Raw genomic sequence first — 230,686 nt, 5'->3', positions numbered from 1 at the left:
AAGCAGCTCTGTAGAACCCACTAACGGCCAAAAGTTATTGCTGAGATCAGGAATTTACTAAAAAAGCAATAAAATTCATAAAAGATAAGAACATCACAGGTGATAGACTTGTGGTGTTTTTTTCACATATCTTTATATTTTGAGATGATCAAAAACTTTTCGGTCGTACGAAAGTTTAAAATTTTAATTTCTTTTATTCCTTAATGTATACATCAGCTTTGGATTGTACACCCCAAATTCCTATTGAAGATGGCGCCGTTCCTAATTCACTTTCCCTTCTTGTTTGTAATGTAAATGTATAAATACCCGGTGCAAGGTTAGGAATAGAATACGTTACCGGAAAGTTATATCTTACAGCTTCAGATCCTACACTTTGAGTTGCCGCCCAAGATGTCATCATCACTGATGTGTAAACAAGATTTGAAGTTCCACTCTGTACAATCTGAAAACGAAAAGAACCAGTTGCTGAACCTTGAGGTGACGAATCGCCCCAGCCTGTAAAACTTAATATAACTCTTGATTGTAATACCCCAGCAGGAACAGTTACCGCTACGCTGCAATTGTTAATAGTAGTATAGGAGGTTCCAGCAGGCACAGCCTGAAAAGTATTGATAAATCCATTCAAATCTGTATTGGTAAGAATCCAGCTCTCATTAGAAGTAGTCCCTACAAGATCCAGATCCCAGCCATTCACACCATTAGCTGTGATTGAAACAAAATATCCGGCCTTCAATACATAAGTATTCGAGGCTACTTTAGTTCCACCAAACCTGATCGCTTGTCCCGAAGCTGCGGTTAAGGTTAACGTGTTGGAAGCAGAATTATTTTTAATATAGTATTTTCTTCCCCTGAAATCACTGGTACTGTTGTCCGTTGAAGATTTTGCAGGAAAATTTAAAACTGAATTGGAAGCTCCCGTAAAAGAAATGTGATAATCTGTCCCGGTAACCGTATCCGTTCCCGTAATTTCACGAAAATTACCCTCAATAGAGCCATTAACATCTAATGTACTGGAAGGTAGACTTGTACGTATCCCTACTTGTCCTTTTAATAAAGAAGTAAAAATAAGTAATCCGTAGAAATATTTTTTTTCATATTCTTATCGTGTTGATTATTATATTACAAATTTACAATAAAATGTTTATAAAAAATAATAAAATTATTATTTTTTATTTATTTCATTATATTATTCACATCACCTTTCCTTACTATGTTTCCATTCTTTCAGTTTCCGTTTCAGTTTCATTTTCTTTTTAAGAGCTCACCATAACATTTATAAAACCTCACCCAACTATCAAGTATACTGGCTCCTATACCTAATTCTTTGGATAAAGATCTTATTGAACGATTTTCTTTGATTTTTTCTACACAGTTTTTTTTAAAACTTAAACTGTATTTTGATTTTCCCATAAAAATACCCCTAAAAAGGGTCTAACTTTTTGGGGGCAGTCTAATTTGTGAGGGTTTATTTTTACCTACCACACGATGCAATCGTGCGGGAGCAGGGACCTTACGCAGCGTGGTTTATCTTATCTTTTTACAGAATCATACTGTTGTTGGGTTATTATTTTTTTTTCTAGCATTTTCTTTAACCAGTCTTCTGTTTCTTTTTTTGAGGATTTGTCTAATGAAGATATATTAATACTGGAGTAATTAGCATCTTTAAAAGGTATATCATATTTTTCGCATAGAGCGGTAAAATAATAAAAATAACCTAAGTCATTATTATACTTCTCAGCCATTATCTTGGAATAATACATTAATGTATCTGTTCTATCTTCTTTATTTGAGTCCATTAAAAAATAATATAATTCATCATAAGCTAATGTATCTCCTTTTGTCTTTACAAGTTTAGTAATACTATCATAATTTGATATATTACTCATTGTAATAATATCACTCTTATTTATAGGCTTATCAAGTGTTTTCTTTTCTTGACAAGAACTTAATAAAATCGTAAATATTAAAATAACTATTACTTTCATAAAAAATTAATTAAATATTCTATCCCATAAACTTCGCTGGTCTTTCCCTTCAGGTTTTGTGTTACCTGGTTGTTGGCCTGTTTGTTGGCCATTCTGAAAATTATTCCAATTTCCAAATTGACCTGTCTGCCTTCCATGCCCACTTTTTGGGGTGTTTGGAAGATAATCCCCATTGCGATCAGTACTATAAGTCGATTGAGGTCCCACTTCAGTTCCTTTATTTGAAAAACCGTCTCTTTCATCAGGAGCTATAATAGTAACTCCTTCCATTTCTTTGGATCCAGAAATTTTTTCTACCACAGATTCTTTAACATTCCCAGCTTTATCAATCGTTGTTCTACCTGTTCTACAAGAGTGTAATACAACTGTAAAGCCTTCCTTACTTTCAGAATTTTTCCATAGATCACTACTCTGATTAAGCACATTGTTAAGTTTAGCTTCTGTATCAATCGTTCCCAACCCTGCTTGTTTTTCTTTTGAAGTTACATTATCATTGTAAATTGCGGAAGGATTTCCGTGTGCAAAAACATGAATTGTTTTTGTATTAGGATTGTCTGCGTACTGTCCATTATTAGCCGTTCTAATAATTGACTGATTGGCTTTCGTATCTTTCATTAAAACAGCTTCAAGCCCTTCCAGCTCTCTTGCATCTATAACTCTGTTTTCAGAAAAATTATAGTGTGATTGGTAAGCGTATTTTTCACTTAACGGATCTATATTAAAGAATCTTCCCAAGTCAGGCATGTAATTTCTCCATTTAAATGAGTAAAAACCGGTCTCTTGTAACTCTTGTCCTTGGTACTTATACTGATAAACTAGAGTTAACTATTTTATTTTGGGTATGTATGAAACTTATATTCCGAATTCTTTTTATTTGTTCCTTTATATTTTGTCTGGCTGACTGGAATTTCCTTTGCATCAACTCCATACCAAATTTCCATAAAAGTCACTAAATCAAAAGTATTTACCCGAACGGGAATAAATTTATCGTTTAGTTTATCTAAACTAATTACATTAACAACTCTATCCCAATTAAATTCATCTCCTTTTTCATATTTAAAAAATTCGGATTTCATCAAATCTTTTTTGCTGATCTGAACCTGATTAGATAATTGTTTCATTTGCTCCTTATCAAAATATTTAGACCCCATCACAAAAACTAATATAATGTTTTTTGAATAATTAAAATACAATCTTTCATTTTGAAAGTCCGATTTAAATTGCCCTTTATCACTCAATTCTGCATACTGAGTAGGAATATAAGTAGAATAATAAATACCTAGATTTTCAATCTCAAGAAGGTCTTCAAATTCAAAGGTTATAAAAATTACACTATTTTTAATTTTATTGGGAATAGTATTAGTTTTATTAAAATACTCTAAACTTCTTTGAATTTCTTTTTTTACTTTTTCATCTTTCACAAAAGATAATTTATCTTCTTGAGCTGATATGATACCTGATATTAAAAGGAGTATTAATAAAATATATGATTTCATCGTGCAACTGGAATTAAGTTAGGTAATTTTATTTGTCCTGCATTGGATTTTGTTGTAGCTCTATTTATTCCGGTTTTTGGATCTTTTTCTAACCAATATGGAACAAAATAATTTTCTCTCATATTACTTCCTGCTCCTGTATAGTATATAAAGTTATAAATCCCATCTTTAGATATGTAATTATCATGTTCTTGAGCTTTTCTTGTGAAAGGGTGAGTATGCCCCGCATAGAAAAGATTATCATATGTAAGACCTTCTGCTCCAAAATTCCAAGGCGCGGTTACCCGATTTAGTTTGTGTGAAGTTCCGACTAAAAATGTGTCATCTTTTTCTGTTCTAAATCCTCCTATTGTCCACTCTACACGACTGTTGTCCGCTGCAAATTGAAAAACTCTTCTTACATCTACAGAATTTGTTGTTGTACCGTGACTCAAACCATTACCATCTTTACCCGAAAGCTGGCTGATAAGGGTTCCGTCAGAAGGACTACTTTTATCTACTTTCACATAATCTTGGTTTTCTTTTCCTACTCCTTCTGTTGCTTTTTGTGCATTGCCGTTTTCATCTTTTACGGCATTTCCATTGGAATCACTTTTAGCTTTGTAAAGTCTATCAAAATTATCATCTGTCTTTTGAATTAAGCTAACATTTCCATTATCATCAACACCATAATCGTCATAATTCATTCCATTAGAATCTACGTAGAAAATAGGGTTATTCCCAGATATATGATAAGTAGACATTGGTTGATATTTCTCCGCCAATGGATCTACCACACCCCATCTCCCAATATCCGGCATATAAAACCTCGCTCCATAGTCATACATCCCAGTCTCCTGCAACTCCTTTCCATTGTACTTATACTGATACGCATTCTGAGTGGTAGCTGTATAATTATGCAATAACCCAAAAGGATAATAAGTATTCACTTCCACAATCTCTCCAGGTTTCCAATAATCAATACAGATGGGCAGCTCAAATGGAGGGTTGTAGTTCCCGCTGCATTGCTGGACAAAGTATTGTCTTGGCTGGATAATACCGTCTTTATTGGTATCCGTATAGCTTAATCTTATATTGCCTAAATGATCCGTAAAGTTGTAGATGTATAAATTACTAAGCGCATCATAATATCCTTCCGAAGTTGGAATGATCCTTAACTTTCATTTCAGCCACTTCATTGGGGTCAGGAAGTGTCATGACTTCTCCTGTTCCTTCCTCTGAAGGCTTGGTAGACTTATACTGGAACCCGTCCAGATAATCTGTTTCTATATCTCCAAAGAGCTTCTTCACTTTTACGCCGTCTGCCCTGTAGGTATAATGGGTGACCTTAGAGTTCTGGGTAATTTGTTTGGGTAAATTTAAATAATTATATTGAATGGAGGAAATCCCTTTCTCCAAATGTCCCGTCATATAAACTTTGCACAGCGGGGTAGAACTATAAGCTAAATTTAGCTTTAATAAATTCTACTACTTCTTGTTTTGAGTTATAGATTATAAATTCTATTTTATCATACTCTCCAGAAATTCTATTAATAAACTCTCTTGCTTCCTGGATATTTTCAAAAATAGAGTAAACATGTTGATTTTCATTATTATTTTGATAAATATTAAAATTTATATCTAAAACAATTCCTGTCTCTCCATTTGCCATTAAAACAGTAAATTCATTTTCTTTTAAAGTTGGAAAATTCATAATTTTATCTTTCTAAGTTTACTTTTTTTACATCTGCACCTGTAACGGGACCTTTCACTAAAGTTTCATATTTATTTACAATTGTTCCCGGAGATTGCACCAAATTAACGGATTTTAAATTGGGACTTTGAACTAATTGACTATTAGGTATATCAGCAGTTAAAATAACTCCTTCACCACTAGTTCTCAAAGCAAAATTTTCTGCAACAGATGCATTAGTAGCCCATGATGTATAATTACTTTCAGTAGTAACTGTATTATGCTCTAATGGCGTGGCATTCCCTCCTCTAGGTGTTGCTGTTCCTTCAAAGGCTTGGTTATATGCAGGTCTAGTACTATTTACTCCTCTATGGAAGGTTGTGGTTTCTACTTCAGCAGCAGGTGCTGCTTTCTTGCTTTTCCTCCTGCTGCTCTATGAGTATTGCAGCAGCTACCATAACAGTTGCAGAGCCTATGGATTCTGCGTCTCCTTTTGCTACGCGTTTTTCGGTTTGAACAATTGCTTTGGCTCCACTTGTTTCATATAGAGATTTTTCATATTGTTTGACTGCTGCTTTTGCTCCTCCTGTTTGATAAGCATTATAAACTTTTTTAAATTCTCTACCTCCCTGCATTACTCCGGATATTCCACCCACCGCAACTGCGGCGGGTTCTTTTTTATCTGCTACGAAGTCGGGAGACTTTGCGCAGCGGGTTTTGTTGTTATTCTGTTTTTAAAATTATTTTTTTATTTTTTAATTTTTTACCCTTTTTTGTAATCTTAAACGAATTTATTCTATTTTCCATATAAGTAAAATTAAGACTTGCTAAAGGTTCTTCTGGATCACATTTCAAAATTAGGGACTCTTGAGCATTATTAAGTATCCATTTTCCTTTGCATTTAGCTACTAAACTTCCACCAAATCCAATAGTATATGAAAATGTAGAATCTTTTTTTAAAGACAGATTATAATTTAAAGATTTTTTATTTTTATGGAATGTATATTTTTCTCTTAGTATAACATTGTTAGTTTGTGTATTGCAAGAAAATAGAAAAGTACCAATTATTAAATTCAATATTAATAGTCTCATAATTTATTTTTTATATTTTATCCCTTGAAAGTCTCTCAATTTTATACTCTGATCTAAATTTTTTAAAGCTTCTTTTGTTGCAGGATATGCTCGTATCAATTGACTCACAGTTGAGTTAATTGTAACCCCGAATAAGCCAGATTTAGCACTTCCACCAACTCCGTAAACTTGTTGACCAGAAGAATTGCGTAAAGTAGTTAACCAGTTATTATTTATACTATTTATAGACATACCCCCAACTGAAGAAGGGTCGAATGCGGCTTGCGCCTTGTATGCAGCCGTTTCATCATCCAAATCTTGAGCAGCAGAACCTCCAGCTTCAAAAAAAGCAATATCACCAGATTCAAATTGCGCTCCGTGAGTCATTTCGTGAACAAAATTACCGTCACTTACATAACCAATATTTATCTTATCAGTATTCTTATCGTAAGAGGTAATTCCTTCACTACCTTCCATTTTATTTAAACCATACATTTGATCGCTTGATTCTAATGTAGACATATTAGTTAAAGATTGATTAACACTATTTAACCTATCTTGCTTGTCTCCCATTTTTGACGCCAAAGTTTTAGAATCCCATCCTTTATCTTTAGCTTTTTGATTGATTTTGTCTACATCACTTTGTAATGCATCACGTGTTTTAGTAACAGACCCTTTTAATCTATCCCATTCTTTTTGATTAGCTGGATCAATTTGCATTCCATCCGGATCAATAAAATAAATAGGATTATTCACAGCGTAAGCATATGGAGCATGACGACGGTATATTTCCGCCAATGGATCTACCACACCCCATCTCCCAATATCCGGCATATAAATCCTTGCACCATAGTCATACATTCCGGTCTCCTGCAATTCCTTACCGTTGTACTTATACTGATACGCATTCTGAGTGGTAGCTGTATAATTATGCAGTAACCCAAAAGGATAATAATTATTCACTTCCACAATCTCTCCGGGTTTCCAATAATCAATACAGATGGGCAGCTCAAATGGAGGGTTGTAGTTCCCGCTGCATTGCTGGACAAAGTATTGTCTTGGCTGGATGACTCCATCTCTGTTGGTATCCGTATAACTTAATCTTATATTGCCCAGATGGTCTGTATAATTATAAACATATAAACTATTCAGAGCATCATAATACCCTTCGGAAGTAGGAATGATCCGTAGTTTCATTACGGCAACTTCATTGGGGTCAGGAAGTGTCATGACTTCTCCTGTTCCTTCCTCTGAAGGCTTGGTAGACTTATACTGGAACCCGTCCAGATAATCCGTTTCTATATCTCCAAAGAGCTTCTTCACTTTTACGCCGTCTGCCCTGTAGGTATAATGGGTGACCTTAGAGTTCTGGGTAATTTGTTTGGGTAAATTTAAATAATTATATTGAATGGAGGAAATCCCTTTATCGGCATGACCGGTCATGTTTCCATTCCCATAAAACTGCCCCTAAAAAGTGTCTAACTTTTTGGGGACAGTCTATTTTGCGAGGGTTATTTTATTATTGCTCATGGATTACAAAGCCAAGAGATCGGGAGCCCCTTTACTTCTCGTGAATAACTTTTAAAATCTTACCATCTTTTTTTTGAATTTCAATATATGGAACACCCCCTTTCTATCATGAAGTGTACCATTAACAATCCATACATTATTTACTAAAACAGCTTTATAGGGTAGAAAATGATCTATCTTATTCCCATATATAGAATACCAAACAGCTTGAGCTATTTTTACTGCAGTTTCTTCATTAGGAACATAATCAATGGTGTTAATATTAGAATTATTCATAGGTTTATTCGTCATATCAGATTTATTCAACGATTTACAGGACGCAAAAAGAGAAAATATCGATAATATTAAAAATACATTTTCATTTTAAGGAGTTGTTACTGGTTGGTTATTATTAGGTATTGACTGTGAATTTGGAGTATTCACAGGATTTATGGGCGGTGGTGGTGGCGGAATTACTACTGGTGGAGCTGGCGGTAATGGTGAAATTGAAGGCGTCGGTGTTGGGGAAACATTATTTAATCTAGCAGGGTCATTCGGATCACTTGGTAAATTTGTACTCAACGTTGTAATATTTCCTGTTGATGGATCATACTTTTGTAATGATCCGTTTGGTGTCGCAACATAACCGATCAACCCTGTTCTGTTATTATCCCCAACATCACCGCTTGTAGAAGTTAAATTGTTCCCAGTAGTGGAACCTGAAAAAATATTATTTGCGTAATTAACATCGTATGCTGCATGAGTATGAATATCACCAGTAGCGGTATTTCCTGATGGAGCAGGACTAGGAGTTACTGAAGCTCCTGTCGTCCCAACATTTGGTACTGAATAAGCAAATAATGTAATTGAAGTACCATTCACGATGGTCGTTGAGCTATATATAGTAGAGCCATATTCCTGATTGACATTAATAGAAGTGCCATTATATTGTTGCCCAAAATTTTCCGCTGCTGTATCCATAGAGCCAAATAATACACCTGGTTCTAATCCCTCCAACTCTACAGCATTAATTACAATATTTCCACTAAAGGCATAAGGCGTCCATTTTCTATATTTATCTGCAAGCGGATCTACATTAAAAACCTTCCTACATCCGGCATGTAATTTCTCCACTTAAAACTATAGAATCCAGTCTCCTGCAGCTCCTGTCCTTGGTACTTATACTGATAAGCAGGGTTCCCCGCCAACACATTCACCCCCTCATGTTTTAATCCAAAAGGATAATAATTGTTTTCTTCAATGATCTCAACTCCTGATCCGTTATTCATGTAACTTAATCGTACATTTCCTAAATGATCAGTATCGTTGTAAATATACTTATTTTCAAATAACGAAGTGGACAAACTGGTGGACGTTCACGGTGCTGTCATCGCTAAATATGAGCGTGAGAAGCTCTGGAAGCGCCTTTGGATTATCTCGTAGGTTCTACGCATATTCTACTGTATAAAAATATTGTAGCTAAAATTTTAGATATACAAAAACTAAAAGAGAACGATAGACAACATGTCTTTGCTCTCCTTGATGCGTTCCTTAAACAAACTAAATTGCAAAGCATTTTATAAAACAACAAAGCCACTCAAACGAGTGGCTTTGGTATTTTAATTAATTTCTAATCTATTAATTTCTTGAACTTCCATAAGCTTATTGCTATATTGTGTTCCAATAACTATATCCAATATGTCATGTGGCAGCTCTTTTAATTTCAATGGAGTTTTTGGACTAGCAACTAAATGATAATGAGGGTCTAGAAAATTATTTAGAATAACTTTATCAAAAGAGTATAGCCCTTTTTTTGTCATAAATACATAGTCTTCTAAATATCTTTCATTAACTCCTGATGCTGATTTTTTACTTTTAATTAATATATTATTTAATTCAGGACTAATAACAGCTTCTGATATTTCTGGTAAGTTTCTAAAATAACGTGCTAATATTTGACGTTTTTCTTCGGATTCAGCTACTGAATCGGGTAACTTTCCACCACCAGAGGCCATAAATCCCACATATTCACCATCCGTAAAAAACCAATCCATATCCATTGTTTCTTGTTCTATTTCTGTTATCATAAATATTATTTATTAAAAGTTGTTTTACAATTATCACACATTGGAATAACAGATCCATCTCTAGGTCTAATTGCTTCAGTAAAATTAATTTGCGAAGGTGTTGCAGAAGGATTATCTAATAGCAATTGGTTTCCAGTATGAAACTCAGAGCAACAACCAACAGTATTCCCAGAAGCAGTTTTAGTTCCTAATCCACCTAATTCTCCAACAACACCTTCTAATTGTGGAGCAATTGTTGCTGGTGGCGGTCCACTTGTACCAACTACTGTTTGTCCGTTTAATTCCGCTCCAACAACTGTAGCAGGGGCTTTTCCAGCTGCTTTTAAATCTGCTACAGTACTCTTAACAGTATTTGTCAACTCATTCATTGTTGATGTTTCAGCAGCAACTACTTTCCCTCCGGCTTTAGTTCCTCCAGCTGCTTTATGCGTAATTACGGCAGCGGCTACCATAACGGTTGCAGAGCCTATAGATTCCGCATCTCCTTTTGCCACGCCCTTTGCTGTTTGAACAATCGCTTTAGCTCCGCTTGTTTCATAAAGAGATTTTCCATATTGCTTTACAGCAGCAGAGGCTCCACCTGTTTGATATGCATTATAAACTTTCTTAAATTCTCTACCTCCCTGCAGTACTCCTGATATTCCATTAGAAGTAGCTAAGCCTTTAACCATTCCTACAGTTGTATTCCAAGCTCCTCTACCAAAGCTTTTAACTTGTCCCCAAGTTGGCCAAGGCCACATTCCGTCTGGGTCAATAAACATTACAGGATTGTCAAAAGCATAATTATAAGGTGAAAACCTTCTTCCTAATTCAGCAGCAGGATCTATTACGCCCCAACGTCCAAGGTCCGCCATATACATCCTTGCCCCATAGTCATACATCCCAGTCTCCTGCAACTCCTTCCCATTGTACTTGTACTGATAAGCATTCTGAGTGGTAGCTGTATAATTATGCAATAACCCAAAAGGATAATAAGTATTCACTTCCACAATCTCTCCAGGTTTCCAATAATCAATACAGATGGGCAGCTCAAATGGAGGGGTGTAGTTCCCGCTGCATTGCTGGACAAAGTATTGTCTTGGCTGGATAATACCGTCTTTATTGGTATCCGTATAGCTTAATCTTATATTGCCTAAATGATCCGTAAAGTTGTAGATGTATAAATTACTAAGCGCATCATAATATCCTTCCGAGGTAGGAATGATCCGTAGTTTCATTACGGCAACTTCATTGGGGTCAGGGAGTGTCATGACTTCTCCTGTTCCTTCCTCTGAAGGCTTGGTAGACTTATACTGGAACCCGTCCAGATAATCCGTTTCTATATCTCCAAAGAGCTTCTTCACTTTTACGCCGTCTGCCCTGTAGGTATAATGGGTGACCTTAGAGTTCTGGGTAATCTGTTTGGGTAAATTTAAATAATTATATTGAATGGAGGAAATCCCTTTATCGGCATGACCGGTCATGTTTCCATTCCCATCAGCACTGCCATTATCATATTCAAGGGTATTGGGAGTGGTTACATATGGATAGCCCAAAGGGTTCTGCTGTTCATCAGTTATTTTATTCAGCCTGTTTCCTGTGTAATCATATTTCAGATTGTCTATGACAGTGGCAAAGGTATTGCCGGATAAAACGCCTTCTGATCTTTTCAGCCTGGTAATATTGCCGTTTAGATCATACTCCATTTTTTCAAAATATTCTCCGAAGGCTTCACTTCCTGATTGTTGATAGAACCCTGCGGAAAGCCTGTTTAGGGAATCATACACATAACCGTATCTTTTTAAGGGTTCATTTTCCTGAGTTAAGGTTTTCCAGGACACTTCGGCTATATTCCCATTGTATTGGGGAAGCACTTTCAGGGAAGGGTCTAATGCATCGGGAGTTTCTAATCCCTCAACTGTATTGTAGTTGATCTTATATCCGAAAAGATCATTTCCCAGAATCGAGGGATCATTGATCTGGGTCATCCACCCTCTGATATTGTATCTATAATCAATGGCCTGCAAGGGTGTTGCTGAATGTATTCCGCCTACTTTTTTACTCTCTAATTGGGAAAGTTCATTGTATTGGTTCCGGGCCAGAATCTCATCCGGATTGCTGTCTACTTTATGCTTGTGTACAAGAAGTCTGTTCTGGTCATCATACGTAAAGCTTTCTGTAATAGTCCTTTCTGTATCCGTATTCAACCTTTTATGCTTTGTAATAACAGTTTGTGGTACCCCTGCAAAATCCAGCAGGGATTCTGTACGGGTATAGCCTCCCAGATGGTTGATGGAATGGGTACCAATGACTCTTGCTTTGTCATCGTAATAGGTGTAGGTCTTGCTCCAGCTGTCATCTTCGATATTCTTTACCAAACTCATCACGGGTAGGCCTTTGGTGCTTCTTCCTGCTGATGAAGGGGTATCGGTTAAGGTAGGCCTGCCCTGAATGGTGGTTGGGAAAGAGGGATTGAAATTGTATTGCGGATAAGTATCATAATAGTTGACACTTAAAACCGTTTCAATATCAAAAAAATATCCATTGCTGTACTGAACCGGCATCCCGTTTTTGGTAAATCCTGTACTGCTCCTGTTCTCCACTATTATGAGATTCCCTGCCTGGGACTGCATGCTGCTTCTGCTTCCTCCGGCAATGATCCCTGTATAAGCCACTCTCCCGAATGGGTCATATTGGGTAATCAGCCATTTGCTTTTCTCCCGCATATTGGCATCCTGGGTCATGATAAGCCTCTCCGCCTGATCATACACCATATATTCCCAGCCTTTTCCAGGCAGTTTTTTCTCTACCAAACGGTTTCTGCCGTCATAACGGTACTGATAATACAGGTTTTCTACGGCAGCGGGTTCCACGGTGGGAGCCGAGGCCAGCGGAGGGATTACAAAGGACAGCTGGTCATATTCATTGTAAACATAGTACGTATCTGCATTTTGGGCAGCGCTCAGTACTTTTCTCACTAACAAAAGCTGTCCTCTGCCGTTTTTGAATTCTATGGTTTTGTTGCCGTCTTCATCAGTAACCGTGTTTTTATACAGCTGTCCTGCTCCAAAATACTGAAGCAGCTGGACATTGCTTTGAGTCCTGCCCTCAAGCCAGGTTGTAGAGGTCTCGTATTTTCTTACATAGTCTTCATGGAGATTGGCATCATAGTCAAATTTGACGGGTTTATCACTCCAGGCATTTCCTACCTGGATCTGCTGCCGGATCCTGTCCAATGGTGAGTTTTCCAAAACTTTTTCAGAATAAATCTTTTCCTGGCTATAGAGATCCGGCCGGGAAGCATTGGTTAATGGAGAGGTGTAAATTGCTCCGTTTTGAGTCTCCTGCTGGGGAACGGGTAAAAATTCTTTTACCTGTCTTCCAAAATCGTCATATTCAAAATGAGTCACCACATCTCTGCCCAATGGCGAGGATTTGACATTCACGACCTGCTTGGGTCTTCCCAGGCCGTCAAAGTATTGAACGGTTTCTGAGGTTTTAGGGCTTGAAAGGCCAGGGTCTGAGAGGTATGTTTTGGTATAAACGTAATTTTCTGCAGTGCTCGGATTGGCCTGGGCATGGGCCAACCCGGTTATCAGCAAACCACTCATTGGAATCATTATTTTTTTCATCAGTTCTTAGTTTTTATAATGGTATTTCATTTCCTTCAATACTTTTCCATCCATATCAACGACTTTCTGAAGTCTGTTTGCAGCATCATACAGATAGTTTTCCCTGATTCCTGATGCTGGTGTAATACTCGTTACACCGATTAAAGGGTCATGGGTATACGTGGTGATCTGAGGATTTCTCCTTGGAAGCCCCTCAACTGCTTTTCTAAAAGTGATCAAAGCATTAATCAACGCAGGCTCATTGGCAGGATTGGCTGCATCTGTATTGGAAGAATTGACAACCATATCGATCGTTTCCTGGGGAATCTCACCAAGACTTATACCTTCGATTTTAGCAATGGGTAGCGTTTTGTTGTATCCCCAGATAATAGTTACAGGAATACCTTCTTTAGTAGTATACTGAAGTAAGTTTCCTTTTTCGTCGTATTTATCGTAGGTTACTTCTTTTGATACAATATTTAATAAATCTGTAGAGTTCACCTGATAAGGTAATACCAGTCCTGAAGTTTTAGTATCTGCTTCAGTCTGATTTAATGGATATAAAGTTTCCATTTTGGAGATAGTTTTACCATTTTTTCTGGTCTCCGTTTCTAGAGGAATACTCACTATATTTTTATCCAGAAGATAATGATTTTGTTTCTCCGGTGAATATTTGTAAAAAGTCTCATCTACGGTATTATCTGTTGAAGTGATTTTACTTTTTTCAAGATAATCTCTAAGATTATAGGTATAGTCTTCAACTGTAGTTAGTTTTCTGCTACCTGGAAAATACTGAGTCTTCTCAGATTTTATAAGATTAGTCTTCCCAACGATTTCTTTTGAGAAATAATAATAAATAAAAGATAGTGGATTGGTACCAAATCCTACTGCAGCCGTATATTGACATAAATGAAGTGTAGGCATTGAACCACATTTACTCATCAGCATTCTATATGACTGATAATCATTTATATGATTTGTATTAAACCTATTAAAGATAAAATTACTTCTTATTATAAAATTGATCCCTGATATTTCAGTGGTAAAATTATCATCATATTTATTGTCTTCCTCTGATAATAAGCTATTATCAGAATCATAAATTTTTTTGTTCAACAAATTACCTCTCCGGTAGTCAAAATTCGAAGTATAAGCTGCAGGTGGAGACATTGAGTAATAAGAAAACAAAGGATTAGGATAGTCAATAGGACTTGAGAAGTGATGTACTGTTTTTCCTTTAAAAACAGACGGATTATCAGTCGTGTAATCAATATCTTTAACGGTGATATATTTATAACCAACATCAGCTCCCCTAGTTTTCTCCGGTGATAATAAATTTTTAGTAGATGTCGTATTGTAGGTCATATCCAAATTATAATTGTAATAGACTGACTCCATTGGATTACACATATACATATTGTTATATTTTTCCTCATATTGGAAAACCGGAATTGGAAAGACTAAAGCCCCACTACTTTTGGAAGTATTAGCAATATCATTATACTCATACAATTTCTTTTTTTGAAGTCCTTTTTCATTATAAAATTCAACATCTTTGATTCTGATGCCTCCTCCATACAGATAATTTTGTGAATGGCTCTGTTTTCGATAATAACTGGAAAACCTTGCTGTAAAATTAGTAGGAATAGGGTGATTCGGCATGTTACCGGAAACCGTACTCAATGTTACATAATATTTTCCTGCAGGAAAAGTTCTCTTTTGCCACGGATTATAATTGGGATCTATATCTACAACCGGACCTAATGACTGAATAGTCGTACTTTCTGTCTGACCCGTAGCATCGTTGAGTTTATAAAAATTCAAAGCCCATGGTTCACTCATATAACTACCAGATTCAGAATTAAATAAAACTTCTTGTGGCTCTGCGAGTGAAAAAAAATATGTAGGACTTTGTCCAAAATTATTAATCGTTACAAACGATGATAGTGTAGACCAGTTTTGCAGATTGGATGAGAAATCGGTTATTTCTTCAATCGGATTTGCAGATGGATTTTGATTTTCCCTAACATTACTTGGCTTATAATTAAAAGTATTCAATTCATAATTATAACGGATCTCACCTCCGGTCGGTAATTTCATTTTTGTAAGAACATCTTTTTCAATGCAACCAGGTGAAGATTCGTACAACGTTTGAGGAGCAAGGAGATCCAAAATCTGAGTATTCTGTATACATCGGTAATGGCCCCATAAATCACTTCTTATATCTTCCTGGTTATAAGGTAAAGGATGAGTCGCATTACCACCATAATAAAGACTATAAAAATGGTCTTCTTGCATATTCTTATCCATAATAGACACTTTTCTTAAAACCATTTTTTTATCAATATTCAGATTACTATATGCATAATCAAAATTAAACTGCTTAATAAAAGTGTTTCCAAAGAAATCTTTTATCGTGATTTTACTGAGCTTTTTATTATTATTCGGTAGGGTAAGGTTGCTATCTTCCCTGTCTCCTGTATATTCAAAATAAATTTTTGCTCTGTCTTTCACTTCAATATTATCTAAAAAACGGCTGTACGTATGGTTTGAGGTGATTGATTTTTCATAATCCGCAGGAAAAGTATTGATAATGTCATTATAACAATCAGAATATTGAAAACTCCCATCAAAAGGATGAAGCATTCCTCTTCTTTTAGAAATAGAAGTTGACACAGACTGCTCAATACCGTTTGCATAATTAAATTTTATGAGCAAATGATTATTTTCATAAACTTCACTAAGGTAAAACCCCGTATTCAAATCCAGGTAATCAAGATTTGGAGTAGTGTTAACTCCTGAAGAGGTATATGAGTCTGTCAGATATGAACGTGAAGACTGCTCTACTATATCGAATACATATTTTAATCCTTTATCATCAATAATGTCAAATTTTATAGGAACATTGTTATTAAAAATAAAGTCTATCTTAAGATTGTTTTTATCCAGCTTTACTAATTTCAACGTCCCTGTTGTCTCATCTCTTTTAATAAAAAATCGTCCGGTATACCCCATAAAATTATACTGGTACATATCGTAGCTGTTATCAAATCGATTGAATAAAACTGATTCAAAAATCTGTCTGAAAACCTCATTATCGATTGAATTATTTCCATTTGCCAGATAATTTTTCACTAAATTATAGTTATTTTTATAGGTATCAAGAGTATTAAAATAGATCCCGTATTTCCCGGTAACCTGATCCGATTCGTCCGGCAGGTCCCGTATTGTACGGGAAATCATCCCTCCTGCAAAAAGACTCCATCCTAACCCGTATTCTGATGCTACGTCATCAACTTTCGCACTTAAAGGATGATAATTAAGAGATAGATTTAGATTTAATTTGGAACTGTTTGTGGTAAAATCTCCGATAGGAATATTGATATCCGGAATCCCTGTATAAAGGCTGACAGGAACTTCCTCAAATTTCATTAAGGAACTTACACCGGGACTTTGAGGTAAATTTCGGTTTAATTCTTCTATAAAGTTTTTCCCTTGTCCTTTTGCAAGGAATAGAAAGCCATATATAGATAATAGGAAGCTAAATCTAGTTATTATTTTATGCATTTTTTATTTTTTTATAATTTTAGCATTCGCCGTTTTATTCGTATCCGTTTTTATCGTTACCAGGTAAGCCCCCTGGATCAAAGGCTGGGTATTGATCTTGGTTACCGTACTTTTGGTTTTCAGATGCTGAACCTGTCTTCCGCTCATGTCATAAACTACAATCTCGGCTTCCTTAAACTCAAAGCCGATTTCTACGTAGGCATAGTCGGATACCGGGTTCGGATAGATTTTGATGTCGTATTTCTGGATCAGATCTTTCACCTGCTTATCACCCAGCTTCACGATCTTCCAGTTCTCTTTGCCTAGTTCTTCGGCGCTGGTACCGGCCAGTATAATAGAACCGTCTCTGTTCAGCCTGATATCTGAAAGTCTCTCCTCTCTTCGTCTTGAGTCTCCATTCACATGTTTTCTCCACTGTTCATTCCCGTTTCCATCCAGATACAGCATCCAGAAGGTTTCATCATCTTTTTCTATTCTTCCTTCCGCCTGAGTATAACCGCCCAACAATATTCCTTTGGTGATGTCTTGATTCTTGATTCCTGGATCTTGACTCTGTATTACACTCATTCCCATCAGGATATCGCGGTTCTTAAAATTGTAGGATTTCTGCCACTGTTCGTCTCCTCTTTCATTCAAAGCGATCAGCCAGAGATCTGTGCCTTCTTCTATCCCTACGGTTTTATTGCCGGATCTTTCAGATCGGGATTCTCCGCCAATGATAAAACCTCCGGCAGCTAAGGCCAGGGTTCTGATATGGTCATCCGCTTTTCCGCCGAAGTTTTTTTCCCATTCTACTTTTCCGGTCTTATCCAGTTTTACGATCCAGTAGTCGCCTTCTCCGAAATTGCTGCTGGCTTTTGGCATTTGGCTAATGGCTGCTGAGGAAGCAGGCTTTTCAGCCGAAATTGGATTAGTCGCTGCTGATTGAGAATTACTCATGTAAGCGCCGCTTCTGGAATAGATGCCCAGCAATGCGCCGCCGTCTTTCGTGGGAATCATCTTTTCGACTTCATCCAGCCCTCTTCCGCCTAAGATCAGCTGGGAAAGTTCTTTGCCGTCTTTGTCAAGCCGGATGATCCATACATCTTTGGAACCGTAGCCTTTAGATGAGTTTTGCACATTCCCTGCTACAAAGAATCCTAAGTCTGTGGTTTGGATCACCGCTCTGGCTTCTTCGTCCGATGAAGTTCCCAGCGTTTTCTGCCACAGCTCATCTCCGAATTCATTGATTCTTATCAGCCAGATATCAGATCCGCCTTTGGATTCTTCTTTTTTATCGAGCCCTTTCCCCGAATAGGAAGTTCCCGCAACAAGAAATCCTCCTTCCCGGGTGGTAACGGCAGCGGATAAGTAATCATGGTTCTGGCCGGAGAAGTATTTTTCCCAGACTTCTTCACCCTGCTGGTTCAGTTTTACAAGATGGTAGTCGTAACCGTTGTTTTGCTTACTTCCAGTCTCAGGCTTCCCGCTTCCTGACTGTATACAGCTTCCGGTAATTAAATACTGCTGGTCTATGGTCGTGGTCACCTGGCTTAGGAAATCCTGTGTGGAAGACCTGATATCTTTCTGCCAGATCACTTCCTGGGCAGACAAGCCAGAGAATGTGCATACTGTATATGCACAGAAATAAAGTTTTTTCATATTTTGAGTTTCCGTTAATCTATCGTCCTGAAAACTAATATTTTTCAATAATACCACGCAACAGAAATCCTTAAACAGTGAATTTTCAATAAATATTCCGCAATATTGAAGTAAAATTTTATCTGATACTAATTTTGTATAGCTTAATTTTCGAAATCAACCTTCACAAACCCATTGAACAGATTAGATATCAAGTTATAAAGATGACGCTGTTTTAGCTTTTTAAACAAGCCTTAACAGCTTTTGGGGCTGGTTTTCCAATAAGTTTTAAAAAAGCTTCCATAAAAAAAACCTTTGAAATAATCAAAGGTTTTAACGGGTTCTGCTTTGAAGGATTTCTTCAATATCTTTTAAAGTAAATCCTTTTGTCTTCAGTAAGATCAATAGATGGTACAGGAGATCTGCCGCTTCATTTTTAAAGAGCTGCTCATTATCATCTTTAGCTTCAATAACCAGTTCTACCGCCTCTTCTCCCACTTTTTGAGCCACTTTATTGATGCCTCTCTGATACAGTGAGTACGTATAGGATCCTTCGGACTTACTGTCAATCCTTTGAGCTATTTTCTCTTCAAGTTCATATAGAAACCCTTTAGGATCCTTATTTCCAAAGCAGCTGAAGCTTCCGGTATGACAGACAACATTCTTCGGATGCACCTTTATTAAAACAGTATCCTGATCACAGTCTGCACTGATCTCTTTTACCGTTAAAAAATTACCGGACTCCTCTCCTTTGGTCCAAAGCCTGTTTTTTGAACGGCTGAAGAACGTCACCACTCCCTCTTTTTCTGTTTTTTCAAAAGCTTCTTCATTCATATATCCCAGCATCAGCACCTGAAGGGTTGTATGGTCCTGAATGATCACCGGAATAAGACCGTTGCTTTTATCAAAGTTGATTTTCATCTTACATCAATTTTTTTAGATTTTAATATTTGTTTCAAATCCCCGATTCCGATTTCATTAAAATGGAAAATACTGGCAGCCAAGGCTCCTGTTGCTTTAGTTTCATCAAATACTTTAATAAAGTCTTCTGTATTCCCGGCCCCTCCAGAAGCAATGACAGGAATGCCCAGACTTTCCGAAACCAGCCGGGTAATCCGGAGGTCAAAACCGTTTTTTGTTCCGTCACCATCCATAGAGGTTAACAGAATTTCTCCGGCTCCCAAAGCTTCTGCTTCCTTGGCCCATAATATAGTGTTGAGCCCAGTCTGCTCTCTTCCTCCTTTAATATGGACAAAATCGAATGCTCCCACCAACCTTGTATCGATGGCTACGACAACACATTGGCTTCCAAATTCTTTGGCCAGCTCTGAAATAAGCCCTGGATTCCTGACTGCGGAAGAATTGATACTGATCTTATCTGCTCCTGCTTCCAGAAGCTTCCTGACATCCTCAACAGAAGAAATTCCACCCCCTACAGTAAAGGGTATGCTCAATTCACGAGCAATATTCTTCACCAGCTCAGCAAACGTTTTTCTTTCTTCAATTGTTGCAGTAATATCAAGGAAAACAAGCTCATCAGCTCCATCCTGTTCATATTTTACAGCAAGTTCCACAGGATCACCTGCATTACGAAGTCCCTCAAAGTTGATCCCTTTTACCGTAGCCCCGTCCTTGATATCCAAACATGGAATGATTCTTTTTTTAAGCATTTTCAATAAAGTTCTGAAGTTGTTGTAAGCTTATTTTTCCCTCATAAAGAGCTTTTCCTATAATAGTCCCGGAACATCCGATATCTTTCATTTTATAGAGGTCTCTGATATCCGAAATACCGCCACTGGCTGTCAGCTGTACTGAAGTTTTATATAAAATCTCTATATACAGCCCTGTAGAAGGTCCTTCCAGCATGCCATCCTTCTCAATATCAGTACATATGACATTCCGAATTTTCTTTTGCTTATACTGAAGAATAAAATCTATGACGTCCTTATCACTTTCCTCCTGCCATCCGGCAGTTTTGATTTTCCTGTTTTCGCAGTCTGCTCCTAAAATAATTTTTTCCGGACCATAGTTTTTAATGGCATTATAACAAAATACAGGGTCCTGTACAGCAATACTTCCCAATGTAATCTGTTTTGCTCCTGCATTGAATGCCGTTTCAATATCTTCCTGTGTTTTTAATCCTCCTCCGAAATCAATGTGAAGTGACGTAGCTTCCGCAATATCTTCCAGAACTTTCTGATTGACAATATGCTTTGATTTCGCCCCGTCAAGATCCACCAGGTGAAGATATTGAATCCCATACCCTTCAAACTCTTTGGCAACTTCCACCGGGTTTTCGTTGTATATTTTTTTTGTGCTGTAATCTCCTTTTGATAAACGGACACACTTCCCATCGATAATATCAATAGCTGGAATAATTTTCATCATGTTAGCTGGATAAAATTGGTTAATATCTGACTCCCGATTCCACCTGATTTTTCAGGGTGAAACTGTACGGCATAAAAGTTATCCTTCTGCAAAGACGAGCTGAACGGCAGGATATAATCACATATGGAAGTCGTGGAATCCGACAGCTCACAATAATAGCTGTGAACAAAATAAAGATCACGGTCCTTTTCAATGCCGGAAAAAAGAGGGGACTGAAGGTCTGAAATTGTATTCCAGCCCATATGGGGAACCAGATCCTGGGGAGGAAATCTCTTTACGTTAATATCAAAGATACCCATCCCCCGGATGTCTCCTTCCTCATTATCCCGGCACATCAGCTGCATTCCTAAACATATTCCCAGCACAGGCTGTTTAAGCATTGGAATAAGCGTGTCGAGTCCCTTCTCTTCAAGCCTTTTCATCGTAGAAGAAGCTTCACCCACTCCGGGGAAAATAACTTTATCCGCATTGATGATCTGTTCGGGGTCATCTGTAATCAGGGAGTTGACCCCCAGCCTGTTCAATGCATTTTGAACTGAACTTACATTTCCCCCGTTATATTTTATTATTGCGATCATATTTTATAAACTTCCTTTTGTAGAAGGTAAATTATAGTTGGTATCAGACTGGTGTACCGCCATTTTAACGGCTTTTGCAAACGCTTTGAAGACCGCTTCTATTTTGTGGTGTTCATTGCTTCCCTCCGCCTTGATATTCAGGTTTGATTTTGAAGAGTCTGTAAAAGATTTAAAGAAGTGAGAAAACATTTCAGTAGGAACATCTCCGATCTTTTCTCTTTTAAACTCTACATCCCACACCAGCCATGGTCTTCCTCCGAAATCAATAGCTGCCTGGGCAAGACAGTCATCCATAGGCAATAGAAATCCATATCTTTCAATTCCTTTCTTCTTTCCCAATGCTTTTAAAAAAGCTTCTCCCAGCACAATTCCGGTATCCTCTATCGTATGGTGTTCATCTACATTGAGATCCCCGTTTACCTTTACCCTAAGATCCATATTTCCGTGTCTTGCGATCTGCTCCAGCATATGATCAAAAAAGTGAAGCCCGGTAGCAATTTCAGATTTTCCTTTTCCATCAATAGTGAGTTCAATTTCTATCTCTGTTTCATTCGTCTTTCTGTAGACTTTGGACCGCCTCATCCCCTGTTTTAAAAACTGGTAAATCTCTGCCCATGATGTGGTATTCAGCGCTGCCTTACTATTAAAGCTTTCATTGAGAAAAACAGATTTACAATTCAAATTTTCAGCGAGTTGGAGATCAGTATTTCGATCTCCGATTACATACGAATTTTCCAGATCATAATTGCCGTAGATGTATTTCCCCAACATTCCTGTACCAGGCTTTCGGGTAGGCAGATTTTCATGCTCAAAGCTCTTATCAATCAGAATATCATTGAAAAATATCCCTTCATTCTCTAACGCTTTCAGCATCTTTTCTTGAGGTTTGATAAAGTCATCAAAAGGAAAGCTGTCAGTTTCCAGCCCATCCTGATTGGTAACCATTACCAGTTCATAATCCAGTTCACTGGCAATTTTCGAGAGATTCTGAAACACTCCGGGATAAAATTCAAGCTTTTCCAGTGAATCTACCTGAAAGTCAGTGGGTGGCTCCATAATTAATGTTCCATCCCGGTCTATAAACAGTACTTTTTTCATGATTGTATATTTTTTAAAAAACTGATCAGCATTTCATTTTCCTGGCGGCTTCCGATGTTGATCCTGATGCATCCCGGGATTCCCGGATCTCTTTTGCTTGTCAAAATCTCCTTTTCCAGCATTTTATCATAGACTTCCTCTACATTATTTACCCTGACCAGGAAGAAATTGGCATCTGTAGGAAATACTTTTGTTATGCACTCAATATCTTTAAACTGTTCCTGAAGCCATGCCCTTTCGCTTAAAATGCGGTTTACATTTTCCTTGAACTTTATTTCATCATCCAGGGTTTCTAAAATCAACTGCTGGCTCAAAGAATTAACATTATAAGGTGCTTTTACCGTATTGATAAGCTTAATAATCTCTTCAGAAGCATAGGCCATTCCCACTCTTGCTCCCGCTGTTCCCCAAGCTTTGGAAAAGGTCTGCAGAACAATCAGGTTAGGATATTGGTTCAAAAGCTCCAGGCTTGATCTGTTTTCAGAAAATTCAATATACGCTTCATCCACAACTACAATTCCATCAAAATTCTGAATATAGAATTCTATGTCTTCTATGCTGTTTCCCGTAGGATTGTTCGGTGAACACAGAAAAAATATTTTGGCAGGCTGCTCTTCCACGATCTTTAAAAAGTCATCTTTAATGATTCCGAAATTTTCATCAAGATCCAGTTTCAAAACTTTATTTTCATTGATTGAAGCATAGAATCCGTACATGGCAAAAGAAGGATTCATCATCAGGACCGAATCTTTTTTGGGTTCACAGAAAACTTTAATAATCAGATCAATCAACTCATCACTTCCGTTTCCTACTGCAATTTGTGAAGAAGACAGGTTTTTAAGATCCGCCAGCCTGTTTTTAAGTTTTTTCTGGGTAGAATCCGGATAACGGTTGAATTCACCGAACGGGCTTTCATTAGCATCCAACAGCACGGGAGCAGTAAATTCATTATGATCCCTGAAGCTTATATAAGGCTGCAGTTTTAATATATTTTCTCTTACTAAGGTATGTATACTGATATTTTTCATTTTATTGCTTTAATCTTATGGATACTGCGTTTTTGTGGGCAATCAGCCCTTCTGCCTCGGCCATGAGTTCTATGGTTTTTCCTAAATTCTGAAGACCCTCTCTGGATAAATGCTGAAATGTAATTTTCTTTACAAAACTGTCCAGGGAAACCCCGCTGTAGTTCCTTGCGTAGGCATTCGTCGGAAGGGTGTGGTTGGTTCCGCTGGCGTAATCTCCGGCACTTTCACAAGAATAATTTCCTAAGAAAACTGAGCCTGCATTTTGAACCGCCGGAATGTATTTTTCAAAATCCTGCACTGCTAAAATCAAGTGTTCCGGAGCGTAAAGATTGCTGAACTCAACGGCTTCCTCTAAGGTCTTAACCAAAATAAAACAGCTGTTTTCCAATGACTTCGCTGCCATATCATTTCTGGGTAATTCCCTGATCTGCTGATCGACAGCCTCAATGGTTTCATTGAACACCTTAAGATCTGTAGCGATAAAGATCACCTGGCTGTCGCTTCCGTGTTCCGCCTGCGAAAGCAGATCGGCAGCACAAAAATCAGGAACAGCCTGTTCATCTGCGATCACAAGAACCTCACTAGGTCCTGCAGGCATATCAATCGCTACTCCATATTGTTGTGCATATTCTTTTGCTGCCACGACAAACTGATTTCCGGGACCGAAAATCTTATACACTTTGGGGACACTTTCAGTTCCTAAGGTCATTGCGGCAATGGCCTGGGCGCCTCCGGTTTTGAAAACGTTGGTAATTCCGCACAGCTTTGCCGTATAAAGAATTGCGGGATTGATCTTCCCGTTTTTATCAGGCGGCGTACAAAGTACGATTTCCTTACACCCTGCCAGGTTGGCGGGTACAGCAAGCATCAAAACTGTTGAAAACAAGGGAGCTGTCCCTCCCGGAATATAGATTCCCACCTTTTCTACAGCCCGGTTTTCCCGCCAGCAAACCACCCCTTTTGTGGTCTCAGTCTTTTCTGCCTCTTGTCTTTGTGATTCGTGGAACAGGAAAATATTTTCTTTTGCCTGTTGAATGGCCTGTTTTAGCTCTGTGCTGATCATACGTTCTGCGTCCGCAATTTCTGTTTCCGTCACTAAAATACGTTCAGTGGCTGCCTGATCAAATTTTTTATTGAAGGCAAGAAGCGCCTGGTCACCGTTTTTTTCAACTTCTTCAAATATTCCGGCAATAAGCCCGGAAATTTCTTCCCTTTCAAAAACCGGACGTCTTACCAGGTCTTTCCATATGTTTTTATTCGGATAAGTATATATTTTCATATGCTATGCTTTTATTTAAATGACCATTTTATCAATGGGAATGATTAATATATCCTGAGCGCCATTATCTTTCAGTTCGTCTATTACGTCCCAAAATCTTTCTTCATCAATAACGGAATGAATACTGCTCCAGCCTTCTTCTGCCAAAGGAATCACCGTAGGACTTTTGAGTACCGGCAGAACGCCGGCTACTTTCTGGATTTTCTCATTGGGAACATTCATCAGGATATATTTTGAGTTTTTTGCTTTTAAAACAGCTTTGATTCTGAATAAAAATTTTTCCAGGACTGCCTCTTTTTCTTCTGACAGTTTTGGGGTCTGGGCTAATACGGCTTCCGATTTCAAAAGGGTGACAGTCTCTCTTAATCCGTTTTTAAATAAAGTGCTTCCCGAGCTTACAATATCACAGATTCCATCTGCAAGGCCAATATTAGGCGCTATTTCTACAGAGCCTGAAATGATGTGGATATCAGAGGTAATTCCCCCGTTTGCTAAAAAGGATTTTAAAGTATTAGGATAGGAAGTAGCGATTTTTTTACCTTCAAAATAAGAAAGGTCATCAGTTTCCACTTCCTTGGGAACCGCAAGCGAAACACGGCATTTTGAGAAACCAAGTTTCTGGATAATCTGGATATTTTTCCCTTTTTCAATGAGAAGGTTTTCCCCTACAATGGCAATATCTACTACCCCATCTTCAAGATACTGAGGAATATCCGAATTCCGAAGATACATAATCTCCATCGGAAAATTATCTACGGAAACTTTGAGCTGGTCTTTACCATTATTGACAAATATGCCACAGTCTTTAAGAAGCTGTAAAGACTCTTCGTATAGACGTCCGCTTTTTTGGATTGCAATTTTTATTTTACTCATTTCGTCTTTTTTGAGTCCGAGTAAATAAAAACCGATTGATTGGAAATTTTCTGAGAGAATTCAGGAAACAAAAAAACCGCCTATTTACTCAGACGGTTTTAATTATTTTTGATTTTAGCACAAACATATATCAATCAATTCCGCCTAACAGAGATGATGATGATGATGTAATGCTAAAAAAATTGGTTTCATTGTATTGAATTACGATGCAAATGTAGGGTTTATTTTTAAAAAACAAAGTTTTTTCAGATAATTTTTTGATAAAAATTCATCAGCTGCCCTGCAATGGGTTCGTCATTAAACTTCTGAACAAACTCGAAACCCCTGTCAGCACGGCGTTTTCTTTCGGCTTCATTTTCCCATAAAAATTTTATTTTGGCTCTGAGGTCGAGATCATTTTCAGGATCCACATATACCGAGTCTTCTCCTCCCGCTTCCGGAAGGCAGCTTGTATTGCTCGTCACTGTTACCGTCTTTGAAAAAAGAGCTTCTATCACGGGAATTCCGAAGCCTTCAAAAAAACTTGGATACACAAAAATATCAGCCAGTTTATAGATGGCAGCCAATTCATCCATAGAAACACCCTCCAAAAACAAAACCTGTTTCTCCATGGTGTTCTTTTTCAGAAAGCGTACTATTTTCTGATAGTATTTTGTCTTTCTGCCTACCACAACCAGAGGAATCCCGGTTCCATTAATTGCTTTTACGATATTCAGAAGATTCTTACGGTCTTCAATCGTTCCAACATTCAGAATAAATCGTTCAGGAAGTTGGTATTTCTCTGTTACAGCCTTCATAAACTCCGGAGACTGCTGTTCTTTAAAAGCTTGGTGGCAGCCCTGATAAATAACTTCAATTTTGGTTTCCGGAACATGCAGGTACCGGATAATATCTCTTTTGGTCTGCGCTGAAATCGCGATAATTTTATCTGCCGTTTCCGCAGCTTTTTTAAACTTCCAAAGATGGATTTTCCTGTCAAAAAAAGAATAATACTGAGGATATCTCATGAAAATCAGGTCATGAATGGTCACCACTTTTTTAATGGGTGTCTTATCCCATTTCAAAGGCAGTTCACCGGATAATCCATGGAAAATATCTGCGCCTTGTTTCTGAGCATCTTTCCCCATTTTCAGTTGTCGTGAAAGGCTTCCTTTTGAGGTTTCGACAAAATGAACATTGGAATGGTTCAGAATATCTTTTCCCCGCTCGGATTTGTTTTTATTGAGCAGCAGATACTCATTATCCGGCTCATACCGGGAAAGTATCCTTACAAGATCCCTTGAATAATTGCCCAGGCCGGACGTATTATGGAAAAAACGTTTTGCATCAAAGGCAATTTTCATCTATTTATTTTTTTTATAAGGTCACGGGTAATCATCACTTTCATCTGTGTTTGTATGCCTGGAATTTTCATGGATGATGATTTCATCGTTGTATCTGTTTTTGAAATTCCTGGAATGTACCAAAGGTATAACCTTTTTCTTTAAGCCAGCCAACAAATGAATCAAATCTTTCCACCATGTCTTTCCCTGAGTTTTTCACTGTAAATCCGGGCAGCTTAAAGGCTTCATCTTTGATCTCCGCAAATTCCCACGGATGGAAATAGATGTTCAGATAATGATCTTTTTTCAAGGTATCGAAAGCCAGTTTTTTATAAAGTGACAAAGGAAAATTATGAAAGCTCAGCCAGAATAAAGGAATTCTGAAATTAGGAGATACGGAAGCCGGAATTTGGGTTACATTTCCTTCTTTGAAGTACGTCCTTGATACTTTTAAATGGTTATATCTTCCCGGTAAGAAAGTGGGATTGATGGATGAATTATAAGAATATCCGGCCTTTTCAACCGCATTTTCATTCACGGGCATCATTCTCGGCATTCTCAGACCTGTTACTTCGGTAGAGAATAATTCCTGCAGTCTATCTCTGGATTCTTTCAGGTGTTTTTCTTCAAACTCAGAATGGAACCAAGTGTGGGAAGCCAGCTCATGCCCTTCTTCTAGTAGCCTTTCAATAAGATGTTTACTGTTCTCAGCGAAAACTACTGTTGAGAAGAAAGTAGCTTTAGCCTGATGCTTTTTAAGGATATCCAAGATCCTTTCCAGTCCTGTCTGCGAAATTGAAATTTGATTTTCAAAGGGAATTTCACCCTTATATTCCAATGGCATATCAAATTCTTCGATATCAAAACTCAATAATACCATTTTAAAAATTTTTGTTTTTAATGATGTAGTTAGGTCTGTCTTTCACCTGTTTAAATATTTTACCTAAATAAATCCCCATGATTCCCATGATAATCAGCTGAAGCCCTCCAAAGAATACAATGGTCATAATCAATGATGCCCAACCAGAGATTTCAGTTTTTGCGATAAATGAATGAATCACATAAGCTCCGTATCCTACAATGGAAATCGCCGAAAATAAAAAGCCCAAATAAGCTGCCAGATACAGGGGCTTTACGCTAAAAGCGGTAATCCCTGTAAAAGCAAAAGTGAGCATTTTTTTAAAATTATAGCTGCTTTTACCGGATAATCTTGCATCTGCCTTAAAATCAATTCCGACCTGTCTGAATCCCATCCAGCTTGTCAGGCCTCTAAGAAACAGATCGTCTTCATTGAAAGTACGCATCACTTCAACGGCATTGGCATCCATTAACCTGAAATCCGAGCCGCCTCCTTTTGTTAAATTAACATCGGATAAACCTGACAGGATTTTATAGAAAAAGTCTGACGTTTTCCGTTTAAAAAAGGAAATTTCTTTGGGATATGTCCTGATCGTAAAGACAATATCATAGCCTTCTTCCCATTTTCTGATCATTTCAGGAATAAGCTCCGGCGGGTGCTGGAGATCGCCATCCATAGAGATCACAGCATTTCCATTGGCATTGTCCATTCCGGCTTTTACGGCAGGCTGATGACCAAAATTTCTTGAAAATTCAATATATTTTACCTCTTCAAACTGCTGAGAAAGTTCTTCCAGTCTTTGCTGGGTATTATCTCTGCTTCCGTCATTGACAAAAATAACTTCATAATGATAGTTTTCCAACCCGGAAAAAACATCCCTGATTCTTTCATGGACCAATGCCACATTGCCGTCTTCATTATGGGCAGGAATTACAATTGAGATTTTCTTCATGAATTAATATAATAATTTATCGGTATATTTTCTTGTCAACAGTTCCCAGGTCAGTCTGAGCCAGATCACGATACATGGCAAAGCCTTGATGGCGTACTTAAGGATAAAATGCTCTTTAACAGTCTTTGGAAACAGGTCTGAAGTTGAAAAACAGGTAAACAGGATAAGGAAAACCAGCATGGCAATCACCACCGGGCTCTTCTTCTCCTGGATAAGAAACCAAATCACAGCACCTGCCACCGCAATAATGTAGGTTGGCGGTTCAGAACTTGAACTGAACAAGACCACAAACAATAATGAAGATGCTAGAATGGAAAGTTTAAACCCCAGATATTTATACTGACTGATTCTCAGATAAGGCAAAAAGAAAAGCGGAACTCCGATTGCTAAAAACAAAGTGTTGGGAATGGTAGAATCATCCAATACCCTTCTTACAAATCCCATCAGGGAAATATCCTGAAAATTTCCGAGCTGCTGATTTTCCATGTTTTTATGTTTCAGCTCTACAAACCAGTCCACATACGACTGCAGTCCGAAATGTGCGGATGAATACAACATGGGAATAGCCAGAAATGCTAAAGAAATAAGGATAAAAGACAATATAAATTTCTTTTTATCTTGTATAAAGAAGAAAGATGAAAGTCCTACAATTCCGTAGATCTTCACAAAAAAACCGATACAGATGGATAAAGCGGACTGCACCTCTTCTTTTCTGTAAATATGAGCTCCGGAAAGAATGATCAGTCCTGCCAGTGCCACATTAAACTGCTGGTGAAGGCTGGAAGTGATAAACTCCTGTAAACAAAGCCATAAGAAAAAAGATTTATTCCATTCTGAGAACGGTAATTTTTTAACTGCCAGAAGAAAAACCAATACGTTTGCTACGTTCCACAGGACCAAACCTGCCCAGTCTGGCAATACGGCAAAAGGAGCAATAATCAGGCTGAAAAAGATACCATAATGGTTCACATCAAGATATTCAGGATACGAAAGATAAAGGTTTCTTTCTTTAAGGGTATTAAAAAATACATTCTTAAAAATCAGATAATTATTATAGGCACGTTCCCCCCTGGAATATTTTGACAGGGCCGTAGCAATGGCTGTAATAATATAAACCCCAAATATATATTTAGGGTTTACTATAAATGATGAAATTTTTTTCTTCAATGTGGCGCTTTTTAAAGTGGTAAACTATACAGCTACATTATTTTCCCTTAAAGCATCGTTAAGAGAGGTTTTCTTATCCGTAGATTCTTTTCTCTGCCCGATAATAAGAGCACATGGAACCTGATATTCTCCGGCAGGATATTGTTTGGTATAACTTCCCGGAATCACGACAGAGCGTGCAGGAACTCTTCCTTTGATTTCAACAGGCTCACTTCCTGTCACATCAATAATTTTTGTAGAAGCTGTCAGTACAACATTCGCTCCCAATACGGCTTCTTTTTCTACGTGAACACCTTCTACCACGATACATCTTGAACCGATGAAGCAGTCATCTTCAATGATTACCGGAGCAGCCTGTAACGGCTCCAATACTCCACCGATCCCAACACCACCGCTTAAGTGTACGTTTTTACCGATCTGAGCGCAGCTTCCTACTGTTGCCCAGGTATCTACCATCGTTCCTGAGTCTACATAGGCACCGATATTTACATAAGAAGGCATCATGATAACCCCTGAAGCTACAAAAGATCCTTCTCTTGCGATCGCATGAGGTACAACTCTTACTCCTTTTTCTGCATAATTTTTCTTTAAAGGAATTTTGTCATGAAATTCAAATGGTCCTACTTCAATAGTTTCCATCTTCTGGATTGGGAAATACATTACTACTGCTTTCTTCACCCATTCGTTTACCTGCCATCCGTTTTCTGTAGGCTCAGCGACACGAAGTTCTCCGGAATCCAGTAAAGAAATCACTTCTCTTATCGCTTTCTTGCTGTCTTCATTCTGTAATAAATCTCTATTATCCCAAATGTTTTCAATTGTTTGTTGTAACGACATGTTTCTTATTTAAATTAGTTTGAAAAATTATACCTGCCAAAGATACAAAAAAGTTCAGCAATACGATTTTTAACTTTAAGCTTTTAATAAAGGCTCAGCATGCGTCCAACAGTCTTTTGGTAAGCCAGATAAGCTGGACCGTGCTCTTCCAGCAGATGTTCTTCTTCAAGCCTGATCTGGATCTGCATCAAAATACTTCCGATCAATAAAAAAGTGAAGGCAATCACCGTGGGAAAAGCAAGAAAAAAACCTAAGAGGCTTACCGTCATTCCTAAAAATACAGGATTTCTTGAAAATTGAAATAAACCATGGGTCACCAGCGCTGTTTTCATGCTGCGGTCAATACCGATGCGCCATGAATTTCTCATCTGGACCTGTGCCACAGTGACCCAGACAAAGGCCATACTCATAAAAAAGACTCCTACACACCTTGAAAAATCAGTGTCCAGAAAATGGATACTAAAAGCTGAAGCAATAGTCCCGGGAAAGACGGATAGTAATATGGTATAAATGAAAATAGCCCATAAGGTCATTTTAAAATAGAAACTGATAAGTCCATAGGCCGAATCATCCTTTGGAAGGACATTTGGATTTTTGCCTATCCTTCCGGCTACTTTAAGGCTGATTCCTAAAAAAGAAACGGTAAAGAATAAAATGAAGTATAAAGGAATAAAAAATCTGATAAAATCTGTCATGAGCACTGGTTTCTGACAAATTTCAGATATTCCGGGATGCAATGCTATTGCAATTATTTACCGGCAAAAGACCCAAAACATTAAACACTTTAGTTGATTTCAAGTGGCAGGCTTTAAGGTTCATGAGAATCTCCAATTTTACAATATTTGGAATTGAAAACCAAAGATTTACAATAAGTCTGGCTAAAGCCAATGGATTTTAATTGCTTTTTTTGTAAAAGACTAAGGTCCGTTCTACTGATCGTTAAGCTATAATACCCGTTGAGCATGGAGATAGGCCTTATTCCAGTATTTTTCGTTCAGAGAAGAAATGATCACTCCTTTAGAGGTGGAAGCATGGATGAATTTAACCTCACCGTCAGGCCCGATATCGTGAACGATTCCTACATGGGAGACTCTGCTGCCGCCGGCTGTCGCAAAGAACAGTAAATCACCAGGTTTAACATCGTTGATATCAATATTTTTCCCGGCTTCTGCCTGGTCGGAAGACCTTCTGGGAAGGCTGAATGAATTTTCTTCAAACACTTTCACCGTAAATCCGGAGCAGTCAAATCCTGAGGATGAATTTCCACCGAATTTATAGGGCGTACCAATATATTTTTCGGCATCTTTCAAAATATCATTGATGGACCTTGGAATCTTTCCGTCAAATTTAGAATCAAGTTTTCTAAGATTTTCAGACTTCGCTACCGTTTTGGAACCCGATTTTTTACCGGCAGAAACGTTTTTCGATGACCCGCAGGAGACTACAAAAGCAGAAGCAATCAGTAAAAGAGACAGCTGCTTTATGCTCAATTTTTTTTCAAATAATCCCGGTACCATATTCCTCTGATTTGTACTTAATTAACCAATGAAGTACAAATATACATTTTATATCTTAATTATGCTAAAACTATACTACAACTATATGATAAATATATGTTAAAATTTTGATTCCCATTATTTATTCCTATATTTGGATTCAATTTGGCAACAGCAATATGGCAACGTACGAAAGTCTCATCAAGATCAAAGGAGCCGTGGGTGACCTTGTTTTTTATACTCTGAACGGTAAAAATATAGTCCGGAAGAAAAGCGGGTTCAATAAAACAGCTTTTAAAGAGAATCCATCGTATGAGAAAGTAAGACAGAACAGCTCAGAATTCGGCCATTGTTCCAAAGTGGGAAAAATAATACGGACTTCCCTGAATGAGTATATCAAAGAAGCAGGTGATCCCCTCCTCTACCAGAAGTTTGCAAAGCTGATGACCGAAATTAAAGATGAGGATACCGTTTCTGAAAGAGGTAAAAGAACGGTGAGGGAAGGTTTACAAACTAAAGGAGGAAAACTTCTTCTTAAAGGATTTCAGTTTGGAGAGGTAAATCATTTACCATCCGGTTTAAAAATCCAGGGGCAGACTCTGTTTCTAAACGGAAATTTTACAGCAGATAAAGCCGTAATCCTGACGCTAAAGCTGGATACGGAACATTATATAGGAGAGCATATTGAAGAAATCATTTCATTAGATCCGCATAAAGATTTGCATTTTAAAAAGCAGTTTTCAGAAGATGACTTCCTGCTTTATTTTCTCGTACTCAAAAAAAATGATAACAAGATTACCCATATGGGGTTTATATAAAAAAAGCCTGCAGATATTCTGCAGACTTTCTATTTTGATTTTTTAATTGTTTAATTTTTTGTCCCTTTCCAGCTTCCTGATTTTGCAGGTGTTGGAAGTGCATTGGACCAGCTTCCGTTTCCTTGTTTATCAATGCTTAAGGTTCCTCTGAAATCTCCTTTTGAAGGAAGTCCCACTACTCCGGTTAGATCTCCTGAAGTACTTACATTAGCGGAAATATTATAATTCTCATTATTGACATCGGAATGCATGGTTCCTGTCACTTTACCCGTATTGTCTACCACAAAGTTCCAGACTCCTTTGTCACTGCCCTCATACGTACCTGACCATGTTCCTACATAATCATAAATAGTACCATCGTCAGAGCTACAACCGATAAATAAAAACGCCGTTAATAAAAGTAAAAAAAATTTCTTCATAGTTTCAGTAGTTTTATAACCTAAATCCTGTTATTCCCTGTTTCATTCTTTATGGAAAAGTCCTGTTACAAAGAATAGTGCTTAATATGTATTATTTTTTGTTCCGTGCAAATCTACTAATTTTTTCTTCAAATTATCTGAATTTTAATCAGCAGGCAATATGTTTATTAAAAAACAACATATTTCGGCTAAAATACAACTATTTTTCAAACAAAATAAAGAAGCATCTTTTTTGAGTTAATAGCAACGTCATTGGGTTTATATTTTTCTAAAAATTAACTGGATATCATTTTTAAGCCACTGTATTATTTTTAAAGCATCATTATTCCTATAAATAAGATATTTCATATATTAGTGAAAAATAATAATATTCAAATTTTTAACATGAAAACAAAAACATTTTTTTTGATGTCGCTTGCTTTTTGTGGCAGTGTAAGCGCTCAAGTGGGAATAAACACCACCACTCCTACCCAGGCTTTAGACGTTAATGGCCAGGTAAGAGTAAGAGGACTGTCAAATCCCGATAAAAAAATTGTTGCAGCAGATGCTGAGGGAGTATTGATATTGATGGCACCAGAAGAGATCTTCTCTCCCAAAGCGATATTAAATACCTCTACATCCCCTACAGAACAAAGAGCAACCATTTATGAAGGAAAATGCTTTCAGCCTTCAGACAATGCCTCCTCATGTACTGTTTCTGTTAATCATTACAGCTCATGCGCCGGATTTACCAATGCTGTAGATACTCAAATTATAGTTGGACAAGGTATTAACACCATCAACGGACAGTTTTTAGGAACATGGAACGCCCGTTTCGTTGATAATAAAGGCTATTCAGGAACAGCTCCGGTGGCCAACCAGATCCCTCCCGATTATCCGAGGATCTCCTACCCTGTATCCAATATGGCCAACTATCTCGGCAGCGGGTCATTCTCAGGACAATGCAATACTGATCTTGTAGCAACAATCAACCAGACTACAGGAGATGTAAAGGTAGAATCTGTAAAACGAAGTATGTTTGCACATCTGGTCTACCTTATTGCGGTAGCCCGCTCAAAAAGCATATAGCCTATCAACATCATTGATTTTCACAGAAGGAGCTGCAATGAATGTTGCAGCTTTTTTGAAGCAACGCCGGGAAAATAACTATACAAAGTATTTCAGAAATACGTTCCCGATAAGTCACCCATCATCCATTTCCATGCCAGCTCATCAGGCAATATTCCAATCAATTCTTTTTTAAAAGTTGTAACATCTTCACTGCATTTTGATTTTGAGGATTCAGTTGCAGTGACTTATTATAATTTTCAATCGCTAAGTCCTTATTCCCGATTTTCATATAGGCTTCTGCCAAACTATCATAAGTATTTGCTGAATGAGGATTGTTCCTTACATTTTCTGTGAAAATCTCTACCGCCTCCTTAATATAGCCGTTATTCAATCGCTGATAACCACAATCATTAACAAAGTCTTCATCAGGTATGATTTTATATCCATATTCTTCAGATAGAAAATCATAATGCTTTTTTATATTGTTATACGATCTGATTAAAGATGGATCTCTTGGATCTATAAACCACTTCGAATAGATAAATCTAATGCCATCATACATACTCATATAGCCTACAGAAAAATGATCTTCTTGCATATATGTTTTAAAGTCCCATTTCAATAATTGCGGTGAATGTATTTTGAGCTGCTGATGTAGAATATCCACAGGCCCTTTACCATCTGGTTCATTTCCAATGGAAAGGTGCAGATAGCTGACATTCTTAGGCTTTTTCGAGAGAGCAGTAGGAAATTTTCTGAGCACCTCCAAATTGCCGTCATAGATTGCTGGGCTGATGATAATAAAAGATTGAAAAAGATCAGGCTCACTTTCTTTGCAGTACAGTGCCAGTAATCCTCCAAGAGAATGCCCTTCTAAAATCCGGTAGGGTGCGGCACGGAAATTATTTTCAATATAAGGAATCACTTCTTGTTTTAAAAAGGTTAAAAATTTTTGTGCACCACCTGTTGTACTCAGAGTACTATCTACTTTGCCATGAAATGTCAATGAATGTATTGGAGTAAAATCACGAACCCGATCTGTATTTACAATACCAACCACTATAGCTTGTGGAATACGATATCGGTCAGAAAGAAATTTTTCCAGCTCACTGACGTAGGCAAAATTTAGATCTGGATCCAGTAAGTAGATAACCGGATATGACCGATTGCTCTCATAATAACCTTTCGGAACATTAATCCAAAGAGTGCGATCCTCGTCCAATATTTTAGAATGAAAAGTCCTGCTCAATTGTATTCTGCTGGGAAGAGGCTCTTGTGCCAATAAAAATTGAGTCTGTACAAAATAAACGACGAGGAAAAGGCAGCGTAAAAAGAGTATTTTTTTATTCATAACTGTATGCTTTTATGATCTGTTTTTACATAGTATGCCTGTACTTTTTTGACGTTTTCAACAGGAAATTCAGCAACAGGTTGAGCAAGCTTTGTCGTGCCCGTATACTTTGTGTTTTGTTATACCAAGATAGGTAAACAAATGCAACAGACAAAATAAAACATTGATAATTAACAGTTTATAGATTAAAAATTTACCTCTGCTTTATCATAATTGAGTTTATTTTGGTAAAGTTGATCCCCAAGAATCGAAGATTCATAAGAATACATAGGCAGTTTAATACGGGCCTTTAAGCTGCTGAAGTACTTTATGCTATAATCAATAATCAATGAAGATAGAATTTACACAAGAGAAGAGACAATTAAGTATCTGGGGATTAGCCCCAGTACTTTGACCCGATAGACTAAAGACAAAAGAATTAAGGCTTATGGAATTGGAGACAGAGTGTATTACAAACATACTGATATTCACGGAGCTTTGGTTCCAATCAATTAAAAGGTTATTCAAACCAATACCTGTGGGAGTCCCCTTGTTGGTTTCCAGTATGAGAAAATCCATTTTTTTATTGGTGATTATCTCTAATTCCTTTAACTGGAAACCACACCTTACCCCAAATTTAAGTTAACAAAAAGACATAGTAAAGTACCTTGTACAGCCAATGCTATGTCTTTTTTTTCTTAAAAATTTCTTAAACAATTATTAAAAAAAGTAAAGCCCTTGAATTCCCTTATTCAAGAGGGTTAGGCTTTTTCTTTTCAACAAGAAGTCAAAATGAACAAAATAAAAACAAAACGAGGTCTTGAAAAAAGACCTGTAACAATCCCTAAGTACATTTCTCTACCAAAGTTTATTGTCAGTAAATTGGAAAACTCAATTTACATTGATACCAACAGTTACCTGTACAAGCATGATTCAAACCTTAAAATATTTGATGAAAAATTTCCTTATTTCTCTGCCTTCCTGAAAGAGTTGAAAAAGAGTAACTACAAATATCTAAGCAAGTTAATGCAGAACGAGGAAGCTCATTGTATTTTACATGTAGTAACCAAAAGACTGAGCCAGCTATACCCAAAAATGCCTTTATTTACAATACATGATAGCATTATGACAACTGAATATTGGGCAGAGAAAACCAATTTAAAGAAGTTCATTCAATCTATGATGCTGGAAGTAAATGGGGTTAAACCTCAGATAAATAGCTAATACAGGAACTGTGACGGTTTCTGTTGCTGGAATCCAGTATTAAGAATCCCATTCATAAAGGAGTTTTAAATCGAAATTCAAGGTTTTTTAAAGACGAATGATTTAAGAACCAAAATCGAGTTCACTTTTACTGAAGCCAACAACTGGAATAACTTTTTTAGGGTTCAGGAATTCATAACCCCATTTTGTAAGATTGCCTTAAATTGTGATGAGTCAGGGAAGTTGTCTATGACGTACTTTATAAATCCACATCTAAATGAACTTGTAGGAGATTCTTTGGGCAAAGCTCTGGAAATGAGGTTTAATGAATTAATCAGTGGTGAAATGAAAGGTTCTGTAAAAGAACTCCCATTGAATCGGAGATTTGATAAATGGTTTAAAGAGATTCAAGCTATTGAAAAATACATAACTACTGTTACTGAAAGAAATTCTTTATAAATTCAGAAACAGATATAGACCTTATATGGTGTTTAAGTAAAAAGTAATTCCCCCCATTTTTAGAGGGAATTTTTGTTATTATACATAGTGTAAACACTTAAATGTAATATTATATATATTAACTAATTGATTTACAATTGTTTATCAGAAACAAATGGCAGGTTGAATTTTGTCCTCTTTCTTCATCACTTTTTGATGCTTATTTTATGCTTTCTAATTCCGAAAATTTTATTTCATATCTTCTAAATATAAGCTTTTTCTTTCTTCCTTTATCGAACATAAACGGTAATTCTCGGTCATGCCAATAAGTAGTAAATTCTTATCTTCTCTGTATTCAACATTATAAACTCTGAAGGCTATGGTATTGTGATTAATGTACTTGGAAAGAAACTGTCTCCATTAACATTAAAATTAGATATAACTGATTTAGGATCAATCACATTCATATGGATAGCACTTTTCTAATTTACCATTTGAATCAAAATTCAATATCCATGTTTTAGGGTCATAATAGTTATTAGAATTAGAAGAGTAAGATTTTGAAACTTTATTTATTTTTATGGATTTTAAAAAAGTAGTTTTACTATTCTTATCGAATATACAGAAGATATTACTTCTCGTCTTATAAACATTGAAGTCTTTTACAAATTCATTTATTTGATATTCATTCTGAAATTTATAAATAGTTACTATAAAACCTTCATATTTGTTTTTATTAGAAGTGTTGTTCTTAACTTCTGTTACTAAGGGTTTTTCTTGAAAATATATTGCAAAAGTAGATCTATAGGGATCTGTATTGATTTCCTTAGAGAATTGATTTGTTAGATTTTGAATTAAATTTTTATCATAGATCGTATTGATCGTTTTTTGAGCTTTACATGAATTCAGTAAAATAAAGCACATAAGTAATATTAGCTTTTTCATCTATTTAATTTTCCTTCATTAGTTATTGAAATAATTTTTTCACTGTCAAAACGTATTCTAAGTGCCCCATCTTTATAATATGGTGAGTACAGAATAAATTTGGTAGCAGGATTGTTACCAGCAGCTTTAATATCACCTGTAGGTAGTCCTTTACTGTAATTGAAATTTCCTGTATCATTAAAATAATTAACATTAAAACCACTTGGCCAAAAGGTAAAAGGATCAGGATGGCTGTGCTCACTTTCAACTAAGTTAGCTCCTAATTTTACAAGAGGTACCATGTCTTCAAGATGTGCTGTTCCTACAAAACTAAAATTATCATTTTTAGAATTTGTAAATAAATTTCTATTAAATTCAACATTTAAATTAGAAGATAAATAATCAAAAACATTTTGAGCCTTTTCAGTATTACCACCAAATTTAATGTAATCATAAGTAACAGTTTTAAGGCTTCCAAAGATTTCTGCTGTTACTTGCTCTGAAACAGAATTTTTAGCTATGTAGCCCTTCTCACCAACTTCAACACCTCCATCGTTATTAGCTTTAAGATTTCCATTCTTATCAAAATTTTTCTCAGCATAAATAACGTCAGTTTTGGATTCTGCCATCCAAGTGAGATTACCAGAGTTATCTAATTTATAAATATCTGTTGCCTGTCTCCCATCAGGGTCAATAAACCTTAAAGGATTATTCATAGCATAATTATAAGGAGACCACCTTCTAAACTCCTCACTTAAAGGGTCTGGTGAAAACCACCTCCCTGCTGTATCTAAGTAAGGTTGTGCATCTGGGTCACTCAAATCTATTTCTCTGAACTCTGTTATCTCCTTGGTTTTTCTATTGTACTTTACAGAACCAATATTAACTACAGCATCCATATCGTGGAATTCTAAGTATTTTCCTTTGCTGAGTGTAGCAATTTTAGGATAATAGCCACGGTCTTTAAAAGGATTTCCAATAGCAATATTTTTTCTTCTTCTTTCTGCTTCTTCAGGAGTAATGGTATCTCTGGTTTTCAAAACCTCATCCATATAAGGTCTGTTTCTTTCTTCTTTAGTCAGTTTTACAGGATTTACCCAAGGTTTTTCAGCTTTTGGCTTAGCTTGGGTTTTCTTGACCTGAGCCTGTGTAATTCCAGTGAGAAGAACAAAACCAGTCAGTACAATTCTTTTCATAGTCATTTGTTATTTTGTAAAGTTATTCATTAATTTTTTATTCTCATATTTATCTCTCTCTGTTCTTAGGGAAACCAGCCAGTCCAGATACATTTCCTCTGGCATCTGTCTGTATCCTATGTCATAAATATGTCCATATTCCTGTGTCATTAGTTCCATGAGTTCCTTAGCCTTTGGCTCTTGTTGAGCCTTTTTAATGTTTTCAGGATTAGTGGAACTCAAATTTTGTTTATCCATCAGCTTTTCAAACTGTGCTTTGTGTGTTTCAGCTTTCAGAATTAAGGCTTTAGCAAAGTTGGGATAAATTTCTGTAGCTCTGTTTACAGCTTTTAATACAAAATCTCCATCATTATCAGGGAAATTTCTATTATATGCCTGTGCTAAATCAAAAAGACATAAAGCAAGACTTTCTTTGTTGCTCAGGGCTTTCATAAACACCCCATTTTTAATGGCATCTAAGTGAATGTATCCAGAAGCCATTAACCACGAATCCTGTGGAAATATGCCACTCGTAAGCTCTGTATTATACCATCCATCAGACTTGATTTGATGTTTGATATAAACATGGTTTGGTGCTAATGCCAGATTAGCTTCTACCCCCAATTCCTCAGCTAAAATCTTGTAGAGGTAAGGCATAGAATTACAATTTCCTTTTTTAGTAGCCAGAAGTTTAGATACAAATAAGTTGGTAATATCTTTATGACCAAATACATCCTCAAAATCATAATTGAAAGGTTTGTAATGGATTACGGTATCTTTAATAGCAATTGGCAAAGTCTGGCATATGATAGAATAGACTGCTGCATATTTACTTACTTTATCCTTATCTGACTGTTTATAGGCCAAATCTCTGCTCTGAACAATATTATTTGCAAAACTCTTTAAAAAGGCTATTTCTCGATTTAATTTGTCTGTATCTAACTTACCTTGATAGTAAGCATTTTCTACACTAAAGACAGCTTCTTTGAAACTGTATTGCTGTTTGTCATTAAGCATGTTATCAATAGTTTGATAAGCATCGTTATAAAATTGGTTGCTTTGTGCCCTAACCATTCCTGTACCAAGCCATAGAAGCAACAGAGATAGAAGGAATATAGTTTTATGAGATAAATATCTTTTCATTATGGTTATAAATGTTTTGGGTCTATTGGGAAATACTGGGCTTTCTCGTTAGACTGCTGAGATTCTTTTTTCTTTTGTTCCTGAGCTCTTCTCAAAGCATCCTGTTGTTTTTGCTTTTGCTTTTCAGCATTAACCTGTTTCATTCTTTCAGCAAGAGCTTCACTTTTCTGCCTGTTGGCTTCACCTTTCATATTACCCAACCATTCTTCATAAGCACCCTCAGGCATCGGGACATAACCCAGATTGTCAATATTATTGAACTGAGCTTTAGTTTCCTGTAATAAAGCCAATGCTCTCAGATAAAATCTGATGTTTTGTAGTTCCTCAGGATTTTCAAGGTTTTTAATGCCTAATTGCCCTGCTACATATTCCAGTTTAGCTTGTTGAAAAGTTGATTTTAAGAGGTTGGCATATATATTTTTTGGTGAGTATTCCAGTGCTTTGTCTAAAGTCTTTCCTACAAACTCATCCATTCCGTATTTGTGGGCATAACCATTGGCTAAATCTGCATAGAATTGGGCTAATAACTCTTTTTTATTTTGCTCTTTCATATAAATATCATTCTGCAAAGCTTCCGATTTTATATAGCCTGATTCCATAATAATAGAGCTTGTGGTAAATATTCCATTGGTAAGCTCTGCATTTTGCCATTCCCCCTCTTCATCTTTAAACTTGACATAAGTATGATTTGGAGCAAAGGCTAAATGAGCATCTGCATTCATTTCTTCTGCCAGCATTAAATAATACAAAGGCATTGAGTGGCATTGCCCAAAGCCTGTTTTAAGGAGTTTGGACACAAACATTTTGCTCCAATCCTTTGCACCCGTATAATCCTCAAAATCATATTTGATAGCTTTGTGCTGAACACCTCCCAGCTTCATACCTTTTGAGAGGTATTCAAATATCATCAGGTTTTTATCTGTATTACTTTCAGTATCCTGCTTTCTCTCCTTCATTCTCTGCAAGAGTTGCTTTGAAGTTTTCTGAATACCAGATTTAAACTGATTGAAGTTTTGTTTACCTTCAAAGTAAGCATTCTCCACAATGAAATTGGCTTCACTTATGGAGTAATTGTCAGTATTGAGTGAGACTAATTGATTGTAAGCATCATAATAGGATTGTGTTCCTGCTTTTCCTGAAAATGAAGGGAGATTATAATAAGAATCTTCTAAGGCTTGTTGTCTGTAAGAGTCTTCCTGTTTAATTCTGAGTTCCTGTCCCTGAGCTACTTTCCTAAAGTCTTCTTCCATCATTTTTGCATTCTGCTGTTGAATATGTGAACTCCTTTGATTGTATAAACCACCATGAGGAACTGAGAGAACATTAGACTTTGTTGGACTCCCATAATTTGGACTTGAAAAGTTACCCAAACTGCTAGGGGTAGGGGCTTGGGAAGTAGGAAAGTTAGGAATTTGCCCCAATCCATATATACTGATACACAACAACGGCAAAATCTGTAATTTTTTCATCATAATATATTCCTTTTGTGCAAGTGAGGGTTTGCAAGTTTACAAAATTTCAATGACTTGTGAAAATTAAAACATTTACAAACATTCATACAATTATAACTTAGGCAAACGTAGATAGGGGTAACAACAAAACGTGTCACATTATAATTTGATTTAAAGTTATTATGAAAATTATATGTTTAGAACTTTGGTTTTAGCTAGAATGTGAAACCCTATTTTAACACTGGAACCACTTTATATATGAAATTCAAGCTACTATATGAACAATAAGCCCCTCCCGTTGTTTAGGTTTTGGTAATGCCCCCTCTTTTGAAATCGAACTTATCTCTATTTATATGAAAAAGATAAAATACTTTTAGTTTGGGGATTTTTAAAGAGATACAGCAGTCAGTTTTGACCCTAAAAATTTACTAAATGTGGTACTAAGGTAAGAAATCACTATCTTTTATATAAGAAATGTAGGGAAAATGTGGGACAAAAAAGTCTAGTAAAAACAAAAACCCACTGGTTATCAGTAGGTTTGCATTTAGCCTTTGTGGAGAATACGGGATTCGAACCCGTGACCTTTTGACTGCCAGTCAAACGCGCTAGCCAACTGCGCCAATCCCCCGTCTGCTCTTATTTTAAAGCGGTACAAAAGTAAGTATTTAATTGATATATGCAAACATTTAGGGAATATTTTTTTTAAACTTCGTTATAGCAATCTGATTTTCGGAACGGGATTACAAAAATCCCCGGATCTCTCCGGGGAACAATTTAAATAAACGGGGAATGAAAAACTCTGATTAAAATTACAAGGTTTTATTCCGCTTCCTTATGAATATAATCATAAAAAAATCCCCCGGAAGTCCCGGGAATAAAAGTGTCAAAACCTATAATAGTTTATAGTTAAGTGATGTGGTGATAGATGGGTAACAACAATGGATATGCCAAATACATCACTAATTAAGGAAATCTTACTTTTTGTGGTATCTGTTATTATTTCCAACAAAAAAGCCTCCCTGATAAAGGAGAGGCAAGACTTTAAAAACTTTACTTAAAAACTAATACCCTAAAATTAAATTTAATTTGCTGATCTTTTTATGATTTCAATCACAATAGGTATTTAGATTTTGATCAGTAAATTTCCGCTCAAATACAAAAATTTAATTTAGTTTTCCGAATAGTATACTACATTTATTTTTCTATGGAGGTGGGGATAAACAATCTTTTCCGTTCATCCTGTTTATCTTTCTGCTATTATATTAGTTCCTGCCTTTAAGGTTCTTTAAGCAAGTTTATCGTGAAAGGATGGGTATACCCTATTTCATTGGTTATTTCAACAACGCCGATTCGTTGATCACATTATTCATACTCAGTTGAGGTTTAGGCGGTAAAATATATCGTCTGCACTCATTAATGGAAAGGAGGCCGGAAGTTTCTCTTTTTCAATTTTTGTAAAATGATTGCGTTCATAGAACCGCTGTGCAGCCTTCAGGACCGTGACCGTCCCCAGGTATAAATCATCGATTCCGTTTTCACGGCAGAAAGTAACTAAGACATCCAGTAAGATCTGGGCAATATTGAATTCTTTCCCTCGGAATTCTTTTTTGACAAACATCTTCCTGATGGCTCCTGCCCTTTCATAAAACTTCACCAGAGCGATGGATCCCACCAGTTCACCCTCTATAAAAGCACCCCAGAAGTTGCCGCCGGTTTTCTTATAAAAGCCTTCAATTTGCAGCAAATCCGGTTGATCGCTGATTGTAATCGGAATATTAAATTCTTTCTGCTGGATATTCAGAATCAAATCAATGGCCTGTTCTGAATGAGAATTGTCTATGGATTGAATATGCAACTTCATACAATTTTTTAAAGTATAAAACTACGCAGTTCAATACATTTATACCAATAAATTTTATTTTTGAAGAATGTTACCATAGAATATTTAAAACCGAATTTCTATGATATTTTATGTAATTTCCCCTGATTAGAAATTAATAACGCATTCAAAAAACATCCCACCAAAAATGAAAATAGAAAACCTGAAACCTTTTGCCGGACAACATTGTGAGACTACAGCAACAGGAACATTATTGCTGCAAATCGGAATTGAACTTTCCGAACCTATGCTTTTCGGGCTGGGTGAAGGCCTTAGCTTTATCTATTGGAATATGAAAACAATGGACTTCCCTTTCATTGGGGGACGAATAAAAACAGACCTGCTGACTAAAAACTTGGCTAAAAATTTAAACCTTGAATTAACGGTTAAAGAAACATCTTCACAGCAAAAGGCATGGGATAATGTAAAAGCACTTCTTGACAACGGACAGATAGTCGGTGTGAAATTGGACTGCTATCATTTGGAATATTTTTCAAACCCTTTTCATTTTGCAGGTCATTACGCCGCAATTTATGGCTATGATAGCGAAAATGCATTCATAGTGGATACCAAACAACAAGGCGGTCTGGTACAAACCTCTTTAAAAAGCTTGGCAATGGCACGCGCCGAAAAAGGACCTATGGCTTCTAAAAACTTGTATTATACCATCCGGAAAACAGACCAAAAAATCGATCTGAAAAAAGCAATATCAACAGCGATCAAAAATAACACGACAGAGTATCTGAATCCACCCATTACGAATATATCCTACAAAGGGATTTTAAAAACAAGCACTGAGATGATCAAATGGTTTACTACCAGTAAAGACATTGAAGGTGAATTTAATCAAGCGGCAATGCTGATGGAAAAAGCAGGAACAGGTGGGGCTTTATTCAGAAATTTGTATCGTGATTTTTTGAAAGAAAGTTATGAACTGCTCCAATTTGATCAGCTTAAAACAGGATATGAAGCATTCACAGAAATTGCAGAATTATGGACATCTGTAGCTCAATTGCTTGAAAAAGTAAGTCAAACAAAAGAACTTAAATATATTCAACAAGCCTCAGATCTTTTAAAGACAATATCCAACAAAGAAAAAAAGACCATGGAGCTATTGACAACCCTATAACTGGATTTTATAAGGTTATTTAAGCTGTCCAATAAAAAAACGTATGCCATTACTGACATACGTTTGTATAGTTTATCCTGTAAGAAGTTTTATTTCCAGCCTCCGCCTAAAGCTTGGTAAAGCTCCACAGCAGCTTTCATTTTACTGTACCGTGCATTGGAAATATTAAGTTCCGCATTCAATGAATTAACACTTGCATTTAATACTTCCAGGTAATTGGCCATACCATAGTTAACCAATTCCTGGGAATAGTCAACCGATTTTTTGTAAGCATCCAGTTCTTTTTCTTTCAGTTCAATAAAAGAATCCTGTACCGAGAATACTCTGATCGCGTCAGAAACTTCTTTTCCTGCGGTAAGAACGGTTTTTCTAAAGTTTAAATATGCTGTTTCCTGATTGGCAAGACTCACATCATAGTTGGTCTTGATCTGTCTTTTATTTAAGATCGGCTGTGCCAATCCGGCTACAACATTTGCAAATAGTGAATTCACGCTGAACAGATGGTCGATGTCTACAGACTGTACCCCGCCGCTTCCCGTGATCTTCAAGGTAGGGTAAAACTGAGCTTTGGCAGCATTCGTGAGCTCGAAAGCATTCATCAGGCTGTACTCTGCCCTCATCACATCCGGGCGGTTAGCCAGTAGCTGAGCAGGATATCCTAATTTCAGATCGATCGGGAGCTGCTGACCTTCCAATGTAGATCTTTCGATAGCATGTGACGGTTCACCCATTAAAAGGCTCATCGTGTTTTCAAGCAGCTGTATCTGTGTATCGATATCAATCAGTAAAGATTTTGCATTGAAAACAAGAGCTTCACTTTGCTGTACCGCTACTTCTGTAACAGTTCCGGAGGTCTTTAAAGCCTTGGTTGTTTCTAAATTTTTCTCACGTACCGCAATTGTTTCCGTGATGATCTTTTTCTGAGCATCAAAAGTCAGCAACTGATAATAGGCGGAAGCAATAGAAGAAACCAGACTGCTTTTTACAGCCTTATGAGCTGCAACGGTTCCTAAATAGGTCGCTAACTGTGCCTTTTCCTGTGCTTTCAGTTTGCCCCAGATATCAGCTTCCCAGCCTATACTTGCTGTAATATCAAATTGATTCACATAACGCCTTGATCCGATGATCTGTCCAAACTGCGTATTGATAGACTGCGTTTGAAAAGTATAGTTAGGACCAACCGAAAGCGTTGGCTGGTAAGCAGCTTTACTTTGTTTCAGATAAGCCTCTGCAGAATTAATGCTCTCCAAAGCAATTCTGATATCAAGGTTGTTTTCCAGCGCCTTGGAAATATACCCCTGAAGGATCGGATCTGTGAAGATTTCTTTCCAGGAGATATTTGCAATACTCGTACTGTCTGAAGGAAGCATATCTGTACGGAAAAGCTTTTCGTCAACCACGTTCTTCGGTCTTTCATATTCCTTTCTGGCCATACAGGATGTAATGGCTCCCAATATGAAAACTGAAAAAGTTATTCCTTTTATAATGTTTAATAAACTCTTCATTATTTAAAATTAGAAGTTAGAAATTAGAAACTAGAGGTTAGAAGCTGAGCATTAGACTACTATCTAAGCTCTAACTTCCAGCTTCTCTAATTAATTTTATTCTGCTAAATTGATGTCTTCTTTCTTAAGAGGTTTGATCTTTTCCTGTAATGTTTCAAAAATCACATACAGTACCGGGATAACAAAAAGTCCTAAAATGGTTCCTATCAATAATCCAATCGCCGCACCGGTTGCAATCGATCTGTTTCCTACAGCCCCGATTCCACTTGCAAGCACTAACGGCAGTAGACCGAAAATAAAGGCAAATGATGTCATCAGGATCGGTCTTAACCTTGCTTTTGCAGCATTAATCGCTGACATGACAATCGTTTCCCCATGATGTCTTCTCTGAATGGCAAATTCGACGATAAGGATGGCATTCTTTGCCAGTAGCCCCACGAGCATGATCAGCGCAATCTGGAAATAAATATTATTTTCCAAGCCCATGATCTTCTGTCCGAAATAGGCACCCATCACCCCTAAAGGAAGAGAAATAACAACAATCAGCGGAAGGATATAACTTTCATACTGTGCAGAAAGAATAAAGTACACGAAAATCAAACTCAAGCCAAAGATAACCAGCGTCTGAGATCCTGAAGCCAATTCTTCTCTTGACAATCCTGTAAATTCAACCGCATAGTTTTGGTTTAAGGTTTCACCGGCCACCTGCTGTACTGCAGCAATCGCGTCTCCGGAACTGTACCCTCCCGAGTTAGCCCCTGTGATCTTCACTGAAGTAAATAAGTTGTAACGGCTCACCGACTGTGGTCCGTAGGCCTTGGAAAGCGTTACAAACTGTGAGATCGGGGACATTACTCCTGAACCGGTTCTTACATACAGTTCGTTCAGGTTATCAATGCTTTTTCTGTTATCAGGAAGTGCCTGAACCATTACCCTGAACTGCTTACCGTATTTTGTAAAGTCAGCAGTATAAATACCACCGATATATCCCTGCATTGTAGCAAGAATATCACTTACAGAAACCCCAAGCTGTTTGGCCAATGGAACATTGATTTCCATCTGGTACTGAGGATATTTGGTATTAAATGAAGTCTGGGCAAATTCAATTTCCGGTCTCTGCATCAGTTTGCCGATGAATTCATTGGTTTTGGCATCAAGTTCAGCATATTCACCTCCGGATTTATCCAATAATACCATCTCAAAACCGGCACTGCTACCAAAACCAGGTACACTTGGCGGCTGGAAGAATACAACTTTTGCATCCGGAACTGATCCTGAGATACCGAATAATTTTTTCGTAATATCTTCGGAAGTCTGGCCGTCTTTTTTCCTTTCGTCAAATGGTTTCAATTTAATAAAGGCAAGACCGTTGTTACTACCGTTTCCGGATAAGAAACCTCTACCCGTAGAGATCGTCACATTCTGTACTCCCGGAACCTTCAGTGCATTAGCCTGAAGAGTTTTCAGCACATTATAGGTTCTTTCCATGGAAGCCCCCGGAGGAAGCTGTACATCGGTAAAGATAATCCCCCTGTCTTCAGTAGGTACGAAACCTTTTTTCATCGTACCGCTTGCCCAATATAGAATACCGGCAGTCACTGCAAAAATAACCAGGGTTACCCATTTATGTCTCAGCAGGAATACAAATCCTCTTCCGTAACGTTCAGTCGCTGTTTTAAAAGCAATATTAAACTTATAGAAAAACTTCTGCATAAAGTTCATGCTCTGGTACTTTTCATGGTGCTCTGCATGAGGTTTTAAGAATAAAGAACATAAAACCGGACTTAACGTCAATGCATTAATAGCAGAAATTACGATCGCAACAATCAGGGTAATACCGAACTGCTGGTAGAATACTCCTGTTGGCCCTTTGATAAAGGTTACCGGAATAAATACCGATGCCATGACCAGCGTAATAGAGATAATCGCTCCTGTAATTTCATCCATTGCTTCTACCGTAGCCTTTTTCGCATCAGAAATACCGTGCTCCATTTTCGCATGAACGGCCTCTACGACGACGATGGCGTCATCCACCACAATACCGATTGCCAGTACCAAAGCGAATAATGTTAAAAGGTTTAATGAATATCCGAATAAGTTCAGGAAGAAGAAAGCTCCCACAATTGATACCGGAACTGCAATAGCCGGGATCAGGGTAGATCTGAAATCCTGAAGGAAAATATATACTACGATAAATACCAGGATAAACGCTTCGATCAGGGTATGTACAACCTTGTCGATAGAAGCATCAAGGAATTCATTGGTATCAAAGTTAAAAGTATACTTAATGCCTTTAGGGAAAGTACTTTCTGCCGATTTCAGATATGTTTTGATATTTTTAATAATTTCCTGTGCGTTGGAACCCGGTGTCTGGAAGATCCCCATACTGATGGAAGGATTGTTCCCGTTTTCACCGATTCCGGTATAGGACTGACCGGCTAATTCAACTTTGGCAACATCTTTCAGCATTAGGTTTTGCCCATCGTTAAGTGCCTTGATGATGATATTGTCATACTGGCTCTTATCGTTGAATTTTCCTACATATTTGATGATATATTCAAATGAGCTCCCGCTGTTTTGTCCGATAGAACCTGCTGCAGCTTCTCTACTCTGCTCATTGATGGCATTGGTAACATCGGTAGGTGTTACTCCATATGCAGCCATTTTTGCAGGATCCAGCCAAATTCTCATCGAATAGTTTTTACCTCCGAAAACGTTGGCATCCCCTACACCATTAACCCTTTTTAAGTTAGGGATAATATTGATATTCAAAAAGTTTTGAAGATATACGTCATCCAGGTCTTTATTTTCAGAATAGAAAGACATATACATCAGGGCACTGGTCTGCTGCTTCTGCGTTACTACCCCTGAACGTGTTACTTCGGAAGGCAATAAAGGAGTAGCTCTCGCCACACGGTTCTGTACGTTTACGGCTGCAATATCAGGATCAATCCCTTGTTTAAAGAAAACCTGGATGTTGGCAGAACCGTCATTTCCTGCGGAAGAGGTGATATAATCCATTCCTTCCACCCCATTGATCTGCTCCTCCAGCGGAACGACCACACTTTTCATTACAGTTTCCGCATTGGCTCCCGTATAGTTGGCGGTAACACTCACTGTGGGAGGAGCAATATCCGGGTACTGTGTCACCGGTAACGAGACGAGTCCTAAAATACCGAGAATCACAATCAGGATTGAAATTACGGTAGATAAAACCGGTCTGTTAATAAAGTTTTTTATCATTAGAATTTCGGTTTTATTGATTGAACAAGACTATCCATTTTGACCGGTCTCGGCTTTACAACCGTTCCTGATTTCAGACCTCCGATACCAGCCGCTACAACAGTTTCCCCTTTATTAATCCCTGACTTTATAAGAGCCATATTGTCTATTCTGTCGATAACGTTGATCACTACGTTTTTGGCAGTATCTCCTTTTTCCACTTTATATACATAGACGATACCCTGCTGTTCGTAAGTAGCACTTTCAGGAACTACCAATACGTTATCATAACGTTGTGGGAATCTAATGGTTCCGCTGTTTCCATTGCTTAAAAGTTTTTGGGCATTGGAGAATCCTACTCTGAACTGTATCGTCCCTGTTGCAGGGTCAATTTGACCGGTAATCGCTTCGATTTTTCCTTTTTCAGGATAAAGGCTTCCATTCGCCAGCTGCAGTTCCACCATCGGAAGATTTTTGATCTTCTCCGGCATAGAACTTCCCGGGACTTTTTCAAGGAAATCAAAATATTCCTTTTCATTCATCGCAAAGTAGGCAAAGATCTGAGAAGTGTCAGAAATTGTTGTCAGAGGGGTCTGATCAGACGGCCCTACCAAACTTCCCACTTTCAATGGAAGCTTTCCAACCACTCCTGAAATAGGAGCACGAATAATGGAGTATTCAATATTGGCCTCCACGCCTTTGTAATTGGCAACGGCCTGTCTCTTGGCTGCATTAGCCTGCTGTAACTGGGCCTGGGCCTGGGCCAGATTGGCCTGTGCGGTCTGCAGCTGTACGTTGCTGATAATGTTTTTCTGAACCAGAGGCTTTAGTTTGTTGACCTCAAGCTGTGCGGCATTTACAGAAGCCTGCGCGGCTGCAATAGTAGACTCGGCAGCACCGATACCGGCCTTGGAAGCAGCTGCATTTTCATTCAGAATATTGGTCTCCAGACGGAACAAAGGCTGCCCTTTTGTAACATATTGCCCTTCATCTACCAATAACTGGGTAATGTATCCCTGTATTTTTGCACGGACATCATTGTTTACTCTACCCTGAATGGTAGCCGGAAACGTCTGGTAACCCACTATATTTTTGGACTCCACAGAAACCACAGGAAAAGGCTTTGCGCCATCCTGCTTCGGAGCTTCTTTTTTACAGGCTGTCAGTGAAAACGCTGCAATAGAAAGTATAATTAGCTTATTATTCATTTTATAGTTTATTAAGAGATTCCTGAATATTTTCTATGTTTTTGTTTAAGAGTATTTTGTAATGTTCTATTCTTTCGTTGTATCCATCGTCGTTACTTTTTTTAAAATTGTCTAAATCATCTAGTAGTTTCAATTCGTCCTGCATTTTTTGAACTATTTTCTCGAATCTTATTTTCTTGTATTCATCGTTGAGGAAAAAATACCGTTTTCGCTCGTCCATTTTATTGTGGTCTACAATAAGCTGTGCATTCAGCAGCAGTGAAATACTTGTAGAAACAGAGCTTTTGCTTGCAGAAAGCACTTCAACAAATTCGTCAAAAGTAATCCCTACTTTCTCATAATCGAAAAGAAGGTAGGAGTAAATTTTTGAAGCTAATGGGGGTAAGTTGAAAACGGTGCCGTAGAATTTTACGGCATCCTGAAAAATTTTTTCATCAATTTCTATACTTTGGTGCATAATATAAAAATTTTGAACAAAAGTAAAAATTAGTTCGGAACCAAACGAACAAACATGATAGAGATTATAAATACAAGGTGTTTTAAAAATTCAATGAAACTAGATTTAACTTTTTACTCAAATGATAATCTTCTCAAAAGCTTTTCTCATTCCGTCTCTTAAAAGGACCTCTCCACAATAAGAATAGCCTTTGCTTTCCAGGATTTTCAACATTGCAATATTGTCATGGTTGGTATCCACCTTTACGCTCTGAATTCCGTGAGATCTTGTAAAATCTTCGATATGGTCAAATAATTTCTTCACCATTCCCCGGCCTGCAAATTTTTCATCTACAGCCACCCTGTGGACCACGACAAATTCACCATCACTCAGCCAGGCTCCTTCAATAGTGCTGTACGCTGGCTCATCATTCAGAATTAATGCTGCATATACAGCTATTTCCCCATCAACAGTAAGAACATATCCGAAACCTTTGGCAATATCACTTTCTACGGTTCCAAGATTGGGATATCCGTTTTGCCACTGTGTGCTGCCATCCTGTTTCCTTCGCGCAATAGACTGCTGGATGATTCCCCAAATAATGTCCCTGTCTTCAATTTCCGATTTTCTTAGTTTAATTTCTGGATTCATTGTTCTTTGATTTAAATTGCAAAATTGAATAAAGAATTGAAAAATTAAGACGGCAGTATTTCATCAGGAGCTTTATCCCGCTATCCACTCATACTCCTCACTCCCGCGCCCAGAGCTGCATCTTGTTGCGGGGTAACCGTTTCTATCGGGGCTAGGATATTGGCCGTTCCGCAGGAATCTCAGCTGATCTTTTGCATGCAGATCCTTACAAAATGATAAACAGCGTGCCTCATTTTTCAAAAGTCTATCCCTACATTTTTTTAATCTTTTTAATAATTAGTCGTTCATTAAAAAAACCGAAAACTAATTAAAATTAATTTTCGGTTCGAAGTAGTAAAATTTAAAATTATGAAATTGTTTTATTGATTTTCGCTTTGTTGAAGGTAAGCATCAATAATTTCAAATGCCTTCTTCTCATCTTCAAGATCTACCATAACTTTTAACGACGTAGCCGTGGGTGTAGTGGTAAATGTGAGATAATTATTTTCAACTGTGTTTGTAATTTGTGCATCATCCAATTTAGACTTAACCAACTGAATTTCTGAAGGGTTATCACTTTCAAAAACCGATACTCGCGTACTTCTTTCCATATTCTATATTGTTTGAGTATCTAAATATACAATGATTTTTTGAAAATTACAAATCCTGGGTTTTAAATTTTAGCAATATTATTTTCAATTTTGTCCAAAGCCAGTTGAATTTCTTCTTTAGTAACATTCAGATGCGGTCTGAAACGTAAAGACTGATCTCCACACGGAAGAATGATCAATCCGTCATTGAACAGCTCATTCATCATATGGTTTCTCTGGGCACCGGACGGAAGATCAATAGCACACATCAATCCTCTTCCCCTTGCATTTGAAATTTTCTCAGGATACTTTTCAGCAAGTGCTTTCAGGCTTTCCAGCAGGAAATCACCCACTACTCTTGCATTCTCCACAAGATTTTCTTTTTCAATAACTTCCATCACCAGCTGAAAACGGAGCATATCAATAAAATTACCTCCGAATGTAGAGTTGATCCTTGAGCTTTCCCTGAAAACATTATTGGGAACTTCGTCAAATTTTTCCTTATTGGCCAGCACTCCGCAGACCTGTGCTTTTTTACCAAATGATATGATATCGGGCTTTGCAGTGAAATGCTGGAATGCCCACATTTTCCCTGTAATTCCGATACCGGTCTGAACTTCGTCAAAAATAAGCAAGATCTCATTTTGATCACAAAGTGCTCTTAATCCCACCAAGAATTCATCTCTGAAATGATTGTCGCCGCCTTCTGCCTGGATAGGTTCAATGATGATACAGGCCACTTTATCAGGATTCATCAGAATCGCTTCTTCTATTTGCAGTAAAGCCAGTTTCTCATTCTTCATCGTTTCTTCAAGATTTTCTTCCGTGATCGGGAATGTCAGTTTCGGATTTAAGATTCTTGGCCAGTTGAACATCGGGAAATACTGGTATTTTCTTGGGTCGGAAGTATTGGTTAAGCTTAAAGTATAGCCGCTTCTTCCGTGGAAAGCCTGTCTGAAATGAATACAGATTCCGGCTTCGGTCTGAAGTCCTTTTTCAAAATTTTTGCGGGTCTTCCAGTCAAAACATGCTTTCATTGCATTTTCAACTCCTAAGGTACCGCCTTCGATAAAGAAAGCATATTGTAATTCTTCAGGAATGACTACTCTTTCGAAGACTTCCAGAAAATGGGCATATTCTTCTGAGTAAACATCTGCCAAAGTGGGTTTATTGACTGCCATCCTACCCAGCCACTCCGATCTTTCCAGAAGATAAGGGTGGTTGTATCCGATGGAAGCAGAGGCAAACATAGAGAACATATCCAGGTACTCTCTGTCTGTAAGCTTGTCATAAAGCCATGACCCGTGAGATTTTTCAATATCCATCACAAAGTCAAAACCGTCTGCCAAAACGTGTTTTCCTACTGTTTCTTTTACTTTATTTGCTTTTATATCTAATGTTTGTTCCATAATAAATTGTTGTGTGATTTAATAAGTGAATGATGGAATGATCCGGAAATGAAACATTCCATCATTCAGGTTATTAATTTTTATTGTTTTTTTTTGCGCTTTAAGTAAAGCTTTTATAAATCGAATTTAATCCCTTGTGCCAAAGGAAGTTGTGCGGTGTAATTGATAGTATTGGTTTGTCTTCTCATATAGTATTTCCAAGCATCAGATCCGGATTCTCTTCCGCCTCCGGTTTCTTTTTCACCACCGAAAGCCCCTCCGATCTCAGCACCTGAGGTCCCGATATTCACGTTAGCAATACCACAGTCTGAACCTGCATGTGAAAGGAATAATTCCGCTTCTCTCAGATTTTGGGTCATGATTGCAGAAGAAAGTCCCTGCGGAACATCATTCTGAATCGCAATGGCCTCTTCCAATGTTTTGTATTTGATTAAATATAAAATCGGTGCAAAAGTTTCATGCTGAACGATTTCGTAAGAATTTTTCACTTCTGCAACACATGGTTTTACGTAGCAGCCTGATTCATATTCTTTTCCGGTTAAAACACCACCTTCAACGATGAACTTACCGCCTTCTTTTTTACATTTTTTGATCGCTTCTTCATATTGATTTACAGCATCAGTATCAATCAGCGGGCCTACATGGTTCCTTTCATCCAATGGGTTTCCGATCTTTAACTGGCCGTAGGCTTTTGTTAACCTTGTTTTCACTTCATCATATACGCTTTCATGGATGATCAGCCTTCTTGTAGAAGTACATCGTTGGCCTGCTGTTCCTACCGCTCCGAAAACCGCACCGATAATCGACATATCGATATCAGCTTCTTTCGTAATGATAATAGCGTTATTTCCTCCTAATTCAAGGATAGATTTTCCGAATCTTTCCGCTACTTTAGAAGAAACCATTCTTCCCACTCTCGTAGAACCGGTGAAAGATACCAGTGCTACCCTCTTATCATCTACCAGCTTCTGTCCGATCTCATGGTCTGATACCAATACACTTGAAACACCTTCCGGAAGGTTATTTTCCTTTAAAACCTCAGTCATGATATTCTGACATGCAATCGCACAAAGAGGTGTTTTTTCAGATGGCTTCCAGATCGTAACGTTACCACAGATCCATGCAAGAGCCGTATTCCAGGACCATACCGCCACCGGGAAGTTGAATGCGGTAATTATTCCCACGACTCCAAGCGGATGATACTGTTCGTACATTCTGTGCCCTGGTCTTTCAGAGTGCATGGTGTACCCCTGAAGCTGTCTGGAAAGTCCTACTGCGAAGTCACAGATATCGATCATTTCCTGTACTTCTCCCAGACCTTCCTGCAATGATTTACCCATTTCATAAGAAACAAGTTTTCCAAGATCATCTTTATATTCTCTTAGTTTTAGGCCGAGCTGTCTTACAATTTCTCCTCTTTTGGGAGCCGGAATCAGCCTGAATTCCTGAAATGCCTTCTGAGCCGTTTCAATTACTTTGTCATAATCACTTTCTCCGGAAGTCTTTACTTTAGCGATTAGCTTACCGTCTACAGGAGAGATGCTTTCTATCGTCTTTCCTGAAGCGAAATATTTTCCGCCCACTGAAGTCCCTTTATTCTCTTCTTTAATACCAAGGTTTTTGAGTGTTTTTTCGATTCCGAAATCCTTTACTTTTTTTGACATAAAATCTTACTTTTCGTTCTCTCTAAAGATAAAAATATTATATGAACCTCAAAACTTTAATTTTTTACTATGTTTTTTATTTGGACTAATTATAAACATGCTTATCTTTGCAGGGTAATCTTTTTGATATTCACCAATGGAAAATTCACAAGAAAATAACTCAAAGCTTAAAAAGTGGTTCAAGCGTGTGGGATGGGCAGGTTTAGCTTTTTTCACAATTAAAGGCTTGGTTTGGCTCGTAATATTCTACTTTGGAGCAGATACGCTTCAGAGCTGTATGAAATAAAAAAAGCTGAGAAAATTTCTCAGCTTTCTTTTTTTACGGTAAGGATCATAGAACGCCTGGTACACGTAAAATGATAAATTTAACTGAACAAGCATACCTGAAAAGCCTTATTTGCCTGTTTAAGACCTCTTGTCTGTTATTCAGAGCGAAGAAGGAGAATCAAATATTGAGGGTAAATCTTTCGAAGATCAGCCCTCTCCGGTTTTACCTTCGCTGGTCAATAAACTATTCCTTCTTCTTTCTCCCTGAATTGACCAGATTCTGATGCAGCAGGTATTCGATCTGGCCATTTACACTCCTGAATTCATCATTGGCCCATTTTTCGAGGAGTTTATAAGTAGACTCATCTATCCTTATGACAAAGGATTTTTTGCCTTTGTTTTCTGAAGAGGTCTGAGCTTTTTCTGATTTCATTTTTCCTGTTTTTAATGCGAAATGCACAAAGATTTATTTTTCCGCCTTATCCTTTCAATAATTTTGACAAGGCAGAAATTGTAGTTATTATCATTAATTATACAGTGTTCCTGCATTCAATATGGGAGTTGCCGCTTTTTCACCACACAGAACCACCATTAAATTGCTAACCATGGCCGCTTTTCTTTCGTCATCAAGTTCAACGATATTGCCTTCAGAAAGTTTTTTCAGTGCAAGATCCACCATCCCTACGGCTCCTTCAACAATTTTGGTTCTTGCCGCCACAATGGCTGTAGCCTGCTGTCTTTGAAGCATTGCTCCTGCTATTTCTGAGGCATAAGCCAAATGTGAAATTCTAGCTTCCTGAATCACAATTCCAGCTTTTGAAAGACGATCCGTAAGTTCCTGCTCCAAAATAGAATTGATCTTATCTCCGCCTTCCCTCAAAGTAATGGGTGCATGATCATCTTCTAAGTTGTCATAAGGAAAGCTCATCGCTAAATGACGTACCGCTGCCTCACTTTGCATTTTTACAAAGTCTGAGTACCGTTCAACATCAAAAGCCGCCTTATAGGTGTCTCCTACTTTCCAAACAATTACTACAGCAATCTCAATAGGGTTTCCCATTTTGTCATTTACTTTCAAGGTCTGTCCCTGTAAGTTTTCTGAACGCAATGATATTTTCTGTGACGAATACAGCGGATTAATAAAAAACAATCCATTATCTTTTACAGTGCCTACATACTTACCGAAAAAGTTTAAAACTCTTGAGTGGTTAGGCTGTATGATCATCAGCCCTTTTAAGAAAAAGCAGGAAAGCAGAAAACAGAGCATAGCAACAATAACATACGTAATACTCTGATCTACCCCGGAAATAAAAAGGTAGGCTGAAACTACAAATAAAGCCAAACAAATGACTAATGTAAGATAACCCGAAATGGGTTTTAATGTTTTTTCCATGACTGAATTTTTAATTTGATATTATTTTGATATCATAAAGATATGAGTAAATTTTGAATTTCGGAGTATAAATGATGATTTTTTTGATGAGGCTTAGAATACGGGGTGGATTCAATAAACGCGGGGTTCGCGAGGTTAATTATCACTATACGCTTTATTTTCTGTTCGCAAAGCTATTCCGTTCAGCTAAGAATGTTTCTTTTTCTTGCTGAGTGAAACGCCATTTCAAACGGTCCTCCATCGTAATAAAAGGATCATTGCGAACCCCAACATTCAGAAAAAAACCAGCTGCTGCTAAAAATTATAAGATCAAACTTTATTTAATGCTATGATCCTTCAAAACCCGGAACAGCATGAACAAAAAAATCCCGGAAGATGAATTCCGGGATTTTAATATATATATTCAAAGCCTATTTCTTTGTAAGAGCTTTAAACTTGAAGTAAGAAACAGCTGACAAAAGGATCATGGTTGAGATTCCGATGTATACCCAAGCTGGTACCGGTACCGGATCACCTGCAGCGTAAGAGTGAAGCCCGCTCAGATAGTAATTTACCCCAAAATAAGTCATTACCATTGAACAGAAAGCAAACATCGTTGCGATATGGAATGCCCATCTGCTTCTCAATCCGGGAACCAATCTCATGTGCAGTACAAAGGCATACACCATGATAGAAATGAAAGCCCATGTTTCTTTCGGGTCCCAGCTCCAGTATCTTCCCCAGGATTCATTCGCCCAGATCCCTCCTAAGAAGTTTCCTACCGTTAAAGCGAAAAGTCCTATTGTCAGTGACATTTCAGAAACAATAACCAATTCTTTTAAGGTAGTATCATGGTGAACTTTATAGGTGTCCTTGTTTGAAATAATATAGAACACCAGTGAAAGCACTGCAATAATCATTGACAAAGCGAAGAAACCATAGCTTGAGGTAATGATCGCTACGTGAACGATCAGCCAGTAAGATTTCAATACAGGAACAAGCGGTGTAATCTGCGGATCAAGCGCAGACCCTCCGTGTGCAAATCCCATCATGATAACAGCCACCATAAATCCTGCTGCCGGAATCAATGCATTAGAGTTTCTGTAAAGCAATAGCCCGGCCGTAATCCCCACCCATGAGATAAAGATAATCGCTTCGTATCCGTTACTCCAAGGTGCGTGACCTGAAATATACCATCTTGCCACAAGACCTAAGAAATGGAACAGATATCCTGCCACTCCAAGAATGATGACCGCTTTAATAATTTTGTTTAAAACTTTCTTAGGTTTGAATAATTCTACGAAGCCTAAAATTAAAAGAAGCCCACCGATGATGGTATAGAAGATCAGTAATTTAAAGTTGATATTTACTTTGTTCATGAATACTTCAAGGTCTACCTTCGATTTTGCAGGAACTACAGCTTTACCCCATTTCTGCTGGTAATCTGAAAGTTTTGTCAATTCTGCATCCGCTTTGCTCCAGTTTCCTGTTTTCTGTGCGGTAAGAGCTTCTGCAAAATAAGGCCCCATTACCTGCTGGGATTCCATGTCCGGTTCAAATTTCTGATCCAGCCATGAATGCCAAGTATGATTCGCATCATTCTTTACAGGAACAATTCTCATAAACTGTCCGCTGAAAAACTCATTGAAGATCTGTACTCTTTCATTGACAGCAATTACCTCTTTATCATAATTGGTCTGTTCTGCCGGTTTTTTACGGAAAGCCGTATTATAGTCATGTTCCAGAATATAAGTCAGATTACCGCTTGCATCCGCAGGGAAAAGGTTCATTAATGAAGTATATCCATCTTCATCTGCCTTTGTTTTATTTTTCAGTTCATCTCCACCCTTTGGTCCTACTTTGATGATAGGAACCATTGTCCAGCTCGGAGTGTCCGTATTGATAGAAAGGAACCATTGATTGGCCGTAAGAGACTTCCCGTCTGTTCCTTTAAATTCGTCTTTTTTGTATAATTTTCTTAAAATATCCAATGCCTCTGTGTTGATAGGGACAATTCTTCCCTCAAAATTCTGAACCAGAAGATATCCGAATTTATCAGCGTGTTCTTTGCTGATTTTGTTTCTTGCAATAATTTCATCAGGAGAGATTGTTCTCATTTTACCCATTGGGGTAGCTAATGAATTTTGCTTTGGAGCAGCACCGTCCAGCGGCTGGGCATGCATATGGTCTTCACCTTCTACGTGTACATGTTCCCTGCTTCCGTCAGTGGTTCCGTGCGTTTCGATTTTCTGTGCATTTAAACCTAAGCTTAAAAATAACACTAATACTGCAGCAGCTTTCTTTTTATTAACATCTGCCAGCATTTTATTTAATTTCCAGAAGTGGGTTCCTTTCCAGAAGAAGATCACAAACATTCCTAAGAATAAGAGTCCATAACCGATATAAGAAATCAAAGTTCCCCAATAATCGTGGTTTACAGAAAGTACGGTACCCATTCTGTCCGGATCAAAGCTTGACTGGAAGAAACGGTATCCTCCATGGTTAAGAACGTGATTCATATAAATTTTATAAGGAGTTTCTTTTCCTTCATCAATGATTTTCACATGGCTTTCGTAGGCACTTGGAGACGAACTTCCCGGATAAGTTTCCATTACGAAATCATCCAGTTTCAACGCAAAAGGGGTATTGTAAACTTTAGGCCCGAATCCAACCATAATGTTTAATCCATCCATAGTAACCTGCTTGTAAGCATTTGGATTTCCTCTTTCCACGGAAAGATCAACCAATCTTTTTGTTTTGGGCCCCTGAAGCTCAATTTGAAGCATGTCAGGAACATTGGCATCTTTCTTTCTATCCCCTTCAATCGCCATCAGCCTTCCTTTTTTAAGGCCTTCAGGAACTACAAGCTTCAATTCGTTGATGGTGTATAAGCTTCTCAATGCCAAAGGCTGGAATTCATCTTTCTTTGTATTTCCTGTAGCCTGTGTTGCCATGGTCATAAAACTTGCATCAACAGGGGTTTTGATGAATAATTTTCCGCCTTCATTTTTAAACTCAACAGCTCCGTCGATCGCTCTGTTGAACGTTACCAAAGTTCCGTTGATAGATTTTGTTTCACCCGGTTTGATGTAAATATTCTGTCTTCCGGTATTCCCTGTAGAAACCAGGTGAAGATATTCTGTACCGTTCGGCTCAGCCACCAAGCTGTCTTTTTTTCTTTGAATATATTCCTTGGCAAAAACTTTCACTTCTTTTCCGTGGAAGTCATAGGTTGCTTTGAAATCTTTGTGTAATGGAGACATCAGATAAGGAACATCCTGGTAGTTAAGAACATCTCCTTTTTCTTCGATCTGGATTTTAAAGAAATTTTTATCCGTTACGATTTCATTGGAGGTTTCTCCTTCCCTGATGTGCATGGTGCCTTCAAAACTGATGTATCTGGTAATAGCACCGCCTGCAAAAATGAATACAAAGGCAAGGTGAAAAACCAGAACCGGCCATTTCTCTTTTTTCCAAAGTCTATATCTTCCGATATTTCCTATGAAGTTAAGAATAAGCAGGACCATGATCAGTTCGAACCACTTGGCCTCATAAATTAATGCTTTTGCTGTGGGAGTTCCGTAGTCGTTTTCTAAGAACGTTGCATAGGCCATAGCGAATGCGTACACCAGCAACAATACAGCCATTGTCCTGGTTGAGATAAGAATATCTTGGAGCTTCTTCATGATTTATTGTACTTGACATGCAAAAATAAGCATGATAAACTACAAAGAGCTTAAAAAAAGCTGTTTTTTGTCATTTTGAAGCCTGTTTTGCTTATTTTGAAAGATTCTTAATAAGACTGGAAACATTAAGAAAAATTCAATTTTTAAAAATGTGAAAATTTAAATTCATATTACCTATCCGGATGATTGAGAAACTCTATTTCCGTTCTTTCATTTTCAATAATCAACTGATGTAAAACACATTACAACTCTGATCTGTGGCTCGCCTCCATTTTTGATTTTATTTCGGTTATTAATTCATCAATCCTAGGGAGCGATTCATCCATTTTTTTCGCTTTTAAAAACAAATCCAACGCCTCTTGATACTCCATTTTTTTCATATGATAAATTCCTAAATTTTTGTATGCATCGGCATTTTGAGAATCAAACTTTAACGAATCTTCAATATCCTTGAGCCCTTCTTCATAGAGATCTAAATTAATTTTTGCAAGTCCACGGTTATTGTAAGAATATGAAAATTTTTTATCCACTGAAATGGCTTTGTTTAATAATGGTATAGAATCTTCATATTTTTCAAGGAGAATTAATGTATAACCTTTATTATTTAAAGCAAATTTATTGTTAGGATCCATTTTCAAGGCTTTATCATAATATTCAAGAGATTCTGTCAGCTCTCCTGTTTCAGTAAAAGTTAATGCAAAATTCGTCCAGTCATCTGTAGTCATAGAAGAATTATTTTCTTTGAATTTAATGGCTGTTTCTTTTGCTTTCTCAAAGTTCTTACCATTAACGTGAGACGCTATTGCCATCCTGTAGATATTGAGGTCCTTTGACTCCTGTAATAAACTATCAAAAATTGATGCTGCTTCAGGATACTTCTTCTCTTGAAATTTATATATTCCTTCTGTGTATTCTTTAGGTAGCTTTCTCTGACGAATAAGATTGATAATAGCTCTTCCATCATTAGATATCGATCTTCCATCACTCATATAAACAGTTTTTTGACTCGGAAAAATATTTATTAAAAAATCAATTGCTGAAGAAACCATTAATATGATGAAAAATAAAGTAAGAAATTTACTATTTGAAATTATGAAATAAGATAGTAACGCTAATAATAAAGAGGCAGCTGGTCCTCCAAATACATATAAAATCTGCTTGTTGACAGAAAATCTTTTTTCTTCAGTTTCACACAGCCCTCTTCCCCATTTAAGAGGATTTTTAAATATATAAAAAGAAAAATCCTTGAAATTAATGAGAAAACTGTTATCCTTATTTCCATAAGAACCAATAAAAACATGCACTTTTTTTCTTGTAATTAGCCAACCTGTAACAGCATGTCCCATTTCATGAAAAAAAACCGTTAAAGGTCTGATCAATATTAAAAAGAAGAAAATAAGAATTCCTGATATATCAAATAATTCCATTTAAAAAGTATTCAATCGGTTATTAATAAGATTTTATGTCATATTTAATACAATCCTTATATGATATAGGAATCTGCAGCAATATACCTATTTTTCCAATGACATTTTTCTCCTGATTTTGCTAAGAAATTCATGGGTAATTCCCAGATAGGATGCAACCTGCTGCTGGGTCAGTCTCTGTTCCAGCCCCGGGTACTTTTCAAGAAATTCAAGATAGCGTTTATCTGCCGTTTTACCTGTTAATGAAAGAATCCTTCTCTGCAATGCTACCGAAGATTTCTGATTCATGATCCTAAAAAGTTTTTCTATCTGAGGCATGGTTTCGTACAGATGTTCTTTGTCTTTTTTGGAAATCATCAATACTTCGCCGTCTTCAAGGGCTTCAATATTCAGAATACTCGGAACATTATTGATAAGACTGTCTATATCTGTGATCCACCATCCTTCTACCGCGAAATACAAAGTCTGCTCAAATCCGTTTTCGTTCAGGTAATAGATTTTAAAACAGCCATTCAGAACAAATCCTTCAAAAATACAATAGTCTCCTTCTTTAAGGGCAACTTCTTTCTTTTTAAATTTCCTGTGTTCAAAAGGCTTTACAAACCGGCTGAAATCCTCTGTGGAAAGATTTACATATTTGCTGATGTTTTTATATAGCAGATCGGACATTTTATTATTTAAGCAAAATAAAGGTATCAAATTATTGACACCTTTACAAAACTAAGTTATGTTAAATTATTTTTACATTTAAGCAACTTAACACTTCTGTTTTTTTGGATAAGTGCAAAGACGCGAGGGTTTTCATACATTGTGTATATCTTTAGGCGCAAGAAAATCGAAGATTTTCAGCAAAGTGAGCCTTTTGAGATAAAACTTCACATATTGTAACATAAACATTTTAAACACGTTAAAACTTTATCGTTTTTCCAGCATACTTTTATTTTTATTCTCTCGCAGATTGCACTGATTTTGCAGATGATTATGTATAATCTTATCCTAAAAATCTGCGGTATCTGTTTTTATCTGCGTGCTATTGTGATTTAAATATGCGGTATTCAATTTTATCGGAGATAAAATCCTCGCGCCTTATAGCACAATTTTTAATATCATTTCGCGCCCTTGCATATCCAAAACACTCTTATTTTCAAGCCTATTTACTTAAAAATTCATTCGTATTTATTACACGGGCATATAAATTTCCAAGGGCAGAGATCCCCGCTAAAAAAGACCGCTGAACTTCTGCCGCCTTTACCACTTCCCCGTTCAGTTCACGGTTTCTGGTTGCTGTAGCATCTCCAATAATTGTATTATTAAACCCAAAGTCGAAAGCTGCCCTGGTAGTTGCCTCTACACAAACATCCGTCATCATTCCTGTAATCACTAGGTTTTTGATTTCCTTTGATTGTAGATAGTTTATGAGATCCGTTTCCCTAAAGCTGTTCGGAAAATGCTTGATAACTATTTTTTCACTCTCTCGCGGTAAAACCAAATGATGAATCTTGGCTCCATCCGTATCCGGAAGAAAAAAAGTGGCTCCTTCATTCGTTGAAACATGTTTGATATGAATGACTGGAAGATTATTGTTCCTGAAATATTCTAAAATTTTCTTGGTGTTTTCTCCAGCCTGCTCAGCTTTTTCCAAGGTCATTTTTCCTCCCGGGAAATAATCATTTTGTACGTCGATAATTAATAATGCGGTGTTTTTCATTTTTTGTTTTTGTGCGTTCATTGTAATCAGTGAAATAAATATCAGACCTAAGGTCAGAATAATTTTGAATCTGTTTTCCATGTGTGAAATTTTATAAGACAAAATTACCGGTTGTTTCAAATCCTGACCTTTGAACTAGTTCAAAAAGCGCACTTCATCTTTTATAATATCAATCATAATTTTTAATATTATTATTTTTTTCATTTCTATATATTTAAATCAGAAATTTTATTATCTTTTTTTAAAGAAAAATAAATACGGTTAGTTAATATAAGTTTAACAGAATCAGATTTGGATAAACAAAAAAAATAGCCCTATTTTTATTTTATAATTGCGAACAATATTTTTTAATCAAATTTTAAATAATCATTGTAAAAATCGGGATTTCCAAAATAGTTTTTTGGAGAAAAAAGATTCATTTAATGTTGAAAAAACATTAAATTTGCGATATTGATATTATGGACAAAAAGACACAGAAAAAACAGACTGAATCGCCGGAAGCAGGCAGAATTTTATCTAAACCACGTATATTTTTCGGGCTTAGTTTTATACTTTTCTCAGTAGTTCTCGCTTTCTCATTCATTTCCTATTTAATGAACTGGAAATCGGATCAAAGCCAGGCAGGAACCATGCTTGACAAGAGTATAAAATCTTCTAATATTTTTGGAAAAGCCGGAGACTGGCTGGGAAATATTTTTATATTTGAAAGTATCGGTATTGCCTCATTCATTATTGCATTTTTATTTCTGGTTGTCGGAACACTGATTCTTAAAAAGAAAATCTTCAAACCCTGGAAAACGATAGGCCATTCCTTATTTTTCATCTGCTGGGTTCCTATTTTTATGGGAGCGCTTACAAAAGGACAAGGTGTTTTAGGAGGCGTTTACGGATATCAGATCATGGATTATCTTAATGCGATTATTGGAACGGTAGGTTTATGGACCGTACTGGCTGCAAGTATTCTTTTGTATTTTATCCTGGAATTTAATCTTCGTCCAAGTTCGGTGAAGGCAAAACTGAATAAGATCAATGAAAACACTATTGGAAGAGTAAAATCTATGATGCCGGACTCTGATGAAGATTTTGAAGCAGACGAAGACCTTAAGGAAGAGATGGAGGAATCGGCAGCTTCCCATGGTACCGTAAACGATGTTACCCATCCAACGTCCGGCACCCTTATCAATAAAGCAAAAGAGCAGGAGCCGATCACGCTTCCGAAAGGATTTCCGGAAGTTCCGGTTTCTACCGATATCGAAACGATTATCACGCCTAATCATACTTCTTTTGAGGAAGAACAGAAAGGAATCACACAACCGGTGAGTTTAAATCTAACTCCTAAGCCAGTCGTTCCTGTTTCTACTCCGGAGGAAGCTTTTGATATCAGGCCTTCAACTCCAGTACATCCATCAGCACCGGCTCAGGAAAACATTAAGTTTAATGTAGAAGTGGCCCCCGTGATTGATATTTTGGATGATTCTGACAGAAAATCCCAGGAGCTTGTAGACAAACACGGTTTGTATGACCATAAACTGGATCTTGCCAACTTCCATATGCCTCCGGTAGACTTACTGAAAGATTATGGCAGTGAGGAAATCTCGATCAATAAAGAAGAACTTGAAGAAAATAAAAATAAGATTGTTGGGCTTCTTAAAAATTTCAATGTAGGTATTGCAGAAATCAAGGCCACCATAGGACCTACTGTTACTTTATATGAAATCGTTCCGGAAGCGGGAATCAGGGTAGCTGCAATTAAAAAACTACAGGATGACATTGCCCTTAACCTTTCTGCTTTAGGAATCAGAATTATTGCTCCAATGCCAGGAAAGGGAACCATTGGGATAGAGGTACCAAGGAAAAATCCTACCATGGTTTCTATGCGTTCTGTTATTGCTTCTCAAAAATTCCAAAATACGGATATGGACCTTCCGGTGGTTTTCGGGAAAACGATCTCCAACGAAATTTTCATGGCTGATTTAGCGAAAATGCCTCACTTACTGATGGCCGGAGCAACCGGACAGGGTAAGTCTGTAGGGATCAATGCGATTCTTACTTCCCTGCTGTATAAAAAACATCCTAGTGAGCTGAAATTCGTAATGGTAGACCCTAAAAAGGTAGAACTTTCATTATATTCAAAAATAGAAAGACATTATCTGGCTAAACTTCCGGATGCAGAAGAAGCAATCATCACAGATACCAATAAAGTAATCAATACCCTGAACTCTCTGTGTATTGAGATGGATACGCGATATGATCTTCTTAAAAATGCATTCTGTAAAAACCTGAAAGAATACAACAAAAAGTTCGCAGAAAGAAAATTAAACCCTGAGAACGGCCACCGGTTCTTGCCTTATATTGTTTTGGTTGTGGATGAGTTTGCTGATTTGATCATGACAGCAGGAAAAGAGGTCGAATTACCGATTGCCAGGCTGGCACAGCTTGCAAGAGCCGTAGGAATCCACCTTATCGTAGCAACGCAGAGACCATCCGTCAACGTAATTACAGGGATGATCAAAGCCAACTTCCCTGCAAGAGCAGCCTTCAGAGTAATTTCCAGTGTAGACTCAAGAACGATTCTTGACTCTCCGGGAGCTGACCAGCTGATCGGAAAAGGAGATATGCTTTATTTCAACGGTAACGAGATCTTAAGACTTCAGTGTGCCTTCGTAGATACTCCGGAAGTAGAGAGATTAGCAGAATATATTGGAGAACAAAAAGGGTATTCATCTGCATTTTTACTTCCTGAATATGTTTCTGAAGATTCCACAAGTTCCGTGGGGGCCTTTGATCCGAATGAAAAAGATGCCCTGTTTGAAGAAGCTGCAAGAATTATCGTATCTACCCAACAGGGATCTACTTCTATGCTTCAGAGACAATTGAAACTGGGATATAACAGAGCCGGAAGAATCATGGATCAGCTGGAAGCAAGCGGTATCGTAGGTGGATTTAACGGCGCCAAAGCAAGAGAAGTCCTGATCAGTGATCTGCATTCCCTGGAGCAGTTTTTAGAAGATTTAAGAAACTAACCAACCATACCACTTAATGAGAAAAATTTCGTTTGGACTGCTGTTAATTTCAGCAGTCAGCTGCGGGTCGGTGCAGAACTATACGACGAATGATGTAAGCCGGGATTTTTATAAAAATAAAGTAAAGAGCTTTTTAGAAATCTGAAAATAAAAAATAACCATTAAACTTATATACTATCATGAAAATTTTAAAAAGAAACATCATCAGATTATGCTTTTTGGCATCCATAGCAAGTCTTTCTTCATGTGCATTAAAATCGATTCCGAGTGAGTACAGCACGGTAAGTCTCGATAAGGTGGACACCAGCACCCTGGGGAACGGCAAGGTACTGATTTATAACGGTGCAGGTTTTTTACATGCGGTAGACAATACTGCCAGACTGAACATTTGGATTAATGATAAGTCCCTGGGACAGATCAGACCCAAAGAATATCTGATCATTGATTTACCAAAAGGGAAATATCAGTTCAAAGTCCTTCACATAGATATGGTGAATATGAGAAGTACACACCCTGTAGAAATTGATGAAAATACCAAAGTCATTAATATCGAGCCTACCATTACCTCTAACAGATTAACCATAACGGATGTACTTCCTCAAAATTTTGACAAGTACGTTTACAGACCGGACAGAAAGTAATTCAATGGCTGACAATGCCTGTATTTCCAATAAAAAAGAGAGATCCGGCTGATCAGCCTCTGCATATTGGAACAGTTTTTGGAAGATCTGCGTAGTGAAAAGATAAAACAAAGGATTTTAACCTTTGAAACTTAAAAATGTCTAAAGATTATTAAATAAAAAAAATGAAAAATATTATTTCAAAAGTTATATTGGGAAGTTTTGTTGTAAGTGCCGTAGGTATTGCCAATGCTCAGAAGATTGATGCAAAAGCTAAAAAGATATTGGATGATATTACAGCCAACTACAATTCTAAAAAGAATTCTTACTTCAAATTTTCTTTTGGAAGCGGTCTTAATGCACAGGTGACTAAAACGGAACCTGGTATTTATTATTCTGCAGGAGATAAATATAAGCTGAAAATCATGGACACCGAGCAGATCTTTGACGGAAACAAAATCTACAATATTAATGCTGACGACATGGAAGTTACCATTGCGAAACCTAACGGCAGCAGTGCTCTCTTCTCCCCTATCAATTATCTTACAACGTATAGAAACGACTACAACGTGACTTACAACGGGAAGAAAATGGTGAACGGGGTGAATGCCGATTTTATTAAACTGACTCCGGTAAAGGCAAACGGAATAAAATATGTTTATCTTTTTGTGGATTCAGCTAAAAAACAGATGGTAAAACTTGAACAGCACGGAAGCAATAAAGACGTTGCAGTAATCGCTATTAAAGAATACAAAGAAAATCAGGATCTGGATCCTAACATGTTTGTTTTTGATAAGAATAAGTTTAAAAACTACGTGATTACAGAGCTTTAAAATACAAAAAAGCCGCCAGGTACATTCACAAATTTGCCTTTGAGTTAAAAAAATAACAAAATATAGTAGCCGCAAGTAAAATTTGCGGCTTTTTGATTAATTTTGGCGCATGTTAAAAATACTAGACCGATATATCATAAAAACCTTCTTCGGACCGTTTTTCTTTATATTCAGCGTACTGTTTTTCATCTTTATTGTAAACATTATCTGGGTGCAGCTGGGGCAATTTATGGGTAAAGGATTAAGCTACTGGCAAATCCTTAAACTTCTTTTCTATCTTGGGGTAAGTGTGATCAGTATGGTACTGCCTCTTACCATCCTTTTGGCGAGTATCATGTCTTTCGGAGAATTTGGTGAAAGATATGAGCTGGCAGCTATGAAAGCAGCAGGAATATCCCTGACAAGAGTCATGACTCCTCTACTGGGGGTTGCCACCATATTGGCCATCATGCTGTTCTTCTTTTCCAATAATATTATTCCGGATTTTCAGAAAAAGGCCAAGAATATGCTTTTCAATATTGCACAGACTAAACCTGCCCTCAACTTTACCCCTGGGCAGTTTATTGATCAGATTCCCGGATACATGGTAAAGTTTGATAAAATCTACGGGGAAAACGGAGAAAATATTGAAGGGGTTTTTGTTCACAGAAAAGCCAACACTTATGAAAACCAGCAGTCTATTGTGGCTGAAAAAGGAAAGTTTGTACCTGCGGCTAATAAGAACTTTTTAAAGCTTGTCCTGCACAACGGCTATGTATTTGAAGATAATTTTGCAGGAAAGGGAGAAAATGTAAGGATGAAACAGCCTGACCAGGCCATTAAATTTGATACCCTTACGTCCCACTTTGATATCAGCGAAATTATCAATCAGGCTATCGAAAAAGAGCAGATTACAGATGATTACCGTTTCCAGACTTACGGGCAGCTTAATGAAACGATAGCTAAAAGCAAAAAAGAAAACAAACAGTTCTTTGATAATATCGGGACAGATGTTTTAAGCCAGACCAATTCGATTGTTGCTTACATGGACAAAGGAAATAAACATAAAGCAACTCCCCAGCTTCAGATGAAGCTGGATACCTTAAAAGGGGACAAAAAGCTTGATCTCATCTATAACTCCTATAACAGACTGGATAATCTGAAATCAACCCTGGAAAACAAAAAGAATGAATTCAGCTCCAATGTAAAATACTTCAGTAAGGTGGTTATCTATCAGCAGAGAATTGTTTCTTATTCTGTTACGTGTATTATTTTCTTCCTGATTGGGGCAAGTTTAGGATCTATCATCCGGAAAGGCGGAATGGGACTTCCCGTGATCATTGCGATTGTTATTTTCATTATCTTTTATGTAATGAATGTAGGTGTGGAAAATATGTCCTGGAGCGGAAAAATGAATCCTTATCTGGCCGCATGGCTTCCTAACCTGATCCTCCTTCCTTTTGGAATATGGATGACTTATAAAGCACTTACGGATTCACAATTGTTCGATGCAGAAAAATATAAGGCTTTATTCAAACCCATTACCAAAAGATTTTCAAAAAGTAAAGAACATCAGAGATATCAATAGTTTTTCAGATGACAATAATAAAAGAGTAAAAAGATCACAGACCCGGATATTCCGGGTCTTTTTTATTTGTGGTATATAATCTGGTAGTAGTTCCATGCATAAAAGATTATATTTACAAAAAGAATATAAAACTATAACTACATGAAAAAATTACTACTATTCAGCTTATTTACATTAATTTCTTTTAAAGCCTATGCCCAGGAAGACAATTCTGATTACGAATTGAGATCCAATGAAAAATACGGGTATATTATTGACAAAAACGGTAAAAAAATTGAAGGTATAGTAAGGCTGAACGGAGATGCCATGAACCCCTGGAGCAATCAGAAAAAGGTAAAATTTGTCGCAGTACCGGATATTGACAAGTCAAAAAAGAAACAGAAATTCAAAACATTTGATCCTGATGACATCAAGGAATATATGACTGTTGATGACAACAATAATGAAAGGCATTTTGAAATGATCAAATACACCAATACCAAAGAAGGTTTTAATACAGCTACCGGAGGTCTAAGCGGAAATATCAAATCGTTCAACAACCTTACAAAAAACACTCAGTTTGCAGAAGTAGTGAAAGACGGGAAGATCAAAGTGTACAAACTGTATGGCTAACCTACTACTTTTTCTGCAGGCGGACAAATTGCCATTGCCGAAAAAGAAACGGAAAGAATGAGAAACAACCCTTCTTATCTATACACCAAGAAAGGGAGTAAACTTGAAGAACTGACTTTTGCCAAAGCTAAAATAATCATTGCAGACTGCAGCTATGCAAAAGCCAAGCTAACCAGCGGTTCTTATGCTGCTCTTAAAAATGATGAAAAGAAAAGATCGGGCCTGGGTAAACTGATCAGGAGCCAGATCGATGATGTGATGTCAAACATTCCTGAAATTGTAGAAGAAGTCATCACAGACTATAATGAAAATTGCAAATAAACCCTTATTTTTATGAAAGCAATATTTGTCACAGTATTTTTTGCCTGCCTGATATCATGTAAAAATGACCAAAATAAGACGGATTCCCAATCCGGACCTGGTGCAGGTATTGCAACAGTTAAAAAAGGAACAAAACCCCCAGAAAATGGTCCGGACATCATTGAAAATATCAGGAAAGAATACAATATTCTTCATGGCCAGATGGAGGCTAAGCAATTTAAGACTTCAGATTTCACCTACGACTGTAATAATGAAATATCGGGAAAAGCAATATATTATTCGGAGCAGGGCGATATCAGGGTGATCGAACATTCTTATGCAGAGCATGACCACTTTTCAGGTATCGTACAGTACTTCATTAAAAACGGTAAAGTTTTTTTTATTTACAGAGAAGAAACGGTATGGAACTTTGACGGAGGAACCCCGGAAAAGCCTGTCACCAAAGATGATACTACGGAAACCAGGATCTATGTAGAAAATGATCAGCCGGTACAATGTCTTGAAAAAATGTACAGTATACGATCCAATACTGCTGCAAAGCCTTCTCCTGACAATATCCCTGGAAAAGAAGTTTCGTGCAATATCGGGGAACTGATGAAAGCCTATCAGTCCCTTATCAATAGCAAAGACCAAAAAGGAGAAGTCAGAAAATGCTTGTAAAATACAAAAGAGGTTCAGTTCAGAACCTCTTTTATTTTATATTTAAAAAGTAAAAATTAAAACTTGTAGACAAATGAATTGATATTCATCCCCGCCCCTACGGAAGCAAATAAAACAATATCATTTTTTTGAATACTGTGCTGCTCCAGTTCGCCATTTAAGATCATCGCAAGCAGAGACGGAATGGTGGCCACACTGCTGTTTCCTAATTTATGAATTACCATAGGCATTATATTCTCCGGAACCGGAATACCATACAATTGATAGAACCTGTTAATAATAGCTTCATCCATTTTTTCGTTGGCCTGGTGAATAATAATTTTATTTAACTGGCCAATGGAATATCCAGTGCTATCAAAGCATTTTTTCATCGCATCAGGAACATTTGAAAGCGCAAATTCATATATTTTCCTTCCATCCATTTTGATATATTTCGTATCAGGACATTTCTCATTGTTATAAGACTTTCCAAAATACAAATAATCCTTTTCATGAAGGGTATAAGAGGCAGACAAATGAGACTTTATCCCGGAATCATCACCGCTTTCATTAACTTCTAAAATAGCAGCCCCTGCGCCATCCGCATAAATCATACTGTCCCTGTCATGAATATCCACTACACGGGAAAGTGTTTCTGCCCCAATAACCAAACAGCGCTTCGCTATTCCGGATTTAATAAATGCGTTGGCCTGTATCACTCCTTCAATCCATCCCGGACATCCAAATAAAACATCATAAGCCACACAAAAGTTGTTTTTGATCCCTAACATATGTTTTGTCCTTGCGGCAAGACTGGGAACTGTATCAGACTGAACGGTTCCGAAGCGTACATCCCCAAAATTATGGGCAAAGATGATATAGTCTAACGTTTCAGGATCTATTCCTGCATTTTCTATAGCAGCCTGAGCTGCAATAAAGCCCAAATCTGAAGTAACCTGTGTGCTGTCAGCATATCTTCGCTCTTCAATCCCGGTAATTTTCTTCAGTTTCTCGGTAATAGAGGCATTGTTATCTTTTAATAAAATGCCATGCTCATTAAGAAAGGTATGTTGATCAAAAAATAGGTTGGTAATTGTTTCAGTTGGGATGTAGTTTCCTACACCAATAATTTTAGTCATCACTTTAACGTTTTATAGCCCAACGTAGGCTGTTTTATAAATATTTATAATGGAGTAACGCGAATATCTATCAATATATTATAACAAAAAAGCTTATTATAGAAAAAAATCTAAAACAATTCATGCTACATCTCTAATTTCCCAAAATGAGGTGATATAAAAACAAAAAGAGGCTTCCGAAGAAAACCTCTTTATCTATTTTCAAATGTATCAATTTTTTAAAACTGAAAATTATACTTTCATAATTTCAGCTTCTTTTGTCTTAAGATGCTCATCACAAAGCTTCACATATTTGTCAGTATAGGTCTGAATTTCGTCTTCCACACCTTTGATAACATCTTCGGAAACGCCATCTATTCTTTTAAGTTCTTTTAAACCGTCCTGTCTTGCGTTTCTTACTGTTATTTTTGTCTGTTCAGCTTCTGCTTTAGCCTGTTTTGCCAGCTCTCTCCTTCTTTCCTCTGTCAAAGGCGGAACATTAAGGATAATATTCTCCCCGTTGTTAGAAGGAGCAAAACCTAAGTTAGAATTGATGATTGCTTTTTCAATGGCATTGATTGCTGTTCTGTCCCAAGGTTGAATAGAGATTGTCATCGCATCTGGAATAGAAACATTGGCAACCTGATTAATTGGAGTAGGGGCTCCATAATATTCAACCATTACATCCTGAACCATGGCCGTAGAAGCACGTCCTGCTCTGATTCTTTGAAATGCGTGGTCAAGGTGCTTTACGGCCGCGTCCATGTCCTGCTTTACAGATTCTAATATAAGATCTAATTCTTCCATTATTATATTATAGTTTGATAAATTACACATTATGATAAAATGATGATTGATAAACGGTCAATAATAAGTAATTCCAATTACCTCCTACCCTTATCAGCTCCCTGATCTTTTATAAATCAACTAGAGTACCTACATTTTCTCCTTCCACGATTCTTTCTAAGTTTCCTTCCTTATTCATGTCGAATACGATGATAGGCAGCTTATTTTCGTGGCTCAGAGTAAAGGCTGTCATATCCATTACCTTAAGGTTTTTCTCAAATACTTCATCGAAAGATAATGAATTATATTTTACGGCATCTGCATTTTTTTCAGGGTCGCTGTCATAGATTCCGTCTACTCTAGTTCCTTTCAAGATCACATCAGCACCGATTTCGATTGCTCTCAAAGTAGCTGCTGTATCTGTAGTAAAATAAGGGTTTCCTGTTCCTGCTCCGAAAATCACGACTCTTCCCTTCTCCAGGTGTCTTACAGCTCTTCTTTTAATGAAGGGTTCAGCGACTTTATCCATTTCAATGGCAGACTGAAGTCTTGTCTTAATTCCTGCATCTTCTAATGCACCCTGTAAAGCCATCCCATTGATGACGGTAGCAAGCATTCCCATATAATCTCCCTGCACTCTGTCCATTCCTTTTGCAGCCCCTGCAACACCACGGAAAATATTTCCTCCTCCAATGACAATCGCAACTTCACAACCTTTGTTTACTACTTTTTTGATCTCTGCAGCATATTCCTGCAGCCTTTCATTGTCAATACCGTATTGTCTGTTCCCCATTAAGGCCTCTCCACTTAGTTTCAGAAGGATTCTTTTATATTTCATCTTTTACTTTTAATAACGATTTACCGGAGTCGAGTTCTCCAAAATTTGATTTTGCAAATATAATCATTAAAAATATTGATAAAAGAAAAAATATTTAATTAGAAATAATGTCAGAAATATTTTGAAAAGTACGAAAAAGGATTATTTTTGCATTAATTATAAATTGAATTGAAGAAAATTATCATTTTTTCATTATTTCTATCAGGAATTGTTTCTTATGCTCAAACAGGAACAAATGTCTATCCGTTCTTAAATGTACCTGTATCTGCAAGACAAGCTGCCCTGGGTGGCGATGCAATTTCGATAAGAGATTATGATGTTTCCTTTGCTATTGCAAACCCGGCCCTGCTAAATAAAGATTCAGACCAACAGCTTTCTGTGAACGCTACCGCTTATCTTGCCGACTCCAAATATGGTACCATAGCCTATGCCAAAGATTTTGACAATGGCCATATGGCGACCATCAATGCCAGATATATGAGCTATGGAAGTATTCCGAGAACGGATGAAAGCGGATTTGAAAACGGAGAATTCAAGGCTTCAGACGTTGCTGTCGGTGCAGGGTATGCTTACCAGTTTGAAGAAGACTGGACTATTGGCGGGGGAATCAATTTTATCACTTCAAAAATTGATAATTACACCTCTTCTGCAATTTCCGGAACTGCCGGGGTTACTTATCACAATAAAAAGAACAAAGAAGTACTTTCTCTTGTGCTGAGGAATTTTGGTTTTCAGCTGAAATCGTTCAACGGTGTTAGAGAAAACCTTCCGTTCAGGGTAGATCTCGGATATACCAGAACATTGAAAAATTTCCCACTGGCGATCACTGTTACCGCACATGATCTTCAACAGTTTGATATTTCTTCAGAATACAATGTTGACGGACAGAAAGTGAATGCAGGCAGAAAAATCGCCGATCACTTCTCTCTGGGGGCAGAGCTGTTCCCGGAAAAGAACTTCAATATCAGATTGGGGTACAACGTCAAAAGAGGAAATGAACTCGCTGTGGCAGACCAAAGAAACTTTTCAGGATTGTCAGCCGGATTTGGGGTTAAAGTATCTCGATTCCATATCGATTATGCCCATGTAAGATACCACAACTCTTCGAACGTCAACCAGATAGGAATTTCAATGGATCTTTCCAGCCATAGGGGTGAATAGCCCAAACGCAGGAAATGATCTTCAACCTTCTTAAAATTTATTATTAATTCTTGATTTTCTAAAAAAAATCTTGAAATTTGCAGTATGAAAAAACCTGTAATAGCAATTGATGGGTACTCGTCTACCGGAAAAAGTTCCATCTCTAAAGTCATTGCTGATCAATTAGGACTTATTCATATGGATACCGGTGCTCTTTACCGAGGAGTTACCTGGTATGCATTGCAACATTGTCTGGATGAAAACAACGAAATTGATCTCAATAAGTTATTCTCTTCTTTAAACCAGATTAACCTTGAGTTCAAAAATAACGAAGGAACGCTGGTTCTTTTCCTTAATGATACAGATATCTCTAAAGAAATCCGCACTCATGAAGTTTCCAATAATGTAAGTATTGTTGCCAAGCAAAAAGAAGTGAGGGATTTTTTATTGCAGTCACAACGCTCTTTGGCAGAAAAAGGAGGTGTAATTATGGACGGACGTGACATAGGGACAGTAGTTCTGCCAAATGCTGACTATAAATTCTTTCTTACTGCCAGCATTGATGAAAGAACAAACAGGAGATTCCTAGAATTGAAAGGTCTTGGAATAGATGCCGATAAAGAAGACGTAAAACAAAACCTTATTGACAGAGATAAAATCGACAGCGAAAGGGAAATAGCCCCGTTAAAGAAAGCGGACGACGCAATTGTTATTGACAATTCTGACTTGACAAAAGAAGAAACCATCAGGCTTATGCTTTCCTACATTCAAAAGATTTAACAATTTTTAATAGGCTTACGGCCTCCTTTGGTATACAAATTGCAAGTTTTATTACTGTAAAAACTAATCTATTATTAACTATTAAAAAACTTAAAATGTCTAGAAAAGGAAAAAATACAGCAGGTATATTGGCAGGACTTCTTGCAGGTGCTGCAGCAGGTGTAATCTTAGGAATGCTTTATGCTCCTGAAGAAGGAAAAGAAACAAGAAAAAAAATTAAGAATAAAGCTAACGATCTAAAAGATCAGGCTAAAAATAAATACGGAGAGGTTTCTGAAAAAGTAAAAGACCAGTATGGTAATATTTCTTCTACTTTTAAAGAAACTGCAAATAACGTAGCACATACTGTGAAAGACGGATATGATAAGTATAAAGATCAGATTGTTTCTAAAACTGCAGATGTAGTAAAAGATGTAGAAGCAGAACTGAATGATTTAAAAAAATAAGTAATTTCTCTTTTTGAGTAAATTACAGAAAGGAACTTTTGTGCGAAAGTTCCTTTTTTTGTAACTTTAAAAAAAACAATGATAGAGACTATTAAAGAATATGCCTCGAAGAGAATAGATCTTCTGAAAATTGAAGCTACCGAAAAGTCTTCTCTTTCTGCAGGGCTCATTACCTACTTTGTAGTACTGCTTGTTGCTTTTGCTTTTTTTATCATCCTTTTCAATTTTGGAATTGCATTTCTTATTGGCAAAGCATTGGATAATTATTCCTATGGATTTCTAATTGTTGCGGCATTTTATGCTTTGGTAATGGCTTTTGTCATTGCTTTTAAAAATAAAATTGTCAACACGATTGCAGATCAGGTTATTAAATTTTTAAATCATTAAGCTATGGGCAGAAAATACGAAAGCATCGAAGAGCTAAGAAGAAAGAAAAAACTGCTTAAAAGTGAAATAAGCGATCTCGAAAATCTTCTTACCTTTAGAAATACAAAGGAAAGCTTAAGTGCCTTTACCAATGGCCTGTCCGACCAGTACCTTCAGGAAAAAGTAGATGAAGACGGTGATGAAAAAGTCGTATTAAGAAAAGATGTGATTGCCAAACAGCTCACTTCTGAAGTGAAAGATCTTTTCATCAGTAAAAATACCGCAGTGGGACTGGCAAGTTCTGCTTTTACAGGAAATATTACAGACAGCCTGATTAAACTGGGAGTAACTGCATTGGTAGGAAACTACGCCAGGAAGAATATAAAAAGCTCTAACTGGAAAAAGAAACTCGTGGGTGCAGCATTGGTATACCTTGCCCCTATCGCGTTAAAATATGTCCGAAAGAAGCTTGAAGTATATCAGAAAAACAAAAGCGTTTCCAGTATGGAACAGTTAATATAATTTAGATATCAGATATCAGATGTCAGATTCCAGGCAAAGAGCCTTAAAACTCAATGCAAAGGTCTCACTTCTGATATCTGAAGTCTTTTATCTAAAAGTTATTTAGAAAACAATTGTCCTAAAATAATTCCTGCCGCCATTGAAACATTTAAGCTTTCTGTGGACTGGGATTTTCCAAACCTTGGAATACTGATGCTTTTCTGGAGCAGTTTCTCCGTTTCCGGTCTCATTCCATTTCCCTCATTCCCTAAAATCAGATTGAGCCTCTCAGGCTGATCAAAAGTATAAATACTCTCTCCCTCCATATCCGTCCCGATATTGACATTACCGGTGGCTGAAAGATATTCAACAAGATCTGTATACACGATATTGACTCTGGTAAAAGATCCCATACTGGCCTGAATAACCTTTGGATTGTAGAAATCAACGGTATCTTCGCTGCAGATGATCTGCTCTATTCCGAACCAGTCGGCCAGCCGGATCATGGTCCCCAGGTTTCCCGGATCCTGAATTCCATCCAGGACAAGCTGTATATTCTTATCCTCAGCCTGTTCTTCCGGAGCCAGATAACACACCGCGACAGAATCTTTCGGCGTTTTAAGAAAGCTGATTTTTTTTAACTCATTTTCAGAGATATGGACAATGGGAACATCTGTACGGTCCAATTTTTGCGGATCCGTTGAGAATATTTCTTTAACTTTAATATTAGAATTAAAAAGTTCACAAATGATTTTGTTACCTTCAACCAAAAACAAATTGTATTTTTGTCTGAACTTCTTTTTATCTAAAGACTGTAAAACTTTTATTGTATGAGCTGTAAGCATTATAAGAATTCTCCTCAAAAATATTATAAAATTATCTCATTTGCAACATTTGTTGGTCTCCTTTATGCTTGTAGTACGACAAAAAAAGTTCCGGATGGGGAATACCTTCTTACCAGGAACAACTTTGAATTCGAGGATAAGAGAGAGTTTTTTGATGAAGAACTGAAAGATTACGTTCAGCAGAAGCCCAACAAAAAACAGCTTCTTTTCATGCCTTTAACACTGGCTTTTTACAATATGGCCAATCCTAAATACGATACCATTCTTAATGAATACATGACGTATCCCAGTGAAATGAGAAATCAGAAGCTAAGGGATTCCCTATTCATTAAATACAATATGAAAAGCAGTGTCGGAAAAAATCTTTTTTTAGACCGTGTATTGCACAACTGGGGTACTCCTCCAGTAATTCTGGATCAGACCAGAAGTGAGAAAAGCGCTGAATCTATTGAAAAAAGGCTGGTTTACAGAGGTTTCTGGGATGCGGATGTGACCTACAAACATAAGCTGGATTCTGCTTCTAAAAAGGCTGCCGTTAATTACTTTATCAGGCATAATGATCCTACGTATATTAAAGATTATTATTACAATATTCCTGATCAGGGAATAAAAAATATTTATGCCCACCTTAAAGATAAAAGTCTTGTGAGAGCGGGCCAAATCCTTGACCAGACTGTTCTTGAAAAAGAGGTGACCCGGATTACCGATCTCATGAAAGACTTCGGATATTATAGATTCAACAGTAATAATGATGAGGTGTATTTTGTTGCTGATTCCTTAAAGAGTAAGAAACAGATTCCCCTTACTCTGGAGATTCATAAAGATTCTTTAGACCGGCCATATAAAGTGGCTACTTTTGGAAATATAGATGTAGCTATTGTAGATGAACCCGGTGATTATCCTAAAAATACGGTTAAAGACAGTTTAAGAAGGGTAAGATTCCATAAGATGGATAATAAATATAAAACGTCATCATTATGGAGAGCAGTCATTGTGGACAGTAAACAGGTGTATGATCAGAAAAAATTAGATGTCACCAAGAGAAATTTCCTGGCAATGAATAATTTCAGCATTGTAAAAGCCAGGGACTCTTTAAGACAAGGCGGAATCACCTCACCTAATGATAGTATTGTAGACGTTTTATATGTATTAAAACCACTTCCTAAATACGACCTTAAAGTAGGAACGGATATTAATTATTCCCAGGTACTGAACCTAGGGATCTCTCCCTCTATAGACCTTACGACAAGGAATGTCTTCAGAGGTGCAGAAAACCTTTCCACAAGTATTTCCGGAACCTTCGGATCCATCAGAAGTACACAGAATATCGATAAAAGGACAACCGCTTATGAAATCTCTGCCCAGGCATCCCTTAATTTCCCGAGGCTCCTGCTCCCTTTTAATTATTACAAATTTATCCCTAAACGGTATACCCCTACATCATCCATTCTTCTGGGAGCCTCAGTACAAAATAATATAGGCCTGGGAAGGGTCAATTTCAATACAGGATTAAACTATCAGGCGAGTGTCAATGATCAGGTATATCATAAACTGACTTTGTTCAACACGCAGATCAGTTTAACAAAGAATAAAGATGCCTATTATGATTATTTCGTGAATGATGGAAAGGTAAGAGACGACATTTTTGGCAGTTATTTTGCGTTCAAACCTCAGGTTGGAACCGATTACGAAGCTAAAAAACTCAGCGTTGATGATGTTTCAAAGCTTATTTTATTAGATGATAAATACCGGGCCAGCCTGAATCAGCAGGGAACAGATCTTCTGACGGCATTCAGAGGAACATTGGTCAATAAAGACAGGCAGACACAAGACGTCCTTATTTCTTCCATGCTCTATAACTTCGTGTATAGTGAGATTGGAAAAAAAGACTATCCTAACGCTTTTTACTTCAATGGTAAAGTGGAACTTGCCGGTAATATTTTAAGCTTATTCAATAAAAAAGATAATGATGGCGGAGTGGTCACTTCACCTCAAAAAACCATTTTTGGAATCCCTTATGCTCAGTTTGTAAAATTTGATATTGACACAAGAAAATATTTCAAATTCAACGGAAACCAGACTTTAGTGCTCCGTCAGTTCATCGGGGTTGGAATTCCGTATGGGAACTCTCAGGATATGCCTATCATCAAGTCTTATTTCAATGGAGGATCCAATGATATCAGAGCGTGGGTGGCATTTGGAGGTTTGGGTCCAGCAGATTCCCAGGTAGATGAAAGGGTGCGTACCTATATGACCGATAACCTAAAACTGACTACCAATATAGAATACCGGATTCCATTCAACAATATGTATGAAGGTGCCTTATTTACCGATATCGGTAATACCTGGAGTCTTCGTAATTACAATGACGGATACGGAGATGAATTTAAATTCAATAAATTCCTAAGACAAGTGGGTATAGGGAGTGGATTTGGACTAAGGATCAATATCGCTTATATTACTGCCAGAATAGATCTTGCATATAAGATTTACGATCCTAACAAACCGGAGGGAGACCGTTGGAGGTTCAAAAATTTCCAGCCTTTCAAGCCTACTCTTAATATTGCGTTCGGATATCCTTTCTAATCCGGAGAAACGCCTAAAATAAAATACACTACAGCAATGACACGGGCGAGGATTTCCCTCGCCTGATTTCTGTAAAAACTTTCAGGTTTTGTCACATCCTGTGCATCAAATCCCAAAGCATTCATATCATTATTTCTTGCAAAAAACAATGCCCTAAGATTATGATAACCTTGTGATACAATAATCACATTTTTCTTTTTGTAAACGTCCTTACAGCGTAATATACTTTTATAGGTGTTGAATCCTTTTGGATCCTCTACAATGATATCTCCGGGAACCCCTTCCTGATAGACCAGATAGTTTTTCATCGCAGCAGGTTCATTGTACCCTTTGCTCTTTTCTCCACTGACAATAATCTTTTTGATTTTTCCGTGATGATAAAGAAGAGCTGCCGCATCCATTCTTTTGGTAAAATAAGGATTGGAAAGCCCGGATCTCATTTTGGGAGATGTCCCCAGGACCAGAGCGATTTCCCTGGGTGGGATCTTGGATATTTTGGTATAGGTACGTCCGTTAGTCAGCCCGAAAACCCAGGCATTACAAAAACATATCAACAGAATTCCTAACTCTATTGATATAACCCCAAGCCCAAATATGTTTTTAATAACTCTCAACTAAGATCAAAGTTAAGCTTTATTTTTTTACTTTTCACAATAGACATACAAGCTAATATATGACCCTGCGCCTCCTCTTTTTCAGTTAAGTACTCATTCTCAAGAAGTTCTACTTCTCCTTCATCCAAAGAACATTCACAACTTCCGCAAATTCCGGATTTACAAGAGTACGGCACAGGAAACTTCTGATTCAAAAGCTGTTGCAATACTCTATCCCTGTTATCAGGAAGTACAGTGGTATAATTTTTTCCCAACATCGTAAACTCCACTTCTATATTCTCAATAAGCGGAAACTCCTTTTCTACAGGATAAATATCATCATTATACTCTTCAAAAAGTTCAAAATGAATATTTTTTTTCGGAATTCCATGATGATAGCAGGCGTTGGCCAGTGTTTTTATCATTTCTCCCTTTCCACAGATCAATACTTCATCTACCGCATCCCAGATCGTTGATTCTTCATCCGTATCATCCAGATGCAGAATCTGGTTGATGATTAGGTTTAATTTTTTCTCATCCAGCCTGCCATAGAAAAACTGATCACCCGTTTTTTCCTGTGAAAAGAAGTAAAAGATCTGCAGCCTGTCCCCGCAAGTTCTGGCAAGGTTATCCAGCTGATTTCTATAGATCAGTTCTTCAGAACTTTTATTTCCGAAGAATAAAAACAATCTTGTTCTTGGCTCATTATGGAGAATATTTTTAAAATGGCTCAAAATCGGAGTAATTCCGATACCGGCTGCAAACGCAACAATGGTCCTGAATTCACTTGGCTTGGATACTAAAGTAAATCTTCCGGAAGGTTCGCTTACCTGTAGCTGATCTCCTACATTATAGTTTTGAAATAACTGTGAAGTCGCTCCCTCAGAAGAGTTTACCTTGATTCCCAAACATATTTTACCTTCATACGGAGCAGAAGTCATTGAATAATCATTAATCACTTCTTTCCCATGGGATTGAAATTTAACACTCACGAACTGCCCTGCTTCAAACTTAAAATTTTCCTTTAAATTCTCAGGAATTTCAAACTCCAGAGAAAAAGTATTTTTGGTCAGTTCTTCCTTTTTCGCTACTTTTAACCAATGAAACTGTATCAGTTTCCCTTTATAGATTTGTTGTTCCATACTTCAATTCAAAAATAGATAAAAAATAATTTATGAAGAAGATAATTTTATCCACGCTTATTCTTACTGCTCTTTACAGCTGTAAAAAAGAGGGTCAGAAAACAGATAATACTTCAACGGATTCACTTGCTGTCACCAAAAATACGCCTACAGAAGCAGGTGCCTATGTTCCCAAAGAACTTTCTCCTGAAAATGTAGGACAGTATCTGGCTAAAAATAATGACACTTTATATGTTACCAATTTTTTTGCCACATGGTGCGGCCCATGTATGAGAGAGATTCCAAGTTTTAAAAATAAAATACAGGAATTAAAAGGAAAACCTGTTAAGTTCACTTTTGTGAACCTGGATGATAAATCTGACTGGGATGGCGCAGTGAAAAATTTTGTCGTAGAAAATAATTTAGGTGATCATGTTATCTTACTGGACGGACAAAAATTGATCAAAACTTCTTCTCTAATAATTTCAAACAATGGGACGGAGGTTCTATTCCTTTCACGTTTATGAGAAAAGGAGACAAAACAGATGAATATCTGGGAATGATGACAGAGGAAGTATTGAACTCAAAAATCGCTTCTTTTTTAAAGTAAAACATACAGAAACTCTTTCTGAATAATGTCAAAAAGGTTTAAGATCCTGTGTTTATTGTTTGTGGTAGCTATCATGATAGGTGCTGTCATTAATCTGAACACAGGATTTTTAAGTTTACGTTTCCAGGATTTTTTCCAGAACTCTGCCCATAACCAGATTGCTGAAATCCGCATCAACCGTGTATTGGTGATGCTTCTGGCTGGAATTTCAATTCCTACTTCCGGTTTTCTGATGCAGGAATATTTTCAGAACCCATTAGCCGGTCCGGATATCCTGGGAATCACTTCAGTAGCCAGTTTATCCGTAGCGTTTTATATTTTCTTTTCCCATGATATTCTCCTTCCTGAATTTCTTCAGAACAGTTTTCTGAGTTTATCAGCGATTGGTGGAAGTCTGGTTTTAATGCTGGTCTTACTGTCAATGTCTAATCAGTTCCAGGATAAGTCTTATCTTATTATTTTCGGATTCCTGATCTCTGCATTTGCCGGAGCTATTGTTTCTCTGCTTCAGCTCTATGCAGAAAACCAAAGTCTGAAAAATTATATCTTATGGTCTTTCGGAGCTAATAATATGGTAAGCAGGAATCAAATTTATGTTTTGTCGGTATTGGTAGCCATCGGGTTATTTTTCTGCTTTAAAACCATAAAACCTCTGATTGGAAATTCTTTGGGCACGTCATACGCCAAGAGTTTAGGGGTGAACCTTAAACAGTTGAAATTATTGATCATCGTAGCTTCCTCCCTTCTTTCAGCTTCTATTACCGCTTTTTTAGGACCTATTCTGTTTATTGGAATTATTGTTCCTCATTTCTGCAGATTGGTTTATAATCCCTCCAGGCTATGGCAGCAATGGATCCTGAACATGTTCCTGGGGATGCTGGTCATGCTGTTTTTTTCTGTTATTGCAGAGAAAACCCAGATTCCTCTGAATGTGATAAGTTCTGTCTTTGGAATTCCTGTGATATTGATGATGCTTTTGAAACAGAATAAAGTGTGATTCTGAATTGGTAAAACGCAAAGACGCAAGTTATTTATTTATAACACGTAGTTAAGACGCAAAGATTTTATCGAAGATAAAATTGAATGCTGAATTATTAAGGTTATTAAAATTAATTGGCATCCATAACCTTCTAGTCTGATATTTAAAGTAAAGAGATGAAACAGTATAAAATTTGACTTGTCAAATTCCTTGCGCCTTAAAAACAGCATTCTTGCAAAACTTTTGCGCCCTTGCGTTTAACCATAAAATACAGCATAAAGGAACAAACATAATTCTAAATTAGTTAAACGCAAAGACGCAATTATTTATTTGTAGCACGTAGTTAAGACGCAAAGATTTTATCGAAGATAAAATTGAATGCTGAATTATTAAGGATTATTAAAATTAATTGGCATCCATAACCTTCTAGTCTGATATTTAAAGTAAAGAGATGAAACAGTATAAAATTTGACTTGTCAAATTCCTTGCGCCTTAAAAACAGTATTTTTGTAAAACTTTTGCGCCCTTGCGTTTAACCATAAAATACAGCATATAAGTATAAAACAGATATACCGCATGGCACAGATTTTTGAAAATAATTTCATAACTTTTCCCGCTCCTATTTTTAATTCTTATTTTTCATTACATCATGCACCTACAGATCAAACAAGCAGATATAGGCTACAATAAAACTTTAATTTCCAATGCCAGTGCAGAATTAAAGCTTGGAGACGTATGCCTCCTGATCGGTAACAACGGCGTGGGAAAAACAACTTTAATAAAATCTATTCTGCATCAGATCCCTTTACTGAGCGGCCAGATTTTAATCAATGGCCAACAGGTAAAAAAACTTTCGGTAAAAGAAATTGCAGAGCATATTGCTGTCGTATTTTCAAAATCTGTAGTTCCGCAGCATTATACGGTAGAGGATTTAATTTCATTGGGAAAGTACATCTACTACCCTTTCTATTTCGAATTAAAACCAGAAGACCGAAAAGAGGTTTCCCATATTATTGATGAATTAGAATTAAAGCAATATCAACATATTCCCCTTAAAAACCTCTCGGACGGAAACCTGCAAAAAGCATTCATTGGGCGGGCCATTACCCAGAACTCTTCTATTATTATCCTGGATGAACCCACCACCCATCTGGATGAGAAAAATAAAATCATCATCCTTAAAACCCTGAGAAAACTGGCTAAAGAACAGAACAAACTGATCCTGTTTTCATCTCATGACTGGAGGCTGGCTAAAGAATTTGCAGATAAGATATGGTATGTAAAAGATACCCAACTGCATTCCGGAATTGTAGAAGATATTTTACTCCAACATGATGAACTCACCAACATCTCATTATTTCAAATGAGTGAGAGTTTTATTCCTCCGCACATCTCGGCACCCCAGATATATAAGGAAATGCTGTATTCACTGCTCCAAAAAAACTTTCAAAAAGACCTTTCTTCCCTACATTTTGAATTTCAGAACAATTTTTGGGTAATTGCTAAAGATAACGCGGAACAACAATGCGGATCTTTTGAAGAAATTATAAATTACATCACAAACTTTCACTAATACAAAGTTTTTATTGATTATTCCACATACTATGCATGCATAGTATTATGCTAATCATACAATTTAATCCGTTTACTATCAGGTTATTAACAAAATTTAACGTTAGTAAATATTATGCATGCATAATATTTACTAAATTTGGGTAAAACCATTGGTGCAAAAATGATGGATAATAATAAGGAAAAAATAGAAAACGTAGATTTAATTTTAAAACAGACCTGGCTGGCTGTTTCAAAAATGTACACAGAATTAGCTCAAGAACACGATTCTACAGCTGTACAGGCCCTCACCCTTCTTAAAATTGATCCCAAAGAAGGAACCCGAAGTACTAATCTTGGTCCTAAGATGGCCATAGAACCTACTTCTTTGACTAGAATCATAAAACTTCTGGAAGACAACGGATATATCTATAAGGAAAAGACAACCGCTGATAAAAGAGAGGTTATCATTAAACTTACGGATAAAGGACTGAACTCCAGAAACATGTCCAAGGAAGTAGTGGTCAACTTTAACAAAAAGGTGATGGAGAAGATTGCTCCTGAAAAAATGGAAACTTTCAAAGAGGTGATGACTGAAATCATGAAAATAGCCAACGAACTATTGAACAACAGAAAATAAATTATAATGAGACCGTATGGTTGCATATAACCTTATTAATAATAAAATTTTACATATGAAAAGAAGAATCAAACATGTAACGGTTCTTGGATCAGGAATTATGGGAAGCGGTATTGCAGCTCACTTCGCCAACATTGGTGTTGAGGTGTTGCTGTTGGATATTGTTCCTTTTGAGCTGACTGAAGCTGAGCAGAAAAAAGGTTTGACCAAAGATGACAAAGCAGTAAGAAACAGAATTGCTGCTGAAAACTTTGAAAAACTTAAAAAAGCAAGTCCTGCACTTCTTTATTCTCCAAAGTTTGCAGACAGAATCAAGGTAGGAAATTTCGATGATGATTTACAGAAAATTAAAAATACAGACTGGATCATTGAAGTAGTGGTAGAAAGACTTGACATCAAGAAATCGGTATATGAAAAGATTGAACAGTTCAGAAAACCGGGAACATTAATTTCTTCCAATACATCCGGAATCCCTATCCACTTACTGACAGAAGGAAGAAGCGAAGACTTCAAAAAGTATTTTGCAGGAACCCACTTCTTTAATCCGGTAAGATACCTTCCTCTTTTAGAGATCATCCCTACCCACGACACAGCTCCCGAGATCATAGATTTCTATATGAACTATGGAGCAAAATTCCTGGGCAAGACCACTGTTTTGGCAAAAGATACTCCAGCGTTTATCGCTAACAGAATCGGGGTATTCTCGATGATGGATCTTCTTCATAATGTACAGAAACTGGGACTTACTGTTTCTGATGTAGATAAATTAACAGGTCCTGTAATCGGACGTCCTAAATCAGCAACGTTCAGAACGGCTGATGTAGTAGGTCTTGATACCCTGGTCATGGTGGCAAACGGTGTCCGTCAAAGCGGTGCTGAAGCGAATGACTTCAATGATGTCTTTGCTCTTCCCGGCTATATCCAAAAAATGATGGATAATAAATGGCTGGGTTCAAAAACAGAACAAGGATTCTATAAAAAAGTAAAAAATGCAGACGGTAAATCTGAAATTCACGGATTAAATCTCGATACCTTAGAATATGAACTTCAGGGAAAATCTTCATTCCCTACCCTGGAATTAACAAAAACCATTGATAAGCCAATCGACAGATTCAAAGTATTGATTGGTGGTAAAGATAAAGCAGGTGAACTGTACAGAAAATCTTTCGGAGCATTATTCGCTTATGTTTCGCATAAGGTTCCTGAAATTTCTGATGAAGTATATAAAATTGATGATGCTATGAGAGCCGGTTTCGGATGGGAAAATGGTCCGTTTGAAATTTGGGATGCTGTAGGAGTAGCCAAAGGGATTGAACTGGCAAAAGATGCCGGATACGAAGTTTCAGACTGGGCAAAATCTTTAGCTGAAAAAGGGGAAACCTTCTATAAAGTAAATGATGAGGGACAAAGTATCTATTACGATAAGAACTCAGGAAATTATAACAATATTCCGGGTCAGGACGCTTTCATCATCTTAGATAATATCAGAAAAAATAAAACAATCTGGAGTAATTCCGGAGCCGCTATTGAAGATCTGGGAGACGGAATCATCAATTTTGAGATCCGTTCAAAAATGAACTCTCTGGGAGGCGAAGTTCTTGATGGACTAAACAGAGCTATTGACTTAGCCGAAAAAGAATATGACGGATTAGTAGTCGGAAACCAAGGAGCCAACTTCTCTGTAGGTGCTAACCTTGCCATGATCCTTATGATGGCTATTGAGCAGGATTGGGATGATTTAAACATGGCTATTGCCTATTTCCAGAAAACCATGATGAGAGTACGCTACTCCTCTATTCCTGTAGTGGTAGCTCCTCACGGAATGACGCTAGGAGGCGGATGCGAAATGACGATGCATGCAGACAGAGTGGTTGCCGCAGCAGAAACTTACATCGGTCTGGTAGAAACAGGAGTTGGGGTAATCCCTGGCGGTGGCGGTACCAAAGAACTGACCCTAAGAACTTCACGAGAATTCCATAGCGATGATGTTAAAAACAACAGACTTCGTGATGCATTCATGAATATCGCCATGGGTAAAGTAGCCACTTCGGCTTATGAAGCTTATGATATGGGAATCCTTGAAAAAGGTAAAGATATCGTTTCCGTAAGCAAAAACAGACAGATTGCAGAAGCTAAAAAAGTAGCAAAACTATTAGCTGAACAAGGATATACACAACCGATCGAGCAAAAAGTAAAAGTCTTAGGAAAAGATGCTCTGGGAATGTTCTATGTAGGAACAGACCAAATGCTTACAGGGAATTTCATTTCTGAACATGACAAGAAAATTGCAGATAAACTGGCTAACGTAATGGTAGGCGGAAACTTGTCTGAACCAACTGTAGTTACTGAACAGTATCTATTGAACCTTGAAAGAGAAACTTTCCTTCAGCTTTGCGGAGAAAGAAAAACTTTGGAGAGAATTCAGTACATGTTGCAAAACGGAAAACCATTAAGAAACTAACGGGGAGCTCCGTAGGAGCGAACTGTTAATAGCTATGAATAATGTTAAAAATTGGAGAGCCTCGTAGAGGCGACCTGTTAATTTTTATGGCAAACACCTACACGCAGATTTATATTCAAATTGTTTTCGCTGTCAAAGGAAGGCAAAATCTGATTTCAAAAGAAAACAGAGAAAGAATTGCATCAGTTTATTACAGGTATTGTTTCCAATAGAAATCAAAAATTATTCGCCGTTTTTGCAATGCCTGACCATGTTCATATTCTCGTTAGTATGAGTCCAGCCATTTCGATCTCAGATTTAGTAAGAGATCTTAAAGCGGGTTCTTCAAAATTCATCAATGAAAAAGGATGGATGAATGGAAAATTCAATTGGCAGGAAGGGTACGGAGCTTTCTCTTATTCTAAAAGCAGTGTTGATTCTGTTGTAAAATATATTTTAAACCAGGAAGAACATCATAAAAAGAAAACGTTTAGAGAAGAATATCTGGATTTTATGTCAAAATTTGAAATAGAATATGATCCGAAATATTTATTTGAATGGGTTAATGATTAACAGGTCGCTCCTCCGGAGCTCCACCAGGAAAGCATAAACAAATATCTATGAACAGTTGGCCTCTGCAAGGCAAAAACTCTAAAAAAAATTTAATTAAACAAAATATGAAAACAGCATATATAGTAAAAGGTTTCAGAACTGCCGTTGGAAAGGCTCCAAAAGGAAGTTTAAGATTTACAAGACCTGATGTCATGGCGGCTACCGTTATTGAAAAATTGATGGCTGAGCTTCCCCAATTAGATAAAAACAGAATTGATGACCTTATCGTAGGAAATGCAATGCCGGAAGCAGAACAAGGTCTTAATGTGGCACGTCTGATCTCTTTAATGGGGTTAAATACCGATAAAGTTCCGGGAGTAACCGTAAACAGGTATTGTGCTTCAGGAAGTGAGGCGATCGCTATTGCTTCAGCAAAAATTCAGGCAGGAATGGCAGACTGCATTATCGCCGGAGGTACAGAATCGATGTCATATATTCCAATGGGAGGTTATAAGCCTGTTCCTGAAACAGAGATCGCAAAAACGAACCCTGATTACTATTGGGGAATGGGTTACACGGCAGAAGAAGTGGCAAAACAATATAATATCACCAGAGAAGAACAGGACCAGTTTGCTTTTGAATCTCACATGAAGGCCTTAAAAGCGAATCAGGAAGGGAAATTCGCAAACCAGATTGTACCGATTCCTGTAGAATATAATTTCCTGGATGAAAATCAGAAAATGCAGACTAAAAAGTTTGATTTCTCAGTTGATGAAGGTCCGAGAGCTGATACTTCTTTACAAGGTTTAGCAAAACTAAGACCTGTATTTGCCAACGGTGGAAGCGTAACAGCCGGAAACTCTTCTCAAATGAGTGACGGAGCTGCTTTTGTCATGGTAATGAGTGAAGAAATGGTAAAAGAGCTGGGCCTGGAACCTGAAGCTAGATTAGTAGCGTATGCTGCTGCCGGACTTGAACCAAGAATAATGGGAATGGGACCTGTCTATGCGATTCCAAAAGCTTTAAAACAAGCTGGCTTGGAATTAAAAGATATCGACCTGATCGAGCTTAATGAAGCCTTCGCCTCTCAATCTGTTGCTATTAAGAAAGAGCTAGGGCTAAATCCTGACATTTTAAATGTAAACGGAGGAGCCATCGCCCTAGGCCACCCACTGGGATGCACCGGAACGAAACTAACGGTTCAGCTTCTTGACGAAATGAGAAAACGCGGCAACAAGTACGGAATGGTTTCCATGTGCGTAGGAACAGGACAAGGCGCTGCTTCGATATTTGAATTACTTTAAGAAATTTTGAATTATGGATTTTAAATTTTGAATCGATGCAAAAAGAAAATTTAATCAAAGAAAAGACATTCAGTTTTGCATTATCAATTATTGAGCTATATAAAATCTGTAAATCTCAAAACGAATTTATACTTTCAAAACAATTATTACGAAGTGGAACTTCTATTGGTGCAAATGTTCAGGAAGCTTTAGCCGGATTTTCAGAAAAAGATTTTCTTCACAAAATGTCTGTTGCCAGCAAAGAAGCCAGAGAAACACAGTATTGGATTGATTTATTATCACAATCTCAATTGGTGAAATTTGATGAAACAAAATATAAAGCAGAGATACAAGGTATTGTAAATATTTTAACGTCAATTGTCAAAACACTTCAAGACAAATTAAAACTGAAAGAGTAATTCAAAATCCATAATCTAAAATTCAAGATTATAATAATTAAAATTTAAAATAATAACAAATGAGCAATATAATTAAGGGCGGGGAATTCCTGATCAAACAAATTCCTGCAAATGAAATTTTCAGTCTTGAAGAACTGAACGAAGAACAAAAAATGCTTCGTGATTCTGCAAAAGAATTTATTGACAGAGAAGTGGTTCCTCAAAAAGAACGTTTTGAAAAGAAAGATTATGCATTCACTGAAGAAACAATGCGTAAGCTTGGTGAAATGGGAATGTTGGGAATTGCCGTTCCTGAAGAATACGGAGGATTAGGAATGGGCTTTGTAACGACCATGCTTGCCTGTGACTATCTTTCCGGAACTACAGGATCATTGGCAACAGCTTATGGAGCACACACAGGTATCGGTACACTTCCTATCGTGCTTTACGGAACGGAAGAGCAAAAGAAAAAATATCTTCCGGATTTAGCAACTGGAACAAAGTTTGGCGCTTACTGCTTAACGGAGCCGGATGCTGGTTCTGATGCCAATTCAGGAAAAACAAAAGCTAAACTTTCCGAAGACGGAAAACACTATATCATCAATGGTCAGAAAATGTGGATCTCCAATGCAGGATTTGCAGATACATTCACATTATTCGCTAAAATTGATGACGATAAAAATATCACAGGCTTTATCATCAACCGTTCTGAGCTTGAAAATCCTGAAAGCTTAACTTTTGGTGAGGAAGAGCATAAATTAGGAATCCGTGCTTCTTCTACCCGCCAGGTTTTCTTCAATGATATGAAGATTCCTGTAGAAAATCTTTTAGGAGAAAGAAATAATGGTTTTAAGATCGCATTAAACGCACTTAACGTAGGCCGCATCAAATTGGCTGCAGCGTGCCTGGATGCACAGAGAAGAATTTTAAACCACTCTATCCAATATTCTAATGAAAGGAAGCAGTTTGGAGTTTCCATTTCGACTTTCGGGGCGATCAGAAAGAAAATTGCTGAAATGGCGACCGGAGTATTTGTAAGTGAGGCGGGTTCTTACAGAGCCGCTAAAAATGTTCAGGATAAAATTGATGAACTGGTAGCCGGAGGAATGGATCATCAGGCTGCTGAACTGAAAGGAGTTGAAGAATTCGCTGTAGAATGTTCAATCCTTAAAGTATTTGTTTCCGATCTTGCTCAGCATACCGCTGATGAAGGAATCCAGGTATACGGAGGGATGGGATTCTCTGAAGATACTCCAATGGAATCTGCATGGAGAGATTCGAGAATTTCAAGAATCTATGAAGGAACCAATGAAATCAACAGATTATTAGCTGTAGGAATGCTTATTAAGAGAGCCATGAAAGGTGAACTGGACCTTTTATCTCCTGCAATGGCAATCAGCAAAGAATTGATGGGAATTCCTTCATTTGAAGTTCCTGATTATTCAGAATTTATGAGTGAAGAAAAAGCGATCATTGCTAACCTTAAGAAAGTATTCTTAATGGTTTCAGGAGCTGCTCTTCAGAAGTATATGATGGATATTGAAAAGCAACAACATCTATTACTGAATGCCTCTGAGATCCTTAACCAGATCTACATGGCGGAATCTGCAGTATTGAGAGCTGAAAAACACTTCTCCCCTGACTCTGTAGAAGCTGCAATGGCTCAGCTCAACCTTTATAAAGCTGTGGAGAAAATCATTGTTGCCGCTAAAGAAGGAATCATTTCTTTTGCTGAAGGAGATGAGCAGAGAATGATGCTGTCAGGATTAAGAAGATTCACAAAGTATACCAATAATCCGAATGTAGTGGCTTTAACTGAAAAAGTAGCTGCTCACTATATTGAAAAAGGAGCTTATTAGTCTTTTATAACATAAATTTGATTCAGGCGTCTCATTCTTTGAGGCGCTTTTTATTTTTTATTGATTCCATCTATTCTTTGTGAATCTATTTGAATTTACCCCTATTAATTGATTTTGATTTAAAAAAAATCGTTATTTTTATTTTTAAATAAATGAACACATGAAAATATTATTATTTCCACTCCTCTTATTCTCCGCTGCACTTACTGCTCAGAAAAAAGAGGAACTCAAATTTATCCCTAAAACAGATACTGCAAAAATTCTTGAAAAGAAGGGACAGCTGCCGGTAAATTTCGGCATGAATCCAGCCGGATTATATAAAGAGCTTTATAAGATGATGACCATTAAGCCGAAAGATACGATATATATGGCTTTAAAAGAACCTAAAAAGGATGATTCAAAATATAAAATCTTAAATGCCATCACCCTGAAAAACCAAAAATGAATATAAAGAAGGCCATGCCATCCAAATAACCACAAAAACCAATTTAAAAACTATTACCATGGGAAAATTCATTATTTCAAAAAGACCAAACGGTGACTTTCAGTTTAATCTTAAAGCAGGAAACGGACAGGTAATTTTAACCAGTCAGGGATACAATTCAAAATCTTCCTGTGAAAACGGCATCGAATCAGTGAGGACCAACGCTCAGGAGGATTCCAAATTTGAAAGAAATAAAGCCAAAGATGAACGGTGTTATTTTAACCTTAAAGCAGGAAACGGACAGATCATAGGAACCAGCCAGATGTATGAGTCTGAAAATGGAATGGAAAACGGTATAGAATCCGTAAAACATAATGCTCCGCATGCTTCTTTGGAAGAGGATATCAATTTGTAAAAACAACCTGAAATAATCTTACTAAAAATGTCTTATTTTTTTAAGGCATTTTTTATTTTTGTACTCTTATTTTCTTAGAAAAATGACAAAAGAAGAATTACTGAATAAAGCGATAAAGATAGCCGATAAGGCCCATAAAGGACAGACCGATAAATACCATGCGCCATATATTGCCCACGTCATGCGCGTCATGGAATATGGTAAAACAGTGGATGAAAAAATCGTAGGCGTACTTCATGACGTCGTAGAAGACCATCCCACGGAGTTCAGCCTGGATTATTTAAGAAATGAAGGATTCCCGGAATATATTATTTTTGCGGTAAGCTGCCTCACCAAGTTTGACCCGGAAGAAGATTATGATGAATTTATCAAAAGAACAGAAAGGTCTCCCCTTGCTGTAGCTGTAAAGCTTAATGATCTTCGGGACAATATGGATCTCAGAAGAGTAAACAGAGAGCTTACTCCTAAGGATATCAAAAGGTTTAATAAATACCTGAAAGCGTACCGCTATCTGATAGAAAAATATTAATCTGCTCCCGGGAAATCATAAGTCTTAACATGATGATCCGTTCCATCAATGTTAATGTTTAAAGCCAGGTAAATAAAATGTAAATTTTTATTTCCGGAAGCATCAAATTCCCGCTGCCACAGATATCCTGTCAATACTCCAAAATAATCATCGATCTGGTAGCCGAAACCGCCATATACCCTGTTTCTGGCAAAAGTAGGCTTCATCGGGGTTACAAAGAAAACCTCATCGTAAGCATTCGCAAAGACCGTTCCTTTTTGGATGGTCTTGGAGTTTAAAGGAACACTGACATTCAGCCGGTATCGGTAGCGCATCCTCTGAGAAGTTTTATCTGCCTTAGGCTCATAGAACCAACTTTTCTCAGCACGGAAACGGTTTTCAAATTTCACAATTCCTTTTTTTAAATCAATAACATCCTGAAGCCACACTCTAAATTCCTCTTTGCTTAAGCTATGGTTTTTATAATTCACATACCTTCCAAGACCGATAAAGGGTTTGTGGTTTTTGGTAAGGTTGTACCCCAGCCCTCCTTTTATTTCATAGTAATCGGGATAGGTGTAATCTTCATTGCCCCGTAATTGTCCTTCTCCGTAGATGAAAAACTTAGGATGAAACTTATAGGTCAGAGTCACTGCATTAAAGCTGGAAAGATGTTCCTGTGCTTTGAAAAAAGAAATACTTAGAAGCAGACTCAAACCTAAAAGATGTTTCATAAAAAATTTTTGCAAATGTATATGTTTTAACAATTTGTTAATATTAACTTTAATTAATATTGACTTAACGTCTACTTAATATTAATTGTATAAGAAAACCCAATATGGAACCACCTTTGAGGCATTTCCACCCCAAAAGCCTCTGTATATTTTGTATTGGCGATATTATTGATCAGCACATATACGGAAAGGTCTTTTTTATTGAAGCTTAATTTTTCATCCCAGAGATGATAAGTGCCCAGGCTTACTCTTTCATTATATCGGTAAACAAGCTCATTGGTAAAGTTCCTGAGGAATTTGGTCTCTAATTTTGCGATCACCTGATGCTTCAGATTATCAAGAATATATCTTGAAACAAATTCATTCGTTTCCTTATATTTACTGTCCAGATAAGTATATCCTACAGAATATCTCAGCCAATGGTTGACTTTGTGGTTTATCTCAGCTTCTATCCCTTTTATCTTAATTTCCCCTACGTTCTGGGCGTACCATATCAGGTCATTGCTATGCTTCTTTACCCAGTCAATCGAGTTATCGGAATTCCTCATAAACCCGCTGATTTTTGCCAGAATTGTACTGTTCTGAAATTGATATCCGATTTCCGATGAAACAGCATTTTCAGGAAGTAAATCAGGATTTCCCTGTTCGGTTTTGCTTACATAAAAAAGGTCTGTAAAAGTCGGAATGCGGTGTACTTTGGCAATATTTCCGTAGACTTTGTGATTGGAATTAAAGTTATACCCAACATCAAGCCCCGGATAAAAGAAATTTCCTTCTTTAGAATAGTGGGCCCAAGAAATTCCAGGGCTGATGTTCAGTTTTTTATCCAATAATGAAAAGTGATGCTCAAAGAAAACCTGGGAAACAAAACGGTTTCTGTCTCCTAAATTACTACTTGCCAGAAATTCTTTCCTCAACTCGGCTCCAACACCGGTAATCCCTAATCCCCATTGATAGCTTGAATTCACTTCTCCGCCAACATTATTACCAATATGCATATTTCTATAGAGAGAAGGGTTCTGCCTGTTAAAAAGATACATATCCTGACCTCTCCGCCAGTATGCATTAGAACTCAGTTTTAATTTTCCAAAAGTCTGCTGATGTGAAAGACTTACAATAGAAGCCTGTGTTTCTTCATATTGTTCTGTAGCCGCCTTAGAGGAGTAAAACCCATTCGCTCCAAATTTTTTTTCAGAAAAACCGGCCTGCAGTTTCAGATCTCCGTTTTTAATGGCCATTCGTCCCTGGTAGAATACATTCCTGATCTCATAATCAGTATTGTACATATAACCCTCGGAAGAAGCGGAGTTCGCCTGAAGAGAACCCGAAAATTTTTCATTTCCCAACTGAGCATTCAAACCCAGGCTATAGGTTTCGTAATCTCCGCCTTCAGCACTGATTTTTACCCGTTTTCCCGGATTTACTTTTGTAATGATGTTGATCACTCCTGCGTAGGCGTTCTGCCCGAAACGTCTTGCAGCAGGGCCTTTGATGATTTCAATTTTTTCTACATCTGCCAGATCTACCGGAATATTCATAGTATTATGTCCGGTCTGGGAATCATTCATTCTGATTCCGTTCAGGAGCAGGAGGACCTGTTCAAAAGAGCTTCCACGGAAACCGATATCACTCTGCACCCCATTCGCTCCTCTCCTTCTGATGTCCATTCCGGAAACCTGCTGAAGAATTTCATCAATACTTTTAGCCGGAGAATTAGCAATATCCTCTTTTGTTATAACACTGATATTCTGGTTGGCACTTTTATAAGGTGTAGAGATAAATTTCCCCTGAAATTCAATGCTTTCAATATCTGTAGTCTTTTCCTGTGCATGTACCCAAAGTAAAGATCCCAGAAAAAAAGCACTTCCTATCTTTTTGATCATAATTGTATCCGTAGTTTTCTTTAATAACAGATTCCAAAAGTAAGGGAGTTCACCAAGAAAGACAAATGATACTTGTCATAAAAAAAGATGCAGCAATGGGATGCGGCATCTTGTGTCTGAGGGAGTAGTTTTTTATCTTTTTCTCATTAAATGTGTAACCAGATCTCTGAATAATTTTATCATTTCTATATTACATATTTACAGGTACAATTTTAAATAATTTTAAAACATAAAACAATAGATTGGTAAAAAAAATTTAACAAAAATTATAAAAATATTTAAACATTACATAAAATAAGAACAAAATTACGAAAATCCTCACATCTGCCTTCTTATTACTATCTTATGCTGATTTAAAAGCTCCTGCTTCGCCGTCATCCTTTTATTTTTTTGGATAGGAGATAAACATAGAAATTTCATCAAAAATTCGTAATTTTGTGGGTCTTAATTTTTCGATGAATTCATTCTTTTTTCAATGGTATTCCGTATACAATATATTGAAATATTGGAGGATGGATTTAAAAGTTTAATTGAAGCACGCCTGGAGTATTCTATGGCAAAACACCATTATACTGGCAGATTAAATACTGTACAGTCACTTTTATGAATAAACAGAATATGGCTAATACTACAGAAATAGACATAAAAAAACAGATTTACGTTAAGAATGCCCATCTTAATAATCTGAAGCATATAGATGTCCTGATCCCTAAAAATAAGCTCATCGTTATTACCGGGGTTTCAGGAAGCGGCAAATCTTCTTTGGCTTTTGATACGATTTATGCAGAAGGACAGAGAAGATATGTAGAAAGCTTGAGCTCTTATGCCCGTCAGTTTTTGGGTAAACTTGAAAAACCTAAAGTTGACGATATTAAAGGCCTGGCTCCGTCTATTGCGATCCAACAGAAAGTCATCTCTTCCAATCCGCGCTCCACTGTAGGAACATCTACAGAGATCTACGACTATATGAAACTTTTATTTGCCAGAATCGGGAAAACGTTTTCTCCGGTTTCAGGTGAAGAAGTGAAAAAAGACTCGGTTTCTGATGTGGTGGATTTTATCAAGGCATCCAAAAAGGACACTTCTTTTTTACTGACAGCGCCCTTGGAATATGATGCTGATAACTTTAAAGAAACCCTGAATGTTTTAAAACTGGCAGGTTTTACAAGACTTGAAATTAACGGCAATATAGCCGGTATTGAAGATCTTGAAAGCTTTGGATTTGCTCCTGAAAAAGGGATGGCCATTAATCTGGTGATCGACCGTTTTTCTTATGAGGAAGATGAAAGCTTTCTTCAGCGGCTTGCAGACTCCATTCAGATGGCTTTCTATGAAGGCCGCGGCTATTGTTCGCTGAAAAATGCAGATACCGGAAAAGTAAAAGAATTTTCCAATAAATTTGAGCTGGACGGCATGGAATTCCTTGAACCGAATGTTCATTTTTTCAGCTTTAACAATCCTTATGGGGCGTGTCCGGCTTGTGAAGGATATGGGAAGGTAATCGGAATTGATGAAGATCTTGTTGTTCCGAATAAAACCCTGTCCGTTTATGAAGATGCTGTCGTATGCTGGAGAGGAGAAACCATGAGTGAATGGAAAAAAGACTTTATCAAAAAAGCAGGAGACTTCCCTATCCATAAACCTTATCACCAACTGACCAAAGAACAGAAAAATTTTCTTTGGAAAGGTGATGGAAAAAGCAATTTCCCATGTATCAATAATTTCTTCAAAATGCTTGAAGAAAACCTGTACAAAATCCAGTACCGGGTGATGCTTTCACGCTACAGAGGGAAAACCCTTTGTCCTACCTGCGAGGGTTTAAGGCTGCGTGAGGAAACAAGCTGGGTAAAAGTGGACGGACATAATATCCAGTCCATGATTGAACTTCCTTTGGATGAGCTGGCACCCTTGATCAACGGATTAAAACTGTCTGAACACGATAAAGAAGTTGCCAAAAGACTTTTATATGAAATTACAACCCGGCTTGAGTTTTTGCTAAAGGTAGGGTTAGGATATTTAACAATCAACAGAACCTCCAATACACTTTCCGGAGGAGAAAGCCAGAGAATCAATCTGGCAACAAGCTTAGGAAGTTCACTGGTAGGATCCATTTATATCCTGGATGAACCTTCCATCGGCCTTCACTCCAAGGATACCGAAAACCTGATCGAGGTGCTGAAAAACCTTCGTGATCTGGGAAATACAGTTATTGTGGTAGAGCATGACGAAGATGTGATGCATGCTGCTGATTATATTATTGATATTGGCCCAGAAGCCGGTTATCTTGGGGGTGAACTGGTATTTGCCGGTGATTATAAAGAGCTTAAAAGTGCAGACACCCTTACTTCAAAATACCTGACGGGAAGATTGGAGATCGAGGTGCCTTCAAAACGAAGAAAAGCGAAAGAATGGATTCATATCAAAGGAGCAAGACAGAATAATCTTAAAAATATTGATGTAGATGTTCCTCTGGAAAGCCTGGTGGTCATTTCCGGGGTTTCGGGAAGTGGAAAATCTACTTTAATGAAAGAAATCCTGACCAATGATATCCAGATCCAGTTAGGAATGGGCGGAAAAAAAGGAGAGTACGATTCTGTAGAATTTCCTAAGAAACTGATCAAAAATATTGAACTGATCGATCAAAACCCGATTGGTAAGTCTTCCCGTTCCAATCCTGTTACCTACCTGAAAGCGTACGATGATATCCGTGACCTTTTTGCAAAACAGAAAGTGGCAAAAATGATGGGCTATAAACCGAAACATTTTTCTTTCAACGTAGACGGCGGAAGATGTGACGAATGCAAAGGAGAAGGCGTGATCAATGTATCCATGCAGTTTATGGCTGATATTGAGCTGGAATGTGAAGTTTGTAAAGGAACACGTTTCAAAAATGAAATCCTGGAAGTCAAGTTTGATGAAAAAAACATCTCCGATATCCTTCATATGACGGTGGATGAAGCTTTGGAATTCTTCAAAGATAATAACGAGGAAAAGATCGTCACCAAACTGAGACCCCTGCAGGAAGTTGGATTGGGTTATCTTCAGCTGGGGCAAAGCTCCTCTACCCTTTCCGGTGGTGAAGCACAGCGTGTGAAACTGGCCTCATTCCTTGTCAAGGGCGTTACAACAGACAAAACCCTGTTTATTTTTGATGAACCTTCTACAGGGCTTCATTTCCATGATATCCAAAAGCTGTTGAAGTCCCTGCAGGCATTGATTGATCTTGGACATTCTGTAATCGTCATTGAACACCAGCCGGATATTATCAAATGTGCTGACTATATTATTGATATCGGCCCGGAAGCAGGAAAGCATGGCGGTGAAATTGTATTCGCCGGTACTCCTGAAGATCTGACGAAAAATAAGAAATCTTATACTGCAAAATATATCAAGGAAAAACTTAAGAAATAAACAGAAACAGAGAGCCGGATGGCTCTCTGTTTTTTTTAATAATGAGGTGAACTTTGTTATTCCTTCACATTATACAGAAATGGACTCTGCTTACTGTAAGTTTCATCCCCGATCTGGGAAACCAGAAATTCGGACAGGTCTGCCGCACTGATCTGCTCGCCTTTACAATCTGTCAGACTTGTTTCTGTCGTGAAATGCTTTGAAGTCGGAATGATTAAGGGAAGTCTGACCAATGTCCAGTCCAGATTACTGTTTACAAGGATTTCGTATTCATCCTGCTTGTCCTTTGTGGTTTTGGGATAATTCTGATACATCCAGTCTGTGGCTGCTGCTACCTTCCCGCTCTTATGGTCAAAAGGAGTATCTACATTCAGACCGGTGATCACAATATATCTTTTGATTCCATGACCATTCATAGACTGTATAATATTGTTTGTGGCATCCGTGAATATTGACTTCTCCCCGACAGGCTGTCCTATCATACTCATCACCGCACTGCAGTCTTTAATGAGGTGATCTACAGCGTCGAAATCTCTTGCATCACCTTTTATAATTTCAATTAAAGGGTTCTGAAGGGTAAAATTTTCAGGAGTCCGGAGTAATAGTTTCATAGGATATCCTTTTTTCAGAAGTTCCTGAACAAGGTATTTTCCGGACTTACCGGTTCCGCCGATGACGGCGATCGTATTTGTTTTCATGTTGAATCGTATTTTAATATGATGACATCCATGGGCAATAGTGAATATAAAAATCACTTTTCCCAATAGACAGATTACAAAACAGCTTCAAGTTGCCATTTTATTCTTTTATTTTGAAATAACAGATATATAGGGCTCAGAAACTTGAGCCTTTAGCTTTCAGGCATTAGAACACGGCCTGATCTCGGATCATATTTATCAATAGATTTTAATGGAATAAAGTTAGTCATTTTTTTGAAATCGTAAAATTTCAATTATCTCCCATAAAAGAATCATCCAGTCAAGAGCTCTTAAAAAAAATTTCCATTCCCCTATATGATATTGATAAGGGGCATTACAGGGCAACCGGCAGACTTATCCACAACAAAATGTGGATAACTTGTGAATTTTAACATTAAATTCATATTTCGTATTAAAATAATTACTACATTTACTATGTAATAAAAATCGAAGTGGAAACTTTATTTGCTTTTCTTACTACCATTGAAATTGCAATTAAATTTGAAATAAAAATTTAAGCACAGCATTGTCGGCTGTGCTTTTTATTGTTGTCTAATTAAAAAAATGAGATGTTTTATCTACTGAATCCGCTCCTAAAGAGCGGGTTCTTTCATTATATAGCCCTGTTCTGCGTTGCTTTCTTAACTTTATTTACATTCAAAAGCGTAACTGCCCACATATCAGATATAGCAAAGCATCCAATATGCTGAGGTCGATTTTTACGGCTTCAATGATCAAATTATATCAAATTAATTTTTAATATGTTAATCGTCTTTAAACAGGCGTCTTTCTACTAACGGGATTTAATAAAAAAACCTCCCATCATGTCGGGAGGTGAACAAAAAGATAATATGGGCATGAAAATAAAGTGTGTTTTAAAATTAGGAAATTCATCATCAATAAAATTATGAGCGAGGTCATAAATAAAAAAACCTCCCGAGGGAGGTAAAAAGTGTAAAAAATGATTTATAAGTTATGTGATGTGTGTGTCGTTTAAAAAATATTCCCGCATAACACGGGAATATTTTTGTTCCCATAAATAGCTATTCTTTCAATAGTTGTTTTCAATGTAACAACGCCTGTGCCAAATACATCACTAATTATGGAAATTTGATTTTTTGTGGTATCTTTTTACTATAAATCCGCATTACCGGAAACTGTATTTGTATTTTTGAATTATTTGTATATTCGGATAAACCAAAATTAATACTATGAGAGTCAGGATTTTTAAATCAATGTCAACCGAAAATGTAGAAAAGAAGTAATTTTTTTTATCTACCCATAGTTATGAAATTATAGACATTAAATGGATTGCGTCTGATGGGGTATATTCAGCAATGGTAATTTTTAAAATGTAACCCAACAATAAGCATGGAAAAACCGTTTAAAAACTCACAAGATCTTCAAAATATATTCGGAGAGGAGATAAAATCATTGTTGATTAATGCACAAGGAAAAAAAGAGGAATATCATTTCCCTTTAATTTTTTTTGATAAGAAAGTTAAAAATGAAAGCATAGTCATTACACATGGAAGAATAACTTCACTTTCCTTTTTTATCGACGCCAAAGAAAGTTCAGATGTATTACAGCAAATCGTTAAGGAATATCAATCTCCACAATTAGCACTGGATTCTCCTATTTTTCCTGAATATGATGACAATGATGAACATGGTGATTTTGGATTTGGTCAAGCTTCAAGTAAGGATGTTATGTTTGAAAAAGCCAAATTAGATTCTTATTATTATCTTGTCTGGGAGGCAAAAGACTTTATCATTAATTATTATAAACCTGAAAGTGATATGAATGACAGCAGTGATGCAAAAATAGAAATCATGAATAAATAATTCAATTTAACACCCCCACTCATAGCTCTGAGTTTTTTATACTCGAAATATAATCAGATAGTTGTTCAATGATTTAATTGACATCGTTTGCCAGCTTGAAAACAGGGAAACAGTCTTGTGAATTGCGGGCAATTTGTAGCCCCACCAGGGATCGAACCTGGATCTAAAGTTTAGGAAACTTTTATTCTATCCATTGAACTATGGGGCCTTTATCGTAATAAAGGTACATATTATTTCAAATATACATTCAAAAATCCCGTGTTTTACCAACAGGTTCAATATTGCACTGTGATTTACCATTGTTCATCTGTACAATATAATCAAAAAAACAGCGTTGTGATTGTTCGATAATCGTATATCCATAACCGAAAAAAGCACACACTATCCCAACTATTAGCAACAGACCGCTATCTCTATGTACTTTCCGGAAACGAACTTGTAAGGTTCCGATTTGCACAGTCGTTACTCAGAGATTTCAAACCAGGGGATGCTGAAACCCTGAATAAAAAAGTAAGCCACAATTTAAAAAAACACACATATGAAAAGAATAATTTTTCCCGCCGCAATTCTGATCGAAGGCGTAAGTTCATCATTTGCTGCTAAGGCAGATGAAACGGCACTTGTAAACGAGGATGGTACTTATTTTCACAACAGCTTCTTCAATAAAGGGTTCTACTCTGTTTTTATTAATTGACTTACGACGGCTGACTCCGCCTCCAGTCTCGTAACCTTGCTTGATACGATAAAAACTATCACGAATTGTACCCATTGGCTTGCAGGCTCAGGTTACATTGTTTACTTATTCTGCTAAATTGAGTAATTCCAACACGGGATTTGATTAACTAAGTTTCTAAATTCATTATCTGACTTTTGGGGGTTAATTAATATATTAAGTGTGGTTACTTGAAATTAATCCTAAACTGTCATATCAGAACTATTTCAATTTATAAATGCGAAAATAATGTCCCTATGAAAAGAAACATCTTAAAACTACCCATCATCATTGCATACTTCTTTGTATTGCTCTTCTGCTATGCAGGCGTTAGCAAAATACTGGATTTTGAGAATTTTCAGGTACAGCTGGCACAGTCACCACTACTGAGTGCCTATGCAGGTTTCATTTCTTATGCAGTGATTATGACGGAACTCATTATTGTTGTATTACTCTGTATTAGAAGCACCAGGCTCATAGGGCTGTATCTTTCCCTGGGAATGTTGGTAAGCTTCACGGTTTATATTTATCTCATTCTGAATTACAGTGATTTTGTACCGTGTTCCTGTGGCGGTATTTTAGAAAAGCTGGGCTGGACTGAGCATCTGATCTTTAATATGGTCTGTATTCTCTTAGCATTTGCAGGTATCTATATTGTAGAGCGGAAAAATGAAAGAAAGCTATACAGAACGATCATTGGCACAGCAGGAATAAGTCTTGTTTCTGCAGGAATTGTGATCACTTTATTTTTATCCTCTGAAAATATCATTAAAAAGGAAAATAACTTTACCAGGCGCTTTCTGCTGCATCCTATTATTGAAGATAGGACTATAGATCTCGGAATCAATTCTTATTACTTCGCGGGAGCTGATAGTGGCAGCATTTATCTGGGTAATGTTACGGCACCATTGATCCTGACTTCAGTTGATACAGCATTTACATGGGGCTTGGCTGCGAAGATCCGTCTTGATAAATCAGATCATAATTTCAGAAATTTGCAACTTCAGGTTAAATCACCTTACTATTACCTGTACGACGGCAGTGTCCCGGTTGTATACAGAGGGGTATTGGGAGATTCTCTTGCTCGGACCATCAGCTACAGGGATGCTTATTTTACCCAACTGGTGGTCATAGATTCTTCCAGGTTTGCGATCAGAGCACAAAATAGCAGTAATAAACAATACACTTTGGGCAGCTTAGACCTTAGAACAACTCCAAAGGTGAAGCTAAACCCCTCTATTCTTGAAAAACAGATCGACGGTGTTTTTGATTCTGATGGAAAGTTGATCATAAGCCGGGGAACCTCAGAGCTTATTTATACCTATTCCTATAGAAATCAATTTTTGGTGATGGATGATGATCTTAATGTGTTAAAGCGGTTAAATACAATAGATACCACGAGCAAGGCTAAAATAGAAACCAGGCAGCTTTCTGACGGAAAACATAAAATAACAGCGCCACCACTAATAGTAAATAGGACGACGACGGCAAATCACCAACTCTTGTTCAATCAGTCCAACTTGATGGGAAAACATGAATCTGCTAAAGCATGGAAAAATGCTGCTGTGGTTGATATATACCGCACAGATAGGCAGGAATATGTAGGAAGCTTTTATATCCAGAACCGGAAAGAGAATACAATGTCACACATGCTGGCAACAGATCGGTATCTGTATGTACTGATTGGAAATGAAATCATCAGATACAAATTCAGGATACCATTATAAAAATACCAAACCAGGGGAAGCCGAAAACCTGAAAGAGAGTAGGCACAAATCTTTAGTTTTTTATTATGAAAAAGTTTATTCTTCCTGCTGCCGTTATATTAATGGGTGCAGGCGCCGCTTTTGCGACAAACGTTGCAAAAAACAGCAAAACCACTGCAACTAGCTATCGAATTGGTTCTCTTAGTGAAGAACCCTGTATGCTGACACCAAAGGAATGTAATCAAACAGGTGTTGTTGTTTGTACATGGTTTGACGGCGCTAATACGCATAACCTGTATGAGATCGATGGTACCGTGTGCGGGACAGAGCTGTTCGAGATTGAGCCTTAAAATAAAAGAGGGTGCTATTCGGCACCCTCCTTTATTTGTTTATTGATCCAAGGAATTCCCTTTTTTTCTTTAAGAAAATAATCGAACCATTCGGATACTCTTTTACTCAGATCTTCACCTTCTGCGGTATATTTTCCAGGATCATGCCCCCTGTTAGGATAAAACAAGGCAATCACCTGTTTATTATTTCTTTTTAAACCGATGTAAAATTCCAGAACCTGGTCCCATGCAATATTCTCATCTTTCCTGCCGGCCCATAATAGAATTGGAGCATTGACCTTCTCGACATTGTAGATAGGGCTGTTCTTAAAATATAATTCCTTGTTTTCTGAAAAGGGAACTCTCATTTCGTACTGCCCGTTCTCGTACTGCCAATAAAAGGGGCCGTGAAAATTATAATTGTAAGAGAAATAAGAACGTACAATATCACTGTTGCCAGCGCCTGAAATATAGGTTGCAAAATGGTTGGAATGTGCTGCAATAAAATTGGTTTCATAGCCACCATGGGAATGCCCGATTAATCCGACTTTTTTCATATTAATGTTTTGCCTGCTGCTGACGGCATCAAGTGCCTTGTTTACACAGTCCAATGCTGACAGCCCTGTTCCCGATGAACTGAAAACAATATCGGGCAGGTATACGAAATATCCTTTTTCTAATAAAGTCCGAATGTCGAAGCCTACAGGCCATGAATGAGTAGGCATTAAATACTGGTTGTGTTTTTTGCTCTGTATCTGGTATATATGAACCACCATAGGGTACTTTTTCGCAGGATCAAGGTGAGCAGGATAGTACAAGATCCCCCTTAAAGGAACTCCTTCTGAATTGCTGTATTGAATTATCTCTTGTTTTAAGGTAAAAGCCCCTGCATCATGTGTATTGCTTTGGTATATAATATGGGTCCCTTTTTTTCGTAGATCTTTAAATACCAACTGAGAAGGGGTGTTCAAATTATCTTGTATATAACAGAATTTATCAAAAAATGGGGTATTTGATGCCCAGCTGATGTTATAGGGAATGGGGCCGACAATTTTTTTGGAATGCCCCTTTTGCCATTTCAGATAAGAGGAGGTATTATCTTTTATATTTATAGCACTTATTAGAATAGGATCATCCCTTTCAATGCTGCTTTGATAAAAGGATTGCCCATCCATTAAGTTTTTTTCATTCTTATTTAGCACTTTCACTTCCTGCCCCGCTACTATTTTCATTGGACCGAGTGCCTTGCTGCCGATATCATATCTCCAAAGATCATCTGTGTTTTCAAAATAAATGGCGTTATTATCGGTGCTGAATATAGGTTTTTTAAGTGACCGACCACCGATCAGCTCTTTCTGAAGACTGGCTGTATTGACCAGTATCCATCTGCCGAATGTATCTGGATATGTAATGTATGTGCCATTTTTAGAACAGTAAATTCTCGGTTCCATAACATCCAGTTTGTGATAGGTGTTTGTGCTGATGTCAAATAAATTCATACTGAGTTTAGGCAAAGAAGAATTATAGATGTAGTCCTGAAGCTCATCAGGGTTGAAAGCAAGGAAGTATCTATCGCTGTCTATTGAGGAAACTGTCGAAAACTCCGTATTGGGGATTGTTTTAGTGACCCCGGATTTAGGGTTCCATAGCCAATACCGTTTTCTGGTTGGGCCACTGTCTTTTTCAATCAGTGATCGATCGTTTCCGTACCAGATATCAACCAGAGTTTTCTCAGGGGCAGGAGGTCTTATCTGTAATTGGGAATCTATCAGGTAGGAATTCCCGTTTTGAATTTCCTTTACCCGGATATATTCGCCTGCTTCTAAAGGTGCCATTTGTGGGAGCTGTAGATTCCCATTACCTGTGTCAATGAAAATTATCCTTTGTGCAGCGGTCACCTTATCAATTTCAATAATAATAAGCTGCTTTCTCGATGGGCTCAGCTCCATTTTTTTAATGGTATTCTCTGTTTTATACCACATTGCAGATGTATCAAAGAGCGTAATGATTTCAGAAGAATTACCCTTCTGCCTGTGTACAAAAAGTTGTTTTTCACCATCGGTCACATATTTTTGTACGTCTTCAATTTTGTGAAGTATTTTACCGTCAATGCCAAAAATTTTCAAATTTCCTTTTTGGTCCAAAATGCAATAGCGGTTAACAGCTGTCAATACATCTGCCTGTTTTACCTCTTGATATACATTCTTTTGTTTGTTTTTAAGATTTTGCAGTTCTGCACTGCCATTGCCCGAAGCCAGTAAATAATTTCCTGCTATAAAAGACAGATCAGGTTTTTTCAGAACATATCCCACAGGAAATTGAGGCTTTTGAGTATCGAATACCATAACGGTATCGTTATTGGCCGAGTAAACCTTGCTGGCAGCGATCCACCGCCCGTTGTCAGAATATTTCAGGATACTAAATCTATAAAACTTTGAAGCCCAGGCCTGCAATGTATCTCCGCTACTCTTTGCATCGCAGAGGAAGCCAAAGAAACATAGAAATAAAAATATATACTTTTTCATTTTAATAACCTGTATTTTGGGGATTAAGATTTGGGTTAAGCAGAAGCTCCTTTGTGGCAGTGGCCACAATTGATGATAGTCCTTCCAGATGGGTTTAACGGGTGTCAATATGTTCAAACGACCAAATCGTTTCAGATCAAGAAATCGGTGCCCCATTTCGGTAAAAAACTCCTTTCTGTTCTCCAACAATATTTCATTTAAAAAGGTCTGCTGAGATATTGAATTTGTGAATAGGCTTAGGCCTGCTCTCTGTCTTGTAGCGTTTATATAAGGTAAAGCCTCGGCTACTTTATTTTGCTGTCCCAATGCTTCGGCAAGAAGAAGATAGGCTTCTTCAAGGCGAAATACAATAGAATACTCGGTGTTATTATTGGTGCGGTTTTTATACTTGAAAGCCCTATACCAAGTATTTCCGCCAAAGGTTACCGCCGTTGTCCAGTTCTGTTTACGCAGATCTCCATTTGAAAAAACAGCCATCAAATCCTGAGATAAAGAATAATTGGCGGGGGCTGAAGCGGTAAAATAATATAAAATGGCTTCTTTGGTGGCATCCCCTGTATTCGTTGGTTTCAGCTGCCACATAATATGGGAACCGGATTTGTTGAATACTTTGGTAATATCATTTTCAAACTGATAAAGCGGATATTGTACGACAGTTTTCAGTAGTGTTTCTGCATCGCCCCATCGATGTTGGACCAGGTATATTTTGGCCAGTATCAGTTGTGCCACTTTACGGTTGGGAAATATCCGTTCTGTATTTCTATATTCATCTTTAAGTAATATCTCCGCATCTTTAAGATCATTTTCGATATGATCCAAAACCTCGCTTGAAGAAGTTTTAGGAAGAGTTTGATTAAACTGATAATTGGTAGTAACCGGGTAAGGTATGCTTCCAAAAATCTCTTGCAGATAAAAATACATAATGGATCGTAACAGCAGCGCCTCACCCTTGATCCTGTCTTTATCTTCTGAGGATAGTGCCGTAGAATTTTCTGTTCCTTCAATAATAGCATTAACCATATAGATACGTTGGTAAGCACTTGACCAGATCGCATAAACGGAAGTGTTAGTGTCAATCTGTTGATTAAGATAGATGTCAAAAGCACCATTAACAATGGAAGGGGAATAACATTGCAGATCATCAGTATAGGTTCCCAGTAATGCGCCGGTTCCCCTGGAACTTCCTGCAATTGGTGAATCATCCCAAATGGCGGCATAAACCCCTGCTAATGCGGCGTTGGCGGTCTGTACATTCTCAAATACCTGAGCAGTGGTAATCTGGTTGTTTGGTATTTCAACTTCAACTAACTTTTCGCATGATAGGATAGCAGTCAGCAACAATAGTCCAATTATTATATATAGTAATTTAAATGTTTTCATTGGTAGAATTTTATAGGTTAAATTGTGCTCCGAAAGCATACGTTCTAAGAGGTGGCAGAAAGCCGATAATCGAAAATTCGGGATCAATGCCAAAATATTTGGTCCATGTAACAAGATTCTGCCCCTGAAAATAGATCTTCACATCCTTAAAGACGCTGTTTTTTAAAGGAATGTGATATCCTATCTGCACATTTTTAAGGCGGATAAAAGAGGCATCCGAAATGGAAGCGGTGCTATTTTGGAAATAAATCTGCAGAGCATTTTTGGTGCCATTAGCACCGGTAGAATACGGCATATACAAGCCGTTTGGGTTTTCAACGGACCAAGCATTCAGAGCTTCTACGGTCTGGTTATTAATGCTTCCCGCAATAGGCATAATATTGTTGTAGTTTCTATTTCTTTGCTTAACGAATTGAAACAGAAAGGACAAATCCCAGTTTTTATAACGAACTGTGTTGTTCCACCCTCCAAAATATTGTACCCCTATTTTTTCTATTACCTTATTGTCGTTAGGAGAAGAGATTTTTCCGTCACCGTTGAAATCAGTAAACTGGAATAGGCCGGTTTGGGGATTGATCCCTTCATATTGATAGACTTTAACAATGGAGACAGGTTGTCCGATTACATACTGATTTGCATAGGTAGAACCTTCCAGCCCTGGAAAAGATATAAGTTTATTCTTAGGAAAACTGATATTGAAGGCTGTTTCCCAATAAATATCACCTGATCTCAGGGGACGGGCATTAAGTTCAAATTCTAATCCCGTATTTTCAATGGTAGCTGGCAGATTGGCTAGTACCGTTGTGAACCCTGTTATAACCGGTAGTTGGACACCTACCAACTGGTTGGATGAACGGTTACGATACCAAGATGCATTCAGGTTTAATTTATTTTTGAAAAATCCCAACTCCAACGCAGTTTCCAGTTTTGTTGTTTTTTCCCAACTATAATCGGGATTATAAAGACGCGATGGTATCAAACCGGTAATAGCATTATAAATGTAAGAAGATACACTATAGGTATCAAGATATTGGTAGTCTCCGATATTATCACTACCTGAAGAACCATAACTCCCTCTCAGTTTTCCAAAGCTCAGCCAACTGCTGTTTGCAAGAAATTTTTCCTTTGAAAACAACCATGCAGCTCCGATGGCACCAAAATTGGCAAATCGTTTGTTAGGACCGAAACGGCTGCTGCCATCCCGTCTGCCTGTAATGTTGAGAATATATTTATTCTTGTATTGATAGTTGAGTCTTCCGAAAGCCGCTGCATAGCGATATTCTGTGCGAATTTGGTCCGATATTGTCTTAGTTGTGGCGGCGCCAATATTGTGTATGAATGCGTTGCTTTCAAAACCGACCCCTGATATAGATCCCTGATTATTGAGTTCCCGCTGAAAAGTCCCTCCAACTAAAATATCAATTTCATGGCCATTGTTTTTATATTTCCAGTTTGCCTGAGGCTCTATGATAAATGAAAATCGATCCTGGTTATTTTTGGATGCCCTGGAAGTGGCACTGGATTGGCCCAAAGCTGATGAGGGACTGTAAATGGTGTTAGGTTGCAAAGACCACTCTTCGAAGGTCTGGTAATTAATCCCTCCGTTCAGCTTGATCCACAAATTAGAAAACAGTTCATATTGGGTATTGATATTGGTGAGAAATTGCTTGCTTTCATTGGAATAAATACTGTTGTAGGCAGCCACGGGATTGGCAAAGGTATTGTTCTCCCAGTTCAGGCTACCGTCTTCGTTATAAAGAGCCGGAGCATTAGGTACCAGCGTAAATGACTGTCTGGTTACATCAGACCGTACTAAATTATTCTTCTGAATAGAGAACATATTGGATACATTGAGCTGGAGCTTCTTATCTGGTGATCGATGGGAAATAGTACTTGCGAGATTATTACTCACATATTTAAAATCCTTCCCGAATACAGTGGCCTGTTCGTTGTGTCCTAAACTGAGTAAAAAGGTAGTGGTCTCACTGCCCCCGCCGAGTGAGAGCTGGGAGTTCGATGAAGTTGCCGTATTTCCTATGAGCGTTTTCGACCAATCTGTATAACGGTTCTGATTCCATGTTCCGTTGATATCATAGGCCGTTGCCGGATAGGTGGTAATACCGTCATTAGCAAACGCTTGTTTTCTCATATTCAGATATTGCTGCGTATTCATCATTTTCATTTTTGATGCTACCTGGCTCAGCCCGTAAGTGGTGTTAAAATTGAACCTCAATTTTCCAGATTTGCCTTTTTTGGTGGTGATCAGGATGACCCCGTTGGCTCCCCGCGATCCATAGATAGCGGTAGCATCGGCATCCTTTAAGACCTCAATACTCTCAATATCATTGGGATTGATGCTGTTTAACGGATTGATACTGCGGGCAGGTAAAATAGATGCAGAGTATAGAGAAGTCATTTGACCTCCGATTGGTATACCGTCTACTATGTACAATGGCTGATTTCCATCTATATCACTATTAGATATTGTTCTCAAACTGTTTTTACCCCTGATCTGAATATCATATCCACCTCCGGGAACTCCTGAGTTTTGGGTGATACTGACTCCTGCCATACGTCCCTGTAGGGTTGACAGTACATTGGTGACGGGCTGGTTTTCTATGTCTTTAGCGGTAACTTTTGAAATACTTCCGGTGCGTTCTTTATCTTTAACGGCATAGTAACCTGCATTGAGGACAATCTCTTTAATTAATTGTTCCCTTGGTGGGGTAATGGTATCGTTAGGACTTTGCGGTTTCGTTTTTTCGAGTGTGGTTTCCTGGGCTACGGTTTCTGTTTCGCCGGAAGAATCTCCCTGAGAAATTTTAGATTTTTTTTCTTTTATAATAACCGTATTATCATTAAACAGCACTTGGAAAGGCAATCCTTTAAGGATCTTCTTCAGGCAATCCTGTACTCTTTCATTGGTACATTTTACTCCCTGTATTTTATATTTTTCCAATATTTCTTCGGAATAGACATATTCCAGCTTATTGGTGATCAAAAAATCATGTACTGCTTTTGCAGCTGATGTTTTTCCTGTCTGGTAGTTCACTTTTCTCTCAGAAATGCGCTGCTGCGCATATAGAGCCGAAAAATTGAGAAAAACCAGGATTACTGTATAGACAATAACATTTTTCATATTTTTGTAATGTTAAATTAGTAGCTCATTGCATGTTGTTATTAATTTTCCTGACCGACAGCGCCAACTGTCGGTCTTTTATTTTGGTAGCGTTCACGTATCAGAAATTACGTGCATGGCAATACACTGCCATATTCTATTTTTCCAATCTGTATGTATATGTAGTATCATAGATATTGAGTTTTAGATCAAGATAGGTGGCTATGGATTGCAGGATATTTTCAGCAAGTGCATTTTTCATATCAATGGAAATTGTATGTTCTGCATATTCAGCAGGATAGTTAACCGTAATATTGTAGGATTTCTCTATCACCTCAATAGCGTTCTTTACGCTGCTTCCACTGAAAGAAAGCCGGATCAATGCATTGGGATCTTTTTTCGTACCGATACCGGTTGCTATGTTCTTATCTTTTTTTAGAGGGGTCACAGTAGCAATATCCGTTTTGCCATAATTACTGAAGGTCTGATTGGGTGCAAGAAAATACTCCTGCCTTGCACCTGTTTTCTTTACGGCGACTTTTCCCACATACAGATTGACTTTAAAAGTGCTGCCATTCTGGATTACTTTAAAGACAGTACCCAGTACTTTGGTTTCATAATGGAGCCCGTGAACAATAAAGGGATGTTCTTTGGATTTTGCTACCTGAAATACGGCATTCCCTTCTAAATAGACATCTCTTGTTTTTTCAGGCAACGTTTTTTTTACGGTAAGCTTTGCTCCTTCCAACAGCGTGATGACCGTACCGTCTTTCAATTGTATTTTTTCAGGGCTTTTCGCAGCCATAAAAACCTCGTCCCTGTAATATCGGTCATAACCAATAATACCGGTCACCGCAAACAAGAGCAGTACAGTCCCCAGAATCCATGGGTGGTGCTGCTGTTTCCGTCTTTCCATGCTATCGATACCGGCAATAATATTCTCCCATACCCGTGCTGATTCTTCAGCAGTAAGCGGCCCAGTATTTTCGGGGGCCTTATTTTCGTATTTTTCCATAAGTCATTCGTTAAGGTCTCTATTAGTATTATAGTTTGAAAGCAAAAAAAACACACCCCCCTGGATGTGTTTTTTAACAGACTTTAACTACAATTAACAGACTTTAACGAATTATTGAAGTTTTCGTTTAAGAAAATGCATGACTTTAGAAATCTGATTCTCTACAGCAGATTTAGACATATGCAGCTCTTCGGCGATTGCTTTTTCCGTTATTCCTTCCAGTTTGTTTTTAATAAATATGGCTTTTCTTTTTTCCGGAACAAGATTTAATGTTGCATACAGCTCCTCCAGCATCCTTTCCTTTTCCATTTTGAATTCCAATTCCTCCTCCGTTTCATCAATCAACAATACGGCTTCATCGTCAATGGAAACACATGGCAGTCCCTTTTCTTTATAGTAACGGAAAATTTCCTGACGGCAGGCTTTAAAGACCATACCCTGAGCATGGTCTGATTTCAGCTTCTTCCTGTATTTCCAAAGATGTATAAAAGTGCCCTGCAAGACATGTAGAACATCATCCCGCTTTCTGATCCGGGAAAAGATAAATGAAAACATACGCTCACTGTATTTTTCAAAAATGGCTCTGAAAAAGGCCGCTTCATTGGCCCTGTTACTTCTGCTGAACATGACAAAAAATTTTATGCTCTTAATTGAGGAATGATTCGGGTCCGGATAAAACCGGGAATGTTTTCATCGGGCAAGCAGGCAATTAGTATTACTGAAAACACTAAAACAAATATACATTTTTTCACAATATATCATACGGTTTACCAACAGGTCCGCAACAATGTCACCCTTACAGTACCAAAACCTAAATGAAAAAATTATTTTACATATTCTCTCTGAAATCCAGAAAACATCAGAATTAATAATGGGAAACATAACACCATACCGAGAATTAAATATTGATTATCAATCATTTAACACTTGCGTTTTAAAAAGAATTATATTTGAATAAAATCACTAAACACTAAAGATGAAAATAATTTTTTTTTGTGTATTTTTCCTAGAGACGACGATGGCTATTCACACTGTTTCGGAATCGCTGCACCTCACGAAAGAACACCTGCCACTAACAGTGGGCTGACATACGGGCTTTAAGCTTGTACTTCTGTTTAATTTTAGTAATTAATTGAAACTTTGCACTACGAAACTCGTTCAAATGCAAAGCCCCAAAAACCGTTAGCGGTAATTTTAACGAACAACCCATTACAGATAAATATGAAAAAACAATTAGCTCTTACTCTAATGATTTTTTTAGGATATTTTTCCTATGCACAGACCAATGCAATAATTAAAGCCAAGGAAGGGCTTAGTTTTAATGACTTGCAACGCATTCTATACTTTGAAGGTATAAACAACGAAAAATTCATTATTAAATCAGACAGTCTTAAAGGAAAAAACTATCAAATTATAATTAAAGAATTTAAGAAAGGAAAATTAACAAAGATTGATACGGTTTTTAATTCTAAAGAAGATGAATATTTTAGAATTAAGACTGACAGTTTATCTTTTGCTGTATTAACTAAGATGTCTGACTTCAACTATTTTAAAATTCAATTTCAATTTGGAGGTTTCTCTTCTAAAAGAAAATACGCTGTGCTGCCAACTGAAAGGGATAAGTTTACTTTGAAAAGTTTCTTCGGGAATAAGTCAGATCTTCCTATTAATCTAAAGGGAACAAACTACTTTTTAGCCTATATGATGCCTTATGTGAGAAAGGACAAAAGTGAAGCATACTGCGAAGTTGCTCAATCTGGTATTGACCCCGAAAAGCTATATGACAACTACAAAATTCCACATTATTATTTAATAGCAATTAGATTTGAATAAACAAAACGGCCACTAAAAAAGGGATCGAACAATACAAAAAATTCAAAGACTTAAATAAGTGGCTACTCTATAGGTTTTTTAAAACCTAAATTAAAAAAAAAAATTATTTTTTTATTCTCTCTGAAATCCCGAAAACATTAGAATTTGTAATAGATAAACACAATATAATATCGTGAATTAATTACTGATTATCAATTATTTATAGCTTGCATTAAAAAGAATTATATTTGTATAAAAATGAATAAAGATGAAAAATAATTTTCTTTTATTGAGTATTTTAGGGTTCCTTTTCTTCCCAAAAGCTCAGGTGGGTATTAATACGACAATACCTGGCAGTACATTAGTCGTTAATGGCTCCATGTCAACGAAATATAGATTACTTGCGGGAAGTGATAGCGCAACATCTACAGATGAGTATCTTGATTATAAAGGAGCATCTAATATCACCATTTCATTACCGGCAGCCCTATCAGGAAATGGAAATTTTGGAGGCCGTATTTATGAGATAAGAAACGGAAGTGCAAGCAGTACCATTACCTTACAGGCAAACGGAGCAGAAACAATTGACAGCCAAGTTGCCAATTCCAATACCATTATCATTCCAGCTGGGTATGTTGCCTCTGTAAAAAGTAACGGGGCTACCAGCGGATCGACTTGGATACTGACATCACTGGGGCAAAGTACAGTTCCTGTAAATCAAAAAGTTTTGAAATACGCAACGACAACTACGGCACCCATCAATGCTTCTACGCCTACAAATTCTGAAACGTGTATCGGTGTCATTTGTGTAAGATTTGCAGGAACCTCACCAAATGTATATCAGGTAGGTGCACGCTTCCAATTTAAGTTTACAACTCAGAATAATTATTCATTTTCCAGATGGCTGTTTGGTTCAGGAGCGACTACAGGGTCCGGAGGCTACGGAAGGGGAAATGTAGTGGCTAATACGTATGTCGCATTAGACGGAGATGGCTTGACGCCCAATAATGATGATATGACCTCTTATATTATTTCTGCGATCTCTTCCAGAAAAATGTATCGTGTCAATACAATTCTTAGCAGTGATAAGACCAACCCGACAACATCTTCTGTTGTCAAAATATTTGTGGAAGAATTAGAATAACTTATTATAATCAGAAGTTTACATCAACACTGTATATTAAAACAAAAAGGCCAACTATTAGATATAGTAGGTCTTTTTTTATGTCCTGAAATTAAATATCAATGATGAAAAATATAAAATCAGACAAAAAAGTAATCTAACCTTGCCAGATCATATTTTTTCATTATACCGCTAATTTCGTTATGAGTTTCTATTTTTTATAACGCCATGGACTATTATGACCATGAAATTTTCAACACGAAGACGGAATTTAATACCGGAATAAGATCCACTCATTATGTTAACATGAAGGATTGTTATTCTGCCTTTATTTGCGAAAGGTCAACACCCAGTTTTGTAAATTCTATCTGTCCTTTTTCAGTAATATAAAAATGACGATCTCCAGGATTATCCTTGGCAATCCAGCCTTTCTCAACAAATTGCTCTAAAAGAAGTTGTCCTAATTTTCCGCCGATATGCTCATAGCAGGTTTTGGCTGGCTTTCTGTCGGTTGATTGGTTCATTTTTTTAATCTTAAGTCGATATTCCGGCCTATAACAAACATTCAATCAGATTATATCATCTGCTTTCTGTTTTCATTATATATTTATCAATGCCTTTGGCAAAGCCATTGATAACAATATTCTCAGTAATAAAGCCCATCTTCTCATAGAACGGTGCCGTATGCTGAGAAGTTTCAATACGATAAATTTTACCAGGATATACCTTTTTCAATAGATTGATCCTATATTCGGTAAAAAGCTTTCCGAACCCTTTTCTATGATATTTTGAATGAACCATTCCCCATGCAAGACCGCCTTCCTTCGTTTTCTCATTCAAAAATATTCCTCCGCAAGCAATGAGTTCGTTATCATGGTAAACAACGTAATAATTCTCATGAATGTCTTCATCCAAAAACTGCTCAAATAAATGCAATTCTTCATATGCAAAAAACTTTGGCAAGTTACTTTTAAAGATTTCAAGACATTTTTCTTTAAAATCCTTCGTATAGTTGATTATCTGCATATACTATTGTTAAGTTTAAATCCAAACAGGACCCACTCACCAGCTTTATATTTGCTTAAGAGCAGCCTGAAAAGCCTTTTATAATACAAAATCAATTAAAATACAGGTAATCCTTAATCGTTTTCAATACTCCAAAGCTGTCATTCGTACAGGCTTCAAAATTGGCCACCTGCTTTACATTCGGATGGGCATTTTTCATTGCATACGAGTATTTGGCATTCTTCAGCATTTCTATATCATTCATATAATCTCCGAAAGCCATCGTGTTTTCCGAAGAAATACCTAAAGATTCCTGAAGTATTTTCAGGGCGTTTCCTTTATTGATATCTTTATTCATAACGTCCAGCCAATACTCCCCGGAAACAACCACTTCGAGACTAAATTCTTCAAATCTTTTAAGAGCAGGATACAGGTGTTTTTCAGAACCATCCGGATGATAGACCGCTATTTTAAAGGCTGTATCATCAATTTTTTCCGTAAGATCGTCTTTTTTCATGTTTTCAGTATAGTACTTTGAGAAAAAGTCTACAAACTGCTGATCTTCGGTTTCATAATAAGCCATTTTTTTAGCTGACAATACAGCTTTGGCTCCCGGTATTTCACGAACAGCTTTGATGATTTCAACAATATATTGATATTCAAGAATATCGGCAAAAAGCTCCTGATCTTTATAGATAACATAGCCGCCATTTTCAGCAATAAACCCGATCTCGCTCTCTATTTCTCCGAAATAATGGGTGATGCCCGGCATCTGTCTTCCGCTTGCGGGTACAAATACAATATTTCTTTTTTTCAGTTCCTTGTAAACATCCGAAAATTCAGGGCTCATTTCATGACTGGAATTGAGAAATGTCCCATCCATATCGGTAACAATTAATTTAATCTGTTCCATAATTTTATAGGGAAAAGCTATATTCTGTACGTATCAGAATCACAATTTGCTTATTCTTTTTCAAAGATATTGATTTTAATGTTAGTTTGGGTTAAGGAAAGATTAAAAGGCCGGAGGCTGGAAGAAGGATGCCGGAAGTTATTTTCAGTTATAATGAGATAATCACAATACATTAATATTACTTTTAAAAAGATAAAAGCAGATCAATAATTAGTACTTCCTTCTTCCGGCTCACAGCTTCAAACCGGCCTCAATCAGAAATTATTAATTCAAAATCAGGTGATTTTATTGTTTTTTCTTATAATGAATTGTTGGCAGACTTCTTAATATTGCTGCACTTTGCTCCGGGGTGATGTCCCTCTGGGGTTCTGCCAGCATTTCATATCCTACCATAAATTTTTTAATTTCCGCGCTTCTGAGCAGCGGTGGGTAAAAATGCATATGAAAATGCCATTCGGGATGTTCTTGGCCATCTGTAGGCGACTGGTGGATTCCTGCAGAATAAGGAAATGATGTTTCAAAGAGATTGTCGTATATCGTGGTCAGATTCTTGAGAACCATTGCAAGAGATTCTTTTTCCTCTTCAGAAAATGCAGAAATATTTTCTCTTTTCTGTTTACTGATAATCATGGTTTCATAAGGCCATGATGCCCAAAACGGCACCAATGCTGCAAAATGCTCATTTTCTGTGATAATACGCTCTGCAGCTGTGATTTCCTGCTTAAGATAATCCTCCAGTAATGTTCTTTTATTTTTTTCAAAATAGGATTTCAATTGATCCTGGGTTTTCTGAACCATAGCCGGAATTGATGACTGCGCCCATATCTGTCCATGCGGATGAGGGTTACTGCAGCCCATAATGCTTCCTTTATTTTCAAAAATCTGAATATAATTGATATGGTCCAAAGCGGCCAGTTCATTGAACTGCGCCTGCCATACTTCTACAACATTTTTTATTTGTTCCACAGACATTTCCGGTAAGGTAAGGCTGTGATCTTCAGAAAAACAAACTACCCTGTTGATTCCGCGTTCCGGAAGAAGGGTGAAAAATCCGGAATGTTCTTCAAAAAAATCAATTTCTTCATTCAGCAATGCTCCAAAATCATTATTGAAGACATAGGTTCCCTTGTACGCAGGATTTCGGCTTCCATTAGCCCGCCTATTTCCGGAACACAGATAGCAATCCGGATCGTATACAGGACGGTCCTCTTCTGCTGTTTTTTCCCTCTGCCCCTGCCATGGCCGGTTTGCCCGCTGTGGAGAAACCAGTATCCATTCGTTCAAAAGAGGATTATATCTTCTGTGAGGGTGCTTTTTACGGTCAAATGATGTATTCATTAGTGTATTCTTTTATCCCGTCGGAAATTTTAACATGATAAACTTTCATCTGAATATTGAAATTTTCCAGATATTTTTCATTGATAGTCCGGATCACTTCTTCAGCCTTATTTTCCTGAATAAGGTTGATACTGCAGCCTCCGAAACCGCCTCCCATAATTCTTGCTCCCAGCACACCTTCCTGCTGTAATGCCTGATCTACTAAAAAATCAAGTTCTTTGCAGCTGACCTCAAATTCAGCAGACAGCCCGGCATGAGTTTCCGTCAGCAGTGTTCCCAGATATTCAAAGTTCCCTTCTGAAATAGCTTTTGCTGCCATTTCTACTCTCTGAATTTCTTTCAGAAGATAAAGGCATCTTTTGTATGAGATATTTCCCATTTCTTCTTTTGCCATATCCAGCATATCCATCGTAAAATCCCTGAATTTTTCTATTTCCGGGAAGTTTTTCCATAGGACTTTTTTGCCGTGTTCAACTTCTTTACGCCTTTCATTATAACCGGATGTCAAATGGCTATGCTTTACACAGCTATCGAAAAGCAACAGACTGTATCCTTTAAGATCTGCATCAAAATATTGATGTTCCAGAGAATTACAGTCGAGCATAATTACCTTATTTTCTTTTCCGAAAACGGAGGCAAACTGATCCATAATTCCGCACTGAACTCCTGCAAAAGAATGTTCCGACTTCTGCCCGATTACCGCAATATCTTTTGGTGATATCCGAAGATCAAAAAGCTCATTGAGGATATACGCAAAACCGCATTCAAGAGCTGCTGATGAGGAAAGCCCGGCTCCCATCGGAATGGTGCTGCTGAAGACAATTTCCATACCGCAAAACAGGTTTTCCGGCTTTTGTAACTGGCTAAAAACGCCAAGAATATAGTTCATCCACATCTGCCGGACCGGTTTTACCTTTCTGGTGACATCAAATGTGTATTTTTCGTCAAGGTCTTTGGCTATAATGGTACACCGATGAGTCTGAGGAATTTTACGAACAGCAAAACAGATGTATTTGTCTATGGCGGCCGGCAGTACAAAGCCGTCGCTATAGTCCACATGCTCGCCGATAATATTGATTCTTCCGGGAGAAAGGAAAATGTGTTCCGGTTCTGCTTTGAATTCGGCTTTAAACTTTTCTATGGTTGGGTTGACTAACTGTTCATGCATATCAATCTTCTCTGATAAAATGATCTGATGTATAAAACTACTAAATTTATAACAGAAGGTTTTCCTTTTCTGCCCCAATCTTATTTCCTTTTTTGTGAATCTTTGATAAACTGTTCTGATCCTGAATCTGTCAGTGGATGTTTAAGAATGGCTTCTTTCGGCATAGCTGAAGGATTTCCGGAATCCCGAGAACATTCCTCTATCATCGCCAGATCGGCAGTATCAATAAAAAACGTCATAGATTGTTATACTATTTATAAATGTTAAATTTACACTTATATTTTAATAAATCATCTTTTCCTCAGAATTTTCACGAATTTCCGGCAAAATTATTCCATGAAGTAATTAAATTCTTTCCTGTATTGCGAAGGGCTTTTTCCCATATATTCTTTAAAGGTCTTATTAAAATAACTGAAATTATTGAACCCGGATTCAAAGCATACCTCCGTTATGCTTAAAGGCTGTTCAGCAAGAAGCTTAAGAGCATGGGTAATCCTGTATTCATTAACAAACCGGGTAAAGGTTTTATTGGTAATCTTTTTAAAATAGCGGCAGAAAGACGGCACTTTCATATGGGCGAGATCAGCGACTTCTTCCAGGATGATCACTTCCCTGAAACGGTCTTTTACATAATTAAATATGAGATTGATTCTTTCATTGTCCTCTACCTGTGTCTGAAGATAATACTTTCCGGCATTTAAAATCCTGTAATCCTGAGTAACAGCCAGCTCATCCAGTATATTCAGGAATCTGCACAGTTTATTTAAAGAGGAAGCTTCATGCATCTCAACAATATTTTTTCCAATTGTTTTCTTCACCTGCTCACCAAATACGATTCCAGCCTTGGATTTCTCAAGCAGGGCGGAAATCCTTTGCAACTCCGGTATATTCCAGATATTCTCTCCTAAAAAATCAGGTTTAAACTGTACCACCATTTCGTAGTCATTATGGGTATTTTCATTGGTAAGCCCACAATGGGGAAGATTGCTTCCGATGAGAACAAGATCACCATCCGAAAAATAAGAAATACTGCTTCCTATCTGTCTTTTTCCCGATCCTTTGCAGACAAAAATCAATTCAATCTCAGGGTGGTAGTGCCAGACATGGGATTTTATATTCTCATCGGTAAGAAATTTCAGGCTGGTAAAACTACTTCCTATACTAGGCCGTATAGCTTCAAAAGAAGGATGTAAATGCTTCATAGGCTGAAATAAATAATTTTATACACAAAATTAACAAACAATATATTAATAAAACAAAAATAAGGTTAATATAGGACATATATATGAAAATTTCATTGTAGCCTGATCAGCGATGCTGTTCTAGCTTTGCATTATCATTATCACTAAAAGCCTTAGCCCATGAGTACATTATTAAAATCCGTATTTCTTGCAGGATCCTTATTGTTTTCAGCAAGTTTAATGAGTAAGGACAGGGACTTTTCCCTTTCTTTTAGAAACATAAAAGCAAAAATCTTACATTTTGAGCTTTCAAATGTAAGGAGTGTATCTGTTTTTATCTATAACAATGCACATGATGAGTTATATTCCGAAAATCTGGCGGATGGAAATCATGTAACAAAAACTTACGATTTTCAGAATTTTGTTCCGGGAACCTATTATCTGGTGGCAGAATCCGAAATGAAGATAGAGAAGTACAAAATAAAAATCAGTGCTGAGAATGTGATGGAAGTGGAAAAAAATCCCATAAGTGCAGTCAATAAACCGGAATATACAATTTCGGGTCATATGGCAAAACTCCATATGTCTGATGTGAAGGGGCCTGTAAGCATTTCAGTGTATGACCTTTCCAATACAACTTATTATGCTTCCAGCAAAAAATATGCTGACGGCAAAGTGGATATCACTTTTGATCTTGATCCCAAAACAGCAGACCAATATATAATCAGAGTCGAAGAAAACGGGAATATTTTTAACAAAATGATTTCTCTCCGATAAACCGGACTATTTCCAGACTAATTTTATATCATTCCAAATTATTTTGGATTAAAATTTTACTTACAGTTTATTGTTTTGAGGCAGCTCTCATTTCCGATAAGGAAAAAGAGCTGCCTCATTTTTAATTATGATGGGTCATATCCAGTTTGATTTTCTTCAGATCTTCCAGCTCATGAACAGGACGTTCAATGTCATAGGGAATAGGCTTTTTAGAAAAAGTCTGGAAATAAAGCAGGCAGGCTTCTTTCCACCAAACTGCATCTCTGGATTGAATTCTGAGCTTTGACTGAACATCGGCAAACCTTTGTCTGTCAATATAAGGTTCCATTCGATCCCATATTTTCTGATAATCTCTTACTTTTTTCACTCCGGAATCATAAGTATAGCACAACTCATCCCACAGCGTTTTACCATTTTTCATTGTATCATCCCACGGAACATGATGAAACCATAGAATAAGATTTTCCGGGCAGGTTGAGATATTCCCATACTTTTCATCAAGTGGCGGAAAATACTGTGAAACAGCATTACTCCCTGTTTTTGTTCTGTCAAAACCAATTCCCTGCGCATCAGCCTGGTGATAATATACAGGTGACCAGTCCGGCCTTCCGCCTTTATAATTTCCCCATGGCTCAGGGCCATAGTGATGTCCACCCGCAAAGATATGGTGAAGGCCTAAAGGCATCATATAATCCACGGCGGTTTCCCTGGATGAAAGCATGATTTCTTTTACCGGATTCAGGAAGTTTGGGTTATCTGTAAACGTCATTTTAATCCATTCGTCTGCAATCTGCTCTGAACTCAGCTGGTGGTTCCATGCCAGTCTTCCAAACGCGTACCAGTTAGCCTGAGCAAAATGATGGCCTGTCCAGTTGGCATCTTCTCCGATATTGGCAACGGCTGAAATGGCTGTAATTTTTGCAGGTCTTAGTGTACCGTCTGTAATTTTAGCAATCGTAGATCCCTGTCCGTCAGAATACGTATCGCTTTCCAATGTTTCTTTGAATAAAGGAGCCAGATAAACAAGGTGGTTTGAAAAGCCCAGATATTCCTGTGTGATCTGAAATTCTACCATTTCGGAGGTTTTCCTCAAAGCACCGAACAGTGGATTAAAAGCTTCACGGGGCTGAAAATCAATCGGTCCGTTTTTAATCTGAATAATCACATTATCCCTGAATTTACCATCCAGAGGCACGAATTCCAGATAAGCCTGTTTCGCCCTGTCGTCTTTACTTGGGCTGTAGACAAATGCCCTCCACATTACGATTCCTTTATAAGGTTTCAATGCATCGGCCATCATATTGGCTCCGTCAGCATGGGTTCTTCCGTAATCCTGGGGCCCCGGCTGTCCTTCGGAGTTAGCTTTCACCAAAAATCCGCCAAAATCAGGGATCAACCTGTAAATTTCAGCCGCTTTGTCTTTCCACCATTTTTGCACCTCTTTATTCAGGGGATCTGAATTTTGTAATCCGCCCAATACTTTGGGTGAGGAAAAATTCACGGACAGGTATACTTTTATGCCATAAGGCCTGAAAATATCTGCTAAAATCTTTACTTTTTTGAGATAATCTTCCCGAAGCATATTGGGAGATGCGTTAACGTTATTCAAAACAACCGAGTTGATTCCCACTGAAGCATTAGCTCTCGCATATTCTTCGTAGCGCGGAGAAATCTTGCCGGGTAAATCTTCCCATTTCCAAAGTGATCTTCCGGCATATCCCCTTTCAATACTTCCATCCAGATTATCCCAATGGTCAAGAATCCGTACATCATATGAAGATTTTTCAATAGTATTTAAGTGAGACAGATCAGCTTTTGTCTGCTGTAACCGCAAAATATGATAAACACCATACAATAGTCCTATTTCTTTTCCTGCAGAAATGACAATTTTTTCAGGAGTGGAAACAATTCTGTATCCGTCTTTCAGACTTTTAGCCGAATTTTCCGTACGAAGTTCCACCGCCTGCCCCTGCCAGTGGCTGCTCAGTTCTTTTCTGGCAATATCCAGCATCGGGCTGTTCCCTTTAGAAATAATTTGATCTATTGATATTCCTTTTTTTGCAGGAAACCGAAGCCAGAGCTGACTTCCGTCTTCCGCAAAAATCAGTAACGGGAACATCAGAAAAAACAGGGTGTATACTCTAAGATACTGCATTGGAAAATTTTAAAATGATTACCTATTTTTATTGCTGATCTTCCAGACCTTCAATCGTTTTTATTTTTCCTTCATGATCATATTCCAGTTCAATAACTTTCATACTTCTGAGCCATGTTTTGCCGCCACTCGGAACCGAATCGTGGAAAAACAGGTACCATTTCCCTTTACATTCTACAATGCTGTGATGCGTGGTCCATCCAACAACAGGGGTCAGAATTTCACCCTGAAAAATAAACGGACCGTAAGGATTATCGCCGGTTGCATAGCAAATCAAATGGGTATCCCCCGTAGAATATGAAAAATAATATTTGCCATTGTATTGATGCATCCACGAAGCTTCAAAAAAACGGTGCTCATCACCGTGAAGCAAAGGGTTTCCATTTTCATCCAGAATAAGAACGTCTTTCGGCTCCTCAGCAAATTCCAGCATATTATCGCTCAGCATTACCACTTTTGAAGCAATAGCTGGCTCGTCATCCTGCGGAATAACTGCAGATTCCAATGCCTTATTGTTCCTGTACCGTTGCAGCTGTCCGCCCCAGATTCCTCCGAAATACATAAAATATTTTCCGTTATCCTCAAAAATACAGGGATCGATGCTGTAACTTCCCATCATCGGATGTTTTTCAGGAATAAAAGGACCATAAGGCCTGTCACTCACTGCAACTCCTATTCTGAAGATATCATTTTGATCTTTCAGAGGAAAATACATATAATATTTCCCGTCTTTAAAGGCGACATCGCAATCCCACAACTGCCTGCCTGCCCAGGGAACATCTTTCACGGAAAGCACTACGCCATGATCTTTAATTTCTCCGCTATTTACATCATCCAGTGAAAATACATGATAATCATTCATATCGAAATGATCACCGTTATCGTTTTCTTCGATTCCGCTTTCCCGGTCATGAGAGGGGTAGATATACAGTTTACCTTCAAAAACATGAACGGAAGGATCTGCCATATAATCTTCCGGAAATAAATATTTTGATTTTTTCATTCAGTTAAAATTCTTTTGATTTTAATTTTTCTCTGCAAGCTTTATTATTTTTTGCACCACAGGTTTTTCCTTATCCTTCCTGTCAAAAAGTAATGGATAGTCCGTTCTTCCTTTCACCGGAAAATCATTTTTCCAGGACTGCTTATCGGTAACGCCCCATAAGGTTACTCTTCTTATTTTATCTTTATGTTTTAAAAACAAACCAAAGAAATCGAGATAACGTTTTTCCCATTTCATTTCTACCTCATTGGGAAGCCCTTTTGTGTAAGGATTCATTTCTTTCTGATAGGCAACGGTATCCGAAACATTGGCAGAACTTCCCCACGGTGAAGGCAATGCACTAATTTCCAGCTCTGTAATATTAACCTTAACTCCCGCTCCGGCATAGGCCAAGATCGCTTTTTCATATTCTTCCATGGAAGGTGAATCCATGCCGACATGGGCCTGCATTCCTACCCCATCAATACGAATTCCTCTTGATTTAAGCTTTTCAACCATTTTGATGACTGTTTTAACCTTCTCAGGATACCATTCATTATAATCGTTGTAATATAATTCCGCATTGGGATCGGCTTCCTGTGCATACTGAAATGCCAAGGGAATAAAATCTTCACCCAGAATTTCATAAAATTTACTTTTTCTATAGGATCCGTCTTCAAGAATGGCCTCATTCACCACATCCCATCCTTTTACTTTTCCTTTGTAACGGGAAACTACTGTTGTAATGTGGTTTTTCATGCGTTGTCTTAATACTTCCGGAGAAACATCCTTTCCATTATTGTCTGAAAAAAACCATTTTGGAAGCTGCGAATGCCAAATTAAAGTATGCCCGATGATGAACATATTGTTTTTCATCCCGAAATCAACAAATTTATCGGCATCATCAAAAAAGAACTTCCCTTCCTGAGGCTGCAGAAACATAGACTTCATACAGTTTTCGGCAACAATGGAACTGAACTGTTTTTTAATGATAGCTACCGCTTTCTGATCTGTACCGTCAATCTGAGGAAGGCTCATGGCTGTTCCGATATAGAATTTATCCTGAAATGCCTTTTTTAAAGAACAGTCAGATTTCTGCGCCGACAGACCGGAAGCGGTAACAGCTGCCAAACCAATTAAAATACGTTTCATATTGATCGTTTTTATTTTCTTCTTTCAGCCAGATCCCTTTCGATCTGAACTTCCATTTTTTTGTTGATCTTATACAATAAAAGCAGGCCGCATGCAATGAAAAACGGTATTGAAGGAAATATGCTCACGAGCATTTTCGCTCCTGCCGCCACTGTTTCAGGCTGAATAACCTGTTCGTTACCATGTACCGAAATGTATCCGTATTTTCCTATAATCAGTGCTACCAGAGAGCTTCCTATGCTGAGACCTACCTTTAATCCCACCATCATTGCAGAGAAAATAATGGCCGTTGCCCTGCGGTTGTTCTTCCATTCTGAATAATCGGCCACATCAGCAATCATGGCCCATAAAAGCGGAGTGCTGATTCCGTAAAAGAATCCGTGTACAATCTGTGATAAAAACATGATTCCCACCGCTTTCGGAGGATACAATATAAAGAACAGGATAAACAGGGTAGAGATGAATAATGACGCAATAAAAGTGTCCCGTTTTCCATATCGGTCTGCCAGTTTTTTAGAGAATGTGATTCCTACAATCATCATCACAATTCCTCCGGCATTAAACAATCCGAATCCTGCAGACTTTGGATCTTCCCCGAAGAAATTCATCCCTACAGAATTAAAAAATGATGTAATGGGCGAGATAAAACTCTTCAGTGCATTTTCATCCACATAATTGTTAAAATAGTATACATAAGATCCTCCTTTCATTGCCAGGGTGATAAATATAAATGCTGTCACAGTAAGCATAATGATCCACGGCCTGTTTTGAAATAAATCTTTTAAATCTTCTTTCAGACTTGATTTCTGCTCAGGTTTGGGAATGATTCTTTCTTTGGTGGTAAAAAAGGTGATCAGCAGCATTACAGAGCCAATCACAGCCAGCCATGTCATTACAGTCTCAATTCCCTGCGCCTTGTCTCCATGACCAACAGATAAAATAATAGGCAGCATAAACACCTGTACAAAAAACTGTGCAAACATTACTGCAACAAAACGGTAGGAAGAAATACTGTTCCTTTCCCCCATATCTCCTGTAATAACACCGCTCAAAGCTGCGTAGGGTAAGTTATTGGAAGCATATAATAACAATAATAATGAATAGGTCACCGCCGCATAGATCATTTTGCCCTGATAAGAAAAATGAGGTGTGCTGAAGGCTAACAACGCAGCAATACCAAGCGGTACTGCGGTAAATAAGATCCACGGACGGAATTTCCCCCATCGTGAGCTTGTACGGTCTGCCAGCGCTCCTATAAGCGGGTTAAAACCAAACCCAGCGATTAAACCCACCGTAAGAGTGATCACAGAGGCATCCTCTGCTTTTAATCCGTAAATATCGGTATAAAAATAGGTAAGGTAGGTAACTAAGGTCTGGAAAACAAGGTTGGCTGCCAGGTCTCCCAGGCTGTATCCCACTTTCTCTGTTACCGATATTTTTTGTGGCTGATTATCCATTGAATTTGATATGATTTTCTATGTTAAATTAATTGTTTTCTGTTGTAAAAGGTGAAGCCGGAAGCCCGCTTTTATTTTTAAGATTCCCATCCGGGTTATCTGCCCAATCGTATCGTACGTTAGCAGGAATAGTTATCTGATCATTCCATACAATGACTTTATTGCCTTTTGCTTTTGCCTTTGCCCATCGGTAGCTGCCGTCTTTCTGCTGTATGGCAAAACCTTTGAGATCTCCCTGTATCAGATCATCTGTTCCGGGTTTAAAGGATAGAATAATTGCATTTCCTTCTTTTTTCATCGACTGATAAACAGGTCCGTCAGCAATGATTTTTTTTCCCTCCCCGATTTTCAGTGCCTGTAAAGCCAGCCTGTCACCCACTGCTTTTTTATTGAGCGGATGAATATCATTCCATTCTCCTACATCAATAGCTACCGCCAGTCCTGCATAAGGAACATGAAGAGAAACCTGTCTCTGCTGCTCTCTCAGCTCAGCCCAACCGCTATCCAATGGTTCATCTTTTTTCTCCATAAAATTGGCCAACTGTACAATGAAGAACGGCAGATCATTCTTGTTCCATTTTGAACGCCAGTCTGAAATCATTGTTGACAGCAAATCTGCATACTCTTTTGGCTTTCCTGTATTGCTTTCCCCCTGATACCAGATAAATCCTTTGATCTTATAGTTGATGAGCGGGTGAATCATAGCATTATAGAGTCCGACCGGTTTCCAGCGGATAAAAGTCTGTCCGGGAGCCATTTTTTCCATCCTGGCTCCTATTTTATATTTCCACTCGCCTTTCAGGTCTGTTTTTTGTCCGTCGATTTCGAGGTAATAAGGTTTATCGTCAATAAACTGCCCTTTTCCGCTCCCGTTGATTATTCGTACTGTAATTGTGTTCTTCCCTTCTTTTAAAACGCCTTTCGGAATTTCATACCAGCGCGGCGGATATTCATAGGTTACATTTCCTATTTTAATTCCATTGATATAGGTAACATCAGCATCTTTTATCCTTCCTAAGTTCAGGAATGCGGTCTTCCGGTCTGTTCCTTTAGGCAGGATAATTTCTTTACGGAACCAGACTGAACCATCAAATGAGCCCTCAAGATCCTCCCATGATCCCGGCACCGTCATGGTTTTCCATCCGGAATCATTTACATTGTCTTTTTCCCAGTGCTGATTCAGTCCGATGTCACTCTGATCAAGCTCTGCATACCATGCTTTGCTTAGGGATTGTTCCTGAGATTCGGTAGATTTTATCAGATCATCATTTTTCCATTTCTCCGCTTCCGTCAGATATTCCGGATATTTTTTCAGCGATTTTTCATCCATCCACGCCTGAACCGGAGATCCTCCCAGGCTTGTATGAATAATTCCTACAGGAACTTTATTCTTTTCGTTAAGCTCTTTGGCAAAGAAATAAGCAACCCCTGAAAAATTAAGAATGGTCTGAGGATTGGTACTTTCCCATTTTCCTCCTTCAAGATCATTTTGCGGAGCTTTAAAATTGTATTTCTGCGGAACCGTGAAGAATCTTATATTCTGATTATTGGCGTTTTTAATTTCATTTTCATACAGAGGCTTCAATCTGCGCATTGGAAGTTCCATATTGGATTGCCCTGAAGCTACCCACACATCACCAATAAGAATATCTTTAAGCATGATCTCATTAATCGTCATGATATATGGACCGCCGGCATTAAGTTTCGGAAGCATAAGGGTCCAGTTGCCGTTTTGGTCAGCTGTGGCAGTATACGTCTTATTAATAAACTTAATTGTAATTTTTTCCCCGGCATCTGCATATCCCCAGATCTTCAGATCCTGATTCCTCTGAAGAATCATTCCGTCTGAAACCAAAGCAGGAAGCCTTAACTTTGCATGAAAACTGCAAATTGCTGCCAGAAAAAATAATAAGTATATCGTTTTGCTTTTCATGGGGAAAATCTGTTTTTAGTTTTGTTTCTTTTCGTAATTCGCTGTCAGTAAACGAACTTCGATTACTTTAGCTGTCATTAATTTTTCTTCTGCAAGGAATTTTACCGTAAGATTTTCTTTATTCTTCTCTGAATCAGGTATTGGAATAACAAGATATTGGGCTAAACTTCCGGACTTTCCACCCAGATTTTGAGCAATGATTTTTTTACCATTAATTTCAATATTCAGTACCCGGTTAGCATTGGCATCAAAATACAGAAGATAAAGGTACACGGCATTTTTTCCATGATTTTTCATCTGATAACTAAACCATCCTTTGGCATCACGGAAATGAAGGTCTTCCATATATCCTGTGCCTGATTCTTTGCTTTCCATAAAATGATCTGATTCCGGCTGCTGTTCACCCAGCTGGATTTTATCTGCCGTGGTGATATCCAGCTTTCTAGTTTCCTCTTCTTCTTTTGTTCTCTGTTGTATTGTATTTTCTATCCAGTTTTTGTCAGCCTGCGGCCAGTACAGGATATATCTTTCTGCCTGAATACTGTAAAACGGCACAAGACGTAAGCCTTCCCTGAATTTTTCAGACGGATAAAGTCCTGTAATGGTAAAATTTAGTGTTTTATTGTTGATGGGCTTAACATGGTTGACAACCTCTGAAGGATTTCCAAGGATAATGGGAATTTCGTTTAAAGGAATCTGCGGACCGTGAGCAATATGACCGCTCCTGCTGTCATCAGCAAGAAGTCCATGCTGGTTTTCGGTTCCGTATTTTGCGGCAAGCACTACAGGTCCGTATTTAAATGCATAATAATTGGATTGATCCGGTAATTGTTCTGCAGAAAGATGCATGGGTAGTATCAGTTTCACCACATCTCCTTTCTTCCATTTTTTAGTCAGTGTAAAATACCCGTCTGAACCACGCTGTACTTTTTCCTGTTTTCCATTGATCAGAATTTTTACTTCCGAAGGCGTTGTCCATTTCGGGCATCTCAGTTTTAAATTAAATTCTGACTTTCCTGCTGAATCAAAAATAAATGCTGTTTCCGGAACTTCAGGGAAGTTATTGACCTGGCGCAGTACTACTTTTTGCTGTTCCCATGTAAGCGTGGAAGGGATAAACAAATTCACATATAAATCTTTATCCGAACGGGCATAAATCATTTCCCCATATCTGGCATGGTTTTCCAGGCCGGATCCTACACAGCACCAGAAACCGGTCTGAGGTTGTGAATACACACGGTAATGCCCCGGACGCATCGGGGTAAAATAGACAAAACCTCCCTGATCATGATTTTCTGTGGAAAGGATATGATTATACAATGCTTTTTCATAATAATCCATATAATATGATTCAGGCATTGTTGCGAACAGCTGTCTGGTCAGCTTAAGCATATTGTAGGTATTGCAGGTTTCCGGGCCTTCAATACTTTTTATCATGCTGCTGAAATCATTGACCGGATTAAAATGTTCACTAACACTGTTTCCGCCGATAACGGATGATCTTTTTTCTGTAATGTTGTGCCAGAAAAAGTCAGCGGCGTTGTTCCAATGCTCATTGCCTTCAAGATCGGCAATACGCTTGTAGCCGATTACCTTCGGGATCTGTGTATTGGCATGAAGGCCTGTAAGCTTATCTTCTCCGGACAAAAGAGGGGTAAGGACAGCCTGATGTGAAAAGCGGTGAGCCAGCTGCAGATATTTTTTATCATGAGTGATATCATAAACATCTGCAAAAACTTCATTAAGCCCTCCATGTTCACTGCGCAGCATGTCCTGTATCTGTCCATCAGCAAGGTCTGAGACTTCCCCGATCATCCAATCCGTAAGCCTTATAAGCATTTTCTTTGCTTTTTCACTTTCTGCATACCAATAGGCATCACGCAATCCTACATACAGTTTATGAATATTATACAAAGGCACCCAGCGGTCATTCAACCCAAAGCCTGAAGCCCGTATGTTCCCCTGTTTAATCTCTTTCCAGATTTTTCTCCCATCCGGAATCCCTGAAATATATCCATCGGGTGATGCATTCTGGCAGCGTTCCAGCTCATTGACCATATATTCTAGCCTCTCCTTAATTCTGCGATCTCCTGTAGAAGTATACATTAAGGATAGTGCAGAAATATAGTGTCCTCCTATATGGCCGTCCAACCCTGTATTTTCCCAGTTGGGATAATGATCCGCTTTTGGTTTCAGCCCGGCTTCTTTAAGATAGGGTGCCAGAAGCCTGTCCGGTTCCATCGCCATGAGATATTTCCGGTCTGCCATCATTGCTGTATTGAAAACACTCTCCGATAACTTTACAGTTTCCAAAGGGAAATAGTGAATTTTCTTCCTTACCTGTGCAGAGGCAAATGAAGCAAGACACAATAAAAGGAATGAAAGTTTCGGGCTCATTTATAAATGTTAATTCAACATTTCTAAAATAATGGAAAGAATCTATATACGAAACATTTTTACCTTCCGCTTCATTTAATTATTCATTTAAAACCTTTCATAAAGCCTTAAAAATAACAAAAAATGCACTACCTTATCATAAAAAATAAGATTATAAATTTACAGAAAAACAGGACTGTAAAACGATACAGACTGCTTATTAAAATGAATTCATAATAGACAATAACAAAAATTTCAACAATATTATAAATAGCTTATCGTATTTTTAAGGTTAAGCCCCCTGTATTATCCATTCTGTACCTTAAGCAGAATTTTAACATAATTTTAACATTAAATTTATATATATTTAATCTTATTTCAATGGTATTTTTACATTTTAAGAACAGTTTTACCTCCCAAAATACGGTTAAAGAGCAGCATTTTATCAATAATAAATTGATTCTGTTAAAAAGTGTACAAATCACATTTATATAAAATTTTATACATAAAATATTTACCTTTGTATAAAAATATAAAAGATGACTGAGGATTACTCAAAATATCCCAAACACCTTATTGCTGTTGACTGTATAATTTTCGGTTTTGACGGTGAAAATCTCAAAATCCTTTTAGTAAAAAGAAATATTGAACCACAGATGGGTGAATGGTCACTGATGGGAGGATTCATTGGAAATGACGAGACTTCTGATGAAGCGGCCAACAAGGTTCTGTGCACATTAACCGGTCTTGAAAATATTTATCTTGAACAGCTGAAATGTTATACGGAAATTAAACGTGAGCCGACAGCCAGAATCATGTCAATCTCTTATTATGCGCTTATTAATATTGAAAAAGATATTCAGATCAATGAACAATACAGTGCAAAATGGTTTGAACTTCAGAAAGCACCTGACCTTATTTTCGACCATAATGATATGGTAAAGGATGCCGTAGCCAGACTGAGAAGAAGAGCTTCCACAGGACCTATAGGGTTTGAGCTTCTTCCCGAAAAATTCACGATGAAGGATCTTCAGAATCTTTATGAAGCCATTTTAAATGAAAAATTTGACAAACGGAATTTTACCAGCAAGATCAATAGTATGAATATTCTTGTCAACACCCATAAAAAGGATATGAGCTCATCGAGAAAAGGGTCTTTTCTTTACCGCTTTGACGAAAAAAAATACAACAAAAAGATCTCGCGGGGATTTATGTTTAAAATTTAACTGAAATAAAAATAGGATGCTTTCTTCTGCATCCTATCTTGTTATCATACGTTCAATATCTACCAAAACCTTACATACAATGCAGTCAGCAGAAGTAAAGTGATTACTATTAAGAACAATGTTCTGGAATCAGCTTTAAACATAGTGGAATCGATGGTGAAAGCTTTAGGATTAATTTTCGGACCTGCAAGACTGATCAGTACCATGGCAATTATCGTGATAAAAAACGACCATCCCATATTGATCAGGAAAGGAATTTCAGTAATCGCATGAACCACACCATTTTCTGATTTTTCATACGTAAATGCTGTATACATCCAGGTTTCTTTTCCAAAAATATCCACGGCAAAACTATTGAAGAAAACAGCAAGGACAAAGCCTAAAATTACCCCTACCAAAGCCGCTGTCCCTGTTGTTCTTTTCCAGAACATTCCCAGAAGGAACATGGCAAAAACTCCCGGGCTGATAAAACCTGTATATTTCTGGATAAAGGTAAAGCCGCCTTCTCCTCCTATTCCTAGGGCATCGGTCCAGGTGAAAGCCAATGCAATCATCATCGCAATGATAATTACCCAGCGCCCTGTTCTCACCATCTGAATCTCTGTGGCCTCTGTTTTGAGGTATTTCTTATAGATATCCAATGTAAAAATGGTTGAGATGCTGTTTACTTTTCCTGCCAGTGAAGCCACAATAGCTGCCGTCAAAGCTGCAATCGCAAGTCCCTTAAGACCTACGGGCAGGAATCCCAATATGGCGGAATATGCGCCGTCTTTCACACCGTTGAATCCCGGAAGATGTCCTTTGGAATATAATACATAAGCAGCGATGCCAGGAAGCATAACAATAACAGGCATGAATAGCTTCAGAAAACCAGCAAATAAAATTCCTGTCCGTGCAGTTTTCAGATCTGCTCCCAAAGCCCTTTGTGTAATATACTGATTACAGCCCCAATAATTCAGGTTGACAATCCACTGACCGGCAAAATACATGGCCAGACCTGGTAACACAACATATTTCTGTACCTCCAGGTTCTGAGGCATTGCCAAAGTAGTAGTGGTGGTCGTTGGTTTTTCAAGAATAAGTTTAAAATGCTGAGGAGCTTCATTGATCAGAGTATTGAACCCCGCCAGCGCATTCCCTACTGCTGCTCCGTTGATTCTTTGGTCAACAATCTGCAAGGCCATATAAACCGTTGCAAAACCTCCGATAATAAGGACTGCCACCTGTATAACATCTGTATATCCTATCACTTTCATACCTCCAAGGCCGATCAGAAGTGCCATAAGCAAAAGGGCGATCATAATACCGTGAAGATGTTCTCCTCCCAACAAAGTATCAATGGCAAGAGCGCCAAGGTAAAGAATGGAAGTAAGATTCACGATAACATACAGAAACAGCCAGAACACAGCCATGATCAGTGAAACAGATTTATTATACCTTCTCTCCAGAAACTGGGGCATGGTATAAATCTTATTTTTAAGATAGATCGGTATGAACCAGACTGCGATGATGATCAGTGCAACGGCAGCAATCCATTCATAGGCAGCAACGGCGATTCCCACAAAGAAACCTTCCCCGCTCATCCCGATAAATTGTTCAGCAGAGATATTGGAGGCAATTAAGCTGGCTCCGATCGCCCACCAGGTCAAAGATCCTTCCGCAAGAAAGTAATCCTTACTCCCTGTAGATTCAGACTTTTTCCTTTTATAGATCCATAATCCATAAGAAGCTACCACCACAAAATAGATCAGAAATATGATGATATCAATAGTTGCTAATTTCTCCATAGTTTATTTTTTGACTGAGAATTTATAGATTGTTTTAGACTGGTATTTCTGCCCCGGTTTCAGTTCGGTTGAAGGGAAAGAAAGCTGATTCGGTGAATCCGGGAAATGCTGTGTTTCCAGACAGAAACCTGTCCTGAATTCATTTTTACCACCGGTTTTGGTATCAAACTTTCCGTCAAGAAAATTTCCGGAATAAAACTGTACACCGGGCTCGTCTGTGAATACTTCCATTACCCTGCCTGTTTCCGGGTGATAGACTTTGGCGATGCTTCTGAGACCTTTTCCATTCAGAATCCAGTTGTGATCATAGCCTTTTCCTTTTTTCAACTGATCGTCATCTGCATTAATATCTTTTCCGATGGGTTTTGAAACAGTGAAATCAAAGGGAGTACCTTTTACTGCTTTCTGTTCGCCGGTAGGAATCAGAGTTTCATTCACAGGTAGAAACTGATCTGCATTAATCTGCATTTCATGATCGGTAATCGTTTTGGTAAAATTCCCTGAAAGGTTAAAATAAGAATGCTGGGTCAGATTCACCACTGTGGGTTTATCGGTTTCTGCTTCATAGGAAATTTCCAAAGCATTGTCATCCGTAAGCGTGTAGAAAACGGTTATTGTCAATTTTCCCGGATATCCTTCCTCACCATCTGCGCTGGTATAGGACAATTTCAATGTTGGAAATTTTGCATCTTTTACCGCTTCAACATTCCAAAATCTGGTATGAAACCCTTCTTTTCCTCCGTGAAGGCTGTTGGGACCATCATTTTTGTCAATTTCGTATGTTTTGCCTTCCAGTGTGAACTTTGCATTGGCCATTCTGTTTCCATATCTTCCGATCAAAGCGCCGAAATAATAAGGGTTGCCATTGAAATATCCTTCGGATTTTGTAAAGCCGAGTACTACATCTTCGTATTTCCCATTCCTGTCTGGGGCTGTTAAAGAAGTGATAATCCCACCGAAGTTGATCACTTCCACTTTCATCCCGTTTTTATTGGTTAAAGTGTATTTTTTAATAGAATCGCCTTTTGACGTAACTCCATAGTCTGAGGTATAAATATGCTCCATTTGTTTTGAAATATCCTGTTTGTTATTTTCCTTTTGACAGCCGAAAATAATTAAAAACAATAAAATAAAAATACCATTATACATTGTTTTTCTCATAATTATTTACATATTTTTTTAAATTAGTTAATGATAATACATTTCATTCCAACGAAGTGTATTTTTGAAATCACGTATTTTGGTATCTTCATCAATGACCAATGACTCAATGCCTGCTATTTCAGCAAAATCTTCCAGCTGTTCTGCCGAAATATTTTCACTGTAACACGTGTGATGCGCACCTCCTGCCAGTATCCAGGCTTCTGCAGCCGTATACAGATCAGGAAGAGGTTTCCACAAAACTCGTGCTACCGGCAGTTTTGGCAGATCTTCTGTAATTTCCAATGCTTTGTTTTTGTTGATCAGCAGTCTGAAATGGTTGCCAAAGTCCATTAGTGCAGCATTTAGAGAGTCAATGTTTCCTCTGGAATTGAATACAAGGCGAACCGGATCTGCTTTTCCACCGATTCCCAGCGGATGAATCTCACAGGAAGGTTTTCCGGCTGCCAGAACAGGGTCTACTTCCAGCATATGGGAACCTAAAATAGAAGGATTGGAAGGGTCTAAATGATAGGTGTAATCTTCCATAAAAGCATTTCCTCCCTCAAGGCCCTGCCCCATTGTTTTCATGGCACGTACCAATGTCGCCGTTTTCCAGTCTCCTTCTCCTGCGAATCCGTATCCTTTCTGCATCAGGCGCTGTACTGCAATTCCCGGCAGCTGTTCCAGCCCGTGAAGGTCTTCAAAGGTATCTGAGAATCCTTTGAATCCTCCATCTTTTAAAAACTTTTCAAGTCCTAACTCAATTTTTGCTGCAGTATACAATGAGTTTCTGTCTGCTCCTCCTTCCAAAAGTGATGCTGCCATGTGGTAAGAAGATTCATATTCTTCGATAAGGCTTTTTATTTCCCCTTCACTTACAGAATTGATAACTCCGACAAGATCTCCGATCCCCCAGGTATTAACTGAAAAACCGAACTTTGTTTCCGCTTCCACTTTGTCGCCGTCTGTCACCGCAACAAACCTCATATTATCACCAAAACGCACAAATTTTGCTCCCTGCCAGTCGTCCCAGCCGGCAGCAACACGGCTCCAGTCACCGATCTGCTTCTGAACTCTTTCTTCTGACCAATGTCCCACAATCACTTTTCTGTTCCTGCGGAGCCTGCTTACCATAAAACCAAATTCACGGTCGCCATGAGCCGCCTGATTGAGATTCATAAAATCCATATCCATCGTAGACCACGGAATATCCCTGTTGAATTGGGTATGCAAATGCAAAAGAGGTTTCTGTAAAATTTTTAATCCCCTGATCCACATTTTGGCGGGTGAAAAGGTGTGCATCCATGTGATCACTCCTATACAGTTTTTTGCATGATTGGCCCCTGCAATGGTTTCAAATATCTCTTCGGTAGTCTTTACCGTTGGTTTTACAATAACTTTTACCGGGATAAAAGAAGATTTTTCCAGTTCTTCCACAATTTTCCGTGAATGGTCTGCTACCTGGGCCAGTGTTTCAGGTCCGTATAAATGCTGGCTTCCTGTGATGAACCAAATTTCTTTGGTATTGAGAGGTGTTAACATAGTTTTATTGATCGTTACCAGTTGTTGATGTTGAGTGTTTAAATTACTGGCCGTAATAAGCATTCTTGCCGTGTTTACGTTCATAATGCTTTTTAATGAGTGCATCTTTCAGGCGCTCGACATCAGGATTTATTTGCCTTGTGAGGTAAGCCATTTCGGCAATGGTCTCCAGCACTTTGCTGTTGTAGACCGCTTTTTCTGCATTTTTGCCCCAGGTGAAAGGGCCATGGTTTCCAATCAGAACCATTTCCACTTCTTCAGGTGAGAGTTTCTTTTCTTTAAAGCAGTCCAGAATCTGTATTCCAGCTGAAATCCCGTGCCGGCTGGGTAGATGAAGAGTTCCAGTTGATCAGATATTCTGTCTGCCAGATTTCTTTGTTATAATTCTGGAATTGTTTGTAGGTAGACTGGATAAGTCCGTATTGATGACCTCCATAGACTTCAAAATTAGCCATTGCCGCAGGATCCAGCAAAGCGTTTGCAAAATTATCCGTAAATCCTACACTTTCCGGGGCAATTACTTTACAGTTGATGAGCTGCCCGTAATTCTTGATAAAAGCGGCAATTTGTGCAGGTGTCCAGATACATCCCTGATACTGGGCCATTTCATCCGGCTCATTTTGAATGGAAATATAATCAAGAGCTACTCCATTGTTCTGAAGATAGGTAACAAAACTGTTAAGATAAAGCGCATAATCCTGATAATTTTCGGTTTTCAGATATCCTATCTGCTGTACTCCGTTGGCATCCGTGTACACAGCATTTACATGGTTATTGGTTTTCCAGGCTGCGGGCATTGTCCATGGCGAAGCAAAAATGGTAAGTCCCATAGATTTTGCCAACTGTGCGGTAGGTAATACCGAGCTCCAGTTGCTGCTGTTTTCGGGAATATATAGTCTCATAATATTATATCCGCCTTCACTGGAAGCTCCCCAAAGCGTCTGAATCTCAGATGTCGTCATATGATTATAGGCAAACTGAGGACTGCAGACAAATCCCCCGAATCCTTTTATTTTCTGATAAGGAATATTCTTATCAATTTTTACGGTAGTAAGCTGTCCATATAGGATACAGCTGAAAAACAAGCATATAGAATGAATGGTAACAAGGTTTAAAAGTTTTTTCATAATGTTTTGGTTTAAATATTTGTGATTTTGAGTGTAATAAGGGCAATAGAGTTCCTTTCAAGACAGTTAAATTTCAAAAAACATCGGGAAAATACCCTAAATCATATCAGGCAGCGATCTGTTAAATAAAGTTGCTTACAAAATCATCCGCTGTTCTTTTCTCTTCATTTTCTGTCAGGGAACTGTATTTTAGATTGGAATGTGAATTAAGATTACTGTTTCATGATTAAAGTATTGTTATTATCAGTATTTTGTCCTTCAGTGAAGCATTTCACTTTCGGGAGCGCCCAGGTACGAAGGCTTTAAACCTCCGGTATTGATCAGTATTTTTTCCAGGACAATACCGGGTTCGAGCACTCTGAAACGTAAAGTATGTTTTCCCGGCTGTGGAATCGAATGTTTGGTAATGGATTTAATGATATGTTCAGACTGCCATTTTCCCAATTCTCCTTTGTAATGACCGTTAAAATTCACGACCTGTGCAGGCTGGCCATCAAATGAAATTTCGTATCGAAGTCCTTTATTATGGTTAAAATTTAAAGTCGGTGCTAAAAGAAGTTCTACCTCAAATTCTCCTTTGGATTCAAAGTTAATATCATATTCCAGCCAGATATTTTCATCATTTTTTGGATAAGCATTCTGCGGAAATGTGGTCACTCCGGATTTTGTTTTTCCGAAATCTGGAATCACTTCCCAATGGATTCTGTCTGATTGATGCTGCCTTGCAAAGTTTTCTGCTTCAATAGATACGTAGCCCTCTTTTTCCTGAAATACTTTTTCTTTGGGAACCTCAGCTTCGGAAATATAGGTGACTTCGGGCATTATATTTTCTTTTCCGTCTGCCCAGCTTTTATATCCTATCCTCATCTGATCCATCATATGTTTCCATTTTCCTCCGGCGATCACATTATTATATTGATTGTCCAGATAAGCGTTTCTTTCAAAACATGCCTTCACTTTATCCGCGTAGAAATTGGCTGCCAGATCTTTCTTCGCTGCCAGTTCCCTGTTTTTTGCTACAGCATAGTACATTTCGTATAAATTGCTGCAGGCATCAATCGGGTACAGAACCAACTGATAATAAGCATCCTGATATTCGGCAGGAATCTGCTCTTTTAAACGTAAGGCTTCTACTGCCAGAGCCCTGTAATCATTTAAAACCGTTTCAAATTCATGATAATTTTCCAGGCTGTATGTTTTGCTGTCAAGGGTTTCAGGTGTTACTCTTCTGTTGTATTTGGCATACAGATTAATCATCCTGGCAATCTCTCCGGCGTGTTTTTCACCGAACTGCTGAGCAGCCCATTTCTCAGTATACCCAAAAAGGTTTTTAGCGTTAAACTGCTTTGGGTTCCAGGCCATTTCCAGAAAAAAGCTGATCGGAAATTCCATCGGTTTTAAATCTCCTACATTGACGATCCAAAGTTTATCCACCTTGTGTTCATAAGAAAGATTCATCTGTTCCCAGACTCTCTGGATAGGACTGATATTGATCCATTTGGAGTTTCTCGGTCCGCCCACATAATCGAAGTGGTAATAGATTCCATAGCCTCCTTTATGCAAAGGTTTTGAAAGATCCGGAAGCTTTCTTACATTTCCCCAGTTATCATCACAGAACAGCAGGATTACATCATCCGGAACCCGCATTCCTTTATCATAATAATCCTGAACTTCTTTATACAGTGCCCAGACCTGAGGTGTTTTCTCAGCCTTTTTCCCGGTAACCTCAGCAATGATTTTACGCTGGTCTTTTACAATTTTCTCCATCAGGGAAATATTGGTTCCCTCACCCATCGCTTCGTCACCATCGCCACGCATTCCTACGGTTACGAGCTTTTCCCAGTTTTTGCTTCTTTCGAGTCCTGATTTCCAGAATTTTTGCAGCACTTCTGCATTTTTAGTGTAATCCCAGACATTCGGGAGGTTATTTTTTTTGATATACCTGTGCCAGTCTGTTTGTGCCAAAGCCATAGGCTCATGATGCGAAGTTCCCATGACAATACCCATTTCATCAGCTAACGGCCCGCTCAAAGCATCATCGTCATAAAATGCTTTTCCCCACATTGCCGGCCAGATATAGTTTCCTTTAAGGCGCAGGATCAGTTCAAAAACTTTTTCGTAAAACTTGCTGTTTACTCCTCCAAATGTAGCTCTGGCCCAACCTCCAAGCGAAGGTTCCTCGTCATTAAGGAAAATGCCGCGGTATTCTACGACAGGCTCGCCATCGGTATACATCCCTTTTTTAAAATATAAATTTTCTTTTACCGGAACCGGAACATCTGCCCAATAATACCATGGAGAAACGCCTATTTGCTGAGACATTTCATAGATCCCGTAGATGGTTCCTCTTTTATCACTTCCCGCAATCACAATCGCTTCAGAAACTCCCGGAAAAGGATTGCTGATATTCTGAATGATATATTTTTCCCTTTTTCCAACTAATACTTTTCCATCAAGCTTCTTTTGCCTGATTAAATCATCAATGACGGATTTTGTCCCGACAGTTCCAATTATAATTAAAGGAGATTGCAATCCTGAAATCTGGTTAAGAATCATTGGATGTTCTCCTGTTACTTTCTGAAAATCAGTCTGCAGATTTTTTACAGCTCTCATAATCCCCTGATCTATTCCGGAGCTGGTAAAAATCGAAAGATTGAGCCCTTTTTCTTTTAAAACGATATTTTCGGGACTTTTCTCAGCGCTGATAAACGGTTCTGCAGCATGGGTTTTCAAACAAAACCCAAACAGCGCAACAAGAAAAAATATTTTTAAATGATTCATAATCAATTTTTATTTAACCTTAAAAAATCTGTATTCTTTTTATCTATTCAAACCTTATAGGTTTTGAAAACCTATAAGGTTTACTTTTGTTAATTTTTCAATACAAAACCTCCCTGCGGCTGCATTTCAATGCTGAAATCTCCTTTTGCATTTACTTTTACTTCTTTCTCTGATGAATTTCCTTTTGCATCATCATTGATAAATTTTACGGTTTTCCCGGCAGACATCGGAAGCTTTATTTTCAGTTTTTGGGATTGTTTTTCAGCATTTACACCAGCCACATACCATTGATTCTGATGTCTTCTCGCAACCACGGCATATTTCCCTGGATAGCCGTCTACAAAGATCGTTTCATCCCAAAGTGTCGGAACTTCTTTCATAAAGTTGAGCTGAAATTCAGGTGCATCCGTCAGGTTATTCGGCATTACGGCAAACATCTGAACCGGATTCTGAAACAGGACTGCTGTAGCCAGCTGAAAACCTTCTGTGGTATGTCTTTTATTTTTATCCCTGTTGGATTCCGTTAAATATTTATTGAGAAAAGTTCCTCCGAATTCCATACTTCCCACTGTATTTCTGATGAAAGGATGAAGTGTGGCAAAAAAAGCTTCCTGTTTACGTACATCTTCCGAAAAATAAAGCATTTCTGAAGCAAGAACGGCTTCGCTTCCTGCATAGTTCGGGTACATTATTCCCCAGCCTCTCGGTACAGTAGCTCCGTGAAAAATAATGGTTAATCCGTAATCGTTGGCATCTGATAAAATATCTTCATAAAGACGCATGGTTTCCTGTTTGTCTCCTCCGAAGAAATCTACTTTCAGTCCTTTTACTCCTGCTTCTTTCAGCCATTTCATTTCCTTTTTACGCTCAACGGATGAGCTCATTTTATTTCTAGGTCCCATAGGTGCATCATTGGCCGCTCCATTGGAGTTGTACCAAAGCAACACCCCTATATTTCTGGATTTTGCATACTGAATAAGTTCTTTCATACGGTCCTTGCCTATATTTTTATCCCAAAGCGCATCCATAAGAATAAACTGATATTTCAACGCAGCTGCAAGGTCTATGAATTTCACCTGATCATCATAGTTCATACTTTTATCCTGCCATAGAATCCAGCTCCAGGTAGATTTTCCGAACTGATAATCCTGTGAAGGCTCATACATCGGATCTACCACATCAAAAGGAATGGTGGTTTCCACAATGGGTTTCAGGGAACTGCCCACTGTAATTGTTCTCCACGGTGTTTTTCCGGGAAGTGACACTGCTGCTCCGGTACTTCCGAAACCATTATTTTCAGCGGTATGCGGATACGCTACTTTATAAAGACTTTTCTCTGTTGTGGTTTCCAGATGGGAAGCGCAGTACATGCTGTTCACTCCTGTCTCAGAAAGTAATACCCATCCCTCATTTCCGATATGGAAAAGACCAGGGAAAACATACCCGTAATCGGATGGCATTCCCAGTTCAGCATCGGCTTTATAACCACTTTCATAGCTTGGCGCAGTGCGGGCAAAGCCTGTCATCGGCTTCATCATGGGGGAAAGAAAAGTAGTGGTCTGTAACGGGAACCTGTAACCGGTCGTTTCCGACTGTACTACAACGCTCAACCTTTCTTTCATGGGTGAAATATTGTATCGGAAAGCAATATTGTTGTTGCTTACCTGAAATTCAATGCCTATTTGATACTGGTCTGCATTGGTGAAATTAACCGTTAAAGTATTGGCTTTGTATTCAATCTCGGATTTTTTGATTTTTCCGTTCGTATATTTCTTAGAAACCACATCTTTTTGGCTGTCAATAAATTTCAGATTCTTTGAAAAATCGGATTCGTTGGTCACCAGTCCCAGCGGAGATCTTTCAAGCATTACTTTTCCCTGAAAGATAACATTGTAAAGCGCCCTTCCATTTTCTGAAAAAACATGAAGCTTTATTTGGCCATCAGGACTTTCAACTTCCGCTATCTGTGCAAAACTTTTGCTGATCAGAAACAAGCTGAATACGATATATAAAACTTTTTTCTCATAACTCATTATTTTCAAGAAAGGTCCAGTAATCGAAGTACATAATATCTGTGGAGGCTTTTCCATTGAATACAAAATACAGATCATGAACACCGGTAATTTTTTCAGCAATCTGTACTTTTACCGTTTCCCAGCGGTCATCCCCACCCATCAGCGGAACCTTTACCGTTGCGGCAACAGGGCCGTTCACAGCATCCAAATGAATAGTCATTGTTACGTCACTGTTATGGGTAGTTCCTACCCTTGCAGAGAAAGCACTGGCTCCTTTTTTTCGGAAATCCACATTCTTTACACTGGTATAAGCTCCATTTTTCTTTGCTTTGATGAAAACACCAGCCTCTTTATTTTGATAAGATTTTACATTTTCTGACCATGCAATCATTTCTGCCTGATTGAACAAATAAGGATTAACGGTTGCAATAGCTTTTGTAATTCCGTTTGTCATTTTAAAGGGTGAAATGGAACCGTCTTTATTGAATGTAAGCTCTTCCAGACTTACCGATCTTGTGAACCCGCTTCCGCCCGGCAACGCACCATTGTGATAAAAGAAATAGGTTTTTCCTCTGAAATCAACAATGCCGGGATGATTGGTAAATGATTTTCCTTCAGAAGGCATCACAATTCCTCCATACTTCCAGGGTCCCTGAGCAGTTTTACCTGTAGAATATCCTATGAATTCCGGAAGCTGACCACCCGGCCAGAAAAGATAGTACAGATTTTTTCTTTTGTACAGCCAAGGGCCTTCCTCGTATTTTGTGGGTCTTTCCGGATTGGGTTTTCCATCTCTTTTGCCAAATGATTCTTCGGTCATCGGAACTTCTACAATATTTCCGGAATAAGAAATCATATCTTCATTCAGCTTTACGTATTTAAGCTTAGGATTTCCCCAATACATATGGGCCTGTCCGTCATCATCCACAAAAACCGTGGGATCGATATCACCCCATTCGCTCTGAACGAGAGGTTTTCCCAGCGGGTCATGAAAAGGCCCGAACGGACTGTCGCCCACAGCAACACCGATAGCGCCTTTGTTATTGGTTTTTGACCACATTGGAACATAGATAAAAAACTTTCCGTTCCTTTCTACACATTGTGCAGCCCAGGCATCTCGTTTTGCCCAATCAAAATCTTTGTAGGAAAGAACCATTCCATGATCTGTCCAGTTGACCATGTCATTCGTGGAATATACTTTCCAGTCATTCATGGTGAACCAGGTGGAATCATCTTCATCGTGTGTGGTATAGACATATAGCCTGTCATTGTAGACCATCGGTGCAGGATCAACAGTATAACTGGTCTGAACAATAGGGTTCTGGGCAAATCCCATCTGGGAAAACCCTATCATTGCAATTAAACTGATATGTATTGTACGGATATTCATAGAATGGGAAATTTGGATTAAAAGCTTTTAACCTGATACTTTATTCTGACTTCAAAATAAAATTAACTTCTTCCTGATTGACGGGTTTGAAAAGCAGTTGCGAAAACAGATACAGGTCATTTTTCCAGACTTTGAAATCATGGCCGCCCGGCGCTACATAAAAAATATGAGGAATCTTATTTTCTGTAAGATAGTCGCTTGTTCTTTTACTGAAAGGCATCAATCGGTCCTGATCTCCGCATGAAATCCAGAGAAGCTTTAATTGTTTAGCTTTGGATGGATCCTGGAGAAGCTGCTGAGGTTCTTTGGTATTCGGAGCTGCGGAAAAGGCGCCTACCCAAGCAAATCTGTCGATATTTCCCAATCCGAAATTCAGGGTCTGCCCGCCACCCATGGAAAGTCCGGCAATGGCTCTGTCATTTCTGTCTTTTTTAACAGGATATTTTTTTTCTACAAAGGGAATCAGATCATTCAACAGGTCTTTTTCAAAGGTTGCAAAAGCCTCTACTTTATCTTTCGCCATGATATCTCCTGTAGCTCTGTCGTGTTTCATAGCCCTTCCGTTGGGCAGCACCACGATCATTGGACTCAGTTTTCCTTTAGCATACAGATTATCCAAAATAATATGAGGTGCCCCATTTCTGAACCATTCTTTTTCATCCCCGCCAATGCCGTGAAGGAGATATAAAACAGGATATTGAGTGCCTTTTTTAAATCCGGGAGGTGTATATACCAAGGCTTTACGCGTAGTACCAACCGTTGCTGACGGATATTGTATAGTATCAATCTTTCCGTGTGGAATTTCTTTTTTCTCCGTGTCAAAATCCTGTGGTACTTTTTTCTCAAATGCCTGTGCAGCAATAAAAACTCCTGACAGCATGAAACCTAATGCTAATACAACTGACTTATTCATGATTTTTATTTGTATTTTTAACACTTATTATTTTGAATAAAAAAATAATAACGAAGCTGTTTAAACTTTTATATTGATTATTTTTAACCACAAAAGGTTTAACCACTTAAGTTTTTTTAGAGCCAAGCTTTATGCATAGTAAGTACACCTAAGTTTTGTGAAAATCTTTGATTTTCATCTTATGTGAACTTTTCTGCGGAATCATTTTAAACTTACTTAGGTGAACTCAAATGTTTTAAAATGAAAGTTTTTGTGACTTTTGTGGTTTTATTAAGTTTAAACAACTTAGCATTTATTTTATTTTACCTATTTTTTTCTGCTAATTTTTTTATTTTTCATTCTCCGGCTTCATTGACTCTGAAAAAATCCACATCTACAAAGCCTCCGGTATTTTTAGTGGCATAATTAAAAATTGCGAATTTTGATCCCATAAAAAATCTCCGGTAATCAAAGATCATTTTGTAGTCTTTTGCCATTGCTGTCCAATTCTTCTGATCGGAACTGTAATAAAAGTCGGCAAGATCTTTCCCGAGGTTAAAATTGGCATCAATACGAAGGAAAACTATATCCGAATTAAGAGGAATCCGTTTTTTCTCTTCTTTTTTAACCTCTGTAATAGCTTTTGTTTTACTGTCCAGACTTACTTCATTCGTTGAAAAAACAATGAATTTTTCATTACCTTCCTTCACTATTGACAAGATTCCGGAATCACCATTGAATGCACTGAAACCTGCGACATCGCCATCTTTCATTCCTTTGAGATCCATTGCAACAACTGCTGAAGAGGTGGGGCCTTCCATTCTTTGGGTTAAAGTGTTTGGCGCTACGTACAGATTGTCTACCACTCTGCTGGTTTTCAGTCTGAGAAAGCCTTTTCTCTCGGATAAAGACCACGCTTCATCCACCGGATTATGGTTCCACTGCCACTGGATTTTCATCTTTTTATCAGAGAACTCATCACTTTCCACCAAATGATTTTTTGCTTTGAATGGCGGAAGAGGAATTTCACCTTTCAGAGGAACTTTTCCGTTTTCCCCCAGCACAGGCCAGTCGTTTTCCCATTGTACAGGCAGCAGCAGCGGAACACGTCCTACTCCGTTTCTATCCTGGAAAATAAGGGAATACCAGTTTCCATTTTTATCATCTATCAAAGCACCCTGACCTGCATAAGAAAATCCTAAAAAATTGTCTTCCAGAACTACTTTTTTCTCGTAAGGACCTGTTACTTTATCCGCTCTGTAGACTACCTGACGGCGCTTCCCGTTTCTGGGCCAGGAAATCATCATCTATAGTATTTTCCGTTTCTTTTGATGATCTGATTTCCTTCCAGGAGTCCGGTTTCCGAAGCATCTTTCTGAAATACCTCAGTTCCATCCGGATTTCCGATAACTTCTTTAAAATCAGAACTCAGTTCAAAAACTTTATTGGATGTGAAAACATATGTCCTGTCATTATCATCAAAAAACAGAGAAGCATCATGAAAATGCCGTGTTCTGGTGATGAGCTTCCATTTTCCTTTTTCGGGATTATCAGTCACATAGAAATAAGATTTGAAAGGTTCATCATTCGGAGAAAACAAAACATAGTATTTCCCTTTGTAGTAGCGGATTGAAGAAGCCCATTGGCCTCTGCCGTAAACGGTTCCGTTCAATAAATCATATTTTGAATTGTCATTCAGGGTATCAAAAACATACCCGGACATTTCCCAATGTACCAGATCCCTGGAATGCATTACCGGTGCTCCCGGCATCAGATGCATGGTGGTACTGATCAGGTAAAAATCATTTCCGTTTCTGGTAATGGATAAATCCGGTGCATCTGCCCATATGATAGGATTGGTAAACGCAGTACTCTGTTTTCCGGAAGGATTTACCTGGGCTGAAAGAAGATTCAGCCCGATAAACCCCAATAAAGAAACTATATAAGATTTTTTGATTTTCAAAATGTATTGTAATGTTTGGTTTTACTTTTTTCAATTTTAAAAGGAAACACTTCGACAAGTTCTGTGTGACATTGCTGATACTAACTTAATTTGGAAGGATATCATTGGAAGACGTACTGTACAGCCCAATAAGGCTTCCTGTAAAACCTCCCGCCACATCAGTAGAAAGAATATCTCCTGAAACCGGTCCGCCAAGATTTTTATAGTTCTTACCATCCAGTGAATAAGTAAAGCTATGTTCATCCTTGTCAGCTACAACCTGCAGTTTAACCGGTTTGGATAATGAAATCTTTTCACTGGCAATCAGCTTTGACTCTCCTTTTTCGGTTCTTTCCAATACGATGTAGAAATCTTTATCCTTTTTTGTGATTCCGAAAACATAATTGAATGTTTCACTCTGATAGCAGGTAATTCCTGCCAGCTCCTTTTCAGATTTAGGCTTAAAATCAACGGTTACAGAAGTTTCAAATGATTCATGCTGTAATCTGTGGAACAATGCAGATACGGGAGCCAATGCTTTAATATTGGTTTCAAAAGGATTTACTTTCACTCCGTTTTTTGTTACGCAATAAAACTTTCCCGGGGTCCGCGCATGGCAATCCATCGATAATCAAGATTTTTATCTGTCAGTTTATCAGAATAGGTAAAATTTCCGTTGGGAAAAAATCCGTTTTGCCCGTTGTGATTCTGAGCTCCTTCAGGTAATTTCAGTTTCGGTTTCATCGGAACCAGCCCGTTTTGGAAAACAGGATAGGTGCCGCTCCAGTCAACCGGAAGAATGAATGTTTCACGGCCTTTGTTAACACGGTTTTTCTCGTTGGGACGTATGGCCAGAAATACTCCGTAATATTGGCCATCCGGTGTTTCCACCAGATCCGCATGACCGGCCCAGTCTACCTTTTCTTTCCTGTCTTTCGGAAAATAGCGCTGTGTCAGAATCGGGTTATTGCCAGCCGGAATATAAGGGCCTTTTGGAGAATCGGACATGAAGATAACTTCGCTGTGATTGCCGCCGGTTCCCCCTTCTGCACACATCAGGTAATATTTACCGTTTTTCTTATAAATATGGGGACCTTCAATCCAGATGGGTTTTTGGGAAAGATCCACCCCACCGTTTACAATAATCTTATCTGAGCCTGGAACTACCTGATCTTTTTCGAGATCGTACTCCCAGATTTTAATGACACGGTGTCCGTTATACTGTTCCGTTCCTTTTGGAGGTGCATCGTTGTGAACGATATATGCTTTTCCATCATCATCAAAGAAAACAGCCGGATCAATACCGTCAAAATTCAGTTTCTGAACTTCGCTCCATCCTTTTGCCGGATCTTTGGTTTTTACGACCATATTTCCGATACCGCCTGCAATCTGGGTAGTGATCATATAAAAAGTGTCGTTGTGTTTATTGTATTTTATATCAGGAGCATAAATTCCCTGTGAAACTCCTGATTTTTCAACTTTAAGCTGTGAAGGTCTGTCCAGAACGTGTCCTACTTGTTTCCAGTTCACCAGATCTTTAGAAGTAAAAATAGGGACTCCCGGAAACATAGAAAATGAGGAGTTCACGAGATAATAATCATCCCCTTTTCTGGTAATGCTGGGATCGGGGTAACATCCCTGAAGGATCGGGGAATAGAATTCGTCCGGTTTAAGTGGGTTGTCATTATATATTTTATCGTTTCCGCGGTAGGTAAAGTCGGAGAAAGTCTGGGCAGAAATAGTAGTGACCGAAAGCAAAGCTGCCGCCGCAAGGACATGGGTTTTATTTCTGAAAAAAGTTAAACTCATTATATTCGGTTTCATTGTTATTCTTTTATAGTTTTTTAATGTTTTACGATTTTTTAGCGTCATCCTAAACAGTTTTCTTGCGGTTGATTATTTTAATCAGCCCCCAGGCTGTAACATAGGATATTCCGGCTATGAAAAATATGATGTTATAGCCTCCGTTGATATTTCCTGATTTTTTAAAGGCATCGAGAACGATTCCGATAAAAAGCGGAAAAATAATTCCTGCTGCCGAGCCGAGCATACCGCCAAAACCGATGACAGAACTGACATAGCTGTTAGGTAATTTATCTCCCACAGTAGTCATAAGATTAGCTCCCCATCCCTGATGTGCAGCCGTGGCAAGGGCAATAATAAGGGTAATCATCCACATATTATCTACGTATTTTGAGAACATGACCGGAACAACCATCAAAGCAAACAGCAACATGGTAAAGCTTCTTGCTCTTCCGATCGCCCAGCCTTTTTTGATCAGAAATGATGAGAGATAGCCTCCGCCAATACTTCCGATTGTGGTTCCGCTGTAAATAATAATCAACGGAAGGGACGGTTTTGTTAAATCCATTTTGAATACATCTGAGAAATATGCCGGCAGCCAGAACATAAAGAAATACCAGATAGGATCAGTTAATATTTTACCGATCGCAAATGACCATGTTACTTTATATTTGAGTAATTCCGATAAAGGGACTTTGGTTTTTTCCTGGATTTTTTCATTCTGATCACTTTTTATATATTGCAGTTCTTCCTTGCTCAGATTTTTGGTTTTTTCCGGGACGGTATAGAATTTCCACCAAAGGATAATCCAAACCAACCCTAAAGCACCGATCCAAACAAAAGTCTGCCTCCAGCCATAATGTCCGAGAATAAACGGAACCAGCAGCGGTGCCAAAATAGCTCCCACAGTCGCTCCCGAATTGAAAATCCCGGTTGCCAATGCTCTTTCTTTTTTAGGAAACCATTCAGCTACCGATTTGATGGCAGCAGGAAAATTTCCTGCTTCACTGATTCCCAGGGTGCTTCTCGCTATGATAAATCCGATGGTACTTTTGACAAACCCATGTCCTATAGACGCAAGACTCCATACAATCAGAGAAACGGCATACCCGATTTTGGTTCCCACCCGGTCTATAAGCCTTCCCATAGCCATATAGCCAATGGCGTAAGTGGTTGTAAATGCCATGACGATATAGCTGTAATCTTTTTCGTCCCAGCTGAATTCTTTTTCCAGAACAGGTTTCAGCAAACCCATTACCTGACGGTCAAGATAATTGATCGTAGTGGCGAGAAAAACGAGAGACAGCATCCACCATCTTATATTGCGGTTTTGAGGAGCCTGCATTTAGTTATGATTAAGTTGTTGTAATAAATTTCTTGTTTTCAGAGTCAGTTCTTCTCCGTTAACATCTTTTCCGATGAGTGCGCTTCCCAGTCCTGCCGCTATGGCACCACCATTGAGCCATTCTCTGATATCTTCAGATTCAGCATTGATTCCTCCGGTTGGCATAAAATTCATTCCCGGAAAAACAGGCTGTAAGATTTGATGTAATTCTTACCTAAAGCGTCAGCCGGAAATATTTTAACCAGTTTTAAGCCATTCTGATACGCAATATTGACATCAGAAGGAGTAAAACAACCCGGAATCAGAAGGATATTTCTTTCAAGAGCATGTTTTACCAATGCTTCACTGATGACCGGTGTAATGATGAAATCAGCTTTTGCATTGATATAATCATCCATTTCCTGTATATTTTTTACCGTTCCGATTCCTAACAAAAGACCAGGAAATTCTGTGTGGGAAATTTCTTTCAGCCTGGTAAAATTCTCCAATGCATGATGACCACGGTTGGTGTATTCTATCACACGGATTCCTGCTTCGTATAAAGCTCGGATGATATTTTTTGAGACTTCAAATGATTCGTTATAAAACAGCGGAACTATTTTCTGGTCTTTTATTTTTTGTAGTATTTCACTCATAATTTTTCGATATTAATGCTGTCATCAATGGTATCTCCTTTTACAAAAAGCTTTTTGAAAGCAACTTTCGTGGCATCCTCCAGGATCTGTTGTTCCGAGTTACCTTTTATAATTCCATGGATCAAAGCGGCCATAAAAGAATCACCGCTTCCTACTCTTTCTTCAATTCTTTCTGCATCATATTTTTCTGAAACCAAAAGCTGTTCATCAGCAAATAAGGTGGCAAAATAATTGACCTGTTCTCCGTTTGTGAAACGGAACGTATTGGCAATCTTTTCCACATCCGGAAATTGTTTCCGGATTTCCAACGCTGTTTTCTCTGCCTGTTTCAGAATATTTTCATCATCAAAATTTCCGTTAAGCTCATATTCAATGGGAATATTCAGGAACTGCTCAACAGACCAGATATTTCCCATGAGAACATTCACAAAAGGCATCAGCTCTTTAATTTTGTGGGGATTCTGGTTTTGCCAGAGTAACGCTCTGTAATTGAGGTCAAGGGAAACCGTAATATTTCTTTCCTTCGCTTCTTCCATGAGATATAAACATTTGAGGAACGCACTGTTACTCAAAGCGGGTGTGATGGTACTGATATGCAGCCATTTTACTTCTGAAAATATTTCATCATCCCTGAAAGTTTTAAAATCCGATTGGGTAAAAACAGACGGAAATCGATCGTAAACGACTGAAGCATTCTGCATATCTCCATCGGAAGAAAGATAAAATGTTCCTATTCTCCCTTTATTTTTTTCTGCAAGGACTTCTATTCCTTTATTTTTAAGCTGAAATTCCAATTGGTTTCCTACAAAATTCTCAGGTAAAGCTGATAACAATTTCACGGAATTCTTCCATTGGGAGAGCGCTGCCGCTACATTATATTCAGCGCCGCCCACGTAAATCTTCAGAGACTGCTCATTGAGCCAGCTTCCTTCGGAATCCGGAGCAAAATGGAGAAGGAGTTCCCCAAAACATACTATTTTAGCTGAATCCTGCATGGTATTAGATTTCAAAATAATTTTTTGTATTGTAATAACAGATATCCTGAATGATCTTTCCTACCCATTTTTCATCATCGGGAAGAAGACCTCTTTCCATCTCATTTCCGAATAGATTACATAAAAGCCTTCTGAAATAATCATGTCGTGAGAATGACAGTAAGCTTCGGGAATCGGTAAGCATGCCTACAAAAGTGCTGATCAAACCGATATTGGAAAGCGTATTCATCTGTTTTGTCATCCCGTCGAGCTGATCGAGGAACCACCAGGCTGCTCCAAACTGTACTTTGGATTTGATTCCACCTTCATTGAAGTTTCCGGCAAGGGATGCCAGAACTTCATTAAATGCCGGGTTCAGATTGTAAATAATGGTTTTGGTGAGTTTTCCTTCCGTATTCAGTGCATCAAGCAGAATGCTCATTCTTTGTGTGTAATACGGTTCTCCGATGGCATCATATCCTGCGTTGGCACCCATTTTTCTGAACATTTCTGAATTGTTGTTTCTGGTTGCTCCTACATGAAACTGCTGTACCCAGCCTTTTTCTGCGTACATTTTGCAAAGTTCTTTCAGCATATAACCACATAAGGCTTCCGGATTGGAAAATGTTGAAAGATTACCCTTCAGGAATTCAGAAAACTCTTTTTCAAGGTTATGATTCCATTTTGTAGTATCCGGAAAATATTCAAAACCATGATCGGCTACTTTTGCTCCTGCTTCCACAAAATAATTGATTCTTGATTGAAGAGTATTCAACAGATCAGAAGCCGATGTGATGGAAAATCCGCAGACTTTTTCAAGCTTTCTTATTCCTGAAAGATATTGTTCAGGAGAGATCATATTGATATAGGAATCAGGGCGGAAAGCCGGAAGAACAGCGGTGTTAAATCCACTGTTTTTTAAAGCTTTATGATGAGCCAGATCATCGGCAGGATCATCCGTAGTGCATAAAGCTTCTACCTTACAATTCTGAAGGATGGCTTGTGGCAAAAAGCCGGATGTCTGCAGACTTTCATTCATCTGATGGTATATGGTATCTGCATTATTGGGTGATAAATATTCGCTGATTCCAAAAGGATTTTTTAATTCCAGATGAGTCCAGTGAAATAATGGGTTGCGAAGCGTATACGGCACCACTTCTGCCCATTTCATAAATTTTTCGTGATCTGAAGCATTTCCGGAAATAAACTGTTCATCAATGCCAAAATTTCTCATGGCTCTCCATTTGTAGTGGTCACCATCCAGCCAGATAGCCGTTGGAGAACGGAAATGCTGATTGGCAGAAATTACATCGGGTTCAAGATGGTTGTGATAGTCGATCACCGGCATATCTTTAGCATAGCCGAAATACAGATTCTCTGCCTTTGCTGATTCCAGCAAAAACGATTCTCCGAAAACGTCTTTATTTTTAATGGAATTACTCATTATTTACTTTTACAATCTAAATTTTAATTCTAAACTTGTTTAAACTTTAAAGTCACAAAAACCTTATTTAAAACACTTGAGTTTACCTAAGTAAGTTTAAAATGATTCCGCAGAAAAGTTCACATAAGATGAAAATCAAAGATTTCACAAAACTTAGATGTACTTATTATGCATAAAGCTTAGCTCTAAAAAAACTTAAGTGGTTAAACAGCTTCTCTCTTTACATAGTAAGATTTTAGGAAAGCCAACATTTTAAAACAGGACTTTGAATGCAGTCATTAAAGTCCCGGTCACTGTATATGTAGAAATTAGTTTTTATTTATACTCCGCTGAATGCGCTGAAACCACCATCAACAGGAATCAGTGCTCCTGTGATAAAACTTGCGGCCTCTGAACATAGAAACTGTACAACGCCATTCAGTTCTTCTACTTCTCCAAATCTCTGCATGGGGGTTTTGGCGATTACTTTTTTGCTTCTCTCGGTTAAAGTTCCGTCCGGATTCAAAAGGATAGCACGGTTCTGATCCCCAATGAAAAATCCTGGTGCCACTGCATTAACGCGAATTTTATCTCCGAATTTCAATGCCAGATCAGATGCCAGCCATTGGGTAAAATTGGTGATCGCAGATTTGGCGGCAGAATATCCGGCCACTCTTGTAATCGCTGAGTAAGCAGCCATGGAAGAAATATTAATAATGCTTCCGTTTCCCTGCTCAGCCATTACTTTTCCGAAAACATAGCTCGGGTAAACGGTTCCGTTGATATTAAGGTCAGTAACTTCATTCCATCCTTTCATATCCATATCAAAAAATGATTGTTCAGGAGATAAAGTCGCTGCCGGAATATTTCCGCCGGCGATGTTAAGCAGTACATCAATGCTGCCGTACTTTTCTTTTATTTTCCCTGAAGCGGTTTCAAGGCTTTTCATATCCATCACATTGGCTTCTACAGCGAGTGCCTCTCCTCCCAAATCTGTCAGTTCTTTTATCCGGGCATCCAATGTTTCCTGGTTTCTTCCCAGTGCGACCACTTTTGCTCCGGCCTCTATAAAACTTTTCGCCAGGCTTCCTCCCAAAACGCCTGAAGCCCCTGTGATGACTGCCACTTTGTCTTTAATACTAAACATTTCTTTCATTTTACTTTTTACTATGTTACAAATGCAGATTAATTTTTCTGCAATTCTGACTGTACTGCGGCCATTACCCCTTCGATCTGTCCCAATGCCAGCATCCTTCCTAAAAATGAATAGCCGGGATTATATCCTTTGTCAGCATCTTCTGTTAAAAGCCTTCCGTGGTCAATTCTCATAGGCAGGTCAGGATTTTCTTTTTCAAACACACGGATCACTTCAATGAGCTTTCCTCTTCCTCCCAGATGATGCGCCTCGATAAAATCACCATTTTCAAAGACATTGGTACTTCTCAGGTGGACGAATTTTGTGCGGTGGGCAAATTTCTGAGCCAGTTTCGGAACATCATTCTGAAGATTGGCGCTTAAGGAGCCTGCACAGAATGTCAGTCCATTGTGAGGATTATCAACAGCGTTTAAAAGCCAGTCAATATCTTCTTCGTTGGTGACTATTCTTGGTAAGCCTAATAATGAAAAAGGAGGATCGTCAGGATGCACACACATCTGAATATTCCATTTTCCGCAGACAGGCATTATTTTTTCAAGGAAATATTTCATGTTCCGGCGAAGCTGGTTTTTATCTATACCATCATACAATGCCAGCAGATTTTTGAAAACAGCCACCGGGTTCTGATCACCTTCTTTAATATTTCCGTTAATGAATCCTTGTGTTTTTACAATCACTGAGTCTATCAGATCATTGTTGTCCTTTTCCGTTAACGTATTTTTTAATTCTTCTACTTTTTGAAGTACCTCTGAATTATAATCGTTTTCTGCTCCTTCCCTCTGCAGGATATGAATTTCGAAGTAAGCAAACTTGGCTTTGTCAAAATAAAGTGATGACGAACCGTCCACCCATTCATGAAAAAGATCGGTACGCGCCCAGTCAAGAACAGGCATGAAATTGTAGCAAACTGTTGTAATACCCGCTTTACCCAGATTTTCAAGGCTTGTGATATAGTTTTCTATTAAAGAGTCACGGTCTTCACCTCCGTATTTGATGGCTTCGCTTACGGGAAGACTTTCCACAACAGACCAGCGAAGTCCGTGGCTTTCTATATAGTTTTTATAATCATTAACAGCCTCCAAACTCCAGACTTCTCCGTTAGGGATATCATGTAATGCAGAAACAATTCCTTCTACTCCGATCTGACGGAGTGTACTGAGTTTTATTTTGTCTTTTTTGCCAAACCAACGCCAGGTTTTTTCCATAATCTTTAAGTTTTAATTCAGGTAAACAAAGCAGGTGCTTTCACACCTACTCCGTTACTGATATGAATGTAGAATATGATTAATTGTATCCGGGGTTCTGATATTTCGCCTTAATATCTGCAGAAACTTCCATGGCATCAAGCTGATTCTGAGGAATAGGTCTCAGATAATGAAAAGGCTTTATCGTTCTTGTTACTGTCTGCGGAGTATGATCTCCATAAGAAGCTCCCCCGATCTGATAAGTAGCAGCATATTCTCCCCACTTCTGTGTACGCACCAGGTCATACCATCTGTAAAATTCTCCGTAATATTCACGGGATCTTTCTGCAAGGATATAATCAATGGTAATTACGGATGGTGTGGCAGCAGTCATTGCAGCACTGTTATCTGCTACATAAGCGGTATTCTGGGCATTGTTGAACTTCCATTTTCCGGCACGGGAACGGATGACATTGATAAGATCTCTGGCTGTCATAGCTCCTGAAGCTCCTTTTACAGCCGCTTCTGCTGCTATAAAATACAATTCTGAAAATTTAGCAACATTGAAAGGACGGGTTAATCCTGCATTAGGGTATCCCAAGCCGTTCGGATCATCAGTACGGTACGTTCCTATCTTCCACAGACCCGGATATACAATCCTGTTGATTCCGTTGGGTGCAATTACCCAGTCTGCTCTTCCCGGTAAAGTACCTGCCCCTACACCATTTTGACCAGCTCCTGAAGGATATGAAGGAGTTTGGCTGTCATCATTAAGAAAGCTTAGTATTGCTCCTCCCGGCTGTACCGGCAGGTTATTTGCGTTATACAATACAGGGACACTTGTAAGACCTGTTCCGTTTTTATTCCAGTTTCCTCTGTACGTGGTTACAAAAGTTCCATCGTAACGGGAATCATTGGTCTTATCAGCAAAAGTATTTTTAATGACTCCCAAGGTTGGACACATACGAACCCATGGACGCCCCAGAGATTGAGCCGCTTCACGCTGCACTGCACTTACAACATCAGCTCCTGCCCATGCTGTTGTTTTACTGCTTTTTATAGCCGTATAATTCCATGTCTGCATCCAGGCGGCAAAATTGTCAGGGGCCCATCCTGAGCCAAATCCTACAGGGTCGCCTTCATTATAGTAGGTGCTTGACTGCGTGTGGTCTGCATAGAGCATACATTCAGTGTTTCTGTCATTAGGGCCTGCATTTACATCGTAGAAAGTAGGCTGAAGCCCGTACCCTCCGGGGTTGGTAATTCCCGCCATTGCTATATCATAAGCCTGCTGAAAATACCATTGGGCATTATGGGCATCAGGATCGTTTCTTGAAACCTCCGGGTAAGTAGGGATGTTATTGGGATTTTGCAGCCACCATCCATAAGTAAGATAAGCTTTGGCTAAAATAAGTCTCGCCACATTTTTAGTGACTCCTCCGGTTACCCTTGGTGATGCTGGAAGATTGTCAACGGCTTTAAGTAAATCGGGAAAAATAACTTTGGTATATACTTCTGAAACTGTATTTCTTGCCGAAGTTGTGGAAGGTACAGTATTAAACTTCAGTTCTCCGGCCCCCAGATCCAAAGGTACTCCTCCATACGTCTGAACCAGCATAAAGTAATCAAATCCTCTGAAAAATCTGGCTTCAGAAATCATTGATTCTGCAATTCCGAATCCCGGTCCTTTTTCTATAATTCCATTAGCTGTATTAATATATGGGAAAACAGATCCCCAAATCATACTTGTAGGGAAAGTATTGGAATTGATGTTACCATTTCCGGACATATCCAGCTCCTTAAAGTTACCATCAGCACTTTGTGCCCAGGTAGACTCGTCAGTTCCATTCTGGCAATTGCTCATAAAGTATCCGTTGCCATACAGCAATCGCAACTGTCTGTACAGAGAAGTAAAGCTCTGTTTGATTCCGTCCGGTGTATTAAAGTAGTCAACAGTGTATGTTGATCTTGGCTGTTCGTCAAGAATTTCATTACATCCTGTAAATGTTAATGATAAAAAGATGGCTCCCATTATCAGTTTTTTGTTAAAATTTATCATGACTGTCCAATTTTAAAAGGTTAAGTTAAGTCCCATTAAGTAATTTCTTGTAGAAGGGTTATTGGTACCTATAATTGGCTGGCGGGTTTGATATCCGCTTACCGCCTGGTTTTCATTCCCTAAAGAGTTAGGTTCCGGATCCATTCCTGAGAATTTGTGATAAGGAGAAAATAATACAACAGGGTTTGTTACCGTAAAATAGATTCTGAAGCTGGTGATTTTCAAATCTTTTAAAAACTCTTTGCTGACATTATAGCCCAAAGTTATTGTACGAAGCTTAAGATATGAGGCATCAAACATCGCTAATGTGGAAGCATATTTCGGATTATCACCGCTTAGATGACGTCCCGGACGTGGAAAGTAGGCTCCTGTATTATTTTCTGTCCAATAATCTACATCAACGTTATTACCTCGGCCTGTTAGCCTGTTAAGATAACTTGCAGAACCATATATAGAGCTTATCAGGATTCCTCCATGTTGGAAAGCCCCTACAGTACTCAGCTCAAAATTCTTGTAGGCAAAACGCATATTGAATCCTCCCTGAAACTTCGGAGCTGTATCAAAAATCTGTCTGTCATCAGGTCCTATTGCTCTTACAGGGGTTCCGTCAGGATTATAACCTCCGGTATACAGTACCTTAATTGAGCCAATAACATCGCCAGCATTCCCCGGCTCCAAAATATTCTGATAAGGATCGCCTGCCTGCCAAAGACCTATATACTGATAATCGTACAAAGAGTTAATATTATGTCCTACAAACCATAAGTTATTGACATCGCGTGTAGTTCCGGATGCAAGAGATAAAATTTTATTTCTGTTGGTATAAAAATTAACTCCTGCCTCCCAGGTAAAACCATCAGGATTATCAATGATAACACCATTAAGGCTCACTTCTACCCCTTTGTTTTCCGTTTCTGCCACATTGGATACAATAGAGCCTATAGCAGGTGGATGGAGGTAAGTTTTTCTGGGTCAAAAGATCGAATGTATGGGTTTTGTAATATTCTACACTCCCTGTAAGGCGATTATTAAATAATCCGAAGTCTACTCCGTAGTTTTGGGTTTTTGAATATTCCCAGCCAAGATTAGGGTTCGGAGCCTGGCTTACATACACCCCTGTACTGTTGGCAGTCCCAAAATTATAAGGAGTAACTGTAAGTGCTCCCAATGTAGAGTACGGATTTACAGCCTGATTGGAAGTCTGTCCCCAGCCGGCTCTGAATTTAAGGAGATTAATCGCTTTGATATTCTGCATGAAAGATTCGTTGGTAACATTCCATCCTAATGATAATGCGGGATAGGTATGCCATTTATTGCCTGGAGCCAGCCTGGAAGATCCGTCGGCACGCAGGGTTGCCGTCAGCATATACTTGTTATCGTAAGTATACATTATTCTTCCCATCGCGGAAAGCAAACCGGTTTTCCAATATATCTGGTCCTCTGGTCGTACGGTAATATCTGCCTGCGGAGACTGTCCTAAGTTATAGTACTGGAAAAAATCTGCCGGGACATTCTTTGCACTCATGTATGAGCTTGTATACTTGTTACCCTCTGCGGAGTACAGCCCTACGGCATTAATCTTATGCTTGCCAAATGTACGGTCATACGTTAAAAGGTTTTCCAGCACCCAATGGTAGGTCTGGTTATTCCCTCTTCCTGCAGCAGACGGTCCCTGAGGGTTGGTATTAAAAACTCCCACCCCGGTATAGTTTCCACTATTTGAGGTACGGAAATCCAATCCTACATTCAATCGGTATTTTAATCCTTTGATTGGTAGGTTGGCTTCACCATAAAGATTGTTGTAGGAGGCAAAAGACTTGGTTTCATCTATATATTTATCTCCTAAGTTGTCTAAGCCTCTTCGTGTATAAATCCATGTCTGATCGATCCCACCCGCTGTACTCATTACTCTTTTCAGGCTCCCATCCGGATTATAAGGATTAGCAATGGGAGAATACCCCAAAACCGCTCCCGGATTTACTCCGTTTCCTTCAGAGATGGAATAGTTTGTGTTTGTTGTAAAACCGAACCTGAAAGTGGAACCCACCTGCTGGTCAATGGCCATTCGCAGGGCAAATCTCTCATAACTCTGAATAGGAATTAATGCATTTTGCTTGAAATAGGATAATCCTACATTATAATTCCCGCCTTCTGTTCCTCCTGAAACACCAATATCATGGCTGGTCATCATTGCAGGCTTATAATACAGGCTCTGCCAGTCTGTATTCGTATTGTTGTTCTCATCAACCCCGTTGGTATACAAAGGCGTTGTATTGCCTGCAGGAGTAGCATAAGCACGCAGTCTTGCAAACTTAGGACCATCCATCATAGGATATTTTGAAAACAAGGTCTGGACTCCGGTAAAAGTGTTGTAAGTAAACTTTGGTTTCTGCCCCTTTGCTCCTCTGTTCGTAGTAACGAGAATTACACCGTTTGCTCCTCTGGACCCGTAGATCGCTGTGGCAGAGGCATCTTTCAGGATATCAATGCTTTTGATATCGCTGGAGCTTATATCTCCCAGTGATCCTACAAAAGGAATACCATCCAACACGATCAAAGGGTTATTATCCCCTGTCAGAGATCTGGTTCCCCGGATACGGATCTGCATGGCAGCACCCGGCTTTGTGGAAGTCTGCGAAATATCAACCCCTGCCGTTCTTCCCTGTAATGCCTGGGTAATATTGGCAGAAGGTACTTCACGCAGGGCATCTCCTTTTACAGTGGCTACAGAACCTGTCACAGCTTCTTTTCTCTGGGTTCCATATCCTATTACAACAACTTCATCTATTTTATTTTCTTTAGCTACTGTATCTTTCTTAACCTGTGAATATGCTATGCCGGAAGGCAATAAAGTCATTGCAAAAAATAATGCCGCTCTATTGCTTTTATTGAAATAAAATCGGTTCATAATTATTATCTTTAGTATTAGTTGTTGAATAAAAGGCTGTTTAATAATTATAATTTCTAAAATCCTTAGTGTTTATGAGCCTTTTATTTTCTTATTATATATACATATTCACGATGGCTTCAAACAATTCCTGTTTTCCGCTTTTTGGCTGTGGTTCGCCGATTTCGTGAGCTATCCTCTGAAGATCTTCCAGTGTAAGCGTACCTGCCTCAAATGCTTTTCCGTTTCCGTTATCAAAAGAAGCGTAGCGGTCTGTTTTCAGTTTTTTATAATCCGAATTTTCAAGAATATCTGCTGCTGCAAGAAGACCTTTGGCAAAAACATCCATTCCTGAAATATGAGAAATGAATAAATCTTCAGCATCAATAGAATTTCTTCTGATTTTAGCATCAAAGTTCACTCCTCCGGCTCCTAATCCGCCTGATGGAAGCAATACAAGCCATGCCTGAACCATATCATAATAATCTATCGGGAACTGATCCGTATCCCAGCCGTTCTGATAATCTCCCCTGTTGGCATCAATACTTCCCAAAAGTCCTGCATCTACTGCAACCTGAAGTTCATGCTCAAACGTATGACCTGCCAACGTAGCATGGTTCACTTCAATATTCAGCTTAAAGTCTTTGTCTAATCCATAATGTCTCAGAAATCCGATTACGGTTTCAGAATCATAATCATACTGATGTTTGGTAGGCTCCATCGGTTTGGGTTCGATCAGGAAAGTTCCTTTAAAACCTTGCTGGTGGGCATAATCTCTTGACATGGAAAGGAAACGGGCCAGGTGGTCTTTTTCACGTTTCATATCAGTATTTAAGAGACTCATATATCCTTCTCTTCCGCCCCAGAAAACGTAATTTTCACCACCAAGTGCGATGGTTGCATCTATTGAATTTTTCACCTGGGTTCCTGCACAGGCTACAACATCAAAATTCGGGTTGGTAGATGCGCCGTTCATGTATCTTTCATGCGTGAAAACATTTGCTGTTCCCCATAAAAGCTTGATTCCTGTTTCCTGCTGCTTTTGTTTTGCATATTCTACAATAGTCTGCAGGTTTTTCTCATAATCTTTCCAGTTATTGGCAGGGTCTACCAGATCGATATCGTGGAAGCAGTAATAATTGAAGCCCATTTTAGACATGAATTCAAACCCTGCATCCATTTTGTGCATTGCTCTGGTCACTGCATCGTTTCCGATGTCCCAAGGATGGTGGATGGTAGGTCCTCCGAACGGATCGCTTCCGTTTGCACATAAGGTATGCCACCATGCCATTGCAAATCTGGTCCAGTCTTTCATAGGTTTTCCCATCACGGTCTTTTCAGCATCATAATAGCGGAATGCCAACGGATTCTTGCTGTCCTTTCCCTCAAACTTGATTTTTTCAATACCTGTAAAAAACTCTTTTGTACCTGTTAAAGTGTTCATATTTATCTGATTATTTTTAATTTGTTTTTTAATTTTTTGCGTAAAGATCCCCTTCTCACTGATTCCTAAGAGTCAGTAAGCTGATGAAAATTCTGTTGTAACCGTTCTAGATTATTTCGTTAAGATGATGTTTCCATCTGGCATAGGCTTCTAAATATTGTTCTTGTTTTTCATGCTCGGGCTCTATCACCGCTATTTTTTCAAGTGAAGAAAATGCTTCTCTGGAATCTGAATAAAATCCTATTCCCATTCCTGCAGCTCTTGCAGCTCCTACCGCTCCATCGGTATCATACAGTTCAATGACCGCATTGCTGACACTGGATAACGACTGGCGAAAAATTGAACTTAAAAACATGTTGGCATTTCCTGCACGGATCACCTGAATATCCATTCCGATATTTCTCATGATATCCATTCCGTATTCGTAAGAGAATACAATCCCTTCCTGCGCTGCACGCAGTATATCTCCTTTTGTATGTATGTTGAAATTAATTCCGTGAATAGAGCAGCTTGTATCTTTATTTTCAAGCACTCTTTCGGCACCGTTTCCAAAAGGAATAATACTTAAACCTTTTGAACCGATCGGTGAAAGTGAGGCCATATCATTCATATCACCGTAAGAAGAAAGTGAGGTCGCGAAATTATGCTTCAACCAGGAATTTAAAATTCCTGTGCCGTTAATACAAAGCAAAACTCCCAGTCTGATCTGTTCCGGTGTGTAGTTGACATGGGCAAATGTATTTACCCTTGATAACTTATCGTATTCCAGCTGATCCAGAACTCCATATACTACTCCCGAAGTTCCTGCTGTAGAAGCAATTTCTCCCGGATTAAAAACATTCAGGGAAAGGGCGTTGTTGGGCTGGTCTCCTGCCCTGTATGAAATGGGCGTTCCTTCTTTCAACCCTAGTTCCTGCGCAGCATCGGAGGAAACCGTCGCCTGGATTCCAAATGTAGGCACAATTTCCGGGAAAAAGCTTTTCGGGATTCCATAGTAGTTAATGATATCTTCCGAAATACAATTGTTTTTGAAATCCCAGAAAATTCCTTCCGACAAGCCTTCAATGGTCATGCCTATCTGCCCTGAAAGTCTCATTGCGATATAGTCTCCCGGAAGCATTATTTTGTCTGTCTTTTCAAAAATTTCAGGCTCGTTTTCTTTTACCCACGCCAGCTTTGATGCGGTAAAATTTCCTGGTGAATTTAACAGCTGTGACAGGCATTTTTCTTCTCCTATTTCTTTGAATGCTTTTTCACCATAAGGCACTGCACGGCTGTCACACCAGATAATAGACGGTCTTAATAAGTTCTGGTCTTTGTCTACCAAAATCAAACCATGCATCTGCCAGGTGATGCCGATTCCTTTAATATCTTCAGGGTGTACTCCAGATTCATGCATGACAGCTTCATGGGCCAATTTCAGATTGATCCACCAGTCAACCGGATTTTGCTCTGCCCATCCCGGATGAATCGCAGTGATTTTCATTTCTTTTTTGGGAGAAAATTCTGAAGCAATCACTTTTCCACTGGATGCCTCAATGAGACAAACTTTCACAGAAGAACTGCCAATATCATAGCCTAGTAAGTACATAATTTTTAAGAAAGGTTATTTTATAAGTTTTGTATTGTTTTTCTTGTAGATCTTAGCATCGAATCTGTAATATCTTGCTGCACGGTGTGATACATCTTTTTGAATCTCGTCCAAAGGAACAATGTATGGAAATGAAGATATCTTTTTATGGAAATTTTTAATATCTATATTTTTTTCACTTAAAGCACTGTATAGCTGATAGAGCTGTCTTATGGTAAATCTTTTTGGCAGCAGCTCAAAAATAATTGAGAAATCTGATTCGATCCATTTTCTGATCTCAACCAGAGACTCGTTTATAATTTTGTTATGATCAAAAGGCAATACCGGAACCTCATCAACAGGATACCAGTCTACGGTATCATATTTTGTACTGTTGATCTTATGATCTATTTTACAAAGGGAAAGATAGGCCACTGTAATGATCCTGTCTATATGATGTTTGTATTCTTTATCCATCCATTTTATATCATGCACATTGCTTGCCCTCATAGGATCTGCAAAGCATCTGAATTGCTTAAGTACCATTTTCTTAATTCCCGTAAGTTCATGAAGTACCCTTTGTGCAGCATCATCCACATCTTCATCACTGAAAATAAGGCTTCCCGGCAGTTTTCTCTGTTTTTCCAGCGGGATGTCATCCACGTGGCGCTGTACTAATAATATATTCAACCGGTTTTCATAGTCGAATCCAAAAACAACACAGTCTACAGAGACATAGGTATGAATAAAGTTCTGATTCATTAGTTCGTTAACATTTTGGTAACATTACAAATATAAAAATTCATCTGAATAAAAAAAATAAATTCACCATTATCTACTGCATATCAATACATTACATATCGATTTTTTATGATATCAATTGTATAAAAATTATGATAAGGTTATCATTAATTTGACACTTACTTATTTTATAAGGTATGAATTTTCAATCAATTGCAATATTGCCAAGTCAAAAAAATGATCGTTATTTTTTGAGTAATTAGTATGATAAGAAGAACTCATTTTTTTTTCATTTTGCTTGAAAAAAAAATATAAAAAACACACTTTTTATTATTAAAAACGAAACTAAAATCTATCTTTCTTTACCACTTTTCCTGGTCTAGCTCTAAAATTTTATGAAACAATGAATTTACAGATCAGGATGATCTGGTATTAAAGGAATAAAAAATCTAAATAGAGGCATCGGTATAAATTATATATTGGTTGTAAAGGGCATTTTTCAAAATTCAATATTCCATATGTCTTATGAGAACATTTGTCATATAATTTTCCACTTATCCTATAATAAAGCAGTTTTTTATCTGATCTGTAACGCCGTAATGATCTGAAATCAATAATGAAAAATATAAAATCAAACAAAAAAGGAATCTAAGTTAGCCGGAATATAGCATTTTCGAACACTTTGACAGAGCCTGAATGTTTATCAGAAACTATAATAAAAAAAGTATTACTACAAAAAAATTGTAGTAATACAAAAAAAATATACATAATATTCAGACCTATGTATCCTGTTAATGCCTTATATTTCTCAATATAGGCTACATATGAAAAAATTATTGAATAGCCTTATAATACCTCAACGCTCACTGAAGATCAACGGCAATAAGCAAGCCCCCATGCCATCATTTCCCCTTCTTCAGCAAACCTCTATGAAACCCTATAGCTTCTTGTGAATATGTTATTTCTAATTTCCAGTTTCCCGGTCTCTTCAAATCAAACCTACAGAATTATTTTCTGTAACAGATCAGAACATTTTCTTCCAAAAGTTTAATAGTCCATTACAATCTGTACCGGTTAAATCAAAACTGCTCGGAATTTCATCCCATTTACTCCAGTACGTTACCAAACGGGTCCCTACAGGAGTCTTATCAAGCTGTTCTTTTACATAATCGGAATACGTATTATATAAATCTCTGTCTGGCAGTATTGTATCGTCGATTAAACATGAAGTATCTATATTTTCATAAAAAGAATTAAAAAAGTAGAATGCATCATAATCGGAAAAAGAAATTTCATTGATATTGGAGTGTATAAATTCTACATTGGTAATTTTATGCCTGGCGGCTATTTTTTTTGATATTTTAGTGAGAGAAGCTCTCTGCTCGACACCAAAAAACATTCCTTTTGTAGAAGCTGCGCCCACCAGACAGAACTTTCCGGCACCAGCACCAATATCCAATATTTTACTATTGGGTTCTTCAGCGAGATACTCAGCCGCCATTTTGGCAACAGCGATAGGGGTCCAGTGACGGCTTGCCAATTCTTTTATATGATTAGGGTAAAGTTCATTAAAGGTACTATCTTTAACCTCAATATTTGATTTGAGATTTTTAAAAATCATTGGATAAGTTAAATATATTCTTCATTAGTTAAAATTCGCTTGTGCAAATATCTGCTGAAATGCTTAGAAAACCAAAAGCAATATGGGTTTGATTTCCTTAATGTTCTCTTCACGGGCAAAAGGCTTACAATTTTTAACGTTCTATGTACAACTGGTACAAGTCCAAAGGCTGTTTCATCACCCTCAGACGGATCTGACCAGGTATTTTGGGGATGAAGGTTGTAATGGTACTCCATAAATACCTTGATTTTTGGAGCACCATTATCAAAAAATCCTATGAATATTAAGATTTTCGGTTTTAGCCATCTTCATCCTTAGTGAAATGATCAATCATTCATTTAGTTTCTGTTATCTACCCACCAAAAATAGCCATCAGAAATTACGTCTACAAAATCAAAACGATTGGCATCTCCGGTTATTGTCAGTGTAGCACCGCCTCCCTGCGCCGAATAAGAAAATCCGGAAGGTATGAGCCCCGGCCCTACCTGTGTCGGACCATAAACCGAACCGATAACAACATTACAGCCTGATCCTCCATAAATATAAAAACGGATAAGTCTGCCGGCAAAGTTTGTAGCAGCAGGAAGTGTAATAGTATGGACCTTGTCTACAAAGTAGAAATCAACAATTGTGTCCGGAGCAGCATTGGTCCAGTTAGTCGTTCCATTTAGTGCTAAATTTGCAGTTCTAGCACGGACAGATTCACGTGACAAAACATTACCACTGCCATCTACAACCAAATATTTATCTGCTGAAGTTGTAGACATCGGTGTATTTGTGATACGTGCATTTCCACTTACGTGAAGATTGGCTGCCGGTGCATTCGTATTGATCCCTACATTACCGTTATTCAAAATATTCAAACCTGAACCTGCTGTATTATTTGCCTGTAACGTGGCAAATGTTCCTGTTCCCGAAGCTGAAGTGTTCGTAATTTTAATGATTCCGTTTGTATTTGAGGTCCCATTTGAAGATGCAATATTCAATGCAGTTCCTGTAGTTAATCCTGTAGTAGAAATATCTAAGGCTTTTCCTGTGGTTACAGCATTTGCATTCAGATTGGTGGCCGTAGTTGTGGTTGCCGTACTGTTCCAGGCTATATTATTTGTTCCCATTGTCACTATACGGTTTCCATTAAGAGAACCATCACTATTATAAATATTGGCAGGAATCCCATTGGTTACTTTCTGCCATACAGAACCGTCAAAATAGTAATATCCCTGTGTTGTAATATTAATCGTCTGCCCTGAGGGGGCAGCATTTGAAGCATTATTTACGTAAATCAGTGTTCCACTTTGTGCTGTTCCATATGCTGAAGATTTCAAATTAAGATCTGAGATCGTCAAGCGTGGCGCTATCAATCCTTCGGGAACTCCGGGAATCGTTCCGGTAGTTTTTGCCGTAATATCTAAGGTTGCAACAGGTGTAGTATTATTTATCCCTACCTGTGAATTAAACAACATAGGAATACTTGCAAAAATTCCTAAAATAAGCTTTTTTTTCATCTTTAGTTGTGTTTTAAGTTAACATTTATAAAATAAACATTATTAAAAAATATCAATTAAATAACAGGTTAATTTGAATTCAGAATAGGAACAGCAATATCATTTGTAAAAGAAAGTAATAATCCGTATATTTAAGTTTATGAAATTCAGATATTAAACGAATTATCACTTATGGTTTTTCTATAGTGAATTGTATATTCCAAGTGCTCAATGTATTCATCTTAAAATCCATATTATTATTTAGCTAAATTAAACTGTTAATCAATAAATTACAATGATATTTATCTTTACAAAATTTGATTTAAGTCAAATTTTGCTTAGCTTAAAATAACTTAGATTTGTAGCAGCTATGATGTCAAAATTTCTTTTTAATAATCAGTATCTCTTTAATGAGCTTCCCCTGTATGATCGGGAGATGCTCAGAAAAGCGATGCAGAATAAGAATTACCGCAAAAACCAAGCTATTTTTACCGACGGAACAATACCTGCCGGTATTTTTTACTTAAAAACAGGAAAGGTAAAAAAATACAAAGTAGATAACGACGGCAGAGAGCAGATCATCTATATTTATAGTACCGGAGAATTTTTTGGATACTCAGCCATTTTAAGTAATGAATCCTATGGAGATACCACACAAACTATTGAAAACTGTGTCATTGCTTTTATATCAAAAGAGGATTTTTTAAAGATTCTTGATCAATCCGCTGTCTTTTCCAGACTGCTCCTAAAAAGCCTGAGCCATGAGTTCAGCGTGATGGCCAATCTGATGGCTGTCCTTTCCCAGCGTACAGTAAGAGAGCGGGTAGCGCTCAGTTTACTGATTCTACACAAAAAATATGAAGCAAGTACCACGGAAGATAATAATGTATATATTACGCTCTCCCGGGCGGACCTGGCCAATATGGTAGGAACGGTTAATGAAACATTAGCACGCATACTCCATAATTTCAGGCAGGACGGACTTATTTTGATGGATAGAAGAAAAATACAATTGATAGATGTCGAGCGGCTGACCCATATTGCTAACCTGCATTAAGCTTTTGTTATTACAGGAATGTATATACCGTGAACGAGCTACTTACTTCTTTATCCCTCTTGGAGATCTTTTTATATAATTGTACAAAATAATTTACTGATGTTCAGGCATAAAGGAAAAAAACGCACCTATTCCCATAATCTAAAACTAGCTTCTATTTTATCCTGTGTAGCAGGATTGGTCAATATTACAGGGGTACTCGCTGTAAATACATTAACCACCAATGTAACAGGGCATTTTGCCTTTTTTTCGGAACAGCTGTTTTTGAAGAATTACAGAATGGCCTTTATGTATTTGCTGTATATTCTTTTCTTTTTAATAGGAGCCTTTATTTCAGGGCTGATTATGGAGTGGGCCTCCCAATACAGATCACATAACTCCTACATCATTCCCATATCCATTGAGACGGTTATCATGCTTATCGTAGGTTTTACTCCTATTCTACTGCTCAGGAGTGATCCTTCACTTTCCATAATTATCTCTTCTGTTCTTCTCTTCGTTATGGGGATGCAAAACGCGCTGGTAACCAAAATATCCCAATCTGTTGTAAGAACTACCCATCTTACCGGGCTGTTCACGGATTTGGGTATAGAGCTGTCACAAGTCTTTTTTTATAGGGAAAAAGGAGAAAAGACAAGACTGCATAAAAGTATATTTTTAAAGCTTATCATTATCAGCTGCTTTTTTTTAGGCGGGATAATCGGAGGTTTCACCTTTCAGCATTTTGAACTGAAAACACTTCTTCTTCCTGCGGGTCTGCTGGTTTTCGCTTTGTGGTATGACCATATTCTTTTCAGGTATTATCATTTGAAAAGAAGATTCAGGCATCATGATTAACTGTAAAGTCTTTCAATGTATTGCTAAAGCTGTTCTCTATTGAAAGGAAAGTTACAGTCAAAAGAAGAATATTTTATTTTTAACCTAATTTTTTATGGCCGGCAGATGGCTTATAAGAAAAAAATACAGGAATATACAAATGATGGTCTCTTTTAATAGTATATTGTATAATCAAACTGCATCCTATTATGTCTACCAAACATAATGTTCGTTCTCGAACAAAAAAGATCAAAAAATTCTTTGGGCTACTGGGTCCGGGGTTAACTACTGGGGCAGCTGATGATGATCCGTCCGGTATTGCCACATATTCCCAGACCGGGGCACAATTTGGCTACGGACAACTGTGGACGGCACTTTACATGCTGCCGTTTATGACAGCTGTACAGGAAGCCTGTGCGAGAATCGGGATGGTTACCGGTAAGGGTCTTACTGCAGTTATCAAAGATCATTACAGCAAAAAAGTCCTGTATGCTTCGGTAGGGCTTGTTACCGTCGCCAATACCATTAATATTGGGGCAGATATCGGAGCGATGGCCGCAGCTGCCCAGCTGCTCATCCCTGCTAACTTTGTTGTGCTGATGCTGTTCTTTACCCTTATCATTCTTTTACTGGAGATTTTTACAAGTTACCGGGTGTATTCAAAAGTACTTAAATGGCTGGCCCTATCTTTACTGGCCTATCCTCTTACGGCATTTATTATTGACCAGCCCTGGGCAGAAGTAATAAAGAACTCTGTGGTTCCCCACTTTGAATTTTCCTTTAGTTTTCTTTTCATCATCACCGGTGTATTTGGTACTACCATCACTCCTTATATGTTCTTCTGGCAAGCTTCCCAGGAGGTAGAAGAAGAAAATGAAAAGGGCCTGATGCGGGATGGAAAACCCAGAATCGGATGGCCACATATCCACGCTATGAGAAAGGACAATAATATCGGTATGGTGATCTCTGAATTTACGACCTGGTGTATTATACTGGTGGGGGGAACTGTACTGCATAAGAGCGGTGTCACCGATATTAGCACTGCCGCCGATGCTGCAAAGGCTCTGGAACCCCTGGTACATTCCTTCCCCAATTCAGGGTTTATCTCCAAGATCATATTTGCCGTAGGGATTATTGGTCTGGGATTGCTTGCTGTCCCTGTACTTTCAGGATCAGCATCCTATGCCGTTTCCGAGGCTTTCAATTGGGACGCAAGTTTCGGGTACAAATTCAGAAAAGCGAAAGGCTTTTATATGGTCATTATCATATCTACCCTCATTGGCTTATCCATAAACTTTATTGGTATTAATCCGGTAAAAGCTCTCGTTTACACAGCTGTGCTTAATGGTGTGGCAGCAGTACCTCTCCTGTTTCTTATCATCCGGATATCTGCAAATGAACGGATTATGGGAGAATTTAAAAGCGGATGGCTTTCCAAGGCATTACTATGGGCCACTTTTATCTTCATGGCGGCGGCATCTATTGCCCTGTTTTTTACTATTTAAAATTAAAAAGGGAATAGGGCCTAATAAAATTTAGCCTGGAGTTTTATGAAGAGGGTTTATCTGATTTTTAAATATCTTTAATGGGTTCATCACGATACATTTTATACAGATACAGCCGATTAAATATCAGATTCTGTATGTTTAAAACTGTTCTGAATTAGGGTTGCATCCTGATCTTTTTTCATAGCAGCAGGTTTTTTTAAAGTTTGTTTAGATGTCAATTGATCCGGATTTCTTTCACTTCCTTTTTATCCAGATTAGCCTTACTGATCGTTATATGCAATAATCCGCCTTTATAATAGGCTTTGATCTGTCCCAAGCTAATATTGTCCGGTAAACGAAAACTGCGGGAAAATGAAGATGCTGAAAATTCTTTTCTTACATAATTTTCTTTTTCCTCTTTTTTCTCCGTGCTGGTTGTAGCACTCATTATCAGTATCCCGTTTTCAACGGCCACTTTAAACTCTTTTTTCTTAAATCCCGGAGCTAAAACTTTTAGCTTATATACCCCATTCTTATCAATGATATTAATGGCAGGTTCCATTTTTACTGATGCATTTAAAAATTCATCTTTTTTCCAAAAGTCTTCTATTGTATTTTCCAATGGAGATTGATTGGCTTTTCCTGAAGTTTTCATAATAAAACTATTTTTAATTTGATACTTTAAAGGTATCACGGAAATTATTTTTAAATCATGATAACAGTTGTATTTTGAAATGATGTTAATCACTTTTTTCCCAGACATCAAGTATTTCAATCATCCGGCTGGAAGCCAATTTTGAGTCAGTCATTGTGAGGGCAATATATTTCAGTCCGGAATCTTTAATGACTGACAAATCGGGGGGAAGATTTTCCTGTGATCTGAAGATGATATTCTTTATTCCAAGAAATACAAGTTTTTGGATAAGGTCTGAGGAAAGAGGTTCCTCCTGATCAATAATAATGACAGTATCCTTTGATGCTGCAAAATGAACTGTAAGATTATTTAAAGGATATACGATAATCGTAATTTTATGTTTTTTACGATTGGCCAATGCAAGAAGCTCTTTATCTTCCTGATTTATATGATATACTATGACTTTCATAATTCCTGTTCAATATTCAAATGTATTGAACTATACGGAATCTGCTCATGCATGAAGTCATTATAAAAAGTGACAGATATTAGTTTTTTAATTTTTGAAGCCGAATAACATCAAGTATTGTAATCTTCCCTGCACTTCTGTCGATTAAATTCTCCTCTTTAAAATCACTGAGTATCCTGCTTACCGTTTCAATTGCCATTCCTGCCATGGAAGCCAGATTTTCTCTGGAAATTTCAAAGCTCTCAGCCTGAGGGTATTTTGCATGCAGTTTGAGTAAAACCTCAGCCATTCTTTTCCTGACAGAAAAATAGGCAAGCTGTAATAGCTGCTCCTCATGATCAAGAACATTATGGGCAAGAATTGTAATAAATTTTTCTGCGATATCCGGATATTTATATAGCAGCGGGTCTATGACTTCTCTTGGAACCGAACATAATTCAGCATCTTCCAATACTTCGGCCGTTTCTTTATATTCCTTTCCTGCCAATAATGAGGTCATTCCAAAGTAATCTTCGGGGCCGTACACTCCTGTCATGAGTTCTTTCCCGTCTTCTGTCATTTTGGTTGTTTTCACTGAGCCCGATATAATTAAATATACTGCATGGGCTGTATCTCCCTCATAATATATAATTTGTCTCTTTTTAAAAGATTTTATTTTTCGCTCATCAAATGCTTTTTTTAATTCATCAAGCCCGTGTGATGCCTGAAATACATTTGTCATCTTAACAAGATTAGAGCTGTAAAGACTTTTCTGGCGTTCTTTCTTTTTCAGACGGCTTTCTATAGCACTGAGAAGTTCAATATCATCAAAAGGCTTCGTCAGGTAATCATCTGCTCCCATTTCTATCCCTTTCCGTATTTCTGCTCTATCCACCTTTGCAGTAATAAAAATAAAAGGGATGAGTGCCGTGTCTTCTCTTTTGCTTAATAGATGCAATACTCCATATCCGTCAAGTTCCGGCATCATAATATCACACAATACGATATCCGGTATGTATTTAATTGCTAAATCTACCCCTTGTTTACCGTTAGAAGCCTGAAATACTTCATAATCGGCAAGCCCGAGAATTTCCGAAGTGCTTTCACGGATATCCTCATTATCCTCAATAATCAATATGCGTGTTTTTTCCATTAGGATTAAAAGATAGTATTAAAGTCATCTATTTTTTGGAAATGATAATATAAATGCAGCACCAGACCCGGGCTTGCTTTCAAAATGAATCTGTCCGCCCATCAGGTTTACATATCTGAGGACAATATTGAGCCCTAAGCCTGTTCCGGGAATATTGCCAATATTATGCGCCCTGAAAAAAGGTTGAAAAAGAGCGGAATGATCTTCTTCAGGTATTCCTATCCCGTTGTCTGTTACAGTAAAAATATACCGGTCTTCGTTTATTTCGGTTGAGAATTCAATCAGGGTCTGTTCTCCCGAATACTTTATCGCATTGCTGATCAGGTTCATCAAACAATTCCTTAATAAGTTGTGATCAAGATTGATTTCGTATTCTGATCCGGTGTGCTGATAAATAATAATCTGGTCTTCTTTGGTGATAAGCTGCATTTCTTCAGTAAGTTCTTCTGAAAACGTAACAACATCAAATAGAACAGCCTGAGGTTTTACAATTCCGGTATCCAGTTTTTCCAGCGAAAGAAAATCGTTGAGAATAGAATTCAGGCCGGCAATTGCATTTTTTATTTTATGAAGATGTTTTAATATTTGGCCATGATCAGAAATCTGCAGATATTTTTCTATGAGCACAATCGATAACTGCATGGAACTTAACGGAGTACGGAATTCATGAGATGCCATGGACACAAAACGGCTTTTCATACGGTTAAGCTCCTTTTCTTTCTGCAGGGATACATTGGCTTCTTCTTTGGCTTCTTCCAATTTACAGAGCATTTTTTTTAATGATCTTGTGCGGTTTTCGACCAATTCTTCAAGCTCTGCTGTATATTTTTTAAGAAATTCTTCCGCTTCTTTTTCTTTGGAAAGATCATGGATAAAACCAGCGTAGATTACCCTGTCATGAAGCTGAACCTCACTTACAGCAAGTCTGAAAGGAAATACTGACCCGTCTTTTCTTAATCCTTTTACTTCCCTTCCCTTTCCGATTATTTTTTTTTCACCGGTATTCTGATACGTAAGGAGATAACCATCATGCCGGCTTTTATCCGGCTCCGGCATTAATACTGAAATATTTTTACCTGTTATTTCTCCTTCTTCATACCCAAATATTTTCAATGCAGAAGGATTCAGACTTTCTATCTTCCCCCTGCCGTCAATGGTTATAATACCGTCAATAGCAGTTTCAATAATAGCTTGCAATAGTTTGGTACTTTCCATAGTTTGTATATTACCACACTATATAAAGGTATGAATTTTAGGATTATTAAGGCATTTGAATATTAAATTTTCATCAATAAACAACATTTATAATATTGAATTCTTAATTAGAAAAACAGATGCACGGCTTCCGGAATGATTAACAGCGGAACTTCTAACTTACCGGCCTGTCTTGCAGCATGGCTGCTCTGGATGAGCCTCTCAATAAAACCCCGATGATCGTGGCCCATGGCCAGCATATCAATGTCTTTATTTTTCAGTATATCCAAACCATAATCTATATTTTCGCTATAAATACAGTTATAACAAATTTTACCCTCAAGATTTTTTAGAAACATTTCTTTTTTATGTTCATAGGCTTTATCTTCAATAATTTCATTGGTACTCTGAACAATATGGGTAATTAAAAGTTCCGCATCAAAATATTCTGCAAATTTTAGCAGTGATTGAGCCGTTTTGATATCTTTTTTATTCAGATCTGTAGCAAAAGCAATCTTTTTTACTTCCTTATATTGATGTTCCGGAGGAATTAACAGAAGAGGATACTGTGTACTCTCCACCATTTTCAGGCTATTGCTTCCAAAAACAAGACGGGCAAGCATACCCGCTCCCTGCATACCCATTACGATAAGCAGTGTTTTGTTATGGTCTGCTGTATTATTAATAACCTGAACAGCATCTCCTCCCTCGCAGGTGTAATATATCGACGGATGGAAAGGAAACGCCTCATCTCCCCATAAGATCTTTTCTTTATCTTCCAGTGCTTTTACCAGCTTTTTCAGCTTTTTGCTGTTTTCCTTCTCTAATTCCGGATATTCATATAAAGCCCAGGCAGTCTGCCCAAGCATTGGACTTTTAACCGGCAGGCCAAAAGCATGGCACAGGTTAACATTACATTTTAAGGCATTAGCCAAATGAAGTGCATAAAAAGCTGCATTTCTTGCCGGCTTTGAATAATCTGTAGGGACTACAATTGTTCTCATAATACTATTTTTGCTATTTATTTTGGTTAAACATCTTTTCCAATGACTCATCAAAATGGTAAATATCTTTATATAATACAGGTTTCCCATCTCGTATCAAGCAGGTGAGATAAGTAATAAGGATGGAAACAGGCTGCTTTAAAACAAAATCTTTTCTCTTATAATCAGCCATTGCATTTTCTAAAACAGGTATATCACTTTCTGCTTCATCATATTTTAATAGCACAGATGCCAGTTCCCTAGCGTTTTCTACGCGGACGCATCCATGGCTTAAAGCTCTTTCATTGTTATTGAACAATTGCTTGCATAAAGCAGTACATCATCTGAGCGAAATCCGTCAATGTAATTTGTATCAATATATGATGCGTTGTAGGAAGGATTGTATTTTCCAAAATGCAGATGATTGATGTAAGTAATAAAGGCATCTGTCATTACAATATCGAAAACTGCTTTTTCTTTTTGATTTATTTCTGCAGGAGTATTCCGCAGTTCCCTTAATTTGCGGAGAGAAATAGCACCCCAATGATAATCAGACAAAGACAATCCGGATCGATAGGAATACTCCAGCAACAGCATTGCTATTTCGGGTTGATCAGACTTCTGTTCAACGTTTACCCACGCATATTCAAAGTTATTTTGAGTATAAAACCGGATAACCGATTTAGGGTAATGCAACGTAGAAAGATTCCCATTGTCCTTAAGAAATAAAGCGATCTCGGTATCCGTCTTTGAATTCTGCCCATGAACAATAATGCTAAAAACAGTACAGAAAAGAATAATCATTAAGTGCATAAAAGATTTCATGATTTGTAATTTAACACTGTAAATTTCATCATTGCAACCTTCCCAAATAATGATTCCCGTCACTTAAAAAAATGATACTGCCGTATTATACATTTCAGCAATAAATGAACAGGCTTCCCAATATTGGATCCGACCAGCATCATATTTCATGGTGATAAGTGTCATCCTATCTTCTCCCAAGGATCCGCAACTTTGGCCTATCAATTGATAACACAATGAAAACCAATGCCGAGTTATAAAAAAAATGTTCAGGATACTATCAAATGTTGAGTAAGAATGAGTACTATTTTCGCATTAATTATTCCTGCTGAATATTCTTTTTATGAATTTATAGAGTTCAAACCACAGCACGGAAATGGCCGATACAAGCACCGCCAGTCCTAATTCTTTCGCTGTAAGGGAGGTCACGCTGAAAAATCCGGCAACTGGTTTTACATAGAGAATGATAAACAGGAACACCAGAACCAATACAGAAATCCCGACAAGTAAAAAATTACGGTTCTTACAACTTTCCAGTATGCTGTAATAGAAAGAACGGTTCACAAAACTCAATAATATATTGGCCAATATCAATGTAGTGAAAACCAATGCTCTAGTCTTTGCTTCATCATTTCCGTCATGAACGGAATACTGGTACATCAGTACTATTCCAGCCGTAATCACAAGCCCCTGAATAATGCTTACAGTGAGTTCCCGCCAATTCAGGAAGGTATCGGTAAGTGCTCTCGGCGGTTTCTGCATAGCATTCCTTTCTATAGGTTCATTTTCATAAACAATGGAACATGTTGGCCCCATTACCAGCTCGAGAAAGATAACATGTACAGGGGTGAATATTTGCGGGAATACCCATCCCAGAAATAAAGGTAAGGAAACAGTGAGTATAATAGGAATATGAATAGAGATGATATACTGAACGGCTTTTTTTATATTGGCATAAATTCTTCGTCCCGCTGCAATCCCGACAACCAGCTTTTCGAGATCATCATTCGTAATCACCAGTGCTGCTGCTGACTTGGCAATCTCAGTTCCTTTATTTCCCATGGCGACTCCTATATGGGCCGCTTTTAAGGCAGGCCCATCATTCACGCCGTCTCCCAGCATAGCAACTACGTGGCCTTTTTTCTTCAGTGCGGTGACCACTTCAAGTTTCGCTTCAGGGAACATTCTGGTAAATAACGTTGTTTGGTCTGAGAGTTTCATCAGATCTTCTTCTGAGCTTTCAGCAATTTCACTTCCACTGACTGCCCGGGTATTGTTTTTAATTCCTGCCTGCAAAGCAATCGCCCGGGTTGTATCAGCATTATCTCCTGTAATTACTTTTACCTTAATCCCTGCTTCATCAATACGCTGGAATACATTTTTTATTCCCTTTTTAGGAGGATCATAAAATACAGTCAGTCCTAAAAAATCAAATATAAAATCCTGTTGCTTTTCAGGAAAACGATTTCCTTCAAAATGGGATTTGGCAACGCCAAGAACCCGATATCCCTGCTCTCCGAATTCTTTTATAAGCACCCGTATTGTGTTCTTTTCCTCTTCCGAAAGCTTAGAAACACTGATGACCGCTTCAGGAGCTCCTTTAGCTGCAATGATCCGGTCTTTCTGTTCATTTTCAAAAAGATGGGTCATCATAGGAGGCTTGCCCTCAAGCGGATATTCATGAAATAACTGATAATCTTTCCTTTTATCGGGATGCTGAGTCTGTTCATAAATCTTATGCAAAGTTATTTCCATAGGATCAAACGGTACAGGTTCGCTACTCCACATTGCATAATCAATAAGTTCATCCAGTTCTTTTATGCCGAATTCTGCCTGGCCATAGATTTTGCCGGACCGGTAATCATAGAGATGTTTCAGCTGCATGGAGTTTTCAGTAATTGTTCCTGTTTTATCTGTACAGATTACGGTAATACTTCCCAGGGTCTCCACAATACTGCTCCGTTTGATAATGATACCTTCCCGCATCAGTTTCCAGGCTCCTAAAGCCATAAAAGTTGTAAAGGCCACCGGGATTTCTTCCGGAAGTACAGACATCGCCAATGTGAGGCCACTCAGTAAGCTGGTCACAAAGTCTCCTGTTTTTATAAAGCTGAAAATGCATACCGCCAGGAAGATTAACGCTCCAACAACAGCCATTCCTTTTACAAAGTTCCGGATCTGAATCTGTAAAGGCGATGCTTCTTCTTTTATATTCAATATGGATTGTCCAATCTTTCCCACTCTGGTTTCTTTCCCGATTGTCTGTACTTTAAAGACAGCAAGCCCGGAAACAGTTATGGTACCGCTATATACCATATTATCTTCTGATCTGCTGTCCTTGAAAACAGAAAAACTCTCTCCTGTAAGGGAGGATTCATTGACAGAAAAGTCATTGCTATGTACAATCTTTCCGTCAGCATTGATCAGGTTTCCTTCTTCAGTAATACACAGATCTCCGACAACTATTTCAAAGGTCGGAATTTCGATTACCTGTGAATTTCTGATCACCTTGCTCAAAGGTTCATTAAGTTTTTCAAGTTCTTCCAAAGCTTTCTTGCTGCGGTTATCCTGATAAAAAGAAATTGCAGTAACTCCTACTATGGCCACCAGCATAAATAAGGCTTCCCCATAATCGCCTATGAGCACATAGATAAAGGAAACACAGATCAGCAGAATAAGCATTGGCTCTTTCAGAATACCGATAAGCAGGTTGACCCATGTTTCTTTTTGAACCGCTTCCAGTCGGTTGTAGCCGTATTTTTTCCTGGAAACGGCTACTTCAGTTTCCGTAAGACCTTTTAAATTGTCAGGGATATTATAAGTCATGCGAAATGGTTATATTCTTAAAATTAATGATTGTTTTTGTCATAGCAGCGTATTATTCGCTGTTTTTAAGGTTCTGTTATTTAATCTGCTTTCGGACTTCTGCTGCCCACCGTTCTATTTCGGACTTTTCGGATGCGGATAGCTTTGCATCGTGGTGAATAATGGTGTAGGATGTAAGTGGCATCTCATTGTTTCTGACCGTTTCTGCGATTTCATCAAGCTTATGAAGCTTTTTCTCTTTAGAATACGCATAAAACTCATCAAAATTTAAGTGCCGTTTTCCGGAATTCACATGGTCTGCCAGCCACCATTTTACAGGCTGTATATTGTTATACCACGGGTATGCCGTAGTATTGGAGTGACAATCATAACAGCTTGTTTTTATTAAAGCCTTTACCTGAGCAGGTACCGGATAATGTTTTTCTATTGCATTTTCTGAAACAGCAACTGCTGTATTCTTATCGGTATCAAAAAATTGGATTACAATCAGCAGCAGCACGATAAGTCCGGCTCCTTTTTTTATTAAAGATGATATTTTCATTGTTTATATTCTATTGATTATTTTTTTATACTGTTTTTTCATTTTCCCACTGGGAAGTTGTTTGGTTTTTTTTTAATGTAAACTGCAAAAATGAGGCAGTCTCAAAAGTCAAAAAACCGGGTCTTTGCCATGCTGACCCCTGTTTAAAAATCCCTGTAAATCAAATACTTAATACTATTCACTACATTCCAATTTCGTTCAGAATGACACTTTTGAGACAGCTTCTACTCCCTACTTTTCTTATTCGCCTTCAGTATTCTTTAGTTTCATAAGAAGTATATAGGCATTCCTGATCACGATTTTTTTATGTTTGAAATCATTAAAATTGAGAATCTGTACATACCCATTTTCAGTCTCCCCCAATGTTACAGAAGTTAATCTGTAGGTTTGTTTTTGATCTTCCACAAAAACAAAATCTTTTCCTTCAAAATTCACAATACTCTCTTCGGGAACAGCATTGGAAAAAGAGGTGCTGGTTTCTATTTCAGCATTCATATACATCCCCGGAACAAGACTTTGATCATATTTATCAAAATGGCAGTGTACTTCAGCCCAGCCGCCCGGATTGACATCTTTGCTGATAAGCAGTATTTCTCCGTAATATTTTTTATCAGGTGCGGCGTTGGTATAGGCGGCAAACCGCTGTCCTTTTTTCAGGTTTTCCAGATCCTTCTCAAATACTTTAAGGTTGAGGTGGATATCATCCGGCTTAATTAACTCAAAGAGGACATCGGATGGATTTACATATTTTCCTATATTCACATTCACCTTACTCACAAAGCCATTGATGGTGCTGTAAACAGGGACGCTTTTCGTTATATTTCCTGAGCCCAGTGATTCAGGATTGATATTGATAAGACGAAGCTGCTGGGCCAGGGAATTCATTATAATCTTCTGACTGTTCATTTCAGACTGGGCCTGTTGCATCACCTTATCACTGGTTGCCTGGCTTTGGTTAAGTATTTTTTGACGGTTATAATCCAATTGGGCAAAGTGCATTTTAGATTTTGCCATTAAATAATCCTGCTGAAGCTGGATAAACTGCGGATTTTCGATGACCGCAATTACCTGGCCTTTTGAAACCGGTTTTCCCGGAAGCAAACTGCTGGATTTCAGGTATCCGCCCAAAGGAATACTCACGGAAACAAGGTTTTGAGGAGGAACATCAATCATTCCATTAAGTTTTAAAACGGCGGAAATCTTCTGCAGGGAAAGCGTGGTGGTTTCTATGGGCGCATTTCTTAATTGGGCATCGGTAAGAGCTACCACATTTTCATCTTTCTGAGATCCAGAGACCGGCTCCGGTTTTTCATGGTTTTTGCATTGGTAAAACATGAATAATCCTATGAATAAGGAATAGGATATAAGGGTAAGGTTAAGTTTCATTGTTATGGATTTAAGGTAAGGTATTCCAGTTCTATAGCACTCTGATTCAGCTTCCAAACCGCATCGGTATAATTATTTTTTAAGGTGACAGCCTGATTGACCAATATGACAAACTCCAGGTAATTAATCTCTCCTGCAAGAAACTGTCTTTTAGCTGTTTCAGTAATAACATCGGCATTTTTCAGTGCTGAACTTTGATACCGGGAAACAATATCAAGATTGGTCTGATAGATCTCCGTTATCTTTTTAAAATGATTCTGCAACTTAAACTCTGTATTCATCAGTTCATTTTCAGCAACAGATTCGGCAATTTTAGCAGCCTGAATTCTTGCTTTTTGTCCTCCTGAAAAAACAGGTACTGAAACACCCAGCTGTACAGAATGAAACTGCGGCGCGGAACCGTATACTTTGTCATCAGCTCCCATTCCTCTGAAGCTGTTAAGATTATAGGCCCATTGCAAACCGGGAAGCATTTTTGCCTTTTCCAGGACGATTTGCTGCTCAGAGATATTTTTCTGCTGCTCCAGTACTTTAATGACCGGATGTACCCCAAGCTCTTCTTTAGCTCCCCCGTTAAATAGTTTTTGATCTTCAGGCAGAAAATCAATTTCAGTATTTAAAAGCCATTGAAGCTGATATCCCAAAACAGAAAGTTCCTGATGCAATTGTTGCAATTGGATTTCTATTGCTGATTTTTGATTGGATGCGGTTGTTTTTTCTAAGATATTACTCTCTCCTGCTTGTAAGCGTATGCTTGCTTTATCTAAAAAATCAGTGTATAGTTGTAAAGTTTCATGGAGAAGCTGCTCTTTCTCTTTCCAATACATCATATTATAAAAGGTGAGGCTCACGGCTTTCTTCAGCTCATATTCTTTAAGAGAAACATTCAGCAGAGCTTTTTTCCACTCTTCTGTGTATACATTTTTTTGTTTTTTATAAACGGTTGGAAATGCAATGTTCTGGGAAATCCCGAATTTCATGTCTGTCAATGCACTGTTGATCTGCCCGTAATCCATCGTAATGCCGGTTTGAGGAATATCCGATGCCGATCTGATCAACGCCCTGGAATATTCTGATTTTAATTTTTCATTTTTAAGGCTTCTGTTATTCTGTAAAGCAGTATGAATGGCTTCCTCTAAAGTAACAGGCGTTTGGGATTTCATTTCCAGTCCGGTACAGCAGAAGACAAGGATCAATACTGAAACCAGATTTCTGTTTTTTGTTTTTTTCATTTTAAATCCTTTTTCAATATTTATATAAAGCAGTGGTAAAACAAACAGGGTAAGAAAAGTTGCCACCATTAATCCTCCGATAACGACTGTAGCCAACGGCCGCTGTACTTCAGCTCCGGCTCCGTTACTTACAGCCATCGGAATAAAGCCCAGCGAAGCGACAAAAGCCGTCATCAGAACCGGGCGAAGCCGCGATTCTCCTCCATTGACAATGATTCTTACCATATTTGTAATTCCCCTTTTGTGAAGACGGTTAAATTCCGATATCAAAACAATCCCGTTCAGCACTGCCACTCCGAAAAGGGCTATAAAACCTACTCCTGCACTGATACTGAAAGGCATTCCTCTGAGTGCCATAAGGAATACACCGCCAATGATGGAAAGCGGAATAGCCGTGTAAATCAGTACACTCTCTTTAACAGAATTAAAGGCTAAAAACAGCATGACGAAAATAAGAGCCAGCGCGATGGGAACGGCTACCATAAGACGTTGTTTCGCATTATTGAGATTTTCAAACGATCCCCCATAGGTCATATAATAGCCCGTAGGAAGTTTCATTTTCTGATCTGCTTTGCTTTGAAGTTCTTCCACGATACTCTGAACGTCTCTGCCTTTTATGTTAAAACCTACCACAATTCTTCTCTGGGCATTTTCTCTCTGGATCTGGTTGGGCCCATTTTTCACCTCCACTTTGGCAAGCTGAGATAATGGGATCTGATTTCCAAAAGGGGTAGGAACTAAAAGGTTTTTAATATCAGCCAAATTTTTACGGTCTTTCGTATCGAGCCGTACCACCATATCAAAGCGCTTCTCTCCCTCAAAAACCAGTCCTGTACTTTGACCTGCAAATGCCGTATTGACAATCCTGTTGATATCTGAAATTGACAAATGATACTGGGCAATCAAAGGGCGGTTGTATTCTATGATCACTTGCGGCATCCCGGAAACAGGTTCTATATAGAGATTCTGGATTCCCTCTATCGTTTCTATAATTTTTCCCAGTTTTTGGGCATTCTGTGAAAGCACATCAAGATCTTCTCCAAATATTTTGATGACCACATCCTGTCTTGCCCCTGTCATCAATTCGTTAAAACGCATCTGAACCGGAAACTGAAAACTGGCTGTAATCCCGGGAACATCCTGCAATTGTTTGCTCATTTTGTCTGCTAACTCAGGAAAGGTGGAAGCGGAGGTCCACTCTTTTTTATCTTTTAAAATCACCATCATATCTGAAGCATCCATCGGCATAGGATCAGTAGGAACTTCCCCGCTCCCTATTTTGGTCACTACCTTTTCCACCTCTGGAAATTGTGACTTGAGAATGTGGGCTGCTTGTTGGGTGCTTTCAATAGTTGTGGTAAGGTTGCTTCCAGGCAGAACTCTTGTATCTACTGCAAAATCACCTTCTTCAAGAGAAGGGATAAACTCTCCTCCCATTCTGGTTATCATGAAAACAGCCATAATAAATAAAGCTGCAACGATTGCAAAAACCGTTTTGGGAATTCTAAGAATCCTGAGTAAAGAGGAAAGATAAAGCTGCTCGACCTTTTTCATGAGTCTGTCTGAAAAAGTAGGCTTTTCGCTTCTTTTTCTCAGTACAACAGCACTCATCATTGGAATATAGGTCAGCGAAAGTAAAAATGCCCCCAGCAATGCAAAAGCAACGGTCTGAGCCATCGGTTTAAACATTTTCCCTTCAATTCCCTGTAAGGTAAGAATCGGAAGGTACACGATCAGAATAATGATCTGTCCGAAAACAGCACTGTTCATCATTTTTCCGGCAGAATCTATAACGATTGTATCCATTTCTGATTGTCCGACAGAAAATATTTTTTTGAATTTTGAATGATGGCTGAACTGATGTAAAACAGATTCCACAATAATAACGGCCCCATCGATAATCAATCCGAAATCCAGCGCTCCAAGGCTCATTAGATTGCCACTGACTCCGAAAAGATTCATCATGCAGATCGCAAACAGCATGGCCAACGGAATAACTGAAGCCACCAGCAACCCGGCCCGCACATTCCCTAAAAATAAAACCAGTACAAGGACAACGATCAATGCGCCTTCCGTAAGATTTTTCTCTACCGTTCCAATGGCATTGTTGACCATCTTGGTACGGTCTAAAAAAGGTTCTATCACGACCCCTTTTGGAAGTGTTTTCTGGATTTGGGTGATTTTTTCCTTTACGTTTTTGATGACCTTATTGCTGTTTTCACCTTTCAGCATCATGACAATAGCTCCTGATACTTCTCCCTGGTCATTAAAAGTCATCGCCCCGTAACGGGTTGCAAAACCGGGTTTCACTTCAGCAATATCTCTTATAAACAGGGGAACATCACTTGTTTTTGTTGCAATAGAAATATTTTTAATTTCTTCCACATTTCCTACAAGTCCTTCACTTCTGATGTATAAAACAGTGGGCCCCTTTTCAATATAGGCACCACCGGTGTTTTGATTATTGGCCTGTAGAGCATCAAAGACATCATTAATTGTTATTCCATAAGCATTAAGCCGGTCAGGATTTACCGCAATTTCATATTGTTTCAGTTTTCCACCAAAACTGCTGACTTCTGCAACTCCCTTTACGCCTAAAAGCTGTCTTCTGACAATCCAATCCTGAATGGTACGAAGTTCTGTGATATTGTATTTTTTTTCGTATCCTTTCTCAGGTCTTACCACATATTGAAAAATTTCGCCAAGTCCTGTAGAAATAGGTCCCAACTGAGGATTTCCTATTCCTTGCGGAATGAGCGCCTGTACCTGCTGAAGTCTTTCAGCAACCTGTTGTCTCGCCCAATAAATGTCAATATCATCTTCAAAGACGATCGTGACAAGGGATAATCCAAATCTTGAAAAACTCCTGATCTCTTTTAATCCTGAAATATTATTGTTGGCCTGTTCTATAGGAAAAGTAACAAGCCGTTCTATATCTGTTGCCCCAAAAGAGGGTGCAATCGTAATAACCTGTACCTGATTATTGGTAATATCCGGTACTGCATCTATCGGCAGTTTAGTGACCTGATAGGAACCCATTCCAATAAGCCCCAATACCAACAATGCAATAATGAGTTTATTCTTTACAGAAAACTCAATGATTTTTGTAAGCATAAATGATGTATTAATCTTAATTACTGAGATAAGTTTCTGGTATTCTGAAATACAGGACCAAAGACATCTGCATCTTTGCAGACATATTACCGGGAAAACAGAATACCCTCAACCATTTTTGGCTGAGAAAAAAATAGATTAAGATTGATAAAACCTTGGGGGCTCCCAAATAGAATTTAAAATTTCCTTGTTATAAAGAACACTTTTGTAAAAGGTCTTTTTGATGTCAAGATTATTAAATATCTTCTCCGTACAATGAAAATCTAAAGAAGGGCTGATGGTGAAAACCACCGAAAGAAGATTTGCATGAGAAACAAAAGGTAGTTTTTGATCAGTATCATGATCACTATCTTTAACCGGATTATCATAATGAGTTTTCAGAAATGCAGTGAGAGACATATCAGGGTTAAGCTCTTTATGCTCTATATAATGCTCTATAAGGACCGGCAACTTCAAAAGCTGATACAGTTCAGTCGTAGAAACCAAATACAATGATAACAACAATATGGAAATCAGCTTTTTCACTCCATCAAAATTATGAAATATTTCATTAAGAATGATTTTAAATAAACCATCCGGATCTTAGTATGAAGTTTTTTTGCTGATTCTATAGAACTGAACAAATGACTACCGCTCTACCTCTATTTAAACAAAACCTCCTGCTGTTAACAAGAGGCCAATGAACATATAACAAATCTAACTTAAATGTCCATTAATAGTCAGTCAAATGCATTGAATATAAATAATTAATATCGTTTCATTAAAATCCCCGGTAAGGGGATCATAGAAATATAAAGTATAAATGGATTATAATCTAAAATATGAAAAGTTTGTGTTTTATTATAAATTGTATTTCTATTGCTAAAGGTAGATTATTCAAAATGAACGGCACTATAAAAAGTGTTAATTTTCAACACATTATCATGTATTGAAATGGTACCCGTTAAGGGATTATGGTAATGAAAAGATAAATTAAAAATATAGCTATTAATACGAACCCCTGCATGATATTGGTTCTGCCTGTTGCCAGTGAGACCGTAATGATGAAAAGGGACAATCCCAGCAGTATCGTTGATTTAATGTCTATTCCCAATGTCATCCGTATCCCGGTTATGACAGATATAATGGCAATAGCGGGTATGCTTAACCCGATACTTGCTAAGGCAGAACCAAAAGCCAGGTTTAATGAGGTCTGAATCTGATCATTTTTGGCCGCTCTGAACGCAGCCAACCCTTCCGGAAGCAATACTATACCAGCAATAATAATTCCTACCAGAGATTTCGGGGCCCCTGCTGAAACCACCACATGTTCAACGTCCTTTGAAAGAAGCTTGGCCAGCAGAACTACGATTCCTAAACATAATACCAGCAATATGCAGCTGGTGTACAATTCTTTTTTAGAAGATTTTTCAAAATTTTCTTTCTTAGACCTGTTTCCCGGTATTTTGTTTTGTGGAGAGATAAAAAAACTCCGGTGCCTGAGGGTCTGAATCATTGTAAATCCCAGGTAGAGCCCCAAAGAAATTAATGCCACAAACAATAGCTGGAATGAAGTGTACTCGCCTCCAAGATGGCTGACTGTATAATTGGGAAGGATCAGCACAAAAATAATGACCGAAGTAAGAGTGATCAGGGCAGTACTGACCCCCTGCAGTGTAAAACTTTGTTCCCTGTACCGTAAAGATCCTATCACAATACAGCTTCCGATAATTCCATTAAGAATAATCATAACAGCAGCAAAAACCGTATCCCTGGCCAGGGTAATGGTTTCTAATCCTTTAGCCCCCATCATTATGGAAATAATCAGCCCTACTTCGATGACAGTGATCGCAAATGCCAGAAGTAAAGTTCCGAAAGGCTCACCCAGCCGATGGGCAATAACTTCAGAATGATATACTGCTGCAAGAACACTTCCCATCAGGAATAAAGCAAGAATTACAGAATAATAGCCTGACGCGAAAACAGGATCTCCAAAATAACTTAACCAGGCTAAAATGGGGACTAAAAATGTCCACATCCATCCATACTTATTTTTCTTCATAAAGGGGTATTAATGATTTTTTATAAAAATTGATGTAAAAACATATGCAGCAGCAGATCAGTCACTAAGAAATTCCATCATATAACCTGACTGTCATAAAATTCGGTTACTGCAATATGCTTTTCTTTACGATGCATCTATTTGAGAGCATCCTCCGGAAATACAACGCCGGTCTCTGTTTTCTTAAAAAAAGAGCTTTGATTCCCGTTTTTGAAGCGGTTTGGAAATTCCGGACAGGCTATCCGGGAAAGATCAAATATGGAGCGGTTCATAAATTCAGATTTAAATGTTGCATGCCATCTGTACAACTAAGAATAAAGCGAAGCGAATGGCAACAGAACTTAAAAAATCTACAATCGGCAGCTTCACATCCCATGACCTTAAAGATACAAATTATCAGGCATTTATCAGAATTAAATATTTCCGTATTGAAAACACGGTCTCCGGCATCCTATACCCTGCTATTTTTATACTTATCAGTCTTTATCAGGAAAAACTGATTAATGTAATGCCCCTCAAAAAGTCTTTCAGAGATAAACCCCTCTTGATTTGAAAGAGCCGGACTCCAATGCAGGCAATCCTGAAAATGTGTGATATGTGCAACATTAAAATAACAATCTGTAATACAACAAATTATAAAAAACCCACCTTTGTGTTGTAATAATTCAGTTACGCTAAATATCTACAGTATGGATACCAATCGCAATAAAGGTAAAAGCCCTTTCAAGATCCCGGGAGACTGGAATCTTCAGTCAAAACAGCTGAAAGAAAAATTTTCAACATTAACAGACCACGACTTGAAACTTGAAGAAGGCAAGGAAGCCGAAACACTGGAAAAAATTGGAAACAGACTAAGAAAAAACCGTGAAGAAGTTCTAGAAATTATAAAAGAAATTAATCTTTCATAATTCTTCTCAATTAGCAATTAAAACCTCTGTAAAAGTATATTTTCCAGGAGTTTTAACTGAAAAGGGATAGAGCTGCTGACTTTGATCCCTTTTATTTAAACAGCATTATTCATTCCTTTAAAGTACTCTGTAATGAATCCTAAAGAACTTGAGACATCGAAAGTATATATTACCAGCCAGATCGTAGATTATATTTCAAATTCTGTGGTAAGCAGAACCATATTGGAAAAATTAACCGGTACTATCAGTGCCTTATCATTTGATGACGGAGAAGGACTGCCAGAAAAAATATCTCCTTTTGATGCCGTTGTACAGATCATGGAAGGCAAGGCAGAAATAATTATAGACGGAGCATCTTATTTTCTGGAAGAAGGTGAATGCATTATTATTCCGGCTCATCAATCCAATTCCGTAAAAGGAAATAAACGCTTTAAAATGATCGTAACCATAATAAAAAGCGGCTATGAATAAAGTAGATACAATATCAATTTTAACAAAAAAGATATTTAAAAAAACGGTTGAAATTCAGAAAGAGTTTCCCGGAACTGTATGAGCTTTTAGATGAGACGCCTTTATTTTTTTCTTTTGCAGAGAAAAATATCACCATTAAGGATCTGAGGCAGTACCTCATTTCACTTATAATACAGCAAAAGTCCTTTGAAAAAGGGATCAGCAAACAAAGTCATTCAAAATAGGATGCTCATGAAAAAGATAAATAACAGGCAAAAAAACAGATTTGGACTAAGAAATAAAAAAAATATTACGAGAAGGGCCTATTATTCTCAGTTTGTTGCTTTGTTTTATATCAGGAATACCAATATCACCTTAGACAGAGATGCAGCAGAAATCCTCCGGATGTTAAAGGAATTACAAAACCTGAATAACAAATCCAGATTCATATTCAGTACCCACTGCAGCTTGAGCAAACATAATCAGTGGCAATCTATTTTAGTCCGCCTCAGCGATACCATAAAATATATCAAACTGCAGTTTGAATATATACGGGAGAATATTATAAAAAAAGATAAAACCAATTCGTCTGTATTCTGGCAGCAAAACAAAATCTATATTGATGATTTAACAGAAAATCATGAAAAACTGGTACAGCTAGGTTCTCAACTTTTGCCGGAAGAAGAAAGGTTATCCTGGAAAACAGCCATCTGTAGCTTTTATGATGAAATTTTTTCTTTACTCATTCCCCTTATAAACATATGCCAGCTTGAATCAGACTTTGTCGAAAGATATACTCTAAAATCTTTAACAAAATCACAGTGGATATTATTAAAAATATCCCCGAAAACTACACGTTAAAAGAGGCAAGGAACTATGAACAGGAGTATCTGAAAGTATTGGCAGACTACAGCAATGAATTCAGTAAAAAAAATAACCTTTGGGATACTTTATTGAATGTACTTTCAGGAGGCATGCACCAATTGCCATCGGAACGGGTCATGCTTAAAAGGTGGATCAACGGAAAGATGAAAAACAGCGTTTCCAAATGAACCAAAATCCTGAGCAACCCTATTATTAACCCCAAACATTTGTACCGTGAAAACAATACATATTTTTAAGTTTAAAGATTCTATCACCCGTAAAATTCCTTTTTTTAAAGAGGAACATCGGCTGGAAACTTTAAATGATTTTATAGACTTCGATTTAATGGATACGGAAATAGTCACCGAATATATCATTGAAATCCATGATGATTTTATCTTTGAAGATACTTCCAAGGATGATCTTTTACTGATGTGTAAAAATGCTAAAGAAACAATAGAACATTACTTTGTGGTAAGACTAAATGATTATGATGTTATCTGAAAAATTAAAAGATGCTTTCCACGGGCATAGCATTAAAAATGGGCTGCCTCTCCCCTGCTAAAAAAAAGAATCAGCTTATTGGCAGCATACCTAATGTTTCTGTAGATCTATTATATTTACAATAACAATCCGGTCTTATTTTAAGATTACAATATAATCACTTATCCATGAGGCTGTCTCAACAGGCAAAAAATTATAACTTTGTCATTCTGAGCCTGCCGAAGAACCTCTAGAAATCAAACGCTTAAGATTCTTCACTGCATTCCATTTCGTTCCGAATGACACTTTTGAGACAGCCTTACTTTATTTCTTGAAATTACGCATTTGAGTAATTAGAGACAACCGGTTTTAAGATCTTATCTTGCTGAGTAATAATTTCCTTATAAGAAATGATAAAGGAAAACAACGTCTCCTATATAGGCAGGTTTTACATAATCGCGTATGATGAGCTTTGCCTGAACAACAACCTTTACAGTACCTTTAAGATTGGTCACTGATTTTGCTGTAGCCTGCAGCATCACTTCGCTGTCTACGGGAACCACCTGTCCAAATTTAAAATTCTCTATCCCGTAATTGATTTCCATTTTTACGTTTCTCACATCTGCGATCTGTTTCCATAAATAAGGAATCAGAGACAAGGTTAAATATCCGTGGGCTATAGTCGATTTAAAAGGACTTTCATTCTCTGCTTTTTCTTTATCTACATGAATCCATTGATAATCCAACGTTGCGTCTGCAAATTTATCGATCTGTTTCTGATCTATTGTATGCCAGTCAGACCTTCCGATAATCTTACCTTCAAGAGATTTATAGTCTTCAAAACTATTAATAATAACCATATTATTCATATTACTTTACGAATGACAAGTTAAGCAACTTGCTGAATAAAGCATTTACTTTTTGTGAAAATGTCAGCAGAAATTTTGATATGGATTACCATTAAAAAACAGAAGACAGCCTGATCCTTATCACTGCCAAATCCGGTTTACTAAAAAAATCTGCTTTGCTGTAGTACAATGAGCCTTATTATTGAAGATTTGTTACGGGGAAACAAAGTCTTGCCATCAGATAGCTCACGGTGGATTCTGCTCCCTGGTTAAGGTTAACATTTTTTTCCTCAAGTCCATCATAGCAGCCGCCCGTTGCAGGGTTATATATGATTTGGTTTAAATGATTCTTTCCCAAAAACCAGGTAAAAGCATTTTTCATCATCTGCAGGTATTTTTCATCCTTAAAGACCTTATAGAATGTGGATAATGCCAAAACCGTATAGGCCACATCAATGGGCTGCTCTCCTCCAACGGTTTCAGATTCTTTTACAGATTCTTTTTGCAGCCATCCTTTATTGGATATTACTTTGATATTTCCCCTAATAAATATTTTAGAGAGCAGAAACCCGAACGATTCATTGGCAATTTGTTTATAAATATCGTCTTGAGTAGTGATCCATGCACATAACAAAGCTTCTGGCAATAAACTGTTGCCATAGGTCAGATAACTTTCAAACCAATGCCAATCCCTGTGTTTTTCATGTTGATACATTTTGACCAAGCGGTTGGCCAATTTTTTTAATAGAGGAATATTGCTTTCAGAGTTTTGATAATGCAGCCCCTTTATAATAAAAGCCATAGCCCTGGTAGAATGAATTTTCTCTATATGGGAAAGACTTTTTTCTATAATTGAACCTGCTTCATCAGAAAATTGTTGAGGCAAAATCTCTCTCAATGAAAATAAATACCCTAATGACCAGATGGCTCTTCCGTTGGAATCTTCAAGGTTCGTTTCATCATTCTGCTGTGTAAATTTCTTTTGTTGATCCACATAATTGAGAAAACTTCCATCTGACTGTTGACAAAACTTAATTGCATTCAAATAAATTGAGATCAATTCAAGGTCTGATTCGTCTCCGCTTATTTCATAATGTCTGCAAACGGCAATCATAGCGCGGGCATTATCATCCAAAGTATAGCCGGAATCAATATCCGGCCTGTTGATTTCAGAAAACTGGATCATTCCAAAATCTGTCGTCATGTTTTTGATATGGCTAAGGTTGATGGCAGGTAACGTATAATTTAGTTTTATTTTATCTTTGCCATATTGCCGGAATAATAAGGCGTGCAAAATAGAAGAATTTTCCCAGGCTGTAGGAGCCATTTTTTCCAATCCTTTTGATCGCAGCTTTTGCTGTATATCTTCATTTTTCAGTAATCTGTTGACAGCAGCAGCAAGCTGTTCCGGAGCCTCAAAATCAATAATAATTCCTGTATCTTCTTTCAGCACTTCAAGGGCATGGGGAATAGGTGTGGAAACAACAGGACACCCGCAGCTGATAGCATAGGAAAAGGTACCGCTTACCGCCTGGTTCCTGTCTTTTGAAGTGAAAAGATAGATATTGGTAAGCTGCAGGTACTCTAACAGCTCATCCAAAGGTAAGTATCTGTCGATAAAACGGGTGTGATTTTGTAAATGAAGCCTTTGGATCATTTCCTGCAAAAATTCACGATATTGCTCACCTTCATTTTTTATAATAGTGGGATGTGTTTTTCCAATAATCAAAAACATCACATCCGGATTTTCTGAGATAATGCCCGGTAAAGCTTCTAAAGTAGTTTCAATATTTTTCCCTGAACCGAGTAATCCGAATGTTGAAAGTACCTTTTTGCCTTTAAGCCCGTATTTGGTTTTCAATGAAATGGTATTGATGAGCGGTAATAAATGGGTACCGTGTGGGATGACTGTAATTTTATCGGAAGGGATGTCATAATCATCTGACAGGATTTGTGCAGAAATACCTGTCATCACAATGATAGATGTACAGAAGCTGCTGATTTCTTTTACCTTTTCCCTCAGTTCCTCATCCGGTTTGGGAAGGACGGTATGAAATGTAATGATAATCTCTTTTTTTAAGGCCCTGAGAAAGAGAGATAATCCATTTGGTGTCTCATTAAAAAATCCAAACTCGTGCTGAAGCATAATCAGCTGAATATTGTCATTTTTATTGATCCTTTGCGCCAATTCCCCATAAGAAGCGGGATCGGATGTATGTAATCTATACTCTGTTTTTCCGGCATATTGATAATTTTCATCCTCCGTTTCCATCGGACAAATAATTATTTCAAATGATTCGTTGAACTTTAACTGAAGGGATCTGATCAAGTCCTGGCAATACGTTGCAATACCACACACCTTAGGAGGAAAAGTACTGATAAAGACAATCTCAGGTTTATAACAAATTGTGCTTTTTTTATTTTGGACAAATTGTCTTTTTACTTTTTCCTCCACGTCTGAATTTATATTTTTATTCATGTTTATTTTTCATTTTTAGGATGATGACCATTATTGAATGATCATTTACGAGGTATATTCCAGTAATTCCTTAAGCAATTCCGAAATACTTAGAGAGGCAACAGCAATTCTTTTGTCTGCAGCTCCATAATAAATGTAAAGGGTATCTCCCTCTACGATAGCTCCGGTCGGGAAACATACATTGTTTACTTTTCCTTTCAGCTCCCATTCTTCTTCTGGTTTGAAAAGAGGATAAGGAAGTCTTGAACGTTCTTTTCCAGGATTGTCAAGCTCCAATAATGCGGCACATGCACTGTAAACATACCCCTCAATCGTATCATGAACGCCATGATATATCATAAGCCAGCCATGTTCCGTTTCTATAGGCGGACATCCACCTCCGATATAGCTTAATTCGTGGTCGTATTTTGGTGATAACAGAATATGATCTTTAAACTGCAGAAAATAATCTTTCCAGAAATCGGGAGTCAGCTCTTCAATATTTTCTATACTGGCTATCTGGATATCGGGTCTTATGCGGTGGAGAAAATGTAACTTACCATTTATTCTTCTTGGGAAAAAAATCACATTTTTATCCCACAGAAATACGTCCTTACTTTCTTTATAACTTTCCGGGAACTTATTAAACCTTTTGTATTTTTCGGATAATGTACCTTGTGATTCTGATAATTTTTTAAATTTCTTATAGAGGATGACGGGTACAATAACTCCTGCTTTTTGCCATGACTTCAAGTCATTGGAAGTTGCCAGTGTTCCCAATGCATTTATCCCGTCGTAGCTGGTGTAGGTAAGATAAAATAATTGATCAATTTTTACGATCCTCGGATCTTCAATCCCGTGCTTTTCGTAATCAAACTCCGGAGTGATAACCGGATTTTGAAACCGGGTTTCTATAGTCAGGGGATCTGATAATAAACAATACCCGATACAGGAGAAATTATTCTCAGCTACAGCCCTGTAAAACAAATGTATTTTTCCGTGATCATATATTACTGCAGGATTTAACACACCTTCGCTCTCAAAACCTGATGAGGTTTCCATCAGGATAATTCCTTCTTTTTTTAGGGTTACCATTCAGCTTTTAGCATTTCTGTTCTCGATTTCTTGGCCTCTTCTTTTGTTTATTTTATCTTCTCTTTTCTCTTTTGCGGATTTTGAGGGAGGCGTTTTATCCGATTTCTTTTTCCCGTCTTTTTCTTTTGACATTGTAAATATTTTTTAGTACATGTAAATTTCGTCTATTAAAAAAGCAAAGCTTTGTAATAGTCTTTCAATTTGTTATATAAATCATAGATATTTCTGATTTAATGGAGTAACTTTGAATGAAATAACTGTCAGTCAATGATTAACGGGTTATAAAGTGTAAGGATCATGAAGTTATATATAAAATATATGGTAAGCCTGCGCTGCAAAATGGTTGTCCATCAGGAACTGGAAAGACTGGGCATTAAAAATGCTGTTGTAGACCTGGGTACAGTCGAACTACTGGATGATATCAGTGCTGAACAAAGGCATATATTGAAAAAGAATCTGCTTAAAACCGGACTTGAAATACTCGATAACAAAAAAAGTATCCTGATAGAAAAAATAAAAAATGTTGTCACAGAGATGATTCATTATTCCGATACTCTTCCAAAAGAAAATTTTTCAGACTATGTAAGCGAAAAGCTCGGTTACGATTATACGTATCTGGCCAATACATTTTCCGAAGTCAAAGGTATGACCCTGCAGCATTTTATCATCATTAATAAAGTAGAAAAGGTAAAGGAACTGTTATTATATGACGAGCTTAATCTTACAGAAATCTCCTATAAGCTTAACTACAGCAGTGTTGCCCATCTTTCTAATCAGTTTAAAAAAATCACCGGACTTTCTCCTTCCTTTTATAAGCAATTGAAACGAAAGCGTCTTGATAATTTAGAGGATTTATAAAGGGTATACTTATAGATAGATTTAAATTTCCGACCTTTGTTCAGAATTTTAAATGCATAGAAACAGAAACCCATGGAGCAATTTGAATTACCGGTAACGTATAAAGGTCAAGAACTTATTTTCAACGGGCGGCTCGCCACCTTCACGTATGGTTACAAACTTTATGTGGATATCTATGGCAATGAAGTCGTCTTCGAACGTGATGACGAAGGTAATTTAAGAGCAGTACTGCCAGATGCTTCTTCAAATCCGGTCATAGAAAAAGAACTTATTGAGTCTATTATTGAGGTATTTAATGACCTGCAGGTTTTATAACCTGGATACAACCGTAACAATTTACAAAACGAGACGCTTTACGGATCTCCTTACTCTTTCGGGTTGCCCACCAATCAGGCCTGCATCGTATAACCAATTAAAAAATTTTAAGGCAGCCGGCTCCTTTATTTTTAACCCAGAAGTATCGGACAATTACTTTTGGATTTTCCTATACTCTCCCGGTGTAAGCCCCCTGTATTTTTTAAAAAGTTTGGAAAGATGGCTTTCATCACTGAACTGAAGTTCATAAGCAATTTCACTAAGGCGTGCACTGCTGTATTTCAAATAGGTTTCCACCAGTTTGAGCCTGTAATCCAGCAGATAATCCTGGTATGAAACTCCGGTCTGCTGTTTAAAATATTCTCCGAAATAGTTCCCTGAGATTCCAAAATGCCCGGCAATCACCTGAATACCGGTTTTCTCCCGGTCTTTAATATGCTGCTGAATATAGGCAATGATCTTCATAATGGAAAAAGCCTTCCGGTTTTCCTGAAGATCTGAAGTTTCACTTTTAATAATATTGCGGGCGATAAGATTAAGCAGAATGGATATACAGTTACGGATGATCAGATAGTCATCTGTTTTGTTTTTAAATTCCCGGGCAATCTGTAGGATAAGGGTTTCAGCAAACCGCTCATCATTTTTGCTCCTGAATACACACCCTGCTCTGGCGTGGTAATTATTACTGATATACTGTAATTTATATAAGTTCTCACAACTTTCAATACGGTCCGCTTCAAGACGTATTTTATCTATGAATTCAACAGGACACTGTATAAGAATCAGTGCGGCATTCTTACTTTCAAAACGGTAAACTTCCTGCTGTGGGATAATGAAAAGTTTCCCCTCTGTAAAACTGATACTCCGCTCATCATAGGTAAGCTCTCCTTTTCCTTTTACAATATATATAAAGGAAAGAAACGTTTTTGTCCTGAAAACAAAATCTTCTTCTTTCAGCAGTATTTCCTTTACTTCAATGCCTTCAAGAGGTAAACCATTCATTTTTCCGCACCAATTTTTCCTCCAAAAGTACAATTTTAACAGAACATAAAGCGGTTAATTTTGCATAAAAAAATATGAATACATATCCCAAACGGTGGCAGGCATTACAATTTCTGATTGCCGGGGCATTCCTTTCACCACTGGATTATTTTATTGTCAACATGGCGCTGCCTTCTATAAAAAAATCATTCAGTGCCAGTGATCATCAGCTGCAGATGGTGGTTGCCATTTATGGGCTGACCTATGCTGCCCTTGTGGTTTGCGGAGGAAGGCTCGGAGATATTTATGGGCGAAAGAAGATTTTTACGCTGGGACTGTATACGTTCCTGTTTTCATCACTTGCCTGTGCATTTTCTCCCACCATATCAGTATTGATCATCGCAAGACTTTTCCAGGGTGTGGGAGCTTCTTTATTGGCCCCACAGGTATTGGCATCTATAAAAGCATTATTCAACAGCCGGGAACAGCCAAAAGCCGTAAGCTTTTTCAGTTCCGTATTTGGATTAGCTTCGGTGATAGGACAATTGCTGGGCGGGTTTCTGCTTAGTGTGCAATGGGGGCATTTTTCCTGGGAGCTGGTATTTCTTGTGAATGTTCCGGTAAGCCTCATCTGTATCATAGGAATACATTTTACAATGGATAATAACCACGACAGGAATCAATCCGGGATTGACTACAAAGGTGCATTCCTATTGATTGTTGCCCTGCTCATGTTGCTATGTCCGCTTATTTTTGGACAAAAATACGAGTGGGCCTGGTGGATATTCGGTATCATTATCACAGGAATGCTTTTATTAGCCGTATTTTTCAGGTATGAAGTTCAATTGCAGCAAAAAGGCCGGCCTGTACTCATAGATCCGACCTTATTACAGCACCAGCCTTTTGCATTAAGCCTTTTGATCATTTTCTTCTATAATTTTACCGCAGGCTTGTTTATCTGCTATCCCTATTATCTGCAGCAGTTTTTACATCAGAGTTCTATGCAGGCAGGGCTCGCCATTGTTCCCTATGGAATTGCTTTTTTTCTGGGTCCTTTATTAAGTTCAAAAATAAAGCTGGAAACCTATACCATGATCTATGCCGGGCTTGGATTAATGATAGCAGGGTTCGTACTGAGCGCATTCGTTTTTTATTTTGACCAAAAGCCTTCTTTTATAACAAATATCACCTTATTTTTAGCGGGTTTGGGACATGGTACCATTATGCCCGTAATGATGCGGACAGCCATTGCTTTCACCGCCAGGGATAAGGCAGGACAGGCATCAGGGCTGGTAAGCATTGGAATTCAGATAGGCAGTGTAACCGGCGGAGCGGTTATTGGCACTTTATTTTTTAATATAATTCCTATTCTCGGGTTCTCCGGGGCATTTGCTGCCGCTACTGCCATGATTGGAGCCTTTCAGCTGATTGGAATTGCAATGAATCACAGATTAAAAAACTATATTCAACAGTTTTAAAAACAAAATTACCATTCAAAAAATAATATAATCCTAAATTATGAACAACACAGAAAAAATCACGAAAGAAATACAAGGGTTTCACGAAGATATTGAAAAATGGTTCCAGGGTAAAGCTGAGCATCAGGAAAGTCTTTATAAAAAATTGCTTTCCGGCTTTTCACCGGACTTTAAAATGATCAACGGCAACCATGACACGGTAACCTTATCTATGCTTGCAGATTGGCTTCCTTCGGTCTACGGCCAATTCACAGATCGTCATATTAGTCTCGAAAATATAAAGATCCATCATTCAGAAAGCCACGGAATAGCCACTTATACAGAAATTCAGATCATCGGGGAAACCTCAACAAAACGAGAATCATCCGCGGTATTTATTCTTGATGGGCAAAAAGCATTATGGCTTCATCTTATAGAAAAATGGGCTTAAAATGAACCGTCCTTTATTGAAAAAAGCTACCTTAAGGGTAGCTTTTGGTTTGAATCACAACATCTTAGCTTTATCCGGACCATGGAGAATGTAAAATGCAATCACAGAAATTCTTTTGTTTGAAATTCGGGATCATAAATGAGCAGACATCGGTCTTTATATTTCCAAAAGTTGTTTCTGTTTTATGCTCAAAACCAGTGAAGAAGGTCGGAATGATTTTCTTTTTAAAATCGGTTCTTGGAAAAGCTGAGATGATTTCCTCTCTCTCTTCGCTGCTGTAATGAGAAACCAATGCATTAAAAAATATCAGAAACGTCGTAAGAGATGTCAAAATTCACCCTGATTGATGTTTACTTCTGAATACTTTCATCTGACCCGCCATGATAGCCAGTAAGATCCCAAAGCAGGCAAAAAGGCCATAGGAATATCTTAAATCAAAACTTTCAGCAATATAGCCAATCAGTGGCGGTCCCATTAAAAACCCTAAAAAAGAAATACTGGATACAAATGATAATGCAATACTGGGAGCTACAGTACTCACCTGCCCCACGGTACTGTAGACAGACGGAACACTGAGTGAGCTCCCGAGACCGATAATCATGAAAGCAATGATGCATACCCATAATTCCGGGAAGAAAACACTGAGAAAAAGACCACTGCTCATCAAAATACCACAGGCCTGTAAAATAGTTCTTTTCCCGAACTTTTCAATGGCATGATTCCCAATAAAACGGCCTAAAGTCATCATTAAAATAAAACTTGTATATCCCAATATAATAAGCTTTTCCGGCGCCTTTACGATAGTCTGAAAATAGACCCCGCTCCAGTCAAACATCGCTCCCTCAATGGCCATACTCAGGAAGCCTATTACTCCCAAAGCAACAAGGGTTGAATTGACTGACTTAAAAATTGACTGGGTCTGGGGAGCCACTTTATGGATGATATTTGTTAAATGTCCCTTACTGTAGAGCCAAAGCAACAGTACCAGGCTGAAAGTAACTACAAAATGATAGAAAGTTCCTACTCCCATATTGATCATCAGTAATCCAACAACTGCCCCTACCAGCCCGGCAAAGCACCACGCCCCATGACAGGAAGAGAGCAGCGTCCTTTTCGTGATCCCCTCAATCTCAATAGCCTGCGTATTAATTGCTATATTGCATAGATTCCCTGAAACTCCAAAGAAAAACAGAACGGCAGCCAATACCCAATAAGACGGCGCAAGTCCGATGAGCAGAAGAAAAACAGGATACAACAGAAAACATCTTTTGATGATCCACGAACTTCCGTACATACTGATCAGCTTTCCGGCCAGAACCATGGTGGAGAGCTGCCCTACCGGCATTAACAATAAAAGTGTTCCAAGCTCTGCCTCATTGATCGAAAGTGTATTTTTAATGATAGGAATCCGGCTTGCCCAGGAAGAAAAAACAAGTCCGTGAGCAAAAAAAAGTAAAAAACAGGATGCAGGCATTTTCGCATCAGAAGATTCTCTATCTCGCATGATATCAGTATTTGATTAATTTTTATGATGGCGAAGTTAGGAACAGTTCCGCAATAAAATATATTCCATTTTTGATATTTTATATTCCATTTTAAACAACCCGCTTAAAAAGAAAAATTAACTGCTTACATTTGCCTGTAGGTTGACTAGAGAAATACAGCAGTCAAAAGACTTCTAACCAAATCCAAGAAATCACCCGCCTGATAATGATAGATATTAAGCCGAATTTTGAAGGGTTGTATATTGAAAAATATAAAGCGAACCAGATTACTGAGTTTCAAAAAAGAGCCGGTAAACTTAACAAACTCCTGTTATGCTTTCTATCGGATGGTGAATTGAACCTTACCATCAATACACTTCCTTTTCGCATTAAGAAAAATTCAGTAGTAATGTTGTTGCCGGATACGGAATTAACGGATGTTTCCGGAAGCGAGGACCTTGATTGGTCCGTGTTCTTCATCTCCCTTGATTTTATCAGCAGTTATAGTTTTCTGACTGTTTTACTGGCCAGTGAGGAGATTAAATTCAATCCGGCCATGCCCGTAGAAGCTTCTGCCAAAAAACTCATTTGGTCTACGGTGAAGCTTATCCGTGGCTATCATTCTAAGACCAAAGAAGAAACTACCCTGGAAGCTGTTCAGTATTTACTGTATGCTTTACTTGAGCTGGTGTCAAAACTTTACCTGCCGGTGATCAGGAACAACAGCCTTTTACAGACCAGAAGCCAGGATCTCCTGGAACATTTTTTTGAATTGTTAAATCAGCATGGGCATTTGCAGAGAAGTGTTCTGTTTTACTCCGGTCAGCTGCATCTTTCGCCCCAATACCTAAGCAGTTTGATAAAAAAAGAAACGGGGAAACCTATTAAACAATGGATCAGCTATATGGTGATCAAACATGCCAAAGAGCTTCTGAAAACCACTTCCCTTTCCATTAAAGAAGTCAGCAATCAGCTGCAGTTTGTAGATTCCTCCCTTTTCTGCCGGTATTTCAGACGCTGCACAGGAATTACAGCCAATACCTACAGAGAGCATTATAAAATCAAAAAGTAATAGGAAAAGCGTTGTCATATCGATGATTTTTCTATTTTTTTTGTAAGTTAGTCCTTCAAAAAAGGAAAAGACCATGTTGAAAAAGACTCTGTTTTTACCGGCTGCACTTACTTTGTTTATTAACTGTCCGCAAAACGGGCCTTCAGGGAATCCGGGAGTACAGCATACTGTTACACGAAACCCAACGGATCCTTCCATTCAAAATGCCGAAGAGAAATCTCCCACAGAAACGGTGAAAGCCTTTATGAAGTGGTATAAAGAGAACAGAGATCAGCTGTATACATTCAATACCGTACGAGGGGGAATGTTTACGGAAACAGATCCTCCGGTTACTTATCATATCGATTTTGATGAAGTTGAAAAAGAAATAAAATTCCTTGAAGAAAGTGATTTGTTTTCCCCAAAATTTCTGTCTGTTTATAAGCAGCGGTATGTAGACGGCAATGATCATTTCAAACAAAACCCAACCTACGATGGACCTCCTGAAGATTTTGACTATGATTATTTCTTTTTAACACAGGATGATTATGCCTCTGATTTAGTGAATATTGATGCTATCAAATTTAGCTTAAAACCTATTAATGATAAGTTATGCTATATCCAGTTTCACTTAAAAAATTGCGGGATGACCTACAAATACGTTCTTATCAAAGGAGACCAATGGCAGATTGATTCCATCAACACCATTAGTTAATGACCAGATTTTCATCACGCATTCTCTCTCTGATTGTCATATTTTCGTTAAATTCGTTGGGTTCAAAAATATGATCATGAAAGAAAAATGGATCTCTCATCCAACGATCTTAAAGGGAACTTCGATTGATCTGATTCCTTTAGAAAAAGAACATTTGGAAGAATTATATATTGCCGCTTCTGATAAAGAACTTTGGGAACTCATTCCCTCTGACTGTTCAGAAAAAATACTTTTTGATAAAAATTACAAGCTGGCATTATCGGAAAGAGAAGCCGGAAATCAGTATCCATTTGTAATACGACATAAAGAAACCCACCAGCTGATAGGGTCCACAAGGCTTTTTGAAATATTTCCATCGGACAGGAAATTAGAAATCGGATGGACCTGGATCACTAAAGAATTCTGGGGAACAACCGTCAATTTAGAATGTAAATTACTTTTACTTACCTATTGTTTTGAAACTTTAAAAACCAACAGGGTACAGTTAAAAACCAAAGACACCAACTACAGGTCAAGAAAAGCTATTGAAAAGATAGGAGGTGTATTTGAAGGGATTCTAAGAAAAGACCGCATCCAGCATGACGGGACTACCAGAAATGCAGCGTATTACAGCATTCTGGATGATGAATGGGAAGCTGCAAAATCTAAGATTAAAATACAGATTGAGAAAAAACAAAATTTAACCTCTTGATCCGCATCCCATTTCTACAAGAGACATAAAAACCCGGCTGCTCAGGCCGGGTAGATCAATAAGGCACAGGTATGTTTAGTTAAATGACTGTCTGTAACTTAAAGGCGTTTCATTGGTTTTCTTTTTAAACAATTTATTGAATGACTGCGGATGTTCAAAACCCAAGGCATAGGCAACTTCTGATACTGAAAAATTAGTAAGGGTAAGATATTCTTTGGCCTTTTCTATCAATCTCTCATGAATGTGCTGCTGAGCATTCTGCCCTGTAAGATTACGAAGCATATCGCTCAGATAATGGGGTGACAAATGAAGCTCAGCAGCGAGAAATTCTACGGTAGGCAGCCCTTTATTTAAGGGTTCTTCCTTATTAAAATAATCTTCGAGAACAGTATCCATTTTGGAGAGCAAATCATTGTTCACTGCTTTCCTGGTGATAAACTGTCTTTTATAATACCGGTTACTGTAATTGAGAAGCACTTCAATATAAGAAACAATGACATCCTGGCTTACTTCATCAATAGCGGTATTCAGCTCATTCGTAATGCTGTCAAGAAGTCCGGTGATCATTGTTTTTTCCTGATCTGATAAATGCAGGGCTTCATTGGTATCATAGGAAAAGAACCCAAATTTCCTGATCGTTTTGGCCAAAGGATAGCTCCTTATAAAATCAGGATGTACCAGCAGTGTATGGCCGCAATATTCCGCACTTTCGTCGGTATGCAGAAGCTGCCCTGGAGCCGTAAACATCATTCCTCCTTCATTAAAATCGTAATATCCCTGCCCGTAACCCATTTTTCCGTTGTTAGAATATTTGTACGAGATCTTATAAAAATTCAATAGAAAGCTTCTGGTCAAAAACTCTTTATTGATGCGCATCTTTGTATTGTCTACCAGGCTTACCAGCGGGTGGAGAGGCTTAGGAAGCTGCAATAGATCATGCAGTTCTGATATAGATGAAATCTTCAGAGGAACATTTTCTTTCTTTTCCATGATATAAATGTATTAATTATTTCGCTTAAAAGACAGCATAAATGATACACTTATGCTGTCTCAGAAGACAAGGGGCTAGATGAACTGTTTTCCCAGCTGCTCTCTGAATGCTTCATCACCCAGTTCCAGACGCTGGGCATATAAAGCCTTGGCATCTTCACCGGCTACATAGCGCAACTGTGTTTTACCATCTGTGGCAGCTTCATACACCACTTCAGCAATCTGTTCCGGGCTTGAAGCAGCCTCCATCATTCCTTCCATACCGGAAAACAGAGAATTGGTCATTTCTTCATAGGCCGGTGCCGTTGCCGAGTCCAGGGAGCGGCTTACAAAATCGGTTTTAATGCCTCCGGGAGAAACGGTTTTAATATCAATTCCCAATTTATTAAGCTCAAAAGCCATACTCTCACTCCATCCTTCCAAGGCCCATTTTGTAGCATGGTAAGTAGATCCTAAAGGAAATGCAATCAGACCGCCGATAGATGTGGTAGAAATAAAGGTTCCGCTTTTTCTTTCTCTGAAATAAGGAATGAATGCCTGAGTAACACGGATAACCCCCAATAAGTTGGTATCAAGCTGTTTTACGATCTGCTCATCTGTCAGAGCTTCCAGAGGCCCGATAAGACCATATCCTGCGTTATTAAAAACAACATCCACATCTCCTGACTCAAGTGATTTCTGAACGGCCGACCTGATCTGTTCAGGATCGGTAACATCCAGTGGCAGCACAGTGACATTCTCCAGTGCAGAGAGTTCCGAAGCGGCTTCAGGATTTCTCATGGTAGCAATTACCTTCCATCCTCTGCTTTGAAATAATTGAGCGGCTGCTTTTCCCAACCCTGTTGATGCACCTGTTATAAAAACTGTTTTCATTATATTCTTGGTTTAAAATTATAGGACAAAGTTCAGGATTAGAAAAAAGGCCGGAGTTGCCAAAACGGATAAATATGTATCCAAAATGAATCAGGTGTCCTTTATTTCGTTCATTTGTTTTTTGTAAGTTTGTCTCTATCAATTTTTATGGCAGAATATATTCTTGACAATATCAATATCAGTACACTTTCTGTATACGACCTGCTGAAACATACTTCAGAGAGCTCTTTTATTGGAAATAGAGATTTTCATACGATTTATCCTGTCTCTATTGAAAATAACGCGGGAGTGTTCACCAAAAAATCACTACATGATTCTCCTGTTGTCACCATAAACAAGATCGGTCATTCACTCCTGTGCTCCTGCACTTGTGATGGTCCGGAAAACAAACTTTGCCTGCACCAGGCAGAAATAATACACTGTATCCTGGAAGAAAAGAATTACAGGATTTTCTATGATGATTCCCTCCGCAAGAAAATAATGATGCCTAAAGCCAGGTCCTATGGATTGGAAAATGAGCCTGATCTTGATGCCTATTTCAAGCTGGAATATAATGAAGGAAAAACCGATATACTTCCGAGGATTAAAGAAATACTGCCTATAGATGAGCAGGCTTTAAAAAAGGATCTGCTTCCCCGGCTGCCTTCCGTCCTCGAAGAGCTGGCAGTTCAGGATACCACCAAAAAACAGATCTTGGTAATGGGCAAACACCGTTACTACAATCATCTCACTTTTTCCCTTATGGAGAGTGAAACTACACAAACAGGGAAAATAAAAAACCCGATTACCTCCGTTGATGTCATGCCATTGATATGGAAAGCGGAGAAGCCGCTGGAAATAAAATTTTATACTGCTATTTCTGCATTTCAGAATAATTACAATGAAGACTATAATGCTGCAGAACTTGAAGCGCTAAAGCTGATCGTACAGAATCCACTGCATCTGAATGTCTATTATCATGACCGTGAAATTGCAGAAACAGTCTCTTCAAAATCACTTATCCCCGTTGCACTTAATACTTTAGATGCAGAGATACAACTGTCTGTATTTAAGAAAGATCCATTTTATGAAATTACCGGAGAACTTCAGTTTCAGGATTCGTCAATTCCATTTAAAAACGTGACTCTCCGAAATGATTATTTTATCTATAACCAGCACACATTCAGCCTTATAGATCACCCTGACATGCTGCAGGTCATTAAATTTTTTAAGGCTCATCATGAAGTACTGCTGGTCCATTCTTCGAAATATGAAGATTTTACACAGTCTTTTTTATCATCTATTGAAGATCGTATTCACATCCATTACAAATATATACAGACTGCACCGGAAGTACAGCTTGAAGATAAAGACTTTAAGATTGAAAAGATAGTCTACCTGCGCCAGCAGGAAAATTATATTGGAATTACCCCTGTAATGAGATACGGGCAACTGGAAGTACCGGTGTATTCGAGAAAGCAGCTTTTTGATACTGATCAGAACGGAAATCTTTTCAGGATAGAAAGGAATGATGCTTTGGAAGCCCGTTTTACATCTCTGGTCATGCAGCAGCATCCTGATTTTGAAGAGCAGATGGATGGATACCAGTATTTTTATCTTCACAGAGATAAATTCATGGAAAGCAACTGGTTTCTTGAAGCCTTTGAAATATGGAGGAAGGAAGGAGTCACCATCCTTGGTTTCAATGAGCTAAAAAATAATCAGCTTACCCCGCACCGGGCCAAAATAAACATTCAGATCACCAGTGGCCAGGATTGGTTTAATGCGAAGCTAAAAGTGGGATTTGGCCAAAAAGAAGCCTCATTGAAGCAGCTTCACAGAAGCATCCGCAATAAAAGTAAATTCGTTCAGCTGGACGACGGCTCTCTGGGAATACTTCCTGAAGAATGGATAGACAGAATAGCGGCTTACTTCCAGGCTGGAGAAATTGATGAGGATCTGCTGAAAATTCCAAAAATCAGTTTTACGGAAGTTTCCTCACTTTTCGAAAAAGAAGTACTGAGTGAAGAGGTGCAGAAAGAAATAGCATCTTACTCGTCACAGCTGTCAACATTTAAAAATATTCCGCAGACGGATGTACCTGCCGGATTGCATGCCGAGCTAAGAGATTACCAGCATGAAGGGCTTAACTGGCTGAATTTCCTGGATGGTTTTAATTTCGGAGGATGCCTGGCAGATGATATGGGACTTGGAAAAACACTTCAGATCATTGCATTTATCCTTTCACAGCGAGAGAAACGGGGCCATATAACCAATCTTATCATAGTGCCGACCTCTCTCCTGTTCAACTGGCAGGAGGAGATCAGCAAATTTGCACCATCCATAAAAGTTCTGCTGCATTATGGAGCTGAAAGACCCAAAACCACAACCCACATGGCGGATTATGAAGTGGTACTCACCAGCTATGGGATGCTTCTTTCAGATATCCGGTTTCTGAAGGCTTTTTGTTTCAATTATATTTTCCTTGACGAATCCCAAACCATTAAAAATCCTAATTCGGAAAGGTATAAGGCAGCACGCCTGCTACAGTCGCGAAACAGGGTTGTACTCACCGGAACTCCTATTGAAAACAATACGTTTGACCTTTACAGCCAGCTTTCTTTTGCCTGCCCCGGATTACTGGGAAGCAAACAGTATTTTAAGGATATTTATGCCATCCCTATTGATAAATTTGAATACAGTAAACGGGCTATAGAGCTTCAGCAAAAAATAAAACCCTTTATTCTCCGCAGGACAAAAAAACAGGTAGCCAAAGAACTTCCTGAAAAAACAGAAACTGTAATCTACTGCGAAATGAATGCTGGGCAGCGGAAGATCTATGATGCATATGAAAAGGAACTGCGTGAATTTATTGCAGCCAATGATGAAGATGATCTTAATAAAAACAGCATGCACGTTCTGACAGGATTGACAAGGCTCAGACAGATCTGCAACTCACCGATACTTCTCAAAGAAGGATATTCAGGGGAGCATGCCGTAAAAATTGAAATCCTTATGGAGCAGATCCTTGGGAAATCAAAGGATCATAAAATCCTGGTATTCTCACAGTTTGTCGGAATGCTCGATCTTATAAAAACCGAACTGGAACGTCATGGAATCATGTTTGAATACCTTACCGGACAAACCAAAAACAGAGGTGAAAAAGTAAATAACTTCCAGAAAAACAACGATATCCGCGTATTTCTGATTAGCCTGAAAGCAGGTGGTGTGGGGCTCAACCTTACTGAGGCTGATTATATTTACCTGATGGATCCATGGTGGAACCCTGCTGCAGAAAATCAGGCAATTGACCGAAGCTACCGCATAGGGCAAACCAAAAACGTCATTGCCGTCCGGATGATCTGTTCAAACACTGTGGAAGAGAAAATCCTTACCCTTCAGAAGAAGAAAAATTTATTGGCCCAGCAGCTTCTCAAAACAGACCAAACCCAATTTCAGGGGTTTTCCAAACAGGACCTTCTGACGGTCCTAAAACCGGAATAAGGATATGATTTCTAATTATTTACATAATAAAACCGGCAGATACTAAGCCTGCCGGTTAAAAAAAACAAAAATTGATATGGATATGATTAGATATGTGTTCTATTTCTTGATGATCTTTTCTGTAATTATCTTTTGATCCCTGGTCTGAATTTTTAACAGATAGATGCCCGGAGTAAAATGTTCCATACTGATAATACCGGTATTTCCTTCTATAAGCTTTTGTCCTGATAGACTGTAAACTTCGAATTTTTCAATTCCCTTGGCTGCCCGTACCGTTACAGCACCTGCTGTAGGATTGGGATAAATTTTCACTGAAACATCTGCTGTGCCCTCTTTAGTAGAAAGATTCGCCGGCTGTACATCAAGGGTATAGTCTTCTACCTGTCCTATAAACCATCCTGAAGGACACGGTAAATTTTCAAGTACTCCCATCCATGAATTGGATTCATAGGCTTTTACCAGCCTGAAACGGGTTGGTCCCAGTAAAGCATTTCCCGGAATCGTTATAATTTCCGCTGCAGTACCTGATTCTGTACCAGAAACCGGGTTAGAATTGTCTAAATATCCCAGGTTGAACTTTTCATCGGTATCAAACTCATGGTTATGATTAAAATCAATATAAGCATAGGCAGATACGGTAGTTTGTCCGTGGGTACCGCCTGTTACCGTTATAGGATAAGTTTCTCCGCGACTTACATTAAAAACGGTCCCTGTAAAATCTTCAATAAGGTTTGAATGACCATCAATACTGCTGTCATTATGTATCCCTGCAAATTCAACTTTACTGATTTCGCTTACCGTTGAGCTTGTCACATTTTCAATTCCGCAATACGGGGACGGAAAACCTGTATTATTTCCTATGATATTGACTGTATAATCTTCTGCCTGCCCTGCTCTTAAATCTGTATCACAAGCTGAATGGATTGAATTCGCTGCGTTAGGATCCGAATAGGCCGATACATTCGTATTTTTAAGTACCCTCATTCTTGTATTTCCTCCTAAAGCATTAGCAGGGACCGTAATTGTTCCGTTTATCGTAAAGGCATTGGCCGGATTAGCCGCTGCCAGCCTGCCTAGATAAAAGCTTTCTCCCGCATCATCAAAGTTGCCGTTCTGATTAAAATCAATAAAAACCACTACGTCACTGGGAAAAGTACTTGACGGACCTTTCACTGATATCGGGTAAGAGCTTCCTGCCTGCAGATCTGTTGATAATGAAGTGAAATTTTCATATGCTTGTGCTCCCGCGGATTGAACCGGTGATGAATTATTTATCGTTCCAAAGATAATAGTACTGATCATGTTGCTGTCTGCTCCATACTGAAAGGTTGGGATACAATATTGGGCATCTGCAAGTGTGCAGAGAATGACAGCAGAAAGAGTAGTTATTTTTTTCATTGAATTCTTACTTTGATGAGACAAATTTATATTTATTTAGAATCAATAAAAATAACAATCTAATGATATTTATCAGTTTATCAGGATTTATAGAATTGATACAAAGGAATACATAATCAAAATACTTAATAATCAGTTATTTGATAGTACTTAAAAATAACATCCGGCCTATTGATCAGTACCGGATGTTGGATATGCTGAAAGTTATTTTTGATTCAGATACCTTTTAACGGCCTTTTCTGATTCAGCTTTGTATTCTTCATATCTCATGAATAAATCACTCGCTCATTGGTTGATTTTCCAGTAGCCTCCTACCGTATCTGTTATATCTGTAAAGTTATTTTTCATAAGGAATCGGTAATTTGAAAAATGCTGTTTAAAAGTCCAAATTTAGCTTTTCTTACTAGCTTTACGCTAAATTTTCTATAAGAACTGCGGAAGCCCCGCCCCCGCCGTTACAGATGGCGGCAATCCCGTATCTTCCCTTTTCCTGGCGCAGTACATTGACCAAAGTTGTCAAAATTCTTGCTCCTGAAGCACCTATGGGATGCCCCAATGCAACGGCTCCGCCATACACATTCACCTTGTCTGTATCAAATCCTAAAATTTGTTGATTGGATAAAATTACCGAGGAATAGGCTTCATTAATTTCGAAATAATCAATGTCAGACAAACTAAGGCCGGACAGTTTCAGTACTTTATTAATGGCTATGGAGGGAGAAGTTGTAAACCACTCCGGTGCCTGTGCAGCATCGGCATAGGCAACAATTCTTGCCAGCGGCATTACATTATAGTTCAGCAAAGCATCTGAAGATCCTAATAAAACAGCGGCGGCCCCGTCATTAAGATTACTCGAGTTGGCAGCAGTCAGTAAACCGTCCTTTTCAAAAGCGGGTTTTAGTAGTGAAATCTTTTCAGGAATAAGTTTGTCAATATCTTCATCCTTATCAATAACTACGGTTTCTTTTTTACCTTTCACAGCTACTGAAATCAATTCATTGTTGAATTTGCCTTTTAAAGTAGCTTCCTGAGCTCTTTCATAGGAAAGCAGGGCGTAGCCATCCAGCTGTTCCCTTGTGTGACCATATTTCTTTACTCCCAGTTCCGCAGCACTTCCCATATGAAAATCGTGATAGACATCCCACAAACCATCTTTCACCAGACCATCTGTAAGTTTTGTATCTCCCAATTTTATACCCTTACGTAAATGGGTATAATGAGGAACATTGCTCATACTTTCCATTCCGCCCGTCATGACAATATTTTCCAGTCCAAGCTGAATTTGCTGTGCTCCTATCATCGCCGCTTTCATTCCCGAAGCACAAACTTTATTGACTGTTGTAGCGTCTTTATCTACCGGAATATTGGAGAAAACAGCTGATTGTCTCGCGGGTGACTGTCCTACCCCGGCACTCAGTACATTTCCCATATATACACTGTTTATATGCTCAGGAGAAAGCGATATGCTTTCATAGGCATTCTGTATAGCCAGGGCTCCCAGCTGTGTTGCTGTAAATCCTGATAAGTTTCCCATAAATCCGCCAACAGGCGTTCGTTTTGCAGCCATGATAAATACATCTTTCATATTCTATAGTTTTAAATATACCAATCGGTATATTATTGGTTAAAAAAATTTTATCTTCCTCCTGCCCTTCAATCCATTCAGCACGTTTCACAAATATACAAAATATACCAAATGGTATATTTTATTTCTTTTTATAATCAAAAAAATGTCTTACCACATAACTTGGCAAGACATTTTAGTTCTACATCCGGCTCATCTGATCCAGTTTTTTCAGCAAAGCCGGGATCCTGAAAGCACCATACATCCGCTCAATTTCTGGTTTTATTTTATCTACCTCTATTCCTTTTGCTGTAAGGAAAAGAGGGGTCTTACTTTCTCCCCGGTATACGTTTCTTCTCTGGGAATCCGGAGCCGTAAACTCATTCTTTGCTATTCCAACAACGGGATACTGCTGATCTAAAGCATCATAAAGATATCCTCCAAGCCCATTTTCACCTTCATTATTAAGAGTAACATACCCATCAACAATTATGATATCTCCCTTTCTTACTGTAATTTTTTTCAGAAGGCTAAGGATACAGGGCAATTCTCTTTTATAGAAAGCACCGCTCTCATATCCGGAGCTGATAGCTGTCTGTTCGGTAAAAATCTCAACCTCTTTCTCAGAGGTCCATTCTTCAAATGCTATACATACCGTATTCGCATAATCCTCGTAATAATAGGTATCAAACGCGTAGATCATTATTTGTTTTCATCATTAAAAAATTCACCAAAATGCCACAGGATCCCCGACGGATCATGTACAAAACATTCTTTTCCCCATTCCATCGTTCTTACAGGCGTAAGCCTTACGTCTTCATATTTTTCGTTAAGCTGTAAGGCGATAAGCTCCTTCCAAAATTCATCAGTATTGCCAACTTCCATAAAAATCATGGTATTATCAATCCAGTCTTTAGCATAATAATCCTGAAGATAAAAACGGGTTCCCTGCAGGCTAAATAAAGATAATTTAGGTTCAAGGATAATTTCTTCAAAGCCCAGATCCCTGTAAAAACTACGGCTCACCTGGAAGTTTTTAGCCCCGATAAAAGGTCTGATCGATTTTATAGACTGTGTCATGTTTTCTGTAAATGATTGGTTAATTACAAAGGCACAAATCATTAATAAATCTTTGTGCCTCTGTGTATTTCCATATTTTTATATCCGTTACTTTTTATCTACTACTATTCTATCCACCCTGTTGGCGATATCCCAGGCAGTGGTAAAAATAAGCTGGGTACGTTTTTCCAGCAGTGGATAATCAATTTTTTCCGGGTCATCCGTCGGCTTATGATAATCTTCATGAATTCCATCAAAGAAAAATGCTACCGGAATATTGTGTTTGGCAAAATTATAGTGATCTGAACGGTAATAGAGTTGCTGAGGATCATTCAAATCATCATACTTGTAGTTTAATTCAAGGTTGTTGGTCCTTTTATTGGCAGCCTCGTTGATCACTTTCAGCTGCGAGCTCAGCATATCGGACCCGATGACATATACATATTGTTTTCCCCTGTTGGCAGGATCATCTCTCCCTATCATATCAATATTAAGGTCCACAACCGTATTGGCTAAAGGAAAAACAGGGTTCTCTGAATAGTATTCCGAACCAAATAAACCGTGTTCTTCTCCCGTAACATGAAGAAACAGGATCGATCTTTTAGGACTTTTCCCTGCTTTTTTAGCTTGCTGGAAAGCCTTGGCTATTTCCATTACGGCTACGGTACCACTGCCGTCATCATCAGCGCCGTTATACACTACACCATTTTTTGTTCCTACGTGATCATAGTGTGCCGAGATCACAACAATTTCTTCCGGTTTCTCACTGCCTTCTATAAAAGCAAGGATATTTTCAGAATCAGGAAGGTTTCCGCCGCCTCTTTTTTTCATAAATTCCGATGGAACTTTCTGATAAAAGGAGTTTAATGCCTTGGGATGTGAAATCCCCAAGCTTTTGTAATAATCAATAATATATTCACCCGCCTTTTTCTGTCCCGGACTTCCGGTATCTCTTCCTTCCATTGCATCAGAAGCAATTACATATAAGTTTTTCTTTAGATCATCTGCCTTAATCATTTTATAGGCAGCTGAAAAAGCTTTGTCATGGTTTATAGGAACAGAAGTGTTTCCGTCAGAAATATTTGCCGTTTTACAGCCAGTCAGCACAGCCATGGCAAATAACGGAATAAGCAGTTTTCTCATAAAAGAATAATTTTCTTAAAAATAATAAATTTTCTTGAATTGAAGCCTCAGAACATAAAGCTCTTCTCATGATTGAGAATAAAAATGACAGGACATGTTTAAAATTCAAAAATTACCACATTAAAACAGGTAATCCAAAAATGCTGTTATTTTTTTATTATATTTGACAAAAATGCAAAATAAATGAAAAGAATTCATGATTTCACTCATTATTCCTTTTTTACGGAAATGTCTGAGCTTGCTGTCAGGCATGGCAGTTTTGATCTTTCTTTGGGACTTCCGGATTTTGATATTGATGAACGGCTGAAAATCTTTTTAAAAGAGTCTGCAGACCTGGACAATCATAATTATGAACCTCTGGCCGGAAGCCCGTTGCTTATTGAAAACATTATTCAGTTTAATTCAAAACGTGCCAACGGTATTCAGCTCAGGACAGGTGAAGTCACTGTCGTCCCGTGTGCAACCTTTGCTTTATATACAGTATTAAAATCCGTTCTAAATCACGGAGATGAAGTCATCATTATTCAGCCCTCCTATTATACGTACGGACCTTCAGTAGTTATGAATGGAGGCATTCCTGTTTATTGTGATCTCGATCCTGATTTTACAGTCAATTGGGAAAAATTGAAAGATTGTATTTCTGAAAAAACAAAAGCTGTTATTGTTAATTCCCCACAAAATCCTACAGGAAAAATATGGAAGCAGGAAGACTGGAGCCAATTATATGAGCTCATCAAAAACAGGGAAATTTACTTGATCTCTGAAGAAATTTATGATACTTACTGCTATGATGATGCAGAGCATTACAGCTCGGTTCTTCATCCTGAACTGAAGAAAAGGACATTCTGTATTTTTTCATTCGGCAAAATGTTCCACACCTCAGGATGGAAAGTCAGTTATATGATCACGACTGAAGAACTGACCGCCTTATTCCGCTGCCACCAGCAATATATCTCTTATAGCGCCAATGCGCCCGCACAATATGCTTTGGCCAAGTATCTGGAAGTCTTTGATCCGGCGGTCAATAAAAAAGCCATGCAGAAGAAAAGGGATATTTTTAATACGATGATCACGGAAACGCCCTTACAGATCGAACAAAAATCAGAAGGAAGTGTTTTCCAGATTGTCAATTTCAGGAGTTTATCCAGCACAATGACTGATGTGGAATTTTCAAAATGGCTGACCGTTGAGAAAAAGGTAGCCTGTCTTCCCCTTTCTGCATTCTATCATTCAAGGCAGAATTCGGATTATATCAGATTTAGTTTTGCAAAAAATGATGACGTGATTATTCAGGCCCTGGAATACCTGCAAAAACATCTTTAATTTAAAAAATCAAACCCATAGGTTTTAAAGAAATAAAAAATGCCCCTAAAAAGTGTTTAACTTTTTGGGAGCATTTCCAAAGCAGTGCTTTTTATTATTAAATTGATTTTAAAGAGCAAGTACCCTCACGTCAATTCTTCTGTTTTTAGCTTTACATTCATCAGTATCATTAGCTTCACAGACCGGATGCTGGGAACCGTAGCCCTCTGCTTCCACTCTGTCTGCAGATACCCCTAATTCCAGGAGTTTCAGTTTCGCTGTCTGTGCTCTCAGATTAGATAACTGCTGGTTGCTTTCTTCATTTCCGGTATTGTCTGTATAACCTCCTAATTTGATCTTAAGATCAGGATAAGCATTTAAAATTTCTGCCAGATTATTCAGCTGCATTTCATATCCCGGCTTCAGATCACTGGCTCCTGTTTCAAAATAAAGATTTTCAATCGTATACCATTTATTAGGATCCAGAATGGTCTTATCTTTTTCTTTTACCGAATTGTACAGCTGGTATATCTGACTTTCTTCTCCAATAGCAATTGTTTTTCCTCCTGTTAAATTGACTTTTTTAATGCTTCCGGTCTCGTATACAAAATCCCCGTTTTCATTAAGATGTCCCTTCACCTCTTTCGGAGCTGAAACTGAAACTGAATCTACGGTGCTTATTCCTCCATGAGCAATTCCTGACAGGCGGGTTAAGCTTTCCAGCTTAGCCTTTCTATTGGCTTCGATCTTATCTTTATGAAGAACTGCTAACGTGGGAGCAATTACCAGTGAAACAATGGACATTAATTTAATCAGAATATTCATTGAAGGGCCTGAAGTATCTTTAAACGGATCTCCTACCGTATCTCCTGTTACGGACGCTTTATGAGGTTCTGACCCTTTGTAATACGTCTGCCCGTTAATATCTACCCCTTTTTCAAATGATTTTTTAGCATTATCCCAGGCTCCCCCTGCATTATTCTGAAACATTCCCATCAAAACACCGCTTACTGTAGCGCCGGCTAAGAATCCTCCCAATACTTCAGGGCCGAAAATAAATCCGATCAGTAAAGGTGAGATAATCGCAATTGCTCCCGGCAGCATCATTTTCCGGATAGAGGCATCGGTAGAAATAGCAACACATTTTTCATATTCAGGCTGTGCTTTTCCTTCCAGAATCCCCGGAATTTCACGGAACTGTCTTCTTACTTCCTCTACCATAGCCATCGCTGCCTGTCCCACTGCCGTAATCGCCAGAGAAGAAAAGATAAAAGGAATCATTCCGCCTACGAACAGTCCCGCCAGAACATCAGCTCTGTAAATATCAATTCCGTCAATTCCTGCTATCCCCACGAAAGCAGCGAAGAGCGCCAGGGCAGTGAGTGCAGCCGAAGCGATAGCAAATCCTTTTCCTGTAGCTGCAGTAGTATTTCCTACAGCGTCTAAAATATCAGTTTTTTCACGTACTTCTTTAGGAAGTTCGCTCATTTCGGCAATCCCTCCTGCATTATCTGCAATAGGGCCAAAAGCATCAATAGCCAGCTGCATTGCTGTAGTGGCCATCATTCCCGCCGCTGCAATGGCAACTCCGTAAAGTCCGGCACATAAATAGGATCCATAAATTCCGCCAGCCAGTACGAGAATGGGAAGCAGTGTAGATTCCATTCCCACAGAAAGCCCGCCAATGATATTGGTAGCATGTCCGGTAGAAGATTGTCTTACGATACTGGAAACGGGTCGTTTTCCTATTGCAGTATAATATTCTGTAATGATGCTCATTAAAGTACCTACAACCAGCCCCACCATGATGGCTCCAAACACTCCCATTTTAGTAAATTCATGCCCTCTAAGTACCATTTTCTCCGGAAGAAGATATGTTACCAGGAAATAAGATGAAATGGCTGTAATCACAATACTTCCCCAATTTCCTAAGTTCAACGCATTCTGTACACTGGATGTGGATGCTTCTTCATTATCATTGATTTTTACAAATAAAGTCCCTATCATGGAGAAGATAATCCCTGTTCCTGCAATAAGCATTGGCAGTAAAATAGGAGCAAAACCTCCGAAAGAATCTTCTGAAATGGTTTCTCTTCCCAAAACCATTGTGGCGAGAACAGTTGCCACATAAGAACCGAAAAGGTCAGCTCCCATCCCTGCAACATCACCTACGTTATCTCCAACATTATCCGCAATCGTAGCCGGATTTCTCGGATCATCTTCAGGGATTCCTGCTTCTACTTTTCCTACGAGGTCAGCACCTACATCAGCAGCTTTTGTGTAAATACCGCCGCCTACTCTTGCAAAAAGAGCGATGGATTCTGCCCCTAAAGAAAAACCGGTAAGGATTTCAATAGTTTTTTCCATCTCATGTGAATCTACAGTAGCGTCCGGTGCAAAAATCTGCTTAATGATTATGAAAAGGGCTCCCAGCCCCAATACAGCGAGACCTGCAACGCCCATTCCCATCACAGAGCCTCCGGTAAAGGATACCTTAAGAGCTTTTGAAAGGGAAGTTCTGGCAGCTTCTGCCGTTCTTACATTGGCCTTTGTAGCAATTTTCATCCCGATAAAGCCTGCTGAAGCAGAAAGTATGGCTCCCACAACAAAAGCAATTCCTATACTCCAGTGAGAATTGGAATTCGTAGTGCCCATCACTGCAAGCAAAATAGCGACTATAATCACAAAATAGGTTAAAATCTTGTACTCGGCCTTTAAAAATGCCATTGCACCATCCGCAATATGACCGCTGATGGTTTTCATTTTTTCGTTTCCGGCATTCTGCCTACTTACCCAATTGCTTTGAATATAAGTATACAGCAAAGCTATCACACCAAAAACAGGAATTAAATAGAACAAATCCATAGTTTATTATTTTTATATTAAAAAATTGTAATTCGTTTTATAAATATAATCAATTTCCAAATGATTTGTAAAATTCAAACATAATAATATATTATTTCATAAATTTGTTTGTCACCAAATTTTGAATTAAATGATTATGAAAACATTAATTTATACTTTTTTCTTGGCAGTCAGCATAAGCAGTTGTCAAAACAGGGCTCCGCAGGAAAAAGCTGAAATCCTTTATTTCGGGGGGCACATTCTCACAATGGAAGATGCTTCTCCCCAGGTAGAAGCCATAGCGGTAAAAGAGGGAAAAATACTTTTCACCGGAACAAAACAAGAGGCAGAGCGCTATTCAGATCCTTCAACAAAGCTGATTAATCTGAATGGCAAAACCCTTCTTCCAGGCTTTATAGATGTTCACGGGCATCTGACATCAAGAGCAGGAACCATGGATGCGATAGATCTCTCACCGGAGCCTTATGGGACCGTAAATTCAATCAAAGATCTTCAGCGTGTTATAAAAAATGATATAAAAGAAAAGAAAATATCTGATAAGCAACCGATTATCGGAAACGGATATGATGATGCCATTATGATAGAACACCGTCACCCGACAAAAGGAGAATTGGATGCTGTCAGCAAGACCAATCCTATCATTGTTATTCATGCTTCAGGACATGCCAGCGTGGCGAATAGTGCTATGCTAAAGTTCCTGGGTATAACAGAATCATCAAAAGACCCTGAAGGCGGTCATTTGGGAAGAGATAAGAAAACCGGGAAATTAAACGGAAAATTAGAAGAAAATGCAAGCTTTACCGCATTGCTTACCTTAACTGAAAAAATGAATAAAGGGAAAAATACCCAGGCCCATGCGATGGAAAACCTGATGAAAGCACAGGAAGAATGGCTTAGTTACGGGCAGACGACTATTTGTGATGGAAGAACAATGGGAGAAAGTGTTGCTCTTTTACAAAATGCAGCGGTCCAGCAACTTTTTAAGGCCGATGTCGTTTACTTTCCGGATTATGAATATTTTAAAAATGAGTTCAGCACTTTCAAACCCAAGTATATGCAGTATGAAAATCATCTGAAATTAGCCGGGTTCAAGTTCTCAGACGACGGGTCGCCGCAAGGTAAAACAGCCTGGCTTACTCAGCCCTATTTAATTCCGCCTGAAGGGCAGTCCAAAGATTATAAAGGATTTCCCATCTTTACGGATGAAACCTTATATACTGATTTGAAAACTCTGTTTCAGAATCATATCACTGCACAGCTGCATGTTAATGGTGATGCTGCAATAGATCAGGCAATACGGGTTATCAAAAGATTAAAAGACGAAAACATTTACAAACCTGGATTACGTGCTACCCTGATTCATGTACAGAACAGCCGCCCTGACCATATTCAAAAAATAAAAGAATTAGGTGTGATTCCATCCTATTTTTCTACCCATGCTTATTTATGGGGTGACTGGCACTATTCAAGTGTTTTCGGACCTGACCGCGCTTCTTTTATCAGTCCGGCCAATTCAGCATTAAAAGCCGGCATTCCTTTTACAATCCATCATGACTCGCCGGTCACTCCTCCGGACTTAATTACTGCCATGTATGCTGCGGTCAACAGAAAAACCCGGTCAGGAAGAATTTTAGGTCCCAATGAAAGAATTACGCCTCTTGAAGCATTAAAAGCAATTACCATTAATGCCGCTTATCAGCTACAGGAAGAAAACAGAAAAGGATCTATTACATCAGGCAAATTGGCTGATTTTGTCATCCTTGATCAAAATCCTTTAACAATAGATCCCGAAAAAATGCGGGATATCAAAGTCCTTGAAACCATTAAGGAAGGAAATTCTGTATACCAAAGAAACTAAATCTACCAGAATGCAACAGACACCCTCCATAAAATTACCTGATCCGTTAAGTTACAATCACGTTCAGTTATTTTTGGGCAGGACCATTATAAAAGATTTTCTTTTAATCCTCCCGATATACAAAAGACAGGCAAAATTGGCCTGTCTTTTATAATATGATATCAAAGAATTTATTATCCTCCGAATTTTTCTGCGTAGTCAGCCTGAGACGCTTTAATTACTTTTCTGGCGTGCTCTGCTCCGTATACTTCCTGGATTCTGCATTTTGCAGGCTCATCCGGTAAGTTCTTATAGGTTAAGAAGTAGTGCATTAATCTTTTAACTTCAGCTTCCGGTAATTCGGTAATATCTCTGAAATGTCCGAAAGCATGGTCATTGATCATTACCGCAACGATTTTATCATCAGCCTCTCCTCCGTCGATCATTTTGAAACCTCCGATCGGAATAGCCTCCATCAATAAACCTCCGGCGTGGATATTGTGAGAACTTAACACACAAATATCAAGCGGGTCATGATCTCCCATGGTCACATCATCAGCTCCAGCCTCAATCGCAAGCTTCATCACTTCATTATGACAGTATGTTCTTGGAACAAAACCATATAAAGCAGGGATGATATTAGAAAACTTCTGCGGCCTGTCTACCTTTAAATATCCTGTTTCTTTATCAACTTCATATTTGATCGTATCTGAAGGAACAATTTCCACAAATACATTGACAACATTTGGTGCATCCTCTCCTGCAGAAATTCCGTGCCATGGATGTGCTTTAAAATTTGGAATCATTATTTTATCTGTTATTTTTTAAGTTATTATTAAAATTTCTTTTCTCAAGTCCTCTATGGTGGCCGCAATATAATCGTTGCCCTCCATATAATTCATAATGAAAATGGTTTTAAACTCATCCAGATTGGCATTTCCGTTCAATCCTTCATAAGTTTGGTGAAGCAATTCTATAACTGCATTTTTAGAATCTACAATATTCTTCCATGAATTTTTTGAAAGGTAAAGCTGTTGTGACGAATTGTATTCAAATTCATCATTGATTGTTTTTTCTGTCAGGAAAATAAATTCATGAACAGCCAGCTCTTTATCAAACCTCTGAACAAGATTGGAAGGCTTTATTCTTTCAAGAAACAGTGTCATCCTTTCATAGGAATGGGTTTTATTCTCGGAATTTGATTTTACCGTTAGCAGCTTGATTTCCTGATTTTTAAGGGTAATATAAGAATGTACAAACTGTCTCAGCAAAACCAGAAAAGGAATTGCAACAATCAATGCAAAAGCATAAGGTAGATATTCTGAAAAACTAGCCATAATTTTAGGTGGCAAAATTACTAATATTTTCTGATATTACAGCTCAAATAAAGCAGGCCTTTGCGTAACTTCATGATAACATATGCTGTTTTCATCAAAAAAATGGTAAACCAGGCTTTTCCGCGTTCTGGTTTTATCAATATGAGGCTCTCCGCCGTGAAGAATATTAGCATGCCATATTAATAAATCCCCTTTTTTGGGCTCTGAAAATTTCTTTTTTCAAACCGAGCTCTTTCACCTTATTTTCAAGGAATTCTTCATAAGCGGTATAGCTTTTTTTACCGATCCTGAAGGCGGTTCCCTCATTGTCGTAATCGGAATTCAGAAAATATGGCAGTTTATGGCTTTTAGGAATATAATGCAGTGCTCCGTTGTTTTCATCCACATCCTCCAAGGCAATCCATACCCCAAGCAGTCCTCCCAGCGGATATGTGGTCATATGAATACTGTCAGAATGGGTCTTCTGCTGGCTTCCATTGATGAAATTAATGCTTTGAAAAAGTTTAGCCTGCCCATCCAAAAGAACAGATAGAAATTCTGTAAAATTTTTGTCAGTCCCGATATTTTTAAGGATTTCCGAATGATGAATCGCAAACATCAGTTTTCCTCCATACCGGAACGTAAGGGTTCCATCATTCATCAGCTTTTCTATTTCATCATTGATTTTATCTGCGTCTTCAGGACTCAGAAAGTTTCTGATGATCATATACCCGTTATCATCATACTGAAGGGCACTCTGTTTGCTCTCCGCTGATAATTCATTAAAAAAGGCAGTGGCCGAAAGCTTATCTCTGTCAACACTTCTTTCCGTAGCGGGAAGGTGGGCAAAATCTGCACTCGAGATGCTGGAAAAATAGTTCTTATGAAGCCCGTACTTTTTATACAGTGGAATATTATGCTTTAACTTACTCTTTTTAAACAGGTTATAAAGAATGTATGATAATTTATAGTTACGAAGTTGCTGGAACATAATTGCTGGAATAAGTAGATTATAAAGGTATGGAATAATACTTAATTAGAACCGATCTAAACAATGGTTTTTATCATATCAGAACAGTTTGCCTTTTAAAAGAAAAGATCCGAACTTTTTAAAAAGCTGTTCCTTGGAGCTTTCCATAATCGGATACGGTCTTAATGCTGGACGAAATCCCCTGAAAAACTCTTCAATATTAGGCAGCTCACCTCCTTCAAAATCAAAGATATGGGTTTCTATCGTCTCACGGATCACCTTATCAATAAGAACTGAGGCCCCTGATAATTTGACATAGTCCTTATCATTAAAAGTCCCTAAAAGAGCAACCATATTACAGTCGGAATAAGTCGCAATGACATTGATGATTCTCTGATGATAAAAAAATGCAGAAAATTTCAGATAATCCAGTTGATTTGAAAGTTGAAAAATCCTCATGAAATCAGGAAGATCACTTTCTTTATGCAATCCTATCATATTCGGTTCTATAAAGATTTTAGCTTCTTCATAGCCGATGGTTTTAATTTCCGAATTTGTTACTACTTCTTCATCGAGCCTGAGCTTTCTTTTTCTTTTCGGTGAATACCGGGCATAGACTTTTTCATATGAATCGGGGTAGATTAAAAAATTCTTCTTCAACTTCAATTTTGTACGAAGCTGATTGAAATCATTAAATGAATAGGCTCTTATCAAATAATTTTTTTTCAGATAATCTAAAAATCTTTCATTAAGTTCCGGATCATCTTGAGCAGAAAAAACACCTAACTGCTGGCAAAGCTTAGGATTATGAACAATTTTAATTCCATATTTCCGTATAAAAGGAACAGGCATCACCGCTTCATAATCTTTATAAACCAGGATTTCCCATTGCTTTTCCGAAGTAATATCTAAAAAATCTTTGGTCGCAGAATATTTTTTCTGCTCAGAATTTTCTAAGCATTGAGCATATTTTATAAAATCAATTTCATGGTATTTTAATCTTCTAATCATAATAGTCCTGCGTCTGAAAAACTAAAATAAGAATCCTGGGTGACGATAATGTGGTCTAAAAGCTGGATGCTTAATGTTTTCCCTGCTTCTTTTATTTTTTGAGTAATGCCCATATCTTCCTTACTCGGTTTTAAACTTCCGGAAGGGTGATTGTGTGCTATAATAATGCCTGTTGAAAAATAATCCAATGCTGTCTTGAACAGAATTCTTACATCTACAATAGACTGGCTTATCCCTCCATGGGTCAGCTGTGAAATATGGATCACTTTATTGCTGTTATTCAGAAAAATGGCCCAAAATTCTTCAGTTCTCAGATCAGATAACTGGTTTTTCAGAATGGAATAGGCATCATTACTATTCCCAATCGTTGATCTTTCCGGAATTTCCTGTCCTGCTCTTCTTCTTCCTATTTCGAGGGCTGTTGCAATAGAAATCGCTTTAGCTTCACCTATTCCTTTAAATTTCATTAAATCTTTAACCGAAAGAAGGCTTAGCTGGTGCCAATTATTGTTTACCGACTTTAAAATTTTCCTTCCCAGTTCCACCGCACTCTCATCTTTATTTCCACTTCCCATAATAATAGCCAGTAACTCAGAATCAGAAAGTGAGTTTTTACCTTTATGTAAAAACTTTTCTCTCGGTCTGTCGTCTTCTGCAAGATATTTTATAAGCATGAGAAATAAATTATAAGTGGTGAATTAATAGAATGCATATAGAATAATAGGCTGTTTTGACTGATCAATGTATTTTGCCGTTTCATTAAAAGCATTCGTAGAAAGCATCGGACATCCCAGACTTAAACATGCAGGATCCGAAGATTCCTTATCCGGTATACATCCGTAAGAATGGAGCACAATAGCTCGCTGCATCGCATTGCTATTGGTCACATTTAATCCCTTTAAACGGTATGCCTTTCCAAATTTCCCCATATAGCTTTCACGAATTTCATACATCCCCAGTGAGGATTGATAGGTTCCTTCAGTATTGCTGAACTGCAAATCGTTTGAATGAGGAATGACTGATCCTGAGCCATGAGACACAACAGCTTTTTGTATGACTCTGTTCTTTTTCAGATCATAGATGAAGTAACGGTATTTCCCGGAATGTATCTTAAAATTGATAAAAACGGCAAATTCCTGGTTATAATCTTTCCCTTTGAGATAATTTTTAATCTCAGAGATTTTAGACTGAGGTATCCCCAAAGGGTCCATCTGCTGAGATTCAGCTTTTGAACAGGCGGTCAACAGCATACAAAGGAAAATAAAGTGTTTCATCATCTGGCTGAACTCTTATTCTATGATCATTCCGTCTTTCATAACAAGCTTACGGTCAGTAATTTCCGCAAGATTCGGATTATGCGTTACAATAACAAACGTCTGATTGTACTTATCTCTAAGATCAAAGAACAATCTGTGAAGGTCATCTGCATTTTTTGAATCCAGGTTTCCTGTAGGCTCATCTGCAAAAATAATCTTTGGTGAATTGATCAATGCTCTTGCCACAGCTACTCTTTGAGCCTCACCACCCGAAAGCTGGTTAGGTTTATGTTGCAGCCTCTGCTCGATTTTTAAATCTTCAAATAAAGCATATGCTTTTTCAAGAGCTTCTTTTTCATTGGCTCCGGCAATTTTAGTGGGAAGCAATACATTTTCCAAAGCTGTAAACTCCGGAAGGAGCTGATGAAACTGAAATACAAAACCAATATTCTGATTCCTGAATTTAGACAACTGTTTATCATTCATATTGATGAATGATTCTCCAGCGATTGCAATTTCCGTATCATATTTGGATGAGTTGCTAGGATGATCCAACGTTCCTAAAATCTGCAGTAATGTAGATTTACCAGCCCCTGATTCACCTACAATAGAAACGACTTCTCCCATTTTGATGTGAATATCAACACCTTTCAGTACTTCTAAATTCCCATAAGATTTATGGATATTTCTTGCTTTAATCATGATTCAAAAATAGTGAATAAACATAAATAAACGAAATGTTTACTTTGAAACATTTCGTTTATCTCACCCTCTAAGATATAAAATCTCAGTTAATGTATACGGCTTTATTTCTGGCTGTTTTTAATTAATAAGAATATAATAAATATAATTTATCAATAGAGCTTTTATGACTGATAATTTCAGCCTCTCTTCCTTCAAAAAAGAAATACGGGTAATCCGGACGCTCTATCTAATTTTTCAAACCTATCCATCCATATAGCATCCATATTTGGTTTCCAAAAACCGTTTAAGCCCAAAAACAAAAAAACCTCCCGAAAAAGGAGGTTTTAGTATTGGTAATTCAGAAATTACAGTAACAATGTTAATGGGTTTTCTAAATATGTTCTTAATGTCTGTAAGAATTCAGCACCTGTAGCACCGTCCACTACTCTGTGGTCACATGCTAATGAAAGCTTCATTGTGTTTCCTACTACGATCTGACCATTCTTAACAATTGGTTTTTCAATAATTGCTCCAACGGATAGAATAGCAGAGTTCGGCTGGTTGATGATACTTGTAAACGTTTCGATTCCGAACATTCCCAGGTTAGAAATAGAGAAGGTAGATCCTTCCATTTCATTTGCTTTAAGTCCTTTATTTTTAGCTCTTGAAGCCATATCTTTTACGGAAGCAGAGATCTGGGTATAGCTCATCTGGTCTGTATTTTTAAGTACAGGAACCACTAAACCGTCAGGAATCGCTACTGCTACGCCCACATTGATATTTCCTCTGTGGATGATCTTGTCTCCCGCCCAGCTTGAATTTACCTGAGGGTGTTTTCTTAAAGCAATAGCAGTTGCTTTAATGATCATATCATTGAAAGAAATTTTAGTATCCGGTAAAGAGTTGATCTCTTTTCTCGCTTCAATCGCTTTATCCATGTTGATTTCAACCATCAGATAATAGTGAGGGGCAGAGAATTTACTTTCAGCAAGGCGTTTTGCAATTATGTTTCTTACCTGCGAGTTTGGAGTCTCTGTATCTTCTCCCTGAACGAAGTTTACTGCCACTTGAGCAGCTGCACCTGCAGCCGCAGCTGAGGCAGCCGGTTTCGCCTGGGACGGCTGATAATTTTCAATATCTTTCTTAACGATTCTTCCATTTTCTCCGGACCCCTGAACACTGTTGATATCAACTCCTTTATCCTGAGCCATTTTCTTAGCTAAAGGAGAAATTGCTACCCTGTCAGAAGAGGAAGAGCTGGCAGCCGGAACCGCTTTTTCTTCAGTTTTAGCTTCTGCTTTTTGTTCAGCCGGTTTTTCTGATGTCTGGCCGGCAGCTTTTGAAGTACCCACAGATGAAACATCTGTTCCTGCAGGGCCGATGATCGCCAATACGGAATCCACCGGAGCGGCACCACCTTCTTCTACTCCCTGCTTCAACAGTACCCCGTTGAATTCAGATTCGAAATCCTGAACGGCTTTATCCGTCTCGATTTCAGCAAGAAGATCTCCTTCTTTTACTGTATCGCCTACATTTTTGTGCCATTTCGCCACTTTCCCTTCCGTCATCGTATCCGAAAGTCTTGGCATTGTAATAACTTCTACTCCTGCCGGAACCTCTGCAGCAGCGGGTTCAGCAGCAGCCTGAGCTTCTGCTTTAGGCTGTTCTTCTGATTTATTTTCCTCAGAACCGGCACTTGGAGCAGCCGCACCACCTGTTAATCCTGAAATATCTTCTCCTTCATTACCGATAATCGCCAAAACAGAATCTACAGCAGCAGCACCGCCTTCTTCTACACCCACGTATAAAAGAGTACCTTCTACTTCAGATTCGAAATCCTGAACTGCTTTATCAGTTTCAATTTCAGCTAAAATATCTCCTTCTTTTACTTTATCTCCTACTTTTTTATGCCATTTCGCCACTTTCCCTTCCGTCATAGTATCCGAAAGGCGGGGCATCGTAATTACTTCTGCCATAATTTTTTTTATTTGAAAATTTAGCAATTTGAAAACTTGAAAATTTAAAAGGGACATAATACCGTCTCATTTCCAGATTTTCAGATTTCCAAATTAACCCATTATCTTTTAGTTTTCTAATTTATCTAAGAATGGATAATCTTCCTGAGCATATACATACTCATAGATCTTTTCTGCTTCAGGATATGGAGAGTTTTCCATAAACTCGATGCACTCATCAACGAAGTCTCTGGACTTGTTATCCATAGCTTCCAATTCCTGTTCTGTAGCCCATCCGTTTTCTAAAATCCTGTGTTTTACCAACTCGATAGGGTCATCATTTTTATGAACAGCTACCTCTTCTTTAGATCTATACGGTTCTGCATCAGACATAGAGTGTCCTCTGTAACGGTAAGTTCTTGCCTCAATAAATGTAGGTCCGTCTCCTCTTCTTGCTCTTTCAATGGCCTCATAAGCTGCTTCAGCTACTTTTTCAGGATCCATTGCATCTACTGCAAGACAAGGCATTTCATATCCTAATCCTAATTTATAGATATCTTCATGGTTTGCTGTTCTTTTTACAGAAGTTCCCATTGCATATTGGTTGTTTTCTACCACAAATACAACAGGAAGTTTCCAGTTCATGGCCATGTTAAATGTTTCATGTAATGAACCTTGTCTCGCTGCTCCATCTCCAAAGAAACAGATATTGACAGCCTTTCTGTCAAAATATTTATCTGCAAAAGCAATACCTGCTCCCAAAGGAATTTGTCCTCCTACAATACCATGACCACCATAGAAACGGTGTTCTTTACTGAAAATGTGCATAGAACCACCCATACCTCCGGATGTTCCAGTCGCTTTACCACAAAGTTCCGCCATGATTCTCTTAGGATCTACTCCCATCGCCATTGGATGGATGTGGCATCGGTAAGCAGTAATCATACTGTCTTTTGTTAAATCCATTGCATGCGTGAATCCGGCAGGGATTGCTTCCTGACCGTTATACAAATGTAAAAAGCCTCTGATCTTTTGTTTTAGATAAAGAGAACGGCATTTGTCTTCAAACCTTCTCCACATTGTCATATCTTCATACCACTTCAGGTATACCTCTTTAGAAAATTCTTTCATGTGTTAGCTCTTGCTTTTTTATGATGAAATAATTGAGCAAAATTATGAAAAAAACTTTATTTTTATTGTATACATACCAATTGTTTTTTTGGTTATAGTGTTATATTTGACTTTTAAACTTTTAATATGGAAGAAAAGAGCTCTTCGCTGATACATAAAATTTCAAAGGTCATCTCAGATTTTTTTAATCCACTGATCTCTCTTTTTATTTTTTTTATTTATATGAGTATAAAAGCTTATACATTTAAAGATTCACTCTCCTATTTCCTGCCTGTATTATTAATGATCATGGCTCCGGTTGTGATCTGGCTTGTGTGGAATGTCAAAACAGGAAGATACACCAATATGGATGTATCCAACCGGATTCAGAGAAAGACATTATATATATTCATTGCAGCCTGTGTGATTATTTATCTGGCCTTCAACTATATCAGAAACGGATATATTGATCTTGTTATGCTGTTTATCTTAATTCTGCTTCTGACTTTGCAGGTCAGCAATTTATTTATTAAAAGTTCCATGCATACCGCCTTCAATATCTTCGTGGCGGCCCTATTTTTCTCATTAAACTGGAAAATGGGAGTGCTGTGGCTGGGCATTGCTGCTTTGGTTGGAATAACGAGAATTATTTTGAAGAGACACACCATAAAAGAAGTATTTATGGGGGCTGGAATAGCATTTCTGATATCTTTTATCTATCTTTATTGCAATATACAATTTCAACATTAAGAAAATACATGAAAATAAATCATCTTACTGCCGCGGAGGAAAACTTTATGAAGCTGTTTTGGAAACTGAATTCATTTTATCTTAAAGATATTATGGAGCAGCATCCTGAACCCAAACCACACCAGAACACGGTGTCTACGTATTTGAAAATATTGGTTGAAAAAGGCTATCTGTCTACGGTGAAAGAAGGCAGGATTTTTAAATATTCTGTGCTTGTCCCTTTTGAAGATTACAAAAAATTTCTATTGAAAGAACTTTCACATCACTTTTTTAATGATTCGGGAAAAGAGATCCTGGAGTTTTTATTTAATGAAAAATTAATATCGCAGGACGATCTTAAAGGCTATTTTGATCTTAAAATAGAGATCAAACCTTCAAAAATTGAAGAGCCGAAGTTTGAATTTGCAGAGGAGATCCTAAGCCCTAAAAAAGAGAAAAAAGTAAA

The 230,686-nt window shown here is 38.0% G+C and carries 202 protein-coding genes, 2 tRNA genes and 4 pseudogenes (1 of these 208 only partly in view); 60 read left to right on the top strand and 148 right to left on the bottom strand.

Features of this window, described 5'->3' with window-relative positions:
- Nucleotides 1–193: 193 nt before the first annotated feature.
- The 35 genes and pseudogenes from MUW56_RS21230 to MUW56_RS21075 form a co-directional block, all read right to left on the bottom strand.
- Nucleotides 194–733, bottom strand: coding sequence for a hypothetical protein (locus tag MUW56_RS21230; RefSeq protein WP_292015073.1), 540 nt, complete (start codon nt 731–733; stop codon nt 194–196).
- A gap of 509 nt (nt 734–1,242) precedes the next feature.
- Nucleotides 1,243–1,410: a transposase gene (locus MUW56_RS22920; RefSeq protein WP_367118546.1), complete on the bottom strand. Its 168-nt coding sequence runs from the start codon at nt 1,408–1,410 to the stop codon at nt 1,243–1,245.
- 119 nt (nt 1,411–1,529) lie between these two features.
- Nucleotides 1,530–1,985, bottom strand: a complete 456-nt coding sequence (locus tag MUW56_RS21225) for a hypothetical protein (protein WP_292015072.1) — start codon at nt 1,983–1,985, stop codon at nt 1,530–1,532.
- A 6-nt stretch (nt 1,986–1,991) separates the two neighbouring features.
- Nucleotides 1,992–2,783, bottom strand: a pseudogene (locus MUW56_RS21220) (hypothetical protein); the annotation flags it as partial.
- A 32-nt stretch (nt 2,784–2,815) separates the two neighbouring features.
- Complete coding sequence (locus MUW56_RS21215) at nt 2,816–3,481, bottom strand: hypothetical protein (RefSeq protein ID WP_292015071.1); 666 nt, start codon at nt 3,479–3,481, stop codon at nt 2,816–2,818.
- Nucleotides 3,478–4,416 (bottom strand): RHS repeat-associated core domain-containing protein, encoded by a 939-nt coding sequence (locus MUW56_RS21210; protein ID WP_367118545.1) that lies wholly within the window; start codon nt 4,414–4,416, stop codon nt 3,478–3,480. Before MUW56_RS21210 ends, MUW56_RS21215 begins: the two co-directional genes overlap by 4 nt.
- Before the next feature lie 187 nt (nt 4,417–4,603).
- Nucleotides 4,604–4,891 carry a hypothetical protein gene (locus MUW56_RS22915; protein WP_367118544.1) on the bottom strand — a complete coding sequence of 96 codons (288 nt, stop codon included), beginning with the start codon at nt 4,889–4,891 and terminating at the stop codon, nt 4,604–4,606.
- Between the two features lie 25 nt (nt 4,892–4,916).
- Entirely contained in the window at nt 4,917–5,174 is a 258-nt protein-coding gene (locus MUW56_RS21200) for a hypothetical protein (protein WP_292015070.1), read from the bottom strand.
- A 4-nt stretch (nt 5,175–5,178) separates the two neighbouring features.
- Nucleotides 5,179–5,364, bottom strand: coding sequence for a hypothetical protein (locus MUW56_RS21195; RefSeq protein ID WP_292015069.1), 186 nt, complete (start codon nt 5,362–5,364; stop codon nt 5,179–5,181).
- Between the two features lie 181 nt (nt 5,365–5,545).
- Nucleotides 5,546–5,809 (bottom strand): hypothetical protein, encoded by a 264-nt coding sequence (locus tag MUW56_RS21190; protein WP_292015068.1) that lies wholly within the window; start codon nt 5,807–5,809, stop codon nt 5,546–5,548.
- Between the two features lie 67 nt (nt 5,810–5,876).
- Complete coding sequence (locus tag MUW56_RS21185) at nt 5,877–6,245, bottom strand: hypothetical protein (RefSeq protein ID WP_292015067.1); 369 nt, start codon at nt 6,243–6,245, stop codon at nt 5,877–5,879.
- A 3-nt stretch (nt 6,246–6,248) separates the two neighbouring features.
- A complete protein-coding gene (locus MUW56_RS21180; protein WP_292015066.1) occupies nt 6,249–7,667 on the bottom strand; it encodes an RHS repeat-associated core domain-containing protein in 1,419 nt (472 codons plus the stop codon).
- 118 nt (nt 7,668–7,785) lie between these two features.
- Nucleotides 7,786–7,848: pseudogene (locus MUW56_RS22910) on the bottom strand (NTF2 fold immunity protein); the annotation flags it as partial.
- Between the two features lie 20 nt (nt 7,849–7,868).
- A pseudogene (locus MUW56_RS22905) lies at nt 7,869–8,030 on the bottom strand (NTF2 fold immunity protein); the annotation flags it as partial.
- A gap of 87 nt (nt 8,031–8,117) precedes the next feature.
- Nucleotides 8,118–8,867 carry a DUF4329 domain-containing protein gene (locus MUW56_RS21175; RefSeq protein ID WP_292015065.1) on the bottom strand — a complete coding sequence of 250 codons (750 nt, stop codon included), beginning with the start codon at nt 8,865–8,867 and terminating at the stop codon, nt 8,118–8,120.
- Nucleotides 8,825–9,022, bottom strand: a complete 198-nt coding sequence (locus MUW56_RS21170) for a hypothetical protein (RefSeq protein ID WP_292015064.1) — start codon at nt 9,020–9,022, stop codon at nt 8,825–8,827. Before MUW56_RS21170 ends, MUW56_RS21175 begins: the two co-directional genes overlap by 43 nt.
- Nucleotides 9,023–9,352: 330 nt before the next feature.
- Nucleotides 9,353–9,820 carry a hypothetical protein gene (locus MUW56_RS21165; protein WP_292015063.1) on the bottom strand — a complete coding sequence of 156 codons (468 nt, stop codon included), beginning with the start codon at nt 9,818–9,820 and terminating at the stop codon, nt 9,353–9,355.
- A 5-nt stretch (nt 9,821–9,825) separates the two neighbouring features.
- The gene (locus MUW56_RS21160) at nt 9,826–13,431 is read right to left on the bottom strand and encodes a DUF6443 domain-containing protein (protein ID WP_292015062.1); all 3,606 of its coding nucleotides are present in this window, start codon (nt 13,429–13,431) and stop codon (nt 9,826–9,828) included.
- A 6-nt stretch (nt 13,432–13,437) separates the two neighbouring features.
- A complete protein-coding gene (locus MUW56_RS21155) occupies nt 13,438–16,977 on the bottom strand; it encodes a hypothetical protein (RefSeq protein WP_292015061.1) in 3,540 nt (1,179 codons plus the stop codon).
- Nucleotides 16,978–16,980: 3 nt separating this feature from the next.
- Nucleotides 16,981–18,618 (bottom strand): T9SS type A sorting domain-containing protein, encoded by a 1,638-nt coding sequence (locus MUW56_RS21150; protein WP_292015060.1) that lies wholly within the window; start codon nt 18,616–18,618, stop codon nt 16,981–16,983.
- A 312-nt stretch (nt 18,619–18,930) separates the two neighbouring features.
- Entirely contained in the window at nt 18,931–19,518 is a 588-nt protein-coding gene (gene hisIE, locus MUW56_RS21145; RefSeq protein ID WP_292015059.1) for a bifunctional phosphoribosyl-AMP cyclohydrolase/phosphoribosyl-ATP diphosphatase HisIE, read from the bottom strand.
- Nucleotides 19,515–20,267 carry an imidazole glycerol phosphate synthase subunit HisF gene (gene hisF / locus MUW56_RS21140; protein ID WP_292015058.1) on the bottom strand — a complete coding sequence of 251 codons (753 nt, stop codon included), beginning with the start codon at nt 20,265–20,267 and terminating at the stop codon, nt 19,515–19,517. The genes hisIE and hisF overlap by 4 nt, the downstream gene beginning before the upstream one ends.
- Entirely contained in the window at nt 20,260–20,982 is a 723-nt protein-coding gene (hisA, locus tag MUW56_RS21135) for a 1-(5-phosphoribosyl)-5-[(5-phosphoribosylamino)methylideneamino]imidazole-4-carboxamide isomerase (protein ID WP_292015457.1), read from the bottom strand. The genes hisF and hisA overlap by 8 nt, the downstream gene beginning before the upstream one ends.
- Nucleotides 20,982–21,563 (bottom strand): imidazole glycerol phosphate synthase subunit HisH, encoded by a 582-nt coding sequence (gene hisH, locus MUW56_RS21130; protein WP_292015057.1) that lies wholly within the window; start codon nt 21,561–21,563, stop codon nt 20,982–20,984. Before hisH ends, hisA begins: the two co-directional genes overlap by 1 nt.
- A gap of 3 nt (nt 21,564–21,566) precedes the next feature.
- Nucleotides 21,567–22,661, bottom strand: coding sequence for a bifunctional histidinol-phosphatase/imidazoleglycerol-phosphate dehydratase HisB (gene hisB / locus MUW56_RS21125; RefSeq protein ID WP_292015056.1), 1,095 nt, complete (start codon nt 22,659–22,661; stop codon nt 21,567–21,569).
- Nucleotides 22,658–23,689 (bottom strand): histidinol-phosphate transaminase, encoded by a 1,032-nt coding sequence (gene hisC / locus MUW56_RS21120; RefSeq protein ID WP_292015055.1) that lies wholly within the window; start codon nt 23,687–23,689, stop codon nt 22,658–22,660. Before hisC ends, hisB begins: the two co-directional genes overlap by 4 nt.
- Before the next feature lies 1 nt (nt 23,690).
- The gene (gene hisD / locus MUW56_RS21115) at nt 23,691–24,968 is read right to left on the bottom strand and encodes a histidinol dehydrogenase (protein ID WP_292015054.1); all 1,278 of its coding nucleotides are present in this window, start codon (nt 24,966–24,968) and stop codon (nt 23,691–23,693) included.
- Between the two features lie 15 nt (nt 24,969–24,983).
- Nucleotides 24,984–25,841, bottom strand: a complete 858-nt coding sequence (gene hisG, locus MUW56_RS21110) for an ATP phosphoribosyltransferase (protein ID WP_292015053.1) — start codon at nt 25,839–25,841, stop codon at nt 24,984–24,986.
- A gap of 245 nt (nt 25,842–26,086) precedes the next feature.
- A complete protein-coding gene (locus MUW56_RS21105; RefSeq protein ID WP_292015052.1) occupies nt 26,087–27,184 on the bottom strand; it encodes a glycosyltransferase family 1 protein in 1,098 nt (365 codons plus the stop codon).
- An 82-nt stretch (nt 27,185–27,266) separates the two neighbouring features.
- Complete coding sequence (locus MUW56_RS21100) at nt 27,267–28,043, bottom strand: polysaccharide deacetylase family protein (protein ID WP_292015051.1); 777 nt, start codon at nt 28,041–28,043, stop codon at nt 27,267–27,269.
- Nucleotide 28,044: 1 nt separating this feature from the next.
- Complete coding sequence (locus tag MUW56_RS21095; RefSeq protein ID WP_292015050.1) at nt 28,045–28,974, bottom strand: glycosyltransferase family 2 protein; 930 nt, start codon at nt 28,972–28,974, stop codon at nt 28,045–28,047.
- A gap of 3 nt (nt 28,975–28,977) precedes the next feature.
- On the bottom strand, nt 28,978–30,141 hold the full coding sequence (locus tag MUW56_RS21090; RefSeq protein WP_292015049.1) for a glycosyltransferase family 87 protein: 1,164 nt from the start codon (nt 30,139–30,141) through the stop codon (nt 28,978–28,980).
- A gap of 24 nt (nt 30,142–30,165) precedes the next feature.
- Nucleotides 30,166–30,978 (bottom strand): 2,3,4,5-tetrahydropyridine-2,6-dicarboxylate N-succinyltransferase, encoded by an 813-nt coding sequence (locus MUW56_RS21085; RefSeq protein ID WP_292015048.1) that lies wholly within the window; start codon nt 30,976–30,978, stop codon nt 30,166–30,168.
- 83 nt (nt 30,979–31,061) lie between these two features.
- Nucleotides 31,062–31,673, bottom strand: a complete 612-nt coding sequence (locus tag MUW56_RS21080; protein ID WP_292015047.1) for a methyltransferase — start codon at nt 31,671–31,673, stop codon at nt 31,062–31,064.
- Between the two features lie 249 nt (nt 31,674–31,922).
- Nucleotides 31,923–32,495: a C40 family peptidase gene (locus MUW56_RS21075; RefSeq protein ID WP_292015046.1), complete on the bottom strand. Its 573-nt coding sequence runs from the start codon at nt 32,493–32,495 to the stop codon at nt 31,923–31,925.
- Between the two features lie 158 nt (nt 32,496–32,653).
- Between MUW56_RS21075 and MUW56_RS21070 the strand changes: the two genes are divergently transcribed.
- Complete coding sequence (locus MUW56_RS21070; protein ID WP_292015045.1) at nt 32,654–33,292, top strand: hypothetical protein; 639 nt, start codon at nt 32,654–32,656, stop codon at nt 33,290–33,292.
- 50 nt (nt 33,293–33,342) lie between these two features.
- Here MUW56_RS21070 and MUW56_RS21065 read toward each other — a convergent pair whose 3' ends face one another.
- A complete protein-coding gene (locus tag MUW56_RS21065; protein ID WP_292015044.1) occupies nt 33,343–33,711 on the bottom strand; it encodes a hypothetical protein in 369 nt (122 codons plus the stop codon).
- Between the two features lie 384 nt (nt 33,712–34,095).
- Here MUW56_RS21065 and MUW56_RS21060 point away from each other — a divergent pair, with 384 nt between their 5' ends.
- The gene (locus tag MUW56_RS21060; RefSeq protein WP_292015043.1) at nt 34,096–34,779 is read left to right on the top strand and encodes a hypothetical protein; all 684 of its coding nucleotides are present in this window, start codon (nt 34,096–34,098) and stop codon (nt 34,777–34,779) included.
- 160 nt (nt 34,780–34,939) lie between these two features.
- On the opposite strand, the gene MUW56_RS21055 is transcribed toward MUW56_RS21060, so the two are convergent.
- Entirely contained in the window at nt 34,940–36,112 is a 1,173-nt protein-coding gene (locus MUW56_RS21055; protein WP_292015042.1) for an alpha/beta hydrolase-fold protein, read from the bottom strand.
- Between the two features lie 771 nt (nt 36,113–36,883).
- Between MUW56_RS21055 and MUW56_RS21050 the strand changes: the two genes are divergently transcribed.
- Both MUW56_RS21050 and MUW56_RS21045 read left to right on the top strand, forming a co-directional pair.
- Nucleotides 36,884–37,315 (top strand): hypothetical protein, encoded by a 432-nt coding sequence (locus MUW56_RS21050; protein WP_292015041.1) that lies wholly within the window; start codon nt 36,884–36,886, stop codon nt 37,313–37,315.
- 228 nt (nt 37,316–37,543) lie between these two features.
- Nucleotides 37,544–37,753, top strand: coding sequence for a hypothetical protein (locus MUW56_RS21045; protein ID WP_292015040.1), 210 nt, complete (start codon nt 37,544–37,546; stop codon nt 37,751–37,753).
- Nucleotides 37,754–38,185: 432 nt separating this feature from the next.
- On the opposite strand, the gene MUW56_RS21040 is transcribed toward MUW56_RS21045, so the two are convergent.
- The 6 genes from MUW56_RS21040 to MUW56_RS21015 all read right to left on the bottom strand — a co-directional run bounded on the left by MUW56_RS21040 (nt 38,186) and on the right by MUW56_RS21015 (nt 44,286).
- Nucleotides 38,186–38,677: a hypothetical protein gene (locus MUW56_RS21040; RefSeq protein WP_292015039.1), complete on the bottom strand. Its 492-nt coding sequence runs from the start codon at nt 38,675–38,677 to the stop codon at nt 38,186–38,188.
- Nucleotides 38,674–39,852: an RHS repeat-associated core domain-containing protein gene (locus MUW56_RS21035; RefSeq protein ID WP_292015038.1), complete on the bottom strand. Its 1,179-nt coding sequence runs from the start codon at nt 39,850–39,852 to the stop codon at nt 38,674–38,676. The genes MUW56_RS21040 and MUW56_RS21035 overlap by 4 nt, the downstream gene beginning before the upstream one ends.
- Nucleotides 39,853–39,861: 9 nt before the next feature.
- Nucleotides 39,862–40,974, bottom strand: a complete 1,113-nt coding sequence (locus tag MUW56_RS21030) for a hypothetical protein (protein WP_292015037.1) — start codon at nt 40,972–40,974, stop codon at nt 39,862–39,864.
- A 5-nt stretch (nt 40,975–40,979) separates the two neighbouring features.
- Nucleotides 40,980–42,446 (bottom strand): hypothetical protein, encoded by a 1,467-nt coding sequence (locus MUW56_RS21025; protein ID WP_292015036.1) that lies wholly within the window; start codon nt 42,444–42,446, stop codon nt 40,980–40,982.
- Nucleotides 42,447–42,979: 533 nt separating this feature from the next.
- A tRNA-Ala gene (locus MUW56_RS21020) sits at nt 42,980–43,053 on the bottom strand.
- 744 nt (nt 43,054–43,797) lie between these two features.
- Entirely contained in the window at nt 43,798–44,286 is a 489-nt protein-coding gene (locus MUW56_RS21015) for a GNAT family N-acetyltransferase (RefSeq protein WP_292015035.1), read from the bottom strand.
- Between the two features lie 166 nt (nt 44,287–44,452).
- Here MUW56_RS21015 and MUW56_RS21010 point away from each other — a divergent pair, with 166 nt between their 5' ends.
- Nucleotides 44,453–45,433 (top strand): BtrH N-terminal domain-containing protein, encoded by a 981-nt coding sequence (locus tag MUW56_RS21010; RefSeq protein ID WP_292015034.1) that lies wholly within the window; start codon nt 44,453–44,455, stop codon nt 45,431–45,433.
- Between the two features lie 89 nt (nt 45,434–45,522).
- Here the strand turns inward: MUW56_RS21010 and MUW56_RS21005 are convergent, their stop codons facing one another.
- From MUW56_RS21005 to MUW56_RS20940, 14 genes are all read right to left on the bottom strand, one after another.
- Complete coding sequence (locus MUW56_RS21005; protein ID WP_292015033.1) at nt 45,523–46,938, bottom strand: efflux transporter outer membrane subunit; 1,416 nt, start codon at nt 46,936–46,938, stop codon at nt 45,523–45,525.
- A gap of 96 nt (nt 46,939–47,034) precedes the next feature.
- Nucleotides 47,035–50,181 carry an efflux RND transporter permease subunit gene (locus MUW56_RS21000; RefSeq protein ID WP_292015032.1) on the bottom strand — a complete coding sequence of 1,049 codons (3,147 nt, stop codon included), beginning with the start codon at nt 50,179–50,181 and terminating at the stop codon, nt 47,035–47,037.
- On the bottom strand, nt 50,181–51,368 hold the full coding sequence (locus MUW56_RS20995) for an efflux RND transporter periplasmic adaptor subunit (RefSeq protein ID WP_292015031.1): 1,188 nt from the start codon (nt 51,366–51,368) through the stop codon (nt 50,181–50,183). The genes MUW56_RS21000 and MUW56_RS20995 overlap by 1 nt, the downstream gene beginning before the upstream one ends.
- 1 nt (nt 51,369) lies before the next feature.
- A complete protein-coding gene (locus MUW56_RS20990; RefSeq protein WP_292015030.1) occupies nt 51,370–51,825 on the bottom strand; it encodes a transcriptional regulator in 456 nt (151 codons plus the stop codon).
- 117 nt (nt 51,826–51,942) lie between these two features.
- Complete coding sequence (locus MUW56_RS20985) at nt 51,943–52,455, bottom strand: GNAT family N-acetyltransferase (RefSeq protein WP_292015029.1); 513 nt, start codon at nt 52,453–52,455, stop codon at nt 51,943–51,945.
- A gap of 359 nt (nt 52,456–52,814) precedes the next feature.
- Complete coding sequence (locus tag MUW56_RS20980) at nt 52,815–53,045, bottom strand: DUF2007 domain-containing protein (RefSeq protein WP_292015028.1); 231 nt, start codon at nt 53,043–53,045, stop codon at nt 52,815–52,817.
- 62 nt (nt 53,046–53,107) lie between these two features.
- Nucleotides 53,108–54,433, bottom strand: coding sequence for an L-lysine 6-transaminase (gene lat, locus MUW56_RS20975; RefSeq protein WP_292015027.1), 1,326 nt, complete (start codon nt 54,431–54,433; stop codon nt 53,108–53,110).
- A gap of 113 nt (nt 54,434–54,546) precedes the next feature.
- Complete coding sequence (locus MUW56_RS20970) at nt 54,547–56,097, bottom strand: aldehyde dehydrogenase family protein (RefSeq protein WP_292015026.1); 1,551 nt, start codon at nt 56,095–56,097, stop codon at nt 54,547–54,549.
- 511 nt (nt 56,098–56,608) lie between these two features.
- Entirely contained in the window at nt 56,609–56,797 is a 189-nt protein-coding gene (locus tag MUW56_RS20965; RefSeq protein WP_292015025.1) for an Arc family DNA binding domain-containing protein, read from the bottom strand.
- A gap of 93 nt (nt 56,798–56,890) precedes the next feature.
- On the bottom strand, nt 56,891–57,757 hold the full coding sequence (locus MUW56_RS20960; RefSeq protein ID WP_292015024.1) for an SPFH domain-containing protein: 867 nt from the start codon (nt 57,755–57,757) through the stop codon (nt 56,891–56,893).
- Between the two features lie 410 nt (nt 57,758–58,167).
- Nucleotides 58,168–61,422, bottom strand: a complete 3,255-nt coding sequence (gene ccsA / locus MUW56_RS20955; RefSeq protein ID WP_292015023.1) for a cytochrome c biogenesis protein CcsA — start codon at nt 61,420–61,422, stop codon at nt 58,168–58,170.
- Nucleotides 61,423–61,664: 242 nt separating this feature from the next.
- Nucleotides 61,665–62,849, bottom strand: a complete 1,185-nt coding sequence (locus MUW56_RS20950; protein ID WP_292015022.1) for a M50 family metallopeptidase — start codon at nt 62,847–62,849, stop codon at nt 61,665–61,667.
- Between the two features lie 87 nt (nt 62,850–62,936).
- Nucleotides 62,937–63,518: a Crp/Fnr family transcriptional regulator gene (locus tag MUW56_RS20945; protein WP_292015021.1), complete on the bottom strand. Its 582-nt coding sequence runs from the start codon at nt 63,516–63,518 to the stop codon at nt 62,937–62,939.
- A gap of 481 nt (nt 63,519–63,999) precedes the next feature.
- A complete protein-coding gene (locus MUW56_RS20940; protein WP_292015020.1) occupies nt 64,000–64,638 on the bottom strand; it encodes a cysteine hydrolase family protein in 639 nt (212 codons plus the stop codon).
- Nucleotides 64,639–65,015: 377 nt separating this feature from the next.
- Between MUW56_RS20940 and MUW56_RS20935 the strand changes: the two genes are divergently transcribed.
- The 7 genes from MUW56_RS20935 (at nt 65,016) to MUW56_RS20905 (ending at nt 72,193) form a co-directional block, all read left to right on the top strand.
- Complete coding sequence (locus tag MUW56_RS20935) at nt 65,016–67,580, top strand: DNA translocase FtsK (protein WP_292015019.1); 2,565 nt, start codon at nt 65,016–65,018, stop codon at nt 67,578–67,580.
- A gap of 179 nt (nt 67,581–67,759) precedes the next feature.
- Complete coding sequence (locus MUW56_RS20930; protein ID WP_292015018.1) at nt 67,760–68,221, top strand: hypothetical protein; 462 nt, start codon at nt 67,760–67,762, stop codon at nt 68,219–68,221.
- Between the two features lie 164 nt (nt 68,222–68,385).
- On the top strand, nt 68,386–69,033 hold the full coding sequence (locus MUW56_RS20925) for an outer membrane lipoprotein carrier protein LolA (RefSeq protein ID WP_292015017.1): 648 nt from the start codon (nt 68,386–68,388) through the stop codon (nt 69,031–69,033).
- A gap of 109 nt (nt 69,034–69,142) precedes the next feature.
- Complete coding sequence (locus tag MUW56_RS20920; RefSeq protein WP_292015016.1) at nt 69,143–70,600, top strand: LptF/LptG family permease; 1,458 nt, start codon at nt 69,143–69,145, stop codon at nt 70,598–70,600.
- 141 nt (nt 70,601–70,741) lie between these two features.
- On the top strand, nt 70,742–71,212 hold the full coding sequence (locus MUW56_RS20915) for a hypothetical protein (protein WP_292015015.1): 471 nt from the start codon (nt 70,742–70,744) through the stop codon (nt 71,210–71,212).
- Between the two features lie 57 nt (nt 71,213–71,269).
- Nucleotides 71,270–71,533, top strand: a complete 264-nt coding sequence (locus tag MUW56_RS20910) for a hypothetical protein (protein WP_292015014.1) — start codon at nt 71,270–71,272, stop codon at nt 71,531–71,533.
- Between the two features lie 12 nt (nt 71,534–71,545).
- The gene (locus tag MUW56_RS20905) at nt 71,546–72,193 is read left to right on the top strand and encodes a hypothetical protein (protein WP_292015013.1); all 648 of its coding nucleotides are present in this window, start codon (nt 71,546–71,548) and stop codon (nt 72,191–72,193) included.
- 56 nt (nt 72,194–72,249) lie between these two features.
- On the opposite strand, the gene MUW56_RS20900 is transcribed toward MUW56_RS20905, so the two are convergent.
- The 3 genes from MUW56_RS20900 to pyrH form a co-directional block, all read right to left on the bottom strand.
- Complete coding sequence (locus MUW56_RS20900) at nt 72,250–73,314, bottom strand: 3-oxoacyl-ACP synthase III family protein (RefSeq protein ID WP_292015012.1); 1,065 nt, start codon at nt 73,312–73,314, stop codon at nt 72,250–72,252.
- Nucleotides 73,315–73,542: 228 nt separating this feature from the next.
- Entirely contained in the window at nt 73,543–74,097 is a 555-nt protein-coding gene (gene frr / locus MUW56_RS20895) for a ribosome recycling factor (RefSeq protein WP_292015011.1), read from the bottom strand.
- Between the two features lie 109 nt (nt 74,098–74,206).
- Nucleotides 74,207–74,914, bottom strand: a complete 708-nt coding sequence (pyrH, locus tag MUW56_RS20890; RefSeq protein WP_292015010.1) for a UMP kinase — start codon at nt 74,912–74,914, stop codon at nt 74,207–74,209.
- Between the two features lie 168 nt (nt 74,915–75,082).
- Here pyrH and porQ point away from each other — a divergent pair, with 168 nt between their 5' ends.
- The 5 genes from porQ to MUW56_RS20865 all read left to right on the top strand — a co-directional run bounded on the left by porQ (nt 75,083) and on the right by MUW56_RS20865 (nt 78,168).
- Nucleotides 75,083–76,075, top strand: coding sequence for a type IX secretion system protein PorQ (gene porQ, locus MUW56_RS20885; RefSeq protein WP_292015009.1), 993 nt, complete (start codon nt 75,083–75,085; stop codon nt 76,073–76,075).
- Nucleotides 76,076–76,159: 84 nt separating this feature from the next.
- Nucleotides 76,160–76,834: a (d)CMP kinase gene (gene cmk, locus MUW56_RS20880; RefSeq protein WP_292015008.1), complete on the top strand. Its 675-nt coding sequence runs from the start codon at nt 76,160–76,162 to the stop codon at nt 76,832–76,834.
- A 95-nt stretch (nt 76,835–76,929) separates the two neighbouring features.
- Nucleotides 76,930–77,280, top strand: a complete 351-nt coding sequence (locus MUW56_RS20875) for a YtxH domain-containing protein (protein WP_153392008.1) — start codon at nt 76,930–76,932, stop codon at nt 77,278–77,280.
- Between the two features lie 78 nt (nt 77,281–77,358).
- On the top strand, nt 77,359–77,667 hold the full coding sequence (locus MUW56_RS20870) for a phage holin family protein (RefSeq protein ID WP_292015007.1): 309 nt from the start codon (nt 77,359–77,361) through the stop codon (nt 77,665–77,667).
- Nucleotides 77,668–77,670: 3 nt separating this feature from the next.
- Nucleotides 77,671–78,168: a phosphoribosyl-ATP pyrophosphatase gene (locus MUW56_RS20865; RefSeq protein ID WP_292015006.1), complete on the top strand. Its 498-nt coding sequence runs from the start codon at nt 77,671–77,673 to the stop codon at nt 78,166–78,168.
- Between the two features lie 98 nt (nt 78,169–78,266).
- Here the strand turns inward: MUW56_RS20865 and MUW56_RS20860 are convergent, their stop codons facing one another.
- The gene (locus tag MUW56_RS20860; protein ID WP_292015005.1) at nt 78,267–78,992 is read right to left on the bottom strand and encodes an RNA methyltransferase; all 726 of its coding nucleotides are present in this window, start codon (nt 78,990–78,992) and stop codon (nt 78,267–78,269) included.
- Here MUW56_RS20860 and MUW56_RS20855 point away from each other — a divergent pair.
- Entirely contained in the window at nt 78,978–81,578 is a 2,601-nt protein-coding gene (locus MUW56_RS20855) for a BamA/TamA family outer membrane protein (protein WP_292015004.1), read from the top strand. The two genes, MUW56_RS20860 and MUW56_RS20855, sit on opposite strands and share 15 nt — an antisense overlap.
- On the opposite strand, the gene MUW56_RS20850 is transcribed toward MUW56_RS20855, so the two are convergent.
- Together MUW56_RS20850 and MUW56_RS20845 are read right to left on the bottom strand one after the other, a co-directional pair.
- The gene (locus MUW56_RS20850; protein WP_292015003.1) at nt 81,575–82,192 is read right to left on the bottom strand and encodes an ElyC/SanA/YdcF family protein; all 618 of its coding nucleotides are present in this window, start codon (nt 82,190–82,192) and stop codon (nt 81,575–81,577) included. The genes MUW56_RS20855 and MUW56_RS20850 overlap by 4 nt on opposite strands.
- A complete protein-coding gene (locus tag MUW56_RS20845; protein ID WP_292015002.1) occupies nt 82,189–83,313 on the bottom strand; it encodes a ferredoxin--NADP reductase in 1,125 nt (374 codons plus the stop codon). The genes MUW56_RS20850 and MUW56_RS20845 overlap by 4 nt, the downstream gene beginning before the upstream one ends.
- 32 nt (nt 83,314–83,345) lie before the next feature.
- Here MUW56_RS20845 and MUW56_RS20840 point away from each other — a divergent pair, with 32 nt between their 5' ends.
- From MUW56_RS20840 to MUW56_RS20785, 12 genes are all read left to right on the top strand, one after another.
- Complete coding sequence (locus MUW56_RS20840; protein WP_292015001.1) at nt 83,346–83,819, top strand: TlpA family protein disulfide reductase; 474 nt, start codon at nt 83,346–83,348, stop codon at nt 83,817–83,819.
- A 108-nt stretch (nt 83,820–83,927) separates the two neighbouring features.
- A complete protein-coding gene (locus MUW56_RS20835; RefSeq protein ID WP_292015000.1) occupies nt 83,928–84,899 on the top strand; it encodes an iron ABC transporter permease in 972 nt (323 codons plus the stop codon).
- Nucleotides 84,900–85,530: 631 nt separating this feature from the next.
- Entirely contained in the window at nt 85,531–86,454 is a 924-nt protein-coding gene (locus MUW56_RS20830; protein WP_292014999.1) for an ABC transporter ATP-binding protein, read from the top strand.
- A 165-nt stretch (nt 86,455–86,619) separates the two neighbouring features.
- A complete protein-coding gene (locus MUW56_RS20825) occupies nt 86,620–87,072 on the top strand; it encodes a MarR family transcriptional regulator (RefSeq protein WP_292015456.1) in 453 nt (150 codons plus the stop codon).
- A gap of 55 nt (nt 87,073–87,127) precedes the next feature.
- On the top strand, nt 87,128–89,533 hold the full coding sequence (locus MUW56_RS20820) for a 3-hydroxyacyl-CoA dehydrogenase/enoyl-CoA hydratase family protein (protein WP_292014998.1): 2,406 nt from the start codon (nt 87,128–87,130) through the stop codon (nt 89,531–89,533).
- Between the two features lie 177 nt (nt 89,534–89,710).
- Entirely contained in the window at nt 89,711–90,085 is a 375-nt protein-coding gene (locus MUW56_RS20815; protein ID WP_367118543.1) for a transposase, read from the top strand.
- Between the two features lie 104 nt (nt 90,086–90,189).
- Entirely contained in the window at nt 90,190–91,368 is a 1,179-nt protein-coding gene (locus tag MUW56_RS20810) for an acetyl-CoA C-acyltransferase (protein ID WP_292014997.1), read from the top strand.
- A gap of 35 nt (nt 91,369–91,403) precedes the next feature.
- Nucleotides 91,404–91,766 carry a four helix bundle protein gene (locus tag MUW56_RS20805; RefSeq protein ID WP_292014996.1) on the top strand — a complete coding sequence of 121 codons (363 nt, stop codon included), beginning with the start codon at nt 91,404–91,406 and terminating at the stop codon, nt 91,764–91,766.
- Nucleotides 91,767–91,825: 59 nt separating this feature from the next.
- Nucleotides 91,826–93,604, top strand: a complete 1,779-nt coding sequence (locus MUW56_RS20800) for an acyl-CoA dehydrogenase family protein (protein WP_292014995.1) — start codon at nt 91,826–91,828, stop codon at nt 93,602–93,604.
- 160 nt (nt 93,605–93,764) lie between these two features.
- On the top strand, nt 93,765–94,049 hold the full coding sequence (locus MUW56_RS20795) for a hypothetical protein (RefSeq protein ID WP_292014994.1): 285 nt from the start codon (nt 93,765–93,767) through the stop codon (nt 94,047–94,049).
- Nucleotides 94,050–94,107: 58 nt separating this feature from the next.
- Complete coding sequence (locus tag MUW56_RS20790; protein WP_292014993.1) at nt 94,108–94,443, top strand: YegP family protein; 336 nt, start codon at nt 94,108–94,110, stop codon at nt 94,441–94,443.
- A gap of 82 nt (nt 94,444–94,525) precedes the next feature.
- Entirely contained in the window at nt 94,526–94,972 is a 447-nt protein-coding gene (locus MUW56_RS20785) for a phosphohydrolase (protein ID WP_292014992.1), read from the top strand.
- On the opposite strand, the gene MUW56_RS20780 is transcribed toward MUW56_RS20785, so the two are convergent.
- Nucleotides 94,969–95,685: a DUF2490 domain-containing protein gene (locus MUW56_RS20780; RefSeq protein ID WP_292014991.1), complete on the bottom strand. Its 717-nt coding sequence runs from the start codon at nt 95,683–95,685 to the stop codon at nt 94,969–94,971. The two genes, MUW56_RS20785 and MUW56_RS20780, sit on opposite strands and share 4 nt — an antisense overlap.
- 71 nt (nt 95,686–95,756) lie before the next feature.
- Nucleotides 95,757–97,568: a TonB-dependent receptor gene (locus MUW56_RS20775; RefSeq protein ID WP_292014990.1), complete on the bottom strand. Its 1,812-nt coding sequence runs from the start codon at nt 97,566–97,568 to the stop codon at nt 95,757–95,759.
- A gap of 618 nt (nt 97,569–98,186) precedes the next feature.
- On the opposite strand from MUW56_RS20775, the gene uvrA reads away from it, so the two are divergent.
- Nucleotides 98,187–100,979 carry an excinuclease ABC subunit UvrA gene (gene uvrA / locus MUW56_RS20770; RefSeq protein ID WP_292015455.1) on the top strand — a complete coding sequence of 931 codons (2,793 nt, stop codon included), beginning with the start codon at nt 98,187–98,189 and terminating at the stop codon, nt 100,977–100,979.
- Between the two features lie 56 nt (nt 100,980–101,035).
- Here uvrA and MUW56_RS20765 read toward each other — a convergent pair whose 3' ends face one another.
- A complete protein-coding gene (locus MUW56_RS20765; protein WP_292014989.1) occupies nt 101,036–101,677 on the bottom strand; it encodes an NAD(P)-dependent oxidoreductase in 642 nt (213 codons plus the stop codon).
- Between the two features lie 1,371 nt (nt 101,678–103,048).
- Here MUW56_RS20765 and MUW56_RS20760 point away from each other — a divergent pair.
- Nucleotides 103,049–103,522 carry a hypothetical protein gene (locus MUW56_RS20760; RefSeq protein ID WP_292014988.1) on the top strand — a complete coding sequence of 158 codons (474 nt, stop codon included), beginning with the start codon at nt 103,049–103,051 and terminating at the stop codon, nt 103,520–103,522.
- Nucleotides 103,523–103,658: 136 nt separating this feature from the next.
- Here the strand turns inward: MUW56_RS20760 and MUW56_RS20755 are convergent.
- A tRNA-Arg gene (locus tag MUW56_RS20755) sits at nt 103,659–103,730 on the bottom strand.
- Between the two features lie 330 nt (nt 103,731–104,060).
- On the opposite strand from MUW56_RS20755, the gene MUW56_RS20750 reads away from it, so the two are divergent.
- The 3 genes from MUW56_RS20750 (at nt 104,061) to MUW56_RS20740 (ending at nt 106,290) form a co-directional block, all read left to right on the top strand.
- Entirely contained in the window at nt 104,061–104,216 is a 156-nt protein-coding gene (locus MUW56_RS20750) for a hypothetical protein (RefSeq protein ID WP_292014987.1), read from the top strand.
- 275 nt (nt 104,217–104,491) lie between these two features.
- Nucleotides 104,492–105,961 (top strand): DoxX family protein, encoded by a 1,470-nt coding sequence (locus MUW56_RS20745; RefSeq protein WP_292014986.1) that lies wholly within the window; start codon nt 104,492–104,494, stop codon nt 105,959–105,961.
- Nucleotides 105,962–106,026: 65 nt separating this feature from the next.
- Complete coding sequence (locus tag MUW56_RS20740; RefSeq protein ID WP_292014985.1) at nt 106,027–106,290, top strand: DUF6520 family protein; 264 nt, start codon at nt 106,027–106,029, stop codon at nt 106,288–106,290.
- Nucleotides 106,291–106,304: 14 nt separating this feature from the next.
- Here MUW56_RS20740 and MUW56_RS20735 read toward each other — a convergent pair whose 3' ends face one another.
- From MUW56_RS20735 to MUW56_RS20720, 4 genes are all read right to left on the bottom strand, one after another.
- Nucleotides 106,305–110,174 carry a RagB/SusD family nutrient uptake outer membrane protein gene (locus MUW56_RS20735; protein ID WP_292014984.1) on the bottom strand — a complete coding sequence of 1,290 codons (3,870 nt, stop codon included), beginning with the start codon at nt 110,172–110,174 and terminating at the stop codon, nt 106,305–106,307.
- A gap of 10 nt (nt 110,175–110,184) precedes the next feature.
- Complete coding sequence (locus MUW56_RS20730) at nt 110,185–113,313, bottom strand: SusC/RagA family TonB-linked outer membrane protein (protein ID WP_292014983.1); 3,129 nt, start codon at nt 113,311–113,313, stop codon at nt 110,185–110,187.
- Between the two features lie 136 nt (nt 113,314–113,449).
- Nucleotides 113,450–114,307 carry a FecR family protein gene (locus MUW56_RS20725; protein WP_292014982.1) on the bottom strand — a complete coding sequence of 286 codons (858 nt, stop codon included), beginning with the start codon at nt 114,305–114,307 and terminating at the stop codon, nt 113,450–113,452.
- 111 nt (nt 114,308–114,418) lie between these two features.
- Entirely contained in the window at nt 114,419–114,934 is a 516-nt protein-coding gene (locus MUW56_RS20720) for a sigma-70 family RNA polymerase sigma factor (protein ID WP_292014981.1), read from the bottom strand.
- A gap of 594 nt (nt 114,935–115,528) precedes the next feature.
- Here MUW56_RS20720 and MUW56_RS20715 point away from each other — a divergent pair.
- Nucleotides 115,529–116,140 (top strand): hypothetical protein, encoded by a 612-nt coding sequence (locus tag MUW56_RS20715; protein ID WP_292014980.1) that lies wholly within the window; start codon nt 115,529–115,531, stop codon nt 116,138–116,140.
- A gap of 247 nt (nt 116,141–116,387) precedes the next feature.
- Nucleotides 116,388–117,263 (top strand): hypothetical protein, encoded by an 876-nt coding sequence (locus MUW56_RS20710; protein WP_292014979.1) that lies wholly within the window; start codon nt 116,388–116,390, stop codon nt 117,261–117,263.
- Nucleotides 117,264–117,559: 296 nt separating this feature from the next.
- On the opposite strand, the gene MUW56_RS20705 is transcribed toward MUW56_RS20710, so the two are convergent.
- From MUW56_RS20705 to MUW56_RS20675, 7 genes are all read right to left on the bottom strand, one after another.
- Nucleotides 117,560–117,766, bottom strand: coding sequence for an ArsR family transcriptional regulator (locus tag MUW56_RS20705; RefSeq protein WP_292014978.1), 207 nt, complete (start codon nt 117,764–117,766; stop codon nt 117,560–117,562).
- Between the two features lie 55 nt (nt 117,767–117,821).
- A complete protein-coding gene (locus tag MUW56_RS20700; RefSeq protein ID WP_292014977.1) occupies nt 117,822–118,268 on the bottom strand; it encodes a GNAT family N-acetyltransferase in 447 nt (148 codons plus the stop codon).
- Nucleotides 118,269–118,359: 91 nt separating this feature from the next.
- Nucleotides 118,360–119,160: an HAD family hydrolase gene (locus tag MUW56_RS20695; protein ID WP_292014976.1), complete on the bottom strand. Its 801-nt coding sequence runs from the start codon at nt 119,158–119,160 to the stop codon at nt 118,360–118,362.
- 285 nt (nt 119,161–119,445) lie between these two features.
- Nucleotides 119,446–120,498 carry a UDP-glucose--hexose-1-phosphate uridylyltransferase gene (locus MUW56_RS20690; RefSeq protein WP_292014975.1) on the bottom strand — a complete coding sequence of 351 codons (1,053 nt, stop codon included), beginning with the start codon at nt 120,496–120,498 and terminating at the stop codon, nt 119,446–119,448.
- Complete coding sequence (gene galK / locus MUW56_RS20685) at nt 120,482–121,666, bottom strand: galactokinase (RefSeq protein ID WP_292014974.1); 1,185 nt, start codon at nt 121,664–121,666, stop codon at nt 120,482–120,484. The genes MUW56_RS20690 and galK overlap by 17 nt, the downstream gene beginning before the upstream one ends.
- Before the next feature lie 80 nt (nt 121,667–121,746).
- Nucleotides 121,747–121,905 (bottom strand): hypothetical protein, encoded by a 159-nt coding sequence (locus MUW56_RS20680; RefSeq protein ID WP_292014973.1) that lies wholly within the window; start codon nt 121,903–121,905, stop codon nt 121,747–121,749.
- Nucleotides 121,906–121,995: 90 nt separating this feature from the next.
- On the bottom strand, nt 121,996–122,868 hold the full coding sequence (locus MUW56_RS20675) for an AraC family transcriptional regulator (protein ID WP_292014972.1): 873 nt from the start codon (nt 122,866–122,868) through the stop codon (nt 121,996–121,998).
- Between the two features lie 159 nt (nt 122,869–123,027).
- Here MUW56_RS20675 and MUW56_RS20670 point away from each other — a divergent pair, with 159 nt between their 5' ends.
- A complete protein-coding gene (locus MUW56_RS20670) occupies nt 123,028–123,624 on the top strand; it encodes a hypothetical protein (protein ID WP_292014971.1) in 597 nt (198 codons plus the stop codon).
- 121 nt (nt 123,625–123,745) lie between these two features.
- Here MUW56_RS20670 and MUW56_RS20665 read toward each other — a convergent pair whose 3' ends face one another.
- From MUW56_RS20665 to MUW56_RS20640, 6 genes are read right to left on the bottom strand one after another with little or no spacing between them, the layout of a single operon-like run.
- Nucleotides 123,746–125,779, bottom strand: a complete 2,034-nt coding sequence (locus MUW56_RS20665; protein ID WP_292014970.1) for an alpha-glucuronidase — start codon at nt 125,777–125,779, stop codon at nt 123,746–123,748.
- A gap of 28 nt (nt 125,780–125,807) precedes the next feature.
- On the bottom strand, nt 125,808–126,782 hold the full coding sequence (locus MUW56_RS20660; protein ID WP_292014969.1) for a glycoside hydrolase family 43 protein: 975 nt from the start codon (nt 126,780–126,782) through the stop codon (nt 125,808–125,810).
- Between the two features lie 21 nt (nt 126,783–126,803).
- Nucleotides 126,804–127,913, bottom strand: coding sequence for an endo-1,4-beta-xylanase (locus MUW56_RS20655; protein ID WP_292014968.1), 1,110 nt, complete (start codon nt 127,911–127,913; stop codon nt 126,804–126,806).
- Nucleotides 127,914–127,924: 11 nt separating this feature from the next.
- Nucleotides 127,925–129,370, bottom strand: a complete 1,446-nt coding sequence (locus MUW56_RS20650; RefSeq protein WP_292014967.1) for an MFS transporter — start codon at nt 129,368–129,370, stop codon at nt 127,925–127,927.
- A gap of 28 nt (nt 129,371–129,398) precedes the next feature.
- A complete protein-coding gene (locus MUW56_RS20645) occupies nt 129,399–131,303 on the bottom strand; it encodes a sialate O-acetylesterase (protein WP_292014966.1) in 1,905 nt (634 codons plus the stop codon).
- 15 nt (nt 131,304–131,318) lie between these two features.
- Nucleotides 131,319–133,700 carry a glycoside hydrolase family 127 protein gene (locus tag MUW56_RS20640; RefSeq protein WP_292014965.1) on the bottom strand — a complete coding sequence of 794 codons (2,382 nt, stop codon included), beginning with the start codon at nt 133,698–133,700 and terminating at the stop codon, nt 131,319–131,321.
- 518 nt (nt 133,701–134,218) lie between these two features.
- Here MUW56_RS20640 and MUW56_RS20635 point away from each other — a divergent pair.
- On the top strand, nt 134,219–134,905 hold the full coding sequence (locus MUW56_RS20635) for an NUDIX domain-containing protein (RefSeq protein WP_292014964.1): 687 nt from the start codon (nt 134,219–134,221) through the stop codon (nt 134,903–134,905).
- 59 nt (nt 134,906–134,964) lie between these two features.
- Here MUW56_RS20635 and MUW56_RS20630 read toward each other — a convergent pair whose 3' ends face one another.
- From MUW56_RS20630 to MUW56_RS20500, 28 genes and pseudogenes are all read right to left on the bottom strand, one after another.
- Nucleotides 134,965–136,692, bottom strand: coding sequence for a sodium/solute symporter (locus MUW56_RS20630; RefSeq protein WP_292014963.1), 1,728 nt, complete (start codon nt 136,690–136,692; stop codon nt 134,965–134,967).
- A gap of 3 nt (nt 136,693–136,695) precedes the next feature.
- On the bottom strand, nt 136,696–137,853 hold the full coding sequence (locus tag MUW56_RS20625; RefSeq protein WP_292014962.1) for an aldose epimerase family protein: 1,158 nt from the start codon (nt 137,851–137,853) through the stop codon (nt 136,696–136,698).
- Nucleotides 137,854–137,880: 27 nt separating this feature from the next.
- Nucleotides 137,881–139,377: an L-arabinose isomerase gene (gene araA / locus MUW56_RS20620; protein WP_292015454.1), complete on the bottom strand. Its 1,497-nt coding sequence runs from the start codon at nt 139,375–139,377 to the stop codon at nt 137,881–137,883.
- A gap of 43 nt (nt 139,378–139,420) precedes the next feature.
- A pseudogene (locus MUW56_RS20615) lies at nt 139,421–139,681 on the bottom strand (class II aldolase/adducin family protein); the annotation flags it as partial.
- Nucleotides 139,656–140,279, bottom strand: a complete 624-nt coding sequence (locus tag MUW56_RS20610; RefSeq protein ID WP_292015453.1) for a glycoside hydrolase — start codon at nt 140,277–140,279, stop codon at nt 139,656–139,658. The pseudogene MUW56_RS20615 and the gene MUW56_RS20610, both read right to left, overlap by 26 nt.
- A gap of 483 nt (nt 140,280–140,762) precedes the next feature.
- Nucleotides 140,763–143,285 carry a glycosyl hydrolase 115 family protein gene (locus tag MUW56_RS20605; RefSeq protein WP_292014961.1) on the bottom strand — a complete coding sequence of 841 codons (2,523 nt, stop codon included), beginning with the start codon at nt 143,283–143,285 and terminating at the stop codon, nt 140,763–140,765.
- A gap of 89 nt (nt 143,286–143,374) precedes the next feature.
- A complete protein-coding gene (locus MUW56_RS20600) occupies nt 143,375–145,318 on the bottom strand; it encodes a glycoside hydrolase family 97 protein (protein WP_292014960.1) in 1,944 nt (647 codons plus the stop codon).
- The gene (locus MUW56_RS20595; protein ID WP_292014959.1) at nt 145,308–146,690 is read right to left on the bottom strand and encodes a glycoside hydrolase family 43 protein; all 1,383 of its coding nucleotides are present in this window, start codon (nt 146,688–146,690) and stop codon (nt 145,308–145,310) included. Before MUW56_RS20595 ends, MUW56_RS20600 begins: the two co-directional genes overlap by 11 nt.
- Nucleotides 146,691–146,730: 40 nt before the next feature.
- Nucleotides 146,731–147,603 (bottom strand): alpha/beta hydrolase-fold protein, encoded by an 873-nt coding sequence (locus MUW56_RS20590; protein ID WP_292014958.1) that lies wholly within the window; start codon nt 147,601–147,603, stop codon nt 146,731–146,733.
- A gap of 335 nt (nt 147,604–147,938) precedes the next feature.
- Complete coding sequence (locus tag MUW56_RS20585; protein ID WP_292014957.1) at nt 147,939–148,889, bottom strand: hypothetical protein; 951 nt, start codon at nt 148,887–148,889, stop codon at nt 147,939–147,941.
- Nucleotides 148,886–149,545: a family 43 glycosylhydrolase gene (locus MUW56_RS20580; RefSeq protein ID WP_292014956.1), complete on the bottom strand. Its 660-nt coding sequence runs from the start codon at nt 149,543–149,545 to the stop codon at nt 148,886–148,888. The genes MUW56_RS20585 and MUW56_RS20580 overlap by 4 nt, the downstream gene beginning before the upstream one ends.
- A gap of 85 nt (nt 149,546–149,630) precedes the next feature.
- Nucleotides 149,631–150,095 (bottom strand): hypothetical protein, encoded by a 465-nt coding sequence (locus tag MUW56_RS22900; protein ID WP_367118542.1) that lies wholly within the window; start codon nt 150,093–150,095, stop codon nt 149,631–149,633.
- An 11-nt stretch (nt 150,096–150,106) separates the two neighbouring features.
- Nucleotides 150,107–151,348: a glycoside hydrolase family 43 protein gene (locus tag MUW56_RS20575; protein WP_367118541.1), complete on the bottom strand. Its 1,242-nt coding sequence runs from the start codon at nt 151,346–151,348 to the stop codon at nt 150,107–150,109.
- A gap of 49 nt (nt 151,349–151,397) precedes the next feature.
- Complete coding sequence (locus MUW56_RS20570; protein ID WP_292014955.1) at nt 151,398–152,672, bottom strand: MFS transporter; 1,275 nt, start codon at nt 152,670–152,672, stop codon at nt 151,398–151,400.
- Entirely contained in the window at nt 152,673–152,846 is a 174-nt protein-coding gene (locus MUW56_RS20565; protein WP_292014954.1) for a hypothetical protein, read from the bottom strand.
- Nucleotides 152,843–153,307 carry a bifunctional 4-hydroxy-2-oxoglutarate aldolase/2-dehydro-3-deoxy-phosphogluconate aldolase gene (locus tag MUW56_RS20560; protein ID WP_292014953.1) on the bottom strand — a complete coding sequence of 155 codons (465 nt, stop codon included), beginning with the start codon at nt 153,305–153,307 and terminating at the stop codon, nt 152,843–152,845. The genes MUW56_RS20565 and MUW56_RS20560 overlap by 4 nt, the downstream gene beginning before the upstream one ends.
- The gene (locus MUW56_RS20555; protein WP_292014952.1) at nt 153,304–154,302 is read right to left on the bottom strand and encodes a sugar kinase; all 999 of its coding nucleotides are present in this window, start codon (nt 154,300–154,302) and stop codon (nt 153,304–153,306) included. Before MUW56_RS20555 ends, MUW56_RS20560 begins: the two co-directional genes overlap by 4 nt.
- 4 nt (nt 154,303–154,306) lie before the next feature.
- Entirely contained in the window at nt 154,307–155,725 is a 1,419-nt protein-coding gene (uxaC, locus tag MUW56_RS20550) for a glucuronate isomerase (RefSeq protein ID WP_292014951.1), read from the bottom strand.
- Between the two features lie 319 nt (nt 155,726–156,044).
- A complete protein-coding gene (locus MUW56_RS20545) occupies nt 156,045–156,860 on the bottom strand; it encodes an SDR family oxidoreductase (RefSeq protein WP_292014950.1) in 816 nt (271 codons plus the stop codon).
- 29 nt (nt 156,861–156,889) lie between these two features.
- On the bottom strand, nt 156,890–158,065 hold the full coding sequence (uxuA, locus tag MUW56_RS20540) for a mannonate dehydratase (protein ID WP_292014949.1): 1,176 nt from the start codon (nt 158,063–158,065) through the stop codon (nt 156,890–156,892).
- A gap of 79 nt (nt 158,066–158,144) precedes the next feature.
- Nucleotides 158,145–160,103 (bottom strand): RagB/SusD family nutrient uptake outer membrane protein, encoded by a 1,959-nt coding sequence (locus MUW56_RS20535; RefSeq protein ID WP_292014948.1) that lies wholly within the window; start codon nt 160,101–160,103, stop codon nt 158,145–158,147.
- 12 nt (nt 160,104–160,115) lie between these two features.
- Nucleotides 160,116–161,024 (bottom strand): hypothetical protein, encoded by a 909-nt coding sequence (locus MUW56_RS20530; RefSeq protein ID WP_292014947.1) that lies wholly within the window; start codon nt 161,022–161,024, stop codon nt 160,116–160,118.
- Nucleotides 160,984–163,011 (bottom strand): SusC/RagA family TonB-linked outer membrane protein, encoded by a 2,028-nt coding sequence (locus MUW56_RS20525; RefSeq protein ID WP_292014946.1) that lies wholly within the window; start codon nt 163,009–163,011, stop codon nt 160,984–160,986. The genes MUW56_RS20530 and MUW56_RS20525 overlap by 41 nt, the downstream gene beginning before the upstream one ends.
- 94 nt (nt 163,012–163,105) lie before the next feature.
- Nucleotides 163,106–164,434 carry a xylose isomerase gene (xylA, locus tag MUW56_RS20520; RefSeq protein ID WP_292014945.1) on the bottom strand — a complete coding sequence of 443 codons (1,329 nt, stop codon included), beginning with the start codon at nt 164,432–164,434 and terminating at the stop codon, nt 163,106–163,108.
- A gap of 106 nt (nt 164,435–164,540) precedes the next feature.
- Nucleotides 164,541–166,025, bottom strand: a complete 1,485-nt coding sequence (locus MUW56_RS20515) for an FGGY family carbohydrate kinase (protein WP_292014944.1) — start codon at nt 166,023–166,025, stop codon at nt 164,541–164,543.
- A 15-nt stretch (nt 166,026–166,040) separates the two neighbouring features.
- Nucleotides 166,041–166,766, bottom strand: coding sequence for an NUDIX domain-containing protein (locus tag MUW56_RS20510; protein WP_292014943.1), 726 nt, complete (start codon nt 166,764–166,766; stop codon nt 166,041–166,043).
- A gap of 1,003 nt (nt 166,767–167,769) precedes the next feature.
- Nucleotides 167,770–168,366 carry a methyltransferase domain-containing protein gene (locus MUW56_RS20505; RefSeq protein ID WP_292014942.1) on the bottom strand — a complete coding sequence of 199 codons (597 nt, stop codon included), beginning with the start codon at nt 168,364–168,366 and terminating at the stop codon, nt 167,770–167,772.
- 338 nt (nt 168,367–168,704) lie between these two features.
- A complete protein-coding gene (locus MUW56_RS20500) occupies nt 168,705–169,871 on the bottom strand; it encodes a hypothetical protein (protein ID WP_292014941.1) in 1,167 nt (388 codons plus the stop codon).
- A 349-nt stretch (nt 169,872–170,220) separates the two neighbouring features.
- On the opposite strand from MUW56_RS20500, the gene MUW56_RS20495 reads away from it, so the two are divergent.
- The 3 genes from MUW56_RS20495 (at nt 170,221) to MUW56_RS20485 (ending at nt 173,228) form a co-directional block, all read left to right on the top strand.
- A complete protein-coding gene (locus MUW56_RS20495; protein ID WP_292014940.1) occupies nt 170,221–170,907 on the top strand; it encodes a Crp/Fnr family transcriptional regulator in 687 nt (228 codons plus the stop codon).
- Between the two features lie 99 nt (nt 170,908–171,006).
- A complete protein-coding gene (locus MUW56_RS20490; RefSeq protein ID WP_292014939.1) occupies nt 171,007–171,744 on the top strand; it encodes a YoaK family protein in 738 nt (245 codons plus the stop codon).
- A gap of 188 nt (nt 171,745–171,932) precedes the next feature.
- Nucleotides 171,933–173,228 (top strand): NRAMP family divalent metal transporter, encoded by a 1,296-nt coding sequence (locus MUW56_RS20485; RefSeq protein ID WP_292014938.1) that lies wholly within the window; start codon nt 171,933–171,935, stop codon nt 173,226–173,228.
- A gap of 217 nt (nt 173,229–173,445) precedes the next feature.
- Here MUW56_RS20485 and MUW56_RS20480 read toward each other — a convergent pair whose 3' ends face one another.
- The 13 genes from MUW56_RS20480 to MUW56_RS20420 all read right to left on the bottom strand — a co-directional run bounded on the left by MUW56_RS20480 (nt 173,446) and on the right by MUW56_RS20420 (nt 189,566).
- A complete protein-coding gene (locus MUW56_RS20480) occupies nt 173,446–173,865 on the bottom strand; it encodes an Hsp20/alpha crystallin family protein (RefSeq protein ID WP_292014937.1) in 420 nt (139 codons plus the stop codon).
- 85 nt (nt 173,866–173,950) lie between these two features.
- Nucleotides 173,951–174,313, bottom strand: coding sequence for a hypothetical protein (locus tag MUW56_RS20475; protein WP_292014936.1), 363 nt, complete (start codon nt 174,311–174,313; stop codon nt 173,951–173,953).
- Between the two features lie 79 nt (nt 174,314–174,392).
- Nucleotides 174,393–175,445: a response regulator gene (locus MUW56_RS20470; protein ID WP_292014935.1), complete on the bottom strand. Its 1,053-nt coding sequence runs from the start codon at nt 175,443–175,445 to the stop codon at nt 174,393–174,395.
- 24 nt (nt 175,446–175,469) lie between these two features.
- Nucleotides 175,470–176,660 (bottom strand): PAS domain-containing sensor histidine kinase, encoded by a 1,191-nt coding sequence (locus tag MUW56_RS20465; RefSeq protein ID WP_292014934.1) that lies wholly within the window; start codon nt 176,658–176,660, stop codon nt 175,470–175,472.
- A gap of 107 nt (nt 176,661–176,767) precedes the next feature.
- On the bottom strand, nt 176,768–177,643 hold the full coding sequence (locus tag MUW56_RS20460) for a universal stress protein (protein WP_292014933.1): 876 nt from the start codon (nt 177,641–177,643) through the stop codon (nt 176,768–176,770).
- 13 nt (nt 177,644–177,656) lie between these two features.
- The gene (locus tag MUW56_RS20455; protein ID WP_292014932.1) at nt 177,657–177,941 is read right to left on the bottom strand and encodes a hypothetical protein; all 285 of its coding nucleotides are present in this window, start codon (nt 177,939–177,941) and stop codon (nt 177,657–177,659) included.
- Nucleotides 177,914–178,447 carry a hypothetical protein gene (locus tag MUW56_RS20450; protein WP_292014931.1) on the bottom strand — a complete coding sequence of 178 codons (534 nt, stop codon included), beginning with the start codon at nt 178,445–178,447 and terminating at the stop codon, nt 177,914–177,916. Before MUW56_RS20450 ends, MUW56_RS20455 begins: the two co-directional genes overlap by 28 nt.
- Nucleotides 178,448–178,741: 294 nt before the next feature.
- Nucleotides 178,742–181,252 (bottom strand): cation-translocating P-type ATPase, encoded by a 2,511-nt coding sequence (locus tag MUW56_RS20445; protein ID WP_292014930.1) that lies wholly within the window; start codon nt 181,250–181,252, stop codon nt 178,742–178,744.
- A 76-nt stretch (nt 181,253–181,328) separates the two neighbouring features.
- On the bottom strand, nt 181,329–181,793 hold the full coding sequence (locus tag MUW56_RS20440) for a heme-binding domain-containing protein (RefSeq protein WP_292014929.1): 465 nt from the start codon (nt 181,791–181,793) through the stop codon (nt 181,329–181,331).
- Nucleotides 181,794–182,033: 240 nt separating this feature from the next.
- Nucleotides 182,034–183,128 carry an efflux RND transporter periplasmic adaptor subunit gene (locus MUW56_RS20435; RefSeq protein ID WP_292015452.1) on the bottom strand — a complete coding sequence of 365 codons (1,095 nt, stop codon included), beginning with the start codon at nt 183,126–183,128 and terminating at the stop codon, nt 182,034–182,036.
- A gap of 53 nt (nt 183,129–183,181) precedes the next feature.
- Nucleotides 183,182–187,525, bottom strand: coding sequence for a CusA/CzcA family heavy metal efflux RND transporter (locus MUW56_RS20430; RefSeq protein ID WP_292014928.1), 4,344 nt, complete (start codon nt 187,523–187,525; stop codon nt 183,182–183,184).
- 138 nt (nt 187,526–187,663) lie between these two features.
- Complete coding sequence (locus MUW56_RS20425) at nt 187,664–188,050, bottom strand: hypothetical protein (RefSeq protein WP_292014927.1); 387 nt, start codon at nt 188,048–188,050, stop codon at nt 187,664–187,666.
- 418 nt (nt 188,051–188,468) lie between these two features.
- Nucleotides 188,469–189,566 carry an ionic transporter y4hA gene (locus MUW56_RS20420; RefSeq protein ID WP_292014926.1) on the bottom strand — a complete coding sequence of 366 codons (1,098 nt, stop codon included), beginning with the start codon at nt 189,564–189,566 and terminating at the stop codon, nt 188,469–188,471.
- A 328-nt stretch (nt 189,567–189,894) separates the two neighbouring features.
- Between MUW56_RS20420 and MUW56_RS20415 the strand changes: the two genes are divergently transcribed.
- The 6 genes from MUW56_RS20415 to MUW56_RS20390 all read left to right on the top strand — a co-directional run bounded on the left by MUW56_RS20415 (nt 189,895) and on the right by MUW56_RS20390 (nt 192,292).
- Nucleotides 189,895–190,119 carry a hypothetical protein gene (locus MUW56_RS20415; RefSeq protein ID WP_292014925.1) on the top strand — a complete coding sequence of 75 codons (225 nt, stop codon included), beginning with the start codon at nt 189,895–189,897 and terminating at the stop codon, nt 190,117–190,119.
- 136 nt (nt 190,120–190,255) lie between these two features.
- Nucleotides 190,256–190,474, top strand: a complete 219-nt coding sequence (locus MUW56_RS20410) for a hypothetical protein (protein ID WP_292014924.1) — start codon at nt 190,256–190,258, stop codon at nt 190,472–190,474.
- Nucleotides 190,475–190,606: 132 nt separating this feature from the next.
- On the top strand, nt 190,607–190,945 hold the full coding sequence (locus tag MUW56_RS20405; protein WP_292014923.1) for a cupin domain-containing protein: 339 nt from the start codon (nt 190,607–190,609) through the stop codon (nt 190,943–190,945).
- 231 nt (nt 190,946–191,176) lie between these two features.
- On the top strand, nt 191,177–191,785 hold the full coding sequence (locus MUW56_RS20400; protein ID WP_292014922.1) for a hypothetical protein: 609 nt from the start codon (nt 191,177–191,179) through the stop codon (nt 191,783–191,785).
- A complete protein-coding gene (locus MUW56_RS20395; RefSeq protein WP_292014921.1) occupies nt 191,746–191,976 on the top strand; it encodes a hypothetical protein in 231 nt (76 codons plus the stop codon). Before MUW56_RS20400 ends, MUW56_RS20395 begins: the two co-directional genes overlap by 40 nt.
- Before the next feature lie 46 nt (nt 191,977–192,022).
- Nucleotides 192,023–192,292 carry a heme oxygenase gene (locus MUW56_RS20390; protein WP_292014920.1) on the top strand — a complete coding sequence of 90 codons (270 nt, stop codon included), beginning with the start codon at nt 192,023–192,025 and terminating at the stop codon, nt 192,290–192,292.
- Nucleotides 192,293–192,672: 380 nt separating this feature from the next.
- Here the strand turns inward: MUW56_RS20390 and MUW56_RS20385 are convergent, their stop codons facing one another.
- The 4 genes from MUW56_RS20385 to MUW56_RS20370 form a co-directional block, all read right to left on the bottom strand.
- Nucleotides 192,673–193,131: a MaoC family dehydratase gene (locus MUW56_RS20385; protein WP_292014919.1), complete on the bottom strand. Its 459-nt coding sequence runs from the start codon at nt 193,129–193,131 to the stop codon at nt 192,673–192,675.
- Between the two features lie 187 nt (nt 193,132–193,318).
- Entirely contained in the window at nt 193,319–195,598 is a 2,280-nt protein-coding gene (locus MUW56_RS20380; RefSeq protein WP_292014918.1) for a glycosyltransferase, read from the bottom strand.
- Between the two features lie 45 nt (nt 195,599–195,643).
- Nucleotides 195,644–196,672, bottom strand: a complete 1,029-nt coding sequence (locus MUW56_RS20375; protein ID WP_292014917.1) for a pesticidal protein Cry7Aa — start codon at nt 196,670–196,672, stop codon at nt 195,644–195,646.
- Nucleotides 196,673–196,804 (bottom strand): hypothetical protein, encoded by a 132-nt coding sequence (locus tag MUW56_RS20370; protein ID WP_292014916.1) that lies wholly within the window; start codon nt 196,802–196,804, stop codon nt 196,673–196,675. It lies immediately after the preceding gene.
- Between the two features lie 165 nt (nt 196,805–196,969).
- Between MUW56_RS20370 and MUW56_RS20365 the strand changes: the two genes are divergently transcribed.
- Nucleotides 196,970–197,530: an AraC family transcriptional regulator gene (locus MUW56_RS20365; protein ID WP_292014915.1), complete on the top strand. Its 561-nt coding sequence runs from the start codon at nt 196,970–196,972 to the stop codon at nt 197,528–197,530.
- A gap of 72 nt (nt 197,531–197,602) precedes the next feature.
- Nucleotides 197,603–197,845, top strand: coding sequence for a hypothetical protein (locus tag MUW56_RS20360; RefSeq protein WP_292014914.1), 243 nt, complete (start codon nt 197,603–197,605; stop codon nt 197,843–197,845).
- Between the two features lie 153 nt (nt 197,846–197,998).
- Here the strand turns inward: MUW56_RS20360 and MUW56_RS20355 are convergent, their stop codons facing one another.
- Nucleotides 197,999–198,847 (bottom strand): AraC family transcriptional regulator, encoded by an 849-nt coding sequence (locus MUW56_RS20355; RefSeq protein ID WP_292014913.1) that lies wholly within the window; start codon nt 198,845–198,847, stop codon nt 197,999–198,001.
- A gap of 74 nt (nt 198,848–198,921) precedes the next feature.
- Here MUW56_RS20355 and MUW56_RS20350 point away from each other — a divergent pair, with 74 nt between their 5' ends.
- Complete coding sequence (locus MUW56_RS20350) at nt 198,922–200,304, top strand: MFS transporter (protein WP_292014912.1); 1,383 nt, start codon at nt 198,922–198,924, stop codon at nt 200,302–200,304.
- A gap of 40 nt (nt 200,305–200,344) precedes the next feature.
- The gene (locus MUW56_RS20345) at nt 200,345–200,734 is read left to right on the top strand and encodes a hypothetical protein (protein WP_292014911.1); all 390 of its coding nucleotides are present in this window, start codon (nt 200,345–200,347) and stop codon (nt 200,732–200,734) included.
- Between the two features lie 334 nt (nt 200,735–201,068).
- Here the strand turns inward: MUW56_RS20345 and MUW56_RS20340 are convergent, their stop codons facing one another.
- Nucleotides 201,069–202,238 (bottom strand): MFS transporter, encoded by a 1,170-nt coding sequence (locus tag MUW56_RS20340; protein ID WP_292014910.1) that lies wholly within the window; start codon nt 202,236–202,238, stop codon nt 201,069–201,071.
- Between the two features lie 206 nt (nt 202,239–202,444).
- Here MUW56_RS20340 and MUW56_RS20335 point away from each other — a divergent pair, with 206 nt between their 5' ends.
- The 3 genes from MUW56_RS20335 to MUW56_RS20325 all read left to right on the top strand — a co-directional run bounded on the left by MUW56_RS20335 (nt 202,445) and on the right by MUW56_RS20325 (nt 204,675).
- Nucleotides 202,445–203,290: a helix-turn-helix transcriptional regulator gene (locus tag MUW56_RS20335; RefSeq protein ID WP_292014909.1), complete on the top strand. Its 846-nt coding sequence runs from the start codon at nt 202,445–202,447 to the stop codon at nt 203,288–203,290.
- Between the two features lie 73 nt (nt 203,291–203,363).
- On the top strand, nt 203,364–203,984 hold the full coding sequence (locus tag MUW56_RS20330) for a hypothetical protein (protein ID WP_292014908.1): 621 nt from the start codon (nt 203,364–203,366) through the stop codon (nt 203,982–203,984).
- A gap of 76 nt (nt 203,985–204,060) precedes the next feature.
- A complete protein-coding gene (locus MUW56_RS20325; protein ID WP_292014907.1) occupies nt 204,061–204,675 on the top strand; it encodes a GNAT family N-acetyltransferase in 615 nt (204 codons plus the stop codon).
- A 75-nt stretch (nt 204,676–204,750) separates the two neighbouring features.
- Here MUW56_RS20325 and MUW56_RS20320 read toward each other — a convergent pair whose 3' ends face one another.
- Nucleotides 204,751–205,665, bottom strand: a complete 915-nt coding sequence (locus tag MUW56_RS20320; protein ID WP_292014906.1) for a helix-turn-helix transcriptional regulator — start codon at nt 205,663–205,665, stop codon at nt 204,751–204,753.
- Nucleotides 205,666–205,740: 75 nt separating this feature from the next.
- Nucleotides 205,741–206,538 carry an SDR family oxidoreductase gene (locus tag MUW56_RS20315; protein WP_292014905.1) on the bottom strand — a complete coding sequence of 266 codons (798 nt, stop codon included), beginning with the start codon at nt 206,536–206,538 and terminating at the stop codon, nt 205,741–205,743.
- 147 nt (nt 206,539–206,685) lie between these two features.
- Here MUW56_RS20315 and MUW56_RS20310 point away from each other — a divergent pair, with 147 nt between their 5' ends.
- Nucleotides 206,686–210,021, top strand: a complete 3,336-nt coding sequence (locus MUW56_RS20310) for a DEAD/DEAH box helicase (RefSeq protein WP_292014904.1) — start codon at nt 206,686–206,688, stop codon at nt 210,019–210,021.
- Nucleotides 210,022–210,120: 99 nt separating this feature from the next.
- On the opposite strand, the gene MUW56_RS20305 is transcribed toward MUW56_RS20310, so the two are convergent.
- The 5 genes from MUW56_RS20305 to MUW56_RS20285 all read right to left on the bottom strand — a co-directional run bounded on the left by MUW56_RS20305 (nt 210,121) and on the right by MUW56_RS20285 (nt 215,185).
- The gene (locus tag MUW56_RS20305) at nt 210,121–211,419 is read right to left on the bottom strand and encodes a T9SS type A sorting domain-containing protein (protein ID WP_292014903.1); all 1,299 of its coding nucleotides are present in this window, start codon (nt 211,417–211,419) and stop codon (nt 210,121–210,123) included.
- A gap of 409 nt (nt 211,420–211,828) precedes the next feature.
- Nucleotides 211,829–213,004, bottom strand: a complete 1,176-nt coding sequence (locus MUW56_RS20300) for an acetyl-CoA C-acyltransferase (RefSeq protein WP_292014902.1) — start codon at nt 213,002–213,004, stop codon at nt 211,829–211,831.
- 181 nt (nt 213,005–213,185) lie between these two features.
- The gene (locus tag MUW56_RS20295; protein ID WP_292014901.1) at nt 213,186–213,686 is read right to left on the bottom strand and encodes an endonuclease V; all 501 of its coding nucleotides are present in this window, start codon (nt 213,684–213,686) and stop codon (nt 213,186–213,188) included.
- Entirely contained in the window at nt 213,686–214,063 is a 378-nt protein-coding gene (locus MUW56_RS20290) for a glyoxalase (RefSeq protein WP_292014900.1), read from the bottom strand. The genes MUW56_RS20295 and MUW56_RS20290 overlap by 1 nt, the downstream gene beginning before the upstream one ends.
- 87 nt (nt 214,064–214,150) lie before the next feature.
- On the bottom strand, nt 214,151–215,185 hold the full coding sequence (locus tag MUW56_RS20285) for a M28 family metallopeptidase (RefSeq protein WP_292014899.1): 1,035 nt from the start codon (nt 215,183–215,185) through the stop codon (nt 214,151–214,153).
- Nucleotides 215,186–215,368: 183 nt separating this feature from the next.
- On the opposite strand from MUW56_RS20285, the gene MUW56_RS20280 reads away from it, so the two are divergent.
- Nucleotides 215,369–216,508 carry an aminotransferase class I/II-fold pyridoxal phosphate-dependent enzyme gene (locus tag MUW56_RS20280; RefSeq protein ID WP_292014898.1) on the top strand — a complete coding sequence of 380 codons (1,140 nt, stop codon included), beginning with the start codon at nt 215,369–215,371 and terminating at the stop codon, nt 216,506–216,508.
- Between the two features lie 108 nt (nt 216,509–216,616).
- Here the strand turns inward: MUW56_RS20280 and MUW56_RS20275 are convergent, their stop codons facing one another.
- Nucleotides 216,617–219,352 (bottom strand): sodium-translocating pyrophosphatase, encoded by a 2,736-nt coding sequence (locus MUW56_RS20275; protein WP_292014897.1) that lies wholly within the window; start codon nt 219,350–219,352, stop codon nt 216,617–216,619.
- A gap of 136 nt (nt 219,353–219,488) precedes the next feature.
- Here MUW56_RS20275 and MUW56_RS20270 point away from each other — a divergent pair, with 136 nt between their 5' ends.
- Complete coding sequence (locus tag MUW56_RS20270; protein ID WP_292014896.1) at nt 219,489–221,210, top strand: amidohydrolase; 1,722 nt, start codon at nt 219,489–219,491, stop codon at nt 221,208–221,210.
- Between the two features lie 173 nt (nt 221,211–221,383).
- Here MUW56_RS20270 and MUW56_RS20265 read toward each other — a convergent pair whose 3' ends face one another.
- The 9 genes from MUW56_RS20265 to pdhA form a co-directional block, all read right to left on the bottom strand.
- Nucleotides 221,384–221,995 (bottom strand): inorganic pyrophosphatase, encoded by a 612-nt coding sequence (locus MUW56_RS20265; protein ID WP_103293645.1) that lies wholly within the window; start codon nt 221,993–221,995, stop codon nt 221,384–221,386.
- Nucleotides 221,996–222,013: 18 nt separating this feature from the next.
- Nucleotides 222,014–222,526, bottom strand: coding sequence for a hypothetical protein (locus MUW56_RS20260; protein WP_292014895.1), 513 nt, complete (start codon nt 222,524–222,526; stop codon nt 222,014–222,016).
- 166 nt (nt 222,527–222,692) lie between these two features.
- A complete protein-coding gene (locus MUW56_RS20255) occupies nt 222,693–223,496 on the bottom strand; it encodes a phytanoyl-CoA dioxygenase family protein (RefSeq protein ID WP_292014894.1) in 804 nt (267 codons plus the stop codon).
- 78 nt (nt 223,497–223,574) lie between these two features.
- Complete coding sequence (locus MUW56_RS20250; protein WP_292014893.1) at nt 223,575–224,486, bottom strand: hypothetical protein; 912 nt, start codon at nt 224,484–224,486, stop codon at nt 223,575–223,577.
- Nucleotides 224,483–225,160 carry a DNA repair protein RadC gene (radC, locus tag MUW56_RS20245; RefSeq protein WP_292014892.1) on the bottom strand — a complete coding sequence of 226 codons (678 nt, stop codon included), beginning with the start codon at nt 225,158–225,160 and terminating at the stop codon, nt 224,483–224,485. The genes MUW56_RS20250 and radC overlap by 4 nt, the downstream gene beginning before the upstream one ends.
- Nucleotides 225,161–225,184: 24 nt before the next feature.
- On the bottom strand, nt 225,185–225,763 hold the full coding sequence (locus tag MUW56_RS20240) for a murein L,D-transpeptidase catalytic domain-containing protein (RefSeq protein ID WP_292014891.1): 579 nt from the start codon (nt 225,761–225,763) through the stop codon (nt 225,185–225,187).
- 12 nt (nt 225,764–225,775) lie between these two features.
- Nucleotides 225,776–226,444: an ABC transporter ATP-binding protein gene (locus tag MUW56_RS20235; protein ID WP_292014890.1), complete on the bottom strand. Its 669-nt coding sequence runs from the start codon at nt 226,442–226,444 to the stop codon at nt 225,776–225,778.
- A 347-nt stretch (nt 226,445–226,791) separates the two neighbouring features.
- On the bottom strand, nt 226,792–228,402 hold the full coding sequence (locus MUW56_RS20230) for a 2-oxo acid dehydrogenase subunit E2 (RefSeq protein ID WP_292014889.1): 1,611 nt from the start codon (nt 228,400–228,402) through the stop codon (nt 226,792–226,794).
- Nucleotides 228,403–228,510: 108 nt separating this feature from the next.
- Nucleotides 228,511–229,512: a pyruvate dehydrogenase (acetyl-transferring) E1 component subunit alpha gene (gene pdhA, locus MUW56_RS20225; protein ID WP_292014888.1), complete on the bottom strand. Its 1,002-nt coding sequence runs from the start codon at nt 229,510–229,512 to the stop codon at nt 228,511–228,513.
- A gap of 126 nt (nt 229,513–229,638) precedes the next feature.
- Between pdhA and MUW56_RS20220 the strand changes: the two genes are divergently transcribed.
- Together MUW56_RS20220 and MUW56_RS20215 are read left to right on the top strand one after the other, a co-directional pair.
- Nucleotides 229,639–230,241 carry a phosphatase PAP2 family protein gene (locus MUW56_RS20220; protein WP_292014887.1) on the top strand — a complete coding sequence of 201 codons (603 nt, stop codon included), beginning with the start codon at nt 229,639–229,641 and terminating at the stop codon, nt 230,239–230,241.
- 8 nt (nt 230,242–230,249) lie between these two features.
- Nucleotides 230,250–230,686: the 5' portion of a BlaI/MecI/CopY family transcriptional regulator gene (locus MUW56_RS20215; RefSeq protein WP_292014886.1), read on the top strand. Its footprint extends 25 nt past the window's final position; the window shows 437 of its 462 coding nt (coding positions 1–437); its start codon is at nt 230,250–230,252; its stop codon lies off the right edge, out of view.

This window comes from Chryseobacterium sp., from assembly GCF_022869225.1.
GTDB lineage: Bacteria > Bacteroidota > Bacteroidia > Flavobacteriales > Weeksellaceae > Chryseobacterium.
This window is presented reverse-complemented; position numbering and strand designations above follow the sequence as displayed.

Bases quoted from the DNA above. Each gene is read 5' to 3' on its own strand.
- MUW56_RS21105 (WP_292015052.1), bottom strand. From the start codon at position 27,184: ATGAAAATTGCCTTTGATGCAAAACGTTTTTTCCATAATACGTCCGGC.
- MUW56_RS20960 (WP_292015024.1), bottom strand. From the start codon at position 57,757: ATGGAAAAAACATTAAAACCCATTTCGGGTTATCTTACATTAGTCATT.
- MUW56_RS21215 (WP_292015071.1), bottom strand. From the start codon at position 3,481: ATGAAATCATATATTTTATTAATACTCCTTTTAATATCAGGTATCATA.
- hisH (WP_292015057.1), bottom strand. From the start codon at position 21,563: ATGATCGCAATAATAAAATATAACGGGGGAAATGTAAGTTCAGTTCAA.
- MUW56_RS20630 (WP_292014963.1), bottom strand. From the start codon at position 136,692: ATGGAGAAATTAGCAACTATTGATATCATCATATTTCTGATCTATTTT.
- MUW56_RS20300 (WP_292014902.1), bottom strand. From the start codon at position 213,004: ATGAAAGATGTATTTATCATGGCTGCAAAACGAACGCCTGTTGGCGGA.
- MUW56_RS20400 (WP_292014922.1), top strand. From the start codon at position 191,177: ATGAAAAAGATAAATAACAGGCAAAAAAACAGATTTGGACTAAGAAAT.
- MUW56_RS21200 (WP_292015070.1), bottom strand. From the start codon at position 5,174: ATGAATTTTCCAACTTTAAAAGAAAATGAATTTACTGTTTTAATGGCA.
- MUW56_RS20860 (WP_292015005.1), bottom strand. From the start codon at position 78,992: ATGCTTACAGCTCATACAATAAAAGTTTTACAGTCTTTAGATAAAAAG.
- MUW56_RS20735 (WP_292014984.1), bottom strand. From the start codon at position 110,174: ATGAAAACATTTAAATTACTATATATAATAATTGGACTATTGTTGCTG.
- radC (WP_292014892.1), bottom strand. From the start codon at position 225,160: ATGCTTATAAAATATCTTGCAGAAGACGACAGACCGAGAGAAAAGTTT.
- MUW56_RS20515 (WP_292014944.1), bottom strand. From the start codon at position 166,025: ATGTACTTACTAGGCTATGATATTGGCAGTTCTTCTGTGAAAGTTTGT.
- MUW56_RS21180 (WP_292015066.1), bottom strand. From the start codon at position 7,667: ATGACCGGTCATGCCGATAAAGGGATTTCCTCCATTCAATATAATTAT.
- pyrH (WP_292015010.1), bottom strand. From the start codon at position 74,914: ATGAAATATAAAAGAATCCTTCTGAAACTAAGTGGAGAGGCCTTAATG.
- MUW56_RS20560 (WP_292014953.1), bottom strand. From the start codon at position 153,307: ATGAGTGAAATACTACAAAAAATAAAAGACCAGAAAATAGTTCCGCTG.
- MUW56_RS20440 (WP_292014929.1), bottom strand. From the start codon at position 181,793: ATGAAAATATCATCTTTAATAAAAAAAGGAGCCGGACTTATCGTGCTG.
- MUW56_RS20660 (WP_292014969.1), bottom strand. From the start codon at position 126,782: ATGAAAAAATCAAAATATTTATTTCCGGAAGATTATATGGCAGATCCT.
- MUW56_RS20760 (WP_292014988.1), top strand. From the start codon at position 103,049: ATGGAAAAACCGTTTAAAAACTCACAAGATCTTCAAAATATATTCGGA.
- MUW56_RS20600 (WP_292014960.1), bottom strand. From the start codon at position 145,318: ATGAGTTATGAGAAAAAAGTTTTATATATCGTATTCAGCTTGTTTCTG.
- MUW56_RS20370 (WP_292014916.1), bottom strand. From the start codon at position 196,804: ATGTCAAAAGAAAAAGACGGGAAAAAGAAATCGGATAAAACGCCTCCC.
- MUW56_RS20315 (WP_292014905.1), bottom strand. From the start codon at position 206,538: ATGAAAACAGTTTTTATAACAGGTGCATCAACAGGGTTGGGAAAAGCA.
- MUW56_RS20780 (WP_292014991.1), bottom strand. From the start codon at position 95,685: ATGAAACATCTTTTAGGTTTGAGTCTGCTTCTAAGTATTTCTTTTTTC.
- MUW56_RS20980 (WP_292015028.1), bottom strand. From the start codon at position 53,045: ATGGAAAGAAGTACGCGAGTATCGGTTTTTGAAAGTGATAACCCTTCA.
- hisA (WP_292015457.1), bottom strand. From the start codon at position 20,982: ATGAAAATTATTCCAGCTATTGATATTATCGATGGGAAGTGTGTCCGT.
- MUW56_RS20250 (WP_292014893.1), bottom strand. From the start codon at position 224,486: ATGATTAGAAGATTAAAATACCATGAAATTGATTTTATAAAATATGCT.
- MUW56_RS21100 (WP_292015051.1), bottom strand. From the start codon at position 28,043: ATGGTATTATTGAGTTTTGATATCGAAGAATTTGATATGCCATTGGAA.
- MUW56_RS20985 (WP_292015029.1), bottom strand. From the start codon at position 52,455: ATGAATCCAGAAATTAAACTAAGAAAATCGGAAATTGAAGACAGGGAC.
- MUW56_RS20475 (WP_292014936.1), bottom strand. From the start codon at position 174,313: ATGAAAGTCATAGTATATCATATAAATCAGGAAGATAAAGAGCTTCTT.
- MUW56_RS20970 (WP_292015026.1), bottom strand. From the start codon at position 56,097: ATGTCAAAAAAAGTAAAGGATTTCGGAATCGAAAAAACACTCAAAAAC.
- MUW56_RS20655 (WP_292014968.1), bottom strand. From the start codon at position 127,913: ATGAAACGTATTTTAATTGGTTTGGCAGCTGTTACCGCTTCCGGTCTG.
- MUW56_RS20565 (WP_292014954.1), bottom strand. From the start codon at position 152,846: ATGAATTTTATGCCAACCGGAGGAATCAATGCTGAATCTGAAGATATC.
- MUW56_RS20775 (WP_292014990.1), bottom strand. From the start codon at position 97,568: ATGATCAAAAAGATAGGAAGTGCTTTTTTTCTGGGATCTTTACTTTGG.
- MUW56_RS20925 (WP_292015017.1), top strand. From the start codon at position 68,386: ATGAAAAATATTATTTCAAAAGTTATATTGGGAAGTTTTGTTGTAAGT.
- MUW56_RS20380 (WP_292014918.1), bottom strand. From the start codon at position 195,598: ATGAATAAAAATATAAATTCAGACGTGGAGGAAAAAGTAAAAAGACAA.
- MUW56_RS20990 (WP_292015030.1), bottom strand. From the start codon at position 51,825: ATGCACCAAAGTATAGAAATTGATGAAAAAATTTTTCAGGATGCCGTA.
- MUW56_RS20725 (WP_292014982.1), bottom strand. From the start codon at position 114,307: ATGGAAAAATACGAAAATAAGGCCCCCGAAAATACTGGGCCGCTTACT.
- MUW56_RS20910 (WP_292015014.1), top strand. From the start codon at position 71,270: ATGAGAAACAACCCTTCTTATCTATACACCAAGAAAGGGAGTAAACTT.
- MUW56_RS20325 (WP_292014907.1), top strand. From the start codon at position 204,061: ATGAAAGAAAAATGGATCTCTCATCCAACGATCTTAAAGGGAACTTCG.
- MUW56_RS20720 (WP_292014981.1), bottom strand. From the start codon at position 114,934: ATGTTCAGCAGAAGTAACAGGGCCAATGAAGCGGCCTTTTTCAGAGCC.
- MUW56_RS20445 (WP_292014930.1), bottom strand. From the start codon at position 181,252: ATGACTTATAATATCCCTGACAATTTAAAAGGTCTTACGGAAACTGAA.
- MUW56_RS20430 (WP_292014928.1), bottom strand. From the start codon at position 187,525: ATGCTTACAAAAATCATTGAGTTTTCTGTAAAGAATAAACTCATTATT.
- MUW56_RS20940 (WP_292015020.1), bottom strand. From the start codon at position 64,638: ATGGAAAACAGATTCAAAATTATTCTGACCTTAGGTCTGATATTTATT.
- MUW56_RS20920 (WP_292015016.1), top strand. From the start codon at position 69,143: ATGTTAAAAATACTAGACCGATATATCATAAAAACCTTCTTCGGACCG.
- MUW56_RS20275 (WP_292014897.1), bottom strand. From the start codon at position 219,352: ATGGATTTGTTCTATTTAATTCCTGTTTTTGGTGTGATAGCTTTGCTG.
- MUW56_RS20365 (WP_292014915.1), top strand. From the start codon at position 196,970: ATGAAGTTATATATAAAATATATGGTAAGCCTGCGCTGCAAAATGGTT.
- MUW56_RS20610 (WP_292015453.1), bottom strand. From the start codon at position 140,279: ATGAGACTATATATTCCCGAAAACAGCAGCAACTGGAGCTCGGTATTA.
- MUW56_RS20480 (WP_292014937.1), bottom strand. From the start codon at position 173,865: ATGAAAACTTCAGGAAAAGCCAATCAATCTCCATTGGAAAATACAATA.
- MUW56_RS20930 (WP_292015018.1), top strand. From the start codon at position 67,760: ATGAAAATTTTAAAAAGAAACATCATCAGATTATGCTTTTTGGCATCC.
- MUW56_RS20595 (WP_292014959.1), bottom strand. From the start codon at position 146,690: ATGAATATCCGTACAATACATATCAGTTTAATTGCAATGATAGGGTTT.
- MUW56_RS21165 (WP_292015063.1), bottom strand. From the start codon at position 9,820: ATGATAACAGAAATAGAACAAGAAACAATGGATATGGATTGGTTTTTT.
- MUW56_RS20490 (WP_292014939.1), top strand. From the start codon at position 171,007: ATGTTCAGGCATAAAGGAAAAAAACGCACCTATTCCCATAATCTAAAA.
- MUW56_RS20450 (WP_292014931.1), bottom strand. From the start codon at position 178,447: ATGAAATCTTTTATGCACTTAATGATTATTCTTTTCTGTACTGTTTTT.
- MUW56_RS20905 (WP_292015013.1), top strand. From the start codon at position 71,546: ATGAAAGCAATATTTGTCACAGTATTTTTTGCCTGCCTGATATCATGT.
- MUW56_RS20510 (WP_292014943.1), bottom strand. From the start codon at position 166,766: ATGAATCAGAACTTTATTCATACCTATGTCTCTGTAGACTGTGTTGTT.
- MUW56_RS20525 (WP_292014946.1), bottom strand. From the start codon at position 163,011: ATGAACCGATTTTATTTCAATAAAAGCAATAGAGCGGCATTATTTTTT.
- MUW56_RS20280 (WP_292014898.1), top strand. From the start codon at position 215,369: ATGAAAAGAATTCATGATTTCACTCATTATTCCTTTTTTACGGAAATG.
- MUW56_RS20935 (WP_292015019.1), top strand. From the start codon at position 65,016: ATGGACAAAAAGACACAGAAAAAACAGACTGAATCGCCGGAAGCAGGC.
- MUW56_RS21155 (WP_292015061.1), bottom strand. From the start codon at position 16,977: ATGCATAAAATAATAACTAGATTTAGCTTCCTATTATCTATATATGGC.
- uxaC (WP_292014951.1), bottom strand. From the start codon at position 155,725: ATGAGTAATTCCATTAAAAATAAAGACGTTTTCGGAGAATCGTTTTTG.
- MUW56_RS20310 (WP_292014904.1), top strand. From the start codon at position 206,686: ATGGCAGAATATATTCTTGACAATATCAATATCAGTACACTTTCTGTA.
- MUW56_RS20270 (WP_292014896.1), top strand. From the start codon at position 219,489: ATGAAAACATTAATTTATACTTTTTTCTTGGCAGTCAGCATAAGCAGT.
- MUW56_RS20820 (WP_292014998.1), top strand. From the start codon at position 87,128: ATGAAAAGAAGAATCAAACATGTAACGGTTCTTGGATCAGGAATTATG.
- MUW56_RS20625 (WP_292014962.1), bottom strand. From the start codon at position 137,853: ATGAGAAAAACAATGTATAATGGTATTTTTATTTTATTGTTTTTAATT.
- MUW56_RS20545 (WP_292014950.1), bottom strand. From the start codon at position 156,860: ATGAAAGAAATGTTTAGTATTAAAGACAAAGTGGCAGTCATCACAGGG.
- MUW56_RS20305 (WP_292014903.1), bottom strand. From the start codon at position 211,419: ATGAAAAAAATAACTACTCTTTCTGCTGTCATTCTCTGCACACTTGCA.
- MUW56_RS21015 (WP_292015035.1), bottom strand. From the start codon at position 44,286: ATGAAGTTGCATATTCAATCCATAGACAATTCTCATTCAGAACAGGCC.
- MUW56_RS20350 (WP_292014912.1), top strand. From the start codon at position 198,922: ATGAATACATATCCCAAACGGTGGCAGGCATTACAATTTCTGATTGCC.
- MUW56_RS20765 (WP_292014989.1), bottom strand. From the start codon at position 101,677: ATGAAAACAAATACGATCGCCGTCATCGGCGGAACCGGTAAGTCCGGA.
- MUW56_RS20965 (WP_292015025.1), bottom strand. From the start codon at position 56,797: ATGAAATCAGAAAAAGCTCAGACCTCTTCAGAAAACAAAGGCAAAAAA.
- MUW56_RS21000 (WP_292015032.1), bottom strand. From the start codon at position 50,181: ATGATAAAAAACTTTATTAACAGACCGGTTTTATCTACCGTAATTTCA.
- MUW56_RS20870 (WP_292015007.1), top strand. From the start codon at position 77,359: ATGATAGAGACTATTAAAGAATATGCCTCGAAGAGAATAGATCTTCTG.
- frr (WP_292015011.1), bottom strand. From the start codon at position 74,097: ATGGAAGAATTAGATCTTATATTAGAATCTGTAAAGCAGGACATGGAC.
- MUW56_RS20485 (WP_292014938.1), top strand. From the start codon at position 171,933: ATGTCTACCAAACATAATGTTCGTTCTCGAACAAAAAAGATCAAAAAA.
- MUW56_RS20675 (WP_292014972.1), bottom strand. From the start codon at position 122,868: ATGAAGCATTTACATCCTTCTTTTGAAGCTATACGGCCTAGTATAGGA.
- MUW56_RS20470 (WP_292014935.1), bottom strand. From the start codon at position 175,445: ATGGAAAAAACACGCATATTGATTATTGAGGATAATGAGGATATCCGT.
- MUW56_RS20805 (WP_292014996.1), top strand. From the start codon at position 91,404: ATGCAAAAAGAAAATTTAATCAAAGAAAAGACATTCAGTTTTGCATTA.
- hisG (WP_292015053.1), bottom strand. From the start codon at position 25,841: ATGAGTAAAATAAAAATTGCAATCCAAAAAAGCGGACGTCTATACGAA.
- MUW56_RS21095 (WP_292015050.1), bottom strand. From the start codon at position 28,974: ATGAAGAAAATCTCAATTGTAATTCCTGCCCATAATGAAGACGGCAAT.
- hisD (WP_292015054.1), bottom strand. From the start codon at position 24,968: ATGAAAATATATACTTATCCGAATAAAAACATATGGAAAGACCTGGTA.
- MUW56_RS20230 (WP_292014889.1), bottom strand. From the start codon at position 228,402: ATGGCAGAAGTAATTACGATGCCCCGCCTTTCGGATACTATGACGGAA.
- MUW56_RS20535 (WP_292014948.1), bottom strand. From the start codon at position 160,103: ATGATAAATTTTAACAAAAAACTGATAATGGGAGCCATCTTTTTATCA.
- MUW56_RS20840 (WP_292015001.1), top strand. From the start codon at position 83,346: ATGAAGAAGATAATTTTATCCACGCTTATTCTTACTGCTCTTTACAGC.
- MUW56_RS20465 (WP_292014934.1), bottom strand. From the start codon at position 176,660: ATGGAAAGTACCAAACTATTGCAAGCTATTATTGAAACTGCTATTGAC.
- MUW56_RS20800 (WP_292014995.1), top strand. From the start codon at position 91,826: ATGAGCAATATAATTAAGGGCGGGGAATTCCTGATCAAACAAATTCCT.
- MUW56_RS21045 (WP_292015040.1), top strand. From the start codon at position 37,544: ATGACGTACTTTATAAATCCACATCTAAATGAACTTGTAGGAGATTCT.
- MUW56_RS20710 (WP_292014979.1), top strand. From the start codon at position 116,388: ATGAAAAATAATTTTCTTTTATTGAGTATTTTAGGGTTCCTTTTCTTC.
- MUW56_RS20995 (WP_292015031.1), bottom strand. From the start codon at position 51,368: ATGAATAATAAGCTAATTATACTTTCTATTGCAGCGTTTTCACTGACA.
- MUW56_RS20385 (WP_292014919.1), bottom strand. From the start codon at position 193,131: ATGGTTATTATTAATAGTTTTGAAGACTATAAATCTCTTGAAGGTAAG.
- MUW56_RS20500 (WP_292014941.1), bottom strand. From the start codon at position 169,871: ATGAAAAAAAAGCTTATTTTAGGAATTTTTGCAAGTATTCCTATGTTG.
- MUW56_RS20320 (WP_292014906.1), bottom strand. From the start codon at position 205,665: ATGGAAAAGAAAGAAAATGTTCCTCTGAAGATTTCATCTATATCAGAA.
- MUW56_RS21170 (WP_292015064.1), bottom strand. From the start codon at position 9,022: ATGAATAACGGATCAGGAGTTGAGATCATTGAAGAAAACAATTATTAT.
- MUW56_RS21065 (WP_292015044.1), bottom strand. From the start codon at position 33,711: ATGAAGAAATTTTTTTTACTTTTATTAACGGCGTTTTTATTTATCGGT.
- MUW56_RS22920 (WP_367118546.1), bottom strand. From the start codon at position 1,410: ATGGGAAAATCAAAATACAGTTTAAGTTTTAAAAAAAACTGTGTAGAA.
- MUW56_RS20360 (WP_292014914.1), top strand. From the start codon at position 197,603: ATGGAGCAATTTGAATTACCGGTAACGTATAAAGGTCAAGAACTTATT.
- MUW56_RS20335 (WP_292014909.1), top strand. From the start codon at position 202,445: ATGATAGATATTAAGCCGAATTTTGAAGGGTTGTATATTGAAAAATAT.
- MUW56_RS20835 (WP_292015000.1), top strand. From the start codon at position 83,928: ATGTCAAAAAGGTTTAAGATCCTGTGTTTATTGTTTGTGGTAGCTATC.
- MUW56_RS20645 (WP_292014966.1), bottom strand. From the start codon at position 131,303: ATGAAAAGCAAAACGATATACTTATTATTTTTTCTGGCAGCAATTTGC.
- MUW56_RS20715 (WP_292014980.1), top strand. From the start codon at position 115,529: ATGAAAAAACAATTAGCTCTTACTCTAATGATTTTTTTAGGATATTTT.
- MUW56_RS21185 (WP_292015067.1), bottom strand. From the start codon at position 6,245: ATGAGACTATTAATATTGAATTTAATAATTGGTACTTTTCTATTTTCT.
- MUW56_RS21060 (WP_292015043.1), top strand. From the start codon at position 34,096: ATGAAAACAAAAACATTTTTTTTGATGTCGCTTGCTTTTTGTGGCAGT.
- MUW56_RS20730 (WP_292014983.1), bottom strand. From the start codon at position 113,313: ATGAAAAATGTTATTGTCTATACAGTAATCCTGGTTTTTCTCAATTTT.
- MUW56_RS20235 (WP_292014890.1), bottom strand. From the start codon at position 226,444: ATGATTAAAGCAAGAAATATCCATAAATCTTATGGGAATTTAGAAGTA.
- MUW56_RS20435 (WP_292015452.1), bottom strand. From the start codon at position 183,128: ATGTTTTACCAATGCAAAAACCATGAAAAACCGGAGCCGGTCTCTGGA.
- MUW56_RS20420 (WP_292014926.1), bottom strand. From the start codon at position 189,566: ATGAAGAAAAATAAGTATGGATGGATGTGGACATTTTTAGTCCCCATT.
- MUW56_RS20635 (WP_292014964.1), top strand. From the start codon at position 134,219: ATGACTGAGGATTACTCAAAATATCCCAAACACCTTATTGCTGTTGAC.
- uvrA (WP_292015455.1), top strand. From the start codon at position 98,187: ATGGCTAATACTACAGAAATAGACATAAAAAAACAGATTTACGTTAAG.
- MUW56_RS20415 (WP_292014925.1), top strand. From the start codon at position 189,895: ATGGCAACAGAACTTAAAAAATCTACAATCGGCAGCTTCACATCCCAT.
- MUW56_RS20740 (WP_292014985.1), top strand. From the start codon at position 106,027: ATGAAAAAGTTTATTCTTCCTGCTGCCGTTATATTAATGGGTGCAGGC.
- MUW56_RS20865 (WP_292015006.1), top strand. From the start codon at position 77,671: ATGGGCAGAAAATACGAAAGCATCGAAGAGCTAAGAAGAAAGAAAAAA.
- MUW56_RS20670 (WP_292014971.1), top strand. From the start codon at position 123,028: ATGAGTACATTATTAAAATCCGTATTTCTTGCAGGATCCTTATTGTTT.
- MUW56_RS20750 (WP_292014987.1), top strand. From the start codon at position 104,061: ATGAAAAGAATAATTTTTCCCGCCGCAATTCTGATCGAAGGCGTAAGT.
- MUW56_RS20570 (WP_292014955.1), bottom strand. From the start codon at position 152,672: ATGCAGGCTCCTCAAAACCGCAATATAAGATGGTGGATGCTGTCTCTC.
- MUW56_RS21035 (WP_292015038.1), bottom strand. From the start codon at position 39,852: ATGAAAAGAATTGTACTGACTGGTTTTGTTCTTCTCACTGGAATTACA.
- MUW56_RS20460 (WP_292014933.1), bottom strand. From the start codon at position 177,643: ATGAGAACAATTGTAGTCCCTACAGATTATTCAAAGCCGGCAAGAAAT.
- MUW56_RS20950 (WP_292015022.1), bottom strand. From the start codon at position 62,849: ATGGAATTATTTGATATATCAGGAATTCTTATTTTCTTCTTTTTAATA.
- MUW56_RS20790 (WP_292014993.1), top strand. From the start codon at position 94,108: ATGGGAAAATTCATTATTTCAAAAAGACCAAACGGTGACTTTCAGTTT.
- MUW56_RS20690 (WP_292014975.1), bottom strand. From the start codon at position 120,498: ATGAATACATCATTTGACCGTAAAAAGCACCCTCACAGAAGATATAAT.
- hisIE (WP_292015059.1), bottom strand. From the start codon at position 19,518: ATGAAAATCAACTTTGATAAAAGCAACGGTCTTATTCCGGTGATCATT.
- MUW56_RS21055 (WP_292015042.1), bottom strand. From the start codon at position 36,112: ATGAATAAAAAAATACTCTTTTTACGCTGCCTTTTCCTCGTCGTTTAT.
- MUW56_RS22915 (WP_367118544.1), bottom strand. From the start codon at position 4,891: ATGACGGGACATTTGGAGAAAGGGATTTCCTCCATTCAATATAATTAT.
- MUW56_RS20785 (WP_292014992.1), top strand. From the start codon at position 94,526: ATGACAAAAGAAGAATTACTGAATAAAGCGATAAAGATAGCCGATAAG.
- MUW56_RS20590 (WP_292014958.1), bottom strand. From the start codon at position 147,603: ATGAATAAGTCAGTTGTATTAGCATTAGGTTTCATGCTGTCAGGAGTT.
- MUW56_RS20795 (WP_292014994.1), top strand. From the start codon at position 93,765: ATGAAAATATTATTATTTCCACTCCTCTTATTCTCCGCTGCACTTACT.
- MUW56_RS20295 (WP_292014901.1), bottom strand. From the start codon at position 213,686: ATGATCTACGCGTTTGATACCTATTATTACGAGGATTATGCGAATACG.
- MUW56_RS20330 (WP_292014908.1), top strand. From the start codon at position 203,364: ATGTTGAAAAAGACTCTGTTTTTACCGGCTGCACTTACTTTGTTTATT.
- MUW56_RS20705 (WP_292014978.1), bottom strand. From the start codon at position 117,766: ATGAACCAATCAACCGACAGAAAGCCAGCCAAAACCTGCTATGAGCAT.
- MUW56_RS21075 (WP_292015046.1), bottom strand. From the start codon at position 32,495: ATGGTACCGGGATTATTTGAAAAAAAATTGAGCATAAAGCAGCTGTCT.
- MUW56_RS20495 (WP_292014940.1), top strand. From the start codon at position 170,221: ATGATGTCAAAATTTCTTTTTAATAATCAGTATCTCTTTAATGAGCTT.
- MUW56_RS20340 (WP_292014910.1), bottom strand. From the start codon at position 202,238: ATGCGAGATAGAGAATCTTCTGATGCGAAAATGCCTGCATCCTGTTTT.
- MUW56_RS20665 (WP_292014970.1), bottom strand. From the start codon at position 125,779: ATGCAGTATCTTAGAGTATACACCCTGTTTTTTCTGATGTTCCCGTTA.
- MUW56_RS20555 (WP_292014952.1), bottom strand. From the start codon at position 154,302: ATGCAGGATTCAGCTAAAATAGTATGTTTTGGGGAACTCCTTCTCCAT.
- MUW56_RS20290 (WP_292014900.1), bottom strand. From the start codon at position 214,063: ATGACACAGTCTATAAAATCGATCAGACCTTTTATCGGGGCTAAAAAC.
- MUW56_RS21085 (WP_292015048.1), bottom strand. From the start codon at position 30,978: ATGTCGTTACAACAAACAATTGAAAACATTTGGGATAATAGAGATTTA.
- MUW56_RS21030 (WP_292015037.1), bottom strand. From the start codon at position 40,974: ATGAAAAGATATTTATCTCATAAAACTATATTCCTTCTATCTCTGTTG.
- MUW56_RS20265 (WP_103293645.1), bottom strand. From the start codon at position 221,995: ATGATTCCAAATTTTAAAGCACATCCATGGCACGGAATTTCTGCAGGA.
- ccsA (WP_292015023.1), bottom strand. From the start codon at position 61,422: ATGAAGAAGCTCCAAGATATTCTTATCTCAACCAGGACAATGGCTGTA.
- hisF (WP_292015058.1), bottom strand. From the start codon at position 20,267: ATGCTTAAAAAAAGAATCATTCCATGTTTGGATATCAAGGACGGGGCT.
- MUW56_RS20505 (WP_292014942.1), bottom strand. From the start codon at position 168,366: ATGATTTTTAAAAATCTCAAATCAAATATTGAGGTTAAAGATAGTACC.
- MUW56_RS20375 (WP_292014917.1), bottom strand. From the start codon at position 196,672: ATGGTAACCCTAAAAAAAGAAGGAATTATCCTGATGGAAACCTCATCA.
- MUW56_RS21150 (WP_292015060.1), bottom strand. From the start codon at position 18,618: ATGAAAAAACTTTATTTCTGTGCATATACAGTATGCACATTCTCTGGC.
- MUW56_RS20810 (WP_292014997.1), top strand. From the start codon at position 90,190: ATGAAAACAGCATATATAGTAAAAGGTTTCAGAACTGCCGTTGGAAAG.
- MUW56_RS20605 (WP_292014961.1), bottom strand. From the start codon at position 143,285: ATGAATCATTTAAAAATATTTTTTCTTGTTGCGCTGTTTGGGTTTTGT.
- MUW56_RS20650 (WP_292014967.1), bottom strand. From the start codon at position 129,370: ATGGATAATCAGCCACAAAAAATATCGGTAACAGAGAAAGTGGGATAC.
- cmk (WP_292015008.1), top strand. From the start codon at position 76,160: ATGAAAAAACCTGTAATAGCAATTGATGGGTACTCGTCTACCGGAAAA.
- MUW56_RS21050 (WP_292015041.1), top strand. From the start codon at position 36,884: ATGAACAAAATAAAAACAAAACGAGGTCTTGAAAAAAGACCTGTAACA.
- hisB (WP_292015056.1), bottom strand. From the start codon at position 22,661: ATGAAAAAAGTACTGTTTATAGACCGGGATGGAACATTAATTATGGAG.
- xylA (WP_292014945.1), bottom strand. From the start codon at position 164,434: ATGAACACTTTAACAGGTACAAAAGAGTTTTTTACAGGTATTGAAAAA.
- MUW56_RS20345 (WP_292014911.1), top strand. From the start codon at position 200,345: ATGAACAACACAGAAAAAATCACGAAAGAAATACAAGGGTTTCACGAA.
- MUW56_RS20745 (WP_292014986.1), top strand. From the start codon at position 104,492: ATGAAAAGAAACATCTTAAAACTACCCATCATCATTGCATACTTCTTT.
- MUW56_RS20285 (WP_292014899.1), bottom strand. From the start codon at position 215,185: ATGAGAAAACTGCTTATTCCGTTATTTGCCATGGCTGTGCTGACTGGC.
- MUW56_RS21080 (WP_292015047.1), bottom strand. From the start codon at position 31,673: ATGACAGATTTTATCAGATTTTTTATTCCTTTATACTTCATTTTATTC.
- araA (WP_292015454.1), bottom strand. From the start codon at position 139,377: ATGTTAACACCTCTCAATACCAAAGAAATTTGGTTCATCACAGGAAGC.
- MUW56_RS20355 (WP_292014913.1), bottom strand. From the start codon at position 198,847: ATGAATGGTTTACCTCTTGAAGGCATTGAAGTAAAGGAAATACTGCTG.
- MUW56_RS20220 (WP_292014887.1), top strand. From the start codon at position 229,639: ATGGAAGAAAAGAGCTCTTCGCTGATACATAAAATTTCAAAGGTCATC.
- MUW56_RS20680 (WP_292014973.1), bottom strand. From the start codon at position 121,905: ATGACGTTTTTTATTGATACTGCCGATCTGGCGATGATAGAGGAATGT.
- MUW56_RS21070 (WP_292015045.1), top strand. From the start codon at position 32,654: ATGGCAACGTACGAAAGTCTCATCAAGATCAAAGGAGCCGTGGGTGAC.
- hisC (WP_292015055.1), bottom strand. From the start codon at position 23,689: ATGAAAAATATCAGTATACATACCTTAGTAAGAGAAAATATATTAAAA.
- MUW56_RS20640 (WP_292014965.1), bottom strand. From the start codon at position 133,700: ATGAGCCCGAAACTTTCATTCCTTTTATTGTGTCTTGCTTCATTTGCC.
- MUW56_RS20695 (WP_292014976.1), bottom strand. From the start codon at position 119,160: ATGGAACAGATTAAATTAATTGTTACCGATATGGATGGGACATTTCTC.
- MUW56_RS21010 (WP_292015034.1), top strand. From the start codon at position 44,453: ATGAAAATAGAAAACCTGAAACCTTTTGCCGGACAACATTGTGAGACT.
- uxuA (WP_292014949.1), bottom strand. From the start codon at position 158,065: ATGGAAAAAACCTGGCGTTGGTTTGGCAAAAAAGACAAAATAAAACTC.
- MUW56_RS21005 (WP_292015033.1), bottom strand. From the start codon at position 46,938: ATGAAGAGTTTATTAAACATTATAAAAGGAATAACTTTTTCAGTTTTC.
- MUW56_RS21225 (WP_292015072.1), bottom strand. From the start codon at position 1,985: ATGAAAGTAATAGTTATTTTAATATTTACGATTTTATTAAGTTCTTGT.
- MUW56_RS20915 (WP_292015015.1), top strand. From the start codon at position 70,742: ATGAAAAAATTACTACTATTCAGCTTATTTACATTAATTTCTTTTAAA.
- MUW56_RS20855 (WP_292015004.1), top strand. From the start codon at position 78,978: ATGAGCTGTAAGCATTATAAGAATTCTCCTCAAAAATATTATAAAATT.
- MUW56_RS20875 (WP_153392008.1), top strand. From the start codon at position 76,930: ATGTCTAGAAAAGGAAAAAATACAGCAGGTATATTGGCAGGACTTCTT.
- MUW56_RS20845 (WP_292015002.1), bottom strand. From the start codon at position 83,313: ATGGAACAACAAATCTATAAAGGGAAACTGATACAGTTTCATTGGTTA.
- MUW56_RS20410 (WP_292014924.1), top strand. From the start codon at position 190,256: ATGGATACCAATCGCAATAAAGGTAAAAGCCCTTTCAAGATCCCGGGA.
- MUW56_RS20240 (WP_292014891.1), bottom strand. From the start codon at position 225,763: ATGATGAAACACTTTATTTTCCTTTGTATGCTGTTGACCGCCTGTTCA.
- MUW56_RS20585 (WP_292014957.1), bottom strand. From the start codon at position 148,889: ATGATGATTTCCTGGCCCAGAAACGGGAAGCGCCGTCAGGTAGTCTAC.
- galK (WP_292014974.1), bottom strand. From the start codon at position 121,666: ATGCATGAACAGTTAGTCAACCCAACCATAGAAAAGTTTAAAGCCGAA.
- MUW56_RS20825 (WP_292015456.1), top strand. From the start codon at position 86,620: ATGGATAATAATAAGGAAAAAATAGAAAACGTAGATTTAATTTTAAAA.
- MUW56_RS20830 (WP_292014999.1), top strand. From the start codon at position 85,531: ATGCACCTACAGATCAAACAAGCAGATATAGGCTACAATAAAACTTTA.
- MUW56_RS21160 (WP_292015062.1), bottom strand. From the start codon at position 13,431: ATGAAAAAAATAATGATTCCAATGAGTGGTTTGCTGATAACCGGGTTG.
- MUW56_RS21025 (WP_292015036.1), bottom strand. From the start codon at position 42,446: ATGATGAAAAAATTACAGATTTTGCCGTTGTTGTGTATCAGTATATAT.
- MUW56_RS20260 (WP_292014895.1), bottom strand. From the start codon at position 222,526: ATGGCTAGTTTTTCAGAATATCTACCTTATGCTTTTGCATTGATTGTT.
- lat (WP_292015027.1), bottom strand. From the start codon at position 54,433: ATGGAACAAACATTAGATATAAAAGCAAATAAAGTAAAAGAAACAGTA.
- MUW56_RS20575 (WP_367118541.1), bottom strand. From the start codon at position 151,348: ATGAAACCGAATATAATGAGTTTAACTTTTTTCAGAAATAAAACCCAT.
- MUW56_RS21040 (WP_292015039.1), bottom strand. From the start codon at position 38,677: ATGAAAAAGCTAATATTACTTATGTGCTTTATTTTACTGAATTCATGT.
- pdhA (WP_292014888.1), bottom strand. From the start codon at position 229,512: ATGAAAGAATTTTCTAAAGAGGTATACCTGAAGTGGTATGAAGATATG.
- MUW56_RS20945 (WP_292015021.1), bottom strand. From the start codon at position 63,518: ATGTCCGATCTGCTATATAAAAACATCAGCAAATATGTAAATCTTTCC.
- MUW56_RS20255 (WP_292014894.1), bottom strand. From the start codon at position 223,496: ATGTTCCAGCAACTTCGTAACTATAAATTATCATACATTCTTTATAAC.
- MUW56_RS20700 (WP_292014977.1), bottom strand. From the start codon at position 118,268: ATGCAGATAATCAACTATACGAAGGATTTTAAAGAAAAATGTCTTGAA.
- MUW56_RS20405 (WP_292014923.1), top strand. From the start codon at position 190,607: ATGAATCCTAAAGAACTTGAGACATCGAAAGTATATATTACCAGCCAG.